183 protein-coding genes, 8 tRNA genes, 2 pseudogenes and 1 riboswitch are annotated in these 187,579 nt (G+C 53.4%); of the genes and pseudogenes, 121 read left to right on the forward strand and 72 right to left on the reverse strand.

Annotated elements, in window-relative coordinates:
* The first annotated feature begins 160 nt into the window (after positions 1 to 160).
* From sbmC to ACWWFX_RS06295, 3 genes are all read left to right on the forward strand, one after another.
* Positions 161 to 634 carry a DNA gyrase inhibitor SbmC gene (gene sbmC, locus ACWWFX_RS06285; RefSeq protein WP_276220434.1) on the forward strand — a complete coding sequence of 158 codons (474 nt, stop codon included), beginning with the start codon at positions 161 to 163 and terminating at the stop codon, positions 632 to 634.
* A gap of 90 nt (positions 635 to 724) precedes the next feature.
* Positions 725 to 1,783, forward strand: coding sequence for an FUSC family protein (locus tag ACWWFX_RS06290; protein WP_231826884.1), 1,059 nt, complete (start codon positions 725 to 727; stop codon positions 1,781 to 1,783).
* A 166-nt stretch (positions 1,784 to 1,949) separates the two neighbouring features.
* Positions 1,950 to 2,285 carry a DUF496 family protein gene (locus ACWWFX_RS06295; RefSeq protein ID WP_015963878.1) on the forward strand — a complete coding sequence of 112 codons (336 nt, stop codon included), beginning with the start codon at positions 1,950 to 1,952 and terminating at the stop codon, positions 2,283 to 2,285.
* 35 nt (positions 2,286 to 2,320) lie between these two features.
* Here the strand turns inward: ACWWFX_RS06295 and ACWWFX_RS06300 are convergent, their stop codons facing one another.
* Entirely contained in the window at positions 2,321 to 3,181 is an 861-nt protein-coding gene (locus tag ACWWFX_RS06300) for a GHMP family kinase ATP-binding protein (protein WP_473223421.1), read from the reverse strand.
* A gap of 115 nt (positions 3,182 to 3,296) precedes the next feature.
* Positions 3,297 to 3,472: riboswitch (cobalamin riboswitch) on the forward strand.
* Positions 3,473 to 3,570: 98 nt separating this feature from the next.
* On the opposite strand from ACWWFX_RS06300, the gene ACWWFX_RS06305 reads away from it, so the two are divergent.
* From ACWWFX_RS06305 to ACWWFX_RS06415, 23 genes are all read left to right on the forward strand, one after another.
* The gene (locus tag ACWWFX_RS06305) at positions 3,571 to 4,950 is read left to right on the forward strand and encodes a cobyrinate a,c-diamide synthase (RefSeq protein ID WP_473223422.1); all 1,380 of its coding nucleotides are present in this window, start codon (positions 3,571 to 3,573) and stop codon (positions 4,948 to 4,950) included.
* Positions 4,947 to 5,906: an adenosylcobinamide-phosphate synthase CbiB gene (gene cbiB / locus ACWWFX_RS06310; protein ID WP_473223423.1), complete on the forward strand. Its 960-nt coding sequence runs from the start codon at positions 4,947 to 4,949 to the stop codon at positions 5,904 to 5,906. Before ACWWFX_RS06305 ends, cbiB begins: the two co-directional genes overlap by 4 nt.
* Positions 5,907 to 5,916: 10 nt before the next feature.
* The gene (locus ACWWFX_RS06315) at positions 5,917 to 6,549 is read left to right on the forward strand and encodes a cobalt-precorrin-8 methylmutase (RefSeq protein WP_473223424.1); all 633 of its coding nucleotides are present in this window, start codon (positions 5,917 to 5,919) and stop codon (positions 6,547 to 6,549) included.
* The gene (gene cbiD / locus ACWWFX_RS06320; RefSeq protein ID WP_473223425.1) at positions 6,546 to 7,685 is read left to right on the forward strand and encodes a cobalt-precorrin-5B (C(1))-methyltransferase CbiD; all 1,140 of its coding nucleotides are present in this window, start codon (positions 6,546 to 6,548) and stop codon (positions 7,683 to 7,685) included. Before ACWWFX_RS06315 ends, cbiD begins: the two co-directional genes overlap by 4 nt.
* Entirely contained in the window at positions 7,679 to 8,284 is a 606-nt protein-coding gene (locus ACWWFX_RS06325; RefSeq protein ID WP_473223426.1) for a cobalt-precorrin-7 (C(5))-methyltransferase, read from the forward strand. The genes cbiD and ACWWFX_RS06325 overlap by 7 nt, the downstream gene beginning before the upstream one ends.
* A complete protein-coding gene (locus ACWWFX_RS06330; protein ID WP_473223427.1) occupies positions 8,274 to 8,843 on the forward strand; it encodes a decarboxylating cobalt-precorrin-6B (C(15))-methyltransferase in 570 nt (189 codons plus the stop codon). Before ACWWFX_RS06325 ends, ACWWFX_RS06330 begins: the two co-directional genes overlap by 11 nt.
* Positions 8,836 to 9,609 carry a cobalt-precorrin-4 methyltransferase gene (locus ACWWFX_RS06335; protein WP_276220426.1) on the forward strand — a complete coding sequence of 258 codons (774 nt, stop codon included), beginning with the start codon at positions 8,836 to 8,838 and terminating at the stop codon, positions 9,607 to 9,609. The genes ACWWFX_RS06330 and ACWWFX_RS06335 overlap by 8 nt, the downstream gene beginning before the upstream one ends.
* Positions 9,590 to 10,645 (forward strand): cobalt-precorrin 5A hydrolase, encoded by a 1,056-nt coding sequence (gene cbiG / locus ACWWFX_RS06340; RefSeq protein ID WP_473223428.1) that lies wholly within the window; start codon positions 9,590 to 9,592, stop codon positions 10,643 to 10,645. Before ACWWFX_RS06335 ends, cbiG begins: the two co-directional genes overlap by 20 nt.
* Positions 10,645 to 11,370 carry a precorrin-3B C(17)-methyltransferase gene (locus ACWWFX_RS06345; RefSeq protein WP_456145908.1) on the forward strand — a complete coding sequence of 242 codons (726 nt, stop codon included), beginning with the start codon at positions 10,645 to 10,647 and terminating at the stop codon, positions 11,368 to 11,370. The genes cbiG and ACWWFX_RS06345 overlap by 1 nt, the downstream gene beginning before the upstream one ends.
* Positions 11,367 to 12,167 carry a cobalt-precorrin-6A reductase gene (locus tag ACWWFX_RS06350; RefSeq protein ID WP_473223429.1) on the forward strand — a complete coding sequence of 267 codons (801 nt, stop codon included), beginning with the start codon at positions 11,367 to 11,369 and terminating at the stop codon, positions 12,165 to 12,167. Before ACWWFX_RS06345 ends, ACWWFX_RS06350 begins: the two co-directional genes overlap by 4 nt.
* Complete coding sequence (gene cbiK, locus ACWWFX_RS06355) at positions 12,164 to 12,958, forward strand: sirohydrochlorin cobaltochelatase (RefSeq protein ID WP_473223430.1); 795 nt, start codon at positions 12,164 to 12,166, stop codon at positions 12,956 to 12,958. Before ACWWFX_RS06350 ends, cbiK begins: the two co-directional genes overlap by 4 nt.
* Positions 12,955 to 13,668 carry a cobalt-factor II C(20)-methyltransferase gene (locus ACWWFX_RS06360; protein ID WP_473223431.1) on the forward strand — a complete coding sequence of 238 codons (714 nt, stop codon included), beginning with the start codon at positions 12,955 to 12,957 and terminating at the stop codon, positions 13,666 to 13,668. The genes cbiK and ACWWFX_RS06360 overlap by 4 nt, the downstream gene beginning before the upstream one ends.
* Positions 13,665 to 14,402, forward strand: a complete 738-nt coding sequence (gene cbiM, locus ACWWFX_RS06365) for a cobalt ECF transporter S component CbiM (RefSeq protein WP_189622863.1) — start codon at positions 13,665 to 13,667, stop codon at positions 14,400 to 14,402. The genes ACWWFX_RS06360 and cbiM overlap by 4 nt, the downstream gene beginning before the upstream one ends.
* Positions 14,403 to 14,684, forward strand: a complete 282-nt coding sequence (locus ACWWFX_RS06370) for an energy-coupling factor ABC transporter substrate-binding protein (RefSeq protein ID WP_015963893.1) — start codon at positions 14,403 to 14,405, stop codon at positions 14,682 to 14,684. It abuts the gene before it with no gap.
* A complete protein-coding gene (locus ACWWFX_RS06375; protein WP_473223542.1) occupies positions 14,671 to 15,348 on the forward strand; it encodes an energy-coupling factor ABC transporter transmembrane protein in 678 nt (225 codons plus the stop codon). Before ACWWFX_RS06370 ends, ACWWFX_RS06375 begins: the two co-directional genes overlap by 14 nt.
* Before the next feature lie 8 nt (positions 15,349 to 15,356).
* Entirely contained in the window at positions 15,357 to 16,169 is an 813-nt protein-coding gene (locus tag ACWWFX_RS06380) for an energy-coupling factor ABC transporter ATP-binding protein (protein WP_473223432.1), read from the forward strand.
* On the forward strand, positions 16,169 to 17,695 hold the full coding sequence (locus ACWWFX_RS06385; protein ID WP_473223543.1) for a cobyric acid synthase: 1,527 nt from the start codon (positions 16,169 to 16,171) through the stop codon (positions 17,693 to 17,695). The genes ACWWFX_RS06380 and ACWWFX_RS06385 overlap by 1 nt, the downstream gene beginning before the upstream one ends.
* Positions 17,689 to 18,234, forward strand: coding sequence for a bifunctional adenosylcobinamide kinase/adenosylcobinamide-phosphate guanylyltransferase (gene cobU, locus ACWWFX_RS06390; protein WP_473223544.1), 546 nt, complete (start codon positions 17,689 to 17,691; stop codon positions 18,232 to 18,234). The genes ACWWFX_RS06385 and cobU overlap by 7 nt, the downstream gene beginning before the upstream one ends.
* Positions 18,231 to 18,971: an adenosylcobinamide-GDP ribazoletransferase gene (cobS, locus tag ACWWFX_RS06395; protein WP_276220419.1), complete on the forward strand. Its 741-nt coding sequence runs from the start codon at positions 18,231 to 18,233 to the stop codon at positions 18,969 to 18,971. The genes cobU and cobS overlap by 4 nt, the downstream gene beginning before the upstream one ends.
* Positions 18,972 to 19,001: 30 nt before the next feature.
* Positions 19,002 to 20,057: a nicotinate-nucleotide--dimethylbenzimidazole phosphoribosyltransferase gene (cobT, locus tag ACWWFX_RS06400; protein ID WP_015963899.1), complete on the forward strand. Its 1,056-nt coding sequence runs from the start codon at positions 19,002 to 19,004 to the stop codon at positions 20,055 to 20,057.
* A gap of 142 nt (positions 20,058 to 20,199) precedes the next feature.
* Positions 20,200 to 21,132: a L,D-transpeptidase gene (gene ldtA / locus ACWWFX_RS06405; protein ID WP_473223433.1), complete on the forward strand. Its 933-nt coding sequence runs from the start codon at positions 20,200 to 20,202 to the stop codon at positions 21,130 to 21,132.
* 65 nt (positions 21,133 to 21,197) lie between these two features.
* On the forward strand, positions 21,198 to 22,241 hold the full coding sequence (gene dctP, locus ACWWFX_RS06410; RefSeq protein WP_473223545.1) for a TRAP transporter substrate-binding protein DctP: 1,044 nt from the start codon (positions 21,198 to 21,200) through the stop codon (positions 22,239 to 22,241).
* Positions 22,242 to 22,279: 38 nt separating this feature from the next.
* Positions 22,280 to 23,050, forward strand: coding sequence for a riboflavin synthase subunit alpha (locus ACWWFX_RS06415; RefSeq protein ID WP_276220414.1), 771 nt, complete (start codon positions 22,280 to 22,282; stop codon positions 23,048 to 23,050).
* A 65-nt stretch (positions 23,051 to 23,115) separates the two neighbouring features.
* On the opposite strand, the gene ACWWFX_RS06420 is transcribed toward ACWWFX_RS06415, so the two are convergent.
* Positions 23,116 to 23,191: transfer RNA gene (locus tag ACWWFX_RS06420), tRNA-Asn, on the reverse strand.
* A gap of 6 nt (positions 23,192 to 23,197) precedes the next feature.
* On the opposite strand from ACWWFX_RS06420, the gene ACWWFX_RS06425 reads away from it, so the two are divergent.
* From ACWWFX_RS06425 to ACWWFX_RS06435, 3 genes are all read left to right on the forward strand, one after another.
* On the forward strand, positions 23,198 to 23,290 hold the full coding sequence (locus ACWWFX_RS06425) for a DUF5951 family protein (RefSeq protein ID WP_223145796.1): 93 nt from the start codon (positions 23,198 to 23,200) through the stop codon (positions 23,288 to 23,290).
* A gap of 94 nt (positions 23,291 to 23,384) precedes the next feature.
* On the forward strand, positions 23,385 to 24,809 hold the full coding sequence (locus tag ACWWFX_RS06430; RefSeq protein ID WP_473223434.1) for an EmmdR/YeeO family multidrug/toxin efflux MATE transporter: 1,425 nt from the start codon (positions 23,385 to 23,387) through the stop codon (positions 24,807 to 24,809).
* A gap of 139 nt (positions 24,810 to 24,948) precedes the next feature.
* A tRNA-Asn gene (locus ACWWFX_RS06435) sits at positions 24,949 to 25,024 on the forward strand.
* A 46-nt stretch (positions 25,025 to 25,070) separates the two neighbouring features.
* On the opposite strand, the gene ACWWFX_RS06440 is transcribed toward ACWWFX_RS06435, so the two are convergent.
* From ACWWFX_RS06440 to shiA, 4 genes are all read right to left on the reverse strand, one after another.
* The gene (locus ACWWFX_RS06440; protein ID WP_473223435.1) at positions 25,071 to 25,373 is read right to left on the reverse strand and encodes a helix-turn-helix domain-containing protein; all 303 of its coding nucleotides are present in this window, start codon (positions 25,371 to 25,373) and stop codon (positions 25,071 to 25,073) included.
* Positions 25,339 to 25,731 (reverse strand): type II toxin-antitoxin system RelE/ParE family toxin, encoded by a 393-nt coding sequence (locus tag ACWWFX_RS06445; protein ID WP_276220411.1) that lies wholly within the window; start codon positions 25,729 to 25,731, stop codon positions 25,339 to 25,341. Before ACWWFX_RS06445 ends, ACWWFX_RS06440 begins: the two co-directional genes overlap by 35 nt.
* Before the next feature lie 205 nt (positions 25,732 to 25,936).
* Positions 25,937 to 27,385, reverse strand: coding sequence for an AMP nucleosidase (locus tag ACWWFX_RS06450; RefSeq protein ID WP_276220410.1), 1,449 nt, complete (start codon positions 27,383 to 27,385; stop codon positions 25,937 to 25,939).
* A gap of 114 nt (positions 27,386 to 27,499) precedes the next feature.
* Positions 27,500 to 28,813: a shikimate transporter gene (shiA, locus tag ACWWFX_RS06455; RefSeq protein WP_276220409.1), complete on the reverse strand. Its 1,314-nt coding sequence runs from the start codon at positions 28,811 to 28,813 to the stop codon at positions 27,500 to 27,502.
* 292 nt (positions 28,814 to 29,105) lie between these two features.
* On the opposite strand from shiA, the gene ACWWFX_RS06460 reads away from it, so the two are divergent.
* Complete coding sequence (locus tag ACWWFX_RS06460) at positions 29,106 to 30,182, forward strand: glycosyltransferase family 9 protein (RefSeq protein WP_473223436.1); 1,077 nt, start codon at positions 29,106 to 29,108, stop codon at positions 30,180 to 30,182.
* A gap of 56 nt (positions 30,183 to 30,238) precedes the next feature.
* On the opposite strand, the gene ACWWFX_RS06465 is transcribed toward ACWWFX_RS06460, so the two are convergent.
* Positions 30,239 to 30,314, reverse strand: a tRNA-Asn gene (locus ACWWFX_RS06465).
* A 309-nt stretch (positions 30,315 to 30,623) separates the two neighbouring features.
* Between ACWWFX_RS06465 and nac the strand changes: the two genes are divergently transcribed.
* Together nac and cbl are read left to right on the forward strand one after the other, a co-directional pair.
* Complete coding sequence (nac, locus tag ACWWFX_RS06470) at positions 30,624 to 31,541, forward strand: nitrogen assimilation transcriptional regulator NAC (RefSeq protein ID WP_108475194.1); 918 nt, start codon at positions 30,624 to 30,626, stop codon at positions 31,539 to 31,541.
* A gap of 101 nt (positions 31,542 to 31,642) precedes the next feature.
* Positions 31,643 to 32,593 carry an HTH-type transcriptional regulator Cbl gene (gene cbl, locus ACWWFX_RS06475; RefSeq protein WP_276220407.1) on the forward strand — a complete coding sequence of 317 codons (951 nt, stop codon included), beginning with the start codon at positions 31,643 to 31,645 and terminating at the stop codon, positions 32,591 to 32,593.
* 554 nt (positions 32,594 to 33,147) lie between these two features.
* Here cbl and ACWWFX_RS06480 read toward each other — a convergent pair.
* A complete protein-coding gene (locus ACWWFX_RS06480; RefSeq protein ID WP_473223437.1) occupies positions 33,148 to 34,056 on the reverse strand; it encodes a LysR family transcriptional regulator in 909 nt (302 codons plus the stop codon).
* A 247-nt stretch (positions 34,057 to 34,303) separates the two neighbouring features.
* Here ACWWFX_RS06480 and ACWWFX_RS06485 point away from each other — a divergent pair, with 247 nt between their 5' ends.
* From ACWWFX_RS06485 to ACWWFX_RS06495, 3 genes are all read left to right on the forward strand, one after another.
* A complete protein-coding gene (locus tag ACWWFX_RS06485) occupies positions 34,304 to 35,461 on the forward strand; it encodes an MFS transporter (RefSeq protein WP_473223438.1) in 1,158 nt (385 codons plus the stop codon).
* Between the two features lie 213 nt (positions 35,462 to 35,674).
* Positions 35,675 to 39,379: a hypothetical protein gene (locus ACWWFX_RS06490; protein WP_473223439.1), complete on the forward strand. Its 3,705-nt coding sequence runs from the start codon at positions 35,675 to 35,677 to the stop codon at positions 39,377 to 39,379.
* Positions 39,380 to 40,903 carry a hypothetical protein gene (locus tag ACWWFX_RS06495; RefSeq protein WP_473223440.1) on the forward strand — a complete coding sequence of 508 codons (1,524 nt, stop codon included), beginning with the start codon at positions 39,380 to 39,382 and terminating at the stop codon, positions 40,901 to 40,903. It begins immediately after the preceding gene.
* Between the two features lie 550 nt (positions 40,904 to 41,453).
* Here ACWWFX_RS06495 and ACWWFX_RS06500 read toward each other — a convergent pair.
* From ACWWFX_RS06500 to mtfA, 3 genes and pseudogenes are all read right to left on the reverse strand, one after another.
* A pseudogene (locus ACWWFX_RS06500) lies at positions 41,454 to 42,512 on the reverse strand (tyrosine-type recombinase/integrase); the annotation flags it as partial.
* 161 nt (positions 42,513 to 42,673) lie between these two features.
* Positions 42,674 to 42,749 (reverse strand) — tRNA-Asn (locus tag ACWWFX_RS06505).
* 100 nt (positions 42,750 to 42,849) lie between these two features.
* Positions 42,850 to 43,647, reverse strand: a complete 798-nt coding sequence (gene mtfA / locus ACWWFX_RS06510; protein ID WP_473223441.1) for a DgsA anti-repressor MtfA — start codon at positions 43,645 to 43,647, stop codon at positions 42,850 to 42,852.
* 90 nt (positions 43,648 to 43,737) lie between these two features.
* Between mtfA and ACWWFX_RS06515 the strand changes: the two genes are divergently transcribed.
* Positions 43,738 to 43,827 (forward strand) — tRNA-Ser (locus ACWWFX_RS06515).
* Positions 43,828 to 43,994: 167 nt separating this feature from the next.
* Here ACWWFX_RS06515 and brnQ read toward each other — a convergent pair.
* Together brnQ and ACWWFX_RS06525 are read right to left on the reverse strand one after the other, a co-directional pair.
* Entirely contained in the window at positions 43,995 to 45,320 is a 1,326-nt protein-coding gene (gene brnQ, locus ACWWFX_RS06520) for a branched-chain amino acid transport system II carrier protein (protein ID WP_473223442.1), read from the reverse strand.
* Between the two features lie 58 nt (positions 45,321 to 45,378).
* Positions 45,379 to 46,650 (reverse strand): amino acid permease, encoded by a 1,272-nt coding sequence (locus ACWWFX_RS06525; RefSeq protein WP_442961926.1) that lies wholly within the window; start codon positions 46,648 to 46,650, stop codon positions 45,379 to 45,381.
* Positions 46,651 to 47,179: 529 nt separating this feature from the next.
* Here ACWWFX_RS06525 and ACWWFX_RS06530 point away from each other — a divergent pair.
* Both ACWWFX_RS06530 and ACWWFX_RS06535 read left to right on the forward strand, forming a co-directional pair.
* Positions 47,180 to 47,479, forward strand: a complete 300-nt coding sequence (locus ACWWFX_RS06530) for a hypothetical protein (RefSeq protein WP_276220403.1) — start codon at positions 47,180 to 47,182, stop codon at positions 47,477 to 47,479.
* Positions 47,480 to 47,588: 109 nt separating this feature from the next.
* Positions 47,589 to 49,172: an MFS transporter gene (locus tag ACWWFX_RS06535; RefSeq protein ID WP_473223443.1), complete on the forward strand. Its 1,584-nt coding sequence runs from the start codon at positions 47,589 to 47,591 to the stop codon at positions 49,170 to 49,172.
* A 38-nt stretch (positions 49,173 to 49,210) separates the two neighbouring features.
* Here ACWWFX_RS06535 and ACWWFX_RS06540 read toward each other — a convergent pair whose 3' ends face one another.
* From ACWWFX_RS06540 to ACWWFX_RS06555, 4 genes are all read right to left on the reverse strand, one after another.
* Complete coding sequence (locus ACWWFX_RS06540; protein WP_473223444.1) at positions 49,211 to 49,729, reverse strand: SRPBCC family protein; 519 nt, start codon at positions 49,727 to 49,729, stop codon at positions 49,211 to 49,213.
* 126 nt (positions 49,730 to 49,855) lie between these two features.
* On the reverse strand, positions 49,856 to 50,764 hold the full coding sequence (locus ACWWFX_RS06545; RefSeq protein WP_276220400.1) for a LysR family transcriptional regulator: 909 nt from the start codon (positions 50,762 to 50,764) through the stop codon (positions 49,856 to 49,858).
* 110 nt (positions 50,765 to 50,874) lie between these two features.
* Positions 50,875 to 51,189: an ArsR/SmtB family transcription factor gene (locus tag ACWWFX_RS06550; protein WP_015963915.1), complete on the reverse strand. Its 315-nt coding sequence runs from the start codon at positions 51,187 to 51,189 to the stop codon at positions 50,875 to 50,877.
* 18 nt (positions 51,190 to 51,207) lie between these two features.
* Positions 51,208 to 52,329 (reverse strand): alkene reductase, encoded by a 1,122-nt coding sequence (locus tag ACWWFX_RS06555; RefSeq protein WP_473223445.1) that lies wholly within the window; start codon positions 52,327 to 52,329, stop codon positions 51,208 to 51,210.
* Between the two features lie 175 nt (positions 52,330 to 52,504).
* Here ACWWFX_RS06555 and ACWWFX_RS06560 point away from each other — a divergent pair, with 175 nt between their 5' ends.
* Entirely contained in the window at positions 52,505 to 52,888 is a 384-nt protein-coding gene (locus ACWWFX_RS06560; RefSeq protein WP_473223446.1) for a VOC family protein, read from the forward strand.
* Between the two features lie 226 nt (positions 52,889 to 53,114).
* Positions 53,115 to 53,837: a YnfC family lipoprotein gene (locus ACWWFX_RS06565; RefSeq protein WP_473223447.1), complete on the forward strand. Its 723-nt coding sequence runs from the start codon at positions 53,115 to 53,117 to the stop codon at positions 53,835 to 53,837.
* 82 nt (positions 53,838 to 53,919) lie between these two features.
* Here the strand turns inward: ACWWFX_RS06565 and fumA are convergent, their stop codons facing one another.
* Together fumA and ACWWFX_RS06575 are read right to left on the reverse strand one after the other, a co-directional pair.
* Positions 53,920 to 55,569 carry a class I fumarate hydratase FumA gene (gene fumA / locus ACWWFX_RS06570; RefSeq protein ID WP_473223448.1) on the reverse strand — a complete coding sequence of 550 codons (1,650 nt, stop codon included), beginning with the start codon at positions 55,567 to 55,569 and terminating at the stop codon, positions 53,920 to 53,922.
* Between the two features lie 54 nt (positions 55,570 to 55,623).
* On the reverse strand, positions 55,624 to 57,132 hold the full coding sequence (locus tag ACWWFX_RS06575) for an anion permease (RefSeq protein WP_276220396.1): 1,509 nt from the start codon (positions 57,130 to 57,132) through the stop codon (positions 55,624 to 55,626).
* 632 nt (positions 57,133 to 57,764) lie between these two features.
* Between ACWWFX_RS06575 and ACWWFX_RS06580 the strand changes: the two genes are divergently transcribed.
* Together ACWWFX_RS06580 and ACWWFX_RS06585 are read left to right on the forward strand one after the other, a co-directional pair.
* Complete coding sequence (locus tag ACWWFX_RS06580; RefSeq protein ID WP_276220530.1) at positions 57,765 to 60,545, forward strand: flavocytochrome c; 2,781 nt, start codon at positions 57,765 to 57,767, stop codon at positions 60,543 to 60,545.
* 60 nt (positions 60,546 to 60,605) lie between these two features.
* Positions 60,606 to 61,571 (forward strand): FAD:protein FMN transferase, encoded by a 966-nt coding sequence (locus ACWWFX_RS06585; protein WP_473223449.1) that lies wholly within the window; start codon positions 60,606 to 60,608, stop codon positions 61,569 to 61,571.
* Here the strand turns inward: ACWWFX_RS06585 and dcuR are convergent.
* Together dcuR and ACWWFX_RS06595 are read right to left on the reverse strand one after the other, a co-directional pair.
* Complete coding sequence (dcuR, locus tag ACWWFX_RS06590; protein WP_276220394.1) at positions 61,552 to 62,271, reverse strand: two-component system response regulator DcuR; 720 nt, start codon at positions 62,269 to 62,271, stop codon at positions 61,552 to 61,554. The genes ACWWFX_RS06585 and dcuR overlap by 20 nt on opposite strands.
* On the reverse strand, positions 62,268 to 63,887 hold the full coding sequence (locus ACWWFX_RS06595) for a sensor histidine kinase (RefSeq protein WP_456145891.1): 1,620 nt from the start codon (positions 63,885 to 63,887) through the stop codon (positions 62,268 to 62,270). The genes dcuR and ACWWFX_RS06595 overlap by 4 nt, the downstream gene beginning before the upstream one ends.
* Positions 63,888 to 64,052: 165 nt before the next feature.
* Between ACWWFX_RS06595 and ACWWFX_RS06600 the strand changes: the two genes are divergently transcribed.
* Entirely contained in the window at positions 64,053 to 64,949 is an 897-nt protein-coding gene (locus ACWWFX_RS06600; protein WP_473223450.1) for an N-acetylmuramic acid 6-phosphate etherase, read from the forward strand.
* A gap of 58 nt (positions 64,950 to 65,007) precedes the next feature.
* Here ACWWFX_RS06600 and ACWWFX_RS06605 read toward each other — a convergent pair whose 3' ends face one another.
* Positions 65,008 to 66,201, reverse strand: a complete 1,194-nt coding sequence (locus tag ACWWFX_RS06605; protein ID WP_473223451.1) for a porin — start codon at positions 66,199 to 66,201, stop codon at positions 65,008 to 65,010.
* Positions 66,202 to 66,899: 698 nt separating this feature from the next.
* On the opposite strand from ACWWFX_RS06605, the gene drpB reads away from it, so the two are divergent.
* Genes drpB through ACWWFX_RS06625 form a run of 4 tightly spaced genes read left to right on the forward strand, consistent with a single transcriptional unit; the run spans position 66,900 to position 69,870 of the window.
* Entirely contained in the window at positions 66,900 to 67,169 is a 270-nt protein-coding gene (gene drpB / locus ACWWFX_RS06610) for a cell division protein DrpB (protein ID WP_276220390.1), read from the forward strand.
* Between the two features lie 57 nt (positions 67,170 to 67,226).
* Positions 67,227 to 67,922, forward strand: coding sequence for a phosphohydrolase (locus ACWWFX_RS06615; protein ID WP_276220389.1), 696 nt, complete (start codon positions 67,227 to 67,229; stop codon positions 67,920 to 67,922).
* Between the two features lie 57 nt (positions 67,923 to 67,979).
* Positions 67,980 to 69,395 carry a DNA cytosine methyltransferase gene (locus ACWWFX_RS06620; protein ID WP_473223452.1) on the forward strand — a complete coding sequence of 472 codons (1,416 nt, stop codon included), beginning with the start codon at positions 67,980 to 67,982 and terminating at the stop codon, positions 69,393 to 69,395.
* Positions 69,376 to 69,870 carry a very short patch repair endonuclease gene (locus tag ACWWFX_RS06625; protein ID WP_473223453.1) on the forward strand — a complete coding sequence of 165 codons (495 nt, stop codon included), beginning with the start codon at positions 69,376 to 69,378 and terminating at the stop codon, positions 69,868 to 69,870. The genes ACWWFX_RS06620 and ACWWFX_RS06625 overlap by 20 nt, the downstream gene beginning before the upstream one ends.
* Here the strand turns inward: ACWWFX_RS06625 and yedA are convergent.
* Positions 69,845 to 70,756 carry a drug/metabolite exporter YedA gene (yedA, locus tag ACWWFX_RS06630; RefSeq protein ID WP_473223454.1) on the reverse strand — a complete coding sequence of 304 codons (912 nt, stop codon included), beginning with the start codon at positions 70,754 to 70,756 and terminating at the stop codon, positions 69,845 to 69,847. The two genes, ACWWFX_RS06625 and yedA, sit on opposite strands and share 26 nt — an antisense overlap.
* A 177-nt stretch (positions 70,757 to 70,933) precedes the next feature.
* Between yedA and ACWWFX_RS06635 the strand changes: the two genes are divergently transcribed.
* The 3 genes from ACWWFX_RS06635 (at position 70,934) to dgcQ (ending at position 73,923) form a co-directional block, all read left to right on the forward strand.
* Entirely contained in the window at positions 70,934 to 71,845 is a 912-nt protein-coding gene (locus ACWWFX_RS06635; RefSeq protein ID WP_473223455.1) for a DUF808 family protein, read from the forward strand.
* Positions 71,846 to 71,922: 77 nt separating this feature from the next.
* Positions 71,923 to 72,102 carry a YodC family protein gene (locus ACWWFX_RS06640; protein WP_473223456.1) on the forward strand — a complete coding sequence of 60 codons (180 nt, stop codon included), beginning with the start codon at positions 71,923 to 71,925 and terminating at the stop codon, positions 72,100 to 72,102.
* Between the two features lie 132 nt (positions 72,103 to 72,234).
* Positions 72,235 to 73,923, forward strand: a complete 1,689-nt coding sequence (dgcQ, locus tag ACWWFX_RS06645) for a cellulose biosynthesis regulator diguanylate cyclase DgcQ (protein ID WP_276220384.1) — start codon at positions 72,235 to 72,237, stop codon at positions 73,921 to 73,923.
* Here the strand turns inward: dgcQ and ACWWFX_RS06650 are convergent.
* On the reverse strand, positions 73,920 to 74,732 hold the full coding sequence (locus ACWWFX_RS06650) for a mannosyl-3-phosphoglycerate phosphatase-related protein (RefSeq protein ID WP_473223457.1): 813 nt from the start codon (positions 74,730 to 74,732) through the stop codon (positions 73,920 to 73,922). The two genes, dgcQ and ACWWFX_RS06650, sit on opposite strands and share 4 nt — an antisense overlap.
* A 294-nt stretch (positions 74,733 to 75,026) precedes the next feature.
* Entirely contained in the window at positions 75,027 to 75,236 is a 210-nt protein-coding gene (locus tag ACWWFX_RS06655) for a YodD family protein (protein WP_015963934.1), read from the reverse strand.
* A gap of 167 nt (positions 75,237 to 75,403) precedes the next feature.
* On the opposite strand from ACWWFX_RS06655, the gene dsrB reads away from it, so the two are divergent.
* On the forward strand, positions 75,404 to 75,592 hold the full coding sequence (gene dsrB, locus ACWWFX_RS06660) for a protein DsrB (RefSeq protein ID WP_015963935.1): 189 nt from the start codon (positions 75,404 to 75,406) through the stop codon (positions 75,590 to 75,592).
* Between the two features lie 46 nt (positions 75,593 to 75,638).
* On the opposite strand, the gene rcsA is transcribed toward dsrB, so the two are convergent.
* From rcsA to fliF, 14 genes are all read right to left on the reverse strand, one after another.
* Complete coding sequence (gene rcsA / locus ACWWFX_RS06665; RefSeq protein ID WP_276220382.1) at positions 75,639 to 76,262, reverse strand: transcriptional regulator RcsA; 624 nt, start codon at positions 76,260 to 76,262, stop codon at positions 75,639 to 75,641.
* A 278-nt stretch (positions 76,263 to 76,540) separates the two neighbouring features.
* Complete coding sequence (fliR, locus tag ACWWFX_RS06670; protein ID WP_473223458.1) at positions 76,541 to 77,335, reverse strand: flagellar biosynthetic protein FliR; 795 nt, start codon at positions 77,333 to 77,335, stop codon at positions 76,541 to 76,543.
* A gap of 5 nt (positions 77,336 to 77,340) precedes the next feature.
* The gene (fliQ, locus tag ACWWFX_RS06675) at positions 77,341 to 77,610 is read right to left on the reverse strand and encodes a flagellar biosynthesis protein FliQ (protein ID WP_007371488.1); all 270 of its coding nucleotides are present in this window, start codon (positions 77,608 to 77,610) and stop codon (positions 77,341 to 77,343) included.
* Between the two features lie 12 nt (positions 77,611 to 77,622).
* Entirely contained in the window at positions 77,623 to 78,360 is a 738-nt protein-coding gene (gene fliP, locus ACWWFX_RS06680) for a flagellar type III secretion system pore protein FliP (RefSeq protein ID WP_276220380.1), read from the reverse strand.
* Positions 78,360 to 78,743: a flagellar biosynthetic protein FliO gene (gene fliO, locus ACWWFX_RS06685; RefSeq protein ID WP_473223459.1), complete on the reverse strand. Its 384-nt coding sequence runs from the start codon at positions 78,741 to 78,743 to the stop codon at positions 78,360 to 78,362. The genes fliP and fliO overlap by 1 nt, the downstream gene beginning before the upstream one ends.
* Before the next feature lie 2 nt (positions 78,744 to 78,745).
* Positions 78,746 to 79,159, reverse strand: a complete 414-nt coding sequence (gene fliN / locus ACWWFX_RS06690) for a flagellar motor switch protein FliN (protein ID WP_149462261.1) — start codon at positions 79,157 to 79,159, stop codon at positions 78,746 to 78,748.
* Positions 79,156 to 80,160, reverse strand: a complete 1,005-nt coding sequence (fliM, locus tag ACWWFX_RS06695; RefSeq protein WP_276220378.1) for a flagellar motor switch protein FliM — start codon at positions 80,158 to 80,160, stop codon at positions 79,156 to 79,158. Before fliM ends, fliN begins: the two co-directional genes overlap by 4 nt.
* Positions 80,161 to 80,164: 4 nt before the next feature.
* The gene (gene fliL / locus ACWWFX_RS06700; RefSeq protein WP_473223460.1) at positions 80,165 to 80,632 is read right to left on the reverse strand and encodes a flagellar basal body-associated protein FliL; all 468 of its coding nucleotides are present in this window, start codon (positions 80,630 to 80,632) and stop codon (positions 80,165 to 80,167) included.
* A gap of 106 nt (positions 80,633 to 80,738) precedes the next feature.
* Positions 80,739 to 81,881, reverse strand: a complete 1,143-nt coding sequence (locus ACWWFX_RS06705; protein WP_473223461.1) for a flagellar hook-length control protein FliK — start codon at positions 81,879 to 81,881, stop codon at positions 80,739 to 80,741.
* The gene (gene fliJ, locus ACWWFX_RS06710) at positions 81,874 to 82,320 is read right to left on the reverse strand and encodes a flagellar export protein FliJ (RefSeq protein WP_473223462.1); all 447 of its coding nucleotides are present in this window, start codon (positions 82,318 to 82,320) and stop codon (positions 81,874 to 81,876) included. Before fliJ ends, ACWWFX_RS06705 begins: the two co-directional genes overlap by 8 nt.
* 21 nt (positions 82,321 to 82,341) lie before the next feature.
* Positions 82,342 to 83,712 (reverse strand): flagellar protein export ATPase FliI, encoded by a 1,371-nt coding sequence (gene fliI / locus ACWWFX_RS06715; protein ID WP_276220374.1) that lies wholly within the window; start codon positions 83,710 to 83,712, stop codon positions 82,342 to 82,344.
* On the reverse strand, positions 83,712 to 84,407 hold the full coding sequence (gene fliH, locus ACWWFX_RS06720) for a flagellar assembly protein FliH (RefSeq protein ID WP_456145877.1): 696 nt from the start codon (positions 84,405 to 84,407) through the stop codon (positions 83,712 to 83,714). Before fliH ends, fliI begins: the two co-directional genes overlap by 1 nt.
* Positions 84,400 to 85,395 carry a flagellar motor switch protein FliG gene (fliG, locus tag ACWWFX_RS06725; protein WP_015963948.1) on the reverse strand — a complete coding sequence of 332 codons (996 nt, stop codon included), beginning with the start codon at positions 85,393 to 85,395 and terminating at the stop codon, positions 84,400 to 84,402. Before fliG ends, fliH begins: the two co-directional genes overlap by 8 nt.
* On the reverse strand, positions 85,388 to 87,049 hold the full coding sequence (fliF, locus tag ACWWFX_RS06730; protein WP_473223463.1) for a flagellar basal-body MS-ring/collar protein FliF: 1,662 nt from the start codon (positions 87,047 to 87,049) through the stop codon (positions 85,388 to 85,390). Before fliF ends, fliG begins: the two co-directional genes overlap by 8 nt.
* A 213-nt stretch (positions 87,050 to 87,262) precedes the next feature.
* Here fliF and fliE point away from each other — a divergent pair, with 213 nt between their 5' ends.
* On the forward strand, positions 87,263 to 87,574 hold the full coding sequence (gene fliE, locus ACWWFX_RS06735) for a flagellar hook-basal body complex protein FliE (RefSeq protein WP_015963950.1): 312 nt from the start codon (positions 87,263 to 87,265) through the stop codon (positions 87,572 to 87,574).
* Positions 87,575 to 87,715: 141 nt separating this feature from the next.
* Here the strand turns inward: fliE and yedF are convergent, their stop codons facing one another.
* Both yedF and yedE read right to left on the reverse strand, forming a co-directional pair.
* A complete protein-coding gene (gene yedF, locus ACWWFX_RS06740; RefSeq protein ID WP_108475236.1) occupies positions 87,716 to 87,949 on the reverse strand; it encodes a sulfurtransferase-like selenium metabolism protein YedF in 234 nt (77 codons plus the stop codon).
* Positions 87,946 to 89,160 (reverse strand): selenium metabolism membrane protein YedE/FdhT, encoded by a 1,215-nt coding sequence (gene yedE / locus ACWWFX_RS06745; RefSeq protein ID WP_149462201.1) that lies wholly within the window; start codon positions 89,158 to 89,160, stop codon positions 87,946 to 87,948. The genes yedF and yedE overlap by 4 nt, the downstream gene beginning before the upstream one ends.
* 181 nt (positions 89,161 to 89,341) lie before the next feature.
* Between yedE and yedD the strand changes: the two are divergent.
* Positions 89,342 to 89,752 (forward strand): annotated as a pseudogene (gene yedD, locus ACWWFX_RS06750) (lipoprotein YedD); the annotation flags it as partial.
* A 106-nt stretch (positions 89,753 to 89,858) separates the two neighbouring features.
* On the opposite strand, the gene amyA reads toward yedD, so the two are convergent.
* The 4 genes from amyA to fliD form a co-directional block, all read right to left on the reverse strand.
* Positions 89,859 to 91,346, reverse strand: coding sequence for an alpha-amylase (gene amyA / locus ACWWFX_RS06755; RefSeq protein ID WP_327621868.1), 1,488 nt, complete (start codon positions 91,344 to 91,346; stop codon positions 89,859 to 89,861).
* A gap of 85 nt (positions 91,347 to 91,431) precedes the next feature.
* The gene (gene fliT, locus ACWWFX_RS06760) at positions 91,432 to 91,806 is read right to left on the reverse strand and encodes a flagella biosynthesis regulatory protein FliT (protein ID WP_276220370.1); all 375 of its coding nucleotides are present in this window, start codon (positions 91,804 to 91,806) and stop codon (positions 91,432 to 91,434) included.
* Positions 91,806 to 92,216 (reverse strand): flagellar export chaperone FliS, encoded by a 411-nt coding sequence (gene fliS / locus ACWWFX_RS06765; RefSeq protein ID WP_456145865.1) that lies wholly within the window; start codon positions 92,214 to 92,216, stop codon positions 91,806 to 91,808. Before fliS ends, fliT begins: the two co-directional genes overlap by 1 nt.
* 15 nt (positions 92,217 to 92,231) lie before the next feature.
* Positions 92,232 to 93,641 (reverse strand): flagellar filament capping protein FliD, encoded by a 1,410-nt coding sequence (gene fliD, locus ACWWFX_RS06770; protein ID WP_473223464.1) that lies wholly within the window; start codon positions 93,639 to 93,641, stop codon positions 92,232 to 92,234.
* Between the two features lie 247 nt (positions 93,642 to 93,888).
* On the opposite strand from fliD, the gene ACWWFX_RS06775 reads away from it, so the two are divergent.
* From ACWWFX_RS06775 to sdiA, 8 genes are all read left to right on the forward strand, one after another.
* The gene (locus ACWWFX_RS06775; protein ID WP_473223465.1) at positions 93,889 to 95,394 is read left to right on the forward strand and encodes a flagellin N-terminal helical domain-containing protein; all 1,506 of its coding nucleotides are present in this window, start codon (positions 93,889 to 93,891) and stop codon (positions 95,392 to 95,394) included.
* Between the two features lie 161 nt (positions 95,395 to 95,555).
* Positions 95,556 to 96,278 (forward strand): RNA polymerase sigma factor FliA, encoded by a 723-nt coding sequence (locus ACWWFX_RS06780; RefSeq protein ID WP_231826961.1) that lies wholly within the window; start codon positions 95,556 to 95,558, stop codon positions 96,276 to 96,278.
* A gap of 32 nt (positions 96,279 to 96,310) precedes the next feature.
* Positions 96,311 to 96,862, forward strand: coding sequence for a flagella biosynthesis regulatory protein FliZ (fliZ, locus tag ACWWFX_RS06785; protein ID WP_276220529.1), 552 nt, complete (start codon positions 96,311 to 96,313; stop codon positions 96,860 to 96,862).
* 85 nt (positions 96,863 to 96,947) lie between these two features.
* The gene (tcyJ, locus tag ACWWFX_RS06790; RefSeq protein ID WP_015963961.1) at positions 96,948 to 97,748 is read left to right on the forward strand and encodes a cystine ABC transporter substrate-binding protein; all 801 of its coding nucleotides are present in this window, start codon (positions 96,948 to 96,950) and stop codon (positions 97,746 to 97,748) included.
* A gap of 93 nt (positions 97,749 to 97,841) precedes the next feature.
* On the forward strand, positions 97,842 to 98,828 hold the full coding sequence (dcyD, locus tag ACWWFX_RS06795) for a D-cysteine desulfhydrase (RefSeq protein WP_253899020.1): 987 nt from the start codon (positions 97,842 to 97,844) through the stop codon (positions 98,826 to 98,828).
* A gap of 15 nt (positions 98,829 to 98,843) precedes the next feature.
* Entirely contained in the window at positions 98,844 to 99,512 is a 669-nt protein-coding gene (gene tcyL, locus ACWWFX_RS06800) for a cystine ABC transporter permease (RefSeq protein WP_108475248.1), read from the forward strand.
* The gene (tcyN, locus tag ACWWFX_RS06805) at positions 99,509 to 100,261 is read left to right on the forward strand and encodes an L-cystine ABC transporter ATP-binding protein TcyN (protein WP_473223466.1); all 753 of its coding nucleotides are present in this window, start codon (positions 99,509 to 99,511) and stop codon (positions 100,259 to 100,261) included. The genes tcyL and tcyN overlap by 4 nt, the downstream gene beginning before the upstream one ends.
* Positions 100,262 to 100,466: 205 nt before the next feature.
* Complete coding sequence (gene sdiA, locus ACWWFX_RS06810) at positions 100,467 to 101,189, forward strand: transcriptional regulator SdiA (RefSeq protein ID WP_276220366.1); 723 nt, start codon at positions 100,467 to 100,469, stop codon at positions 101,187 to 101,189.
* A gap of 67 nt (positions 101,190 to 101,256) precedes the next feature.
* Here sdiA and ACWWFX_RS06815 read toward each other — a convergent pair whose 3' ends face one another.
* Positions 101,257 to 101,481: a DUF2594 family protein gene (locus ACWWFX_RS06815; RefSeq protein WP_015963966.1), complete on the reverse strand. Its 225-nt coding sequence runs from the start codon at positions 101,479 to 101,481 to the stop codon at positions 101,257 to 101,259.
* Positions 101,482 to 101,934: 453 nt separating this feature from the next.
* Here ACWWFX_RS06815 and uvrY point away from each other — a divergent pair, with 453 nt between their 5' ends.
* The 7 genes from uvrY (at position 101,935) to ACWWFX_RS06850 (ending at position 106,280) form a co-directional block, all read left to right on the forward strand.
* Positions 101,935 to 102,591, forward strand: coding sequence for a UvrY/SirA/GacA family response regulator transcription factor (gene uvrY / locus ACWWFX_RS06820; protein ID WP_015963967.1), 657 nt, complete (start codon positions 101,935 to 101,937; stop codon positions 102,589 to 102,591).
* The gene (gene uvrC / locus ACWWFX_RS06825; RefSeq protein ID WP_276220365.1) at positions 102,588 to 104,420 is read left to right on the forward strand and encodes an excinuclease ABC subunit UvrC; all 1,833 of its coding nucleotides are present in this window, start codon (positions 102,588 to 102,590) and stop codon (positions 104,418 to 104,420) included. Before uvrY ends, uvrC begins: the two co-directional genes overlap by 4 nt.
* A gap of 54 nt (positions 104,421 to 104,474) precedes the next feature.
* Positions 104,475 to 105,023, forward strand: a complete 549-nt coding sequence (gene pgsA, locus ACWWFX_RS06830) for a CDP-diacylglycerol--glycerol-3-phosphate 3-phosphatidyltransferase (RefSeq protein ID WP_015963969.1) — start codon at positions 104,475 to 104,477, stop codon at positions 105,021 to 105,023.
* A gap of 151 nt (positions 105,024 to 105,174) precedes the next feature.
* Positions 105,175 to 105,250: transfer RNA gene (locus tag ACWWFX_RS06835), tRNA-Gly, on the forward strand.
* A 38-nt stretch (positions 105,251 to 105,288) separates the two neighbouring features.
* A tRNA-Cys gene (locus tag ACWWFX_RS06840) sits at positions 105,289 to 105,362 on the forward strand.
* A 12-nt stretch (positions 105,363 to 105,374) separates the two neighbouring features.
* A tRNA-Leu gene (locus ACWWFX_RS06845) sits at positions 105,375 to 105,461 on the forward strand.
* A gap of 150 nt (positions 105,462 to 105,611) precedes the next feature.
* The gene (locus ACWWFX_RS06850; protein WP_456145836.1) at positions 105,612 to 106,280 is read left to right on the forward strand and encodes a YecA/YgfB family protein; all 669 of its coding nucleotides are present in this window, start codon (positions 105,612 to 105,614) and stop codon (positions 106,278 to 106,280) included.
* Between the two features lie 31 nt (positions 106,281 to 106,311).
* Here the strand turns inward: ACWWFX_RS06850 and tyrP are convergent, their stop codons facing one another.
* Positions 106,312 to 107,523, reverse strand: a complete 1,212-nt coding sequence (gene tyrP, locus ACWWFX_RS06855; RefSeq protein ID WP_473223467.1) for a tyrosine transporter TyrP — start codon at positions 107,521 to 107,523, stop codon at positions 106,312 to 106,314.
* A gap of 194 nt (positions 107,524 to 107,717) precedes the next feature.
* Between tyrP and ACWWFX_RS06860 the strand changes: the two genes are divergently transcribed.
* Complete coding sequence (locus tag ACWWFX_RS06860; protein ID WP_276219863.1) at positions 107,718 to 107,957, forward strand: YecH family metal-binding protein; 240 nt, start codon at positions 107,718 to 107,720, stop codon at positions 107,955 to 107,957.
* A 34-nt stretch (positions 107,958 to 107,991) separates the two neighbouring features.
* On the opposite strand, the gene ftnA is transcribed toward ACWWFX_RS06860, so the two are convergent.
* Both ftnA and yecR read right to left on the reverse strand, forming a co-directional pair.
* A complete protein-coding gene (gene ftnA / locus ACWWFX_RS06865) occupies positions 107,992 to 108,489 on the reverse strand; it encodes a non-heme ferritin (protein WP_015963976.1) in 498 nt (165 codons plus the stop codon).
* Between the two features lie 159 nt (positions 108,490 to 108,648).
* Positions 108,649 to 108,987 carry a YecR family lipoprotein gene (yecR, locus tag ACWWFX_RS06870; protein WP_473223468.1) on the reverse strand — a complete coding sequence of 113 codons (339 nt, stop codon included), beginning with the start codon at positions 108,985 to 108,987 and terminating at the stop codon, positions 108,649 to 108,651.
* Positions 108,988 to 109,240: 253 nt separating this feature from the next.
* Here yecR and ACWWFX_RS06875 point away from each other — a divergent pair, with 253 nt between their 5' ends.
* The gene (locus ACWWFX_RS06875) at positions 109,241 to 109,879 is read left to right on the forward strand and encodes an RpiB/LacA/LacB family sugar-phosphate isomerase (RefSeq protein ID WP_149462858.1); all 639 of its coding nucleotides are present in this window, start codon (positions 109,241 to 109,243) and stop codon (positions 109,877 to 109,879) included.
* Between the two features lie 45 nt (positions 109,880 to 109,924).
* Here the strand turns inward: ACWWFX_RS06875 and ACWWFX_RS06880 are convergent, their stop codons facing one another.
* A complete protein-coding gene (locus ACWWFX_RS06880; protein WP_327621908.1) occupies positions 109,925 to 111,349 on the reverse strand; it encodes an MFS transporter in 1,425 nt (474 codons plus the stop codon).
* A gap of 208 nt (positions 111,350 to 111,557) precedes the next feature.
* Between ACWWFX_RS06880 and azuC the strand changes: the two genes are divergently transcribed.
* Both azuC and ACWWFX_RS06890 read left to right on the forward strand, forming a co-directional pair.
* The gene (azuC, locus tag ACWWFX_RS06885) at positions 111,558 to 111,647 is read left to right on the forward strand and encodes a stress response protein AzuC (protein ID WP_015963980.1); all 90 of its coding nucleotides are present in this window, start codon (positions 111,558 to 111,560) and stop codon (positions 111,645 to 111,647) included.
* A 96-nt stretch (positions 111,648 to 111,743) separates the two neighbouring features.
* Complete coding sequence (locus ACWWFX_RS06890; RefSeq protein ID WP_015963981.1) at positions 111,744 to 111,992, forward strand: DUF2766 family protein; 249 nt, start codon at positions 111,744 to 111,746, stop codon at positions 111,990 to 111,992.
* 66 nt (positions 111,993 to 112,058) lie between these two features.
* Here the strand turns inward: ACWWFX_RS06890 and ACWWFX_RS06895 are convergent, their stop codons facing one another.
* Positions 112,059 to 112,562, reverse strand: coding sequence for a non-heme ferritin-like protein (locus ACWWFX_RS06895; RefSeq protein ID WP_473223469.1), 504 nt, complete (start codon positions 112,560 to 112,562; stop codon positions 112,059 to 112,061).
* Between the two features lie 603 nt (positions 112,563 to 113,165).
* On the opposite strand from ACWWFX_RS06895, the gene ACWWFX_RS06900 reads away from it, so the two are divergent.
* From ACWWFX_RS06900 to otsA, 6 genes are all read left to right on the forward strand, one after another.
* Positions 113,166 to 113,723, forward strand: coding sequence for a DJ-1/PfpI family protein (locus tag ACWWFX_RS06900; protein WP_473223470.1), 558 nt, complete (start codon positions 113,166 to 113,168; stop codon positions 113,721 to 113,723).
* A gap of 292 nt (positions 113,724 to 114,015) precedes the next feature.
* On the forward strand, positions 114,016 to 114,996 hold the full coding sequence (locus ACWWFX_RS06905; protein WP_015963984.1) for an arabinose ABC transporter substrate-binding protein: 981 nt from the start codon (positions 114,016 to 114,018) through the stop codon (positions 114,994 to 114,996).
* Between the two features lie 65 nt (positions 114,997 to 115,061).
* Positions 115,062 to 116,576 (forward strand): L-arabinose ABC transporter ATP-binding protein AraG, encoded by a 1,515-nt coding sequence (gene araG / locus ACWWFX_RS06910; protein WP_473223471.1) that lies wholly within the window; start codon positions 115,062 to 115,064, stop codon positions 116,574 to 116,576.
* Between the two features lie 14 nt (positions 116,577 to 116,590).
* Entirely contained in the window at positions 116,591 to 117,571 is a 981-nt protein-coding gene (araH, locus tag ACWWFX_RS06915; protein WP_253899039.1) for an L-arabinose ABC transporter permease AraH, read from the forward strand.
* 163 nt (positions 117,572 to 117,734) lie between these two features.
* Positions 117,735 to 118,535: a trehalose-phosphatase gene (otsB, locus tag ACWWFX_RS06920; protein WP_473223472.1), complete on the forward strand. Its 801-nt coding sequence runs from the start codon at positions 117,735 to 117,737 to the stop codon at positions 118,533 to 118,535.
* Positions 118,510 to 119,931 (forward strand): alpha,alpha-trehalose-phosphate synthase, encoded by a 1,422-nt coding sequence (gene otsA, locus ACWWFX_RS06925; RefSeq protein ID WP_473223473.1) that lies wholly within the window; start codon positions 118,510 to 118,512, stop codon positions 119,929 to 119,931. Before otsB ends, otsA begins: the two co-directional genes overlap by 26 nt.
* Positions 119,932 to 119,979: 48 nt before the next feature.
* On the opposite strand, the gene uspC is transcribed toward otsA, so the two are convergent.
* Positions 119,980 to 120,399, reverse strand: coding sequence for a universal stress protein UspC (gene uspC, locus ACWWFX_RS06930; RefSeq protein ID WP_231826977.1), 420 nt, complete (start codon positions 120,397 to 120,399; stop codon positions 119,980 to 119,982).
* 781 nt (positions 120,400 to 121,180) lie between these two features.
* Between uspC and flhD the strand changes: the two genes are divergently transcribed.
* The 6 genes from flhD to cheW all read left to right on the forward strand — a co-directional run bounded on the left by flhD (position 121,181) and on the right by cheW (position 126,510).
* A complete protein-coding gene (gene flhD / locus ACWWFX_RS06935; protein WP_276219871.1) occupies positions 121,181 to 121,531 on the forward strand; it encodes a flagellar transcriptional regulator FlhD in 351 nt (116 codons plus the stop codon).
* A gap of 2 nt (positions 121,532 to 121,533) precedes the next feature.
* The gene (gene flhC, locus ACWWFX_RS06940) at positions 121,534 to 122,112 is read left to right on the forward strand and encodes a flagellar transcriptional regulator FlhC (RefSeq protein WP_015963991.1); all 579 of its coding nucleotides are present in this window, start codon (positions 121,534 to 121,536) and stop codon (positions 122,110 to 122,112) included.
* Between the two features lie 118 nt (positions 122,113 to 122,230).
* Positions 122,231 to 123,121, forward strand: coding sequence for a flagellar motor stator protein MotA (gene motA / locus ACWWFX_RS06945; RefSeq protein ID WP_473223475.1), 891 nt, complete (start codon positions 122,231 to 122,233; stop codon positions 123,119 to 123,121).
* Positions 123,118 to 124,038 (forward strand): flagellar motor protein MotB, encoded by a 921-nt coding sequence (gene motB / locus ACWWFX_RS06950; RefSeq protein WP_276219872.1) that lies wholly within the window; start codon positions 123,118 to 123,120, stop codon positions 124,036 to 124,038. Before motA ends, motB begins: the two co-directional genes overlap by 4 nt.
* A 4-nt stretch (positions 124,039 to 124,042) precedes the next feature.
* Positions 124,043 to 125,989, forward strand: coding sequence for a chemotaxis protein CheA (gene cheA / locus ACWWFX_RS06955; RefSeq protein WP_473223476.1), 1,947 nt, complete (start codon positions 124,043 to 124,045; stop codon positions 125,987 to 125,989).
* A gap of 17 nt (positions 125,990 to 126,006) precedes the next feature.
* A complete protein-coding gene (gene cheW / locus ACWWFX_RS06960; RefSeq protein WP_015963995.1) occupies positions 126,007 to 126,510 on the forward strand; it encodes a chemotaxis protein CheW in 504 nt (167 codons plus the stop codon).
* 186 nt (positions 126,511 to 126,696) lie between these two features.
* On the opposite strand, the gene ACWWFX_RS06965 is transcribed toward cheW, so the two are convergent.
* Positions 126,697 to 127,968 (reverse strand): dicarboxylate/amino acid:cation symporter, encoded by a 1,272-nt coding sequence (locus tag ACWWFX_RS06965; RefSeq protein ID WP_473223477.1) that lies wholly within the window; start codon positions 127,966 to 127,968, stop codon positions 126,697 to 126,699.
* A 243-nt stretch (positions 127,969 to 128,211) separates the two neighbouring features.
* On the opposite strand from ACWWFX_RS06965, the gene tar reads away from it, so the two are divergent.
* From tar to bglB, 14 genes are all read left to right on the forward strand, one after another.
* The gene (gene tar / locus ACWWFX_RS06970; protein WP_473223478.1) at positions 128,212 to 129,855 is read left to right on the forward strand and encodes a methyl-accepting chemotaxis protein II; all 1,644 of its coding nucleotides are present in this window, start codon (positions 128,212 to 128,214) and stop codon (positions 129,853 to 129,855) included.
* A gap of 39 nt (positions 129,856 to 129,894) precedes the next feature.
* Positions 129,895 to 131,496 (forward strand): methyl-accepting chemotaxis protein, encoded by a 1,602-nt coding sequence (locus tag ACWWFX_RS06975; RefSeq protein ID WP_456145828.1) that lies wholly within the window; start codon positions 129,895 to 129,897, stop codon positions 131,494 to 131,496.
* A 20-nt stretch (positions 131,497 to 131,516) separates the two neighbouring features.
* Positions 131,517 to 132,371, forward strand: coding sequence for a protein-glutamate O-methyltransferase CheR (gene cheR / locus ACWWFX_RS06980; RefSeq protein ID WP_473223479.1), 855 nt, complete (start codon positions 131,517 to 131,519; stop codon positions 132,369 to 132,371).
* A complete protein-coding gene (locus tag ACWWFX_RS06985) occupies positions 132,368 to 133,417 on the forward strand; it encodes a protein-glutamate methylesterase/protein-glutamine glutaminase (protein WP_473223480.1) in 1,050 nt (349 codons plus the stop codon). The genes cheR and ACWWFX_RS06985 overlap by 4 nt, the downstream gene beginning before the upstream one ends.
* A 14-nt stretch (positions 133,418 to 133,431) precedes the next feature.
* Positions 133,432 to 133,821, forward strand: coding sequence for a chemotaxis response regulator CheY (gene cheY, locus ACWWFX_RS06990; RefSeq protein WP_015964001.1), 390 nt, complete (start codon positions 133,432 to 133,434; stop codon positions 133,819 to 133,821).
* 10 nt (positions 133,822 to 133,831) lie between these two features.
* The gene (gene cheZ, locus ACWWFX_RS06995; RefSeq protein WP_473223481.1) at positions 133,832 to 134,476 is read left to right on the forward strand and encodes a protein phosphatase CheZ; all 645 of its coding nucleotides are present in this window, start codon (positions 133,832 to 133,834) and stop codon (positions 134,474 to 134,476) included.
* A 266-nt stretch (positions 134,477 to 134,742) separates the two neighbouring features.
* Positions 134,743 to 135,594 (forward strand): helix-turn-helix domain-containing protein, encoded by an 852-nt coding sequence (locus ACWWFX_RS07000; protein WP_473223482.1) that lies wholly within the window; start codon positions 134,743 to 134,745, stop codon positions 135,592 to 135,594.
* Between the two features lie 144 nt (positions 135,595 to 135,738).
* A complete protein-coding gene (locus tag ACWWFX_RS07005; protein WP_276219881.1) occupies positions 135,739 to 136,983 on the forward strand; it encodes an MFS transporter in 1,245 nt (414 codons plus the stop codon).
* A gap of 17 nt (positions 136,984 to 137,000) precedes the next feature.
* Positions 137,001 to 139,655, forward strand: coding sequence for a family 78 glycoside hydrolase catalytic domain (locus ACWWFX_RS07010; RefSeq protein ID WP_473223483.1), 2,655 nt, complete (start codon positions 137,001 to 137,003; stop codon positions 139,653 to 139,655).
* A gap of 110 nt (positions 139,656 to 139,765) precedes the next feature.
* Positions 139,766 to 140,914, forward strand: coding sequence for a flagellar biosynthesis protein FlhB (flhB, locus tag ACWWFX_RS07015; RefSeq protein WP_015964003.1), 1,149 nt, complete (start codon positions 139,766 to 139,768; stop codon positions 140,912 to 140,914).
* Positions 140,907 to 142,985 carry a flagellar biosynthesis protein FlhA gene (gene flhA / locus ACWWFX_RS07020; protein WP_473223484.1) on the forward strand — a complete coding sequence of 693 codons (2,079 nt, stop codon included), beginning with the start codon at positions 140,907 to 140,909 and terminating at the stop codon, positions 142,983 to 142,985. Before flhB ends, flhA begins: the two co-directional genes overlap by 8 nt.
* Positions 142,985 to 143,377, forward strand: coding sequence for a flagellar protein FlhE (gene flhE / locus ACWWFX_RS07025; RefSeq protein ID WP_473223546.1), 393 nt, complete (start codon positions 142,985 to 142,987; stop codon positions 143,375 to 143,377). The genes flhA and flhE overlap by 1 nt, the downstream gene beginning before the upstream one ends.
* A gap of 252 nt (positions 143,378 to 143,629) precedes the next feature.
* Positions 143,630 to 145,213: an MFS transporter gene (locus tag ACWWFX_RS07030; protein ID WP_276219884.1), complete on the forward strand. Its 1,584-nt coding sequence runs from the start codon at positions 143,630 to 143,632 to the stop codon at positions 145,211 to 145,213.
* A gap of 5 nt (positions 145,214 to 145,218) precedes the next feature.
* Positions 145,219 to 146,358, forward strand: coding sequence for a beta-galactosidase BglB (gene bglB / locus ACWWFX_RS07035; protein WP_253898547.1), 1,140 nt, complete (start codon positions 145,219 to 145,221; stop codon positions 146,356 to 146,358).
* Positions 146,359 to 146,452: 94 nt separating this feature from the next.
* Here bglB and argS read toward each other — a convergent pair whose 3' ends face one another.
* Positions 146,453 to 148,186, reverse strand: coding sequence for an arginine--tRNA ligase (gene argS / locus ACWWFX_RS07040; protein ID WP_276219885.1), 1,734 nt, complete (start codon positions 148,184 to 148,186; stop codon positions 146,453 to 146,455).
* 232 nt (positions 148,187 to 148,418) lie between these two features.
* Between argS and ACWWFX_RS07045 the strand changes: the two genes are divergently transcribed.
* The 4 genes from ACWWFX_RS07045 to ACWWFX_RS07060 all read left to right on the forward strand — a co-directional run bounded on the left by ACWWFX_RS07045 (position 148,419) and on the right by ACWWFX_RS07060 (position 151,094).
* Positions 148,419 to 148,985, forward strand: coding sequence for a VOC family protein (locus ACWWFX_RS07045; protein WP_473223485.1), 567 nt, complete (start codon positions 148,419 to 148,421; stop codon positions 148,983 to 148,985).
* Between the two features lie 75 nt (positions 148,986 to 149,060).
* The gene (cutC, locus tag ACWWFX_RS07050) at positions 149,061 to 149,804 is read left to right on the forward strand and encodes a copper homeostasis protein CutC (protein WP_473223486.1); all 744 of its coding nucleotides are present in this window, start codon (positions 149,061 to 149,063) and stop codon (positions 149,802 to 149,804) included.
* A 196-nt stretch (positions 149,805 to 150,000) separates the two neighbouring features.
* A complete protein-coding gene (locus ACWWFX_RS07055; RefSeq protein WP_231826998.1) occupies positions 150,001 to 150,402 on the forward strand; it encodes an MbcA/ParS/Xre antitoxin family protein in 402 nt (133 codons plus the stop codon).
* A complete protein-coding gene (locus tag ACWWFX_RS07060; protein ID WP_473223487.1) occupies positions 150,399 to 151,094 on the forward strand; it encodes an RES family NAD+ phosphorylase in 696 nt (231 codons plus the stop codon). The genes ACWWFX_RS07055 and ACWWFX_RS07060 overlap by 4 nt, the downstream gene beginning before the upstream one ends.
* A 94-nt stretch (positions 151,095 to 151,188) precedes the next feature.
* Here the strand turns inward: ACWWFX_RS07060 and cmoB are convergent, their stop codons facing one another.
* Genes cmoB through ACWWFX_RS07085 form a run of 5 tightly spaced genes read right to left on the reverse strand, consistent with a single transcriptional unit; the run spans position 151,189 to position 154,766 of the window.
* Positions 151,189 to 152,157: a tRNA 5-methoxyuridine(34)/uridine 5-oxyacetic acid(34) synthase CmoB gene (gene cmoB, locus ACWWFX_RS07065; protein WP_456145820.1), complete on the reverse strand. Its 969-nt coding sequence runs from the start codon at positions 152,155 to 152,157 to the stop codon at positions 151,189 to 151,191.
* Positions 152,154 to 152,897: a carboxy-S-adenosyl-L-methionine synthase CmoA gene (cmoA, locus tag ACWWFX_RS07070; protein ID WP_253898542.1), complete on the reverse strand. Its 744-nt coding sequence runs from the start codon at positions 152,895 to 152,897 to the stop codon at positions 152,154 to 152,156. Before cmoA ends, cmoB begins: the two co-directional genes overlap by 4 nt.
* Before the next feature lie 39 nt (positions 152,898 to 152,936).
* The gene (locus tag ACWWFX_RS07075; RefSeq protein WP_113857109.1) at positions 152,937 to 153,332 is read right to left on the reverse strand and encodes an MAPEG family protein; all 396 of its coding nucleotides are present in this window, start codon (positions 153,330 to 153,332) and stop codon (positions 152,937 to 152,939) included.
* Positions 153,333 to 153,384: 52 nt separating this feature from the next.
* Positions 153,385 to 154,203, reverse strand: a complete 819-nt coding sequence (locus ACWWFX_RS07080) for a DUF72 domain-containing protein (RefSeq protein WP_473223488.1) — start codon at positions 154,201 to 154,203, stop codon at positions 153,385 to 153,387.
* Positions 154,200 to 154,766, reverse strand: a complete 567-nt coding sequence (locus tag ACWWFX_RS07085; protein ID WP_473223489.1) for a hydrolase — start codon at positions 154,764 to 154,766, stop codon at positions 154,200 to 154,202. Before ACWWFX_RS07085 ends, ACWWFX_RS07080 begins: the two co-directional genes overlap by 4 nt.
* Before the next feature lie 244 nt (positions 154,767 to 155,010).
* Between ACWWFX_RS07085 and aspS the strand changes: the two genes are divergently transcribed.
* From aspS to ruvC, 4 genes are read left to right on the forward strand one after another with little or no spacing between them, the layout of a single operon-like run.
* Positions 155,011 to 156,798 carry an aspartate--tRNA ligase gene (gene aspS / locus ACWWFX_RS07090; protein WP_276219892.1) on the forward strand — a complete coding sequence of 596 codons (1,788 nt, stop codon included), beginning with the start codon at positions 155,011 to 155,013 and terminating at the stop codon, positions 156,796 to 156,798.
* A gap of 1 nt (position 156,799) precedes the next feature.
* Complete coding sequence (gene nudB / locus ACWWFX_RS07095) at positions 156,800 to 157,243, forward strand: dihydroneopterin triphosphate diphosphatase (RefSeq protein ID WP_231827004.1); 444 nt, start codon at positions 156,800 to 156,802, stop codon at positions 157,241 to 157,243.
* Positions 157,244 to 157,270: 27 nt separating this feature from the next.
* A complete protein-coding gene (locus ACWWFX_RS07100; RefSeq protein ID WP_015964020.1) occupies positions 157,271 to 158,011 on the forward strand; it encodes a YebC/PmpR family DNA-binding transcriptional regulator in 741 nt (246 codons plus the stop codon).
* A gap of 33 nt (positions 158,012 to 158,044) precedes the next feature.
* Positions 158,045 to 158,566 (forward strand): crossover junction endodeoxyribonuclease RuvC, encoded by a 522-nt coding sequence (gene ruvC / locus ACWWFX_RS07105; protein WP_015964021.1) that lies wholly within the window; start codon positions 158,045 to 158,047, stop codon positions 158,564 to 158,566.
* A 47-nt stretch (positions 158,567 to 158,613) separates the two neighbouring features.
* Here the strand turns inward: ruvC and ACWWFX_RS07110 are convergent, their stop codons facing one another.
* Together ACWWFX_RS07110 and ACWWFX_RS07115 are read right to left on the reverse strand one after the other, a co-directional pair.
* Positions 158,614 to 159,609 carry a DUF4034 domain-containing protein gene (locus ACWWFX_RS07110; RefSeq protein ID WP_276219893.1) on the reverse strand — a complete coding sequence of 332 codons (996 nt, stop codon included), beginning with the start codon at positions 159,607 to 159,609 and terminating at the stop codon, positions 158,614 to 158,616.
* A gap of 53 nt (positions 159,610 to 159,662) precedes the next feature.
* Positions 159,663 to 160,244 (reverse strand): YebB family permuted papain-like enzyme, encoded by a 582-nt coding sequence (locus tag ACWWFX_RS07115; RefSeq protein WP_473223490.1) that lies wholly within the window; start codon positions 160,242 to 160,244, stop codon positions 159,663 to 159,665.
* Positions 160,245 to 160,557: 313 nt separating this feature from the next.
* Here ACWWFX_RS07115 and ACWWFX_RS07120 point away from each other — a divergent pair, with 313 nt between their 5' ends.
* The 3 genes from ACWWFX_RS07120 (at position 160,558) to ruvB (ending at position 162,893) form a co-directional block, all read left to right on the forward strand.
* A complete protein-coding gene (locus ACWWFX_RS07120) occupies positions 160,558 to 160,989 on the forward strand; it encodes a DUF6707 family protein (protein ID WP_473223547.1) in 432 nt (143 codons plus the stop codon).
* Positions 160,990 to 161,262: 273 nt separating this feature from the next.
* A complete protein-coding gene (gene ruvA / locus ACWWFX_RS07125; protein WP_015964026.1) occupies positions 161,263 to 161,874 on the forward strand; it encodes a Holliday junction branch migration protein RuvA in 612 nt (203 codons plus the stop codon).
* A gap of 8 nt (positions 161,875 to 161,882) precedes the next feature.
* Positions 161,883 to 162,893, forward strand: a complete 1,011-nt coding sequence (gene ruvB, locus ACWWFX_RS07130) for a Holliday junction branch migration DNA helicase RuvB (RefSeq protein ID WP_276219896.1) — start codon at positions 161,883 to 161,885, stop codon at positions 162,891 to 162,893.
* A gap of 99 nt (positions 162,894 to 162,992) precedes the next feature.
* Here ruvB and znuB read toward each other — a convergent pair whose 3' ends face one another.
* Both znuB and znuC read right to left on the reverse strand, forming a co-directional pair.
* Entirely contained in the window at positions 162,993 to 163,778 is a 786-nt protein-coding gene (gene znuB / locus ACWWFX_RS07135) for a zinc ABC transporter permease subunit ZnuB (RefSeq protein ID WP_473223491.1), read from the reverse strand.
* The gene (gene znuC / locus ACWWFX_RS07140) at positions 163,775 to 164,530 is read right to left on the reverse strand and encodes a zinc ABC transporter ATP-binding protein ZnuC (protein WP_015964029.1); all 756 of its coding nucleotides are present in this window, start codon (positions 164,528 to 164,530) and stop codon (positions 163,775 to 163,777) included. Before znuC ends, znuB begins: the two co-directional genes overlap by 4 nt.
* 77 nt (positions 164,531 to 164,607) lie before the next feature.
* Here znuC and znuA point away from each other — a divergent pair, with 77 nt between their 5' ends.
* The 3 genes from znuA to lpxM all read left to right on the forward strand — a co-directional run bounded on the left by znuA (position 164,608) and on the right by lpxM (position 167,990).
* Positions 164,608 to 165,564, forward strand: a complete 957-nt coding sequence (znuA, locus tag ACWWFX_RS07145) for a zinc ABC transporter substrate-binding protein ZnuA (protein WP_473223492.1) — start codon at positions 164,608 to 164,610, stop codon at positions 165,562 to 165,564.
* 15 nt (positions 165,565 to 165,579) lie between these two features.
* Complete coding sequence (mepM, locus tag ACWWFX_RS07150; RefSeq protein ID WP_276219899.1) at positions 165,580 to 166,890, forward strand: murein DD-endopeptidase MepM; 1,311 nt, start codon at positions 165,580 to 165,582, stop codon at positions 166,888 to 166,890.
* 131 nt (positions 166,891 to 167,021) lie between these two features.
* Complete coding sequence (gene lpxM / locus ACWWFX_RS07155; RefSeq protein ID WP_473223493.1) at positions 167,022 to 167,990, forward strand: lauroyl-Kdo(2)-lipid IV(A) myristoyltransferase; 969 nt, start codon at positions 167,022 to 167,024, stop codon at positions 167,988 to 167,990.
* 173 nt (positions 167,991 to 168,163) lie between these two features.
* Here the strand turns inward: lpxM and pyk are convergent, their stop codons facing one another.
* Together pyk and ACWWFX_RS07165 are read right to left on the reverse strand one after the other, a co-directional pair.
* Positions 168,164 to 169,606 carry a pyruvate kinase gene (gene pyk / locus ACWWFX_RS07160; RefSeq protein ID WP_015964035.1) on the reverse strand — a complete coding sequence of 481 codons (1,443 nt, stop codon included), beginning with the start codon at positions 169,604 to 169,606 and terminating at the stop codon, positions 168,164 to 168,166.
* A 120-nt stretch (positions 169,607 to 169,726) separates the two neighbouring features.
* Positions 169,727 to 170,596 carry a MurR/RpiR family transcriptional regulator gene (locus tag ACWWFX_RS07165; protein ID WP_113857102.1) on the reverse strand — a complete coding sequence of 290 codons (870 nt, stop codon included), beginning with the start codon at positions 170,594 to 170,596 and terminating at the stop codon, positions 169,727 to 169,729.
* 346 nt (positions 170,597 to 170,942) lie between these two features.
* Here ACWWFX_RS07165 and zwf point away from each other — a divergent pair, with 346 nt between their 5' ends.
* The 3 genes from zwf to ACWWFX_RS07180 all read left to right on the forward strand — a co-directional run bounded on the left by zwf (position 170,943) and on the right by ACWWFX_RS07180 (position 175,141).
* A complete protein-coding gene (gene zwf, locus ACWWFX_RS07170; protein WP_276219901.1) occupies positions 170,943 to 172,418 on the forward strand; it encodes a glucose-6-phosphate dehydrogenase in 1,476 nt (491 codons plus the stop codon).
* A 232-nt stretch (positions 172,419 to 172,650) separates the two neighbouring features.
* Positions 172,651 to 174,462, forward strand: a complete 1,812-nt coding sequence (gene edd, locus ACWWFX_RS07175) for a phosphogluconate dehydratase (RefSeq protein WP_456145810.1) — start codon at positions 172,651 to 172,653, stop codon at positions 174,460 to 174,462.
* Positions 174,463 to 174,499: 37 nt separating this feature from the next.
* Positions 174,500 to 175,141, forward strand: a complete 642-nt coding sequence (locus ACWWFX_RS07180; RefSeq protein WP_015964039.1) for a bifunctional 4-hydroxy-2-oxoglutarate aldolase/2-dehydro-3-deoxy-phosphogluconate aldolase — start codon at positions 174,500 to 174,502, stop codon at positions 175,139 to 175,141.
* 107 nt (positions 175,142 to 175,248) lie between these two features.
* On the opposite strand, the gene ACWWFX_RS07185 is transcribed toward ACWWFX_RS07180, so the two are convergent.
* The 3 genes from ACWWFX_RS07185 to purT form a co-directional block, all read right to left on the reverse strand.
* Positions 175,249 to 176,172 carry a nucleoside 2-deoxyribosyltransferase gene (locus ACWWFX_RS07185; RefSeq protein WP_276219903.1) on the reverse strand — a complete coding sequence of 308 codons (924 nt, stop codon included), beginning with the start codon at positions 176,170 to 176,172 and terminating at the stop codon, positions 175,249 to 175,251.
* Between the two features lie 48 nt (positions 176,173 to 176,220).
* Positions 176,221 to 177,474 (reverse strand): nucleoside permease, encoded by a 1,254-nt coding sequence (locus tag ACWWFX_RS07190; protein WP_473223494.1) that lies wholly within the window; start codon positions 177,472 to 177,474, stop codon positions 176,221 to 176,223.
* Positions 177,475 to 177,857: 383 nt separating this feature from the next.
* Positions 177,858 to 179,036 (reverse strand): formate-dependent phosphoribosylglycinamide formyltransferase, encoded by a 1,179-nt coding sequence (gene purT, locus ACWWFX_RS07195; RefSeq protein WP_473223495.1) that lies wholly within the window; start codon positions 179,034 to 179,036, stop codon positions 177,858 to 177,860.
* Between the two features lie 180 nt (positions 179,037 to 179,216).
* Between purT and ACWWFX_RS07200 the strand changes: the two genes are divergently transcribed.
* Positions 179,217 to 179,858: a tellurite resistance TerB family protein gene (locus ACWWFX_RS07200; protein WP_276219906.1), complete on the forward strand. Its 642-nt coding sequence runs from the start codon at positions 179,217 to 179,219 to the stop codon at positions 179,856 to 179,858.
* Positions 179,859 to 179,940: 82 nt separating this feature from the next.
* Positions 179,941 to 182,001 carry an oligopeptidase B gene (gene ptrB / locus ACWWFX_RS07205; RefSeq protein ID WP_473223496.1) on the forward strand — a complete coding sequence of 687 codons (2,061 nt, stop codon included), beginning with the start codon at positions 179,941 to 179,943 and terminating at the stop codon, positions 181,999 to 182,001.
* Position 182,002: 1 nt separating this feature from the next.
* Here the strand turns inward: ptrB and exoX are convergent, their stop codons facing one another.
* The 3 genes from exoX to ACWWFX_RS07220 form a co-directional block, all read right to left on the reverse strand.
* Entirely contained in the window at positions 182,003 to 182,662 is a 660-nt protein-coding gene (gene exoX / locus ACWWFX_RS07210) for an exodeoxyribonuclease X (protein ID WP_456145805.1), read from the reverse strand.
* A gap of 23 nt (positions 182,663 to 182,685) precedes the next feature.
* Entirely contained in the window at positions 182,686 to 183,354 is a 669-nt protein-coding gene (locus ACWWFX_RS07215; RefSeq protein ID WP_456145804.1) for a nitrilase-related carbon-nitrogen hydrolase, read from the reverse strand.
* A 99-nt stretch (positions 183,355 to 183,453) separates the two neighbouring features.
* Positions 183,454 to 183,684 (reverse strand): DNA polymerase III subunit theta, encoded by a 231-nt coding sequence (locus ACWWFX_RS07220; protein WP_015964045.1) that lies wholly within the window; start codon positions 183,682 to 183,684, stop codon positions 183,454 to 183,456.
* Between the two features lie 136 nt (positions 183,685 to 183,820).
* Between ACWWFX_RS07220 and yobA the strand changes: the two genes are divergently transcribed.
* From yobA to lpxP, 4 genes are all read left to right on the forward strand, one after another.
* Positions 183,821 to 184,195, forward strand: coding sequence for a CopC domain-containing protein YobA (gene yobA / locus ACWWFX_RS07225; protein ID WP_473223497.1), 375 nt, complete (start codon positions 183,821 to 183,823; stop codon positions 184,193 to 184,195).
* 1 nt (position 184,196) lies between these two features.
* Positions 184,197 to 185,066: a copper homeostasis membrane protein CopD gene (gene copD, locus ACWWFX_RS07230; protein WP_473223498.1), complete on the forward strand. Its 870-nt coding sequence runs from the start codon at positions 184,197 to 184,199 to the stop codon at positions 185,064 to 185,066.
* A gap of 14 nt (positions 185,067 to 185,080) precedes the next feature.
* The gene (locus ACWWFX_RS07235) at positions 185,081 to 185,419 is read left to right on the forward strand and encodes a YebY family protein (protein ID WP_456145803.1); all 339 of its coding nucleotides are present in this window, start codon (positions 185,081 to 185,083) and stop codon (positions 185,417 to 185,419) included.
* 942 nt (positions 185,420 to 186,361) lie between these two features.
* Positions 186,362 to 187,294, forward strand: coding sequence for a kdo(2)-lipid IV(A) palmitoleoyltransferase (gene lpxP / locus ACWWFX_RS07240; protein ID WP_231827022.1), 933 nt, complete (start codon positions 186,362 to 186,364; stop codon positions 187,292 to 187,294).
* Positions 187,295 to 187,303: 9 nt separating this feature from the next.
* On the opposite strand, the gene ACWWFX_RS07245 is transcribed toward lpxP, so the two are convergent.
* The gene (locus tag ACWWFX_RS07245; protein ID WP_231827023.1) at positions 187,304 to 187,495 is read right to left on the reverse strand and encodes a YdfD/YebW family protein; all 192 of its coding nucleotides are present in this window, start codon (positions 187,493 to 187,495) and stop codon (positions 187,304 to 187,306) included.
* Positions 187,496 to 187,579: the final 84 nt, after the last annotated feature.

Here is a 187,579-nt window from a genome sequence, read left to right on the forward strand (position 1 = left end):
CAGGCTGCTGAGGATAAAAGCCAGGGGATACCGAAACCGGGAGCGCTTTAAACTGGGGGTGATGTTCCACTACGGAAAGCTGAATATGGCGTTCTGAGCCTTCCCACCATGATCGGGGAAGACCCATCTATATACAGTAAATTCCGTCTCAGGGGGATCTATGCACTACAGTATCGAACATGTTCATGCCCGTACCGTCGCCGGTTTCCATATGGTTGGCCCGTGGGAAGACACCGTTAAGCAAGGTTTTGAGCAACTGATGATGTGGGTAGACGGCCAGTCAATTCCGGCGAAGGAGTGGATAGCGGTCTATTTTGATAACCCCGATGAAGTGCCGCCTGAAAAACTGCGCTGCAATACGGTAGTGACGGTGGCTGACGACTTCACATTGCCGCCCAATAGCGAGGGCGTCATCCTCACCCATATTGATGGCGGCGAGTACGCGGTTGCCAGCGCCCGGGTGGTTGAGCATGATTTTTCCACGCCGTGGCTGCAATTCTTTGACGCGTTGCTGAAAGACAATGCGTATCACATTGATGGCAAGCCCTGCTTCGAACGCTATCTCAACGACGGCAATCAGGACGGCTACTGGGATATTGAGATGTACGTTGCGGTGGCGCGAAACGCGGCCTGAAAATGAAGGTGAAAGATTTTTTTCGCCCCATGATGCGAGCCGGGCAAAAGCAGGTACAATTGCGCTCTTTCGTTCTGCCGGAGAACCGGTTTGCGTCCTGATAAGTCACTCAGTCCTTTTGAAATTCGGCTATACCGCAATTATCGTGTGGTGCACGGCATTCGTATCGCCCTGGCATTTGTGCTGGCCTTTCTGATTGTACGTATTTTTGACATTCCGGAAGGGTCGTGGCCGCTGATTACTCTCGTGGTTATCATGGGGCCCATCTCGTTCTGGGGAAACGTAGTGCCGCGCGCCTTCCAGCGTATTGGCGGCACTATCCTCGGCTCGGCGCTGGGTTTGATTGCGCTTAAGCTTGAACTCATTTCTTTACCGCTGATGCTGATGTGGTGCGCCGGGGCAATGTTCCTGTGCGGCTGGCTGACGCTCGGGAAACGGCCCTATCAGGCACTGTTGATTGGCATTACGCTGGGCGTGGTCGTCGGCGCGCCGCCGGGAGACCTGCACACTGCGCTGTGGCGAAGCGGCGACGTTATCTTCGGTTCGCTGCTGGCGATGCTTTTCACCGGCGTCTGGCCGCAGCGGGCGTTTATCCACTGGCGCATCCAGATGGCGACATTTGTGACCCAGTTTAATCGTCTCTATCAGGCCGGGTTTTCACCCAACCTTGTGGAGCGGCCGCATCTGGAAAAGCACCTACAAACGGTGCTGAACGATGTGGTGAAAATCCGTGGGTTGATTACGCCCGCCAGCAAAGAAACACATATCCAGAAATCAGTATTTGAAGGCATCCAGACCGTGAGCCGCAACCTCGTTTGCATGCTCGAGCTGCAAATCAACGCGCACTGGGCGTCTCGCGAAAGCCACTTTTTAATGCTTAACGCCCATACGCTGCGCGAAACGCAGCAGATGACGCAGCAAACGCTCTTAACCATCGCCCACGCGCTGTATGAAGGTAACCCCCAGCCGGTTAAAGCGAACACGGAAAAACTTAACGAGATCGTCGATGAGCTACGCCAGCTGCTGACGGAGCACAAAAGCACTCATTTGGTGGAAACGCCCATTCATGGCTACGTTTGGCTAAGCATGGAGCTGGCGCGTCAGCTTGAGCTATTATCCCTGCTTATCTGCCGTGCGCTGCGTAAATAAGCGACGAATGCAACACCTTTGACCTTGGGTTGTTTCGATTCAGCAGCGTTTAGGGTTATGATGAGGGACAGGTAAAAACCATTGTCATTAGCAGCGCCTATACGTATATATAGTCTTATAGTCGTTGTATTTACGAATCCGAGTCTCAAATATCAGGGGTGTAAAAATGGAAACAACTAAGCCTTCATTTCAGGATGTACTGGAGTTTGTTCGTCTGTTCCGTCGTAAAAACAAACTGCAGCGTGAAATTCAGGACGTTGAGAAAAAGATCCGTGACAACCAGAAGCGCGTACTGCTGCTGGACAACCTTAGCGACTACATCAAACCGGGCATGAGCGTTGAAGCGATTCAGGGCATCATTGCCAGCATGAAGAGCGATTACGAAGATCGCGTTGATGATTACATCATCAAAAATGCCGAAATTTCTAAAGAACGTCGCGACATCTCTAAAAAGCTGAAAGCGATGGGCGAACAGAAGGTTGCTGAGCCGAAAGCTGAGTAATTTTTTCATCAGGCGGCCTCCGTGCCGCCTGAATGCTATCTGACGCCGCCTTCCACCATGGGCAGCAAATATTTTTGTGGCCACAGCACATTACCCTCGTCCCTTTCCAGCTCTGCCATCACGGCATCAACATCGTGTTTCGTCCTGTCGAGCATTAATCCCATCACACTCCCGCTATGTGCGATGCTTACGCCATACAGTGAAAAACGCGCCACAGTATCCAGCACGCGCTGAAAACCCGGTTTCGGTAAAATTAACTGGCTGGCGATAGCGCTAAGTGTCGCGGCTTCCCCCAGCAGTCCGGCACAGCCTGTTTCACATGCCTGACGGGTTTTTTGCCAGGCTTGCGCCAGTTGTGGTGCGCCAGCGAGCAATGCCGCCTGCCTGTCGAGGCGGTGATAGTCTGCGGTTTGTAGCGTATGTGGGCTTTCCAGCACCAGAATATCGAGCTGCGGTTGTTGCGAACCGGCGGTTTGCGCATGGCCCTGATTATGATCAAACAGCGTCAACTGGCGAAAAGGCGTGCTATCGGTGGGCTCAAGGTTAACGCAAAGCTGTGCCAGCGCCTGTTCAGAGAGTGTTTTATCAAAATAGCGCGCGGTGGCGACAGCGGTGGCGGCAATATCTGCCGTACTGCTGGCCATCCCTTTGGCGACCGGAATAGGTGAGTGCAGATTAATGCGCAACTGCTGGCTCCACTCCGCCGGAAATTCCCACAGAGCCAGCAACTGATTGACCATTACGCGCGTCAGCGGACGTTCATCATCAGTCGGTTTACCGGCTTTAACTTCCACGGTGCTGTATAGCCCAACCGGGCAGGAGATTAATTTCTCACTTCCCTGGATCCAGCCCTGAATCAGTTCCCCGCAGGATGCGGGGCATTGTGCAACGGCCACGCTGTCACCTTATTAGCCCTATTTTCCAGGTCGGTATTATAAATTGAATAAACCGCTGCGGCGCAATAGATTGTTTTAGCGCAAAATTGCAACGGAGTATGAGCGCTACACTGACTCCGTAATTAAGCCGATAGGTCAGACACGTAATGTGTCAGGGAAGAGGGTGTAAATCCCTCGCAGCCCCCGCTGCTGTAATGCTGACGAACCCGTAAATACCACTGATCGTGAGATTGGGAAGGACGGGCGAGAACGACGCTAAGCCAGAAGACCTGCCTGTCGGTACATCTCAACAACTTCGGTGGGAAGTGGGTTGCTCAGAAGCGTGCGGTCGGCAGACCGGGAACACGCGCATCTCGACGTACCCCTACCACCCTGAGCAGGATCAGGGCATGGCGGCAAAGCATCACGCATTTATTCTGGCAGGCACCGGTAGCGGCTGTGGTAAAACCACGGTAACGCTTGGCTTGTTGAATGTGCTGAAACAGCGCGGATGGCGAGTGCAGCCGTGGAAAGTCGGGCCCGATTACCTCGACACCGGCTGGCATACGGCGATATCCGGCGTGGCGTCGCGTAATCTTGACAGTTTCATGATCCCCGCGCCTGCGCTGAACGCCTTGTTCAGCGAACAGATGCAGCATGCCGATATCGCGGTGATTGAAGGCGTGATGGGGCTGTACGATGGCCTCGGTATCGACCCCAATCAATGCAGCACCGCTGCGATGGCAAAACAGCTCGGTTGCCCGGTCATTTTGCTGGTGGATGGCAAAGCGGTCTCAACCTCGATTGCGGCAACCGTGCTGGGTTTTCAGCACTTCGATCCCTCTCTCAATATCGCTGGCGTGATTGTCAATCGCGTCAACAGCGACAGCCATTTCCAGCTTCTCAAATCCGCCATTGAGCGCTACTGCACATTGCCGGTGATTGGTTATGTGCCCACCGTGGCGGGCGTCGCGTTGCCGGAACGGCATCTCGGGCTGGTGACGGCGCGGGAGTCGGTTGTTGAACAGCAACCGTGGCAAGATTTTGCCGACACGCTGGGGCGCACGCTCGATATCGAAAAACTGCTGACCCTGAGCGAGATGAAAACCCTGCCGCAGGGCGAATGGCCGCCAATACCCTCGGTGGGCGAAGGTGAGCGTCTGACGCTTGCGCTGGCCGATGATGAAGTCTTCAATTTTTACTACCCGGACAACATTGCGCTGCTTAAACGTGCAGGCGTCGACATCGTCCGCTTTAGCCCACTTCACGATAACGTGCTACCGGAATGCCAGATGATCTGGCTCGGCGGCGGGTATCCGGAGATCCACGCGAAGGCGCTGGCGGCAAATCAGCCGATGCTCACACAGTTGCGCCAGGCGCATGCGCGCGGCGTGGCTATCTACGCCGAATGCGGCGGCCTTATGTATCTGGGCAGCTCGCTGGAAGATGCGCAGGGCGCAACTCATCTCATGGCGAATATCATTCCCGGTCACAGCAAAATGGGCAAACGGCTGACGCGCTTTGGCTACTGCGAGGCGCAGGCGCGGGAAAATACGCTGCTGGCGGCGGCGGGGGAATGGCTTCGCGGGCACGAATTTCACTACTCCGATTTCACGCCGGAAACGCCGGCAGTGCTGGATTGCCGCAAAGTACGCGACGGGAAAATCCTGCAAACCTGGTCCGGTGGCTGGCAGGTGGGTAACACCTTCGCCAGCTATCTGCATATTCATTTCGCCCAGCGCCCGATGATGCTCACGCATTGGTTGAATGCGGCAAGGAGCGTCCAATGACCCTGCTCGCCTGGTGTATCGCCTGGATACTCGACCTGCTTATTGGTGACCCGCAAAGCTGGCCTCACCCGGTGCGCTGGATAGGCTCCCTTATCACCCGCGTACAAAAAACGGTGCGCCGCTATTGCCACAGTGACCGCGCGTTGCGGATTGGCGGCGGCGTGATGTGGCTGGTGGTGGTCGGTCTGAGCTGGGCTGTCGCCTGGGGCGTGCTGGCGCTGGCTTACGCGATACATCCGTGGCTAGGCTGGGCAGTAGAGGTCTGGATGATCTTCACGGTACTGGCCGGGCGCTGCCTGGCGAATGCGGTCCGCGACGTTGAGCAGCCGCTACGCGCGGGTGATTTAGCACAAAGCCGGATAAAACTGTCGTGGATTGTGGGGCGGGATACCTCGCAACTTCAACCTGCGCAAATCAACCGTGCGGTGGTTGAAACCGTCGCCGAAAACAGCGTCGACGGAATCATCGCGCCACTCTTCTTCCTGCTGCTCGGCGGTGCGCCGCTGGCGATGGCTTATAAAGCGGTGAATACGCTGGACTCCATGGTCGGCTACAAACATGAAAAATACCGCGCGATTGGTATGGTGAGCGCCCGGCTGGACGACGTCGCCAACTTCATTCCCGCGCGCCTGAGCTGGCTGCTGCTCAGCGCCGCCGCTCTGCTTTGCCGCGACAACGCCGCTGCCGCGTTCCGCATTGGCTGGCGCGATCGCCATAACCACAGCAGCCCCAACTGCGCATGGTCTGAAGCGACCGTCGCCGGGGCGCTGGGTATCCGCCTGGGCGGGCCGAATGACTATTTTGGTGAGCGCGTTGAGAAGCCGTGGATCGGTGACGAGCAACGCGACATTGCCGTAGACGATATTTCCCGAACGATTCGACTGATGTGGGTTGCTTCCACGCTGGCGCTGGTGCTGTTTATGGCAGTCCGGTGGCTGGTGATGGGCGCGGCCTGAGGAGTAGCACATGGATTACATTCGCCAGCCGCAGGCCATTGAGGCTAAAAGCTTTGACATTATCGGCGAGATTATTCGCGAAACGCGGCCCGATTATCAGTTTGCCAGTCCGCTACACAAAGCCATCGTCAAGCGCGTCATTCATACCACTGCTGATTTCGAGTGGCTGGATATTCTGTGGTTTTCTCCGGATGCGCTGGCGCGTCTAACGGCAGCCCTGAGTCGCCCTTGCACGCTCTACACCGACACCACCATGGCGCTATCGGGGATTAACAAACCGCTGCTGGCAAGCTTTGGCGGCGAATGTCGCTGCTACATCAGTGACCCGCGCGTGGTGCGCGAAGCCAAAGCGCAGGGCATGACGCGCTCGATGGCCGCCGTGGATATCGCCGTGCGCGAAGAGGGTGAGAAAGTCTTTGTCTTCGGCAACGCGCCGACCGCGCTGTTCCGCCTGCTGGAGCTGAACGTGCCGGTCAGCGGTGTGGTTGGCGTACCGGTTGGTTTTGTCGGTGCCGCGGAATCCAAAGACGCGCTGACTCATAGTGCGCTGCCCGCCATTGCCGCGCTGGGGCGTAAGGGCGGCAGTAACGTGGCGGCGGCGATTGTGAACGCCATTCTCTACCACTTGCGGGATGCAAAATGAGCGACGCCGCGTTTGACGCCCCGGTCTGGCACAACGGTAAACCGCTGCGCAAAGGCTACACCACCGGTTCCTGCGCCACAGCCGCCGCGAAAGTGGCAGCGCTGATGGTGCTGCGCCAGCACATTATTCATCAGGTCTCGATCGTGACGCCCTCTGGCGTGACGCTCAATCTGAACGTTGAATTGCCGCAAATTGAAGGGCAACAGGCTGTGGCGGCAATCCGTAAAGACGGCGGCGATGATGTTGACGCCACGCACGGCATGTTGATTTTTGCCCGCGTGACGCTCAACGACAGCGGCGAAATTGTCTTACGCGGCGGGGAAGGCGTGGGCACCGTGACTCGCAAAGGCGTGGGCCTGCCGCTCGGCAGCGCGGCGATTAACCGCACCCCGCGTCAGACCATCGAAGCTGCCGTTCGCGAGGCGATTGGCCCGGCGCGCGGCGCAGATGTCGAGATTTTTGCCCCGGAAGGCGAAGCGCGGGCGCAGAAAACCTACAACGCCCGGCTCGGTATTCTGGGCGGGATCTCGATTCTTGGCACGACCGGTATCGTCACGCCCATGTCAGAGGAGAGCTGGAAACGCTCCCTGTCGCTGGAACTGGAAATCAAGCGCGCTGCGGGCCTCACCCGCGTGGTACTGGTGCCGGGCAATCATGGTGAACGTTTTGTCCGCGAGCAACTCGGCATCGATAGCGACGTGGTGGTCACCATGAGCAACTTTGTCGGCTATATGCTGGATGAGGCCGTGCGCCTTGGGTTCCGGCACATTGTGCTGATTGGTCACCCTGGAAAACTGATCAAAATTGCCGCCGGGATTTTCCATACCCATAGCCATATTGCCGATGCGCGGATGGAAACGCTGGTGGCGCATCTGGCGCTGCTTGGCGCGCCGCTGGATCTGCTGACGCAGGTGAGCGATTGCGATACCACCGAGGCGGCGATGGAGCACATCGACGCCTTTGGTTATCAGCGCATCTACAACCATCTTGCCGAACGTATTTGTCTTCGCGTGCAGCAAAAACTGCGCTTTACCAAAACGCCGCCCGTATGCGACGCCATCATGTTTGCCTTTGACAACCAGGTGCTGGGGAGCAATCGCCCGGTCGAAGAGATCGTGGAGGCGCTGCAATGTTAACGGTCGTGGGGATGGGGCCTGCCGGGTTAACGCTTATCACCCCGCTGGCAAGCGAGGCTATCGCACAGGCGCAGGTGCTGGTAGGGGCCAAACGCCATCTGGCGCAGTTTCCTGCGTTTAAGGGCGAGCAGCGTCTGCTTGATGCCGATATTCCTCAGTTGCTGGCGTGGATAACCGCGCATCGGCATAAAAATATCGTGGTGCTTGCTTCCGGCGACCCGCTTTTTTACGGCATCGGCACGCGAATGGTGGCCCACTTTGGCCGCGAAAACGTGCGTATCGTGCCGGGGATCAGCGCGGTGCAATACCTGTGCGCCCGCGCAGGAGTAGACATGAATGAGATGTGGCTCACCAGTAGCCACGGGCGCGATGTGTCGTTTGATGAACTGGCCCGACACCGCAAAGTGGCGATGGTGACCGATAGCCGCTGTGGCCCGCGCGACATCGCGCAACAGCTTACGGCAAGAGGAAAAGGGCACCGCTGGATGGTAATTGGGGAACATCTGGCGATGGAAAATGAACAGATCCACTGGCTGCGCGTCAGTGAGGTCAATGCCGACTACGGCATGAACACGGTGGTGATCCTCGATGAAAGATGAACTGTTTCTGCGCGGCGAGAAGGTGCCAATGACCAAAGAGGCCGTGCGTGCGCTGGCCTTATCGAAACTGGATTTACATCACGCGCGCCATTTTATTGATGTGGGGGCGGGCACCGGTAGCGTCTCAATTGAAGCCGCGTTGCACTTTCCGGCGTTAAGGGTGACCGCTATCGAGCGCAACCCGGCGGCGCTGGCGCTGATGGCGCAAAACTGCCGCCATTTTGCTTGCGAAAATATTGTGAGCATTCAGGCCAATGCGCCTGTGGTGGTGGAGGAAAAAGCCGACGCTATTTTCGTCGGCGGCAGCGGCGGGAATCTGGCGTCGCTGATTGACTGGGCGCTTGAACAGCTGCATCCCGCGGGGCGTCTGGTGATGACCTTTATTTTGCAGGAAAACCTCAATAGCGCGCTGGCACATCTGCAACAGCGCGGCATTGCTCCGCTTGATTGCCAACAGATTCAGGTTTCGGCCCTGAGTCCGCTCGGCAGCGGCCACTATTTCAAAGCCAACAACCCCGTCTATGTCATCGCCTGTCAGAAGGAAGAAGCGCATGTCTGAAACATTCGATCCCCGTTGCGTCTGGTTTGTCGGCGCAGGCCCTGGTGACCGGGAACTGATTACCCTCAAAGGCTATCGTCTGTTACAGCAGGCGCAGGTGGTGATTTACGCCGGGTCATTGATTAACACCGAACTGCTGGAGTACTGCCCACTGGAAGCGGAGTACTACGACAGCGCGGAACTGCATCTCGCGCAAATTCTCGATGTGATGGAAGCGGGCATAAAAGCGGGCAAAACCGTGGTGCGCCTGCAAACGGGCGATGTCTCGCTGTACGGTTCGGTGCGCGAACAGGGCGAAGAACTCACCCGCCGTGGTATCGCCTGGCAGGTTGTCCCGGGCGTCAGCGCATTTCTTGGCGCGGCGGCGGAACTCGGCGTCGAATATACGGTACCGGAAGTCTCACAGAGTTTGATTATCACACGCCTGGAAGGCCGTACCCCGGTACCCGCGCGCGAACAGCTCGAATCTTTCGCTCAGCATCAGACCTCAATGGCGATTTATCTCTCCGTTCAGCGCATCCATCGCGTCGCCGAGCGCCTGATTGAGGGCGGCTATCCTGCCAGCACCCCGGTTGCGGTGATTTACAAAGCAACCTGGCCGGAAAGCCAGACCGTGCGCGGTACGCTGGCGGATATTGCAGACAAAGTGCGCGAAGCGGATATACGCAAAACGGCGCTCATCCTCGTGGGCGCGTTCCTGGGCGAGGAGTATCACTACTCAAAACTCTATGACGCGGAATTCAGCCATGAATACCGCAAAGCCTGAATCCATCGCGCTGTTTTGCCTGACGCCCGGCGGTGTTGAACTGGCTAAACGGCTGTCGGTCCTGTTGCCGATGACCTGCTTTACCCGCGACGAATTGCTGGAACCGGGTTTTTTACCCTTTGAAGGCGGTTTTGCCCACGCGGCGCGTACGGCGTTTGCGCGCGATTCCGCACTGATTTTTATCGGCGCGACCGGCATTGCCGTGCGCGTGCTGGCCCCGGCGATCGCAGATAAGTTCAGCGATCCGGCAGTGATCGTCATTGATGAGCGCGGTCAGCACGCGATCAGCCTGCTCTCCGGTCACATGGGTGGGGCGAACGCGCTGACGCGTAAGCTGGCGGGTTTGCTGGGGGCTGACCCGGTCATTACCACTGCAACCGATGTTAACGAGTTGGCTGCACTCGACACGCTGGCCGTTGCGCTGAATGCGCGCATGAAGGATTTTCGCGCGGCGGTAAAAACGGTTAATCAGATGCTGGTTAGTGGAAAACGCGTGGGGTTGTGGTGCGAGCCGGAATTTCGCGAGGCGCTTAATCAGTGTGATGTGCGCGGGTTTATCCCCGTGGCGTCGTTGCAGTCGCTACCGCCGCTGGACGGGGTGGTTTGCATTACGCTGGCACGCGAGCTTCCCGACATCGCCATTGCGCACTGGAAGCTGGTACCTCAGCGCATCGTGGCGGGCATTGGCTGTCGTCGCGATACCGATTCGGCGCTGCTGGCAACGTTATTCGCCCGCCAGATGGCGGCGTACGGTGTTGACCCGCTGGCGCTAAAGGCGATTGGCAGCATCTCACTGAAAAAAGAGGAACCGGCGCTCAATGCGCTGGCTACCGCATACCGCGTGCCGTTTTACACCTTCAGCGCTGAGGCGTTGCGCGAACACGAACACCGATTTACCTCCTCTGATTTTGTCCGCCAGACGGTGGGCGTCGGCAGCGTCTCTGGCCCGTCGGCCTGGTTGCTGAGCGAGGGAAATATCTCAGGAGAGACCCTGCGTGAACAGGGCGTCACCATCACTTTGGGAGTAGCACACTGATGTTAACCGTTATTGGAATTGGCCCTGGATCGCAGGCAATGATGACCATGGAAGCGGTGGAAGCCTTGCAGGCCGCAGAAATCATCGTCGGCTACAAAACCTACACCCACCTGGTGAAAGCCTTTACCGGTGAAAAGCAGGTGATCAAAACCGGGATGTGCAAAGAGATTGAGCGTTGCCAGACTGCTATTGACCTGGCGCAAGCGGGGCACAATGTGGCGCTTATCAGCAGCGGCGATGCCGGTATTTACGGCATGGCGGGGCTGGTGCTGGAGCTGGTTAGCAAACAGAAATGTGATGTGGAAGTGCGCCTGATTCCCGGCATGACCGCCAGTATTGCGGCGGCATCATTGCTTGGTGCGCCGCTGATGCATGACTTCTGCCACATCAGCCTGAGCGACCTGCTGACACCGTGGCCGGTCATTGAAAAACGCATTATCGCCGCCGGAGAGGCTGACTTTGTTATCTGCTTCTATAACCCGCGCAGCCGGGGCCGCGAAGGGCATCTGGCGCGTGCGTTTGAGCTGCTGGCGGGCAGTAAAAGTGCCGACACGCCGGTGGGGGTAGTGAAATCGGCGGGGCGTAAGAAAGAGGAAAAATGGGTGACCACGCTTGGCGAGATGGATTTCACGCCGGTGGATATGACAAGCCTGGTGATTGTCGGCAATAAAACCACCTATGTGCAGGATGGCCTGATGATCACGCCGCGAGGGTATGTGCTGTGAGTTTCGGCGATGTGTTGGTCATTGGCGGCACCAGCGATGCACGGATGATCTGCCTGCTGCTGGATGCCGCGAATGTGCATTACACCCTTTCCGTTGCTACGCCAACCGGGCAGCAACTGGCGGGCGATATTCGCGGCCAGGTACGTTGCGGGCGGCTGGAGCTGGCGCAGATGGTGACGTGGTTAAAGGAAAACAACACGCGCTGGGTGATCGACGCGTCGCATCCTTACGCCGAAGTCGTGAGCCGTAACGTACTGCGCGCCTGCGAAGCGGCGGGCGTAGTGCTGAGCCGCTATCAGCGCCCGGAACAGCTACGCGATCTCACCCATCCGTTGCTTCATTTTGTGCCAGATATCCGCCAGGCGTGCGACGTCGCGAAGCGTTTTGGCGATCGTGTATTGCTCACCACCGGCAGTAAAGATTTAGCGCTGTGGCGCGCAGGCCTGCCGGAGAAAACGCTACTGGCCCGCGTATTACCGGTGCCTGAAGTGATAAACCAGTGTGTCGAACTGGGTTTCGGTGTGGGCGAGATTTTCGCTCTCTGCGGCCCGTTCAGTGCGGAGTTTAACGCCGCGTTTTACCGCCAGTGCCACGCCGATGTGGTGATTACCAAATCCTCAGGCGCTGAGGGCGGTTATCAGGAAAAAGTACAGCCCTGTCTGGATGCGGGCATTCCCTGCATCGTGATTACGCGCCCGGCACCGCTGGTGTCGGGGGAGGAACTACTGGAAAACCGCGCCGATGTGCAGCGGCGTATTGTACGCTGGCTGGCGACGGCGGAAGGAGAGAATCGATGAAAAAAGCCCTTCTGGTCGTCAGCTTCGGCACCAGCTATCCCGAAACCTGCGAGAAAAATATCGTAGCCTGCGAGCGTGAGCTCGCCGCCAGTTGTCCGGATCGCGACCTGTTTCGCGCCTTCACTTCCGGGATGATTATCCGCAAGCTGAAACAGCGCGACGGCATCGAAATTGACACCCCGTTACAGGCGTTGCAAAAACTGGCAGAGCAGGGATATCAGGATGTGGCGATTCAATCGCTGCATATTATCAACGGTGATGAGTACGAAAAGATTGCCAGCGAAGTGCAATCTCTGCGCCCGCTATTTTCCCGCCTGACGCTGGGCGCGCCTTTGCTGAGCACTCACGATGACTACGTTGAGCTGATGTCAGCGTTACGCCTGCAAATGCCCGCGCTCACCGCGAAAGAGAAAGTCGTCTTTATGGGCCACGGTGCCAGCCACCATGCCTTTGCCGCCTATGCCTGTCTCGACCATATGATGACCGCGCAGCAATTTCCCGCACGCGTCGGCGCGGTTGAGAGTTACCCGGAAGTGGACGGTCTGATTGCCAGCATGCAACGCGAAGGCGTGAGTGCGGTTCACCTGATGCCGCTGATGCTGGTCGCGGGCGATCATGCGATTAACGACATGGCTTCTGATGAAGAAGACTCCTGGAAAACCTTATTTAACGCCGCCGGGATCCCCGCGACACCGTGGTTGCGTGGGCTGGGCGAAAACCCGCAGGTGCGGGCGATGTTTGTGAAACATCTGCATCAGGCACTTAACGAAACCCTGGGAGAAGCCGCATGACGGGGAAATTATATGCGTTGAGCACCGGGCCGGGGGCATCTGACCTGATTACCGTACGCGCCGCCCGCACGCTGGGCTCGCTCGATATTCTCTATGCACCCGCCGGACGCAAAGGCGGCGACAGTTTAGCGCTCTCTATTGTGCGGGAGTATCTCGGCGAGCAGACGGAAATTCGCTGCTGCCACTTCCCGATGAGCGCCGACAGTGCGGAAAAAGAAGCCGTCTGGAACGAGGTCGCCGCCGCGCTGGTGCAGGACGTGGAGGCCGGTAAACAGGTCGGATTTATCACGCTGGGCGACGCGATGCTGTTCAGCACCTGGGTCTTTCTGCTGGCACGCATTGGCAATCCAGACTGGCTGGAGATTGTGCCTGGCGTGACCTCATTCGCCGCCATCGCCGCCCGCAGTAAAACGCCGCTGGCAATGGAGCAGCAGTCAATGGCGGTGATCGCCTGTACCGCGCCGGAAGCGGAGATTGCTCAGGCGCTGGCGCAGCACGACAGCCTGGTACTGATGAAAGTGTATGGCCGCTTCGCCCGCATTAAGGCGCTACTGGCGCAGGCGGGGCTGCTGGAGTGCGCGTTGATGATGGCAGAAGCCACGCTTCCCGGCGAGCAGTGCTGGCACAACCTGGCTGACGTCAGTGATGACCAGCCGTTGCCGTACTTCTCAACCATTCTGGTCAATAAACAGTGGAGGACCGCACCATGATGCTGGAAAAACAGCTCAAACAGCTTTCCCTGAGCGGCCTGGCCGCCGCGCTGCTGCTGATGGTGGTGCCCGAGCAGGCATTCGCCATGCACATTATGGAAGGTTTTTTACCGCCGATGTGGGCGCTGGCCTGGTGGCTGCTGTTTCTGCCGTGCCTGTGGTACGGCTTAGTGCGCCTGCGCCGCATCGTGGCGGAAGATAATCATCAGAAGGTGCTGCTGGCGCTGTGTGGGGCGTTTATCTTCGTGCTCTCCGCACTGAAAATTCCGTCGGTCACCGGAAGCTGTTCGCACCCCACCGGGGTAGGTCTGGCAGTGATTCTGTTTGGTCCTGGCGTGGTGGCGATTTTGGGCGCCATTGTTCTATTGTTCCAGGCGCTGTTGCTGGCGCACGGCGGGTTAACCACGCTGGGTGCCAACGGCATGTCGATGGCGGTCATTGGCCCGGTGGTCGGGTATCTGGTGTGGAAAATGGCCTGCCGCGCCGGGCTGCGTCGCGATGTGTGCGTGTTTTTGTGCGCCATGCTGGCGGATCTGGTGACCTATTTCGTCACTTCAGTACAGCTGGGCGTTGCGTTCCCGGATCCTGAAACCGGTGCGACAGGCTCCATCGTCAAATTTATGGGGATCTTCTGTCTGACGCAGATCCCGATTGCTATTGCTGAAGGGTTATTAACGGTGCTGATTTACGATCAGCTCACCAAACGACAGTTGATTTCCGTACAGGGGCATTAAATGAAAAAGACGTTGATTCTGTTGGCGATGGTAATTGCGCTGGTGATCCTGCCGTTTTTCATTAATCACGGCGGCGAATATGGCGGGTCGGACGGTGAAGCGGAAAACCAGATTCAGGTAGTCGCGCCCGACTATCAACCTTGGTTCCAGCCGCTGTATGAGCCCGCCAGCGGTGAGATTGAAAGTTTATTGTTCACGCTGCAAGGCTCCATTGGCGCGGCGGTGATTTTCTATATTCTTGGCTACACCAAAGGACGCCAGCGTCGTGATGACCGGGCTTGACCGCATCAGCTACCAGAGCCGCTGGCGACATATCGCGCCGGAGTGGAAATTTCTGCTCTGGCTGTTGCTGATGGTGCTGGCATTTACGTTGCCCGTTCTCGGGCGCGTGATGACGCTGCTGCTTACCGCCGCGCTGACCTGCTTTGTGGCACGCATTTCCCTGTGGCGCTGGTGCCGCTGGATGGCGCTGCCGCTGGGGTTTTTGCTGGTGGGCGTGCTGACGATTTTGTTCAGTATCGGTCGCGACCCGCAAAGCCTGTGGTGGGGCATTTCCATTGGCGATTACTGGCTGGGCATGACGCCTTCAGGGCTTATCACCGCCAACGACACATTCTGGCGCAGCCTGTGCGCGTTGTCGGCGACGTTCTGGTTGGTGCTTAATCTGCCGTTCGATCAGCTTATCGTGTTGCTACAGCGCGCGCGGGTGCCGCGCTTAATTACCGAACAAATTCTGCTGACCTGGCGCTTCATTTTTATCCTGTTAGATGAAGCACTGGCCATTCATCGCGCACAGACGCTGCGTTTTGGGTATCGTAGTCTGCCGAAAGGCTATCGCTCGCTGGCGATGCTGGTTGGGTTGCTGTTCACGAGGGTGCTGATGCGTTATCAACAGATGGCGACGACGCTGGATATCAAACTTTATCAGGGTGATTTTCACCTTTAGGGGCCCGGATGCTCGCGACCACCAATCTCTGTTTTCGCTATCAGGATTCTCCCGTGTTGAGCGGCCTGAATCTTGATTTCTCTGCTCAGGCCGTTACCGGGCTGGTGGGGGCCAACGGCTGCGGGAAATCGACGCTGTTTATGAATTTAAGCGGGATATTACGCCCGCAGCAGGGCGCGGTACTGTGGCAGGGCAAACCGCTGGAATACAGCAAGCGCGGGCTGCTGGCGCTTCGCCAGCAGGTCACCACTGTCTTTCAGGATCCGGACCAGCAAATCTTCTACACCGACATCGACAGCGATATTGCCTTCGCGCTGCGCAACCTGGGCGTAGATGAGGCGGAAATCGCCCGCCGCGTCGAGGACGCGCTAACGCTGGTGGATGCACAACATTTTCGTCATCAGCCGATTCAGTGTCTCAGCCATGGGCAGAAAAAGCGCGTGGCGATTGCCGGTGCGCTGGTGCTGAAGGCGCGCTATCTGTTGCTCGATGAACCGACGGCGGGGCTTGATCCGTCCGGGCGTACGCAGATGATTGACATCATCAGGCGCATTGTTGGCCAGGGAAATCACGTGGTGATCTCCAGCCACGATATTGACCTGATTTATGAAGTGAGCGATGCGGTGTATGTCATGCACCGTGGCGAAGTGCTGGCCGAGGGCGCGCCGGGCGACGTTTTTTCACGCGCGGATGTGATGGCGAAAGCCGGGTTGACGCAGCCCTGGCTGGTAAAGCTGCATGCCCAACTCGGCCTGCCGCTGTGTAAAACCGAAGATGAATTTTTCAGCCGTATGCGCAACAACAGTCAGGGACAAACATGATGACGCAGGCAATTATGATTCAGGGTACCGCGTCCGACGTCGGCAAAAGTGTGCTGGTGGCGGGGCTGTGCCGTATTTTTCATCAGGACGGGCTGAAGACCGCGCCGTTTAAATCGCAGAATATGGCCCTTAATTCCGGCATCACGCCGGATGGCAAAGAGATGGGGCGGGCGCAGATTTTTCAGGCGGAAGCCGCCGGTATTACCCCGGATGTGCGCATGAACCCGGTGCTGCTCAAACCGACCAGCGACCGCAAGGCGCAGGTGGTGTTGATGGGCAAAGTCATGACCGATATGGACGCCGTCAGCTATCACGACTATAAGCCGCGCCTGCGTCAGCAAATTCTTGAGGTGTATACCAGCCTTGGGCAGGAGTACGACGCGCTGGTACTGGAGGGCGCGGGGAGCCCGGCAGAAATTAATCTGCGCGATCGCGATATCGTCAATATGGGCATGGCCGAACTGGCACAGTGCCCGGTAATTCTGGTGGCTGACATCGATCGGGGCGGCGTTTTTGCCTCTATTTATGGCACGCTGGCGCTGCTGCTTGAGCATGAGCGCGCGCGGGTAAAAGGGGTGATCATCAATAAGTTTCGCGGCGATGTATCGCTGCTGATGCCTGGCGTCAAACAGATTGAAGACCTTACCGGCGTGCCTGTGCTCGGCGTAATGCCGTGGCTGGATGTTGACCTTGAAGAGGAAGACAGCGTCGCCATGCAGCGAGGGCTTTACCGCCATATTGGCGATCGCCCGGTAACTATCGCGGTGGCGCAACTTCCGCACTTATCCAACTTCACCGATCTCAATGCGCTGGCGGCGCAGCCGGATGTGCGGGTGCGCTATGTGCGCACGCCGGAGGAACTGGCCGATGCTGACCTCATCATTCTACCGGGCAGCAAAAATACGCTTGGCGATCTTAACTGGTTGCGGCAAAGCGGCCTTGCGCAGGCGCTGCTGGCACGGCATCGCGAAGGCACGCCGGTGATGGGCATTTGCGGTGGCTATCAGATGCTCGGCGAAACCATTACCGATGAGATTGAATCCGGGCTCGGCGTACTACCGGGTCTGGGGTTGCTGGCGACAGACACGCTGTTTGCACCGGAGAAAACTACCGAGCAAACGCGTGCGCGCCTGCAAACCGCGCTTCCCGGCTGGCTGGCAGGTGTATCGGGGATGGATATCTCCGGGTATGAAATCCATATGGGGACCACCACCCGCCATGCGCACTGCCGCGCGGCGCTGGAACTGCATCGCCCGGACGGCTCTACGCTTGCCGACGGCGCGGTCAGCGACGATGGGCTGGTATTCGGCACCTATCTGCACGGTCTATTCGACAGCGATGCTTTCACGCGCGGCATCGTTAACGCTCTGCGTCAGCGCAAAGGGCTTTCCGCGCTGAACGTCACGGTGAGCTATGCCGATTACAAAGCGCAGCAGTTTGATATCCTCGCCAACGCGATGCGTGAACATATTGATATTGAGAAGATTTATCAGATTATGCACGACTATCAGGAGCCGCAATCATGATACTGGTCACCGGTGGCGCGCGCAGCGGTAAAAGCCGTCACGCGGAATCACTGCTGCGCGAATACTCGCACGTGCTTTACATCGCCACCTCGCAAATTACCGATGCGGAAATGGACGCGCGCATTCAGCATCACCGCGATAGCCGTCCGGCGCACTGGCGGACTGCCGAACGCTGGCAGGATTTAGACGCGGTGATCGCCCCGACAAACGATCCCGAAGAAGCGATTTTGCTGGAGTGCGTGACGACGCTTGTGACCAACGTGCTGTTTGCCAACGGCGGGGAAGGCGATGTCGATAACTGGGATTTCGCGGCGCTGGAAAGGGCGGTGGACCTGGCAATTGAGAAGCTTATTATAGCCTGCCAGCGTTGCCCATCATTGGTGGTGCTGGTAACCAATGAAGTGGGAATGGGGATCGTGCCAGAGAACCGTCTGGCGCGCCATTTTCGCGACATTGCCGGGCGAGTGAATCAAAAACTGGCGCAGGCGGCGGACGACGTCTGGCTGGTGGTGTCAGGAATTGGAGTCAAAATAAAATGAGCAGGATCTTCTTTGCCACGCTGTCGTTTATGAGCCGTTTGCCGGTGCCTCAGCGCTGGTCGCAGGGGCTGGATATCGATCAATATGTCCGTGGCATCGTCACGTTTCCCCTTGTCGGTTTGCTGCTTGGGGTATTAAGCGGGCTGGTCTTTATGCTGTTACAGCCCTGGTGCGGCGTGCCGCTGGCGGCATTTTTCGCGGTGCTGGCGCTGGCGCTGTTGACCGGCGGTTTCCATCTGGATGGCCTGGCCGATACCTGTGATGGCGTCTTCTCTGCGCGTCGTCGCGAAAAAATGCTGGAAATCATGCGCGACAGTCGCCTGGGTACGCACGGCGGATTGGCGCTTATTTTTGTTCTGCTTGGCAAAGTGCTGGCGGTGAACGAAGTGGCGCTGCGGGATACGCCGATGCTGGCGGCGCTGGCTTGTGCCTGTATCGCCGGCCGCGGCTGTGTGGTGTTGCTGATGTATCGCCACCGCTACGCGCGTGAAGAGGGGCTGGGCAATCTGTTTATTGGCAAAGTCACCTTCCGCCAGGCGGTGATTACCCTTGCGTTGGCCGCCGTGCTGGTGGTGACACTGCTGGGGGCTCATGGGCTACGCGCACTACTGGTGACGTTCATCGCCGTGTTTATTCTTGGCCAGTTGCTGAAACGTACCCTGGGGGGCCAGACGGGTGACACCATGGGCGCAAGCATTGAACTGGGCGAACTTATCTTTCTGCTGGCGTTAATTTAAACCAGCCTTAACGGAACATCGGGGAAAAAGATGCAAACACTTTCTACGCAGCTCGCCGCCATTCCGGCGTTAGATAGCGCCGCGATGGCGCAGGCGCAACATCATATCGACGGATTGCTTAAACCGCCGGGAAGCCTGGGACGTCTGGAAGCGCTGGCGATACAGCTGGCGGGCATGCCGGGGCTAAAAGGCAAGCCGCAGGTAGCACAAAAAGCGATTCTGGTGATGTGCGCCGATCATGGTGTCTGGCATGAAGGCGTGGCGATTTCGCCGCAGGTGGTCACCGCCATTCAGACCGCCAATATGACTCGTCACAACACCGGCGTTTGCGTGCTGGCGGCGCAGGCGGGCGCGAAAGTGCATGTGATTGATGTCGGGATTGACGCCGATCCTATCCCTGATGTGGTGAACATGAAGGTGGCGCGCGGCAGCGGTAACATCGCGCGTGGCCCGGCAATGCGCCATCAACAGGCGCAGGAATTGCTGTTGGAAACCATCCGCTATACGCAAAATCTGGCACAGCAGGGCGTGACGCTGTTCGGTGTTGGCGAGCTGGGCATGGCGAACACTACGCCCGCCGCGGCGATTGTCAGTGTGTTAACGGGCGCCGATCCGCAGGAATCCGTAGGTATTGGCGCGAACCTGCCACAGGCACAGCTGGCGAATAAAGTGGATGTGGTGCGACGCGCAATCGCCGTTAATCAGCCCAATGCTGCTGATGGCGTTGATGTGCTGGCAAAAGTGGGCGGTTTTGATTTAGTCGGCATGACGGGCGTGATGCTGGGTGCGGCATCCTGTGGCCTGCCGGTGGTACTGGACGGCTTCCTCTCTTACGCCTCGGCGCTGGCTGCGTGTCGAATCGCCCCGGCGGTCAAACCGTATCTGATCCCCTCGCATCTGTCGGCGGAGAAGGGCGCACGTATCGCGCTGGAAGCATTGCAGCTTGAACCGTATCTCAATATGCAGATGCGTCTTGGTGAAGGAAGTGGGGCGGCAATGGCGATGCATATCGTGGAATCCGCCTGCGCTATCTATAACAACATGGGCACGTTAGCCGAAAGCAATATCGTCCTGCCAGAGAAGTAATTTTTCCCCTCACCGCTCCGCTCTGGAGCGGTTTCGCTTAGCCTAAATAGAATTCCCCTCGTTAATCACTGCCTTTATCAGCGGAAGGTGGATAAAAAAGCTATAATTAACAATTATCTTTCACGGCTGAGGAAGGGAAATTATGCGTCGTGTCAAACTGTTATGCTCCGCTATGCTGCTGCTTGCCAGTCAGAGCGTCCTGGCGGTGACCTACCCGCTGCCCCCGGAAGGAAGCCGACTGGTCGGTAGCCCGTTAAAAATCATCGTCCCTCTCGACAGTAACTTCCCGCTGGAAGCCTTCGCCGCCCGCTATGGGCAGGGGCTGAGCAATATGCTGGAGGCCAACCCTGGCGTGGATGTTTATCTTCCCGCGCGCGGTACGACGCTGACCATCCCGCAGCAACTCATCCTGCCTGATACGCCGCGAGAAGGTATTGTGATTAACGTCGCGGAGATGCGCCTGTATTACTACCCACCGGACGGCAGCAGCGTTGAAGTGCTGCCGATTGGCATTGGCCAGGCAGGGCGTGAAACGCCGCGCAACTGGGTAACGAAAGTGGAGCGTAAGCAGGAAGGACCCACCTGGGTGCCGACGGCTAATACGCGCCGTGAATACGCCAAAGAGGGCAAAACGTTACCTGCGATGGTGCCTGCCGGGCCAGAAAACCCGATGGGGCTGTACGCTATATATATTGGCAGGCTGTATGCCATCCACGGCACCAATGCGAATTTTGGTATTGGCCTGCGCGTAAGCCAGGGCTGTATTCGCCTGCGCAATGACGATATCAAATATTTATTTGATACGGTGCCGGTGGGCACACGGGTGCAAATTATTGACCGCCCGGTGAAATACACCACCGAACCAGACGGTAGCCGCTGGCTGGAAGTTCACGAGCCGTTATCCCGTAACCGCTCAGAATATGAATCAGATAAAAAAGTCCCGCTCCCGGTCACGCCAGCCATGCAGGCTTTCGTGCGTGGAGAAGGGGTAGATGCTAACCGGGCGCAAAGCGAAATGCAGCGCCGTTCGGGCATGCCGGTGAATATCAGTTCCGCAGAAAACTCGCACTTTTAGTGCAGGGGGATATTTCCGCACGTGCTATACCGTGCGGAAATAATCCACAGGGAGCTGTGAATCAAATGTCATTCGTCCAATACCGCTGGAAGTTACCCATCATTCTTTTTACGGCCTTTTTATTTTCCAGCCCACTTAGTGCCACACAAACGCTGATTTACAGTGACCATGAGCCTTTGGGTAACATGCGTACACGCTTTATTAACGATGTCTTTTTTGCCGCCATTGAAAAAGAGTCTCATGGGCGCATTAACATTGAGGCGCATTGGGGCAGTGAGCTCAGTAACGGATACGATGCTTTAGCCATGGCCGGGAAGGGTAAAAAAGCCGATATAGCCGTCGTGGTTCCTGAATACGCCCCATCAGCATTGCCGTTACATCAGCTGTTTAAAAGCTTCCCTGTTGGCCCATCAGGCGCACAGCAGGTTGCATTTTTCCGCGAAGTATTTTCGCGCATTCCCGCTTTTTCCGACGAACTTAGCCGGGCTAATGTAAGCCCCGTTTTTATTGCGACCGGTTATCCGCTCGCTTTCTTCAGCAGCAAGCCAATAAATAACCTTACAGATATGAAAGGCCAAACCTGGCGTTCGGCGAGTTTCTGGCATCAGGCATTCTTAAAAAATACAGACGCTAACGCAGTGACGATGCCATGGGGTGACGCGACATATAAGGCGTTGCGAAGCGGCAGTATTGATGGACTGATGCTTAATATCGATAGCGGTTACGACCTTAACGCACAACGCTACGCGCCACATGTGCTGGTGTCTAAAGATCTTTGGCTTGGGCATGTCTATCTGCTGGTTGTTAATAAATCAAAGTGGGCGGCGTTATCAGAAGACGATCGCGCGGCATTCCAGCGTGCCGCTAACGACGCTTATATGCAACTGGGTAGCGTGATGGACCGCAGTTTCGATAAGCAGATTGCCGATCTGAAGCACAGCGGCGCAAGCGTACGTATTCTGAAACCACAGGAAGTGCTTGCCTGGGAACATAAGACCCAATACCCACAGGTTCAATTGGCATGGGTTAAAGATCAGGAAACGAAGGGCGTGGTAAATATGAAAGATACGCTGGAAAAAGTAAGTCACATTTTGCAGACGTATCGTTGAACATCTTTCAATTTGTTAGCCAGTAATGAGGTGAATATATGTTCACAGGCATTGTTCAGGATACGGCGCGTATTTGTAACATAAACGATCATGAGGGGCTTCGAACATTTGTCATTGAGTTTCCAGCCGGTTTTTGTCATGGGCTGAAAGTTGGGGCGAGTGTTTCGGTTGATGGTGTATGTCTTACCGTCACGGAAATTGTTAGCCCCACAAAGACTAAATTTGATGTCGTTTTGCAAAGTCTAAGAATCACTACATTGAGTCGACATCTGGAAGGGCAGATTGTCAATGTTGAGCGTGCAGCCAGAGATGGTGCTGAGATCGGCGGGCATCCTCTGTCAGGCCATATTGATTTTTGTACACAAATCATCGATATCAAAGAAATTGAAGGTAATTGCCGGGTGAGGTTTCATTGCAAGGCGAAATGGCGCCCTTATATATTCCCAAAAGGATATATAGCGATTAATGGTTGTAGTTTGACGCTGTCGGAAGTTGATAAAAAACAGGGATATTTTGAGGTTTGGTTGATCCCTGAGACTCGTCGTGTGACAACTTTTGCAGATAAAGGCATCGGGGATTGGGTCAACATCGAGATTGAGCGGGGAACTCAGGTCGTCGTCGATACGATTAAGGATACACTTGAGAAACATTTAGGGGCGCTATACCCAGCTTTTGAAACATTACTTGCTGAGAGGCAGATTGACCTTACCTCATCCGTGTTGAAGGCTTTGGCCTTGCCTGAGACGGCAGAGGACACATCCCGTCAGAACCAGGAGAGTGCAAACGCGATTGGTGACATGCCGCGTTAGCGCTTCTGAAGTTCGTTTATGCTGAGAAAAGCAAAAAGCCCGCTAAAAAGCGGGCTTCTCGAATTTGGCTCCTCTGACTGGACTCGAACCAGTGACATACGGATTAACAGTCCGCCGTTCTACCGACTGAACTACAGAGGAATCGTTGTGGAGGCACATATTAGCGGCGAAAAAAATTTTGTCAAACACCAATTCTGGCTGTTCATGCTGATTGCCGATTCCGTCAACAATTTGTTGTAATTACCGACAAATATTAAGGAAAAATGTTTTGCAGGATTCGGGTTTCTCCCTCATTATTTGAAATGGAGTTTCAACTTTCTCACTAAGGTCCACTTTGAACGTCACCACCGCGCTCCGTCAGGCCGTCGCACGCACGCCCTGGTATAAAAAACGCAAAAGCTATCGAGTCCTCTTCTGGCGTGAAATCACCCCCCTTGCTGTACCTATTTTTCTGGAGAATACCTGCGTCCTGCTGATGGGGGTATTGAGTACCTTCCTGGTGAGCTGGCTGGGAAAAGAAGCGATGGCGGGCGTCGGTCTTGCCGACAGTTTCAATATGGTGATCATGGCTTTTTTTGCGGCTATCGATCTCGGGACAACGGTGGTGGTGGCCTTTAGACTGGGTAAACGTGACAGGCGAAGGGCGAGGGCGGCTGCGCGACAGTCGCTGGTCATTATGACCTTGTTTGCCATTGTGCTGGCAGCGGTCATCCACTATTTCGGCAGTGAAATTATTAATATTGTCGCGGGTGAAGCGACGCCGGAAGTAAAAGGGCTGGCCTTAACCTACCTTGAACTGACGGTGTTGAGTTATCCCGCGGCGGCGATTGCGTTGATTGGTAGCGGCGCGCTGCGTGGCGCAGGGAACACGAAAATCCCGCTGATGATTAACGGCGGAATGAACATCCTCAACATTATCATCAGTAGCATCCTGATTTACGGGGCGTTCTCCTGGCAGGGGATGGGTTTTGCGGGCGCGGGGCTGGGGTTAACCATTTCGCGCTATATCGGCGCGGCAGCGATTATCTGGGTGCTGATGATAGGCTTTAACCCGGCGCTACGCATTCCGCTGAAAAGCTATCTGAAGCCGCTGAATTTCGCCATTATCTGGGAAGTGATGGGAATTGGTATTCCGGCGAGCATTGAGTCGGTGCTGTTTAACGGCGGGAAATTACTCACCCAGATGTTTGTTGCCGGGATGGGGACCAACGTTATCGCGGGGAACTTTATTGCCTTTTCGGTTGCGGCGCTGATTAACTTGCCAGGTAACGCCCTGGGTTCGGCCTCGACCATCATCACGGGTAAACGTTTGGGTACCGGGCAGATTGGTCAGGCGGAACGCCAGCTGCGCCATGTCTTCTGGATGTCGACCATCGTACTGACGGCAATTGCCTGGGGGACCGCGCCATTTGCGGGGCTGTTCGCGTCGTTCTATACCCAGGAGCAGGATGTAAAAGAAGTGGTGAAAGTGCTGCTGTGGCTGAACGCGGCATTTATGCCGATCTGGGCTGCTTCCTGGGTGCTGCCCTCTGGCTTTAAAGGCGCGCGTGATGTGCGCTTTGCGATGTGGGTATCGATGTTGGGAATGTGGGGCTGTCGCGTAGTGGCAGGCTATACGCTGGGTATTGTGCTCGGTATGGGCGTCGTCGGTGTGTGGTTAGGGATGTTCCTCGACTGGGCAGTCCGTGGTGCGCTGTTCTACTGGCGACTGGTCAGTGGCCGCTGGTTGTGGAAATATCCGCGCGTGAAGATGGAGTAAGCGGCATTGCTGTGAAAATCATCAGAAACCGATGATTTTTAACCGAAGTGTGGAATAAAACAGCAAACGGTATTTTTTTGTGAAAACAGGCTTTGACAACCCCGGGGCACCCCGTTAATATTCGCCCCGTTCACACGATTCCTCTGTAGTTCAGTCGGTAGAACGGCGGACTGTTAATCCGTATGTCACTGGTTCGAGTCCAGTCAGAGGAGCCAAATTTAGAAAAGCCCGCTTTTTAGCGGGCTTTTTGCTTTTCTGCGTTTACAGGGCAAAACCATAATGAGAACCATCCGGGAGCTCGATATCCAGGCGTAATTTCCCGCCAGCGGCTTCTACATAGCGCTTGAGCGTAGAAAGTTTTAGATCTCGCCCTGGTTTTTCCATTCCCGCGATTGTCGGCTGCTTTACACCCAGTGTTTCAGCGATCTCCACCTGCGTCTTCTTGACCTTTTCTCGCAATTCCGCGAGGTGGATATTAAGCAACATCGCCTCTGCCATTGCTTCTGCCTGTTGAACTACTTCGGTTTTTTCATCCTTTAGTAGTTGTTCCAGCGTTCTGCCCATGTTGATTTTCCTCATCGTTAAGCTTTGTCAGATGGTGCTTATATTCTCGTTCGGCGATCGGCAGCATCTCATCATAGAATTGTTTGTCATTACCCGTTTTCTTACCTGCACAAAGCAGAATGGCTGAGCGATGCGGGTCGAAAGCGAAAAAGGCACGGATGGGATCTCCCTGGCTTTGAACACGAAGTTCCTTCATGTTGCGATAGCGGGAACCTTTAAGCGTATCGGCCCATGGGCGAGGTAACATTGGGCCTTTCACTCTAAGCACCATCATACCAGCGAGTACGCTGGCACGGTCGGTGTCGCCCAGCGAGATAAACCAGCGATCGAACGTATCCGTTGTTTTAATTAACCACACACAGCCTCCCGAATAATATAGGTCAGAAACTATATATGTGCAATGCTATGTTGGCAGTATGCAACGATGTAACCGGGAAGGCATCCATCAAAAGTTAAACGTGGAATAGCGGTTCCGGACATTCGATGTTTTGCAGAAAGAGGGCTCAGACGTTACGAACTAAATTCCAAAAAAAACGGGCCGTGGCGGCCCGTTTTATCTCTTATCACCGGAATGGTGGCTCGTTAAAGGTGCGTAGCTTACGCGAATGCAGTTTGTCACCTTCGGCACGCAGCAGGTCAATTGCGCGAATGCCAATCTGCAAATGCTCGGAAATCGCCCCTTCATAGAAACGGTTTGCCTGGCCCGGCAATTTAATTTCGCCATGCAGCGGTTTGTCGGAGACGCACAACAGGGTGCCGTAAGGAACGCGGAAGCGATAACCCTGTGCTGCGATAGTGGCGCTTTCCATATCAATCGCCACGGCACGGCTGAGGTTAAATCGCAGCGCGGAAGCCGAATAGCGCAACTCCCAGTTACGATCGTCCGTCGTCACTACGGTGCCGGTGCGCAGACGTTGTTTAACCTCTTCGCCGGGCATACCGCTGACCTGCTTGGTGGCGTCATAGAGGGCGCGTTGCACCTCGGCAATGCTTGGGATGGGAATGTCGGGCGGCAGCACCGCATCCAGCACGTGGTCGTCGCGCAGATAAGCGTGCGCCAGAACGTAGTCGCCAATGGTCTGGCTTTCGCGCAGACCGCCGCAGTGGCCAATCATCAGCCAGACATCCGGGCGCAGCACTGCCAGGTGGTCACAGATGTTTTTGGCGTTCGACGGGCCTACGCCGATGTTAATCAGCGTGATCCCCTGGCCGTCAGCGGTGATGAGGTGCCACGCGGGCATCTGATGTTTTTTCCAGGCCAAATCGGAAATCGCTTGTTCCGGCGCTTCCGTTTCCGCAGTGATCCAAATGCCCCCGGCGCAGGAGAGCGCGATGTACGGGCTGTCCGGGTCGAGAATCTGGCTACAGCCCCAACGCACAAACTCATCCACATAACGGGTGTAGTTGGTGAACAACACAAAAGGCTGGAAATGTTCTACCGGCGTGCCGGTGTAGTGACGCAGGCGAGCGAGCGAAAAGTCCACACGGCGCGCGTCAAAGTGCGAAAGCGGATAGAACTCGGTGGGATGGAAAATGCCATCCGCAGTCTCATCACCAATTTGCGCCAGCTCCGTGGTGGGGAAAAAGCGCGTCAGGTCAGCACTCATGGAACGGTCAAGCATTAAACCGTCGATCACGTACGGATAGGGGATCTCATGCTGCGACAGGCCGACCTCAATGTGTGCATCATAATCTTCATGCAGCAGCGTGAGCTGTTCCAGCAGGTAAGGGCGGAACAACGTAGGATGCGTGATGGTTGTGGTGTAACACCCGGAGTGGGTAAAGCGGCCAAAGGCGCGTGTTTTCTGTGCCTTGTGGGCGTTTCCACTCCATGAAACCGAGAGCTGTGGGTAAACAAAAAGCCCCTCGGCGCGTGCTTTGGCATCAGGCAGCGAATGATTGTCAATGTACACGGAAATGGCATTACGCAGGGCTGTGACCGACTGGTCATACAGTGCCTGAAGTTTTTCCAGGGCTTGTTCAGGCGTCAGGCTTGCGCTCGTAGTATTCATCCTTCGCTCCTTGTGTCAGGTCTGCGGCGTTTTTCGATAGTATGTCAGCCTCAGATGAAACAAAAGCGTCAGAAGACGCCTTTGTCACAACTGATTAACCTTTAAGCAAGATGCTCAGGCCTGCGGCTTATCCTTCATCAGCAGGGCAGTGGCGGCAGATATCAGGCAGCCAGCCAGCAGATAAATGGCTACGCTGTGCCAGTCGCCTCCCGAGAAGGTGACCAGCGCTGCGGCGATGAACGGTGTGAATCCCCCGCCAACAACGCTTGCGACCTGATAACCGACACCGGCGCCGCTGTAACGATAGCCGGCGCCAAACATACCGGTGAACATTGGCTGCTGAACGCATACCACCATGTCATGAGCGACGTTAGCCAGCATGATGGCGAAGAACACTATCCAGAAAAGGGATTGCGCTTCCAGAGCCATAAAGAACGGGAAGGCGCTTATCGTGCCGGTTAATGCGCCAATAATGTAGACGCGGCGTCGGCCGAAGCGATCGGCGAGCCAGGCAAAGAAGGGGATAGTCAGACAGCTTACGCCACCGACCAGCAGGCCAATGTTAAGGAAAAGTTCGCGGGGCAGCCCGAGATTCTGCGTCGAGTAGTTGAGGGCGAAGGCGGTGACGATGTACATGGTCAGCAGCTCGCACAGGCGTAAACCGATAATCTTCAGGAAAGCGCCAGGATGACGCGCCAGCGCCTCCATTACCGGCAGACGTTGTTTGACCGGCGGCGTTTGCTGCTGCTGTTCGAACTCCTCGGACTCTTCCATTCCGTTACGAACCCATAACGCGCCAAGTACCAGCACAACGCTAAACAGGAAGGGAATGCGCCAGCCCCAGCTCAGGAACTGTTCGTCGGTGGTGAGCATGCTGATAAGCGAAACCAGCCCGGTGGAAAGCAGCAGCCCCACGCCATAACCCACCTGCACGCCGCTGCTATAGAACGCTTTTTTATTCTCGGGCGCGCTCTCTACCGAGAGCAGTGCCGCGCCGCCCCATTCGCCGCCGACGGCAAACCCCTGAATAGCGCGCAGCGTGACCAGCAACGCGGGCGCCCACCATCCTGCCGAAGCAAAGGAGGGCAGCAGGCCGATCAACGCCGTCGCGCCGCCCATCATCCAGACGGTCAGCATCAGCATACGTTTACGGCCAAGACGATCGCCGAAATGACCAAAGATCACTCCGCCGAGCGGGCGAAACAGGAATCCGACACCGAAGGTGGCGAAAGCGGCCAGCGTACCCATCGCCGGGCTTACCTGTGGAAAGAATTCTCGGTTGAAGACCAGCGCGGCGGTAATGCCATAAAGCAGAAAATCGTACCAGTCGACGACGGCTCCGGCAAAGCTGCCGAGTGCGGCGCGTCGGGCGCGGCTAAGTGAAGGTGTTTTCTCCTGGAGACGCGTGGAGGTGAGGGTGGAGTCCATAGTTATCCTGTCTGTACCGTTCTTTTTCTTATATTCGTAAATAAAATTGTACACATTGCGCCAGTCCATAACTGGTGCTTATGAGACTACCGCGACTGACTCGGCAGGGAAATGGTTTTATGTGCTGAATTTTTCCGTAACGATAAGATTACACTTGGTTGCGCAGTGAAATTATTCAATTTTTCAGAATGGATCACAATACGATGCGCAGAACTATGAAGTCGATGGCGATAGATCTGATAGACTGCGGCAAAACATAATATTTTATTCGACAGGGAGTTGTCGCGACTTAATGCCATTGCTAACGATGTTCAGGAATATCATATTTAATTTTTATGATTATAACGCTAAAAACATTCATATTAATGATATAAAGTTTGTTGTTATTCACATTCCCGACCAGGTTGGGGATGCCATGGCGATTTATCCTCTTATTCGCGCGCTGGAACAACAACCAATAGCACATCTGTTAATTGTGTCATCCACGCTGAATAAACCCGTATTTGAGGCTTTGACGCTTAATAATACAAAGTTAACTGTCATGACGATGACGATGCAGGACCATGCCACGATTGCTGAAATAAAAAAGATCGCGAAGACAATAAAAGAACAATATGGCACACCCGACCTTTGCATCGAGGCAATGCGTAAAAAGAATCTCAAAACGATGGTTTTTATCCGCACGCTTAAAGCTGGAATTAACTATCAGGCAGTAGGGCTAACTCAGAAATGCTACTCCCCGTTATGTAAGATAGCCTCCAGAATGGACCAGCACCTTCGCGCGCCTGTCCCTATGACCTGGGCGACGTTAATGAGAGATGCGGGTTTTCCTGCTGTTGCTGCGAAGTATGAATTCCCGCTAAGTGCTGAGGCCATCACCGAGGTGCGTCGAGAAACCTGCGCGCTGGGGCCCTATATCGCCATCAATTTAGAAGGCAGCATCGCGGCAAGAACGTTGTCATACTCTGTTGCGCAGAATCTTATTGCGATAATTCAACGTGAATGTGATATGCCGATTGTCATTGTTCACGGCCCCAGGGGGATTGAGAGTGCGGAAAAACTCACGGAATCGTGCCGTAATGTTTATCGATTATCGTTGAGCCCCTCACTGATGCGATCGGCGACCATTATTAAAGACGCTTTTCTGGCTATCACACCGGACACATCAATACTGCATATGGCCAGTGCTTATAATACGCCAGCGATTGCAATCTACGCGGATTATAAAACACGCTGGCCGACGATGCAGGATATTGCAGAAAACATTGTGGTGGGGAGAGATATTGACCACATCAATATGAATGAGTTTGAAGTAACGTTACGGCGAATTTTGATGAGAATCGACAGGCAACCGCGTTCTGCGAGGTAACACGCAACTCGCCATAAAAAAGCAAAAAGCCCGCTATAAGCGGGCTTTTCTAAATTTGGCTCCTCTGACTGGACTCGAACCAGTGACATACGGATTAACAGTCCGCCGTTCTACCGACTGAACTACAGAGGAATCGTGTGAACGGGGCGCATATTAACGGGGTGCTTCTGGCTTGTCAAAGGGTGTCTCTCCACTTTGTGTTCGTTTGCTGACAATTTCAGCAATTCACCGATGAATGGCTATTTTTTAGCTGATTTGCACCGGGGTGGTGCGAATTTACCCCTAATGGGGCAGATCAACATCTTCTGACTGCCTGCGAAAATGCGCTTATCGATTGGAAAGCCTTGTTACGCGCCCGTGACGCCTTTTCTTAAAAAGCTGGCAAGCATCTTGCAACTCCTTCGATATCTAAACGCCATTGTTGGCAGTACAGGAGGCAAAATGAACTTAAGACGACTGAAGTACTTTGTGAAAATCGTCGATATCGGTAGCCTGACCCAGGCCGCTGAAGTGTTACATATCGCGCAGCCCGCACTGAGCCAGCAGGTTGCCACTCTGGAGGGGGAGCTCGATCAGCAATTACTGATCCGCACCAAGCGCGGCGTTACGCCAACGGAAGCGGGGAAAGTGCTTTATACCCATGCGCGTACGATACTGCGCCAGTGTGAGCAGGCGCAGCTGGCGGTGAATAATGTCGGGCAAACGTTAAGCGGCCCGGTCTCCATTGGTCTGGCACCGGGTACAGCGGCATCGTCCATCACCATGCCGCTGTTGCAAGCCGTGCGTAACGAATTGCCGGAAGTGCTGATTTATCTTCATGAAAACAGCGGCGCGGCGTTGAATGACAAACTGCTGAGCGGCCAGCTGGATATGGCGGTACTTTACGACCGCTCTCCCGTGGCAGGCGTTAACAGTCAGCCGTTGCTGAAAGAAGATCTCTACCTGGTCGGCACGCGTGATTGTCCGGGGCAGAGTATCGATTTAACGGCGGTTGCTGAAATGAACCTGTTCCTGCCGCGCGACTACAGCGCAGTCCGTGCCCGGGTGGATGAGGCATTTTCGCTGCGTCGTCTGACGGCCAAAATCATTGGTGAGATAGAATCTATTTCTACGCTGACGGCGGCGATTGCCAGTGGAATGGGCGTCACCGTTCTGCCGGAGTCTGCCGCGCGAACGCTATCACAGGCGGCGAATGGCTGGATGGCCCGAATCACCACACCATCAATGAGCCTGCCGTTGTCGCTGAATATGTCAGCCCGTGGGTCGCTCTCTCCTCAGGCGCAGGCGGTGAAAGAAATTTTGATTTCACTGGTCAGTCGACCGGCGCTGGATAACCGCGAATTGCAGCTGGTGAGCTAACGTATATTCTTTTAAGGAATAAGTTGCTGGTTTTTATTATTTGTTAGCGGAGGCGACAGACTTTAACAATAGTGCAATGTCTGTTTGACCCGGAGGGGAAGGTGAACTTCCAGCAACTAAAAATAATTCGTGAAGCAGCAAGGCAGGATTACAACCTGACTGAAGTTGCCAATATGCTATACACGTCGCAATCGGGTGTAAGCCGTCATATCCGTGAGCTGGAGGAAGAGCTGGGGATTGAGATCTTCATCCGCCGCGGAAAGCGACTGCTGGGGATGACCGAACCGGGTAAAGCGTTGTTGGTGATTGCCGAACGTATTCTGAATGAGGCAAGTAACGTTCGTCGTCTTGCCGATCTTTTCACCAACGATGGTTCGGGCGTTCTGACGGTCGCAACCACGCATACCCAGGCGCGCTATAGCCTGCCACCGGTGATTAAAGCCTTTCGTGAAATATTCCCGGATGTACGTCTGGAACTGGTACAGGGGACACCGCAGGAAATCGAGACGCTGCTGCATAACGGTGGCGCGGATATTGGCATTGCCAGCGAGCGATTGAGCAATGACAGTACGCTGGTGGCTTTTCCCTGGTTCCGCTGGCATCACAATGTGCTGGTACCGCACGATCACCCTCTGACGCAAATCACACCGCTGACGCTGGAAGCCATCGCGCGTTGGCCGCTGATTACTTATCGCCAGGGGATCACCGGGCGCTCGCGTATTGATGAAGCCTTCAACCGCAAAGGGCTGTTGCCGGATATCGTGCTCAGCGCGCAGGATTCAGACGTTATCAAAACTTACGTTGAACTCGGGCTGGGCATTGGGCTGGTGGCTGAACAGTCTGGTGATGTTCAGGAGTCCGGGAAACTTGTGCGACTGGATACGCATCATTTGTTTGATGCCAACACGGTGTGGCTGGGTCTTAAACGCGGGCAGCTGCAGCGCAACTATGTCTGGCGTTTTATCGAATTGTGTAATGCCGGGTTGTCGCTGGAGGAAATTAAACGGCAGGCGATGGAGCCAGATGAGCTGGCACTGGATTATCAAATCTAAAAAGCAAAAAGCCCGCAATAAGCGGGCTTTTCTAAATTTGGCTCCTCTGACTGGGATCTCCGTAGCTGATAAATAGCTGATCGATAAGCTAAAACAAAAAATCGAGTTTATCAAGACCACCAGATTGACTACCTTTTTATATCTGCCAAAACCCGTTGAGCATGGGCATTATTGATGTAGGGAATGCGAACAAGTACGTATGCTGGAGCTACGTTAATGAACACATATCTCGGTCTGCCAAACAAGGAGTGATTTTGGCGGCTGGTTTTACCTTCTTAGTTGCAGATAGGTCATCACCACAATGCTGTCACGCCGGAATATCTCATTAGTAAATGGTTAACCAAGACTCGCCTTCCACATAAATCACCCTGCGGAAATGCAGCGGGTCACTATCGCTCAGGTTCACCACCGTCACACCCGATGAGATAGTAGGGTTCCTCATCATGAGTTGTCGGTTCAATACTCCAGACAGACTCTTCACTTATTTCGTTCAGATCACCATGAACCCATCGATAGCCATATATTCCGCCGATCAGGGAATATGAGTCGCGAATTCAGTAACCTTTATCACTCAGTGATTGTACAATCAGCTCCCGCAGCCACATGTTCGCAGGATCGCGATGTAGATGTTCGTGCCAGAGCATATTCATCTCAAAGCCTGGAATTACTATCGGCGGCGCAAAATATTGTAGCTGCGGATTATTCTTGACTAGCCGTAACGGCAGCATGCCAACGAGGTCAGTGGTAGCGAGAGCGAAAACGGCAAACATAAAGTGTGGGACGGACAGCACCATTTTCCGATTTAATCCCATCTCTGCAAGCACCCGATCGGTGTTTCCCCAGAAACCGCCGCCATCCGGCGAAATCATCACATAATCCAGTTCGAGAAACTGTTTGAGCGTAGGTGCAGACTTCAGCACCGGATGACCAACGCGGCTCACTAGTACGTAGTGTTCACTGAACAGCATGCGGCACCGTAGCCCCTGGGGCGATTCTTCACGAATATGGAAAAATAAGTCGACTTTATCCTGCCCTGGCGTTTGTCCAATTTGCGAGTTTGCATTTTCGAGCACTGCCAGCCGAGTGCCGGGAGCTTCGCGTCGTAAATTTCTTAGCACAGGAAGGAGCACTGTAGTTTCGCTGTAGTCTGCGGCGATAACCCGCCAGGTATGTGTGGATTCGTGGGGAATAAAGGGCTCTGGCGAAGAGATAGCTTTATCCAGCAGTCCCAGCGCCTTGCTTAGTGGTATACGTAGGAGCTCTGCGCGGGCGGTAGGACGCATGCCGCGCGGACCGGGCAAAAAAAGCGGATCGCCCAGGCTCTTACGAAGCTTTGCTAACTGTACGCTGACAGTGGGCTGTGACAGATTGAGCGTTCGAGCTGCGTGCGTTACGTTCGGATCCTTTAGCAAGGTATCAAGCGTCAGGAGGAGGTTCAGATCCAACTTTTTGAGATTATCCATCGTAATACCTGATATCAAAGAAATTCATTTCTACTATACCTAACTACAAAGTAGAGTTTATTACTAATGAAATCATTAAAAATAAGAGTTAGTCGCTCTGTAATCTCGAGATTTTTCATATATATCTTTCATAAATAGTTACTGTTATTACTATGTTGCTGAATTTTTGTTTCATCATGAAAACAAATAATAAAAGTAACTTTATTTGAATGCGTATATATATTCACATAATTAACAGGAGATGAAAATGCCAACGGGTCTTTTTGCTTTAGCACTTGGTGCGTTTGGAATTGGTCTGACAGAATTTGGTATTGTTGGACTGCTGCCCCAAGTCGCATCTGAGTTTAATATCAGCGAACAGGTGGCAGGCTACTTAGTATCGGGCTATGCCGTTAGCGTAGCCATTGGGGCTGTACTGTTGACCTCCTTTATGATTCGCATGGAGCGCCGCTTAACACTAATGTTGCTGAGCGGCTTGTTTATTATTGGCAATCTGATTTCCGCATTGTCGATTAGCTACGACACGTTGCTGTTTGGTCGCATTGTAGCTGCTCTGTGTCATGGAGCATTTTTCAGCATCGGCGCGGTAGTCGCTTCGGATATGGTGGAGGGTGATAAAAAAGGTGCCGCAATTTCGCTAATGTTTGCTGGATTAACCGTATCTAATATTGTCGGCGTACCACTGGGTACTTTTGTTGGACTAGAGATGGGGTGGCGTACCACCTTCTGGGCGTTGGCACTTATCGGGGTTTTTACTATGGTTGGGATCAGAACCCTGATTCCGGCTATGCCTGCTCATCGTGATACTAACCTGAGCCGAGAGTTTTCTGTCTTTAATCGCCCGCAGGTATGGATCTCCGCATTACTTAGCGTGCTTTCTTTTGGTGGTGTTATCGGCGGCTTTACCTATATCGCTTTTACCTTGACGCAGGTCTCTGGTTTCGCCGCACAGACTGTTCCGTGGCTGCTGGTGTTGTTTGGGGTGGGTACCTTTGTGGGCAATATCTACGGCGGTAAGGCGGCGGATAAATCCCTGAATAAATCCCTTGGCATCATTCTGATGCTGTTAACTGTGGTAATGGCCGCGTTCGCCATGTTCGCTCAGAGTCAGATTATGACGGTGATTCTGCTGTTGTTGATGGGGACTGTGGGATTGGCGACCGCTCCTGGTTTGCAGTTGCGTATGATGAAATATGCCAGCGATGCGCCAACTGTTGCTTCCGGCACCAATATTGCGGCATTTAATATTGGCAATGCTCTCGGTGCATGGCTTGGTGGTATGGCCCTGGATGAGGGCTACGGCTTTGTTTCCCCTCTGTGGGTTGGTGCCGTATTGAGCTTTGTTGCGTTGATGGTGGTGATTCTTGGCAGCTTTAATAGCGGACTGAGGACCAGCCGAGTATAGGGGTAATTTTTTAGCACTGTTCCACAGCGCGCCTATATTAGCATCCGTCAGAATATAAAGTTGTGAGAACATATTCTGTTCTCACTCACTTTATTTATTTAAAATTAACCATCGCAAAAAATTAAAAATCTTTTTAAATTTAAAATAACATTGTAATTTTAACGAGAGTGGATACGTGAGCCATAACAAATGTCAATACCTAAGGGGTAGAAGATGAAATATCTCAAAATAAATGAAAAGTCTATTGGGAAAAGAAGTAATATTATAGTTTTTTTCCCTGGTTTGGGGAGTCGCGCCTTATATCAAAATATTGGTGATAGTCTTTTACGATCGGGAAATAAAGACGTTGAGCTGATATACCGTGAAGCAGCAACGGCGATGGGATATGGAGACCAGCCAGAAAAAATGCTGATCACCCCGCAAACCCTCCCCGAAGATAAAATGGCGCAACAAGGATTTATTGGAGCCAGCTTCCTCATTCACAATCTGGTTCTGGCAGCTCAACTTCGGGAACATGCTCAGCAACAAGGGCTGGATCTAAACGTGGTCGCCTACAGCGGAGAAAGTTTCGGGATGATTAACTCTGCGGTAGCCAGCGGTTCGCTGAGTGTCAGCGACGGTGTGAAAATCGCAAACTTTTTTACTCCTTATATTTTTCTGGCCTCGGAAAAACATGATGATCCTTTTAGCCGGTCCATATTATCTTATTATCCAGCGGCACTAAAAGAGCAACAGCTTATCTCTGAATTTTATTATGTCATTGCGCTTCGGGGTAGAAACAAGCAGTTGTCCGAGGCTTATACAGCTCTACAGGACGAGTTTCTTAATACCGAAGTTGAGTTGCATAAGGTTTACAGCCCCCGCCAGATCAATCTGTACGTGAAAGCGAGTATCAAATCTTGCTTTGATATTTTCATGAAGAATTTTCCTGGTGTCGATGTTATTAAACTCAAGGAGCAGACCTCATTTCTCACCCATTCGGCACAGCTCGGCCCATTGAAACAGGGGCTGGAGCAGTTCCTGACTGACCAGCAGATTGTGTTTCTCGATCCGCATACACCAGTCATTGCAAATCACTGTGAAAAATTGCTTACCAGTAAAGAGGATATTCGCTCAGCCATCCTCGCCCTTATGGATCAGATGATGCTATCCGCCGCAACAGCCAGTATTGCTGACGAGTTCGAGGTGGATGCCATTCTCGAGTTGGGCTTGGGTAACAAATCGGTGCTGATGCTGCGCGACAATGAAATCCGTACCCCGACATTTTCGTTTACCGGTGATACGCGTGAAGCCAATCTTATCTTGAGGGCGTTGAGCGCATTAAATTCGATTAGGAATAGTCATGATGCCATCAATGCCTGTACGGGTATCGACCGCTGGATGGAGATCGTCTGTGAAAATGCTGACTTTGCTGCGCTATTTTCAACAAAGATCGTAGAGGCCATCCAGCAGATTGGTTCGCTGAAGCTTGAAATTAGCGGCAGTGTGCCGATCAGTGTAGAGACTATCTTCAAAAATAGCTGGCGTTATCGTGAATTCTTGAGGCCCGGTGAGCTGGTGTTGATGGCCCGCCTGAGACGCAATATTCAGGGAAGTGAAGATAATAAAAATCAAACCTATGCCGACCTGAAAATACTTACCCAGGATGGTACGATTCGTTTCCAGAAAACACCCTTCATTATCCATGCTGAAAAGACGCTCTTCTACTTTTCAAACCTTGATGGGAAAAGCAATGCCGACTTGTTTGACCTGTTACAGGATCTAGAAGATGCTCCAGTCTATTATGAGGTGTGCCAGCACATCGAAAAAGAATGCAACCAAGGGAAGCCGCTGCGAAGACTTTTACAATTACGTACCGCCGCAGCCCAACCCGAGGCCCAAGTTATCCGGCGCATCATTGTACAGATATTCGTCTTTGAGTTGATGAAAATCTACCGTCCAGGGCTGGTTCAGAATGGAAAAGTTTGCCTTGTGACTCAAGATTTTATCGGCTGGCTAGCTTGTTTAGTTACTGCTGGTGCCGCTTCGTTAGATAGTGTGGTACAGCTATGTTGCGATTACTACTCCACTCTTGCCCGTAAGATGTTCCCGTGGGCAGCAGTGAAAAAATTTGCTGCGGAGCTTGCCGATGCCCGTGTGCCTCTGCTGTCCGTTAACGGACTTCCTTTGCTGGTTCAAAGAGATCTGGAGGTTAATACCTATAAAATTCTCCTGGGGGAATTTCCTAAGCATACAATCCCGGTTGGCCTCGATTGCCACATATCTGTTATTACGTTGGACTGTCAGCTCGATCATGCTTTGCTGGAAACGGCACCATATCAGGCAGATATTGTTCCGATTATTTCTGTGCGAGATATCTGGCTATGCAATCCGGAACTAGTACTTGAGCAGCGTGAGCGTGAAGCCCTGACCCACCTTACCGAAGAAAATCACCAAGTTTCCATCTATGCTGAGCAGAGGAACCTGCTTTGCAGCACTATTAATGCTTATATTGAGGCAGATGAGGTGCCGGTTAAGTTTTGCAACGGTGGTAGCGAATCGATGACTTTGTTTATTCAACACTCGCCGCAGGAGCCCGTTGTAGTAAGAAAAATTCTTAGTGAGGCGCTCACAGCTGCCAAGTGGTACACCGACGGAAAGGGGGTGATGCTACCACCTTTTGCTAAAGCGGCAAGGCAGGTTGATTATTTGCGCGCTTTACCTGACAGCGCTAAGCATTGGTTTCCGCAGGTTTATAATGTCACTGAGCGCGAGATCTTGACCCCTGCCAACCAGACGCGGGTTGGCCGTTCCACCTGTAAGGAAGTTATCTATGAGATGAGCCTGATTGAGGGTGAAGAGGTTAGCCAGTTTATTCGTCGCAACAGACTTGCCCCACAGATTATTGCCCGACTCTACGAAATTATCTTTATTTTTCTGCGTGACAATATTCACCGTGAGAACAGGGTAGAGGTGTCAGGCAATACGTTGGAGACTTCCTATTTCAGGAAAATTGAAGAGCGGTTGGCCCTGTGCCGACAGACCGCTACTCAGACTTTTGGTCCAGAGTTGCTTGATAGCGAGAATATCGTCATCAATGGCAATGAATACCTCAATATCGGGTCATTGCTGAATATTTTTCGCTCGCATCCAGAATACCAACGCCTACTTGAACCTCGCTATCACTCGCTGGTAATGGGCGATACCAATACTGAAAATATTAAGATAGTCAATACCGCCCCGTTACTGGCGGTACAGGAATTAATGAATCAGAAGTCTGTTGATGAGCAAGAGATCGCTCAGGCGCTTGTGGCGATAGATGCTGAAAGTATTCAACTGCGGTTTTTGGATCCGAGAGCGATTGGTTACCAAAGTGAAGGTACTGAGTGCCGTGATGACTACATGTACGATAATAAGCCGTGGCATAACTCTGTCGGTCATTATGATGAGATTCATAATGAGCTCTTCTCACTCGATATGTGTATTAATGCCGATAGAAGTCCGGTAATTAATATTCAATTCACCGATAACAATGACTACCAATGCGCCTATCAGATTGTAGACTGTGCACAGAAAAACATCAATCCGCTTTACGACGTGTCGATTGTCGGGGTAGAAAAATATTTCGCTCAAGTGATGAATTCCGTTTACGACGTGACCAATCCGAACTCAACTTTTCTTAGAGACGATCCGAACTGGCTGGTGCGATTTGTTTTCATAATGGGTACCCACTTTACCGCGATGCCGCCGTTCCATTTTTCCTCAGAACTTGATGGCACGATTAAAGACAGTGTTCGTACTCAGCGCAGACCAGTGGCGATCTATTGCGAAGGCATTAAATGGCTTAACTGGGCTCTGGAAATTTTACAGGGTAAGCGCACCCACTTTCTTGGCGTTAGCGTACCATTTATTGAACAGATTGAGAAAGAGGCAATATAAATGCAGTTATTTACTGAATCAACAATGGGGAATAACCTGAACAACGCACTGGCTTATCTGAACACGGAGAACCGACTTATTACCACCCCCTGGAGTAGGATCGTCAGAGGGCTGGGATTAGGGCAATATCCAATTGACTACAATGAAAATATTTCCTGCTGGATTCAGAAAGCTTTTGATGAACTTAAGAACAAAACAGAACTGAAAAATAATTATACTAATTTTGCTTCTCTACTTTGTGATTTTATCTGCCTGCAGATCAAGCCGGATCAGAAGCTGAGCGATAGTGATTGTCGGAACTATATCTCAAATATTTTTTATCTCATTAATAATGAGTTTGATCCTTATCGCAGGGTAATGCAGTATAGTGTTACGATTGATGCGTTGGCAAAATTAAATATTAATCTTTTTGAATTGCTGGATAAAAGTATCAATCTCTCCGAACTCCTATTCCACACGATACACGAGATTAAATCTAACTGCATAAAAGATGATAACAGCGGCAAGCACGGCGACTATGAAAAACTCTCTGCCTACACTTCAGTATTTTTCGCGTTAGCAGTATGTGGCAAATCAGACTTAGCCGTTATTCGAGGTCGTAATCATATTGCCGATGCGTTGGAAACGTTAAACAGTATTCCCTCACCTTTTTTTCGCGGACGCGGAGGGAGTATGCTCTTCAGTGCGATCGCTCTGCTGGGTCATACGGAGATGTTACACTGTCGAGACAGAGATTATATCCTCCAGACTCTGGAATACTTGGACCGTGCTGATACGATAGGTATCAACCCATCTTTTCCACAAAGTATGACCCTTGAGTTCGTCAAAATCTATCCGCTACTGACAATGCTGAATGCGATTGCTGCTACGGGGTATAACCGGGCGCTACGATATCGGCAGGACCGTATTCGTCAGGCTGGCGCGTTGATGGATGCGCTAACCCCTATAGAAAGAACCCATATGGGACTCTATTACATTATGGCGATATATAATCTTGGGCTACTCGACAAGGAAAAAAAGCGTGTTAGCGCGTTGGTTGACGAACTGGTGGATACCGCAAATCATATCGATCCGTCAGACAATTATTTCCTTCACGGCATTGCTGGTTCTTACGTTATAGAAACCGCCAACTTGGCTGGTAAGCGGTGTAAAATTACTGAGCAATTGATCCAGAAGGTTGCCAACAGTTTTTCAACAATGAACAAATGTCTTGACGATGAGCTCAATCGTCCCTATCCGTTTGCCTATGCCCTTACCATGCTTGGTGAGATCGGACATGTGAAGAAGTTGTTTGAGCCTTCGCCATTCTACGATAATCGCTCTGCAACCAGTTGGATGATTAGTAGTCTGACTCAGATAGGGGACGGTGCAGACGGCAGGCTTTATATGTTCAACCATGCGCTCATTAACTTGATGCTACGCATGCGTGGCAATGGCTACCCGGAGATTAAGGTCTACAGGGATTTTATGTTTCGGGCTGACGTTGGCACACATGAGAAGAAAGATGTGCACATCTGTCGTTAACATACTGTAGAAAAGCAAAAACGTGCCCTAAAGGCTGTCATTTTTCCTATATCATTTGCGTTGCGCTGACAAAACCGTGGTCAAAACATGAATCGCTGATCGCATGGTGTATTTGCGTTGATCTGCCGTTATCTGACTGCAGTAGTATTATGACAGCAATGCTAGGTGGCTTGATTGTGAATCCTGCTGCACCACCGTTTATCGTCTGAGTAACATGACCGTGCCAGTAATGCCAGTAATGCCTGTATCTGTATAGGTTACTTACGTTGCTGCGTGGCAAGCAACACAGGGCACTCCCGAAACGATGAGGATCGACTCATAAAAATGCAGAAAAAATTAAGGGGAAACTTATTTTTCAAAGAACAGTTTCCCCTTTCCGCGCCAGAAATAACGGTGTAATCTTCCTGCTGCACTATCGCCTTCGGGCACCCTTTGGCTTCATGGTCTGCAAGACGCCCCTAATTTATCAGGACGACCAGCCCTTACTAACGGTACGACCTCCGCGATATTGGAACGCGGTAGCGTTTGAGGCGAAGTACACATACGCCTAAACGATTCCGCCACAGGCCACCGCCCGTAACCCGTGTCCGCACACATCGGCTTTCGTGTCAAACCCCATCAGGCGCAGCGTCAGGTTGGCGGTGTTTTCACTCATTGGCTTATACGGGTTATGATCACCTTGAGACACTAGATCCAGATGGTCGTAAAGCTCCTGTATCTGTTTCAGAATAGCAATGGCCTGGCGGGAGAGTGGCACGATATGCGGACTACGCATTTTTGCGCCATGCCTCGAAAAACGTACTTTGTCGATTGACTCGCGGGTGGCGGGGATGGTCCAGATTTTGTGTCTGAAATCAATTTCGCTCCAGCGGGCGAAACGCAGTTCGCTGGAACGGATGAACAGGTGCAGTGTCAGCACCACCGCCAGCCGGGTTAACTCCATGCCCTGCTGATAGTCACCGATGCGGCCAAGCAGTTCGGGTAACCGCTCCAGCGGTAACGCGGGATAGTGATTATTTACGGGGGAGGCGACCACTCCTTCCAGATGCTGCGCCGGATTGCTTTCGGTAAGTCCATGCTGAATGGCATAGCGCATGATGTTGCTAAGTTGCTGCCGGGTTCGGGACGCAACTTCCAGAAAGCCTTTATCCTCAATAACCCGCAGCAGGGCAGTGAAATCCTGCGTTTTAAGTGTGGCAACGGGCAAATGACCAATCGCCAGGAAGATATGGTTTTCCATACTGGCAAGAATACGGGCGGCATAATCAGCCGACCATTTATTGTTGGTTTTGTGCCAGGCCTGCGCCACCGCCTTAAAGCACTTTTCAGGGGAGCAGGCTACTTTCTCTGCCATGCGCTGCTGCGCCGGGTTCATATTCTGCGCCAGTAGCTTGCGGATACCGTCGCGCTGTTGCCTGGCTTCTGCAAGTGAGACAAGCGGGTATGCGCCAAGACTGACTCTGGATTCTTTTCCGTTGAAACGATATTTGAGATACCAGATGCGTGAATCGCACGGATTGACGAGCAGATACAGACCGTGAGAGTCGGAGTGTTTTACCGGACGGGAAGAAGGTTTTAACTTGCGGATTTTAGAATCGTTTAAAGACATTTGGGGGGCACTCAAGAATCGAACCAAACTGACCCCAGATCTGACCACCAAATTATCCCGATGCGGAGAGAAAACTAAATACGCACCGGGAAGGATTTTCACGCTAACTTACTGAATCGAAAACAAATAGAGACATACAGATAAGTATGAAAACTTGAATTTGGCTCCTCTGACTGGACTCGAACCAGTGACATACGGATTAACAGTCCGCCGTTCTACCGACTGAACTACAGAGGAATCGTGTGAACGGGGCGAATACTACTGGCCCCGTAATATTGTGTCAACACTAAATTTAACTGTCTGATTCAATTGCATGAATTTAGCGCAAGCTGTTGTTTTAGTGAACTACCGGTGAAATATCTTCCTGCGTGTCGTTATCGCGCATACGTGCGAGCGGGTCCTGGCGGTAGAACTGGCAAAAACGCTGCCACAGTGCCGGGAAGCGCGGAGCGAAAAGTTCGGGGGCGCTGAAAAAATACTCGGACAGCACGGCGAAACACTCTGCCGGATCGGTTGCCGCGTAAGCATCAATGCTGGCGGCGCTTTCACCCACTAAATCAATCTCATCCTGAATATTATCCATCGCCGCATGGAGATCGTGCTCCCAGCCTGCAACTTCCCGCAGCGGAATCAACGGAATGCCGCTGGCGCGATCGCCATTACGGGTATCGAGTTTATGCGCGACTTCATGGATGACCAGATTGAAGCCGGATGCGTCGAAGGAGTCCTGAATGTCGAGCCAGTTGAGAATGATGGGCCCCTGTTGCCAGCTTTGACCGGACTGCACCACGCGTTGATTATGCACGAGGCCAATATCATCTTCCCATTCATCATCCACCACGAAGGGCGCAGGGTAGATGAGCACCTCGTGGAAGCCATCAAGCCATTCGAGCCCCAGTTCCATTATCGGCAGGCAAAACAGCAGCGCAATACGTGCCTGAGTGATAGGCTCCAGCACTAATCCCTGAAGAGGAACCAGCCGCTTTTGCTGCAAAAAACGATCGGCAAGCACGCGGAGTTTATTTTGTTCATCTGCGCTGAGATTGGCTAAAAGTGGGACGGAGAACGCTTGTTCCCACGGGATGTCGGTTTTTTCAGCAGACTCGTCTGCCTTCCAGGGCCATTTAATCATCATTTTGCTCGCAAACTCGTCACTTGAACGCAATTGAAGAGACTGGGTCTGTTAAAATGCCAAATAACCTGGCATCATGGCAACCATCAAAACGGAGAGATGCCAGAGCGGCTGAATGGACCGGTCTCGAAAACCGGAGTAGGGGCAACTCTACCGGGGGTTCAAATCCCCCTCTCTCCGCCACTATTCAAGCACTTACCGCAATAATTTTCAGTGACTCAACTCGCATTGAGGTAATCTGAGAGAATCCCAACCTAAAATCTTCCGTCAATTGCTCATTGCTTTACGTCAGTATTAGCAAAAAAAAGGATGCACGCCTTGCGCACACCCTTTATTGGCTTAAAACCGGATTAATCCTCGTACGCTTCCTGTCGTTTTTTACCGTCAATGACCGATGCAATAACCAACACCGCCGCACAGGGCAGCAACCATTCAAGGCTTTGACTAAACAGCGGTAGCGGTTTCAACAGCTGCGAAGGAACTTGATTCAGCATTCCGTTTAGCGGGCTGGCGATGATGCCATCTACCAGGCCAAATACGCAGGCAACCGCCACTACAGGTGCAAAGACGCGCGCGGGGTTTTTCCACCATGATGTGGTGAAACTCAGCAGCACAATGGCGATACAGGGCGGATAGACCGCTGTCAGTAGCGGTACGGAGACGGTAATTAAACGCGTGAGTCCCAGGTTTGAAATACCGAACGACAGCACGGCAATCACCAACACCATCGTTTTATATGACAGCGGGATAAGATTGCTAAACCAGCTGGCACAGGCGCTGGTGAGGCCGATAGCCGTCACCAGGCAGGCGATAAAAATAAGCAGTGCCAGGAACAGGCTGCCGGTTTCGCCGAAGGTATGCTGTACGAAGGCGTGCAGCACCTCGGCACCGTTGCTGGCATCAGGCACAAACTCATAGCTCACCAGCCCCAGGCGGAACAGCGCGATGTAGACGAGAATTAATCCGCTTCCGGCAATTAACCCGGCGATAATCGTGTAGCGTGTGATGAGTGTGCTTTCGCTCACCCCGCGTGAGTGGATGGCATTAACAATGACACCACCAAAGACCAGCGCGCTCAGCGTATCCATGGTGAGATAGCCGCTGACGAAGCCGTTTGAAAAGGGATGAGAGTGATACGCCTCGGAGACAGAACCCAGGTGGTAGTGCCAGACGACAAAAAAGGCCGAGGCGCCAAGAATAATCAGCGCGACAATTTTGATGGGCGCCAGAACGCCGCCAATCAGGTCAAGGAGTTTTCCGGGGTACAGTGAAAACAGGTAAACCAGCGTAAAGTAGATAAGACTATAAATAGCCAACTGGTGACCATCGTTGCCGATCAACGGCGAAATGCCCACTTCAAACGACACGGTGGTTGTGCGCGGAACCACAAACAGTGGCCCCAGGCAAAGATAGCAAACCAGCGCCAGAATCAGACCCGTGACGGGACCAAGATGTTCGCTCAGTTGATTCATTTTTCCGCCAACGCGCGCCAGCGCAACGATCGTGACCACGGGTAAACCCACGGCGGAAATCAGAAAACCGCTACCGGAATAGAGAATGTTTTCGCCTGAATGTAAGCCAATAATGGGCGGGAAAATAATGTTTCCCGCGCCCATAAATAGCGCAAAAGCCATACAGCCGAGAGAGATAATGTCGCGTGTAGATAATGTTTTCATCGTTATTATGGACGCTGACGTACACGGTTTTTCGCGTGCAGGCAGCGTCATTTTCCTCTCAGAACAGGGAATAAAAAAGCGCAGATACGGTCAGAATACCGCCAATCAGGACCACCAGAGGGCGAATGCCACGCAAACTTTTGAGCGCGCTTCGACTGTAGATTAAATAAACAGGGATTAGAAACAGGAAGATTGCCTGAAGCGGTCCGCAGAATTTCTCAATCAGTTCGATGACATCGGGGTTAATATACACGATGACATAAGAGATGCCGAACATGATAAGCCACGCAATGAGTTTCCCTTTTTTATGTGGCGTGTCCTCTTTTTCGCCAAGCGCGTCACTGACCATGCGGGCAAAGGTTTCAGCGACGGATAAACAAATGCCTAAAAACGACTTGGTCATGCCGATAATGGCAATAAACGGGGCAATGTAAAAAAGGACGATATTACTGTTATCTTTTTGCAGTACGGAAAGCACGTTCAAATTCTGCGATTTAGCCAGCGCAAAGACATCGTGCGGAATACTTAACAGGCAACTGGTAACGAAAAAGATGATGCTGGCATAGATGCTGAAATAAGCGACTTTGATGACCCTTACGGATTTTTCTTCACCGCCGTGTCCGGCTTCACGATAAAACGATGCCAGTGGCGACATCAACGGCACGGAGCAGAAGGCGAAGGTGATAAGGGGAATGGTAAGCCAGATGTTTTTAAGGGAGTTGCCTGCGGGTTGCTGCCCGACGCCATGAATAGCAGGCATCACGTTGGCGAGGTTCCATTGTGGAATTTGAAAGGCTGCGATGAGCGTGACGGTGACAGCGAAAGGTAAAACAAGTACCGACATCATGCCGACAACTTTATCGCGGCCCCGGCTCAACAGTAAAAATAAAATCGCCACAACGATAAACGACAGCACCGCACGGTTAATACCCGGTAAATGCAAATGGGTTATCACGTAGCTGTTGATAGCATTAACCAGCGAAATACCATAAACCAGAGTGACCGGAAAGTTAGAAAAACAGTAAAAGACTTTAATCGCCTTTTTACCTTTGTGATCAAAGAAGCTATTGAAGAGCGGAAGTGACTTATCCTTCGGACCTTCTTCGCGCATAAATACGCGGCAAATCAGCATATGCGGGATCATCGAGAGCGGCAGGCTAAGGATAATCAGCAACAAATAGACCAGCGGCCCGCGCATGGCTATTTCAACCGGAAGGAACAAAACACCGGCTCCGACGGTTGCGCCATAGACTCCCATGGACCAGATTGTATCTTTAAACTTCCATGCTGATGTGGGTGATGCAATATTGTTTATTGTGTTGGTAACCATTTTTATTATTAATACTCGTAACTGTCAAAATATAAATGCTATGTTTTCTTCCATTTGCATATAAAATAACAGTTCCTTTTGTTACCTGGTTCTAATTCATTAATTGGTCACGGTGTGAACAATGAGTGAATGCGAGATGATGCTTAAGTCTGTAATGTGAAGTTATTAAGTATAATCCCGTGTATTATTTTATTACCACAGTCAATCTGTTCTTTAAAGAATAAAATCAAGAAAATTAATTTTTAAGTATGATTTAAACTGCGCGTAGCATAATTGTTTCAATGGATTAACTTAAGGATGAGTAAGTGATTACACAGCGACTACTTTTGATGCACTCCGGCCTTCGCACAATGAGCGGGGATGACGACGACGGGCAATCCGAAAAGATGAACTTTCAGGCGTAGAGGATGAGCTGTCGGATATTTGGGTGATGTGAAACCCTGCGTATAGATATCTGCATAAATTAAAATATGAGTAAGTAACCCCATTCGTTTCAGGTGTATTTAACTCAACGGTCAGAAAACAGGCTATGCTTAAAAAACCGACTGTATGTCGGGTGGAGAAAACAAACAATAAAGGAGCTTATATGTTTGAGTTTTGTCCAAAGTCTATGAAAACTAACGTAGATTTCATTGCCTTTACCGTTGCGAAAATGGAGTATGAACAACGTGGCCTGTGCGCACGCGCTGTCGTGGGTAATATGCCGTTAGAGATGTCTGAGCACTTCCAACAGCGTTTGCGCTTTTATCGCGATCAGCTAAAGGGCTTTGCTCCACAGCATGTCGATCGTTATCCCTCTTCAAAGCCTGATGTCCTCGATTTCCGTTAAATTCCCTGTACGCCCCGGATAAATATTCGGGGCGCTTTTAATACTATTGCGTGTAATACACATGCCCTTAGGCTAAATTTAATCCACGACTTTTTGTTGAGGATGAATAATGACGACCACCGCCTCCAGCGGCTTTGGCCCATTACGCCAGACTGTATTCGCAGTTCTGTGGGTTGCAACAATTATTGGCAATATAGGCTCTTTCGCACGTGATATTGCCAGCTCATGGTTAGTGACCGATCTCTCTTCTTCGCCTCTGGCCGTTGCAATGGTTCAGGCTGCGGCGACGCTGCCGGTTTTCCTGCTCGCCATCCCTGCCGGGGTACTCTCTGATATTCTTGATCGCCGTAAATTCTTAATTGGTATTCAGATATTGATGGCAAGCGTCAGTATTTGCCTGTTGCTGCTTTCCGCAACGGGGCTGCAAACCATTCTTTCGCTGGTGGCGCTTACCTTTGCAGGTGGGATCGGCGCGGCGTTAATGGGGCCAACCTGGCAGGCGATTGTGCCTGAGCTGGTGAAGAAGCAGGATTTGCGTGATGCCGTCGCGCTGAACTCGCTGGGCATCAATATCGCACGCGCGATTGGTCCGGCGCTGGGCGGGATTGTACTGGCAACCTTCGGTACATCAGTTACTTACGGCGTGGATGTTATCAGTTATCTGTTTGTGATCACGGCCCTGCTGTGGTGGAAAAGAGCGAAAACCGATAGCGATGAGCTGGCGGAAAAATTCCTCGGTGCTTTTCGTGCCGGGTTGCGCTACACCATGGCCAGCCGTGAGCTGCACGTTGTGCTGTTGCGCACGTTTTTGTTCTTCGCGTTTTGCAGCTCCGTTTGGGCGTTGCTTCCGCTGGTTGCACGCCGCGTGCTGGGCGGTGATGCCGGCTTCTACGGGATTTTGCTGGGCGCAGTCGGCGTAGGGGCGATTGCTGGCGCGTTTCTGTTACCCACATTGCGGCAAAAATGCAGCGCGGATGGCCTGCTTTTACTGGCGTCGATCATTACCGCTTCCGTTATGGCGCTGTTGTCGATTGCGCCGCCACAATGGCTGGCCGTGGTGGCGTTGGTAGTGCTGGGCTGCGGCTGGATTATTGCGCTGACCACATTCAACGGCGTAGCGCAGTCGATTTTACCGAACTGGGTTCGTGGCCGCTCGCTGGCGGTCTACCTGACCGTCTTTAATGGGGCGATGACGGCGGGGAGCCTGGCCTGGGGGGCACTGGCGCAATCGGCTGGCGTTCAGGAAACCCTGTTCATTGGCGCTATTGGCATCATTGTTATTGGTGTTGTCAGTTATCGCCTGCGCCTTCCAAAAGGGGAATCGGATCTGCTGCCGTCCAACCATTGGCCAGAGCCGCTGACGGCAGAGGTGGTTGAGCACGATCGCGGGCCCGTGCTGATTCAGATTGAATACGACGTTGATCCGCAGCATCGCGCGCCTTTCCTGAAAGCCATTTATAACCTGGCGTACGAACGGCGGCGGGATGGGGCCTATAACTGGGGGATCACCGAAGATTCTGCCAATCCGCGCATTTTACTGGAGTGGTTTATGGTGGAGTCCTGGGCGGAACATTTGCGCCAGCACAGAAGGGTGTCAAAGGCTGATGCGGATATCCAGGCAGAACTCCTGCAATATCACACGGGTGATGAACCGCCAAAAGTACGGCACTTTATTACCACATCCAGGCCATAAATAACCGCGTCAGGGGCGTGGCCCCTGACGCGAATTCATCACGCTTTCTTCGCACTCATCGCCGCAGCAACCAATCCGTCCAGCCACTCCTGGTGCCCGTTAAGCATTGGGTTAGGGCGTGTGGCGGCGAGTGCTTTTGCTGGCTGGCCGTTCTGTGTTTCCTGGGTCAGAATACGCACGCGGTTACCCGGCAAGTCTTCCAGCAGCCACGCGTGGTGTACATCGAGACGATCGGCGGCATTCTCTTCACCAGACCAACCGTGCCAGGCGACGCGCGCAGGTTGTCCCTCAGCTGGCGGGACATGCTCGACGACCTGAGATTCCACGGGGAAGCCGAAAGTGCTGAAGTAAAAACGGACGCCGTTTTCCAGTTCCGGGCCTTTATTATCGTAGAAACGAACATCTGCGGAATTTTTGTAGTAGTCCGGCCACAGGAAAGGCTGGTTGAGGAACGGCCAAACGTCGCTCACGCTAAGCCCGGCAATGATCATTTCGTTTGAGACGAAGTTATCGGTGAAGCCCGGAACAAAACCTTCTGGCCAGTTAATTGCGTTCATAGTGTATCTCCTCAAATCATGTCAATGGCGCTGAAGGCGTGCATCTCAGCGGTATGAAGCTATTATCGGTAAATTCACTTATAAGACAAATTAGCAATCACGATATAATTCATAAGATAACTTATATCAGGATGAGGCGTTCTGGCTAACCTCGACGCAGAGCGCCCGTATCCACTGATGCGCAGGGTCACGATGGTTACGTTCGTGCCAGGCCATACTTTTGGTGAAGCCGGGTACGTCCAGCGGTGGCGGCATAATGGTCAAATGTTCATGCTGTAGGGCAAGACGGCGGGGCACGACGGCAATCATATCCGTCATCCGTAAAATTTCCGGCAATACAAGGAAGCTGTTTACGGACATGCCGACATGCCGTGTGCGGCCAAGCGCTGCCAGCGCCTCGTCAGTCACGCCCCAGAAACCGCCTTCTGAGGAAACGAGAATGTGGTCCTGCGCGCAAAACTGGTCGAGACTGAGTGTGCCCGAGACGGCGACAGGATGATCGGCGCGCAGCATGCAAACGTACTCCTCCTCATACAGCGCACGCCCGTGAAGATCGCCGGGTGTCGTTGCAGGCGTGACCAGCGCCAGGTCAACATCGCCACGCTCCAGCAGGGAAAACAGACGTTCATCATCAACCGGACGCACGGCGACACGAATACCCGGTGCGCGTTTTTTTAGCGCACTCATTAGCGGCACTATCACCGCTTTTAACGCGTAATCGGTGGCCATAATCGAGCAGGTCATTTCGGCGCTCAACGGGTCGAAATGGGCGGGCTTCAGCAGGATAGAGATATCGGTCAGGATCTGCTTCACCGGCGCGGCAAGCTCGCGGGCCCGTGCCGTGGGCACCATGCCACGCTGTGCGCGAACAAACAGCGGATCGCCAAAATAGTCGCGTAAGCGCGTCAGCATGCCGCTGACGGCGGGTTGCGTCAGCGAAAGCCGCTGGGCGGCGCGGGTGACGCTGCCTTCGTCAATCAATGCGTCGAGCGCCTTCAGGAGGTTGAGATCCAGCGATCTGATATCATTATTCATAATGTAAGCGTCACGATGCGATAAGAATAGTTATGGAATGCTAGCGTCTGGGCGGGGTGGTGTCTATGCAGCGGCGAAGCAAATCGGGCGACGAGGTGTCGCCCGAGGGATCAGAGGTGTTCCAGAAACTCAGAAACATTGTGGGCCATAGTATCAATGCCCGATTCTACGCGCCGATAGTAGGTCCATTTTCCGACCTTACTGGCCTCCAGCAAGCCCGCTTCCTGCATCGCCTTCAGGCACAGGGAGGTGGCGGGCTGCGAGAGCCCGGCTTTGTCCTGAATCAGACTGGCGCAGACACCATAGACATCATAGTCATAAAGTTGGCTGTACTCGGCGAATGACTCGTGCGGGTTTTTCAGCCATTTCAGAATGGCAACGCGCGTGGGATTCGACAGTAACTTCATGGCGTTTTCAGGTGTCATGCGACCTCATTACTCTGTTTATGAATAAACCGGGTAATCAGTATACCCGTTACTGCCGCCGCCATACATGGATGATTCATCCACCGCATTCAGCGGGAAGCCGTTTTTCAGACGCGCCGGAAGGTCCGGGTTGGCGATAAACGGGCGACCAAAACCAAACATATCGCCCCAGTGGTTTGCCAGCATGCGCTGCGCTTTTTCTGCCGTGTAGCGGCCCGCATACATAATCGGATTGCGGAATGCGACGCGCAGCGCGGCGCGGAAATCTTCCGGCAGGTCCGGGCTGTTGTTCCAGTCTGCTTCGGCAATGGAGAGATAACCCACACCGGCATCGTTAAGCAGGCGGGCAGCGGTGGTCCAGGTTTCATGCGGGTCCGATTCGACCAGGCCGAGATAGACTCTGTCTTCGTCGGTGGTGGTGAACAGCGGTGAGAAACGCACGCCGACGCGCTGGCTGCCAAACACATCACTCACCGCATCGGTGACTTCCTTTAAAAAGCGCAGGCGGTTTGTCAGGTTGCCGCCGTATTCGTCCGTACGCTGGTTGGTGTGTTCAGAAATAAACTGATTGATGAGATACCCGTTCGCCGCATGCAGTTCCACGCCGTCGAAGCCGGCACGTTTAGCGTTAATAGCGGCCTGTCGGTAGAGCTCGACCAGTTCTTTGACCTCTGCCGTACTCAGCTCACGCGGCTGGCTCGGGGCGGTCAGCATGCCTTCACCGGGCGCGGTTTCGATAAAAACACGCACGTTCGTGGCGGCAATGGCCGACGGTGCCACTGGCGGCTGTTGATTCGGCTGAAGCGAGGTGTGTGAAACACGCCCGACGTGCCACAGCTGGCAGAAAATCACACCGCCTTGCTGATGGACGGCATCCGTCACTTTTTTCCAGCCTGCAACCTGGGCATCACTGTGAATGCCCGGCGTCCAGGCGTAGCCCTGGCCACGGGGTTCAATCTGCGTGCCTTCGGTGATCAGCAGCCCGGCGCTGGCGCGTTGGCGATAATACTCAACCATCAGCGGGCCTGGCACATTCCCCGGTTGTTCGCTGCGACAGCGAGTCAGCGGCGGCAGGATCACGCGGTTGCGTAAGGTCAGGCCGCCCAGGGAGAGTGGGCTAAAGAGAGTGTCGTTTTTCATAATCAAGCATTCTTCTGCTACAAAAGGTGTGGGTTATTATATTTATAAATTTAAATGTGTAAATGCAAATTGCAATTTTAAGGTGACGATTTCTGCGCTGATTACTGGCATAGTGAGGAAAAATAAGCCGAGCAGACAACTGGTTACTGATTAAAATCTGAGAAAGAGGTGAAAGATGAAAGTTGCCCACATTGCACTTTGGACGCGACAGCTTGAGGCTCAGGCTCGCTTCTGGGTTGATTTCTTTGAGGGATCAATCAACGAAAAGTACTGCAGCAAAACCAATCCCGGCTTTGAATCTTACTTTGTTAAGATTGGTGAGGATGTGGCTATTGAGCTGATGACCAAACCAGGATTAAGTGCACGCGAGCCGGATAACAACACCAGCGGTTGGGTGCATCTGGCGATTGCCGTCGGCGCGAAGACCAAAGTCGATGCCCTGGCGCAGAAAGCACAAACGCAGGGGATGTTAGTCTCCCCTCCGCGTACCACCGGGGACGGTTACTATGAAGCAGTGATTAAAGATCCCGATGGTAATTTAATTGAGATTGTTGAGTAAACGTTATTTCGGCATTTAAGAATGATTCCCTGATGTCATTTCTCACACCATCAGGGAATATTCTGTGAATTATTACGTATCCTGTATGATGGCTACGCAGTGATTGCCCTGTATTTATTTTTTGATAGGATAATTCCATATAAAAATAATTGTTTGAGATATTGAGCGCCCGTGCTGATTGTGGCTTACTATGATAAAACAATAATAGCCAATGACGGAGGGTCTTATGTTCTTTAATAAGAAAATACCATTGCTCGGTTTTTTCGTGTTATCAACCTCTGCATTGGCGAGTAATTCTTATGTACCTGTTTTATATAATCTTTCATTGTTATATGGATTTACGCCTATTAGCGGCCCGGTCAAAGAATTAAGCGTCGCTATTGAGAGCGAAAAAGGGCAGGCGATATATGAACTGGAAGCGACGCTAAGTCAAAATGGATGCCTTGATAGTCTGCAATTTAATGATAAACGAAAGCGATCGGAATTGATTCTCAGGCGCGATGGGCGAACGCTCAAAGGAATTAAAGACTGGTCAATTATTACTATGTCATTAGATGAAAAATGTAATATTGTGTCAAAAACAGAAAATGGCGGTCTGGAAGAATACAATACCGCGAATAATGGTCTACTGATGTCGACCCGTTTTATGGGCAATAAAGTCTCTGAATATCTGTATGATGAACGCGGCAACGTCAATATGACGAAGTTCTACTCCTCACGCGGGGTAACGGCCTCGAACGTAGTGATGTACAGTGACCCGGAGCATAAGCCGCTGGATTACACGCTGATCAACTCCTCACGCTATTCAGAAAACTATGCCACCAACAGCGTCTGTCAGTACGATGAACGCGGTACGCCGAGAGAGTGTGATTTGACCATTACCTGGGAAGATAAGCCGGGCAAAAAGCCGCTCAGGTTGAAAGTGTATACGCAAGCGACGTTTTATTGAGACAAACACAAAAAAGCCAGGCGGATGCCTGGCTTCGTCATGTCGGCCTGATAAGCGAAGCAAATCAGGCTTTTTTACGCGATTAACGCTGCGAACACCCTGAGCACTGTTTGTTCTGGATCTGCTGGAAGAAATCATTCCCTTTATCATCCACCAGGATAAAGGCCGGGAAGTTCTCCACTTCGATTTTCCAGATGGCTTCCATACCCAGTTCAGGATACGCCACGCATTCCAGACTCTTAATGCTGTCCTGCGCCAGAATCGCCGCCGGGCCGCCGATGCTGCCGAGGTAGAAACCGCCGTGCTGTTTACAGGCATCGGTGACCTGCTGGCTGCGGTTACCCTTCGCCAGCATTACCATGCTTGCGCCGTGCGACTGCAACAGATCCACGTAGCTGTCCATACGACCTGCGGTGGTTGGGCCGAGAGATCCAGAAGCATATCCTTCCGGTGTTTTAGCCGGGCCAGCATAGTAGATTGGGTGATCTTTCACATACTGCGGCAGCTTTTCACCGTTATCAATCAGCTCTTTCAGTTTGGCGTGCGCGATATCACGGGCAACGATAATCGTCCCGTTCAGCGACAGGCGGGTAGATACCGGATGTGCTGAAAGCTGTGCCAGAATTTCACTCATCGGCTGGTTCAGATTGATAGCAATGGCACTGCCTTCACCCTGCTGACGCAGTGCTTCCGGGATGTACTGCGCCGGATTGTGCTCCATCTTCTCGATCCAGATACCGTCGCGGTTGATCTTCGCTTTGATATTACGGTCCGCCGAGCAGGAAACGCCCATGCCGACCGGGCAGGATGCGCCGTGACGAGGCAGACGGATCACGCGGATATCGTGAGCGAAATATTTGCCGCCGAACTGTGCGCCGAGGCCCAGGTTCTGCGCTTCCTGTAACAGTTCTTGCTCCAGCTTAACGTCACGGAACGCCTGACCGTGTTCGTTGCCTTCGGTTGGCAGGCTGTCATAGTAGCGGGTTGACGCCAGTTTTACGGTTTTCAGCGTGCTCTCAGCGGATGTACCGCCAATCACGAATGCGATGTGGTAAGGAGGGCAGGCCGCCGTACCCAGCGTACGCATTTTCTCAACCAGATAGTTTTTCAGTTTCGCCGGGGTGATCAGCGCCTTAGTTTCCTGATAGAGATAGGTTTTGTTCGCTGAACCGCCGCCTTTGGCGACGCACAGGAACTTATACTCGTCGCCATCAACGCTGTAGAGATCAATCTGCGCAGGCAGGTTGGTTTTGGTGTTCACCTCGTTGTACATATCCAGCGGGGCGTTCTGTGAGTAGCGCAGGTTATCTTCGGTGTAAGTGTTGTAAACACCGCGCGCCAGAGCGGCTTCATCGCCGCCGCCGGTCCACACACGCTGGCCTTTTTTACCCATGATGATGGCAGTACCGGTATCCTGGCAGGTCGGCAGCACGCCTTTGGCCGCGATTTCCGAGTTGCGCAGGAATTGCAGTGCGACGTATTTGTCGTTTTCGCTGGCTTCCGGGTCGTTCAGGATGGCGGCAACCTGTTTCTGGTGAGAAGGGCGCAGCATGAAAGAGGCGTCATGGAAAGCCTGCTGTGCCAGCAGCGTCAGCGCTTCTGGTTCAACTTTGAGAATTTCCTGGCCTTCAAATTCGGCAACGGAAACATGCTCGCGGCTCAGCAGATAGTATTCGGTGTCATCTTTGCCAAGCGGGAAGGGGTTCTGGTAAACAAAAGGTTTATTCGACATAGCTATTGCTCCATAAAATAAAACCGCCGGACGTTACCCTCCGGCGGTTGAGAATCAGAACATCATGGACATCCACGGGTAACCAATCAGCAGCAGGGCCGCCAGGAAGATGGCACCGAAGATGGTGCCTAACCGCCAGTAGTCTTTGGTCGGCAGGTAGCCGCTCCCGTAGTAAATCGGGCTTGGGCCAGTACCGTACGGGGTGATGATCCCCATGATACCCAGTGATGTCACCATCAGCAGGACGAACACTTCCATATTCATGCCTGGGATAGTGGCGGCGATGGTCAGCATCGCGGGCAGCAGCGCCGTGGTGTGTGCGGTGGTGCTGGCAAACAGGTAGTGCAGCAGGTAGAACGCCAGCAGCAGAACAACGGTTGCCACACCCGGAGAGATGCCGCTCATCAGCAGGCCGCCTTCTTTACCCAACCAGCTGATAAAGCCAGTAGAGGAGAGGCCGTCAGCCAGCGCAACCAACGTTGCGAACCATACAAAGGTGTTCCATGCGGCTTTGTTGCCGGTGATATCGTTCCACTCCAGCACGCCGGTCCACAGCATCAGGCCGACGATTAACAGGGCCGCCATTGCCGGTTCAATCCACGCCGCAGCGAAGATCCACATCAGCAGCGCACAGCACACGAAGACCAGCAGCAGAATTTCGTTACGTGACAGTTTGCCCAGTTTTTCCAGTTCACGGCTCGCCCACAGCGGCACTTCGTCGTTCACTTTCACTTCCGGCGGATAGAACCAGTAAGCCAGCAGCGGCATGGTCAGAATCAGCAGGATACCCAGCGGCAGGAAGGCGATGAACCAGGTGCCCCAGGAGATGGTGATACCGAGAATACTTTTCACCAGCGCCAGCGCCAGCAGGTTTGGTGCCAGTGCGGAAAGGAACATAGAACTGGTGATACATGCGGCGGTAATTGCCACCCACATCAGGTAAGAACCAATTTTACGCGCGCTCGGGTCGTTCGGTTTAGAACCGTACAGCGGCGGCAGGTTGGCGATAATCGGGTAGATTGTCCCGCCGCTACGCGCGGTGTTGGACGGGGTGAACGGTGCCAGCAGCAGGTCTGCAAAGGTAATAGCATAACCGAGCGTCAGGCTGCGACGACCCAGATATTTCACCAGAATCAGCGCCAGGCGGCGACCGAAGCGAGTTTTGTCATAACCGGCGGCAAACATAAAGGCACCGAAAATCAGCCAAACGGTTGAGTTACCGAAGCCGCTTACCGCCCATTTGAAGGACGCGCCTGCCAGCTTGAATTTCGGATCGGCCAGCTGTTCCGGGCTGAAGAGCACCCACTGGCTGCATAATGCGATGGCGACGACGCCCGTCAGACCGATGACCGCACCCGGCAGGGGTTCGAAAATCAGGCCGACAATTACGCCGACAAAGATAGCGAAGTAGTGCCAGGCATACGGCGGCAGCCCTTCAGGAACCGGCACAAACAGCAGCAGCACGGCGACGATAATCGGCAGTGCCATCATCATCAGACGGTTTTTCTTTCCGTCTTTTGGCTTGCTCGCCACGGGGGGCGTTACGGCGGTTTTCTCATTCATAGTTTTGCGTCTTAAGTTGTTAGTAATTCGGTTATGCCAGAAATGACTTTTTGCTTTCTTTAGTTTTTTTACTTTATTTAATTATTAAAGGCGGCTTTTTGTATTACTGGCATGGAAATTTAGCGCTATTTCGTTAGCGATAAATCAGGAATTCTTTATATTTATTTAATGCTCTTTTAAAGAATAAGGCAATTGATCTCGATCAAAAAAACAGGACGATAACGCGCTTTTTATTATTTTTGAATAACCCTGTTGGACTATAAGGGTATTGGTCGCTAATGACTCGCGAGATCGCGTGTATCTTAAATATAGAACATAAGTTTTCGTTTGTCTAAGATATTGATTTTAATTGGTTGTTTTGGGTTTCGTTGAGGGTTGAACTGCGCCTTAAGAGGTAGCGTAAAAGTAATAATAATTTAAATAATTGTGAACAAATTATTTTTTAATTAATAACACTATGGGGGTATTGGTGTTATAGCGGTACTTAATTAGTTTTATAACTAACGTAATTACTTTCGTAGCTAAAAATACCATTATATTAGTAGCATCAATATCGGCAAGAAAAAATAACTCAAATACACACCGATTCAGAATTCGCAGATTTCAATTTTTAAAGTTTGGAGTTTTATATGATGAACACAAACCATCGCATACTTGAGTCATTCACCTTACCGAACGGGACTGAAATTAAAAACCGTTTGTTCATGGCCCCGATGACCACATGTTCGGGGTATTACGACGGTTCAGTCAGCAGCGAGCTGATTGAGTACTATCGCGCCCGTTCTGGCAGCATCGGTACCATCATCGTTGAGTGCTGCTTTGTTGACGATCTCGGCCTCGCCTTCCCAGGCGCGCTGGGTATCGACAACGACGACAAAATCGCTGGCCTGGCGAAAATTGCCGAAGCGATCAAATCTAAAGGTTCTAAAGCGCTGCTGCAGATCTACCACGGCGGCCGTATGGTCGATCCGAAGTTGATTGGCGGCCGTACGCCGGTAGGCCCAAGCGCCGTAGCTGCACCGCGTGACGGAGCCGCAACCCCGGTCGCCCTGACCACGGAAGAAGTGTATGGCATGGTCGGTAAATTCGGCGATGCGGTACGTCGTGCAATCCAGGCCGGTTTCGACGGCGTGGAAATTCATGGCGCCAACACCTATCTGATTCAACAATTCTACTCGCCGAACTCCAACCAGCGTGACGATGAGTGGGGCGGTAGCCGCGACAATCGCGCAAAATTCCCGCTGGCAGTACTGGATATCACCCATAAAATGGTGCGCCAGTATGCTGATGACGCGTTCATTATCGGTTATCGCTTCTCACCGGAAGAGATGGAAGTCCCCGGTATCCGTTTTGACGACACCATGTATCTGCTGGAAAAACTGGCGGAGCGCGGCGTCGATTACCTGCACTTCTCCGTAGGCGCTACGCTGCGTCCTTCTATCGTCGAGACCAACGATCCGACGCCGCTGATTCAAAAATATGTCGCCATGCGTTCTGAAACGCTCGCGCAAATCCCGGTAATGGGCGTGGGCGGCGTAGTGAACGAAGCGGATGTCGATACCGCGCTGGATAACGGTTATGACCTGGTCGCCGTGGGACGCGCCTGCATCGCCTATCCGGACTGGACTGACCGCATTGCGCGTAATGAAGCGCCGGAACTGTTCATCGACAGCACCCAGCGTGAAGCCTTATGCATCCCGGAACCGCTGTGGCGTTTCTTCCTGGTTGAAGCGATGATCCGCGACATGAGCATGGGCGAGTCCAAATTCAAAGCGGGTACCTTTGTGGAAACCGTGATGGACGACACCAATGAACTGGTTATCAACGTCAGCCTGGATACGGACCGTATCGCCGATATCGAACTGGCGAGCGCGCCGGATCAAAGCGTGGAATTCACCACCAGTTTTGAAGAGATTCGTACCCGTATTCTCGATGCGAACACCCCGCACGTTGATGCTATTTCTGGCGCAACCAGTCAGAGTGAAGCAGTGAAAAAAGCCGTCTCTAAAGCGATGCTGAAATCGAGCAAAGCGCTGGTGGCAGAAGAGGGCGGTAACGTCGAAGAAGCGAAAAGCTACGACGTTGTGGTTGTGGGTAGCGGCGGTGCGGGTCTGGCTGCGGCGATTCAGGCGCACGACGAAGGCGCAAGCGTGCTGATTGTCGAAAAAATGCCAACCATTGGTGGGAATACCATCAAAGCCTCTGCCGGGATGAACGCGGCGGAAACTCGCTTCCAGCGTGTGAAAGGGATTCAGGACAGCAAAGAGCTGTTCTACCAGGAAACCCTGAAAGGCGGGAAAAACAAAAACAACCCGGAACTGCTGCGTCGCTTTGTCGAAAACGCACCAGAAGCCATCGAATGGCTGGCGACGCGCGGCATTATGCTGAACGACATCACCACTACCGGCGGGATGAGCATCGACCGTACCCACCGTCCACGTGACGGGTCGGCGGTTGGCGGCTATCTGATCAGTGGCCTGGTGCGTAACGTCAACAAACGCAATATTGATGTGATGCTCGATACTTCCGTCGTGGATATCGTGATGGATGGCGGCGAAGTTTCCGCAGTTCGTCTGCTGACCGAAGAGAAAGAGGCGCTTACCGTCGCAACCAAAAGCATTATCGTGGCGACCGGTGGCTTCAGCGCCAACAGCGCGATGGTGGTGAAATACCGTCCGGATCTGGCGGGCTTCGTCACCACCAACCATAAAGGCGCAACCGGTGGCGGTATCTCGCTTCTGGAAAACATTGGTGCTGGCACGGTGGATATGGGCGAAATTCAGATTCACCCGACCGTTGAGCAGAAAACATCGTACCTGATTTCCGAATCTATCCGCGGCGGCGGGGCGATTCTGGTCAATCAACAGGGCAACCGCTTCTTCAATGAAATGGAAACCCGCGACAAAGTCTCCGCGCAAATCATCGCGCTGCCGGAAAAATATGCCTACATCGTGTTTGATGAGCATGTTCGGGCGAAAAACAAAGCCGCTGATGAGTACATTGGCCGTGGCTTTGTCACCAGCGCCAGCTCACCGCGCGACCTGGCGAAAAAACTGGGGCTTAATGAAGACGCTTTCCTGGCAACACTGGAACGCTATAACGGTTTTGTTGAAAAACAGCACGATGATGACTTCGGTCGTACGACCGCGCTGCGTGCGCCAATCAACGAAGGCCCGTTCCACGCGATTCAGATTGCGCCAGGTGTGCACCACACCATGGGCGGCGTGACCATCAATACCGATACCTGCGTGCTGGATAAAGCGCACAAGGTGATCGCCGGGGCGTACGCCGCAGGCGAAGTGGTTGGCGGCATCCACGGTGGCAACCGTATCGGCGGTAACGCTGTCGCCGATATCATTATCTTTGGTACACTCGCCGGTCATCAGGCCGCAATGCGCGCAAAACGCAGCTAGCAGCCCATGAAACCCCGGTAGCCCAGGCTACCGGGTTCTCTTTTGCGAAAGGAGGCTGTAATGTCAGATGATGCACGCGTGTACAGTTATTCCGCGGTCCTGATGGGCTCGCCCATTCTGCTTAAACTCTTCGAACACAACGAATCGCTCGCCTCCCGCGTTTTTCACCTCATCAAGCAATACGAAGATCTCCTCACCGTTAACCGCGCGCAATCGCAGGTCATGGACATCAATCACGCCGCAGGATTAAACCCCGTCAGCGTCAGCCGCCCGGTTTATGAACTTATTAAATGCGCCAAAGCCGCAAGCCTTGTACGTGGTGGCGCGTTTAATCTGGCGATTGGCCCGCTGGTGAAACGCTGGAAAATCGGTTTTAAGGGCGATAGTGTGCCGCCTGCTGAAGATATCGCGCAGTTGCTGGCGCTGACCGATCCACATAATGTGGTGCTGGATGATGCCCAAAGCAGCGTATTTTTGACGAATACCGGTATGGAAATCGATCTGGGTGCGATTGCAAAAGGTTACATCGCTGACCGCGTGCGCGACTATTTGCGCCAGCAGGGCGTGACGCTGGGGCTGATTAATCTTGGCGGGAATGTGCAGACGCTGGGCTCGCCGGAAGGCGGTTGGTCGATTGGCCTGAAAAAGCCCTTTGCGCAAGACAATGCGTTGCTCGGGGCCATTGAGGTGGTGAACAAGTCGGTGGTGACCTCTGGCGTCTACGAGCGCTTTTTCGAGTTGGATGGACGCCGCTATCACCATATTCTTGACCCGCGCACCGGGTATCCGCTGGATAACGAGCTCGACAGCGTCACCATTATCGCCAGCGAATCGCTCGACTGTGATCTCTGGACCACGCTGATTTACGGAATGGGCGTTGAGAAGGGCACAGAGGCGCTGCGTAGCCGCCCGGATAGTGAAGCGATATTTGTCACCAAACAGCGGGAGATCATTCTCTCATCGGCCAGACATTACCGGTTTACGCTGCTTGATGACGACTACCGGCTTACTGTGCGTACTGCTTAAGCAGGCCGTACTGTTCCGGCAGCAGGTGATAGCGATACACCGGGCGTCCGGTTGCGCCGTAGTGAATGCTGGTAAACAAAATATTAATCTGCGCCAGCCAAATCAGGTATTTACGGCATGATACGCGCGAGATATTCACCGCGTTCGCCAGGTCGTCGGTGGAGAACTCGCTTTCCGGATGCGCGTCAATCCACTGGCAAATCGTGCGCAGCGTCTGCGGCGTTAAGCCCTTCGGCAGACGTTTGGTGTCAGCCAGTTCCGGCGCGCCGCCGTGCAGCAGGCGATCGACATCGGCCTGTTCGTAATACTTATGGTTACCCATCAGCTGTTTTTTCTCACGCCAGCCGGTTAACGCCTCTTCAAAGCGCGGGAACTGGAACGGTTTGATCAGGTAATCCACCACACCATAATGCATCGACGTTTGAATAGTTTCCGCATCTGAAGCGGAAGAGATCATGATAACGTCGATGGCCCGGCCCGATGCGCGAATGATCGGCAGCAGATCCAGCCCATTATCCTGTTGCATATAAACATCCAGCAGCACCAGGTCGATGGGCTGCACACTCTCTTCAATAAATTCGCGAGCCTGGCTGAGGGTTGACGCGATACCACAGCAGCTAAACCCCTCAACCCGTTCGATATAGAGACGGTTCAGGTCGGCCACCATGGCATCATCATCAACAATTAACACATTAATCACTCGGCATTCCTCTCGCTGTCCCAGGGGATTTGTACAAAAAATTGCGTAAAGACGCCCGGCTCTGATTCCACGGCGATGCTGCCGCCGAGGTTTTCAGTTTGTTGCCGGGCCAGAAAGAGCCCGACGCCGCGATTCTCGCCTTTCGTCGAAAAACCTTTGGTAAAAATAGCATCAATTTTATCCGGGGCGATGCCAGGCCCATCATCACTGACTTCACTGGAGAGCCAGCCATTTTGATAGTGCAGCAGCAGGCTTATCTCGCCTTCCGGCTGGCCGGACATGGCGTCCAGCGCATTTTCAATCAGGTTGCCCAGCACGGTGACCAGTACCGCCACCTGTTGCTCGTTGGCATTGTCCGGCACGCGCGACTCCTCTGCCAGCGTCAGCGTAAACCCGGCCTCTTTTGCGCGATTGATTTTGCCGAGCAGGAACCCGGCAACAATCGGTGATTTAATTTTATGCTGAATTTCGCCGATATCGGTCTGATAATTTTGCGCGGTTTGCAGGATGTACTCTTCCAGCTTGTCATAGCGCTTGATGTGCAAAAGCCCGAGGATCACGTGCAGTTTATTCATAAACTCGTGAGACTGGGCGCGCAGGGCATCGACATAGTTAACCATACCATCCATGCGTTGCATCAACTGGCTGACCTCGGTTTTATCGCGGAAGGTGCAAATCGCACCAATCACGCGGTTCTGGCTGCGGACAGGCACGGTGTTGGTGAGTAACAGACGCCCATTGCAGCCCACTTCTTGATCCGGGATCGCGACTCCGGTTGACAAAACCTGTTGCAGGTTTCCCTGCAACGGTGCGTGTGGCGGTTCTCCAGGCTGGCGATTGTTGGCGGAGAGCAGAATTTGCCGCGCGGTATGGTTAATCAGCGTAACGTTCCCGAGGCTATCGACGGCGATCACGCCTTCTTTAAGCGATTGCAGCATCGCCTGACGCTGTTCAAACAGCGTAGAAATTTCGTAGGGCTCAAGGCCGAAAAGAATATTTTTCAGTACCCGAACCAGCACCCAGGTCCCGAAGCTGCCGATGATGGCGCTAAAGAGCACGAACCAGATGGCGTTCCAGCGGCTGGCGTTGATTTGCGCCTGAACATCGTTCATCGAGATGCCAACAATCACCACGCCAATTTGCCGACGCTGAGCGTCATATATCGGCGTAAAGACGCGCAATGCCTCTTCCAGTACGCCGTGGTTCACTGAAACATTTTCCTGGCCGAGCAGGGCGGGCTGTAAATCTTCTCCGATAAAGCGCTGGCCGACGCGGCGGGGATCAGGGTGCGAATAACGAATGCCATGCATATCGGTCACCACTGCATAAAGCAGATGATTACGTTGTTCCACGGCGGTTGAAATCGGTTGAATAATATCGCTGTAAGAAGGCGAAGTGAGGCCGCGTTTGATCTCCGGCGAATCGGCGAGGGTGCGCGCGATAGCAAAGGCGGTATCCTGCAACCCCGTGCGCGTGGCTTTGGCGATTTGCGCAAGATAAAAGGTGTAGATAACCAGCAGGACGGCACCGATGACACCGCAGACCATCAGGGTGACCAGCGTACTGAGCTTCATCGGACGTTTTGGCGCGCGTTGAGGCTGCTGTAAATCGTGCATCGGGATCCCTGTCGTCAATAATAAACACGCATTATCGCTGATAAGCCTGATTTCTTAAAGCAGTGTAACCCTTACCAAATCAAACGTCTCTTTGTGACGCCACTCGCAGGCTATCCATATGAAACACTTTATATTGAGAGGCAACTCATAATAAGGAGGCAGTTTATGAGCATTAAGCTTACCGATGCAGTCATGGAACGACGCAGTACTGTTACCGCCGATATCGACAGATTGTCCACTGAGGACATGCTTAACGTTATCAATCAGGAAGATAAACGTATTGCCGATGCCATCACGCCTTGTCTGGATGAAATTACCCGTTTAGTGGATCAAGCTGCGGCGGCGTTAAGCCGCGGTGGGCGTTTAGTGATAGTCGGCGCAGGCGCGTCGGGGCGTGCCGGGATGTTGGCCGCCAGTGAGTTTACCCCGCAGGGCCACGGCCCGGTTGTCGGGCTTATCGCCGGTGGGCCGCAGGCGATGCTGAATGAAAAAAGCGAAGCCGCGTACGATTACGATCGTGGAGCGCTGGATCTTCAGGCCATCGGCTTTAATGATAAAGATATGCTACTGGGCCTGACCGTCGGCGGAAAAACGCCGTGGGTCTGGGGCGCACTGCGTCACGCCTGGTCGCTGGGCGCGCCGGTAGCGGTGCTCACGCGCAATCCGCAAAGCGAAGCCGCCCATCTGGCGTCGTTGGTTATCGCGCCACAAACCGGGGCGGAAGTGGTGGCAGGCTATGGTAATCCGAAAGCCAATGCCGCACAGAAGCTGATCCTGAATATGCTGACCACCGGGCTTGCGATTCGCAGCGGTCGGGTTTACAGCAATTTGCGCGTGGATCTCGACGGGGATACTACCCAGTGGTGCGAACGTCAGATTGCGATTGTGATGGAAGCGGGAAGTTGTTCACGCGCCGTGGCGAAAGCGGCCCTGGAACGCTGCGATCATCATTGTAAAACCGCAATTCTGATGGTGCTCACAGGAATGGAAGCACAGGATGCGAATGCCCTGCTGGCGCAGAACAATGGTTTTGTGCGAGTGGCGTTGCAGGAAGCGCCGTAAGGTTTCTGGATTGATAAACGAACAAAGCCCGCAATGCGGGCTTTATAATATGTAGGGATTAGAACTGATAGGTCAGGCCAACACCCACAACGTCATCGGTAGAGATACCGTTGTCGTGGTAGAATTTCACGTCGTTATCCAACATGTTGATTTTGTAATCAACATAAGTGGACATGTTTTTATTAAAGTAATAGGTTGTAGCTACGGAGATATAGTTCACCAGCGTTTTATCGGTGTATTCGGTGACATTGTGACGACCATTATAACCACCTAAGTCTTTACCCTTAGAATAAACCCAGGCTAAAGAAGGACGCAGACCGAAGTCGAATTGATACTGCGCAACCGCTTCAAAGTTTTGGGTTTTGTTGGCGATACCGTCATCACCATAAGGGGTCATATTACGTGTTTCAGCATACATTAACGCTAAGTAAGCGCCATTTGTACCTGAAGCAGCACCATCATATTTCATACCGATGGTCCAAGCTTCTGCCTCATCCCCGCCCGCGTATTTGCTATAACGGTTGTGAATAGTGCCAGCAGCGACTTGATCGTTGGTACGGTCAGAGGAAGAATATGCCGCACCTACGCTCAGACCTTCCAGTACATCGCCAAAGTCATAGGTTGTAGAAATACCAAAGCCATCACCGTTGTCCAGTCGGAAATCATCACCATCGTGGCGGTTTTTAGTGCCTTCATTCTGGCCGTCATCAGTGCCACCACTTTCGTTATTGCCTTGATACTGCAGTGCGAAATTCAAACCTTCTACCTGACCGAAGAAGTCAGTGTTTCTATAGGTCGCCACGCCGTTGGCACGGCCTGTCATAAAGTTATCTGTCCAGGTATAGGAGTCACCGCCGAATACCGGCAACATATCGGTCCAGGCTTCAACGTCGTAAACGACACCGTAGTTACGGCCATAATCAAATGAACCCGCATCTGCATACTTCAGGCCAGCGAAGGCAAGTTTCATGTAACCATTACCGCCAGCAGATTCAGTATCATTAGCGATCATTTTACCCAGCGCCTGTCCATAACCAGTCAGCTCTGGAGTAATCTGAGTCTCACCTTTGAATCCCAGTTCTACGATAGATTCATCACCGTCATCACCCGGATTGTCAGAGAAAGTATGACGTGCATCGACTTTCCCATAGATATCCAGTTTGTTCCCGTCTTTGTTATAGATTTCTGCCGCATTTGCTGCACCAGCCACTAATAATGCCGGGACAATAATTGCCAATACTTTTCTTTTCATTATTTATTTCCTTTAAATAATAATGGTTATGAATGCTTTTAGATAAATCAGCATTACAGCGGCGATATTAGCCATAGAGTTCATTTTGTTTTACGTCAAAGATGTAACCATTCTATATTAAATATTGCAAAATATTTCTTTAATTGTTTATTTGTATGCATTGAATTAAATATATATGTGTTGTGAATTCATATGATTGATTTAATTGTGTTTTATGTATGAAAATCTCTTAGTGCATTCAATGCTTATATATGATTTAACGGCGGGGAGGGGGAGAGAAAAATCAAAAAAAAAGCCCGATTAAAAACTCATCGGGCCTGCTATAGATGAAAAAATATTAACGAGTGCAGTGTAAAACAACAAAAGGCTAATAACAGACTTATAGTTGCATGAACAGAATGAAAAATAAAGTCTGGAAACGGATCGTTAAATATCAAAAAAATGAATGTATGCATCGAAAGCATATAGTGAAATTATGTTCATCAATAAGATCATAAAACCATGACGCGGGACCTGTTATGGATTGTGCATCACCTCACAAAATTGCCGAAGATCAAACGATCGGCATTTTGCCCTCAGGCAGGACCGACCAGTACTACTCAGCGTGAAAAGAGTCGCTATAATGTGACGGCAATCACATTTGTCCCTTAAGTGGAATTGCGGCAACAACGATTTTCCTCGCTAAATGAGAGTGTTATATGGAAGAAACAATGACGCGTGGCCCTGGCGGTAAGCTGGCGTTATGGGTTTTTTATGCGTTCTGCGGCTATTTTGTCTGGGCGATGGTGCGTTACTTTTGGGTTATTAGCGAGGTAGAAACCATTCCTGGCGCGACGCTGGATGGCGAAATCGCCTCAACCTCCGGCAAACTGCTTGGTGCGCTTGCGGGGTTTATCGTGCTCGGCATTGTCGGGTTGATCCTCGGCGGCATCGCCTGGTATACCCGTCCTCGTCAGATTCAGGAATGATGCGCTAAGCGAATTTTGTTATTCTCGCGGCCTGGAAACGGATTAAGGCCGCAAAGCATGACAATCGATGCCTGGCAGCAGCGTTTCGAACGCTGGTTCGCACAACATTACCCCGGTGGCGATGCCGCCCACGATATTTCCCATTTCCGCCGTGTCTGGCACAGCGCCAGACACATCGCCGCCGACGAGCCGGTCAACTTACTGGTGCTGCTCACGGCCTGCTATTTTCACGACATTATCAGCCCGCCCAAAAATCATCCCGATCGTTCTCGCGCTTCGCGGTTATCCGCCGAACGAACGCAGGTCATTCTGCGTCAGGATTTCCCTGATTTCCCGGACGATCTCTTTCCCGCGCTGGCGCACGCCATTGAGGCCCACAGTTTCAGTGCGCAGATAACGCCACGGACCCTGGAAGCGAAAGTTGTGCAGGATGCCGATCGTCTTGAAGCGTTGGGCGCCATCGGTCTCGCGCGCGTCTTTGCCGTGTCGGGCGCCCTGAACACGCCGTTGTTTGATGCGGACGATCCTTTTGCTGACTCTCGCCCATTAGACGATAAACGTTGGGCGCTGGATCACTTTCAAACCAAGCTGTTACGGTTGCCGCAAACCATGCAAACGCCCAGAGGGCGCAAGCTTGCGCAACATAATGCGGATTATCTGGTGCAGTTTATGGCGAAACTGAGCGCTGAGCTGAGCGGCGACCCGCAGGGTCTGGATGAGGCGGTGGTGCGCCGATTTGCGCCGTCGGAATGAATTTCCTGCTGCAAAGTATGGTAATCTCACGCTTATTTGTCTGGTCTGGTTGAATCTATGCAACAGAGTGAGTCACTGAGTGCGGCCCCGCATCGGGCGGTTGAAACCGATGCCCAGGCACTGCTTGAACAGGTGCTGGAAATATACGATCTCAAAACCATCGTGGCGCAGCTGAATGCGGTGGGCGAGCAGCACTGGAGCCCGGCCATCGTTAAACGGGTGGTGACGCTGGCGCGTGCCAATACGCGGTTGAGTGATAATGAAGTTGCACAGCTGACGGCTTTATTGCCCAAACCTCCCGCACATCATCCAGATTACGCATTTCGTTTTGTCGATCTGTTTGCCGGTATCGGCGGCATTCGCCACGGGTTTGAAGCCATCGGTGGAAAGTGTGTGTTTACCAGTGAATGGAACAAACACGCGGTGCGTACCTATAAAGCTAACTGGTTCTGCGATCCGCACGAGCATCAGTTCAACGCCGACATCCGTGACATCACCTTAAGTCATCACACTGATGTGAGCGATAGCGAAGCTCAGGCGCATATTCGGCAACACATTCCCCAGCACGATGTTTTGCTCGCGGGCTTCCCGTGCCAGCCGTTTTCCCTGGCGGGCGTATCCAAGAAAAATGCGCTGGGCCGTGCGCACGGTTTTGCCTGCGATACGCAGGGCACACTGTTTTTTGATGTGGTGCGCATCATCGACGCGCGCCGTCCGCCTGTCTTTGTGCTGGAGAACGTCAAAAACCTCAAAAGCCACGACGGCGGTAAAACCTTCCGCATCATTATGCAAACCCTGGATGAACTGGGGTACGAAGTCTCTGATGCGGCTGATATGGGCGCAGATGACCCGAAAATTATCGACGGGCAGCACTTTTTACCGCAGCATCGCGAGCGTATCGTGCTGGTGGGTTTCCGACGCGATCTTGGTCTGCACAAAGGATTTACCCTGCGCGATATTCCGGATTACTACCCGGCACGGCGGCCAGAGTTTGGCGAACTGCTGGACCCGACAGTGGATGAAAAATTCATTCTGACCCCCGTACTGTGGAAATATCTCTACCGCTACGCGCGTAAGCATCAGGCAAAAGGTAACGGTTTTGGTTACGGCATGGTTGACCCGACCCGTCCCGGCAGCGTGGCGCGTACGCTTTCTGCACGCTATTACAAAGACGGCGCGGAGATCCTCATCGATCGCGGATGGAATAAAGCGCTGGGTGAGAAAGATTTCGACGATCCGCAAAACCAGAAGCATCGCCCGCGCCGCTTAACGCCACGGGAATGCGCGCGCCTGATGGGCTTTGAACAACCTCAGGGGTATCAGTTCCGTATCCCGGTTTCTGATACCCAGGCGTATCGCCAGTTTGGCAACTCGGTGGTGGTGCCGGTCTTTGCCGCTGTGGCGCGTCTGCTGCGTTCGCGCATTTTGCAAGCCGTTGCGATGCGAGAGAAAAATGGCGGACGTTCACGATAAAGCCACCCGCAGTAAAAACATGCGGGCGATCGGCACGCGCGACACGGCGATTGAAAAACGCGTCGCCGCGTTGCTCGCCGAGTGCGGCTTTGCCTGGACCGCGCAGGAGAAAACCCTGCCGGGGCGGCCCGACTTCGCGCTGGACGATTACCGCTGCATCATCTTTACCCATGGCTGTTTCTGGCATCATCACGACTGCTACTTGTTTAAGGTCCCCGCCACGCGTACGGAATTCTGGCTGACAAAAATCGCCAGCAATGTGGCGCGCGACAGGCGCGATGTTGCCCGGCTGCATCAGTTGGGCTGGCGGGTATTGATTATCTGGGAGTGCGCCCTGCGCGGGCGTGAAAAACTGGCTGATAACGACCTGAAGGAACGGCTGGAAGAGTGGATCTGCGGCGGCGAGGGCAGCGCGCAGATCGGCACTCAGGGGATGTCGCAACTGGCGATTACTTCTCTACCTGACACGATGTAACGCTGCTTTTCGCGCCGACCAGATACTTTCCTAATGTCACCAGCACCACGGCGGCGATAATAATCACCAGCGCCAGCCACTCGACGCCCGATAAACGCTCGCCGTTAAACCCGGTACCCAACAGTACCGCCACCACAGGGTTAACATAGGCGTAGCTGGTTGCGACCGCAGGCGACACGTTGCGGATTAAAAACATATACGCATTGATGGCGATGATGGAGCCGAACACGGCCAGATACGCCACCGCCAGAAAGCCAGAGGTATCCGGCATTGTGGTCAGACGCTCACCCGTCAACAGAGAAGCGCTCATCAGCACGATACCCGCCGCCAGCATTTCAACCGCGCCCGCCATCATACCGACGGGCAATTCGATGCGCGAACCGTAGACAGAACCAAAAGCCCAGCTCATCGAGCCAATTAAAATTAAAACCGCGCCCCAGGGGTTACCGCTGAGGTTGCCGCCGCTGTTGAGAAGAATAATCCCGGCCAGACCGATGGCGATACCCAACCACTCGAGTTTACGCGTCGCGATACCAAAAAAGCGGCTGAAGCAGAGTGTAAACAGCGGCACCGTCGCGACCATCACGGCAGCAATACCGGAAGGCACATTCTGATGTTCGGCGACGGTCACCAGGCCGTTACCCACTGAAAGCAGCAGTACGCCAATTAACGCGGCGTTCAGCAACGGACGCCATGCCGGCAGGCGATGACCGGTTAACAGTAGATAGCTCAGCAGCAAAACTCCCGCCGAAAGAAAACGCACGCCAGCCATCATTAACGGTGGCCAACTGGCAACGCCGATGCTGATGGCGAAGTAGGTCGAACCCCAGATAATGTAGAGCGCAAATAATGCACCGATAAGCGGTAACAGCTGTTTGATACGCATAATTTCTCACGGGAAAACACCAAGGCGGGATATAGTAAGCGGCAAAATGATTCTCTGCGAGTGCTTTTATTCGTAGTGCAATGTTGAATTTATGTATGCAAAATGTATGGTATGTGTAACCCGTACATTTGCTCCATACTGTGTGATTAATAAACAAAATAATGAAAGGAACGGATTGTGGCGGGAAGTAGTTTATTAACCTTACTGGATGATATTGCCACGCTGCTGGATGACATCTCCATGATGGGCAAGCTGGCGGCGAAAAAGACGGCGGGCGTGCTGGGCGATGATTTGTCGCTGAATGCGCAGCAGGTTTCCGGAGTGCGCGCGAATCGTGAACTTCCGGTGGTCTGGAGCGTGGCAAAGGGGTCGCTGCTCAATAAAGTGATCCTCGTGCCGTTGGCCCTGTTGATCAGCGCGTTTATCCCCTGGGCGGTGACTCCGTTGTTAATGATAGGTGGGGCGTTCCTGTGCTTTGAAGGGGTCGAGAAAGTGGTGCATACGCTGCATGCGCGTAAGCACAAAGAGGATGATGCTGCGCGTCAGCAGCGATTAGACGCCATCGCCAATCAGGACCCGATGGTGTATGAACGCGATAAAGTGAAAGGCGCAATCCGTACCGATTTTATTCTCTCCGCTGAAATCGTCGCGATTACCCTTGGTATCGTGGCAGAAGCCCCGCTACTGAACCAGGTTTTGATTCTGTCAGGTATCGCCGTGTTGGTCACCGTCGGCGTTTACGGGCTGGTGGGCATCATCGTTAAACTGGACGATATGGGCTACTGGCTGGCGGAGAAAAAGAGCGCACTGGCACAAGGCGTCGGGAAAGGTTTACTTTTTGTTGCACCATGGTTGATGAAAATATTATCCGTGGTCGGTACGCTGGCGATGTTTTTGGTTGGCGGCGGGATTGTGGTCCACGGCGTTGCGCCGTTGCATCACGCGATTGAAGGCTTTGCCGCGCAGCAGGGAGCCGTTGTCGCGATGTTACTACCGACGATTGCGAATCTGGTGCTCGGTTTTATTATCGGCGCTGTCGTGGTGGCGGTCGTGAATGGCGTCAGTCGCCTTCGTCAGCGTGAAGGCTAAAAAGTGCGCACCGATTACGCAAACCCGCTGGCGATCGACTAATGTGAAACTGTTTCACCCTGATACCGGAGGCAACTATGGTCTTTTTGGTCAGTGATGAAGTTCGGTCTAAAAATGGTGGTCAGCGCATGGTCGTGACGGGTTATGCCAGTGGGATGGTTGAATGTCGCTGGTATGACGGTTTTGGCGTCAAGCGTGAGGCCTTCCGTGAAGATGAGCTTCTGCCCGGCGGCGATCGCGCGCAGGAGAAAGCCTAGCCAAAACGCCCGGCATGGGTCGGGCGTTTTTGACTCAGTGCCTCGATTGTTGTACATCATGAATTCAAAGCTGTTTTTCCGTTCAGGAGTGAGTACGTTGTCTCTTCATCAGGAGTTTTGCCGGGAGCCTTTGTGCATCCCGTAGCCCCCGAAAAATCCCCCGGTTGGTTGAGAAAGCTTAGCCAGCACTCCCGACCCGGTAGAGTGGTAAACCTCTGCTTTTGCGTTGTTCTGCTGTTTTCAACGATTCTGACGTGGCGTGAAACGGTGGTACTGGAGGAGGCTTATATCTCCAGCCAGCGCAATAATCTGGAAAACGTCGCCCGTGAGATGGACGGGCAGCTGCAATTCAACGTCGATCGCCTGCTTTTTTTTCGTCATGGTATGCAAGCCGCGCTGCAGGCGCCGCTGGCGTTTGAAGTTTTGCGTAATGCGGAAGCGGAATTCTCCCGCAAACGCCATGAGCCAGACTGGCATATCGCGCTGGAAAACCGCCGTACTCTACCGCTAAATGGCGTGTCGGATGCCTTTGTCGAGCAGTCTGAGCTCTTATCTCGTGATAATCCGCTGGTGACTAACGAATTCACCGCTACGCTCGAATTGGGTTATCTGCTGCGACTGTCAACCATTACCAAAAACCATCTCTCGCGCTTTTCACCGCGTATGCTGTATGTATCGCGGGCCGGATTTTTCCTGAGCAGCGAGCCGGTAACCCGCAACATCACCGAGCAGTTTTATGAGCAGGTGACCAGCCCGTGGTTCCAACAGCAGTCTGAACGTTTGAACCCGGGGCGCGGTGTACGCTGGTACACTTCATTCTCCAGCGATAAACAGCATGAAGCGCAGATGGTCACGGCATCGGTGCCGCTGAATTATCAGCACTACTGGTTTGGCGTGCTGGCGGCACAGCTTTCGGTCAGAGAAATGGGCGATTTTTTACTGCGCGCCGTTGAGGGCGAAACCGAAGGGGAGTACCAGCTTTACGATAGCAGGATGAACCTCATTGCCTCGTCCGACCCTCGCGTTACGCCACTCACGCAGGAAGTGCAGGCCCAGCTTGCTCGCGCCTATGAAGATAATAATCGCGGTAGTCTTCGCGAAATGACGCGCTATATCAGTTGGGAAAAGCTGCGTAATTTTGACGGTGTTCTGCTGCGCATTCATAGCCTGGAAGAGGGGCTAAAAGGCGATTTCGGGCGTATCAGCATCGCGCTTACCCTGCTGTGGGTGCTGTTCACCGGGATGCTGATTCTCTCGTGGATGGTTATTCGCCAAATGGTGAGCAATATGTCCACATTGCAGGAGTCCCTGCAATGGCGCGCCTGGTACGATGCACTGACGCGTTTATACAACCGTGGCGCATTGTTCGAACGTGCGGCAACGGCATCGGCACAGTGTCGGCAGGCTGGAAAACCGCTGGCGGTTCTGCAACTCGATCTCGATCATTTTAAATCGATTAACGATCGCTATGGCCATCAGGCTGGCGACCGCGTGCTGGCACATATCGCCCGTTTAATTGCTAATAAAATACGCGAAGGGGATATTGCCGGGCGTGTGGGTGGAGAGGAGTTCTGCGTTGTTCTGCCGAACGCCACGCTCGCTCAGGCGCGCGAGATAGCGGAGCGGATACGCGAGTGTATTAACCGCCGTGAGATACTGGTGTCGAAAGGGCAAACCATCCGCGTAAGCGCGTCCGTTGGGGTTTCAGCCAGCGACGATGAGCAGGAACGTTATGATTTTGCCTATCTGCAATCCGTGGCCGATCGCCGCCTCTATCTGGCGAAAGAGGCCGGACGTAATCAGGTGCGCGCCGAAGATTAATTACCCAGGAAGTGGCTGAGGCCCTCGTCCCAGCCACTCGGGCCACGCAGTTGTGTATGATAGACCCGCTGCGGGTCGTCATTTTTTAAATGAATGCCTTCCCGGCTCAGGCTTTTCACCACCACGGCGTAATCGGTGCTATTCAGCAGGTCCGCATCGTTAGGGCCGTCACCTAAACCAAGGGAAAGGCGACTGTGACCTTCCCGTTGTAGCATTCTGCGGCGCAGGAAACTGACCGCCTGTGCCTTACCGCTTTGCTCATCCAGCACGTGCCAGAAACGCGCCCCCTGAATAAAACGCAGCCCAAGCTGATGTAACGTCGCGGAAAATGCGGCCATGCGTTCATCGGTATCGCGCCAGATAAGCGTCTCAGAAGCCTCCTGAAGGCGTGCCAGCGCCGCATGTTTGTCATTCAGACCAGACCACTCGCTGAGCACCTGCGCGTCGACATCGGAAATCGCGGTAAACTTATAGCCTTCCCGTTCGCGAAGATGGTGCAGGACACCAAGAATATCTGCATGTGTCGCCCCGCAAATGATGCGTGGCCAGGACTCGTCATCCTGCCATTTTGCATCAAGCTGGATAACTGCCCCGTTCTCAGCAATAAACGCGCGGCCTTCCAGGCCAATCTCTTTCTGAATAAGCATCATTTCTGCGGCAGTTTTACTGCTACACAGGACAACCGGCACATCCCGCTGTTTAAGACGCATCAGCCAGGAGGCGGCCGGCTGCCAGTCATAAGTGTGGTTATCCAGCAGCGTGCCATCCAAATCAGTGAAGATAACCAGCGGTTGTTGCCGATCAAACATAAGGTCTCCTTATGTACTCTTTTGCTATTAAGAAAAATCTCAAAATAATAAAACGATATAATTGAGATAAAACTGATGACAACCCGCGTCGGATGCTGGGCCGGCCGTAGTACACCGATGCATTGTCTGTGAATGGATTGTTCTGTCTGGTGAATAAATCTTGTCATTGGATATAAACGCAGATAATGTTTCATCCACATCAGATTTCCTGGTGTAACGAATTTTTCGATGACTTCTTGCAGATGCAAGTTTGATCCCGACTCCTCAAGCGTCGGGATTTTTTTATCCCCATCTTCAGCGATTCACTTCGTTCACGCTAAAGTCGTGAATATCCAGCTCAAACGCTTCAGCCAGTTCTCGCCAGGTATGGTATTCGCGGCCATCAACGCTCACATGATAGGGATCGTCAGCGGCACGATGGATTTCGCTTTCGCTGATTTCATTGATTGCTGCCAGCAGCGCATCAACGTTGACGCCGTGGGTCGCTTTGGCATTGTTCATCATCAGTACCTCTTACAGCCCGTGCAATAATAAGTATACCCGGCATTTATCAATGTGCTCATTTTATGAGCGGATGAGTAATTGATGAAGAAAGCAGCAGTTATGCAGTAAGGCGCTGTCAGCGGGGGAGTTTTGTTCTACACTGGGCAGAAACGTTGAGGAGATTGCGTATGCAGGTAAACGATCGTGTCACGGTCAAAACGGATGGCGGCCCGCGTCGATCGGGCGTGGTACTGGCGATTGAGCAGTTCAGTGAAGGAACAATGTATCTGGTCTCGCTGGAAGATTATCCGCTCGGTATTTGGTTTTTCAATGAACATGGCCACCCGGACGGTATTTTCGTCGAGAAAGTAGACTGAATCGGGGTAAAATTGACTGGCGGTGTTATCCGCCAGTAAGTCGCCATTAACGCATATTCACGTAAATGCCGGAGGTGACATTTTCAGCAAGACGCACAACGTGATAGATCACTTGCTTATTATGCGTTTTAATTTTCCTCTTGATATTACCCTTATGTGACGATACCGTCTTGGCCTTAATATTCATTTGATCCGATATCTGAATCGTTCCCTGTCCCGACATCCACATCCGTAACATGCTCGATTCCGTTCGACTTAACGATAATGTCGACATGTTGATCTGTTTTACATTGTCAGTTTCTTTTTTCAGATAATTCCCTAAAATATCGTCCAGGGTTTCTGGTTTGATCGATTTGGAGCTAATTAACAGATTACTCCTAACCAGTAAATATTCATCAAAATGGATATTTGCAATCGCCATAAAAACGATAAACAGCGTTCTGGGGTGTTGATTAATGATTTGTTTAATGTGCTGACTGCTCTGTGCATCGTGGATAAAACAGTCTTCATTAATGAACACCACAGACGGGCGGCGGGTGCTACACAATGCCGCAAGTCCGTCAACGTCGCTGACGTTATCAATATCGCGCTTCTTAACCCCTCGACTCGTCAAGTACCCTATCAATCCTAGCCGGGTGTAACTGCATAGATCCATAATAATCGTTGACATGGCATACCCTCACTCAATGCGTAACGATAATTAACCCTCTTGCCTGAACACTTCATAACTGCCTGAGCAAATTATTAAAACTAAGAACCAAGCGAAGACGATCAGGCGGCCTAAACTATCCCGTAAAGTTACGTATAATTTGCCAGGAATCTTCTCAAAGTAAAGTAAATGTTATGTTATGTGAGTAGGGTAAAAACAAATAATCCGCGCCAGATATATCCTGGTTGATGTTTTATAAATTCCCTTTTAGGAATTTCCTTACAATAACGGGAGCGGATTTATGGAGAATTGACCTGGGGTAACTTGCTGATAATATCCGCTAAAAGATCGAATATTTCGCTAAATAAATGTTCGCAAAAAGGCGCAATAAGTGGCATTAACGCTGCCATTAATAATATCCCTACAGTTAATGTGACTGGGAAACCGATCACAAATACGGACAATTGCGGCGCCATACGATTAAGCATACCTAATGCAAGGTTAACGGTGAGCAGCAGCGTAATGACCGGCAGTGCCAGCATCAGGCCATTGAGGAAAATGAGTCCGCCAGCCCGCGAAAGGGCCAGAAAGGCGTTGCTGTTAAGAGGTTCACCGCCAATGGGCAAGGTGTGAAAAGTATCGACCAGCAGCGAAATCAGCCATAAATGGCCGTTAAAAACCAAAAACAGCAGCATGGCGAGCATATCCATAATTCGCGCCAGTACGGGCATATTCAGGTTGCTGCCAGGATCGACAAAGGTCGCAAACGACAACCCCATTTGCAGGCCGATAATCTCCCCGGCGGTACGCACGGCGGCAAAGGCGAATTGCATGGTAAACCCCAGCGCAATGCCAATCAGGATTTGCTGAAGCGCCAGCCAAAGGGCGTTAGGCGAAAAAAGCGGAACATCCGGTACCGGAATGGCGGGGGCGATAACCACGGTTATCACCAGCCCGAGCCCCAGTTTGACGCGTTTAGGTACGGTGCGTTCGCTTAATATCGGGGCTGTAGTAATCAGCGCCAGCACGCGCAGCAGCGGCCAGAAATAGAGGCTTATCCAGTGGACCCACTGGTCGCTGGTGATATTGAGCATCAGGATTAGCCGATGATATACGGGATGTTATTGAACAAGGTGCGTACGTAATCAAGTAGCAGATTGAGCATCCACGGCCCGGCGACCACGATAGCGATAAACACGGCGATGATTTTAGGAATGAATGAGAGCGTCATTTCGTTAATCTGCGTCGCCGCCTGCAAAATACTGATAACCAGCCCCGTAATCAGCGCCACCAGCAGCAGCGGCGCAGCCAGCGCCAGTGCGACTTTCATCGCTTCGGTGCCCATCATCATCACGGATTCAGGTGTCATGGCGGGTTCCTGTTAACTGTAAAAACTTTGCGCCAGCGAACCCACCAGCAGTTGCCAGCCGTCGACAAGCACGAACAGCATCAGCTTAAACGGCAGGGCGATCGTGGCGGGCGGTACCATCATCATCCCCAGCGCCATTAACACGCTGGCGATCACCAGATCGATAATCAGGAAGGGAATAAAAATGGTGAAGCCAATCTGGAAGGCGGTTTTCAGCTCGCTGGTCACGTAAGCAGGCAGCAGAATGCGCAGCGGCACCGCTTCCGGGCCTTCAATGGGCGCACTGTTCGCCAGACGCGCAAACAGCGCCAAATCGGCTTCACGCGTCTGACGCAGCATAAACTCGCGCAGCGGCTGTGAACCTTTATCCATCGCTTCCTGCAACGAAATTTTGTCTTCGCTGAAAGGCTGATAGGCGTCGGTGTAAATCTTATCGATGACCGGCGACATAATAAAAAAGGTCAGAAACAGCGCCAGCCCCAACAGCACCTGATTCGGTGGCGCAGAGGGGGTGCCCAGCGCGTTGCGCAGCAGACCGAAGACGATAATGATGCGTGTAAAACTGGTCATCATCAGCAAAATGGCCGGGATAAACGTCAGCGAGGTGATAAACACCAGCGTCTGAACCGGTAGCGACCAGCTTTGACCGCCGCCCGGTAATGGCTGGCTGACCAGCCCCGGCAACTGCGCAAAGGCAGCAGGCGAGAGCAACAACAGCGTGGAGATGAGGACAACGAAAATGCGGCGCATCAGGATCTCCCGGAACGCTTGAGAACATTTTTCATCAATGACGAAAAATCGGCGGTAGCAGGCTGCGTCGTGTGAGTATCCGCTGGCGCGGGCGGCAGCGTGTGCAGCAGGGTGACCTGATTGGCGGTGACGCCCAGCACCAGTCGCGCATCTTCCACGTTCACCACCACCACGCGTTCGCGTTGGCCTAACGAGGCGCTGGCGCTGACTTTCAGACCCTGCATACCTCGCACGTGAGTGCCGCCGAGGCCAAAACGTTTGGCAATCCATGCCCCGGCGAGGATCAGCAAAATAATACCGAGCAGTGCGCCGCTCACCTGAATCAGCGGTGAGGCATCGGGCGCAGACGCGTGCGTGACGGTGGCATGGGTCGGGCTTTTCATGATTAGCGGCTCAGGCGACGCATGCGCTCGGACGGCGTAATGATGTCGGTGATGCGCACGCCATATTTGTCCGCCACTACCACCACTTCGCCCTGGGCAATCAGATAGCCGTTAATCAGGATATCCAGCGGTTCGCCTGCCAGGCCATCCAATGCCACCACGGAACCCTGCGTCAGACGTAGCAATTCTTTGATAGTCATGCGGGTGCGGCCCAGTTCAACGGTCAGCTTGACCGGGATATCCATAATCAAATCGATATCCTGCAACGTACCGCTGACGTCGCCGCCGCCCAGTTGCTGGAACACGGCATCGGCCGCACTTTTGCTGCTGGTGGATTGTTGTTCATTCAACGCTTCAGCCCACAGATCGTCCATTGCGCCGGTATTCTCGTCGGACGGGTTATTCATATCACTCATTTGGGCTGTTCCTCATTCAACGAATTCAAAATCGGGTTAATCAGGTGTTCGACGCGCAAAGCATATTGTCCTTTCACCGTACCGTACTGGCTGGTCAGCACCGGCACGCCATCGACGTGCGCGATAATGCGGTCAGGTTTCTCAATTGGCAGCACATCTCCGGGTTTTAGCTTCAGGATCTGCGACAGTCGCAGTGAAATGTCGGCAAAGTTTGCCACCAGCTCCAGTTCGGAGTGTTGCACCTGGCGCACCAGATTTTCGCGCCAGTTTTGATCTTCACTGCGCGAGTTTTCCAGCGGCGGATTTACCAGCAGTTCACGCAGCGGTTCGATCATGCTGAACGGCAGGCAGATATTGAATTCGCCGGTCAGGTTGCCGATTTCAACGTGGAAGGGCGTGTTGACCACAATGTCGTTGGGCGAGGTGGTGATATTGGTGAATTTAACCTGCATCTCGGAGCGCACATACTCAACTTCCAGCGGGTTAATCGCTTTCCACGCGTCGCGGTAGCCTTCGAGCGCCAGCTTCAGCATGCGGTTAATGACGCGCTGTTCCGTATGGGTAAACTCGCGGCCTTCAACCTTGGTTGGGAAACGACCGTCGCCGCCGAACAGGTTATCCACGGCGATAAACACCAGGCTCGGCGAGAACACGAACAGCCCGGTGCCGCGTAGCGGTTTCAGGTGGATCAGATTCAGGTTGGTCGGCACGGGAAGATTGCGCGCAAATTCATGATACGGCTGGATTTTAATCGCCCCGACCGTAATATCCGGGCTGCGACGCAGCAGGTTAAACAGCCCCATGCGGAACTGACGCGCAAAGCGTTCGTTGATGATCTCCAGCGCCTGCAAACGCTCGCGCACCACACGACGCTGGGTGTTGGGATCGTAAGGGCGAATGTCGTTTTCGCCCGCCACGCCTGCCTGCGGCTCATCGCGATTATCGCTGTCGCCGTTGAGCAGGGCGTCGATTTCGGCCTGTGAAAGAATGCTATCGCCCATGAGGTTATCGCAGAATAAAGGCGGTGTAGAGAACGTCAGTCACGTCCTGCTGCGGATGACCGGCAATAAGCGGCGTGTTCAACGTCTCTTTAATGGCGGCGGCCAGTTTTTGCTTCCCGGCATCGGTCGCCAGCTGCGTGGCGTCCTGACGAGAAAGCAGCAGTAAAAGACGACTGCGCACTTCCGGCAGATATTCATTCAGACGTGCGCGCGTCGCTTCATCTTTCAGACGCAACGTAATGCCGAGATAAAGCACGCGATCCGCATCGCCAAGATTCACCGTAAAGGTATCCAGCGCGAAAAAGACCGGCGCGGCAGGGGGCGGCGTCTCGGTTTTGCTTGCCGTGGCGCTGTGCTGCTGCATCCGCCAGTAGCTGTAACCGGCGGTCGCCACGGCGGCGAGCGTCACGAGGATCAGCAGCGGCAGCCAAATGGCGCGTTTGCGGTTTTTGGTGATAGCGGTGTCGGTCATCTGATGCGGTCTTCCTGTTGCATATACTGCTTATCGTGTGATTATCCCGACTCCCGCGCGGGTCAAAGCGTGGAAAAGACGGGAATAATCACGCTACCTCTGGCGTTTAGGCAAAAATGTCGACTCTGCCATCGCCGCGAGCGGTGGATTGCAACGCAGCAGGGGCGATCAACGTATCATCCTCGTCATCCCCGGATGCCGCGCCGCGCCAGGCCGACTGCTGGCCCGAAGCGTGTTGTTGCTGCTGCTGCCCGGCAAAACTCTCGCTGCTGATATTGCTTTGTCCAAGCTGAATGCCGTTATCGGCAAGTTGTGCGCGAAGCACTGGTAACGCGGCTTCCAGCGCGGCGCGCACGTGGCTGTGTGGCGACACCATTTGAATCTGCGCCTGGTTATCGTCGAGCTTAAGCGAGATATGCACCTGACCGAGATCTTCCGGGTGCAGACGCAGTTCCGCTGTCTGCTGCCCCTGACGTGTGAACAGGGTGATGTGCTGACTGACGCTCTGCTGCCAGTCCGGCGAACCGAGTGGAGCCTGTACGGTTGGGGCCGGTAATGCAGGCGTAGTTTGTGCGGCGACACTGACCAACCCGGAGAACGTTGCCGTTGGGGCCGCTGCGGTTGGCGTGCTGTCGGCTTCTGCTTTCAGGGCAATTGGCGCCAACTGCGGCGAGCTTTGTGCGGCGGCGGGCAGTTCACTGCTGGCGAGTGGCTGCGCGGTATCGTTGCTGGTGGCGTGCTGAGCAAAAGATTTATCACCGCCGCGTTCTGAGACACCGTTCAGGATGGGCATGTTAGTGCCTGCGGTGACCGTCGTTGGTTGTGCAGGTTGCACCGTTGGCAGCATGGCCATCAGCGCGCTCATCCCGGCAAGCGATGCGTCGCTAACGGTTTCGTCGTCATCACTATTCTCCTGCGGTTTGGTGCTCTGAACATCGCTTTTCAGATGCGAGGCCAATTGGCTGAGCAGCGTCTGCGTATCCGTTGTCGTACCGTCCGGCAGTTCGACCGGGATCTTTGCCGTCTCCTGCTGTAACAGCCACTCGGTAATGGAGGTTTTTGCCGTGGTTTTTGCGTCCGCCGGCTCCTGAGAAAGGGCGGCGGTCAGGCTTTTCAGCGGTTTGCTATTGTCACTCCCCAGCGCATCGCTGAGCAGGCTGAGAAAATCCGCCTCGCCGCCCGCCTGCGTGGAAATACCCGGCGTGCCGCTCTCGACGTCCGGGGCTAAAAGCGTGAGCAGGTTAATCATTGCGATTCCTCAAGGTGGCGCGCTGGGCGAATTCATCCATCTTTTTCTGGTCGAGGCGGTTCTCCGCCAGCAGCGTGGCGCTGGCCTGGCGCTCCTGCAACGTCTCCCACGCCTGAAGACGCTGTTTTTTCTCGCGCCAGAAGGTCAGCGCTTGCTCAACTTTATTATTCCATTGCAGCAACTGCTGGCGATGTTGTTCAATCGCGCTTTCCAGCGTCTGAATAAACTGCTGATAGTTTTGCCAGCGCAGGCTGGCAATCCCCTGAATCATGTCGCTGTTGAGGTTGTTTTGATATTCGAGCTGGTAATCCATCAGCATCTGCAATTGTTCTTCTACTTTCTGAAAACCACGACGCATCTCGCCGAGCTTGAGCGCGGCGGTATCCACCTCGTTTTCCGCCAGCTCTTTGAGCGTGGCCAATGCACCTTGTTGCGCCATCTTGCGGTACCTCCTGCTTCATCAGGTTGACGGGAAAATTCGCTCAAGCCCCTGAAGAGAACTCTCCCAGTCGGCTTTTTCCAGAATGCCCTGCTGCAAAAATGCTTCCAGTTGTGGCCACAGGGCGATGGCGCGATCCAGCATCGGGTCGCTGCCTTTGGCGTAAGCGCCAACGCTCACCAGATCGCGGTTACGCTGGAAGCTGGAAAGCAGCTGTTTGAAATGACGTACGCGGGCGTAGTGCGGCTCGCTGATAAGCGCGGTCATGGCGCGACTGATCGAGGCTTCAATATCGATGGCAGGGTAGTGCCCGGCCTCCGCCAGCCTGCGCGATAACACAATATGCCCGTCGAGAATGGCACGCGCCGAATCGGCGATGGGGTCCTGCTGATCGTCGCCTTCGGTCAGCACCGTATAAAATGCGGTCACTGAACCGCCACCGCTGATGCCGTTCCCGGCGCGTTCAACCAGCGCGGGCAGTTTGGCAAAAACGGAAGGCGGATAGCCTTTGGTGGCGGGCGGCTCGCCAATCGCCAGGGCAATTTCGCGCTGCGCCATCGCGTAGCGGGTGAGGGAGTCCATAATTAGCAGCACGTGCAGGCCGCGATCGCGGAAATCTTCCGCCACGCGGGTGGCATAGGCCGCGCCCTGCATACGCAGCAGCGGCGACACATCCGCTGGAGCGGCGATCACCACCGAGCGGGCCCGGCCTTCGCTACCGAGAATGTTCTCGATAAAATCTTTCACTTCGCGTCCGCGCTCGCCAATCAGGCCAACCACAATCACATCCGCCTGGGTGTAGCGCGCCATCATCCCCAGCAGCACGCTTTTACCAACGCCGGAACCGGCAAACAGCCCCATACGCTGCCCGCGACCGACGGTGAGCAGGGCGTTGATGGGCCGCACGCCGGTATCCAGCACATGTTCAATCGGCGTGCGCTGGAGCGGGTTAAACGGGGGGGTAATGAGCGCACCGGTTTCGGTGGTCTCCGGCGCGGGCAGGCCATCGAGCGGTTTGCCGCTGCCGTCAAGCACGCGCCCCAGCAGCGCAGGGCCGAGCGGTAATTGTTTGCCGCTTTGTAACCCGTCGCCGGAGGCATTACGCGCATAGACACGCGCGCCGGGCAAAATGCCTTCCACTTCTTCCAGCGGCATCAGAAACAGGCGCTGACCGTTGAAGCCCACCACTTCGCTTTCCACTTCCTGCGTTTCTGCGCCAAGCTGACGTTCAATAATACAGGTCGCGCCAAGCGGCAGTTGCAGACCGGTGGCTTCCAGCACCAGCCCGGTTGCGCGGGTCAGGCGTCCATAGCGACGTACGGCGGGAAGCTGGGCGATGCGCGCTTCGACGTTATCCAGCGTTGTCAGCCAGCGAGTGAGACGCGCGGTCATCAGCAGGCTCCCGGCGCGGCAAGACGGCAGAGTTCCTGCCAGCGGGTGGCGACGCTTGCATCAAGATCACCTTCATCGGCGCTGACTTTACAGCCGCCAGGATGTAACGTCGGATCGCCTCGCAGCCGCCAGCCGTGCAGGCTTAAGGTGGCACCCAGCACCGCGTCTACGCGAGGAAGATCGTCAGGGTTTACGCGCAGCTGCGGTTTGCCGCTAAACAACGGTTCCTGTTGCAGTAACGCCTGAATCTGTTTAATCAACGCAGAACTGTCGATGGACGTGGTCTCGCCGATGATTTGCCGGGCGGCTTCCAGCGCCATCTGCATCAAACGTGAGGCGATAACGCTATCCATCGCATCCAGCGTATGCTGGAACTCGCTGACCAGTTGCTGCATGCGGGCATGGAGCGGGGCTTGCTCTTGTTGCGCCTGCATCTGGCCTTGTTCAAGCCCTTGCGCCAGACCGTCCTGATACCCCTGCTGCTGCCCGGCGGCGCGGCCTTCCTGCAACCCCGCCTGATAGCCCTGTTCATGGGCCTGTATCTGAATTTGCGCCAGTTGCTGCTGTCGCAACGCCTCTTCGGAAAGCGTCACCGTTTCCGCGTCGGGTTCCTGCTCAGGGATGAATATCTCGTCCTCTGAGGGCGGGGCGAGATCGTCCGGCTGCCAGACTTTCCACGGCGTGGTATCAGACATAGGTGTCGTCTCCGCTGCCAATCACCATCTCGCCGGTTTCCGCCAGACGACGCACAATCAGCAGAATCGCTTTCTGCTCGTTCTCCACCTGCGACAGACGTACAGGGCCACGGTTGGCGAGATCGTCGCGCAGAATATCGGCGGCACGCTGAGACATATTGCGCAGGAACTTCTCGCGCAGCGGTGGTTCTGCGCCTTTGAGGGCGATGAGTAACGATTCGGAGTCCACTTCCTGCAACAGGCGCTGGATGCTGCGATCGTCCACCTCGACCAGGTTTTCGAACAGGAACATCTCGTCGATAATTTTCTGCGCCAGCTCGCCGTCGAATTCACGCACGGCGGTGATAACTGCTTCTTCCTGCTGGGTTTTCATCAGGTTAATAATTTCAGCCGCCGTTCTTACGCCGCCCATTTTGCTGCGCTTAAGATTCTGACCATCAAGCAGACCGTTGAGCACTTCAGTCAGCTCCGCCAGCGCAGCAGGCTGTACGCCGCCGAAGGTGGCGATACGCAGCATCACATCGTGGCGCAGGCGCTCGTCGAACAGCGCCAGAATATCGGCGGCCTGCGCGCGCTTGAGGTGGACCAGGATGGTGGCGATGATTTGCGGATGCTCGTCGCGAATAATATCGGCGGCGCTCTGCGGCTCCATAAAGTTGAGCGTCTCGATGCCGCTGGCGGTTTCGCGGGTCTCGAGAATGTCCTCCAGCAGGCTGGCGGCACGCTCTTCGCCCAGCGCTTTCACCAGCACCGAGCGCAGATATTCGTTGGCGTTGACGCTCAGCGCGGCGTACTGCTCGGCTTCCTGCTCAAACTCCGCCAGCACTTCGGTAAGCTGTTTATTGGAGATCTGCTTCACATTGGCCATCGCGGTACTCAGCTGCTGCACTTCGCGCGCCGACAGGTGCTTAAACACCTCGGCGGCGCGATCTTCACCAATGGTCATCAGCAGAATGACGCTCTTATCTACACCGCTTAATTTACTCATGATCGTTATTCATCCACTGGCGGATGACCAGCGCGACAACGCGCGGATCGTTATCAGACATATCGCGAATACGCTGGCTCATGACTTCCGCCCCCATTCGCTGGTTGGCGCGACGCTGCTGGAGTTGCTCATCTTTACTGAGATGCACTTCCACCGCGTCCTGCGTTTCCTGGACAACGCGCGCTTGCTCGGCGGCGACCTGCGTCTCCTGCTGACGGCGCAGTAACTGTGGACGCACGGCCTTGCGCCACAGCAGCCAGGCGACTAACAGCACCAGTAACCAGCGGCCCAGCGACATCAACTGATCGATAAACGACTGCTGTTGCCAGAATGGCAGTTCACCGCCGGTTTCTTCCGACTGGGTGAACGGTGAGTTGACCACATTGAGGGTATCGCCGCGCTGGCTGGAAAAGCCCATCGCTTCGCGGGTGAGATCGTCAATTTGCTTCATTTGCTCGGCGCTGAGCGCCTGGGTTTTGCCATCCGCCAGCGCGCGATAGTTCACCACCACCGCCACGGAAAGACGCTGGATGTCGCCCACGTTGCGTTTGGTATGGCGAATGGTGCGATCCACTTCGTAGTTACTGGTTTCGTTACGCTGTGTGTTTCGCGGCCCGCCGCTGCTCTGGGTGCTGGTGGTGCGGGTCGTGTTATTGACGGGCGGTGTCGCAATCGGCGCTGACGGCGCGGGCGCAGGGGAGTTTGACAGCGCGCCTGGCACGCCACCCGGGTACGGGCTGCCGATTTGCTCGCTCTCGTTCACCTGACGTGAACGCAGCACGGCCTGGCTGGCGTCGCCGTTCGGGCGATACTGCTCTTCGGTTTGCTCTTTATTATCAAAATCGATCTGCGCGGTGACCTGCGCGTGTACGTTACTGTTGCCCACGATGGGCCCCAGAATGGCTTCGATGCGGCGTTGCACGCGGCTCTCAACGTCGGCGGCGTATTTCAGCTGCGCGTCGTTCAGATCACGGGCATTGGTATTGGATTGCGTGAGCAGATGCCCGCTTTGATCGACCAGCGTAACGTTGCCTGGCGGCAGCCCGGCGACGGAACTGGAGACCAGATGCACCACCGCGGAAATTTGCCCTTCGTCGAGCGCGCGACCCGGTTCAAGATTGACGGTCACGGAGGCAGAAGGGGATTTTTGTTCGTGCACGAACAGCGACGGTTTGGGCATCGCTAAATGGACGCGGGCGCTCTTCACCGGCCCCAGGGTTTCGATGGTGCGCGACAGCTCGCCCTCAAGCGCCCGCTGATAGTTCACCTGCTCGCTGAACTGGCTGATGCCGAACTTCTCTTGATCGAGCAATTCAAAACCGACCGCGCCGCCTTTTGGCAAACCGGCCTGCGCCAGACGCAGGCGAAGTTCATGCACTTTATCCGCAGGAACTTCGATTGCGCCGCCGTTATCCGCGAAGCGGTAGGGGACGTTCATCTGCGTTAACTGGCTGACAATGGCGCCGCCGTCCTGATCGGAAAGGTTGCTAAACAGCGTGCGGTAGTCCGGGCTTTTCGCCCACAGCACCAGCGCAACAACGATAGCCACCGCGGCAGCGCTGGCCACCATCAACGGAATTTTCGGGTTTGCGCGCAGGCGACTGACCCACTCCAGCGTTTTAGTTTGCGGCGTAGTCGTGGCGTTCGCGCTCATTGCGCACCTCGTAAATCCTGAAAGATGGCGTTAAATGTGTACAAAAACAAAGCAGACTCCCGGGCGACGAACACAAAATGACAGCGCTGCCATTATTTGCTGTCGCGGGATTTTCTATGGTCCAAATAACCCGTTTTTTTGCCGCTAATTAACGCCTTTATCTTATTGACAAGATGCTAATCTCTGCTCCATTAACATGTTCAGGGGTGGGTTATGGCAATTCAGGGTATTGAGGGCGTGCTGTCACAGTTACAAATGACGGCCAATGTGGCGCGGAATCAGCAGGTTGATACGCAGTCAACCGTGAGCTTCGCCGGGCAACTGAGCGCCGCTCTGGATCGCATCAGCGATACGCAAAACGCCGCACGCACCCAGGCGGAGAACTTTACCCTTGGCGTACCGGGCGTGGCGCTGAATGATGTTATGACCGATCTGCAAAAATCATCCGTGTCGTTACAGATGGGCATTCAGGTGAGGAATAAAATGGTGAGTGCGTATCAGGAAGTGATGGGCATGCAGGTGTAATTGATGGGTGAGTGCTCGCGGGGTCCCCTCACCCTAACCCTCTCCCACAGGGAGAGGGAACCGATCGAGCACGTTGCTGAATTTCCTGCGTTTTTCACCCTCTCCCTGTGGGAGAGGGCCGGGGTGAGGGGCTAAACCCACTCACTTCTGAATCAAATAGCGAATCGTTGGCCCATCCTGCTGAATATCCAGCACGGTGTAGCCGTAGTTGCGGGCGTCCAGCGGAATGTTATTGATCGACTGCGGGCAGTCGCTGACCACTTCCAGAATTTCGCCTTTTTTCAGCTGCGGCATCGCTTCAAGCGTGGCGACTGCCGGGTACGGGCACGGCTCGCCGACCATATCCAGACGGTAATCAGGCACGATATCTTTCATGCTATCTCCTTCGCCGTGACAACGGCAGACTGATTCTTGCGTTTAAAGAAGTGTTTTTCCCAGCCGATGATCAGCATCAGCGCCGCAAACAACAGAAGGTAAGTCACCAGCAGGCCGCCCGTCGGGCCGAAGGTATTGAGCAGGTTGACTTTATCCCAGTTGGTTGCCAGTGCCGGGGAAATATCATCCCAGTAGTAGGCCAGAATAGTTGAACCGATGACGTTGCCAATGCCCACCCACCAGAAATGTACCTGACCTTCCACCGCGCGATACATCCAGCCGGTTTCGCAACCACCTGCCAGCACAATACCAAAGCCGAACAGCAAACCGCCGATCACTGCATTCGGGCCCGCCCACATGATTTTGGCTTCTGCTCCCAGTTGAACATAACCGAAAATACCGATAGCGCTGGCCGCCATACCGAAGATAATCGCTTTCGCCATATGCGTGCGCCCGGTGATCCACATATCGCGGAAGGCCGAGGTAAAGCAGATTTGCGCGCGTTCAATCAGCAGGCCAAAACCGACGCCGAACAGCATCGCGAGGCCGAGTTTGGGTTTATCGATGGCGGTAAACAGCCCCCAGCCAACGATGCCGATAAACACCAGCATGCCCAGACGGAAGCGGCGACGCGCCTGATCCGGTTTTTGCGTTAACGGCGATGCGGCAGAGACTTTCTGCATTTTTACCGGAATGCGGAACAGCGGCAGCAGGGTGAAGCGCGCGCCGAACCAGGAACCGATCGCGGTTGCCACGGCGAAGAACCAGGCGTGCAGCGAGAACTGAGGGATCCCGGTGAAGAATGCCGCCAGATTACAGCCCATCGCCAGACGCGCGCCGAAACCGGCAATCGCGCCGCCGATGATGGCCTGCAGGATACGCACGCGGCTGCGTGGCATGCGCAGTTTGACGTTATTGGCCCACAGCGCGGCGGCAAAGCAGCCCCCGAACATGCCGATAATCATCATGCCGTCGATGCGGGTCAGCGGGGTGCCGTCGAGGTGAATGAGTTTGTAGTATCCCCACTCTTCAGCGTGAACGCCTGCCAGTTGCAGCAGTTGTCCACCCCAGCGGGTGAATTCGCCAGTCACCGCCCAGAAGGTGCCGGTAATGCCAAAATAATAGGTGGAGAGAATACCGGCAGCGATAACCGCCGGGGCAGGGGCCCAGAATTTGATCAGGTACGCCTGTTTGAAGTGTTGCCAGGTCATGGTGCTAGCCTCTGAACTCAGAAGGATCGAAAGAGCGGGAATTCTACGCTGCTCTATTCATCTGGCGAATGCTTTTTGCGTAAAACCTCGAACAGATCAATTTCAGACAACGGGCGTGAAAGGGTGGCGGGCTTAAGGCTATAATGTCACAATATTTTTTTCTCCGTGTGCAGGATGAATCATGAAAAAATTAGCAATGGTTGCCGCGCTGATGATGCTGGCAGGCTGCGTGCAGGTCGAGAACTATAAAGACGTGGTGAAAGCGCCCGCGCCAGAAGGGCTGGTTGGTTACTGGCAAACGAAAGGGCCGCAGCGTTCGCTGGTCAGCCCGGAAGCCATCGGCAGTTTAATCGTCACCCGCGATGGCGATACGCTGGATTGCCGTCAGTGGCAGCGTACGATTGCCGTGCCGGGCAAACTGATGCTGCGTGGGGATGAGCTGTATAACGTGACCGAAAAACGTGATGTCTATTCCGTCGATCGCGAAAACGGGACGCTGGACTATGATGGCATGACGTTACAACGCGTCGATCGCCCAACCATCGATTGTATCGCCGCGCTGGAGAAAAAACCGCTGGCGAGCGCGTTACCGACAGAGCTGCCAGCCACGCAGCCGGAAACGCAATCCAGCAGCGTGCCTGCGGATATCGTTCCCATCAAATAAGTCTTATCCCGGCGGTTCTCCCGCAGGGTACATTTTACAGCACGTCCTCCAGTACCCACACGCTGACGCTTCCCCCCTTACAGGTGAAGGTTGCGCTGCCCGCGTCGTCGGTCTCAACAATTTCTTCCCGGTTATTGAGGAAATCCTTCCAGCGTTTGTTGCCGTAATTTTCGCCAAGCGTAATGGCTTTCTCGCCATCGTCGCCGTTAGACATGACCACCACACAACCCGGCGCGTCGTCAGTGCCGCTGCGGCTGAAGGCGATACAGTTGGGATGATCGAACCACAGGGTTTGTACGCCGTGGGCGAAGCGCTGGCGAGCGTCGATTAGTTCATGCAGTTGTTCAATCACCGGCATATCGATGGTGTAAGTGTCGCCGTCGCCACCCGTATCTTCGTAGTGCGCGCCGAAAAGATCGGGATAAAAGACGGAAGGCACGCCGTTTTCCCGCAGCAGGATCAGTGCATACGCTAGCGGTTTGAACCAGGCTTCAACCGGGGCCTCCAGCGCCTGAAGCGGTTGGGTATCGTGATTGGCGACCAGCGTCACCGCGTGGAAGGGATCGGCTTCCACCAGCGTGCCGGTGAAAATCTGGCTCATGTCGTAATCCGCGCCCATGCGTGAGGCTTCATGGAAATGCATTTGCAATGGCGCATCGAACAGCATCGTCTGGCCGTCGACCTGATCGATATACTGTTGCAGTTTGTCCACTTCATGCGACCAGTATTCGGCCACAATAAACAGCGGTTTGGGCGCCACTTCCTGAACGTGCTCAATCCACTCCTTATAGAACCAGGCCGGAATATGTTTTACCGCGTCGAGACGAAAACCGTCGCAGTGGGTTTGATCCATCACCCAGCGCGCCCAGTATTTAATCTCTTCGGTGACCGCGTGATTACGAAAATCGATATTTTCGCCCATCAGGTAATCAAAGTTACCCATCTCGTCATCAACCTGATCGTTCCAGCCTTCGCCGGTATAGTCGTTGACGATTTTAAAAATGCCGTCTTCTGTGGGATCTTCAATATGATCGACCCCGCTGAAGCATTTGTAATCCCAGATAAATTTTGAATATTGCCCGGCGCGAACAGGGAAGGTGTAGCGCGTCCAGGCTTCACATTCGACGATCTCTTCATCGATCTGCGTGCGATCGTCTTCGTTAACCCGCTGCACGCGAATGCGCTCTTTCTCATCCGCCCCCATTTTGTGGTTCACCACCACGTCCAGCAGTACGGCAATGTCGTTTTTTTTCAGCGCATCGATGGCCGCCAGCAGCTGGCCTTTATCACCATATTTGGTGGCAACGGTGCCTTTCTGATCAAACTCGCCTAAATCGAACAGGTCGTAGCTGTCATAGCCCACGGAATAGCCGCCGGAAGCGCCTTTATAGGCGGGTGGCAGCCAGATCATATTGATACCAATTTCATTCAGATTCGGCGCAAGCGCCTCAACTTCGGGCCATAATTCGCCGCCCGTGGGATAATACCAGTGAAAGCACTGCAAAAGGGTGGGGTTGCGCATACCTGTTCTCCGTGAAAGGCGACACAAGTACTATAAGTGGGAAATGCGCACGGCGCGAGATTTGCGCAATCTCACGCCGCGAAGGTTAATGGCTGGTGTCGTTACTGCTTTGCGGCACCAGTACATGTCCCCCTTGTTTGCCATACGCGGTCAGTACCGATTTTTGTATGGAGGACTGCCCAACGAGCGTGGCCAGTTCATCCATCCGCAGCTGTAAGCGGCGTTTCACTTCGGCTTCGTTATCCAGCACGGCACGCAGCAGCGGGCGGAGCTGGTCCTGAATGGCGCCCGACGGCGGATTCTGTTGGGTGAGCTCCGCGACCTGATGCACCGCACGCACGTACTCCATCTCGCTGGCGATTAATTCATCCCACAATCCTTCGGTGGCAAGGTGCAGCATCGTTTTGCTTTTCTCAACCAACTGTTGCCAGGCAATATACAAGTGCGGTGCGTGGTTCATTAGACGGCGTCCTGAATCAAGTTAGGCGTAAGTAACGACTCCTTCCAGGCATCTGCGATATTGCGCAGCAAGCCTTCCACTTCCTCAACGGCGGCGACATCGTTATGCAGATTAGCCTGCAACAGGCGTCGTACCATGTAGCTGTACAGCGAAACGAGATTCAGGGTGAGTTCATCACGGCTGTTCTCATCCAGCCCCACTTTCAGGCCGTTGTCGATAATATTGATGGCCTTCGACAGCGAGAGCCCTTTTCCTTCCAGCTGATTGTCCTGCATAAACAGGCGAGCGCGAACCAGCGCGCTGAGCGCCCCATCAAACAGCATGGTCACCAGTTGCGACTGGCTGGCGCTCATGACTGCGCTCTCTACTCCGATTTGTGCGTAGGCCTGCGTGCCTTTTGCGCCGTACATGTCGTCTCCTGCTAATTATTTAGAGTTGCTGCTGGACGTATCGAACTGCTGCGTCAGATAGCTGCTGGTCGAGTTCAGGGAGTTCATCAGCACGTCCAGTTGGGTGAACTGCGCTTTATAGCGCGCCATCATTGTGTCGATACGATCGCTGGCGGCGTTGTACTGATCCGTCAGATTATTCAGGGTTTTACTGACGCCATCTTTCGCCGCCTGGATAATCCCGGTGGTGGAGAGCCAACTGGTCAGGTTGTTGCCGATGGTGGTGGTGACGCCGGTATTTTTGCCGTCACCGATAAACATATCGCCGACGCCGGAGGCATCTTTTTTCAGCGCCGCCTGCAGTTTGTCGGTCGACAGTTCGAGCTTGCCGGTGCTGGCGTCGGTGGTAATGCCAATCTGCGACAACGTTTTGTAATCGGAACTACTGTGAGTATTACCCAGCAGGGTTTTCAGCTGCGTCTGGATCGTGCGCAGCGTGGAATCGCCGAGCAGTGCGCCGTTGCTGGTGTCCTGGCTCTCTGCGCCCGCATCGACGGCGGTGTATTTGGTCAGGCTGCTGAAGGTGTCCTGCAGTGCGTTATAGGCATCTACCCACGCTTTAATCGCGCTTTCCGCTTTCGACGTGTCTTTGGTGATGGTCAGCGTCTGGTTGCCGGTGGTGACATCATTCAGATTGAGGGTGATATCTTCCAGCGCATCGCTGATGGTGTTGCTGCTGTTTTCAATCGGAACGTTGTTGACCGTCAGTTTGGCGTTCTGCGCGGTGACGCTCTCTTCCATGCCGTTGCTGGACGCTTTCGGGTCGTAGCCCATAAAGCTTTGTAAATCCTTGTCTCCGCTCACACTCAGGGTCATCGCGTTGTCGCTGCCCGTATCGTTCGAGGTCACCGACAGGCGATACTGTCCGTTGCCGACGTTGATAATACTGGCGCTGACGCCTGCTTTTGCATTGTTGATGGCGTCGCGAATACCGGTCAGCGAGGAGTTGGCCGCGCTGATATCAATGGTCACCGGATCTTTTCCGCCGCCCTGCTGGATAGTCAGCACGCTGTCGCTGCTGGCAATGGCGGTTTTGGTGTCGGTCTGGCTGTTTTTAGTGGTCAGCGTTTGCGCCTGCGCCAGCTGAGTAATGCTGATGGTGTATTTCCCGGCAATCGCGCTCCCGGTGGTGGTGGCGCTGAACGCGGTGCTGCTGCTGGTGGTGGAGGTGGCGGTAAACAGGTCGGCTTTATTCAGCGCAGAGTTGGCGGTCTTGAAGGTTTCCAGCGCACTTTTTAATGTGCCGTAGGCGCTTAGCTTCGCGGTATATGAACTCTGCTGCGTTGAAATCGGCGTCAGCGTCGATTTTTGCGCCGCTTCAAGACTGTCCAGAATGCCGCTCAGATCCAAACCCGACCCGACGCCCAGCGTTGAAATACTTGCCATTATGAATTCCTTAATCGTGTGACACGTAGAACGAATACCGGGGTTATCGGCGGGATTGGCACAAAGTTTACGATTAATTTTGCTTATTTAATGGCGAGAATAGGACGGTGAGAGGAGAGTATTTCGGCGGCTAGAAAATAATTCTAAAGGTTGTGAGTGACCAGACGATAACAGGTTTGACGGCGACGAAGCCGAAGGGTGGAAGCCCAATACCTAAACCGTAGACTTGAAAACAGGAAAAGAAATCATGGCACAAGTCATTAACACCAACAGCCTCTCGCTGATCACTCAGAACAACATCAACAAAAACCAGTCTGCTCTGTCGACGTCTATCGAGCGTCTGTCTTCCGGTCTGCGTATCAACAGCGCAAAGGATGATGCAGCGGGCCAGGCCATTGCTAACCGTTTCACTTCTAACATTAAAGGCCTGACTCAGGCTGCACGTAACGCCAACGATGGTATTTCTCTGGCGCAGACCACTGAAGGCGCGCTGTCTGAGATCAACAACAACTTGCAGCGTGTGCGTGAGTTGACTGTACAGGCGACGACGGGGACTAACTCTGATTCCGATCTTGCTTCTATTCAGGATGAGATTAAATCACGTTTGGACGAAATTGACCGCGTATCCAGCCAGACTCAGTTCAACGGTGTTAACGTCTTGGCGAAAGACGGCAAAATGTCTATTCAGGTTGGTGCGAATGATGGTCAGACGATTACGATTGACCTGCAACAGATTGATTCAAAAACCTTAGGCCTGGACGGATTTAACGTTAAAAATAACGCAACAGTTACAGCTGGAAATTCAATTACATCCTTTGGCGGCACTAGTGTTCCTGCAACCGTTAATATTGACAACTCCGACTTTGCAACAATCGCATCTTCAATTAAATCTGATGCGGTGGTTAATAAGATCGTCAAAGGTGATGATGACAAATATTATGCTGATGTCTCTTCCGCTTCAGATGGCACCGTTAATGGTCGCTACGCTGTCACGATTCAGGATGATAGTTCTGCTGCTAATCCGGGCAAAGTGACCATTACTGGAACAACTCCGGAAACAACAGTCCAATTCAATGATACAACAGCTATTACCTCCGTTACCAACACTGCAACTGGTGGTGGTACTGGGGTCAACATTTCTGCTGCAACCAAAACTGCATTGGGTAATGATGTATCGCTGGTCAAAATGTCCGACGCTGATGGTAAAGATACTGGCGTTTATGCATTAAAAGCGAATGATGGCAAACTTTACGCCGCGACAGTAGATGAGGCGACGGGTGATGTTGCTTACCAGACCATTAGCTACAAAGACTCTACCGGTGCGGCTAAGAGCGACGTCGCTGTACAATTGGGGGGCGAGGATGGTCTCACCAGTGTTGTGACTGATGCAACATCGGGTAAAACATACAAATCAGCCGATCTGAGTGGACAGGATTTATCTGATGCCAATACAGATATCACTGCTGTGGGTAAAACATCCAGTCCGTTGAAAGCACTGGATGCGGCAATCGCATCTGTTGATAAGTTCCGCTCTTCTCTCGGTGCCGTTCAGAACCGTCTGGACTCTGCTATTACAAACCTGAACAACACCACCACCAACTTGTCTGAAGCGCAGTCCCGTATTCAAGACGCCGACTATGCGACCGAAGTGTCCAACATGTCGAAAGCGCAGATCATTCAGCAGGCCGGTAACTCCGTGTTGGCGAAAGCCAACCAGGTACCACAGCAGGTTCTGTCTCTGCTGCAGGGCTAATCGCCTGATACCTCGCAAACCCCGCTCCGGCGGGGTTTTTCACGTTTCCACTTCCCCGACTGCGCAAATAACCCCTCATTTCACCCACTATTCTCTCAATTAAAAATTATGCAGAAACGGATAATTATGCCGATAACTTAATTAATGCAGGGCTGTTTATCGTGAATTCACTCTATACCGCTGATGGTGTAATGGATAAACACTCGCTATGGCAACGTTACGTACCTCTGGTGCGCCATGAGGCACTGCGCCTTCAGGTGCGATTGCCGGCGAGTGTGGAACTTGACGATTTGCTCCAGGCGGGCGGCATAGGGTTATTGAATGCCGTTGAACGCTACGACGCTCTGCAGGGCACGGCATTTACCACTTACGCAGTGCAACGCATCCGTGGGGCGATGCTGGACGAACTACGCAGCCGAGACTGGGCACCGCGTAGCGTTCGGCGTAACGCGCGTGAAGTTGCGCAGGCGATGGGGCAACTGGAACAGGAACTGGGCCGTAACGCGACCGAAACAGAAGTTGCGCATCGGTTGGGTATTCCCGTTGAAGAGTACCGTCAGATGCTGCTCGATACCAATAATAGCCAGTTGTTCTCCTACGATGAGTGGCGGGAAGAGCATGGCGATAGCGTCGAGATGGTGACGGAGGCAAATCAGCAGGAAAACCCGCTACACCAATTGCTGGAGGGGAATCTCCGCCAGCGCGTGATGGAGGCCATCGAAGCCCTTCCTGAGCGGGAAAAATTGGTGCTGACGCTCTATTATCAGGAAGAGCTAAATCTGAAAGAGATTGGCGCGGTACTGGAAGTAGGGGAGTCGCGAGTCAGTCAGTTGCATAGCCAGGCAATCAAACGCCTGCGCACTAAGCTGGGTAAGCTGGAGTAATGCCGCATAAGAAATGACTACGTGGAGTTTTCATCACTATGCAGCAATTAAAAAGACGGCCACTAAGCCGCTACCTTAAAGACTTTAAACACAGCCAAACACATTGTACTCACTGCCATAAAGCGCTCGATCGGGTGACGCTCGTTCGCCTTGGCGAAATCGTTAACAAACTCGCCATCGCCCGTCTGGATATGCTGGTGGACGAGGAAACATGGTTGCAGCAGCGTGGCGAGTGGGCCGCGCTATGCCGTTTCTGCGGCGACCTGCACTGCAAAGAGCAGAGTGATTTCTTCGATATCATCGGCTTTAAGCAGTTTCTCTTTGAACAGACCGAAATGAGCCCCGGCACGGTGCGCGAGTATGTCGTGCGCTTACGGCGTCTGGGCGAGCATCTGGTTAAAAATAATATTCCCCGAAACCTGCTGCAGAATGGCGCGCCGGATGAGATATTAATTCCCTGGCTGCCGGTGACCAGCACCAATAATTATCGTATTGCGCTACGAAAATATACGCAATTTGTTAATCGGGCTGGCATGGCGCCGGGTCAGAACCTCGCGTATCCCGCGACCTCTGATATATATTAAAACGGAATAGCTTATAACTGTCTGGTGTTTGTCTGTTTTCACAAACGGCCTACACTACAAAAAAAGCAATCTTTTCGGGGGTATAATGAAATTAGCACTTTTCGGTCGTCAGGCACTGATGGGCGTGATGGCAGTGGCTCTGATGGCAGGCGTCAGCGCGAACACGTTTGCAGCGGAAAATCTGCTTAACCAGGTGAAAGAGCGCGGCACGCTGCGCGTTGGTCTGGAAGGCACCTATCCGCCGTTCAGCTTCCAGGGCGACGATGGCAAACTGACGGGTTTTGAAGTCGATTTTGCCAACGACCTGGCGAAACATTTGGGCGTAAAAGCGGACCTCAAACCGACCAAATGGGACGGGATGCTGGCGTCGCTGGATTCTAAACGCATTGATGTGGCGATTAACCAGGTGACCATTTCACCTGAACGTCAGAAAAAATATGATTTCTCTACTCCGTATACCATCTCCGGTATTCAGGCGCTGGTGAAAAAAGGCAATGAAGGTTCCATTAAAACCCCGGCTGACCTGAAAGGTAAAAAAGTCGGCGTGGGTCTGGGTACCAACTACGAAGAGTGGCTGCGTCAGAATGTGCAGGGCGTTGATGTTCGCACCTATGATGATGACCCGACGAAATTCCAGGATCTGCGCGTAGGCCGTGTTGACGCCATTCTGGTTGATCGCCTGGCGGCGCTGGATATGGTGAAGAAAACCAATGACACGCTGGCCGTAACCGGTGAAGCGTTCTCTCACCAGGAATCTGGCGTGGCGCTGCGCAAAGGCAATGAAGACCTGCTGAAAGCGATTGATGGCGCGATCGATGCCATGCAGAAAGACGGCACCATGAAGGCGCTGTCCGAAAAATGGTTCGGCGCTGACGTGACGAAATAATCGAAGTTGCTTAAAAAAGGCGCTAACAGAGCGCCTTTTTTTATTTCCGCGGCAACTGGGTGCATAATCAAGAGAATTTAGTCAGGAGGTTTCATGTCTCTGCAAAACTTAACGCGCTTCCCGCGCCTCGAATTTATTGGCGCGCCGACGCCGCTGGAATATCTGCCGCGTTTTTCCGATTACGTAGGACGCGACATTTTTATCAAACGCGATGACGTCACGCCGCTGGCGATGGGCGGTAATAAACTGCGTAAGCTGGAATTTCTGGCGGCGGATGCGCTGCGTGAAGGCGCGGATACGCTGATTACCGCCGGGGCCATTCAGTCGAACCACGTGCGCCAGACGGCGGCCGTAGCGGCGAAACTCGGCCTGCACTGTGTGGCGCTGCTGGAAAACCCGATTGGCACCACGGCGGAAAACTATCTTACCAACGGTAACCGCCTGCTGCTGGATCTGTTCAATACCCAGGTGGAAATGTGCGACGCGCTGACCGATCCGAACGCGCAGCTGGCTGAACTGGCGACGCGCATCGAAGCGCAGGGTTTTCGTCCCTACGTCATTCCGGTAGGCGGCTCTAACGCGCTGGGTGCGCTGGGCTATGTAGAAAGCGCGCTGGAGATCGCTCAGCAGTGTGAAGGTGCGGTGGCGATTTCTTCCGTGGTGGTGGCGTCAGGTAGCGCAGGCACCCACGCCGGGCTGGCGGTGGGCCTTGAGCAGGTGATGCCGGATGCGGAACTGATTGGTGTAACCGTTTCGCGCAGCGTCGCGGACCAAAAACCGAAAGTGGTGACCCTGCAACAGGCCGTGGCCGAAAGCCTTGAAGTGAGCGCCAGTGCCGATATTCTGCTGTGGGATGACTATTTTGCCCCGGCTTATGGCATGCCGAATGAAGCCGGCATGGAAGCGGTGAAACTGCTTTCTCGCCTCGAAGGTATTCTGCTGGACCCGGTTTATACCGGTAAAGCGATGGCCGGGCTTATCGACGGTATTACACAGAAACGCTTTAAGGATGAAGGGCCGATTCTGTTTGTTCATACGGGCGGCGCGCCTGCGCTCTTCGCCTATCATCCGCATATCTAACGTAGAAAAAGACTTATGCAAGAGAGTATACAACTGGTTGTTGATTCGCTGCCCTATCTGCTCAAAGGCGCGGTGTTCACGCTGCAATTGAGTATTGGCGGCATGTTTTTTGGTTTGGTGCTGGGGTTCCTGCTGGCGCTGATGCGCATGTCGCAAGTCTGGCCGGTGCGCTGGCTGGCGCGATTCTACATCTCCATTTTTCGTGGAACGCCGCTTATCGCGCAGCTGTTTATGATTTACTACGGCCTGCCGCAGTTTGGTATCGAATTAGATCCTATCCCGTCGGCGATGATTGGTCTGTCGCTGAACACGGCGGCGTATACGTCTGAAACGCTGCGCGCGGCGATCTCTTCAATCGATAAAGGCCAGTGGGAAGCTGCCGCCAGTATCGGGATGACGCCGTGGCAAACGCTGCGTCGGGCGATTCTGCCGCAGGCTGCGCGCGTTGCGCTGCCGCCGCTGTCGAACAGTTTTATTAGCCTGGTAAAAGATACGTCTCTTGCGGCAACGATTCAGGTGCCGGAGCTGTTCCGTCAGGCACAGCTGATCACGTCGCGTACGCTGGAAGTGTTCACCATGTATCTCGCGGCATCGTTGATCTACTGGGTGATGGCGACGGTACTCTCCTCGCTGCAAAACTACTTTGAAAATCAGCTTAACCGCCAGGAGCGTGATCCAAAATGAGTGCCATCGACGTAAAAAACCTGGTGAAAAAGTTCCATGGCCAGACGGTGCTTCATGGCATCGATTTGCAGGTGAACGAAGGGGAAGTGGTGGCGATTATCGGGCCGAGCGGCTCGGGGAAAACCACGCTTCTGCGCAGCATTAATTTGCTGGAGCAGCCGGAGGGCGGCACCATTCGGGTGGGTGATATTACCATCGACACGGCAAAATCCATCAGCCAGCAGAAGAGGTTAATTCGCCGTCTGCGTCAGCATGTGGGATTTGTCTTCCAGAGCTTCAATTTGTTTCCCCATCGGACGGTACTGGAAAATATCATTGAAGGCCCGGTGATTGTTAAAGGTGAAAATAAGGCTGAAGCCAGCGCGCGCGCGCGTGAATTGCTGGCGAAAGTGGGACTGACCGGGAAAGAGGGGAGCTATCCGCGCCGCTTGTCCGGCGGTCAGCAGCAGCGTGTGGCTATCGCCCGTGCGTTGGCAATGCGCCCGGATGTGATTCTGTTTGATGAGCCGACGTCTGCGCTGGATCCCGAACTGGTCGGCGAGGTGCTGAACACCATTCGCCAGTTGGCTCAGGAGAAACGCACCATGGTTATTGTGACGCACGAGATGAGTTTTGCTCGCGATGTCGCCGACCGCGCCATTTTTATGGATCAGGGACGCATTGTGGAGCAGGGCGAGGCGAAAGCGCTGTTTGCTAATCCACAGCAGGCGCGTACCCGTCAGTTCCTCGAAAAATTCCTCATGCAATAAGCCGTAATCAATTACCGTCCTTAACCTAAATCAGGACGGTAATTGTCCTGCCCTCCCGCAGACTTGCCTGACATATCTCAGCCCCGCAGTCGAAAATTAAGTTAATTTTGCGAGAATGTAATATTTTATACATATAAGCACTGTTTATGTGTTAGTTTTCTGTACTGATAAAAATAATTCTCAATAAGAGGCTTTCTCGTTCGTTATGAGGGACAGTGACTTTTTCAGTTGGCGGCGGGAGATGCTGCACCGTTTTCAATCCGCATCGACCAGCGATCAAATTTATACGCTTCTGCAGCAGCAAACCGAACTCCTTGAATATGACTTCTTCTCGCTGTGCGTGCGCCATCCGGTGCCATTCACGCGACCTAAAATTTCACTTTATACCACTTATCCTGACGCCTGGATGTCGCATTACAAAGCGGCGAATTATCTGGCAGTCGATCCGGTACTGAAGCAAGGTAATTTCCGTCTTGGACATTTACGCTGGGATGATGCGTTATTCTGTGAAGCCCAGGAGCTGTGGGATGCCGCACGGGACCATGGTCTACGCACCGGCGCGACACAATGCCTGATGCTTCCTAATCATGCTCATAGTTTCTTTTCGGTATCACGAACTCACGCCACAGAAGCGGGTCCGCATAGCGATGAAATAGAACTTCGGCTGCAAATGTTATTAGAGATGAGTTCCCTTGCGCTATTACGCGTAGAAGATGAAATGGTCATGCCGAGGGAGATGAAGTTCAGTAAACGTGAACTGGAAATACTACAATGGACGGCAGAAGGTAAAACATCGGCGGAGATTTCGATGATTCTGTCAATTTCCGAGAATACGGTGAACTTCCACCAAAAGAATATGCAGAAGAAATTTGATGCGCCCAATAAAACGCAGATTGCCTGTTATGCGGTGGCGATTGGTCTTATCTGACTCTGCTTAAGGTTCTGCGTGTCAGACTGGAAACCGGCTGTAGGCATTGCTTACAGCCGGTTTTTTATTACTGGCGGTAAGCTTGTTTAATTTGCTTAACGGTGCTGGAAAATACAGCAGACTGGGCTTCATCTTCCAGCAGTGCAATTTGCTTTTCCATTTTGAGAATCACGCGGCCTGCATCTGCCTGACCCATGGCCTGTAGCATCAGAGTCAGCATGGCTTTCAGACAGGATACCTCCTGGGCCAGGTGTTGGTTATTCTCCGCGGTGGAAAAATCAGGTGTGCTCATTTATTGCCTCGTATGAATTCTGCGCTGGTGCGCGATACTGGATAGTGAAGGGCGCGAAGTATACCACAAGCCAGTAGAAAAAATGGAGTGCTTGTTTTTTACCCGCTACTTTCACCTTTCCTGATAATTAAAAATGACCAGAACAGTGATTATGCACACAAAATGTTTAAATCTGGTTCTCTCATCGTTAATTATTGTTACATATTATATTGCGTATTTCTCATCTGCGAAAAATTGTCCATATACGGACAAATTGCGCAGGAAGTTGTAAAAAGAGCGCTTTGCATCTCACTGTTTTTAAGAGCTTTCCAGCAGATGTACATTCTAATTTCCAAAAACGAGATCAAAATCGACGCTGTGACACTTTTAGACTTTCAAAATTGATATAAAACCCGGTACTATGGGGGTGAATTAAGAGGCAGTAGCGTTATCCCTATTCTGGAGATTATTCCTTTGATCAACGTCCTTCTTGTTGATGACCACGAACTGGTGCGCGCAGGGATACGACGCATTCTCGAAGATATAAAGGGTATTAGGGTCACCGGTGAAGTTAACTGCGGCGAAGATGCTGTTAAGTGGTGCCGCGCTAATCCCGTTGATGTTGTACTAATGGATATGAACATGCCGGGCATCGGCGGCCTTGAGGCCACGCGTAAGATTGCGCGCTCTGCGGTTGATACAAAAGTGATTATGTTAACCGTTCATACCGAAAATCCGCTCCCCGCCAGGGTTATGCAGGCAGGGGCGGCTGGCTATTTAACCAAAGGGGCAGCACCGCAAGAAGTGGTGAATGCCATCCGCTCTGTATTCTCTGGCCAGCGCTATATCGCATCTGATATTGCGCAACAGATGGCCCTGAGTCAGATTGAGCCGGAAAAAACAGAATCGCCATTCGCCAGTTTGTCTGAACGCGAATTGCAGATTATGCTGATGATCACCAAAGGCCAAAAAGTAAATGAGATCTCAGAGCAGTTGAATCTGAGTCCCAAAACGGTGAATAGTTATCGCTATCGCATGTTCAGTAAACTGAACATTCATGGCGATGTCGAGCTGACTCACCTGGCAATTCGCCATGGTCTGTGTAATGCGGAGTCGTTAGCAAGTCAGTGAGTGAAGTTTTTGATTCGAAAGCCTTCCTGAAAACGGTCACCAGCCAGCCCGGCGTCTATCGCATGTACGATGTCGGCGGCACCGTTATTTACGTCGGTAAAGCCAAAGATCTTAAAAAACGCCTCTCCAGCTATTTTCGTCGCCAGGTCTCTTCCCGTAAAACGGAAGCGCTGGTGGCGCAAATTGCGCAGATCGACGTGACCGTGACGCACACGGAAACCGAAGCGCTGCTGCTGGAACACAACTACATCAAACTCTATCAGCCGCGTTACAACGTGCTGCTGCGTGATGATAAATCCTATCCCTTTATTTTCCTGAGCGGTGATACTCACCCACGGCTGGCGATGCACCGTGGCGCGAAGCATGCGAAAGGGGAATATTTTGGCCCGTTCCCTAACGGTTACGCTGTGCGGGAAACGCTGGCGCTGTTGCAAAAAATCTTCCCGATCCGTCAGTGTGAAAACAGCGTCTACCGCAACCGCTCGCGTCCCTGTCTGCAATACCAGATTGGCCGCTGCCTTGGGCCCTGTGTGGCCGGGCTGGTAAGCGAAGAGGAGTACGCGCAGCAGGTTGACTATGTGCGTCTGTTCCTCGCCGGGAAAGACGATCAGGTGTTGACGATGCTTATCGCGCGGATGGAAAAAGCCAGCCAGGCGCTGGAGTTTGAAGAGGCAGCGCGCATTCGCGACCAGATTCAGGCCGTGCGACGCGTGACCGAGAAACAGTTTGTCTCGAATAACGGCGATGACCTCGACGTTATCGGCGTCTCGTTTGAGGCAGGAATGGCCTGCGTCTATGTGCTCTTTATCCGTCAAGGTAAAGTGCTGGGCAGTCGCAGCTACTTCCCGAAAGTGCCTGGCGGTACGGAGCTGGACGAAGTGGTGGAAACCTTCGTCGGTCAGTTCTACTTCCAGGGCAGCCAGATGCGTACTCTGCCGGGGGAAATCCTGCTCGACTTTGCGCTCAGTGATAAAACACTGCTGGCCGATTCCTTATCTGAGCTGGCCGGGCGACGCATTCACGTTGAAACCAAACCGCGCGGCGACCGCGCACGATACCTGAAACTTGCTCGTACCAACGCGGCGACGGCGCTCACGACTAAACTTTCGCAACAGTCCACAGTGCATCAGCGCCTGAAAGCGCTGGCGACACAGCTGGAGCTGCCCGAGATCAAGCGTATGGAATGTTTTGATATCAGCCATACGATGGGGGAACAGACCGTGGCCTCCTGCGTGGTGTTTGATGAGAACGGGCCGCTGCGCGCCGAGTATCGTCGCTACAACATCACTGGCATCACGCCGGGCGATGACTATGCTGCGATGAACCAGGTGCTGCGACGTCGCTATGGCAAAGCTATAGAAGAGAGTAAGATCCCGGATGTCATTTTGATCGACGGCGGGAAAGGGCAACTGGGCCAGGCAAAAGCCGTTTTTGCCGAACTTGATGTCACGTGGGATAAAAACCATCCCTTACTGCTCGGCGTGGCGAAAGGCAGCGACCGTAAAGCAGGGCTTGAAACGCTGTTCTTCGAACCAGAAGGTGAGGGCTTCAGCTTACCGCCAGATTCACCTGCGCTGCACGTTATCCAGCATATTCGTGACGAATCACACGATCATGCGATTTCCGGGCACCGTAAAAAACGCGCTAAAGTAAAGAGCACCAGTACGCTGGAGACTATCGAAGGCGTCGGGCCGAAGCGTCGCCAGATGCTGCTCAAGTACATGGGCGGCCTACAGGGCTTGCAGAATGCCAGCGTAGAAGAGATAGCAAAAGTTCCGGGTATCTCACACGGCCTGGCAGAAAAGATCTTCTACTCGTTGAAACATTAGGGGCTCTGTAGCAACATAGGGCTAATATTTACTAACAACAGATAGTTACCTTGCATGCAATATAATATTCCTACGTTGCTTACCCTGTTCCGCGTCATCCTTATCCCGTTCTTTGTGTTGGCGTTTTATCTCCCGTTTGTCTGGGCGCCGTTCGCCTGCGCGCTTATCTTCTGTATTGCCGCCGTGACCGACTGGTTTGATGGCTACCTGGCGCGTCGCTGGAATCAGAGCACGCGTTTTGGCGCATTCCTTGACCCGGTTGCCGATAAAGTGATGGTGGCTATCGCCATGGTGCTGGTGGTTGAACACTACCACACGTGGTGGGTGACGCTGCCGGCTGCTATTATGATTGGCCGTGAAATCATTATTTCCGCCCTGCGTGAGTGGATGGCAGAACTGGGTAAACGCAGCAGCGTGGCAGTCTCCTGGATCGGCAAAGTGAAAACCACCGCGCAAATGGCAGCCCTGGCGTGGCTGCTGTGGCGTCCAAATGAGTGGGTTGAGTGGGCCGGTATCGTGCTGTTCCTGTTTGCCGCGGTGCTGACGCTGTGGTCAATGCTGCAATATTTGAACGCTGCGCGTGCAGATTTGCTTGAACAGTGATCGTTTCGGCGTAATTTTCAGCAAACAACACCAGGATGCGAAAAATACCGTTGACTCAGTGCGTCAGATAAGTAGAATGCAACGCATCGAACGGCAGCACTGATTGCCAGACGATAGCAAAATCAAGTGGTTAGCAAATCAACTTGATGATGCGGGAATAGCTCAGTTGGTAGAGCACGACCTTGCCAAGGTCGGGGTCGCGAGTTCGAGTCTCGTTTCCCGCTCCAAATTAAAGCATCGGCAGTTGCGGGTGTTAAGTTTTAAAGGCGCGTTAGCAAAGCGGTTATGTAGCGGATTGCAAATCCGTCTAGTCCGGTTCGACTCCGGAACGCGCCTCCACTTTCTTCCCGAGCCCGGATGGTGGAATCGGTAGACACAAGGGATTTAAAATCCCTCGGCGTTCGCGCTGTGTGGGTTCAAGTCCCACTCCGGGTACCATGGGAAAGTAAAGAATAATCAAAGCAATAAGCAGTGTCGTGAAACCACCTACGGGTGGTTTTTTTGTATCTGTTTTTCTTTGCTTCCATTTATCCTGCTCTCCCTCAATACTTGTCTGAACGCTCCCTTATAAACGTGATGAGATCAAAAATGAAAACAGGACCCTTAACCGAAAGCGAGCTGGAATGGCTGGATGAGACCATCGATAAACATTCGACGGATAAATCCATCCTCGACGTTTCCGAGCTGGACGGTATGCTGACGGCAATTCTTTCCTCACCGCAAGACATTGAACCTGCGGACTGGCTGGTGGCCGTATGGGGCGGGGCGGATAGCGTGCCGCGCTGGTCGGCAGATCGCGAGCGTGATCATTTCATCAACCTCACGCTGCAGCATATGGGTGATATCGCCGAGCGTCTGAATGACTATCCCGATCAGTTTGAACCCCTTTTCGGCACGCGCGAGGAAGAGGGCCAGGAGCTGACCGTTGTTGAAGAGTGGTGCTATGGCTATATGCGTGGTGTGGGCTTAAGCGACTGGTCTGGTTTACCGCCAGCGTTACAGGAAGAGCTGGATGCCATCGCGCTGCACGGCGATGAAGAGAAAGCAGCGGCGCTTGATAACTTCACTGCTGACGAGTATCTGGCAAGCATCGATAAGATTCGCCCGGCGGCGCTGATGCTGCATGGTTACTGGATGGCGCATCCGAAAGTGGCGCCCGTGCAGCAGCCAATCAGAAACGATGGGAAAGTGGGGCGTAATGACCCATGCCCGTGCGGCAGCGGTAAGAAATACAAACAGTGCTGCGCCAATAAATGAAAAAATGCCGGGAAAATTACCCGGCATTTTTTTAGCCCACGGCAGGCAAAAGGTTTGCCGCTATCGCTACCTGTATCGCAATCACCGCAATTCCACAGGCAAACACGAACCATAACGCGGGTGTGCCGCCAGTGACGCGATATCCCCCTTGTGGGTGATGTTTACGGCTCTGCATCGTCAGTAGTGACGGGATAATCAGTGCCAGCACCGCCAGTGCAACACCCGCGTAACCCAGCGCCATCACAAAACCGCGCGGATAGAAAAGCGCGAATGCCAGCGGCGGCAGGAAGGTGATGCCACCCGTTTGCAGGCGGCCACGCACGCCATTCTGACGCTGGAACAGATCTGCCAGGTAATCAAACAATCCCAGAGCAACGCCGAGGAAAGAGGTCGCCAGCGCCAGATCGGCAAACAGGTGTACGGCCAGCTCAACGTGGGCCGAAGCCACCACCGCGCGAATGGCTTCCAGCAGACCGTTCAGCCCGGTATGTTGTGCCATCAACCCGGCAAAGACGCCAGACTCAATGCTGCCAAGCGTCGCCAGCTGCCAGAAGAGATAAGCGACCAGCGGAATGAAGCTGCCAATCATAAACACGCGGCGCAGCTTGCGAATGTCGCCATTCATATAGCTTACAATGCTGGGTACACTGCCGTGGAAACCGAATGAGGTAAAAATCACCGGAATTGCCGACAGCGCCAGCCCCTGCTGCAACGGTAGGGTTAACAGATTGATTTTATGAATATGCGGCAGCAAGAGCGCCAGCATGACCACCAGAAAAATAATCTTGGCGCTGAACAGGAAGCGGTTGAAAAGGTCGACCAGCGATGTACCAATGCAAATCACCGTGCCGCCGATTGCCGTAAACAGTAGTACGCCAATGGCGGGCGGCATATCAACCGAGAACCACTGGCTGAGGCTGGAGGCCAGTAGTTCACCCGCGCCGCTGATGTAGGCGGCAGTCAGGGCGTACATTAAAAATAACATGCTGAAACCCGTTACCCACTGACCATAGCGACCCAGATAACGTTGTGCCAGGGAGCCCAGGCCGGTATCGGCAGGCACGTGTTGATACACTTCCAGCAGCAGGAGGGCGGTGTAGCACATCAACGCCCAGAGCCCAATTAACAGCACCAGCGTCACGCCAAAGCCAACGCCCGCCGCTGCCAGCGGCATCGCCAGCATCCCTGCACCAATCGTGGTGCCCGCTACGATTAAAATACTCCCCAGGGTACGGTTCTTCACGCTTTCCTCTGCTACAGCACGCATATACGACACAAATATGTCGCGCAGGTTATGTGAAAGCAGACGATTCGTCAAATCGCGATTACAGTCCGTGTAATAAAAAGTTTACGAGTGCGGTGGGAGCCGAAAGTCTGCGCTAGCGCAAAACAGGTAAGTCAAATGCAGGTTATTGTGCGGTTTTTAGCGGAGGCATTATGGAATCTATTCACGGTCATGAAGTACTGAATATGATGATCGCATCGGGTGAGTCTTATTCAACAGAAAGTTTGGTGGCGGCGATTGAAAGTCGTTTTGGCGAGAGTGCGCGTTTTCATACCTGTTCGGCAGAGAATATGTGTGCGGCTGAGTTGGTGGCTTTTCTGGAGAAAAAAGGCAAGTTTATTCCGGTGGACGCGGGCTTCACAACGGCGGAAAGTAAAATCTGTCGACATTAATCAGCAGCGGCGAATTAACGCCGCTGCCTGTTAATTAATTCTGCGTATCGAGCGTAGAAAGCTCTTTATCAATAAAGTAGAGGCCTTCACCGCTTTTACCGGCGAGGGTCAGTTTATCAATCACAGATTTAAACAGTTTCTCTTCTTCGTGCTGCTCAGCCACATACCATTGCAGGAAGTTAAAGGTTGGGTAATCCTGATTGGTCATCGCGGCATGTGCCAGCTCATTGATTTTAGACGTGATCAGCTGTTCATGCTCGTAGGTGGCACGGAACAGATCGTCCAGCGATGCATATTCTGCCACCGGCGAGGCGACGCTGTTGATGCAGGGTAGGCTACCGGTATCGGTCAGGTAATCGAACAGACGCTGCATATGCTGCATCTCTTCTTGTGCGTGGCGTCGCAGAAATGCCGCAGCCCCTTCAAAACTATTGAAGCTGCACCAGGCGCTCATCTGTTGGTAAAGAAGGGAGGAATAAAGCTCGAGATTCATTTGTTGGTTTAATTTCTCGATCATTTCCGCTTTTAACATTGTCAGGCTCCATAAAGGCGTTAATTAATTATGGAGGAACTATAAGTTGTTATTAAATTATTTGCAAAAGGTAAAAATAAAAATTTTTATTTAATAATGCGAATGGGAATAAAACGCATTGGCATAATAATATCGCCGGGATTTATTCCGGCGTATAATTTAATTCCAGGCCGGCGCAACTGGCGTAACGGCGATCCCCCTGCACTGATACTGCAGCGTCACGCTTTCATTAATACATAATGGCCCGCTGCTGCTGACGCAGGTGGTAATTGGCTGTCCATAGGCAAAGGCAGTGGCATAGCCCATTTGCTGGCAGGCATTGGTCGCGGTGCCGTTAACAACATAGTCGTCGGTTTTCGCGTTCTGCAACATCGCCTGGCCATACGTCAGCCGTACGATCCCGCTGGTCGCATCTATTTCGCTTACGGCAGCCTGTCGGTGGACGCTACAGGCTGAAAGCACCAGCACGATAGCGCTAATCGGGAAAAGAGTTTTCATGGTAGTACTCGGGGCAATCTATCATTGCTCTATCCTGGCATAGACAAGCGCGGGTAATCCCTCGAATAAAGACGATAACGTTGCCTTCTTAAGGCGACGATTTCCCATCGGGCAAGCAAAAATGTGAGCCTTGCTGTGAATTTTAAAACCATTTTTCATAAAATTTGAAAGTATGTTTGCAAGGTTGTAAGGTTGATACATTGTTATCGTACCCTTGCGGGAGACGCCCGCGCTGCATTCAGGAGAGGAAAGAATGAAAATTGCACTGATGATGGAAAACAGCCAGGCCAGCAAAAACGCCATCATTCATAATGAATTAAAAGCGGTTGCCGATGAAAAAGGATTCCCGGTTTTCAACGTAGGTATGAGCGATGAAAACGACCATCATCTGACCTACATTCACCTGGGTATCATGGCCAGCATCCTGCTGAATTCCAAAGCGGTTGACTTCGTGGTGACTGGCTGCGGTACCGGCCAGGGCGCGCTGATGTCTCTCAACATCCACCCGGGCGTGGTGTGCGGCTACTGTATCGACCCGGCTGATGCCTTCCTGTTCGCGCAGATCAACAACGGTAACGCGCTGTCGCTGCCGTTCGCGAAAGGGTTCGGTTGGGGCGCAGAACTGAATGTGCGCTTTATCTTTGAAAAAGCGTTCACAGGTCGCAACGGTGAAGGCTATCCGCCAGAGCGTAAAGAACCGCAGGTGCGTAACGCGGGCATTCTGAACCAGGTCAAAGCCGCAGTGGTGAAAGAAAATTATCTGGATACGCTGCGCGCCATTGACCCGGAACTGGTGAAAACAGCCGTTTCTGGTCAGCGTTTCCAGCAATGCTTCTTCGAAAACTGCCAGAATAAAGAGATCGAAGCGTTCGTGCGCCAGATCCTCGGCTAATTCTGCATGATATGAAAATCCCCACCTGCGTGGGGATTTTTGTTTCTACGCCTTCACTTTTCTGGATACCGACACACCGGCATCTTTAGTCAGCCGTAGCGTATCCATCATCCCAATCAGACAGATCAGGGCGATAAACACAAACGCCAGTCTGAAGCTTATCCCCGGCATTGCGCCGAGCGCCAGCACCTCGCTGACTTTCTCCCCCAAACGAATACCGATTGCCCCGAGAGTGATGCCAAGCCCAATGGCTAACTGACTGGCAGTGCTGAACAACGTATTGGCATAACTCATCTGCGGGCCTGGCACGTCGGCAAAAGCCAGGGTGCTCACGCCGGTGAACTGGATGGAACGGAATACGCCGCCTAAATAAAGCACCAGTAATATGGCCCATACGGGCGTTTGTGGTGTTAAAAAGGCGCAGGCGGTCAGGGCCAGCACGTTCAATGCGCCATTGATCAGCAAAAGGCGGCGGAAACCCAGCCAGCGAATCAACGGCGTGGTAGCGGGTTTGATGGTCAGGTTGCCGACGAATACCGCCAGCACCAGCAGGCCGGAATGGAATGGGTCCATCCCAAAACCGACCTGAAAAAGCAGCGGCAGCAGGAATGGCACCGCACTGATTGAGGCGCGGAACAGCGATCCGCCGTACATCGTGACCCTGAAGGTCGGGACCTTCAGCGCATCCAGGCGGATCATTGGCCATTTTGCCCGCCGGAAATGATACAGCGAGTAATAAAACGCCAGCCCGCCAATAACAAACAGTGTCAGCACCAGCCCGCTCTGCATGCTCTGTCCGCCCAGCGCCTCCATGGCGCATACCAGGCTCACCATCGCCACCGACGTGGCGAGAAAACCGGGCAGGTCAAAGGGGCGGCGTTCGTCATCGCGTATATCGGGAATGATACGTAGCGACAGCAAAATGGCGATAATACCCAGTGGAACGTTAATAAAGAAGATCCACCGCCAGTCCGCGACGCTGGTGATAAACCCGCCCAGCGGCGGCCCGATAATTGGTGCGATGAGCGCAGGCCAGGTTAGCGTGGCGATGGCCGTAATAAGCAGATGTTTTGGCGTGGTACGCAAAACCGCCAGACGCCCAACGGGCACCATGAGCGCGCCGCCCATCCCCTGAAGAATGCGCATGGCGACGAAACTGTCGACAGTGGTCGCCAGGCCGCAAAATACGGACGCCAGAGTAAAAATAGCCAGCGCCAGCGTGAATATTTTTCGGGCGCCGAATCGGTCGGCTATCCAGCCACTGGCAGGGATGAGTACAGCCAGCGTAATCAGATAGGCGCTGATACCAATGTTAAGATCGACGGCGTCAACGCCGAAACTTTTGGCCATGTCGGGCAGGGCGGTGGCGATCACGGTGCCATCAAGAAACTCCATAAAAAACGCGCCAGCAACCAACAGAGCAGCGGGCGACAGGCCGCGCCCGTTTTGTGCCTGGAGAGGCTCACTCATTTCTGTTTTACCCTATCAAAATAATCTGCAAATTTTATAATTTAAGTTTTAAGCTAAGTAACGGATTTGTTTCAGATAATAGGTCTTTATCGCCATTTGCTGAAAAAATAAACGTGATGTACATCTCGTTTTGGTTGATTTTTGTGATGAATGTCATACTATGTGTCAAAAGACAATAACACCTGCGTAACAAAATAGGAGCATCACAATGAAACAACGCATGCGCAAAATCCTCAAAAGCATGTTCGAGAACTATTGCAAAACCTTCAAAGACGTACCGCCAGGCGCTATGTTCTGATAAAAAAACCTGCCACGGCAGGTTTTTTTATGTCTGTAAGGGGCGCGCTTCGGTCCTTTCGGGTACCATAGTACCCCTAAATGTTAAGGAGCGTATATGTCCCAGAACCTGACTGCTGATGAAGAACTGGTATCCGACGTGGTAGCCTGCCAGTTGGTCATTAAGCAAATTCTTGATGTCATCGATGTCATCGCCCCCGTCGAAGTGCGTGAGAAGATGTCCACTCAGCTGAAATCTATCGATTTCGCCGGGCATCCGTCAGCTGACCCGGTCACGCTGCGCGCCATCCAGAAAGCGATTGCCCTGATTGAGCTGAAGTTTACACCGCAGGGTGAAGCACACTGATTGGGTAATTGAGACGTGATTTGCAACCGGCAGGTTTATGCTGCCGGTTGTAGAGCGGGGGAGGGATTAGTGCGCCTGGTGGTTCACTACGTTCAGCAGGTGCTGATCGGTTTGTTGCATACACAGGCCCGCTTTATTCGCACTGCGTACTTCTTCAAGAATCGCCTGAAGTAAAACCCCATCCTGCTGCTGCTCTTCTTCAAGATTGGTTAAGAAGCTCAGCGTGCTGTCGTCGCGCAGAACCTTCGCTTGTTCAGCCAGCTCAGAAAGAGTATTGCTGCGCTGATTATACTCTTCAATGGTTTTCAGGAAGAGTTCTTCGAGTGAGGCACACTTCTCTTCGTGCGGCTCGATGGCTTTCACTACCGGGTACCCGCCGGATTTCTTCATGTAATCAAACACGCGCATCATTTGCGTGACGCTGGTTTGTGCCTGTGCGCGAAGAAACGTTGCGGTGCCGTTGAGACGTTGTTCGGAACACCACTCGCTCAGACGGAGATAGAGATTCGATGCGTAAAACTCAAGGTTCATTTGAGTATTCAGTTTTTGAACCATTCCTGGGACTGCCATACCAATATCCTTATTTCCTGGAAGGGACAACTCGCGTTAACAATCGGGATTCTTACTTTTCATCATGACGCTACGATTAAGTAGCGTAAATTAATGCAAGTTTAAATCGCGCTATTTACGCGTCAGAGAACAATGACAGAATGTAATATTCGACGACCTCTGAATGTGACCGATGTACGATTCCTGAATCGGCTCCAAAAATAATACCGCGCGTCACCATCTAAGAAAACTCTTAAGTTTGTTCATTTACGTTTTGTTACAACTATATTCCAGAAAAGGATTATGCCTGCGCATGTTACCGTAATGAATTATTACAGCTATATGATTTGTATGGTGAATATATTAAGGCTCATCTTTATTTGTGATCGCGTTAGCATTTTTCGTGGACGATCACATAAACCTGTTTTACTGCTTGCCAGGCATTACGTACTATTCGTAGAATAAAATGAAACAGTGGTTTATTTTTGTTTGTTTATTTTGTGAGTCAGGCAAACAGTTCAATAGCCAGTAAATTGTTTTAGATCATTTTTGCCAGTGGTGAGGCAGATTGGTTCGTGCGCAATTATCCGGCCAATCCCCGATTACGATAAAACAGGAGTTACAATGAAACAGGTTGCCGTGCTGTTAGCACCCGGGTTTGAAGAAGGTGAAGCGATCGTCACGATTGATATTCTGCGTCGTTTGCATCTTGAGGTTGAACTGGTGTCCTGCGCTGAATCGCGTGCGGTGGTGAGCTATCACGATATCCCGATGGTGGCGGATGCCACGCTTGCAGAACGCATGGATAAAATCTACGACGCTGTGATACTGCCCGGCGGGCCGCAGGGCAGTGTGAATCTCGCGGCAAATAAAGACGTGGTGAAGTTTGTCGCCGCACATGATGAAGCCGGAAAATATATTTGCCCCATTTGCTCTGCCGCCGCCCGCGTGCTGGCAGGTAACGGCCTGCTGAAAGGCCGTCGCTACGTCTGTTCTGGCGACTTATGGCAGGATATTAAAGACGGTGAGTATATTGATGCCCCGGTAGTGGAAGATGGCAACCTCATCAGCGGAAAAGGATTTGGTCATGTTTTCGATTTCGCCTTTACCGTAGCGGCGCGCTTATTAGGGGATGAGGCGCCAGTCCGCGATCACGCGGACCACATCTACTATCCGTGGTAACCCGTTAAACAAGGATTAGTTAGCTAACAATATAGATTATAATGCTATTGCCAGGGCGAATTGTCGGACAATTCGCCCTTTCTGTATGTCATTTTCTGCTAAATCCATGTATGCAACTACTGTAATTCTGCGGTGTGATGCGGCTCTCTTATGGATAAATATTTTCCCGCTATTAATGTGCTAACAACCGTATAGCAATTAACGAAACGGCTAATACGTTGTTTTACGTCCTAATTAAATTTTATAACCGATTATTTCCCTACAAATAAAAGCACAAAGGCTGGAGTATACCATGCACAAATTCACTAAAGCGCTGGCCGCCATCGGCCTGGCAGCGGTTATGTCACAATCAGCTATGGCAGAAAATTTGAAGCTCGGTTTTCTGGTGAAACAACCGGAAGAGCCGTGGTTCCAGACCGAATGGAAGTTTGCTGACAAAGCCGGCAAAGATTTGGGCTTTGACGTGATTAAAATTGCCGTGCCCGACGGCGAGAAAACTCTGAACGCCATCGATAGCCTGGCGGCTAACGGCGCGAAAGGGTTCGTTATCTGTACCCCAGACCCGAAACTGGGCTCGGCAATTATGGCGAAAGCGCGCGGCTATGACATGAAAGTGATCACCGTCGATGACCAGTTCGTTAACGCCAAAGGCAAGCCGATGGACACCGTTCCGCTGGTGATGATGGCGGCCAGTGAAATCGGCGCACGTCAGGGGCAGGAACTCTATAAAGAGATGCAAAAACGCGGCTGGGACGTGAAAGATACCGCCGTGATGGCGATCACGGCGAACGAGCTGGATACCGCGCGTCGTCGCACCACCGGCTCGCTGGATGCGCTGAAAGCCGCGGGTTTCCCGGAAAAACAGATTTATCAGGTCCCAACCAAATCTAACGATATCCCCGGCGCCTTCGATGCTGGTAACTCCATGCTGGTGCAACATCCAGGCGTGAAGCACTGGCTGATCGTCGGTATGAACGATAACACCGTACTGGGTGGCGTGCGTGCGACGGAAGGTCAGGGCTTTAAAGCGGCCGACGTCATCGGCATCGGTATCAACGGTGTGGATGCAGTGAACGAACTGTCGAAAGCACAGGCTACCGGCTTCTATGGTTCCCTGCTGCCAAGCCCGGATATTCACGGCTACAAAACCAGTGAAATGCTCTACAACTGGGTTGAGAAGGGCGTAGAGCCGCCGAAATTTACTGCGGTTACCGACGTGGTGCTGATTACCCGTGAAAACTTCAAAGAAGAACTGGCGAAAAAAGGTCTGTAAGTCGTGATGCCTCTCTCCCGGCGTTATTGCCGGGGGAGATGTGACCCTGTCATTCAGGAGTGGTTATGCAACAGTCAACCCCTTATCTCTCGTTTCGCGGCATTTCTAAAACCTTCCCGGGCGTGAAAGCGTTATCCGATATCAGCTTCGGCTGCTATGCCGGCCAGGTGCACGCGCTGATGGGCGAAAACGGCGCCGGGAAATCTACGCTGCTCAAGATTCTTAGCGGCAACTACGCGCCGACGGCGGGCACGCTAACGCTGCGCGGGCAGGATGTCGCCTTTGCGGATACCACCGCCGCGCTGAACGCTGGCGTCGCGATTATCTATCAGGAACTGCACCTGGTGCCGGAGATGACCGTCGCGGAAAATATCTACCTCGGGCAGTTGCCCAGCAAAGGCGGCATCGTTAATCGTTCGCTGCTGAACTACGAAGCCGGGCTACAGTTACAGCATCTTGGGCTCGATATCGACCCGGACACACCGCTGAAGTATCTCTCCATCGGTCAGTGGCAAATGGTGGAAATTGCCAAAGCGCTGGCCCGCAACGCGAAAGTCATCGCCTTCGACGAACCGACCAGCTCACTTTCAGCGCGTGAAATTGAGAATCTGTTCCGCGTGATCCGCGAACTGCGCAAAGAAGGCCGCGTGATCATCTATGTGTCTCATCGTATGGAAGAAATTTTTGCCCTGAGCGACGCCATCACCGTCTTTAAAGACGGACGTTATGTCTGCACCTTCAGCGATATGGAAAGAGTGAACCACGACAGTCTGGTTCAGGCGATGGTCGGGCGTGACATTGGTGACATCTATGGCTGGCAGCCACGCGAGCACGGTGCGGAGCGCCTGCGGCTGGACCAGGTCAAGGCGCCAGGCGTGCGGACACCCATTTCCCTGACGGTGCGAAGCGGTGAAATCGTCGGCCTGTTCGGGCTGGTTGGGGCCGGGCGTAGCGAACTGATGAAAGGGCTGTTTGGCGGCAACAAAATATCCAGCGGTCAGGTTTATATTGATGGTGCGGCCGTCACCATCGATAAGCCCGCGCATGCGATTCGCGCTGGCATGATGCTGTGTCCGGAAGATCGCAAAGCCGAAGGGATTATTCCCGTTCACTCCGTACGCGACAACATCAACATCAGCGCACGGCGCAACAATATTCACGCCGGATGCCTGATCAACAACGGTTGGGAGGCGCGCAACGCGGATCATCATATTCAATCTCTGAATATTAAAACGCCGGGTGCCGAGCAGCTGATAATGAATCTTTCCGGCGGCAACCAGCAGAAGGCGATTCTGGGACGTTGGCTGTCGGAAGAGATGAAAGTCATTTTGCTTGATGAGCCCACGCGCGGCATTGACGTGGGTGCGAAGCATGAAATCTATAACGTCATTTACGCGCTGGCAGCGTCCGGCGTGGCGGTACTGTTCGCCTCGAGCGACCTGCCAGAAGTGTTGGGCGTAGCGGACCGAATCGTGGTAATGCGCGAAGGCGAAATTGCCGGTGAACTGCTGCATGGCAGCGCGAATGAACAGCAGGCGTTAAGCCTCGCTATGCCTAAAGTGAGTCAGGCCGTCGCCTGAGAAAGGAGTTTATGATGTCTTCTGTAACGACTTCCGGCGCACGCCGACCATCACTCAGCTTTGGCCGTATCTGGGATCAGTACGGCATGCTGGTTGTCTTCGCGGTACTGTTTATCGGCTGCGCGATTTTTGTGCCGAATTTTGCCTCCTTCGTCAACATGAAAGGGCTGGGGCTGGCGATATCGATGTCCGGCATGGTCGCCTGCGGAATGCTGTTCTGCCTGGCTTCTGGCGACTTTGACCTCTCCGTTGCCTCGGTGATTGCCTGCGCAGGCGTCACCGCTGCGGTGGTGATTAACCTGACAGAAAGCCTGTGGATAGGCGTCTTCGCCGGGCTGATGCTGGGCGTGTTGAGCGGTCTGGTCAACGGCTTCGTCATTGCCAAACTGAAGATCAACGCCCTGATCACCACGCTTGCCACCATGCAAATTGTGCGCGGCCTTGCCTATATCATCTCTGATGGTAAAGCCGTAGGGATTGAAGATGAGCGTTTCTTTGAACTGGGATACGCTAACTGGCTCGGTTTACCCGCGCCAATCTGGCTGACCGTGGCCTGTTTAATCATTTTCGGATTATTACTGAATAAGACCACTTTTGGGCGCAATACTCTGGCGATTGGCGGGAACGAAGAGGCTGCACGTCTGGCAGGTGTTCCGGTGGTTCGTACCAAAATTATCATCTTTATTCTGTCAGGCCTGGTGTCGGCAGCGGCGGGGATTATTTTGGCTTCGCGTATGACCAGCGGACAGCCGATGACCTCTATCGGTTATGAGCTGATTGTTATCTCAGCCTGCGTGCTGGGCGGCGTGTCGCTCAAAGGCGGTATCGGGAAAATCTCCTACGTGGTGGCCGGGATACTGATTCTGGGCACGGTGGAAAACGCCATGAACCTGCTGAATATTTCGCCATTCTCGCAGTATGTGGTACGCGGTTTGATTCTGCTGGCGGCGGTTATCTTTGACCGCTACAAACAAAAAGCGAAACGAACGGTCTAAAAAACGGACCCAATTTTTAAGTATATGTACTGACAGCGCCGGTGGCTAATCCCACCGGCGTTTTCATTTGAAAATGGCGAGCCGCGTCACACTGTCTATACTTTAATTGCTAACTTTTTGTTAACACACTACTGAGTAATTCACTGATAAGGAGGAACCCAGGGTGGCTGACCTGTTATCTGTACCCCCTGCACCAACTGAAAACGTCGCTTTTTTCTTTGACCTTGATGGCACTCTCGCTGGGATCAAACTGCATCCCGATCATGTTGCTATACCTGAGCTCGTTCGTGATGCGTTGTCGCGGCTGTCGCAGGCACATGATGGCGCAGTAGCGTTGATTTCAGGGCGCTCAATGGCAGAGCTGGACAGGCTCGCCAGTCCGTATCGCTTTCCTCTGGCGGGCGTACACGGGGCGGAACGCCGCGATATCAACGGGAAAACGCATATCGTTGCGCTGGAAGATGAGACGGCTCAACGCGTGGAACGGCAACTGAGTGAGGCGCTGGCGTTATTGCCGGGGGCGGAGCTCGAAGCCAAAGGGATGGCATTTGCGCTGCATTATCGTCAGGCACCGCAGCATCAAGCGGCGATCGTGGCGCTGGCGCAGGAGATTGTCACGCAGTTTCCCGAACTGGCGCTGCAGCCGGGCAAGTGCGTGGTGGAAATTAAACCCAGAGGCATCAACAAAGGTGCAGCGATTGAGGCCTTTATGCAGGAATCCCCGTTTCGCGGCAAGCTGCCCGTGTTTATCGGCGATGATTTAACGGATGAGGCGGGTTTTGCCGCCGTGAACAGATTGGGTGGACTATCGATTAAAGTGGGAGTGGGCGACACGCAGGCGATTGCTCGTTTGCCTGATGTGGCGGCCGTTCACCAGTGGTTGCAAAACGCGGCTGAAAATCAAAAACAAAACGCGCTTACTGACAGGAGAGATGGCTATGAGTCGCTTAGTCGTAGTATCTAACCGTATTTCCGTTCCTGATGATAAAAAGGCCAGTGCTGGTGGGCTGGCCGTGGGGATCATGGGAGCGTTGAAGAGTAAAGGGGGGCTGTGGTTTGGCTGGAATGGCGAAATTGGTGATGAGAATGCGCCGCTGGAAAAGGTGACCCAGGGCAACATCAGTTGGGCTTCTTTTACGCTGAACGAGCAGGATCACGAACACTACTACAATCAGTTTTCCAATGCGGTACTCTGGCCCGCGTTTCACTATCGACTGGATTTGGTCACTTTTCAGCGTGAATGCTGGGAAGGTTACCTGCGGGTAAACAGCAAGCTGGCGGATAAACTGCTGCCGCTGCTTAAAGAAGATGATGACATCTGGGTTCACGATTACCATCTGCTGCCTTTCGCCAGCGAACTGCGCAAGCGCAACGTGAATAACCGTATCGGATTCTTCCTCCACATTCCTTTCCCGACGCCGGAAATTTTTAACGCGCTACCGCCGCACGCCGAACTGCTGGAGCAGCTCTGCGATTACGATCTGCTGGGTTTCCAGACGGAAAACGACAGGCTGGCGTTCCTTGACTGTGTCAGTGCGCAAACGCGGCTTAACACGCGCAGCAAAACGCATACCGCCTGGGGGAAAACCTTCCGCACGGAAGTGTACCCGATTGGTATTGAACCGGACGAGATAGCCAAACAGGCGCAGGGGCCATTGCCGCCGAAGCTGGCGCAACTGAAAGCTGAGCTGAAAAACGTCAAAAATATCTTTTCGGTCGAACGACTGGATTACTCCAAAGGCCTGCCGGAACGTTTTCAGGCCTATGAAGCGCTGCTGGAGAAATTCCCGCATCATCATGGCAAAATTCGTTATACCCAGATTGCACCAACGTCGCGTGGCGATGTGCAGGCTTATCAGGATATTCGTCATCAACTGGAAACGGCGGCAGGGCGGATTAACGGTCAGTATGGTCAGCTTGGCTGGACGCCGCTCTACTACCTGAATCAGCATTTTGACCGTAAATTATTGATGAAGGTCTTCCGCTATTCCGATGTCGGCCTGGTCACGCCGCTGCGCGACGGGATGAATCTGGTAGCCAAAGAGTACGTTGCCGCACAAGACCCGGAAAACCCCGGCGTGCTGGTGCTCTCGCAGTTTGCCGGGGCCGCCAATGAACTGACCTCTGCGCTAATTGTGAATCCGTACGATCGTGATGAAGTGGCGGCGGCGCTGGACAGAGGGTTGAATATGCCGCTTGCCGAGCGTATCTCGCGCCATGCGGAAATGCTGGAGATCATCACGCGTAACGATATTCACCACTGGCAGGCGCAGTTTATGAGCGATTTGAAACGCATCACGCCGAGAAGTGAAGAGAGCCAGATGGAGAGTAAAGTGGCGGCTTTCCCAAAGCTGGCATAAGGAAAGAATGACGCCGGAGCAGACAAAACCGGCGTCGCACAGGGAATGTTACAACGTCACAAGCAAAACGTCGGCGCAACTGCTGCCGACGATATTCTTCGCTGAGCAGGTGGCACGCGAGAAAAAGCTTTGATTGTGGTTCCCGCAGATGACTAAATCGACCTGGTAGTGCTGACACCAGGATTTAATACTTTCACACAATTCACCGCTGGCAATTTGGGTTTTCCAGATGGGGTATTCGGCTTGTTCAACCAGCGTATCAAGAAACTGTTGGGTCTCCTCCTGCATTAATTCACGCAAATTCTCCATCATCGGCGCGGCAAGCTGGTTATACATTTCCGGATCGGTTGAGAACGTGATCAGGCTGACGCGGGCATTGACCGGGCGCGCAATCGAAACCGCCTTGCGTAACAGCGCGTGGCTTTCTGGCGTTGGCGCTACCGCCACTAACAGGTGAGAGTAAGGCATCAGACCTCCTTGCAGGACACTTCACTAACCTTATTTAAGCTCATACTCTTTTTGCCGCCTGACTGCAAGGGTGGCTTCAAATGTAACTGTGAGCTGCTTCAATATATGCATTAATTATTCTTATGTTCGGAATAGTGTAAAAAGTGGGCGTGTTGCAAATTATGCTGAGAATGTAACTACTTTCCTTAAGTTATAGTAATCAATTAACCCATAATCGAAAGTGATTAACAAAATAAAAATGATTTAATTGAGTTATTATGCAAATGCTAATTTTATTTAATTGTATGAATTTAAGATATAAATTTATAATCTCCGGTGCTAAGCGAATCATCGTGCCCGTTGTCAATCCTCTGTTGTCTATGGTTCTTCATCGGGTTAAGCACTCTTTCCTCTTTTGAATGAATATTCGTCCCTGAAGAATAGAAAAATAGCTCATTTGATTAATAAGTGTTCAAATAACAATGTAATCTGATGGATTGGCGGTTAACATTCAGGTAGATTATGTGACATAAATCACATAATTCCTAAATTTACCCTAAGGCCAGATTGTATGTGTCATAGCTGGCGGGTAAAGTTGCGTGGATTTAGGAAAATTCTTAGTCATTTGTAAGAAATGTTTAAATTTGTTGCTTCATAACGTGAAGCGCACTCGCCGATATTTCAATCAGCATCGGCTATGCATTTCAGCCATTTCTTTTTTTTATCGGGATTTCCCGACGACATCACGGGGTGTGCGGTTTGACCGCATTAAAACAATAGTTGGTTATTCGGGATGGGGAAAATGCATACATCCGAGTTGCTAAAACATATCTATGACATCAATTTGTCCTATCTACTTCTTGCGCAACGTCTGATCGGTCAGGATAAAGCATCCGCCATGTTTCGCCTGGGCGTAAATGAAGAGATGGCCACCACGCTGGGTGAACTGACGCTTCCGCAGATGGTAAAACTGGCGGAAACCAATCAACTGGTTTGCCAGTTCCGCTTCGACAGTCATCAAACCATCACTCAACTCACGCAGGATTCTCGGGTTGATGACCTGCAACAGATTCACACCGGTATTCTTCTTTCTACGCGTTTACTGAACGACGCCAGCCAGACCGCTGATTCCGGCCGTAAGAAAAGGGCCTGAGCATGAGCGAAAAAAGTATTGTCCAGGAAGCCCGCGATATTCAGCTTGCGATGGAGCTGATTACCCTGGGCGCGCGTTTGCAGATGCTGGAAAGTGAAACGCAGCTGAGCCGTGGTCGCCTGATTAAGCTCTATAAAGAACTGCGCGGCAGCCCGCCACCTAAAGGAATGCTGCCATTTTCCACTGACTGGTTTATGACGTGGGAGCAGAATATCCACTCTTCCATGTTCTGCAATGCCTGGCAATTTCTTCTCAGCACCGGCTTATGTTCCGGCGTCGACGCCGTCATTAAGGCTTATCGGCTCTATCTTGAACAGTGCCCGGCTCAGGATGAGGCGCCGCTACTGGCGCTGACCCGCGCCTGGACGCTAGTGCGCTTCGTTGAAAGCGGCCTGCTGGAACTGTCGCACTGCAACAGCTGCGGCGGTAATTTTATCACTCACGCACATCAACCGGTGGGCAGCTTCGTTTGCAGTCTGTGCCAGCCGCCATCACGCGCCGTAAAAAGACGTAAACTTTCCGACAACGCTGCCGATAGTAATCCACAACTGCTGGATGAACAGATAGAGCAAGCTGTTTAGCCGGAACGGTGTGGCAAACACTCCAGCAGCGGGGCCCGTGACCGCTGCTTTTTTTTGCCTGTCGTTCGGCGACGCTTTTATCTGTCCTTCAGCCTGATCAACAGTGGAAGGATGAAACGTGCTTATCTTAATCGGTTACCTGGTCGTCATCGGGACAGTATTCGGCGGTTATGCCATGACCGGCGGGCACCTTGGGGCACTGTATCAACCCGCTGAACTGATTATTATCGGCGGAGCTGGCGTCGGCGCGTTTATCGTCGGTAACAACGGGAAAGCGATTAAGGGAACGCTTAAAGCGCTGCCGCTGCTTTTTCGCCGCTCAAAATACACCAAAACCATGTATATGGACCTGCTGGCGCTGCTCTATCGCCTGATGGCCAAGTCACGCCAGCAGGGGATGTTCTCGCTCGAGCGCGATATTGAAAACCCGCGCGAAAGTGAAATCTTCGCCAGCTATCCGCGCATTCTTGCTGACAGCGTCATGCTGGATTTCATCGTCGATTATCTGCGACTCATTATCAGCGGCAATATGAATACCTTCGAAATTGAAGCGCTGATGGATGAGGAAATTGAAACCTTCGAAAGCGAAAGCGAAGTTCCAGCCAACAGTCTGGCGCTGGTAGGCGATTCATTACCGGCGTTTGGCATCGTGGCGGCGGTGATGGGCGTTGTTCATGCGCTGGGTTCGGCCGATCGTCCGGCGGCAGAACTGGGTGCATTAATCGCTCACGCTATGGTGGGGACATTCCTCGGTATTCTTTTGGCTTATGGTTTTGTCTCGCCGCTGGCCAGCGTGCTCAGACAAAAAAGCGCAGAAACCACCAAAATGATGCAGTGCGTCAAAATTACGCTGCTCTCGAATCTCAACGGGTACGCGCCGCCGATCGCCGTGGAGTTTGGCCGTAAAACACTCTATACCAGCGAGCGTCCGTCGTTTGTTGAACTGGAAGAGCATGTGCGCGCGGTGCGTAACCCGACGGCGCAGCCAGCCACGACCGAGGACGCATGAAAAATCAGTCGCACCCGATCGTCGTCGTCAAAAGACGCAAAGCCAAAGCGCATGGGGGAGGCGGCCACGGATCGTGGAAGATTGCCTACGCCGATTTTATGACCGCCATGATGGCCTTCTTTCTGGTGATGTGGCTGATTTCTATCTCCAGCCCTAAAGAGCTGATCCAAATTGCCGAATACTTCCGTACGCCGCTGGCGACAGCGGTGAGCGGCGGCCCGCGAATATCGAACAGCGATAGCCCGATTCCCGGCGGCGGCGATGACGTCACCCAGCAGCAGGGCGAAGTGAATAAACAGCCCAACATGGATGAACTGAAAAAGCGGATGGAAACTAACCGCCTGAAGCGCATTCGCGGTGAGCTGGACCAGCTAATTGAGGCCGATCCCAAACTGAAAGCCCTGCGCCCGCACCTGAAGATTGACCTCGTTCAGGAGGGATTACGCATTCAGATTATCGACAGCCAGAACCGGCCAATGTTTAAAACCGGCAGCGCCGAGGTGGAGCCATACATGCGCGATATCCTGCGCGGTATCGCCCCGGTGTTGAATGAAATCCCCAATAAAATCAGTCTCTCCGGCCACACGGATGATTATCCCTACGCGGGCGGCGAGCGCGGTTACAGTAACTGGGAACTCTCAGCGGATCGTGCTAACGCTTCCCGACGCGAGCTGGTGATTGGCGGGCTGAGTGAAGGCAAAGTGCTGCGCGTGGTAGGTATGGCAAACACCATGCGACTATCGAGCCATGGTGGGGATGACGCCATCAACCGTCGTATCAGTTTGCTGGTGCTCAACAACCAGGCCGAGCAGGCGATTCTCCACGAGAACGCACAGAGCCAGAACGAACCGTTAAGTGCATTACCGTCGCCGTCGGCGACACAAAGCCCAACACCGCCACAATCCGATCAGAGGTGATTGCGTGAGCATGGATATCAGCGATTTTTATCAGACTTTCTTTGATGAAGCCGACGAACTGTTGGCGGACATGGAGCAGCACCTGCTGGTGCTTGTCCCGTCCGATCCCGACACCGAACAGATGAACGCCATCTTTCGGGCGGCGCACTCCATCAAAGGAGGAGCAGGCACCTTCGGTTTTTCTGTGTTGCAGGAAACGACCCATTTAATGGAGAACCTGCTCGACGATGCGCGTCGAGGGGAAATGCCGCTCAATACCGACATTATCAACCTGTTTTTGGAAACCAAAGATATTATGCAGGAACAGCTCGACGCCTATAAAAGCTCGCAGGAGCCGGATGCCGCCAGTTTTGAATACATCTGCCAGGCGCTGCGTCAGTTGGCGCTGGAAGCCAAAGGCGAGAGCGTGCCGCCAGCGACCCGGTTGACCGTAGTCGAGAAAGCGGACCCACTGCCGGGAAATTCACGGATCACCCTTTCGCGCCTGAAACCCGGCGAGCCGGAGATGCTCCAGGAAGAACTCGGAAACCTCGCGACGCTGAGCGACGTCACGATGGGCGTTGATAGCCTGAGCGCGACCCTGGAAGGGGATGTGCATCAGGACGATATCGTGGCGGTGCTCTGTTTTGTCATTGAGGCGGATCAGATAACGTTTGACTCTGAGACTGTGGCGGAAACCGTACCCAGCATACCTGTGGCAGCGCCGACCCTGGTGCCGGTCGTACCCGCACGCGTAGAACGCGATAAACCGACGCGCGCCAGCGAATCGACCAGCATTCGCGTGGCGGTGGAGAAAGTCGATCAGCTTATCAACCTGGTGGGGGAGCTGGTGATCACTCAGTCAATGCTGGCGCAGCGCTCGACGGAACTCGACCCGGTGCAGCATGGCGACCTCATCACCAGCATGGGCCAGCTACAGCGTAACGCCCGTGACTTGCAGGAATCGGTGATGTCTATTCGCATGATGCCGATGGAGTATGTCTTCAGCCGCTTCCCGCGTCTGGTGCGTGACCTGGCGAGCAAGCTCGGTAAACAGGTTGAACTCACGCTACAGGGCAGTTCAACCGAACTCGACAAGAGCCTGATTGAACGAATTATTGACCCGCTGACGCACCTGGTGCGTAACAGTCTGGATCACGGGATTGAACTGCCGGAAACACGTATCGCCGCAGGGAAATCAGAGGTCGGTAATCTTATTCTGTCGGCGGAGCATCAGGGCGGCAATATCTGTATCGAAGTGACCGACGATGGCGCAGGGCTGAACCGCGAGCGCATTCTGGCGAAAGCGCTCTCGCAGGGGCTGGCGGTTCACGACAACATGACCGACGACGAAGTGGGGATGCTCATCTTTGCGCCAGGATTCTCGACCGCCGAGCAGGTGACGGACGTTTCCGGGCGCGGCGTGGGCATGGATGTGGTGAAACGCAACATTCAGGAGATGGGCGGCCACGTCGAGATTCAATCGAAACAGGGCACGGGCACCACCATTCGTATTCTGCTGCCGCTGACGCTGGCAATCCTCGACGGCATGTCTGTGAAGGTGTGCGACGAAGTCTTTATTCTGCCTCTCAATGCGGTGATGGAATCGCTCCAGCCGCGCGACGAAGATTTGCACCCGCTGGCGGGCGGGGAGCGCGTGCTGGAAGTGCGCGGTGAATACCTGCCGCTGGTAGAACTGTGGAAAGTGTTTGATGTGCAGGGGGCCAAAACCGAAGCGACGCAGGGCATTGTGGTCATTCTGCAAAGCGCCGGGCGACGCTATGCGCTGCTGGTCGATCAACTGATCGGGCAGCATCAGGTGGTGGTGAAAAACCTGGAGAGTAACTATCGCAAAGTGCCGGGCATTTCCGCCGCCACCATTCTCGGCGACGGCAGCGTGGCGCTGATTGTGGATGTCGCAGCCCTGCAAAGTCTTAATCGTGAAAAACGTCTGGCGTACATCGCCGCCTGAATAGAGAAGGAAATAAAATGACCGGTATGAACAGCGTAGCAAAACTGGCGGGCGAGCCCTCGGGCCAGGAGTTTTTGGTTTTCACCCTTGGTGATGAAGAGTACGGCATCGATATTCTGAAAGTGCAGGAAATTCGCGGTTACGATCAGGTAACCCGCATCGCCAATACGCCTGCGTTTATTAAGGGCGTAACCAATTTACGCGGCGTAATTGTGCCGATTGTCGACCTGCGCGTAAAGTTCAGCCAGCAGGACGTGGAGTACAACGACAATACGGTAGTGATTGTGCTGAATCTCGGCCAGCGCGTGGTAGGGATTGTGGTGGACGGCGTGTCTGACGTGCTGTCACTCGCGGCAGATCAAATTCGCCCCGCGCCGGAATTTGCCGTGACGCTATCGACGGAGTACCTGACCGGTCTTGGCGCGTTGGGCGATCGCATGCTGATTCTGGTGAATATCGAAAAATTGCTGAGTAGCGATGAGATGGCGCTGCTGGACAGTACGGCGACGCAAGCTGCGTAAAGTTTGACTACCGCTCCTTGCCGGATGCGCTTCGCTTATCCGGCCTACAGGGTGGGCGCGGATTTGTAGGCCGGATAAGGCGCAGCCACATCCGGCAATCCCACAACCCGCACAATAGACGTTTGTATGCCGGATAAGGCGTAGCCGCCATCCGGCAATTCCACCGCCCGCACCATGCCGCTTGCGTTAAGCCTGCACTTCCTGCTGTTCCACTTCTTCCGCTTCGCCTTCGCTCAGCATCCCTTCATTCTGCGACAGCATCGCCGCCGCCACGCCGTTACCCAGCACGTTAATTGCGGAACGCCCCATATCGAGGAAGTGGTCAATCCCCATCAGCAGCAGGATCCCAGCAACCGGAATGTTAAAGCTCGGAATGGTCGCCGCCAGCACCACCAACGCAGAGCGCGGGACCCCGGCTATACCTTTTGACGCCAGCATCAGCGTCAGCATCAATACGGTAATTTCAGAGAAGCTCAGCTGAATATTGTAGGCCTGCGCGATAAACATCGAGGCAAACGAGCAGTACACCATCGACCCCACCAGGTTAAAGGAGTAACCGATCGGCAGAACGAAAGAGACGATGTTTGGCGAGCAACCAAATTTCGCCAGCTGTTCGAGTGTTTTTGGATAGGCTGCTTCAGAGCTACTGGTGGTGAACGCCACCAGCACCGGATCTTTAAGCATATTGACCAGGCGGAAAATCTCTTTCCTCAGCACCATGTAACCGACGCCTATCAGCACCAGACAGGTGATCAGAATCGCCAGATAATAACCACCAATGAAAGAGGCGTAGTTCAACAAAATGCCGAGACCTTCTTTAGCGATAACCGACGAAATAGCGGCGAAAATCGCCAGCGGAGCCACATACATCACATAGCCCGTCACCTTCAGCATAATGTGCGAAACCACGTCCAGCGCGGCAACCAGCGGTGCGTTGAATTTCTGCCCCAACGATGCGCCGCCAATGCCGAAGAACATCGAGAAGACCACAATTTGCAGGATCTCGTTATCGGCCATTGCCCCCGCGATACTGGTGGGGATGGTATGTGCCAGAAACGCTTTCAGCGACATGCCGCTGGTTGCGAGTCCGGTTTCAACGGTACCGGCCGGAATCGCCAGATTCATCCCGCTACCCGGATGTTCCAGAGTAACGATAAACAGCCCCACCAGGATGGACAGCACGGATGAGCTGATAAACCACACCATGGCTTTCCCGCCAACGCGACCAATCGTCGAGGTTTCACCCAGGCGCATAATGCCCACGGTCAGCGTGCTGAATACTAACGGCGCAATAACCATTTTGATGAGGCGCAGGAAGATATCGGTGAGCAGGGTGATGTTATCGGACCATGCGGTAATGGAGTCTGCTGATGCGTAGGAATGGATCATTGCGCCGGTGAGAATCCCCGCCAGCATGAAAATCACGATAAATACCGTGAGTTTATTTGCGTTTGCCACTTAATATTTCCCCGTCGTGTAACGAATAATTAACATGATGATCAATGATTTTTTATTATGTAATTCCATTAATTCATTCGTAGTATAAATTGGATTAAAGCGGACAGATTTACAACTATTTTTTAGGGTTTATCGGAAATGTTGTAATTTTGCGCATTCGTGCGCAGGGTTACTGTTTCTCTGCTTAAAGTTTCACTTCTCTTTGCCGATAACACCGATATCACGTCATCGAGAAGGTGTTGTATGTTAAACCGTATCCGCGTTGTCACCCTGCTGATGTTGGTGCTGGTCGTCTTCGCACTTTTGCAACTGCTCTCCGGGGGATTGCTTTTTTCGTCTCTTTCGCAAAACCAGCACAGTTTTGCGCTCTCTAACGCCCTGCGTACCCAACAGACCGAGCTGACGGACGCCTGGGATCTGATGCTGCAAACGCGTATCAACCTCAGCCGCTCCTCGGCGCGCATGATGATGGATACCAGCAACCTTCAAAGCAGCGCCAAAACCGATTTGCTGAAAAATGCCAAATCAACGCTGGCGCAGGCTCAGGCGCATATCACGCGATTTAATCAGGCGGCGGTTGAGCCGGAAATGGCACAGGTCAGCCAGCGTGTTGCGCAACAAACGCAGGCCTATTTCGCCGCCTTACAGGAGCTGATTGGTTTCCTGGAACAGGGGAATATGGACGCCTATTTTGCCCAGCCTACCCAGGGTAAACAGAACGCCATGGGCGAGGCGATGGGCGTGTATCGCGCGCAGAGTGAGTCTCTCTATCAGCAGGCATTTACAACCAGCAGCCACGATTATCAGTTTGCCCGCTGGCAGTTAATGATTCTGGCGCTGGTGCTGGCGGTGGTGCTGCTGGCTGTGTGGCTTGGCATCCGCCGCATTCTGTTGACGCCGCTTAACCATGTCATGACCCATATCCGCCACATCGCCAACGGCGACCTGACGCCCGAACTGGCGTTGAAAGGACGCAATGAACTGACCCAACTGGCGGATACCGTTAATCACATGCAGCACGCGTTAATTGACACGGTTACCCGCGTTCGCGAGGGCACCGATGCCATTTACAGCGGCACCAGCGAAATCGCCGCCGGGAATAACGACCTTTCTTCACGCACTGAACAACAATCCGCCTCACTGGAAGAGACCGCCGCCAGCATGGAACAGCTCACCGCCACGGTAAAACAGAACGCCGATAACGCGCGTCAGGCCTCACGGCTGGCACAAAGCGCTTCGGAAACGGCGCGTCGCGGCGGCAATGTGGTCGATGACGTGGTCAGCACCATGCACGATATCGCCGGAAGTTCGCAGAAAATCGCTGACATCACCAGCGTCATCGACGGTATCGCCTTCCAGACCAATATTCTGGCACTGAACGCCGCCGTGGAAGCCGCACGGGCCGGCGAGCAGGGGAGAGGGTTTGCCGTGGTCGCCGGAGAAGTGCGCAATCTTGCCAGCCGCAGCGCTCAGGCGGCAAAAGAGATTAAAGCCCTGATCGATAACTCTGTCGAGCGGGTAGATGCCGGTTCCCGGCTGGTGGAAAGCGCCGGGGAAACCATGCATGAGATTGTCAACGCCGTCACCCGTGTGACCGACATTATGGGTGAAATCTCTTCCGCCTCTGATGAGCAGAGTCGTGGGATAGACCAGGTCGCGCTGGCGGTCACCGAAATGGACAAAGTCACACAGCAAAACGCCGCGCTGGTCGAAGAATCCGCTGCTGCGGCGGCTGCGCTGGAAGAGCAGGCCGGGAAGCTGAGCGAAGCGGTCAGCGCGTTTCGGCTGGCGTCGTCCACGCGCGCGCTCGTCTCGCCAAAAACCGCGTCGGTTCCTGGCGTTCAGATTGCGGTCGCGCGTTCAGAAGAAAACTGGGAAACCTTTTAATTTGTGTCAGGCGCGATTGCCTGCGTAACAGGAGTGGTGATGTTTACTCGTATTCGCATTTCGACCACGTTGTTTTTGATTTTGATAATTTGCGGCCTGTTACAGATTGGCAGCAACGGCCTCTCTTTTTGGGCCTTTCGCGACGGCCAACAAAACCTTGAGCAAATTGAACACAGCGGCCAGCAGCTCAGTTCGCTGATGGCGGCGCGTGCGGCACTATTACAGACCAGCCAGGTGTTGAATCGCACGGGCACGCTGACCGCGCTGGGCTATCCGCTTGATGAAATCAAAGCCGGAATGGTAGACGCGCGACAGGCACTCAAACTGGCTGACAGTGAATTTGCTGCCTTTAAATCGATTGAGCAGCGATCCACCGAGTCGCGCCAGTTGGGCGAGCGGACGGAAGCCAGCTTCAGCGCCTGGCGTAACGGCCTTGAGCATCAGGCCACCTGGCTCGAAACCAATCAGCTTGCCGATTTCCTTGGCTCGCCGGTGCAAAAAATGCAGGCCAAATTTGATGCAGATTACCAGGGCTGGCAGCGCCACATCGACGCGTACATTGATGATGCGCGGGCGGAAAGTCAGCGTGATTATCAGCGTTCACAGCTGATGTTCCTCACCATGGTGGTGCTGGCAGTGCTGATTACCGTGGGTTCTCTGCTGTGGTCGCGGCGAATGATTGTGTCGCCACTGAAGATAGTCAGCGACCATTTTGACAGCATCGCCAGAGGCGACCTTGCACGCCCGATTGCGGTGTACGGTAAAAACGAAATCAGCGCGATTTTCGCCGGGCTGAAGGCGATGCAGGATGCGTTGCGCAACACTGTCAGCCAGGTCCGTCAAAGTAGCTACGCCATGCATACGGGCATTTCCGAAATAGCCGCTGGCAATAACGATCTCTCATCGCGTACCGAACAGCAGGCGGCATCGCTGGCGGAAACGGCGGCCAGTATGGAGCAGCTTACCGCAACAGTCGGGCAGAACGCCGATAACGCGCGTCAGGCGTCCGAACTCGCCAGCAATGCGGCGCGCACGGCGCGGCAGGGGGGCGATCAGGCATCAAACGTGGCTCATACCATGCAAAGCATTGCCACCAGTTCGCAGAAAATCGGCGACATCATCAGCGTGATCGACGGTATCGCTTTCCAGACCAACATTCTGGCGCTAAACGCGGCGGTCGAAGCGGCACGCGCGGGTGAACAGGGGCGCGGGTTTGCGGTGGTGGCGGGTGAGGTGCGTAACCTGGCAAGCCGCAGCGCTCAGGCGGCAAAAGAGATCAAAGTATTGATTGAAGAGTCGGTTGCCCGCGTGCAGGAAGGATCGGCACTGGTGGATACCGCTGCCAAAACGATGGGTGAAATTGTCCATTCGGTCACCCAGGTCAACGACATCATGGGCGAGATTGCCTCGGCGTCGGATGAACAGCGTCGCGGCATTGAGCAGGTAGCGCTTGCGGTCAGCCAGATGGATCAGGTGACGCAGCAGAACGCCGCGCTGGTGGAAGAGGGGGCCGCCGCAACGGAGCAATTGACCGGGCAGGCGGACACGCTCACTACCCTGGTCTCCGTGTTTAAGATTGAAGAACTGAATACCGTTTCTCCTGAGCGAGTTGTGCAGAACGCACAGCCTGCGGTTTCCTGAAAGTAATGAAAGAAGGCGCTATGACATCCATTCCCTCGTCGTTAACTACACCGATGACGCAGCGCCTCGAGCTGTCCGACGTGCAGTTCCGTCGGATAAGCCAATTGATCCACCAGCGCGCAGGCATTGTGCTGGCGGATCACAAGCGCGATATGGTCTACAACCGCCTGGTACGGCGCTTGCGCACGCTGGCGCTGGATGACTTTGGTCACTATTTATCGTTGCTGGAAGGGGATACCGAAAGCACCGAATGGCAGGCATTTATTAACTCGCTCACCACCAATCTCACAGCCTTCTTCCGTGAAGCGCATCATTTCCCGACGCTTGCCGAGCACGCTGCAAAACGGCGCGGCGAATACCGAGTCTGGAGTGCCGCGGCCTCTACGGGCGAGGAACCCTATTCCATCGCCATGACGCTTGCCAAAACGCTGGGCAACGCGCCGGGGCGCTGGAAAGTGCACGCCAGCGATATTGATACGGAAGTGCTGAACAAAGCGCAGAACGGCATTTATCGCCAGGAAGAGCTGAAAACGCTGACCCATCAGCAGCTACAAAACTGGTTTATGCGCGGCACCGGCCCGCATACCGGGCTGGTGAAAGTACGCCCGGAACTGAGCAATTTTGTGGATTTCTCCAGCGTCAATTTGCTGGAAAGACACTACAACGTACCGGGGCCATTCGATGCGATTTTTTGTCGTAACGTGATGATCTATTTTGACAAAGCGACCCAGCAGGCGATTCTCCGCCGCTTTATTCCGCTGCTTAAACCCGGCGGATTACTGTTTGCCGGGCATTCGGAGAACTTTAGCCACCTCGTGCATGAATTCAGCCTGCGGGGGCAAACGGTTTACGCGCTGGGTAAGGAAAACGGATGAGTAAAATCAGGGTGCTGTCGGTGGATGATTCCGCGCTGATGCGGCAAATCATGACCGAGATTATCAACAGCCACAGCGATATGGAAATGGTTGCCACTGCGCCAGATCCGCTGGTGGCGCGCGATCTGATCAAAAAATTTAACCCCGATGTCCTGACGCTGGATGTTGAGATGCCGCGCATGGATGGCCTCGACTTTCTTGAGAAGCTGATGCGCCTGCGCCCGATGCCGGTGGTGATGGTTTCTTCGCTGACGGGAAAAGGTTCAGAAGTGACGCTGCGCGCGCTGGAGCTGGGGGCGGTGGATTTTGTCACCAAGCCACAACTGGGTATCCGCGAAGGGATGCTGGCCTACAGCGAAATGATTGCCGACAAAGTGCGCGCGGCGGCGCGGGCGCAAATTTCCGCGCATAAAACGGTCGCCGTACCGGCCACCTTAAAAAGCGGGCCATTGCTGAGCTCGGAAAAGCTGATTGCCATTGGTGCATCGACCGGCGGAACAGAGGCGATTCGCCATGTGTTGCAGCCGCTGCCGGTGACCAGTCCGGCGTTGTTGATCACCCAACATATGCCGCCAGGGTTTACGCGATCGTTTGCCGATCGGCTCAATAAGCTGTGCCAGATTGGCGTGAAAGAAGCGGAAGACGGTGAACGCGTTTTGCCGGGACATGCTTATATCGCGCCGGGCGATCGTCATCTTGAGCTGGCACGCAGCGGGGCAAACTATCAAATCAAAATTCATGACGGACCGGCGGTAAATCGCCATCGCCCGTCGGTGGATGTGCTGTTTCATTCCGTTGCACAGCACGCAGGGCGCAATGCCGTTGGCGTGATCCTCACCGGGATGGGCAACGACGGTGCGGCAGGGATGCGGGCGATGCGCCAGGCGGGTGCCTGGACTATCGCCCAGAACGAAGCCAGTTGTGTGGTATTCGGCATGCCGCGCGAAGCCATCAATATGGGTGGCGTCAGCGAAGTGGTCGACCTCAGTCAGATAAGCCAGCAAATGCTGGCGAAAATCAGTGCCGGACAGGCAATACGTATATAACAGGAGAGAAGTGAATGGCGGATAAAGAGCTTAAGTTTTTGGTTGTGGATGACTTTTCCACCATGCGCCGCATTGTGCGTAACCTGCTTAAAGAGCTGGGGTTTAATAATGTCGAAGAAGCGGAAGACGGTGTTGATGCGCTGAATAAATTGCAGGCGGGCGGCTTTGGCTTTGTGATTTCTGACTGGAACATGCCGAACATGGACGGGCTGGATCTGCTGAAAACCATTCGCGGCGATGGCGCAATGGCCGCGCTGCCGGTGCTGATGGTGACCGCAGAGGCCAAAAAAGAGAACATTATTGCCGCCGCACAGGCCGGTGCCAGCGGCTATGTGGTGAAGCCGTTTACCGCTGCGACGCTGGAAGAGAAGCTGAATAAGATTTTCGAGAAGCTGGGCATGTGAGGAGATGACCATGATACACCCCCCCATTAAGCCCGATGATGAACATTCTGCTGCGGATATCATTGCGCGTATCGGCAGCCTGACCCGCATGCTGCGCGACAGCCTGCGTGAACTGGGGCTTGACCAGGCGATTGCTGAAGCGGCGGAAGCGATTCCTGATGCCCGCGATCGTCTGGACTATGTGGTGCAGATGACCGCGCAGGCCGCTGAACGCGCGCTGAACAGCGTCGAGGCGTCACAGCCGCACCAGGACGCGCTTGAGAAAAATGCGAATGCGCTGAGTACACGCTGGGATGCGTGGTTTGAAAACCCGATCGCGCTGACGGATGCGCGTGAGCTGGTCACCGACACACGCCAGTATCTGCGCGACGTACCGGAGCACACCCGTTTTACCAATGCCCAGCTACTGGAAATTATGATGGCGCAGGATTTCCAGGATCTCACCGGACAGGTTATCAAGCGGATGATGGATGTTATCCAGGAGATTGAGCGCCAGCTGTTGATGGTGCTGCTGGAGAATATGCCTGAGCCTGCTTTACGCACAAAACGTGAAAACGAAAGCCTGCTCAATGGCCCACAGGTGGACACCTCGAAAGCGGGTGTGGTCGCAAGCCAGGATCAGGTAGACGATTTGCTGGACAGTTTGGGCTTCTGATTGATGCCGGGGGCGCTTCGCTTGCCCGGCCTACTTTCAGGTATGTCGGATAACGCGAAGCTGCCATTCATAATCATTACGTCTCCTCTTTCCCCGAAATGACGCCGAGGTCACAGCGGCTTACGTCTGAGTGTCACTCCCCTATATAGACTTGTCATAATTAATGCGGTTAAATAGTCTTCAGCGCAAGGGACGATAATATTAATAGCATGCAACCTTATTCTTTATTAAGGCCGGTGCGAGTCTTTAATAAAACGGGAGGGGCTATGCGAATTTTACGGGACAGTGAATTCTTTCTCTCTGAGCAACATACGTTCTGCCTTTTCTCAATGAATCATCAATTGATGGAAGGCGTACACGGGCATGATTTTGACGAAATTGTTATTGTCCGTAACGGTAGTGGGTTTCATATCATTAATGATGAAGTGCGCTTTATATGTGAAGGCGATTTCTTCCTCGTGACCACCAATGATACGCACAGTTATGTTTCTACGAATAATCTTTCCGTTATTAATATCTTAGTTCGTCGGGTGCGTAATTTTCATTTTTTGCAACAGATGGACGTATTGCTGGGAATGATGAAAGACCAGTTGTTGCGACAAAATGAAATGACCCTAACCTCTGCGGCACTGGAGAACATTGGGGGCTGGAGCCAGGAGATAATCTCCCGCAACGACAGCGATTATGATGTCCTCTATTTTTCGATCATTGAAGCGGCCTTCTTTAATATCCTCAATGCGCTCTGCCACTGCGGCCATCAACTGCGCACGCTAAGCGTCGAGGAACGAGGGCGGGCAAACCTGATACGCACCCTCAAAACCAGCAGTCTGCGCCATCTGGACTGGAACGCGATAAGCGATGATAACGGAATCGCCCGCCGTACAATGTTTCGCTTTATTAAACGCGTTACCGGTTATACGCCAGTCAGATTTCAGATGTTATATCGATTATTGAAAGCACAAGAGATGCTACGCACCACGGATAAAACCGTCAGTGAGATTGCCGTGCGCTGCGGTTTTATGAATGGTATTCGCTTAACGGAATCTTATAAACGTTATTTTAAATATTCACCCAGCCACGAGCGAGAACTGCATTCGCGTATATTAACGGCTATTTAATTTCAGGCTAATAACAAATAAGAACTTTATTATAACTCCCCGGTCGAGAGGCGTTGGTGTGTCTCCTGGCTCGCTCTGAATTAAGGGCTCGTTATGTCAAAAAATAAAACACCCAACCCCTGGTATGTTGGGGTGGTGTCAGGAATGGCATCATATATAGACTCTGCGGCAATTGTATCAAACGGCACCGCACTGGTTATTTATCAAAAAACGATAGGTATAACTGCGCTGGAAATCGGCATTCTGTCGGGGTTATTAACACTCAGTATTGCCGCCGGGGCATTTTGCGGAGGCCGACTGGGCGACCGAATCGGCCGACGTAATGTTTTTATTATCACAATGGCGATGATTTTAATCGGCACGCTGGCAATGGCCTTTGGTCTGAGCTTCCCATTCCTGGTTATCGGCACGCTGTTTGTCGGGCTGGCGACCGGGGCCGATTTACCGGTTTCCCTGGCGACCATTTCCGAAGCGGCGGATGACAATAATCGTGGCAAAATCATTGGCTTGTCTAACCTGCTGTGGTTAGTGGGGATAGGCGCGACGATGGGGATTTCCGCCATCGTGGGCGACTGGGGCAAAGTCGGCGCACAGATTATGTATATGCACGTCGGCCTGGTGGCGTTGGTGCTGCTGGTGCTGCGCTGGTCAATCCCGGAGTCGCCCTTGTGGCTGGTGGCGCGCGATGAACTGCGTCGCGGCGTGGCTACCGTTCGCGCACAGAAAAATGGCTGGCGCGATCTGCTGGATAAAAAATACTTCTGGCCGTTCCTCTCCCTGTGCGCGTTCTACACCTTTACCAATCTGGCGGCCAATACCGGTGGGCAGTTTGGGACCTATGTTGCCGTGAACGTGGTGGGCATTTCGGTCAGTACTAACTCGCTGTGGGGGCTGCTGATTCTGCCTGTGAGCGTGGCATCGGGCCTGATGTTTATGCGTATCGTCGATACCACAAAACGTATTCCGTTCTTTATCTTCGGCGCAGTGATGATGTCGGTGGGCTACTTCACGCCGGTGCTGCTGAATTTCTCGCCGCTCTCCTGGTTCTGCTGCCTGCTGTTTACCAACATCGGTACCGGTTTTGCCTTCGAAGGGATCATGAAAGTGTGGGCGCAGGAGTCGTTTCCTACCATGCTGCGCGCCACGGCGCAGGGCGTCATCGTGGGCGTCGCGCGTCTGACCTGCGGCCTGCTGGCGTTTGTCACGCCGGTTCTGCTGACTGCCGGTCCCATCGTTCTCTACTGTCTGTTAACCGCAATCGTGGTGGCCGGGATGGTTATCGGCTGGCTGTGCTTCCACGGTAAGCAGCGTAATGAATTTAATGACGAAGGCGAGATTGTCTCATCGCACACACCAGCGTCGCACGATGCTCTGAACGTTCACAGTTAATCATTGAGGGAATAACAATGTTAGCGGTAGAAAGAATCACTTTAGATTATGAATCAACCCTTTCTGGCGTTGAGACTCTGCCGGTGCTGGGATGGATTATCGCCAGCGACCAGCGCAACGTTGAGCAAACCGCATGGCAGGTACAGATAGCGCAGGGCGAAGATTTCACGTCGCTATGTTATGACAGCGGCGAGGTTCACAGCGCTGAATCAGCAAATATTACGCTGCCTGCTTTGACGTTAACGCCATCGGCGCACTATGTCGTGCGGGTCAGAATTTACGATAACTACGGCAATGCAAGCGGCTGGAGCCCGACCGCACGGTTTATCACGGGCTTACCGGCAGCGCAGTGGCAGGCTGCTTTTATTTCGGCGGAGACGCCCGCCGATAAAGAGAATTCCAAAGGTACGCTGCTGCGCCGGGAATTCACGCTACCGGAAGGCGAGATTGTGTCGGCAGTGGCGCACGCCAGCGCGCTGGGGCTGTATCAGTTGTACCTCAACGGGCAGCGCGTCGGCCAGGATGAGCTAACGCCTGGCTGGACCAGCTATCATCATCATCTGCGCTATCAAACCTATGATGTCACTGCACTACTGCAACCGGGGGGAAATGCGCTGGGAGCTATGGTTGGCGCAGGATGGTACAAAGGCGACATGAGCTTTAACCGTTATCGCAACTATTATGGCGAGCAAACGGCGTTTATCGGCCAGTTAGTGGTGCGCTATCGCGATGGCCGGGAAGTGGTTATTGCCACGGATAATCAGTGGCTGGCATCCGATGCACCGATTTTGTTCTCAGAACTTTATGATGGTGAAATCTACGACGCGCGGCTGGAGCAGGCTGGCTGGAGTCAACCGGGATTCAGTTCGCCACTGTGGCGCGACGTGACGCTCCCCGAGGCGAATAAATCGGTACTGACGCCGCAAACGTCCTGCGCGGTGCAGGCCATTGAACGCCTGAGCCCGAGAGAGATAATCACAACCCCGCAGGGCGATACGGTGCTTGATTTCGGCCAGAACCTCAGCGGTTGGGTCGATTTTAGCGTGCGCGGCGAGCGCGGGCAGAAAGTGGTGCTGCGCCATTTTGAGGTGCTGGACGCCGAGGGTAACGTGTATCTCGACAACCTGCGCACCGCTAAACAGTGCGTAGAGTACACCCTGCGTGGTGGCGAAGAAGAACACTATCATCCGCACTTTACCTTTCAGGGCTTTCGCTATGTTCGCATCGACGCGTGGCCGGGAACGCCGGTATGTGACGACTTCCAGGCGGTTGTTCTGCATTCCGCCATGCAGCCTACCGGCTCGCTGGAAACCTCGCGGGATGACCTAAACCAGTTGCACCACAATATTGTCTGGGGATTGAAAGGCAATTTTGTTGATGTGCCCACCGACTGCCCGCAGCGCGATGAACGGCTGGGCTGGACCGGAGACGCGCAAATTTTTTGCCGTACCGCCAGCTATCTGATGCAGACGCGCAATTTCTTCAGCAAGTGGCTGCTCGACCTGAAATATGACCAAACGGAAGAGGGCGGCGTGCCGCACGTGGTACCGGATATTCTGACCGGGAAGTGTGATAACGACCGTTTTCTGTCACACGGACGGACGCACTCCGCTGCGGCCTGGGCCGATGCGGCGGTCATCAACCCGTGGACGCTGTATCTGATGTATGGCGATAAAGCCATTCTGCGCCAGCAATATGGCAGCATGAAAGCGTGGGTTGATTTTATGCGTGCGCACGCGGTAGATCATTTGTGGAGCTATCGCCTGCAATTTGGCGACTGGGTGGCGCTGGATGCGAAAGAAGGTAGCTATTTTGGCGCAACGCCGAACGAGCTGACCTGTATGGCATACTATGCGCTATCGACAAAACTGTTTGCACGCGCGGCGCAAGCGTTGGGCAACGAAGCCGATTATGCTGAGTATTCGGCGCTGCATGAGGCGATCGTTGCGCGCTTCCAGCAGGAGTTTTTCACCCCGACCGGGCGTCTGGCTGCTCGTACGCAAACGGCGCATATCCTCGCGCTTTATTTTGACCTTGTGCCCGCCGCGTTTCGCGAACGCACAGTTCAAACGCTGCTGCAATTGCTGGAAGAGAACGATGGGCATCTGGTGACCGGCTTTGTCGGCACGCCGTACTTCTGTCACGCGCTGAGCGAAAATGGCCAAACTCAGGCCGCCTGGCAACTGCTGCTGAAAGAGGACTTCCCTTCATGGCTCTACCAGGTACATGCCGGGGCGACCACCATCTGGGAACACTGGGATGGCATTAAACCCGATGGCACCATGTGGAGCCCGGCAATGAATTCCTTTAACCACTACGCCTACGGCGCAATTGGTGAATGGCTGTATCGCGCGGCGGCCGGGATCAACCCGGACGAACACGAACCGGGCTTTAAGCACATTCATCTGCGCCCGCTGCCGGGCGGCGACCTTCGCTGGCTGAAGGCATCGTATCAGTCGAACTACGGGAAAATTGGCGTGCACTGGCAGCGCGACGGCGACAAAATGCTGACGCTCTCGGTGGTCATTCCACCGAACACCCGCGCGGATGTGGTGCTGGATGGCGCGCAGCGTGTGTTGCAGGATGATGGCGTTTCTTTCGCGGCCTGCACTGAAGGAATGCGTGCGGCGCTGGGCTCGGGTCGTTATACCTTTACCTACCTGCTCGCGTAACGTCTGCGCTGTAAACGGGGGAGTTTCCCCCGTTTTACGCCGCTTTTCCTCCGATTGTTCTTTTCCCCTCGCGTAATAATGACCGTGGATGAGTCTGCGAGAGCCACCGCGTGTCAGAAGAAAACGACGACAAAACAGAAGACCCCACACCCCAACGGTTAGAGAAAGCCCGTGAAGAGGGGCAAATTCCGCGTTCCCGCGAATTAACCTCGTTGTTGATCCTGCTGGTGGGCGTCTGCGTCATCTGGCTTGGCGGGGAATCCCTCGCCCGACGTTTAGCCAGCTTACTCTCCTCCGGGCTGCGATTTGATCACTCGATTATCAACGATCCCAATCTCATTCTGGGGCAGATAATCCTGCTGCTGAAAGAGGCGATGCTGGCGCTGATGCCGCTGATTGTTGGCGTGGTGGTGGTGGCGCTGGTGGCGCCGGTGATGCTCGGCGGGCTAGTGTTCAGCACCAAATCGCTGGCGTTCAAACTCGACAAGCTTAACCCGCTGCCGGGCATTAAGCGCATGTTCTCGGCGCAAACGGCGGCGGAATTGATGAAAGCGGTGATGAAATCGCTGCTGATGGGCAGCATGGCCGGGTTGTTCTTGTGGCTGCACTGGCCGGACATGATGCGGCTTATCAGTGAATCCCCGCTGGTGGCGATGGGCAATGCGCTGAATATGGTCGGTTTTTGCGCCCTGCTGGTGGTGCTGGCGATTATCCCGATGGTGGGGTTTGACGTCTTCTGGCAGATCTACAGCCACCTGAAAAAGCTGCGCATGTCGCGCCAGGACATTCGTGATGAATTCAAGCAGAGCGAAGGCGACCCGCACGTGAAAGGGCGCATTCGTCAGATGCAGCGCGCGGCGGCGCGTCGACGCATGATGGCAGATGTCCCGAAGGCGGATGTGATCGTCAATAACCCGACCCACTATTCGGTGGCGTTGCAGTACGACGAAAACAAAATGAGCGCCCCGCGCGTGGTGGCAAAAGGCGCCGGGCTGGTGGCGCTGCGTATTCGTGAACTGGGTGAAGAAAACCGCGTGCCGATGCTGGAAGCCCCACCGCTGGCGCGTGCGCTGTATCGTCACGCGGAAGTGGGGCAGCAAATTCCCGGCCAGCTGTATGCCGCCGTGGCGGAAGTGCTTGCCTGGGTATGGCAGCTAAAACGCTGGCGTCTGGCGGGCGGAACGCCGCCGAAAAAACCTGATAACCTGCCGGTGCCTGAGGCGCTGGATTTTTTGAATGAGAAGGACTCTGATGGCTAATCTGGCTGCAATGCTGCGTCTGCCCGACAATTTTAAATCGACCCAGTGGCAGGTTCTCGCCGGGCCGGTGTTGATCCTGCTGATTTTGTCGATGATGGTGCTGCCGCTGCCCGCATTCGTTCTCGACCTGCTGTTTACCTTCAACATCGCCCTGTCGATTATGGTGCTGCTGGTGGCAATGTTCACCCAGCGAACGCTGGAGTTTGCCGCATTCCCCACCATTCTGCTGTTCACAACGCTGCTGCGTCTGGCGCTCAACGTGGCATCCACGCGTATCATCCTGATGGAAGGGCATACCGGCGGCGCGGCGGCGGGGAAAGTCGTGGAAGCCTTCGGCCACTTCCTCGTCGGCGGTAACTTTGCTATCGGTATCGTGGTGTTCATCATCCTGGTGATTATCAACTTTATGGTGATCACCAAAGGTGCCGGGCGTATTGCCGAAGTAGGCGCGCGCTTTGTGCTGGACGGCATGCCCGGCAAACAGATGGCGATTGACGCGGATCTCAACGCCGGGATCATCGGCGAAGAAGAGGCTAAAAAGCGTCGTACCGAAGTGACGCAGGAGGCCGATTTTTACGGCTCAATGGACGGGGCAAGTAAGTTTGTGCGCGGCGATGCCATCGCCGGGATCCTGATTATGGTGATTAACATCATCGGTGGCCTGCTGGTGGGGGTATTACAGCACGGGCTGCCGATGGGCAAAGCGGCGGAATCCTACACCCTGCTAACTATCGGTGACGGCCTGGTGGCGCAGATCCCGGCGCTGGTTATCTCTACCGCTGCGGGGGTGATTGTCACCCGCGTCAGCACCGAGCAGGATGTGGGTCAGCAGATGGTCGGCCAGCTGTTCAGCAACCCGCGCGTGATGATGCTGAGTGCCGCTGTGCTGGGCCTGCTTGGTCTGGTGCCAGGAATGCCAAACTTTGTTTTCCTGCTGTTTACTGCTGCGCTGCTCGGGCTTGCCTGGTGGCTGCGCGGGCGCGAAATGAAAACCCCGGAACCAGCGCAGCCGAGCAAACCCGTGGAGAACACCCAGGCGGTCGAGGCCACCTGGAATGACGTACAACTGGAAGACACGCTGGGGATGGAGGTCGGCTATCGCCTGATCCCGATGGTGGATTTCCAGCAGGACGGCGAATTGCTGGGGCGTATTCGCAGCATTCGTAAAAAATTCGCCCAGGAAATGGGCTTCCTGCCGCCGGTGGTGCACATCCGCGACAATATGGATCTGCCGCCTGCGCGCTATCGCATTTTGCTCAAAGGCGTAGAGATTGGTAGCGGTGAAGCCTATCCGGGGCGCTGGCTGGCGATTAACCCCGGCACGGCGGCAGGTACGCTACCTGGCGAAGTGACGGTCGATCCGGCGTTTGGGCTGGCGGCGATTTGGATTGAGAATGCCCTAAAAGAGCAGGCGCAAATTCAGGGCTTTACGGTGGTGGAGGCCAGTACCGTCGTCGCCACACATCTTAACCATTTGATAAGCCAGCACTCGGCAGAGTTGTTTGGGCGTCAGGAAGCGCAGCAACTGCTGGATCGCGTCACCCAGGAGATGCCAAAACTGACGGAGGATCTGGTGCCGGGCGTGGTCACGCTCACTACTCTGCATAAAGTGCTGCAAAATCTGCTCGATGAGAAAGTGCCGATTCGCGATATGCGTACCATTCTGGAGACGCTGGCGGAACACGCGCCGGTGCAACACGATCCGAATGAACTGACGGCGGTGGTGCGCGTGGCGCTGGGTCGGGCGATCACGCAGCGCTGGTTCCCTGGCAGCGATGAAGTGCAGGTGATTGGCCTGGATGCGCCGCTGGAACGTCTGTTGTTGCAGGCCTTGCAGAGCGGCGGTGGCCTGGAGCCGGGGCTGGCGGACAGATTACTGGCGCAAACCCAGGAGGCGCTGGCGCGTCAGGAGATGCTCGGCGCGCCGCCGGTGTTGCTGGTGAATCATGCACTGCGTCCGCTGTTGTCGCGCTTCTTACGCCGCAGCCTGCCGCAACTGGTGGTGCTCTCCAGCCTGGAACTTTCGGACAACCGTAACATCCGCATGACCGCGACGATTGGCGGTAAATGATGATTAAGTCTCTGCTGTTATTGTGTTTGCCCCTCACCGTTCATGCGGCGGGAGAGGGGGCCTGGCAGGCCAGCCGCGCGGGAATGACGCTGAATAATCGCGGTGAGGCGGCATCTTCTTTACCGCTGAGCGCGACTGAGCCGGTCGCAGGTAAAATGACGCTGGTGGCGTGGCGCTACGAGCTTATCGGCCCGACGCCAGCCGGGTTACAAACACGCTTATGCTCCTCTACGCGCTGTGTCGAGCTGGACGGTCAGAGCGGCACGACGCATGCGTTCAGTAACGTGACTGCAATGGAATCCCTGCGTTTTATCTGGCAAGTGCCGGGGGGAGGCAGGCTGGTTCCGGCGTTGAAGATCCGTCGTTATGAGGTGATTGCGAATTACCGCTAGTTGTTCTTTCTTTCGCCGTATGCCGCGCTAATCTGTAGCGTGCCTCGCATTTCTGGTCCCTTCTTTTGATTGAAAAGAAACGTTGTTTTATAAATCAGTGAAGCACGTGCCACCACTCTTTGCATTTTTGCCAGTGAATGGATTCCGCTGGCAATAATGGAAAGGTATCAAGCTTTGCATGATTTTACTGTAGCCGTGTCAGTCCTCTCTTGTCTTCTGAGAGGGGCCTTAAAAAACACAGGATCCACGGCGATGAAAACACGAAAAATAGGTTTGGCTAATTACCTTGCTTACGGGTCAGGGGATTTTCTCGGCGCAGGCACTACTGCGTTAACCGCAGCCTGGCTGCTCTACTTCTACACTACCTTCTGCGGCTTAACGCCGATTGAAGCCACGTTCATTTTTGCGACGGCACGCGTGCTTGATGCCGTTGTCAGCCCGCTGATGGGCTTCTTAACCGATAACTTTGGCTCGACCTGGCTTGGTAAACGCTTTGGCCGCCGTAAGTTCTTTATTATGCTCGGTATTCCCTGCGTCTTCAGCTACTCCTTCATGTGGGTCGGAGACATGGGATTCTGGTATTACCTGCTGACGTATCTGATCTTCGATATCGTCTACACCATGATTCTGGTGCCGTATGAAACACTGGTGCCGGAAATGACCGACGACTTCAAACAGAAAACCAAGTTCTCCGGCGCGCGCATTTCTATGGCGCAGATGTCGGCGATTCTGGCCTCTTTCCTGCCAGGTATTCTGTTGACCACCTTCGGTAAAGACAACGCCATCTCCTTCTTCTACGCAAGCCTGGTCTTCTCGGTGCTGTGCGCGATGATGCTGACCTTTGTCTGGTTCTACACCTGGGAGCGCCCGCGTGAAGAGTGGACGGAAGCGGCGCTGCGTGCGGAAGAAGAGAAAAAGCACCTGACCTTTGCGCAGAGCATGAGTCGTTTGATTACCGAGCTGACCTCCACGCTGCGGATTAAAATTTTCCGCCAGCACCTGGGAATGTATCTCGGTGGCTATATTGCACAGGACGTCTTTAACGCGGTGTTCACCTACTATGTGGTCTTCGTGCTGATGCAGGAAGCCTCTATGGCCTCTAATCTGCTGGGTACCATGGCTATCTTCCAGTTCATTGCGGTTATCGCGATGATCCCGCTGTGCATCCGCTTCGGGCCCGCGCCATCTTACCGCATGGTGGTGGTGCTGTTTGGTCTCGGTTCACTCTCCTACGCGATGCTTTACTACGCAGGCATGAGCGACGTTTATTCCCTGTTGTTGCTGATTTCAGCCATTGCCGGTCTGGGTCGCGGTGGTATCAACTATGTGCCGTGGAACACCTATACCTACATTTCTGACGTCGATGAAGTGATTACCGGCCAGCGCCGTGAAGGTATCTTTGCGGGCATCATGACCCTGACGCGTAAAGCGTCTCAGGCGGGTGCGGTGATGATGGTGGGTATCATCATGCAGATGTCGGGTTTTGTCTCTGGCCAGAAAGTTCAGCCGCCGGAAGTGAGCCACACCATCCTGATGATCTTAAGCTTCGGCACCATTCTGGTACTGGCCTGCGGCTTCCTGGTCTCCCTGCGTTTCAAACTGAATCTGAAAACGCACAGTGTCCTGCGTGAAGAGACCGCGAAGATGCGTGAGTCGGGCCGCGCGATGCCGGAAAGCATCACCCCGGATGCCCGCGCCACGGTCGAAATGCTGGCAGGGATGCCCTATGAATCCCTGTGGGGCAACAACAATATTGGTTATCTGAATCGTAACAAACCTGCTGCGCCATCGCTTAAGCAGGGTGTCACATTGAATTCGACTTATCACAGAGGTTAATGGATATGAAAGTTTGGCCGGTAAAACACAGCGCGTTATTACGTCAACCGGAGCGTTTTATCTCCCGGGAAGAGCTGAAGGGTTTGATCCAGACGGTGACCAACAACCTGGTCAACATTAAGGATGAAACCGGTCAGTTCCTGCTGCGCCTCGACGATGGCCGCGTGATTGATACCAAAGGCTGGGCCGGTTGGGAGTGGACGCACGGTGTCGGCTTGTACGGTATTCACCAGTACTTCCAGCAGACCGGCGATGTGGCGATGCGCGACATCATCGACAACTGGTTCGCCGATCGCTTTGCTGAAGGGGCAACCACCAAAAACGTCAACACCATGGCGCCGTTCCTGACGCTGGCGTATCGCTACGAAGAGACGGGTAACGCCGCGTATCTGCCGTGGCTGGATAGCTGGGCTGAGTGGGCGATGAACGAAATGCCGCGCACCAATCACGGCGGCATGCAGCACATCACGCTGGCGGAGGAAAACCATCAACAGATGTGGGATGACACGCTGATGATGACCGTACTGCCGCTGGCGAAAATTGGTAAATTGCTCAATCGACCGGAATATGTTGAAGAGGCGGTATATCAGTTCCTGCTGCACGTACAGAACCTGATGGACCGGGAGACCGGTCTCTGGTTTCACGGCTGGACCTACGATGGTCAGCATAACTTCGCCAACGCCCGCTGGGCGCGCGGCAATAGCTGGCTGACGATTGTGATCCCTGACTTCCTGGAACTGGTGGATCTGCCGGAAAACAACGCCGTGCGTCGTTATCTGGTACAGGTACTGAACGCGCAGATTGCCGCGCTGGCGAAATGCCAGGATGAAAGCGGCCTGTGGCACACGCTGCTCGACGATCCGAACTCTTACCTTGAAGCCTCTGCAACAGCGGGATTTGCCTACGGGATTCTCAAAGCCGTGCGTAAGCGCTACGTCGGGGCGGAGTATGCGGAAGTGGCGGAAAAAGCGATTAAAGGGATTGTGAAACACATCTCGCCGGAAGGGGAACTGCTGCAAACCTCATTTGGCACCGGGATGGGTTCGAATCTCGATTTCTATCGCGAGATCCCGCTGACCTCTATGCCTTACGGCCAGGCGATGGCGATTTTGTGTCTGACGGAGTATTTGCGTAAGTATTTTTGATGGTGCAACGTGCCGGATGCGCTTCGCTTATCCGGCCTACAGAATACGCACCATAGCTGCAATTAAAAAACCCGGCATCAGCCGGGTTTCTTTATTACATCCGCTCTACCGTCTCAATACCCAAGGTATCCAGACCGGTTTTCAGCGTTTTCGCCGTCAGCAGCGCCAGTTTCAGACGGCTGTTGCGAATAGATTCGCTTTCTGCGCTCAGGATCGGGCAGTGCTCGTAGAAGCCAGAGAACAGACCCGCCAGATCGTACAGGTAGGCACACATAACGTGCGGCGTGCCTTCGCGAGCGACCACGTTCAGGGTTTCTTCGAATTGCAGCAGGCGCGCAGCCAACTGGGCTTCACGATCTTCTTTAATCTCAACCGTTGCGTTCAGCAGTTCGCTCTCTTCGATACCTGCTTTGCGGAACACGGAAAGCACACGGGTGTAGGCATACTGCATATACGGTGCAGTGTTACCTTCAAACGCCAGCATGTTGTCCCAGTCGAAGATATAATCGGTGGTACGGTTTTTAGAAAGATCCGCATATTTCACCGCGCCGATACCGACCGCATTAGCCAGTTTTTCCAGCTCTTCAGCTGGCATATCCGGGTTCTTCTCGGCGACCAGGCGACGGGCGCGTTCCAGCGCTTCGTCCAGCAGATCAGCAAGCTTCACGGTGCCGCCGGCACGGGTTTTGAACGGCTTGCCGTCTTTGCCCAGCATCATACCGAACATGTGGTGTTCCAGCGGTACGGATTCCGGCACGTAACCGGCTTTGCGCACGATGGTCCACGCCTGCATCAGGTGCTGATGCTGACGGGAGTCGATGTAGTACAGCACGCGGTCAGCATGCAGGGTTTCATAACGGTATTTCGCGCAGGCGATATCGGTGGTGGTGTAGAGGTAGCCGCCATCCTTTTTCTGGATGATGACGCCCATAGGCTCACCTTCTTTGTTCTTGAACTCGTCAAGGAACACCACGGTTGCGCCTTCGCTCTCTACAGCCATGCCTTTCGCTTTGAGATCGGCAACAACTCCCGGCAGCATCGGGTTGTAAAGGCTCTCACCCATTACGTCGTCGCGCGTCAGGGTGACGTTCAGACGGTTATAGGTGATCTGGTTCTGGGTCATGGTGATATCGACCAGCTTGCGCCACATCTCGCGGAAATATTCATCGCCGCCCTGCAGTTTCACCACGTAGCTACGCGCGCGCTCGGCAAACGCTTCGTCTTCATCGTAGTGTTTTTTTGCGTCGCGATAGAAACCTTCGAGGTCAGCCAGTTCCATTTCACCGGCGTTTTCCTGCTGCTGTTTTTCCAGCCACGCGATCAGCATGCCGAACTGGGTACCCCAGTCGCCGACGTGGTTTGCGCGGATCACTTTATGGCCCAGCAGTTCCAGGGTTCGCACGGAGGCATCGCCAATGATGGTGGAGCGCAGGTGACCCACGTGCATCTCTTTTGCGACGTTAGGTGCAGAGTAGTCCACCACGATGGTTTGCGGTGCAGGCTGGGTAATCCCCAGACGATCGGAGGCCAGCGCGTTATTGACGTGCTCAGCCAGGAATGCCGGGTCGAGGAAGATATTGATAAACCCCGGGCCTGCGATTTCAACTTTGCAGGCGACACCGGTAAGGTCGAGGTGAGACAGGACCTGCTCTGCCAGTTGTCGCGGCGCCATGCCCAGTTTTTTCGCAACCGCCATCACGCCATTAGCCTGATAGTCGCCGAACTGTACTTTTGCTGACTGACGAACCTGCGGTTCGCAATCGGCAGGCGCGCCTGCCGCAATCAGGGCCTGGCTAACCTTTTCTGAGAGAAGAGCCTGAATATTCACCGAAATACCTTACATTGAAAGACGTGGCATCGCGTTAAGAGCCGCGTCGGGTGTGGATAAATTAAGGCGGGAGTATACTGCATTTGCCTGATGGCGTCAGCATCAGGGACGCGTTACAAACCGCCAGATGCGCCTGCACGATTAATGAATAACCACTCATGTCGCCGACGGTCTTGGTTCACTGCGAACAACAGGGTAGATTAGCGCCTTTATTGCAAACGGGAGTGGGAAAATGGCTAACTGGCAGACAATTGAAGAACTGAAGGATATTTCTGCGGATCTCCCGCGTTTCGTTCAGGCGTTAACAGAACTGTCCACTCGTCTGGGTTTAAACATTGCCCCGCTCGATGCCGACCATATATCGCTACGCTGTCATCAAAATGCCACCGCTGAGCGCTGGCGTCGCGGGCTGGAGCAGTGCGGTGAACTACTTTCAGAGAATATCATCAATGGCCGCCCCATCTGCCTGTTTAAACTGCGAGAACCTGTGTGCGTGGCGCACTGGCAGTTCAGCGTAGTCGAGCTTCCCTGGCCGGGCGAAAAGCGCTATCCCCACGAAGGCTGGGAGCATATTGAAATCGTACTGCCCGGAGAGCCGGAGACCTTAAATGCCCGCGCGCTGGCATTATTGAGCGATGACGGGCTAAGCCAGCCGGGGATTTTTATCAAAACCAGTTCGCCGAAAGGGGAGAAGGAGCGTCTGCCCAATCCGACTCTGGCCGTTACCGACGGTAAAGTGACTATCAAATTTCACCCCTGGACGATTGAAGCGATCGTTGCCAGCGAACAGGCAGTGTAACAATGTGAAGTGACGCGGGGTCTGCGGCCGCGAACCGTGGCATGATCCGCCCAGTTTTGAGTTATGGAGAAGCGAATGACAGTGCTGGAGATATGCTGTTACAGCATGGAATGCGCGCTGAGCGCAGAAAAAAACGGTGCCGATCGCATCGAATTGTGTGCCGCGCCGCTGGAGGGCGGGCTGACGCCTTCTTATGGTGTGTTGGAGTCTACGCGAGAGCAGGTGTCGATTCCGGTACATCCAATTATTCGCCCGCGCGGCGGTGATTTTTGCTACACCGACGGTGAGTTTCAGGCGATGCTTGAAGATGTGCACACCGTCCGCGAACTGGGTTTTCCCGGCCTGGTGATCGGCGTGCTGGATGAAGCTGGCAACGTCGATAACGCGCGGATGCAGCAAATTATGGCGGCGGCGGGCCCGCTGGCGGTGACTTTTCATCGTGCTTTTGATATGTGTGCGGATCCGCAGCAAGCCTTTGATACGCTGGCAAAACTGGGCGTGGCAAGGGTGCTGACATCCGGGCAAAAAGCGTCAGCGGAAAAAGGTCTTTCATTAATTCGGGAACTTATTGCCCGTGCCGATGCTCCAATCATTATGGCGGGGGCAGGAGTCAGGGCCAGCAACCTTGAACTGTTTCTTGAGGCAGGTGTGAAGGAAGTTCACAGCTCTGCCGGGCAGTGGATCCCGTCGGCAATGCGTTACCGTAATCCGGGGCTCTCCATGTCAACAGACCCGGACGCGGATGAATACTCGCGCTATGCCGTCGACGCAACCGCCGTTGCGCAAATGAAGGCGATTATCGCGCGCCGCGCCGAATAACCGATTTTTACCGCGCATCATGTCGCCCAATGTGATGTTTGCTTGTACCAGGCCCCTGCCAATTCAACAGGGGCCTTTTTTTATCTCCCGGGCGGTGTAACGCTGCACTATTCGACAGTGTACATAAATGGATAAATGAACTATCATTGTTCATATATGTAATATGCATTAAAGCCACGCAGGCGAGGGGGGAACGATGGCAATCGTCAACAAGCAGCATGAAAATAATGCGATAGATACCAGTAAGGCGCTGCCCGTTGTCTTCCGTATTCTGGATAAATGGCAATGCACCACAGATGAACAGTTAAAACTGTTGGGTGTGAGTTCGCGTTCAACATTGAACAAGTATAAAGAGGTGAGTGGCGGTATCCGTCTAAGTGCGGATACGCTCGAGCGGATGAGCTACATCCTTAACATTCATAAATGCCTGCGCGTGTTGTTCACCGCCGATGACAGCATTTATGGCTGGGTGCGCAAACCGAATAATCATCCTTTCTTCGCCGGGCGCTCGGCAATGGACGTGATGAGCGGCGGTCGGGTTGCCGACCTTTACGAGGTTGCCACACGTCTTCAGGCGTGGAGAGGAGGCATGGCTTGATTAATGACGCGCCCATCCTCGCCGCCTTTAAAGGCGCAACGGCTTATCGCATTATCCCCAGCCGCTATCCCACTATCGATTTATTTGAAGATGTCGCCAGTAGCGATGAATTAGAAGCCGTGTGGGCAGTCGAAGCCATCACCAATGAGCGGTTACAGGAGCAAGTGGGTTCGTTATCCAGAGTGCCAAAAGAAGACTGGCTTGTCGGGCTTAATGGCTGTAGCTACGTGATGGCGGCTTTTACGCATGTGAACCCGGAGGGCGCACGTTTCACGACGGGAGATTTTGGCGGTTATTACTGTGCGCCGCAGCTTGATACGGCGGTGAAAGAGACGGTGTACCATCAGGAGCGTATTTTTGGTTACACCAACGAACCGGCACAGAAAGTTCAGATGCGAGTTCTCTATACGGAGTTTGATGCCACGCTGGTGGATATCACGCAGGAACCTTACCTCTCTTCTTCGATTTATCATGCTACCGACTACAGCCAGTCGAAGGCGTTTGCGCAGCAGCAAAAGGCACAACATGTTGACGGCATTCACTATTGTTCCGTTCGCCACGCCGGACATACCTGTTATGTGCTGTATCGGCCTTGTCTGGTGACGAAGATCCTTCAGGCGGAGCATCTGGAGTATCACTGGAACGGCAGATCGATTTCCAACATTCTCAGCATCCGGTTGTACGGGGATTAGTGGTGGGAGCAATTGTCGGATGCGGCTTCGCCTTATCCGACCTACGGTGCTTTGTAGGCCTGATAAGCGAAGCGCATCAGGCGTTGCGAAGGAGTTAAGGTTTTTTCGCAATCAACACTGCGCGCAGCGGAGCCGGGTAACCTTCAATCGTTTTTGTCGGGTCGTTCGGGTCAAGGAAGTCGGCCAGTGACTCGGTGACCATCCATTCGGTGCGACGCTGCTCGTCGGTGGACGTCACAGACATATCCACAATACGCACATCAACAAAGCCGCACTTTTCCAGCCAGTTTTTCAATGCCGGGGCGGAAGGGATAAAGTAAACATTACGCATTTGCGCGTAGCGATCGCCCGGCACCAGCACCGTATTTTCGTCACCTTCAACCACCAACGTTTCCAGCACCAGCTCACCTTCGCTCACCAGTTGATCTTTCAACTGCCAGAGGTGTTCCAGCGGCGAACGGCGATGATACAGCACGCCCATTGAGAACACGGTATCAAAGGCTTTCAGCGCTGGAAGCTGTTCAATGCCGAGCGGCAGCAGGTGTGCGCGCTGGTCATTCCCCAGCAATTTACGCACCGCTTCAAACTGGCACAGGAACAACTGCGTGGGGTCGATACCCACCGCCAGATGCGCGCCCGCGCCAATCATGCGCCACATGTGATAACCGCTACCGCAGCCGACATCCAGAATAGTGCGCCCGGTCAGGTCGGACAGGTGCGGCAGCACGCGTTCCCATTTCCAGTCGGAGCGCCATTCGGTATCAATATTCACGCCATAAAGGGAGTAGGGGCCTTTGCGCCATGGCATCAGATTGCGCATCAACGTATCAATGCGTTTGATTTGCCCGTCGCTGAGCGGCGTTTCACTCTCGGCGGTCACGCTGTGCAGCAGGTCCAGTTTCCACGGGGTGATTTCCGGCAGGAACTCAACGGCGTTGGACCACTGCTTAAACAACCCGTGCTGATCGCGCTGCCAGGTGGCGATTTGCGCGGGCAGGGTTTCCAGCCAATGAGAGAGGTGATTTTTTGCAATCAGCTGGTAAAAATTGCCGAACTCGATCATGCCGCCGCTCCTGCTTTCAGTGCCACCAGTGAACCGAAGTTGAAGCACTGGAACCACAGTTCGCTATGCTCAAACCCGGCCTGGCTCAGGCGCGCTTTATGGGTTTCGACAGAATCAGTGAGCATCACATTTTCCAGCATGCTGCGCTTCTGGCTGATCTCCAGTTCGCTATAACCGTTGGCCCGCTTGAAGTCGTGATGCATGTTAAACAGCAGTTCGCCGACGGTGGCGTCTTCAAAGCTGAATTTTTCTGACAACACCAGCGCGCCACCGGGATTTAACCCTTTATAGATTTTATTCAGCAGCGCCTGACGTTCAGCGGGCTCAAGAAATTGCAGGGTAAAGTTGAGGACTACCATCGAGGCGTTCTCAATCTCGATATCGCGGATATCACCCTCAATCACCTCAACCGGCGTTGGCGCTTTATAGGCGTCAATATGGCGACGGCAGCGTTCCACCATCGCCGGGGAGTTATCCACCGCGATAATTTTGCTGCTCTCATGGGCGATATTACGGCGAATGGAGAGCGTTGCCGCACCCAGCGAACAGCCGAGATCGTAGACATGGGTGGCAGGCTGAACAAAACGTTCCGCCAGCATACCGATCATCGAGATGATATTGGAGTAGCCGGGGACGGAACGTTGGATCATATCCGGGAAGACTTCGGCTACCCGTTCATCAAAGGTCCAGTCGCCGAGACGGGCAATTGGCGCAGAAAAAAGCGTGTCGCGGTGAGACATAACGTAAAATCCGAAAAAACGAAAACGGCGTATTGTGCGCTAACGGAGTGAGAAAACCAACTCCCACGGCAGATACCACAGATTTGCCAGCACCATGAGCAGAAGCGAAATGTAGGTCGCGCTCATGCCAGAGCGACGCCAGCGGAAAAGGCGATGATGAAAACCATAATAATGCATTAAACGGCCTGCCAGCAGCAAAATGCCGCACAGGTGAACCATCCAGGTTTCCGCACCGTTCATTTCCATAAACAGCAATAAAATGACGCCGATGGGAATATATTCCACCGCATTGCCGTGAATACGAATCGCGCTTTGCAGTTCGCTAAAACCGCCGTCACCGTAGGCGACGCGATATTGCATGCGCAGGCGAACGACGTCGAAGGAAAACTTGATCAACAACAGTGCGGCCAGTACGGCATAAAGCGCACTTACCATACAAACTCCCTTTCTCGCTGGCAGATGGCATTCACTATGATAGGTAGGAATATCAAAAAAGAGAAGATTGTTGTGGGATCGCGGGCGCAGAACCTACTTCCGGCAGTGCGATTTGCAGGTTATGCCAGAGGGCGTTAACCAGCTCCAGTGCCTGTGCAATATCCGGCGTATGTAAAAACAGGTACGGTGTGGTGGTGGTGGTCCACTCGGGGAGTTTCTTCAGCCAGGCTGCAAAAAATGCCTGATTCTGCGCCATATCATCACTACCGATAAACCGGACCATCGGATTTTTGGCGGTAACAATGGCGTGAACCGGCACTTTTGGCTTCTTTCGCTGGGCGTCAACGATAGCCTCGCTGTGCGGCACGGCGGCATGCACCGGGCGACTATCGAGGATCGTGCGATTGACGCCGCGTTCTATCAACCCGCGATTCAGCTGCTGCTCGGCTTCACCTTTATCGAAAAACTGCGGATGGCGCACTTCTATGCCATAGGTGAAATTTTTCGGCAGGCCTTCGAGGAAAGCCCACAAAACGGGAAGATCCTGTGGGCCGAAGGTGGCGGGCAACTGGAGCCAGTATTGTCCAATCCTGTCTTCCAGCGGCGACATCCGCTGAAAAAATTCCGTGGTCAGGTCATCGCAGTGGCGAAGTTTTGCTTCGTGGGAAATGGTCGCCGGGAATTTAAAACAGAAGCGAAAATCATCGCCGGTCTGCTCACGCCAGCGGGTGACGATTTCCGCTTTCGGCAGAGCATAGAGCGTGGTATTGCCCTCGACGCAGTTAAAGTAGCGGGCATAATCCTCCAGCCCGCTAATGCCCTGGCGCGCCCATTTGGGATGTGACCACTGCGGCAGACCGATGTAAATCATAGCGCCTGGGCTATCTCCTCAGTGCTGCGCACGCGGGCGATGCGCGGGAAAATATGCGTCATGCTGCCCTGGTGTTGCTCGGTACTGGCGGCGCTGCACGCGTCTTCAGCGATGATCAGATTAAAGCCCAGTTCCCAGGCGTTGCGCGCGGTGGATTCCACGCCAATGTTGGTGGAAATACCGCACAGGATAATGGTGTCGATGCCGCGACGACGCAGCTGTAACTCCAGGTCGGTGCCGTAAAATGCGCCCCACTGGCGTTTAGTGACTTCAATATCGCGCTCTTGTTTGCCGAGCGCCTGCGGATAGGTCCACCAGTTGTCCGGCAACGCGTGTGCGCCAGCCTGCGCATCAACCGGCTGTTTCAGCGCTTCGGCGAAATCCGCAGACCAACCCACGCGCACCATCACCACCGGAGCACCCACTGCCCGACATTTGTCTGCAAGGTGGGCAGCGCGCGTGACCACATCACTCGCCGTATGCGGGCCACCGGCGAAGGGCAGAATGCCTTCCTGCAGGTCAATAATCACCAGTGCGGTCTTTTTCGCATCAATATTCAACATCACGTTTCTCATCTAAACAGGCAAACAGAGCAATACCTTACGACGTCTGAAGGGTTATCAGCGGGATCTATTTTGTTAATTTTTGTGAGTCTGCGCAATAAGCGTTCAGCTAATGCGCGGATAAACCGCAGCGGGCTTATCGCCAGCGAGAATTTCCAGTATAATAACCCCCTTTTTTCATCCAGTAGTGACATTCAGCTAAAGCTGCGACAGTTGTGCCTGCGGCTAAGTTAAGGGATATCTCATGCGTACAGAATATTGCGGACAGCTTCGACCGTCCCACGTTGGGCAGCAGGTGACTCTGTGTGGTTGGGTCAACCGTCGTCGTGATCTCGGTAGCCTCATCTTCATTGATATGCGTGACCGCGAAGGCATCGTGCAGGTGTTTTTCGATCCGGATCGTGCCGACGCATTAAAGCTGGCCTCCGAACTGCGTAATGAGTTCTGCATTCAGGTAACCGGCACCGTGCGTGCGCGTGACGAGAAAAACGTCAACGCCGACATGGCCACCGGTGAAATCGAAGTGCTTGCGTCTGATCTGACCATCATCAACCGTTCAGAATCACTGCCGCTGGATTCAAACCACGTTAACACCGAAGAAGCGCGTCTGAAGTACCGCTACCTCGACCTGCGTCGCCCGGAAATGGCGCAACGCCTGAAAACCCGCGCGAAAATCACCAGCTTTGTGCGTCGCTTTATGGACGATCACGGTTTCCTCGATATCGAAACCCCGATGCTGACCAAAGCGACCCCGGAAGGCGCGCGCGACTACCTGGTACCGTCTCGTGTACATAAAGGTAAATTCTACGCGCTGCCGCAGTCTCCGCAGCTGTTCAAACAGCTGCTGATGATGTCCGGTTTCGACCGCTACTATCAGATCGTAAAATGCTTCCGTGACGAAGACCTGCGTGCTGACCGTCAGCCGGAATTCACCCAGATCGACGTCGAAACCTCTTTCATGACCGCACCGCAAGTGCGTGAAGTGATGGAAGCGCTGGTACGTCAGCTGTGGCTGGAAATCAAAGGCGTGGATCTGGGCGATTTCCCGATCATGACCTTTGCCGAAGCTGAACGCCGTTACGGTTCCGATAAACCGGATCTGCGTAACCCGATGGAGCTGGTAGATGTTGCAGACCTGCTGAAAGACGTTGAGTTCGCGGTCTTCGCAGGCCCGGCCAACGATCCTAAAGGCCGTGTTGCGGCGCTGCGTGTACCTGGTGGTGCAGCACTGACCCGTAAACTTATCGACGAATACGGTAATTTCGTGAAGATCTACGGCGCGAAAGGTCTGGCTTATATTAAAGTCAACGAACGTGCAAAAGGTCTCGAAGGCATCAACAGCCCGGTAGCGAAATTCCTGAATGCAGAAATCGTCGAAGCGATTCTTGAGCGCACCGGCGCACAAGATGGCGACATGATCTTCTTCGGCGCGGACAACAAAAAAGTGGTTGCCGACGCGCTGGGCGCACTGCGCCTGAAACTGGGTAAAGACCTTAACCTGACCGACGAGTCCAAATGGGCGCCGCTGTGGGTTATCGACTTCCCGATGTTTGAAGACGACGGTGAAGGCGGTCTGACCGCGATGCACCACCCGTTCACCTCGCCGAAAGACATGACCGCAGACGAACTGAAAGCGGCGCCGGAAGACGCGGTAGCGAACGCCTACGACATGGTTATCAACGGCTATGAAGTGGGCGGTGGTTCCGTGCGTATTCACCGTGGTGATATGCAGCAGACCGTGTTCGGCATTCTGGGTATTAACGAACAGGAACAGCGCGAGAAATTCGGCTTCCTGCTCGACGCCCTGAAATACGGTACGCCGCCGCACGCAGGCCTGGCATTCGGTCTTGACCGTCTGACCATGCTGCTGACCGGCACCGATAACATCCGTGACGTTATCGCCTTCCCGAAAACCACGGCAGCAGCCTGTCTGATGACCGAAGCGCCAAGCTTCGCGAATCCGGCTTCTCTGGCTGAACTGAACATTCAGGTCGTGGCGAAGGAAGCAAAAGAGTCTGCGGAGAACAAGTAATATGTCATTCAAGCGTCCCGTGTCGATTCTCGTGGTGATTTATGCCGAGGACACGAAGCGGGTGCTGATGCTACAGCGGCGCGATGATCCTGATTTCTGGCAGTCGGTTACCGGCAGCGTGGAAGAGGGTGAAACCGCGCCGCAGGCCGCCGCACGTGAAGTAAAGGAAGAGGTCTCTGTCGATATTTTCGCAGAGCGTCTGAATCTTATGGATTGTCAGCGTACGGTGGAGTTTGAAATTTTTAGTCATTTACGTCATCGCTATGCGCCGGGCGTCATGCGCAATACCGAATCCTGGTTTTGCCTTGCGCTCCCTCACGAACGGGAGATCGTGTTCACTGAACATCTGACCTACCGCTGGGTTAATGCTGTGGACGCCGCGGCATTAACCAAGTCGTGGAGCAACCGGCAGGCGATTGAAGAGTTTGTAATTAACGCCGCCTGATAGGGCGCGCTTTTTGAGGAAATATTTATGGCAGGTCATAGTAAATGGGCCAACACCAAACACCGCAAAGCGGCACAGGATGCCAAGCGCGGTAAAATCTTCACCAAAATCATTCGTGAGCTGGTAACGGCTGCGCGTCTGGGCGGCGGCGACGCTGGCTCCAACCCGCGTCTGCGTGCGGCGATTGATAAAGCGCTGTCTAACAACATGACGCGTGACACCCTGAACCGTGCCATCGCACGTGGCGTGGGCGGTGATGATGATGCGAACATGGAAACCATCATTTATGAAGGTTACGGCCCTGGCGGTACTGCGGTGATGGTTGAATGTCTGTCTGACAACCGTAACCGTACCGTAGCGGAAGTGCGTCACGCGTTCACCAAAACCGGTGGTAACCTGGGCACTGACGGTTCCGTTGCCTACCTGTTCAGCAAAAAAGGCGTGATCTCCTTCGAGAAAGGCGATGAAGACGCGATCATGGAAGCTGCGCTGGAAGCGGGTGCCGAAGACGTTGTGACCTTCGACGATGGCGCTATTGACGTCTACACCGCGTGGGAAGAGATGGGCGCAGTACGTGATGCGCTGGAAGCTGCTGGCCTGAAAGCCGACGAAGCAGAAGTCTCCATGATCCCATCGACCAAAGCAGACATGGATGCAGAAACTGCGCCGAAACTGCTGCGTCTGATCGATATGCTGGAAGACTGCGATGATGTGCAGGAAGTCTACCATAACGGTGAGATCTCTGATGAGGTAGCAGCGACTCTGTAATGGAGCCGTTCACTCAACAACCGGAGGTGCGTGTTGTCGATTATTCTCGGGATTGACCCCGGCTCACGCATCACCGGTTACGGCGTCATCCGCCAGGTTGGCAGGCAGCTTACCTATTTAGGCAGCGGCTGCATTCGAACCAAGGTGGATGATCTGCCGTCCCGTCTGAAGCTAATCTACGCTGGCGTTAGCGAAATCATCACCCAGTTTCAGCCTGATTTTTTTGCCATTGAGCAGGTCTTTATGGCGAAAAACGCCGACTCCGCGTTAAAGCTGGGACAGGCGCGCGGCGTGGCAATTGTCGCGGCGGTGAATCAGGATCTACCGGTGTTTGAATATGCCGCCCGTCAGGTCAAGCAGACCGTCGTGGGCATTGGTAGCGCGGAGAAAAGCCAGGTGCAGCACATGGTGCGCACGCTGCTGAAGCTCCCCGCGAATCCACAGGCCGATGCCGCCGATGCGCTGGCTATTGCCATCACCCACTGCCATGTCAGCCAGAACGCGATGCAAATGAGCGAATCGCGGCTGAATCTGGCGAGAGGGCGACTGCGTTGAATTCGAATGCCTCTGCTAATTAAGGCAGAGGCATTATCGTTTTGATATTAATTCTGCTGTTTAAAATAGTCTTTGCATTGTTGCCATGTTAGCCCCATTGGCCAACTTTGGCGTTCGACCTGGCCATCAATCATGGCATTTGCACGGGTAAACGTTTCTTTATCATCAGCTATGCAAGAGGCGATCAATACACCATTCAGCGTTCTTGTAGAGTGGTATTGCTCGTAGCGGTCTCTCCAGCCTTGAAGAAGGTCGTTCCAGGAGACTATTTTTTTATCTCGCAATAAATTCATGCTATCTGGTTGGAAGAAGAAAGCATTATGCCAAATGTAAGCATACATAGATAAACCAGACTGTGTTTTATTTTTATCTGCAGCAATCCGGGCGATCTTTTCTATTTCTTCATAACTGCCGCCCCACTTAGGTAATCGCCCCTCCATTGCCTGTAAATAATTATCCTGATAAGTAGGGTATTTTTCAATTCCTTCATAAAAGGTTTTATATAATAAATCTTTATCTTCAAGGTTTCTGGCAACCATCATCATGATGGGATACCATTCAGCATCTTTATCAGCCAGATCCTTGTTTTTTAGAAGGTATTCCTTTTCCTGGTTGACAAGTTTTTTATATTTTGGCCATACACTGGGATCTACAGAGTCCGCCGGGCCTTCACCCCGGAGTTCGACAATCTGAGCATTATATTTAAATGCTTTAAGTATCCTTGCACCGGACGAATTGGGTACAGCTTTCAACCATTCATTGATTGTTTCGTCGGTAAAACCACCATCGCTGACATCATTCTTATATATGTCGTACATACTTCCCCAAAATATTTCTAGTTTTTGCGTCCCTCCGCTGGTAGCTGGAAAATTGGTATTATATTGTTTAATTATTGATTCCAACTGTACCCAGTCTTTTTTATAAGTAAGGTCCATTACTTGTTGTTCAATAACTCCACGCTCTGTCATTTCAGTTGTAGTACTTGCTGAAGCAATGATTGGAGAAAGTATTAATGATGAAAATATAAATTTCTTAACATTCATAGAACATCCTTTTCTGTAAAAAGCATCTTGATTTTTAGTTAAATAACTGCAGGTTACTTTATGTTTTGAACATTACTGTCGAAGATAAGAGTCAGACTCGGATGATGCCACAAGCTGGCTGGTGTCACGGTTTTTCGCTCCCACGGAATCGAGCCCAGAAACCAGAACTTCCAGAAGGTGAGTTTGGCGTTGGGGTTACTTTGCAGCAAGTTCCCGAAGGTTTCTATTTCGCCCACCGGGATGCATAACGCTTCTTTATAGATATCGAAGACAAATTTCGAGCAGAACTGACGCGCAGAATCGTATTTAAAGCCGGTATGGTAAAGCTTATGCAGCCGTCCTGGCACCTTTTCCACCAGCGCCAGTTTTTGTTCTGCGGTTAATCCGCCAGCCAGACGGCGGACGCCGTAGCGTTGATTGGTCGAGCGTTCAATGAAGCGAGACAACGTTGTTATGGTAGAGAGCGGTACGCGGCTTTCGGCGACCAGGTAATCATCGCCGTCATGTCCGATAATTATCCCCACATGATTGCTCCAGCATTGTGAGGCCGTAGAAATTTGCCCAAACAGGCGAGCGCCGATGCAGGTAAAAACAATATCACCGGTTTCATATTTGGTTGGGTAATTGATTTTCACTGTTTCTATCCGTTTATAATTAAAGACAGAAGGGGTTGTATTTGTCTAAATAAAAAGTATCATCTTGGCTATTTATAGTAAAGATATGTTCGATAATATTTTTATGGACAATGGATTCCTTGTTAAATATTTAGCTTGTGAATATTAAATTCAGTGTTAAATGTGTTTTCATGAGGTTTTGTTGATTTTAGAGGAAGTGTTTATGTACTTGATTGTGTTGTTGGGGGTAGCTTAAATGGAAGTTTTTAATGAAGTGTCTCAATCATGTTCGCAGAAAGCGATTCTTAAATTAAACAATTAACTGCTGAAGAAAATCTCATTTAGTAGCGGGGCGGATATGGAGGTTCTATGTCGCTTAGCTTATTGGCTGTATATTTATGATTATGCTGAGTTGTCAATAAAATGCATAGATCTAACAAGTTCCTTACAATTCAAGCAGAATTATAATGTTTGGAGTTTTATCCATTTTATGTGGGGGTTAAAAATTCGGATTTTACGAAGTCGTGGGCAAGAAACAGAAGCTGAACATATCGCGTCAATAATTGATGCACATTTTTCATCACCAACAAAGTTATTGGCCAAAGATTGTGATATACAGAAATTTGAGGCCCGCCGTAGATCCCGTTTCACATATGATTTTATAAACAACAAAGATAAAATTGATGAGGAATTAGCGGGAGGTAATTTTCATACCGCAAATGAATGGCGTATGAATGCGTTGTTGTCACTGATTGGTGATACCTAAACGGGGTTATATCCTGAGTTGAATAAAAATAAGTCTATTATAGAAAATACAATATTAGAATATATGGATGCACTTAGGATAGAAAATAAATGAAGAGATATCCCAGTTTATCTACGGACAACTATAAAATCATCAGTAGAGTAACTGACATGCCTGGTACAAGGAGGTAAAAAGCACATTACTTGCATTTTTGTTCTCTCCCTCGCTGGATATCTATCCAGCATTTTTTTATGATACACCTTTGTATCAGAGCCATTAACGCAGGAGCGTCATGTGATAGGCAGACTCAGAGGCATCATCATTGAAAAACAACCCCCGTTAGTACTGCTGGAAACGGGCGGCGTCGGCTATGAAGTGCATATGCCGATGACCTGCTTCTATGAGCTGCCGGAAGCGGGGCAGGAAGCCATCATCTTCACCCATTTCGTGGTGCGCGAAGATGCACAGTTGCTGTACGGCTTTAACAACAAACAGGAACGTACCCTGTTTAAAGAATTGATTAAAACCAATGGCGTTGGCCCGAAACTGGCGCTGGCGATCCTCTCCGGTATGTCGGCGCAGCAGTTTGTTAATGCCGTTGAGCGCGAAGAACTTGGCGCGCTGGTGAAACTGCCGGGCATCGGCAAAAAAACCGCCGAGCGTTTGATTGTCGAAATGAAAGACCGCTTCAAGGGCCTGCACGGCGACCTGTTTACGCCAGCCGCCGACCTGGTGCTCACCTCTCCGGCTGGCCCGGCGACGGACGATGCAGAGCAGGAAGCGGTTGCCGCGCTGGTGGCGCTGGGCTATAAACCTCAGGAAGCCAGCCGGATGATCAGCAAAATCGCCCGTCCGGATGCCAATAGCGAAACATTGATCCGCGAAGCGTTACGCGCTGCGCTGTGAGGTAGAGGATGATTGAAGCAGACCGCCTGATTAGTGCAGAAAGTACGCTGCCAGAAGATGTGGTAGACCGCGCCATCAGGCCTAAATTGCTGGAAGAGTACATTGGTCAGCCGCAGGTGCGCTCGCAGATGGAGATTTTCATCCAGGCCGCGAAGCTGCGTGGTGATGCGCTCGACCATTTGCTTATTTTCGGCCCTCCTGGGCTGGGTAAAACCACGCTTGCTAATATCGTTGCCAATGAAATGGGCGTGAATTTGCGCACTACCTCTGGCCCGGTGCTGGAGAAAGCGGGCGACCTGGCGGCAATGCTGACGAACCTCGAACCGCATGATGTGCTGTTTATCGATGAAATTCATCGACTGTCACCGGTGGTAGAAGAGGTGCTCTATCCGGCGATGGAGGATTATCAGCTCGACATCATGATTGGTGAAGGCCCGGCGGCGCGCTCGATTAAAATTGATTTGCCGCCCTTTACGCTGATTGGTGCGACAACGCGTGCGGGTTCATTAACTTCACCGCTGCGTGACCGTTTCGGTATTGTTCAGCGCCTTGAGTTTTATCAGGTGCCTGACCTGCAACATATCGTTGGCCGTAGCGCCCGTTATATGGGGCTGGAGATGAGTGAAGAGGGCGCGCTGGAAGTTGCTCGCCGCGCACGCGGTACGCCGCGTATCGCCAACCGCCTGCTGCGTCGCGTACGCGACTTCGCGGAAGTGAAGCATGATGGCACCATTTCAGCGGATATCGCCGCGCAGGCGCTGGATATGCTTAACGTCGATGCGGAAGGGTTTGATTACATGGACCGCAAATTGCTGCTGGCCGTTATCGATAAATTCTTCGGCGGCCCGGTGGGGTTAGATAACCTGGCGGCGGCGATTGGTGAAGAGCGGGAAACTATTGAAGATGTGCTGGAGCCCTATCTGATTCAGCAGGGCTTCCTGCAACGTACGCCGCGTGGACGTATGGCGACGGTGCGTGCGTGGAATCACTTCGGCATTACGCCGCCGGAAATGCCCTGAGAACCGTGTCGGATGGCGATGCTCGCGCATCTTATCCGACCTACAAAACCGTATTCGTAGGCCGGATAAGGCGAAGCCGCCATCCGGCATCTCAACGGCTCACTGAGCCTGCTTTTTCATCATACTGAAAATAAACAGCACCGCGGCACACAGCACCACGGAGGGCCCGGCCGGTGTATCATAAAACGCCGAGAAGGTCAGGCCGCCGGTGACCGCAATCATCCCTACGCCAACGGCGATGCTCGCCATTTGTTCCGGCGTGCGGGCAAAACGACGTGCCGTCGCGGCGGGAATAATCAGCAGTGAAGTAATGATTAGCGCACCTACAAACTTCATTGCCACGCCGATGGTTAACGCCGTCACCAGCATCAGCAGCAGTTTCACGCGTTGCAGCTTCACACCATCGACAAACGCCAGGTCCGGGCTGATGGTCATCGACAGCAGGTTACGCCACTGCCAGAGAAGAATGGCCAGCACAATCACCACGCCAATCGCGATGGAAATCAGATCTTCCGGCGTTACCGCCAGCAGGTCGCCAAACAAATACGCCATCAGATCCACGCGGATATTCGACATCAGGCTGACGACCACCAGACCCAGCGACAGCGCACTGTGCGCCATAATCCCCAGCAAGGTATCGACCGCAAGGTGAGGGCGTTTTTCCAGCCATACCAGCCCGCCGGCCAAAAAGAGCGTAACCGCGATAACCGCATAGAAAGGATTTACATCCAGCAGCAGGCCAAACGCTACGCCCAGTAATGAAGCATGGGCCAGGGTATCGCCGAAATAGGACATACGACGCCAGACCACAAACGAGCCCAGCGGGCCAGCGGCGCACGCCAGCATCATCCCGGCCAGCCAGCCGGGCAGTAACAATTCAATCATGAGTGACCATTTCCCCGACGCAAAACAATACGACCCTGTAAATCGTGGCGATGGTTATGCTGATGGCGGTAGATGCCGAGTTGTTCAGCGCCGCGCGGGCCGAACATCGAGATAAATTCTGGATGCATCGACACTACGTCCGGCGTGCCGGAACAGCAGATGTGATGATTCAGGCATAAAACTTCGTCAGTTTTTGCCATCACCAGGTGCAGGTCGTGCGAAACCATCAGCACCGCGCAGTCCAGTTCCTGACGTAGCTGGTTAATCAGATCGTACAGCGCGACCTGACCGTTAACATCGACACCCTGCGTCGGTTCGTCCAGCACCAGCAACTGCGGGCTGTTCAACAGCGCGCGCGCCAGCAGGACGCGTTGCGTCTCGCCGCCAGAGAGTTTCTGCATTGGCGCGTTAAGCAAATGACCTGCCTGCACGCGTTTCAGCGCCGGAAGGATATCCGCTTTTTTGGTTGCCGGGTGCAGACGTAAAAAGCGCTCCACCGTCAGCGGCAGCGTGGCATCCAGGTGTAATTTCTGCGGCACATAGCCAATGCGCAGTTTGCCCTCGCGCTTGATCACGCCTTCATTGGGTGCTACCAGGCCTAAAACCACGCGTACCAGCGTGGATTTACCCGCACCGTTCGGCCCGAGTAACGTCAAAATGCGTCCTGGCTTCAGGGCCAGTGAAATGTCAGACAGCACGCGGCGCTGGCCGAATGAGACCGAAACATTTTCCAGTGTTACAAGATTCGTCATAGCAATTAAGGGTTGCACAAGTGAGTGAATGTTATAATATCACATTCCACTTATTCATTACGATTATCAGACGCATTATGTTACAGAAAAATACGCTTCTTTTCGCTACTTTATCGATTGCGTTGAGCGGTGCCGCCGTTCAGCGCGCTGACGCGGCTGTGGTCGCCTCATTAAAACCGCTTGGATTTATCGCTTCAGCTATCACCGATGGCGTCACCGAGACGCAGGTTTTACTGCCTGATGGTGCGTCTGAGCATGATTATTCTCTGCGACCTTCTGATGTAAAACGCTTACAGAACGCGGACTTAGTCGTTTGGATTGGGCCGGAAATGGAAGCGTTCATGAATAAGTCAACGCAAAGCATTTCTGACAAAAATAAAGTCACCATTGCCCAGCTTGACGACGTGAAACCGTTGCTCATGAAAGGGGGAGATGATGATGACCATGACCATGAAGGTGACCACGATCACGCAGGCCATGAGAGTGAAAAAGGTGACGCACATCACCATCACGGCGACTACAACATGCATCTGTGGCTCTCGCCAGAGATAGCGCGGCTGTCAGCGGTTGCAATCCATGACAAATTAGTGGAACTTATGCCGCAGAGTCGAGCCAAACTCGACGCCAACCTGAAGGATTTTGAGGCACAATTAGCCACAGCCGATAAAGAGGTTGGTAACGAGCTGGCACCGCTGAAAGGGAAGGGGTATTTCGTTTTTCATGACGCCTATGGCTACTATGAAAAACAGTACGGTTTAACGCCGCTTGGCCACTTTACCGTAAACCCTGAAATCCAACCCGGTGCGCAGCGTTTACATCAAATCAGAACACAGTTGGTTGAGCAAAAAGCAGCCTGCGTTTTTGCTGAGCCACAGTTCAGGCCAGCGGTCGTTGAAGCGGTGGCCCGGGGAACTTCTGTGCGTATGGGCACGTTAGATCCTCTGGGTACAAACATTCAATTGAGCAAAGAGAGTTACGCGACGTTTCTTCGTCAACTCGCGAACCAATATTCGAGCTGCCTGAAGGGAGATTAATGAGGAAGTGAATACGTGCAACAGATAGCCCGCTCTGTCGCCCTGGCGTTTAACAATTTGCCGCGACCCCACCGCGTTATGCTGGGGTCGTTGACAGTCCTGACTTTAGCGGTCGCCGTATGGCGACCATACGTTTATCACCCAACATCCAGCCCGATTGTGCGCACCATCGAGCTTGAACAGAAAGAAATCCGTTCCCTGTTGCCGGAAGCGAGCGAGCCTATCGACCAGGCAGCACAGGAAGATGAAGCTATCCCGCAGGATGAGCTGGATGAAAAAACCGATAACCAGCATGAGTACGTTGTCTCGACAGGCGACACTCTCAGCAGCATCCTCAATCAGTATGGTATTGATATGGGTGATATCAGTCGTCTTGCGGCGACGGATAAAGACCTGCGTAATATGAAAATCGGCCAGCAGCTCTCCTGGACGCTGACGGCGGATGGCGATTTACAACAGCTCACCTGGGAAATGTCCCGTCGCGAAACTCGTACCTATGACCGCGTTGCTAACGGCTTTAAAATGAGCGCTGAAACGCAGCAGGGCGAGTGGGTGAACAGCCTGCTGAAAGGCACTGTTGGCGGCAGCTTTGTGACCAGCGCGCGCAATGCCGGCCTTACCAGCACAGAAGTTAGTGCGGTAATCAAAGCGATGCAGTGGCAGATGGACTTCCGTAAGCTGAAAAAAGATGATGAATTCGCCGTACTGATGTCGCGCGAAATGCTGGATGGCAAGCGCGAGCAAAGCCAACTGGTTGGCGTGCGTATCCGTTCCGAAGGTAAAGATTACTACGCGATCCGCTCCGAAGACGGTAAGTATTACGACCGTAACGGTACCGGACTGGCAAAAGGATTCCTGCGTTTCCCAACCGCGCGTCAGTTCCGCGTCTCTTCAAACTTTAACCCGCGTCGCCTGAACCCGGTTACCGGTCGTGTCGCGCCGCACCGTGGCGTAGACTTCGCGATGCCGCAAGGCACGCCAGTACTGGCAGTGGGTGACGGTGAAGTGGTCATGGCGAAGCGTAGCGGTGCGGCAGGTTACTATGTGGCGATCCGTCATGGTCGTACTTACACCACCCGCTACATGCACTTGCGTAAAATCCTCGTGAAGCCAGGGCAGAAAATCAAACGTGGCGACCGTATCGCGCTTTCCGGGAATACCGGGCGTTCTACTGGCCCGCACCTGCACTATGAAGTATGGATCAACCAGCAGGCGGTCAACCCGCTAACGGCGAAACTGCCGCGTACGGAAGGCCTGACCGGTTCCGATCGTACGGATTACCTTGCACAGGTTAAGCAGGTCCTTCCGCAGCTGCGTTTTGATTAATTTCGCTTAATTTATATGCAATTAAAGCCGGTGTACTCAGTGTCACCGGCTTTTTCTTTTGTGTGAACCAGAGCGCCTCGCTACACTATCGGTAATCGTTTCGCACCAGAAGCGCTCTTCATGGAATAAGCATGGAAACAAACAAAAAAAACAGTGAATACATTCCTGAATTTGAGAAAGACTTTCGCCGCCCACAGTACTGGGGGGCGTGGTTAGGTGTGTTCGCCTTCGCGGGTGTAGCTTGTCTGCCCGCAAAAGTACGCGACCCGCTATTAGGCTCGTTGGGCCGTCTGGTCGGGCGTTTAGGTAAAAGCGCTCGCCGCCGCGCACAAATCAATCTGCGTTACTGTTTCCCGGACAAAAGCGATGCTGAAGTCGAGTCTATCATTGATGGTATGTACACCACTGCGCCGCAGGCGATGGCGATGATGGCTGAACTGGCGATTCGCGGACCAGAGAAAATTTTGCCGCGCGTCGACTGGCAGGGCAAAGAGATCATCGACGAAATGCACGAGAAGGGCGAGAACGTCATTTTCCTCGTGCCGCACGGCTGGGGCGTGGATATCCCGGCAATGCTGATGGCGTCCCAGGGGCAGAAAATGGCCGCCATGTTCCACAATCAGGGCAACAAAGTATTCGATTATGTGTGGAATACCGTACGTCGTCGTTTTGGCGGTCGTCTGCATGCGCGTAACGACGGCATTAAGCCGTTTATCCAATCAGTGCGTCAGGGCTACTGGGGCTACTATCTGCCGGATCAGGATCACGGCCCGGAGCACAGCGAGTTCGTCGATTTCTTCGCCACCTACAAAGCCACACTCCCGGCGATCGGCCGTCTGATGAAGGTGTGCCGTGCGCGCGTGGTGCCGCTGTTCCCGGTCTATGATGGCAAAACACATCGTTTAACCATTCTGGTACGCCCGCCGATGGACGATCTGCTGGAAGCAGACGATCACACCATTGCGCGTCGTATGAATGAAGAGGTGGAGATTTTTGTCGGCCCGCATCCGGAGCAGTACACCTGGATTCTGAAGCTGCTGAAAACGCGTAAACCGGGTGATATTAAGCCGTATAAACCGAGCGAGCGATATCCAGAGTAAGTGCTTTATGTGCCCGGTGGCGCTGTGCTTACCGGGCCTACACGAATTGAGTAGGGCAAAGTCTGGTAGGCCTGATAAGCGAAGCGCCATCAGGCAGTTTTACAGCCTACTCGTAGCTAAAAATAAAAAGGCCTCTTCACATGAAGAGGCCTTTTACACATTAAAGAACTATCTTATTCGACGGTCAAAATACGCGTGGTGTTGGTGGAACCCACGGTATCCATCACATCACCCTGCGTCACAATCACCAGGTCGCCGGCAACCAGATAGCCTTTATCGCGCAGCAGATTAACAGCTTCATGGGCCGCCGCAACGCCGTCGCTTTCGCTATCGAAATGCACCGGGGTCACGCCGCGATACAGCGCGGTCAGGTTCAGGGTGCGCTCATGACGCGACATGGCGAAAATCGGCAGACCGGAGGTGATACGTGAAGTCATCAGCGCGGTACGGCCAGACTCGGTCATGGTGATGATGGCACTCACACCTTTCAGATGGTTTGCCGCGTACATCGCGGACATCGCAATGGCTTCTTCAACGTTGTCGAACTGCACGTCCAGACGGTGTTTAGAGACGTTGATGCTTGGGATTTTTTCCGCACCCAGGCACACGCGCGCCATTGCCGCGACGGTTTCAGACGGATACTGGCCCGCAGCGGTTTCCGCAGACAGCATTACCGCATCGGTACCATCCAGCACGGCGTTCGCCACGTCCATGACTTCCGCGCGGGTTGGCATTGGGTTGGTGATCATCGATTCCATCATCTGGGTTGCAGTGATCACTGCACGATTCAGCTGACGCGCGCGACGAATCAACGCTTTCTGAATACCCACCAGCTCCGGGTCGCCGATTTCTACACCCAGGTCGCCACGCGCAACCATCACCACGTCAGACGCCAGGATGATGTCATCCATCGCGTCCTGGCTGCATACGGCTTCCGCACGTTCAACTTTTGCCACGATTTTCGCGTCGCAGCCTGCTTCGCGCGCCAGACGACGAGCGTAGTTCAGGTCTTCGCCACAGCGCGGGAAGGAGACCGCCAGATAGTCGACAGCAATTTTTGCTGCGGTGACGATATCTGCTTTGTCTTTCTCGGTCAGGGCTTCAGCAGAGAGGCCGCCGCCCAGTTTGTTGATACCTTTATTGTTGGAAAGCGGGCCGCCGACGGTCACTTCGGTGAACACTTTCATGCCCTGAACTTCCAGCACTTTCAGCTGTACGCGACCATCGTCGAGCAGCAGAATGTCGCCCGGAACCACATCCGCAGGCAGACCTTTATAGTCGATACCGACTTTTTCTTTATCGCCTTCACCTTTACCCAGGTTGGCGTCGAGCAGGAATTTATCGCCGATGTTGAGGAAAACTTTGCCTTCTTTGAAGGTTGAAACACGGATTTTTGGACCCTGGAGATCGCCTAAAATAGCCACATGACGACCCAGTTTTGCCGCGATTTCGCGTACTTTATCTGCGCGAAGCTTATGATCTTCCGGCGTGCCGTGAGAGAAGTTCATTCGTACAACGTTGGCGCCTGCGGCAATCACTTTCTCAAGATTATTGTCGCGGTCAGTGGCTGGCCCTAACGTGGTAACGATTTTGGTTCTGCGAAGCCTTCTGGACATGTAATACTCCGTTAACTTAAACAACCAGGTGTTGCGTGAACATGGATTCGGCTCCTAAAAGGTAGCACCGCTTGCGCAGTGATAACGCCGAATGTCTAATCAATAGTGCTGTAACGATTTTTAGTGGTTATCGCTGTGTGTCATACGTTCTTTATCAAACCGCGATTCCTTTAACGCTTCTTTGACTCGCTTCAAGTTATCCCTGAATTTCGCGCCCCGGCGCAGCGTAAAACCGGTAGCCAGCACGTCAATGACCGTCAACTGTGCCAGCCTGGAAACCATGGGCATATAAACGTCGGTGTCTTCGGGAACGTCAAGCGTAATGGCAAGGGTGGCTTCGCGCGCGAGCGGCGTGTTTGCCGACGTCAGCGCAATCACCATAGCATCGTTCTCACGCGCCAGCTGCGCCAGTTCCACCAGACTTTTGGTTCTGCCCGTGTGTGATATCAGCACCACGACGTCATCTTCGCTGCAATTCATACAGCTCATCCGTTGCAGCACGATGTCATCGGAATAGACCACCGGCACGTTGAATCGGAAGAATTTGTTCATCGCGTCGTGGGCGACAGCGGCGGAAGAACCCAATCCGAAGAAGGCGATGCGTTTGGCCTGAGTGAGGAGATCGACCGCTCGATTCACCGCCGACATCTCCAGCGACTGGCGGACGTGTGCCAGGCTTGCCATCGCCGACTCAAATATTTTCCCGGTGTAGGCTTCTACACTGTCATCTTCATCCACATTACGATTAACATACGGTGTACCGTTGGCCAGACTTTGGGCAAGATGAAGCTTAAAATCGGGGAAGCCGCGCGTTTCCAGGCTGCGGCAAAAACGGTTAACCGTTGGCTCGCTGACCTCGGCTTCCAGCGCCAGTGCCGCAATACTTGAGTGGATAGCCTGCTCTGGCGCGGCAAGGATCACCTCCGCCACTTTACGTTCGGATTTGCTAAGGTTTTCCAGTTGCGACTGAATTTTTTCCAGCATGTTCATCGTGATGGGGCGCTCATTGATTGAAACGATTCCATTAATGGGTGAAATCTGCAGGCGTTTTAGCAAGAATATACCCCTCAAGGTTGATGAAAGGGGACAAACAACAGCAAAAAATGTTGTTTTTTTTCATTACATGATCAACGTCGAATTTTTGCATACCCGAACAGGGCGAAAGAACGAACAAAATTAGCGCTTTGCCCAAGCGTTAAGCCGCAGATATTTCCATTTGTGCGGTCTAAGGCGGTAAAAGGTTTCGGTAAGTTAGTAAACACAGTACAGTGCGGTGTAATAAAATTACAACTGTAGCCTGGCATAAGAACCAGGAAATACAACTGAGGAGAATGACATGGCGGTAACGCAAACGGCCCAGGCATGCGATCTGGTCATTTTCGGCGCGAAAGGTGACCTGGCGCGTCGTAAATTGTTGCCTTCCCTGTATCAGCTTGAAAAAGCCGGTCAGATCAATCCGGACACCCGTATTATCGGGGTAGGACGTGCGGATTGGGACAAAGAGGCGTACACCAAAGTGGTGCGCGAGGCGCTCGAAACCTTCATGAAGGAGAAAATCGATGAAGGTTTGTGGGAAACACTGAGCGGCCGCCTGGATTTCTGTAATCTGGATGTCAACGACACCAGCGCATTCAGCCGCCTTGGCGAAATGCTGGATCAGAAAAACCGTGTCACCATCAACTACTTCGCGATGCCGCCAAATACGTTCGGCGCGATTTGCAAAGGTTTGGGTGAGGCGAAACTGAACGCCAAGCCTGCGCGCGTGGTGATGGAAAAACCGCTGGGCACCTCGCTTGCGACCTCGCGTGAAATCAACGACCAGGTGGGCGAATACTTCGAAGAGTGCCAGGTATACCGTATTGACCACTATCTGGGTAAAGAAACGGTCCTGAACCTACTGGCGCTGCGCTTTGCCAACTCCCTGTTCGTTAATAACTGGGATAACCGCACTATCGATCACGTCGAAATCACCGTGGCAGAAGAAGTTGGTATCGAAGGCCGTTGGGGCTACTTCGACCAGGCTGGTCAGATGCGCGATATGATTCAGAACCACTTGCTGCAAATTCTGTGCATGATTGCTATGTCGCCGCCGTCCGATCTGACCGCCGACAGCATTCGCGATGCCAAAGTGAAAGTACTGAAATCCCTGCGTCGTATCGACCGTTCTAACGTGCGCGAAAAAACCGTACGCGGTCAGTACACCTCAGGTTTTGCTCAGGGCAAAAAAGTGCCGGGCTACCTGGAAGAAGAGGGCGCCAACAAACAGAGCAATACGGAAACTTTCGTCGCTATTCGCGTTGATATCGACAACTGGCGCTGGGCGGGCGTGCCGTTCTACCTGCGTACCGGTAAACGACTGCCGACCAAATGCTCTGAAGTGGTGGTGTACTTCAAAAACCCGGAACTCAATCTGTTTAAAGAGTCCTGGCAGGAGCTGCCGCAGAATAAACTGACGATTCGCTTGCAGCCAGATGAAGGTGTGGATATCCAGGTGCTGAACAAAGTGCCGGGTCTGGACCACAAACATAACCTGCAAATCACCAAGCTGGATCTGAGCTACTCCGAAACCTTCAATCAAACGCACCTGGCGGATGCTTACGAGCGCCTGCTGCTGGAAACCATGCGCGGAATTCAGGCGCTGTTCGTGCGTCGCGATGAAGTGGAAGAAGCGTGGAAGTGGGTCGACTCCATCACTGAAGCGTGGGCCGCCGATCAGGACCCGCCGAAACCATATCAGGCAGGCACCTGGGGGCCGGTAGCTTCCGTTGCCATGATCACCCGCGATGGCCGTTCCTGGAACGAGTTTGAGTAAGGAATGCCGGTAATCCCATTGGGGTATTTTACCGGTAACATGATCTAACACAGCATGTAGTGCTATTTTTACGCATTTAAGCCCCGGGTGGATTCACCCCAGGGGCTTTTTTTATTACACTATCTTCAGATGTTTGCCCCTAAGCTACAGAATACGGGGGTTTTGTGGCAGAAAATGCTAATCAAAACCTTATGTCACTGGAGCCTGGACAGAAAATTTTTGAGGAGCTTTTATGAATCCTGTATTGTTACGCGTAACAAATCGCATTATCGACCGCTCGCGCGATACCCGTTCTGCCTACCTTGAACGCATCAAGCGTGCGAAGACAGAAACCGTTCACCGCTCCCAGCTGGCCTGCGGTAATCTGGCGCACGGTTTTGCGGCTTGCGGCGCAGAGGATAAAGCCTCGCTGAAAAGCATGCTGCGTAACAATATTGCGATCATCACCTCCTATAACGACATGCTCTCCGCGCATCAGCCGTATGAGCACTATCCGGATATCATTCGTAAAGCCCTGCACAGCGTCAATGCTGTGGGTCAGGTTGCGGGTGGCGTACCGGCGATGTGCGATGGCGTAACCCAGGGTCAGGATGGGATGGAACTCTCCCTGCTGAGCCGTGAAGTGATCGCCATGTCTGCGGCTGTGGGCCTGTCTCACAATATGTTTGACGGCGCGCTGTACCTCGGCGTGTGCGACAAAATCGTCCCCGGGCTGGCTATGGCGGCGCTCTCTTTCGGCCACCTGCCGTCCGTCTTCATTCCGTCAGGCCCAATGGCCAGCGGCCTGCCGAATAAAGAAAAAGTACGTATTCGTCAGCTGTATGCGGAAGGTAAGGTAGACCGTAACGCGCTGCTTGATTCTGAAGCGGCTTCTTACCATGCACCAGGCACCTGTACGTTTTACGGCACCGCGAACACTAACCAGATGGTTATTGAATTCATGGGGATGCAACTGCCGGGCTCTTCATTTGTTCACCCGGACGCGCCGCTGCGTGAAGAACTGACTGCGGCTGCCGCACGTCAGGTGACCCGCATGACCGGTAACGGCAACGAATGGATGCCGCTCGGTCAGATGATCGACGAAAAAGTGGTGGTCAACGGTATCGTTGCGCTGCTGGCAACCGGGGGTTCCACTAACCACACTATGCACCTGGTCGCCATGGCGCGTGCTGCGGGCATCATCATCAACTGGGATGACTTCTCTGAAATCTCCGACGTTGTGCCGCTGATGGCGCGTCTGTACCCGAACGGCCCGGCGGATATTAACCACTTCCAGGCGGCGGGCGGCGTACCGGTGCTGGTGCGTGAACTGCTGAAAGGCGGCTTGCTGCACGAAGACGTAAATACCGTGGCGGGCTTCGGTCTGTCTCACTACACCATGGAGCCGTGGCTGAATAACGGCAAGCTGGACTGGCGTGAAGGCGCAACCGCGTCTCTGGATGAAAACATCATCGCCTCCTTCGACAAACCGTTCTCCAAACATGGCGGCACCAAAGTACTGAGCGGAAACCTTGGCCGCGCAGTGATGAAAACCTCTGCCGTGCCGGTAGAAAACCAGGTTATTGAAGCGCCAGCCGTGGTCTTTGAGAGCCAGCATGACGTTCTGCCCGCCTTTGAAGCGGGCCTGCTGGACAAAGATTGCGTAGTTGTGGTGCGCCATCAGGGGCCAAAAGCGAACGGAATGCCAGAATTACATAAACTCATGCCGCCACTTGGTGTATTATTGGACCGCTGTTTCAAAATTGCGTTAGTAACTGATGGACGACTCTCTGGTGCATCAGGTAAAGTGCCGTCAGCAATTCATGTTACCCCGGAAGCATACGATGGTGGCTTGCTGGCAAAAGTACGTGACGGCGATATGATCCGTGTCAACGGGCAGACCGGCGAATTAACGCTGCTGGTCGATGAAGCCGAGCTGGCCGCACGTCAACCGCACATTCCTGACATGAGCGCCTCCCGTGTCGGTACTGGCCGCGAAATGTTCAGCGCGCTACGCGAGAAACTCTCCGGCGCAGAGCAGGGCGCAACCTGCATTACCTTTTAAGATGATACGTTTTTAGATCTGGCGAGAGAATAATCTGATGAAAAACTGGAAAACCACTGCAGAAGCAATCCTGACTACGGGTCCTGTTGTACCGGTAATCGTAGTGAACAAGCTGGAACACGCTGTGCCGATGGCAAAAGCGCTGGTTGCAGGCGGTGTACGCGTGCTGGAAGTCACCCTGCGTACCGCGTGCGCAATGGATGCTATCCGCGCTATCGCTAAAGAAGTGCCGGACGCTATCGTAGGTGCGGGTACTGTCACTAACCCGCAGCAGCTGAAAGAAGTCACCGAAGCAGGTGCGCAGTTCGCCATCAGCCCGGGCCTGACTGACTCTCTGCTGAAAGCAGCAACCGAAGGTACTATTCCGCTGATCCCGGGTATTAGCTCTGTTTCTGAACTGATGCTGGGTATGGATCACGGTCTGAAAGAGTTCAAATTCTTCCCGGCTGAAGCAAACGGCGGCGTGAAAGCGCTGCAGGCGATTGCAGGTCCGTTCTCTCAGGTTCGTTTCTGCCCGACTGGCGGTATCTCTCTGAAAAACTGCCGCGACTACCTGGCGCTGAAAAGCGTTCTGTGCGTTGGTGGTTCCTGGCTGGTTCCGGCGGATGCGCTGGAAGCAGGCGATTACGATCGCATCACCAAACTGGCTCGCGAAGCCGTAGAGACTGCAACGCTGTAAGTGCGTAACGATGCCGGGTGGCACTGCGTTTACCCGGCCGCAATAAACCTGAAGCGGGCCAACGGCCCGCTTTTTTTATCTCTCACGCATCATCATCGTGCACCTGATTATTCAGCCTCTATAAGAGATACGAGTTCCGAAAAGGAGTGCGCCAATGTGGAAGAGTAGGTGATCATCAGGTTGAGATAGTCGATGGCAAGGCCTGACTGATAACGCTGTTGCTTGCTGCAGTAAATAATTGAGCGCTGATTCAGGGCGTAAGCAATCCCATTCATAATCCCGGTATCAACGTTGGGTTCAAAGGTATCTGAATAGAATATGGCTTGCTTTGATTTTCTCAAGTTATCAATATCGTTTGCGATGTCATTTATATTATCGCCCAGGATGTATGTTTTCCCCGCATTGACAATGGCTTGCTGAATTTTTCCCAGTAATTCGCGAGAGGGTTCAGTATAGGAGAAATTGGGATCAAGATAATAATCGAACTCGATTGGTAAGGGGGAAACAGGTTTAGCCGGAGGAAGTCCTGTACCAAAATCAGTCAGTAAGTTCTGCTGCAGAATATGCAATGCGCGATTAATGATGTCTGTGGTTTGTGACCGATAGTTCTTAATACTGGGATCGGAATCAGAGATGGAAACAACGGTTGCTATGTAGTTCATCAACTTGCTGATTGGATAAAATTCGTCAGCATCTCCTGCCGCCCAGATAAGAAAATCTGTCGTTACCAGATGAACCGGCATACCGCGAGCCCATGCGTAGCCTGCTTCCCACGCACAGCCTGAGTCATAGGTTCCTCCATCGAAATAGCCTACGACACCCACGCTATTATCCATGTTGGCAACATCATTGATGAAGATCTCCTCCTCACTTGTTGCGCCAGCATCATCTCGATAGGGTAAAAAGGTGTGAACGAGCGATGGAAATAAACCATCATCAACCCATTGATCTAATATATCATTTAAATTTAGTGCGTCTAACCGCCATGGCGCACAATACACTCTGCATTGATTGTATAACTGATTTGCCATAATAAACTCCTTTTCGCTAATCCATGGTGTTGCGTTTTCGGTATCGGTTTATGCAAAATTACCCGTGGAGACACGGGTGCCTTTATGGTTGTATTTGAATATCATTACAAAGATGACCGCGAGGATGAGCGAATACCCGGCGAAGACTAACCAAATTGTTTTCCATTCGGGATTGCCTGCAACGGTTAAATAATCGACAACCTTGCCACTAACAAACCCACCCAGGATGCAACCGAAGCCATTGGCCATCATTAAAAATACGCCCTGCGCACTGTTGCGAATGGATGGGTCAACCTCTTGCTCAACAAACACAGAACCTGAAATATTGAAGAAATCAAATGCGCAACCGTAAACAATCATGGAGAGGATTAAAAATAAGGTACCAATGAAAGACGGGTCGCCATATGCAAAAAGGCCAAAACGTAACATCCAGGCAATCATGCTCATTAACATGACATTCTTAATACCAAAACGCTTCAGGAAAAACGGAATCGCCAGGATAAAACAAACCTCTGAGATCTGGGATACAGACAGCAGAATTGATGCATGTGTAACCACAAAACTATTAGCAAATTCAGGAATGCGCTCAAAGCTGTGCAGGTAGGTATTACCAAACATACCCGTGATTTGTAACTCGGCACCCAACAGCATCGAAAAAATAAAAAAGATGGCCATTTTGCTATTTTTGAATATAGCAAAAGCGCGTAGTCCCAATACGTCGATAATACCGCGCGCCTGATTCGACTTAGCGACCGGGATACGGGGTAACGTTAATGTAAACAGGCTTAATGCCAGAGAGGCTGCGGCACCGATGTAGAGCTGAACATGGCTAAGTTCGAACCCCGCCAGGCTTACCGCCCACATCGCAGCAATGAAACCGATGGTTCCCCATATGCGAATAGGCGGGAACGCCGCAACAATATCCAACCCTGCATTTTGTAGTCGATAGTAGGAGATAGTATTACTGAGACCAAGAGTTGGCATGTAAACTAAAGAATTCAACAGGATAACCGTGAACATCGCGGAGGAGGTAGTGACTGTCGCGGCAATAAATAGCATGATGGCGCCGATAAAGTGACAAGCGGCATAAACCCATTTTGCGCTAATCCATTTATCCGCAACTATCCCAAACAAGGTTGAGGTAATGACGGCGGCAATCCCCAGGGTGCTGTATACCGCACCGATATCTTCACCCTTGAAGTGCAATGTAATAAACATGTAGGAGCCAAAGGTGTTAAGCCAACTCCCCCATAGAAAAAACTGTAGAAAAGAAAGCGTTTTTAATTGAAGTTTCAGATTCATGTTATTTACCTACGTAATATAAATAATAGTAAACCCTTAATAAGAAATGAATGCATTGAGTTTATGTTGCGCCGATATATCGAAATGAATAAAGTTCATGTCGATTAGGTGTAATATCGGTACGCTATCTTTATAATCGAACAGTGGCGATAAAAACCAATACATTTTACTGTTGCGCTCAAGATCATTTCTATATTGATTCTGTTTATTTAGTGCGTAGATATGTGGCGTTATTTATAACGTTTTTTATATGCTTATGGTTTTAATATTTTGTGGGTGTATAACGAGCATCCGGTAATTTATCACTATTACCGGATGCTTTAACATTCTGTGAGCGGAGAATGAAAAACAGACTAAATCTTTCGCGTTAAGAACCCGCTTAACTATCCTTTTACGATCACGGCGGCAGCAGCAGCTTTTGCCCGCTCGATGGCGTCATCAACCGAATCCGCTGTTGCCAGCGCCACGCCCATTCGACGCGTACCGTCGATTTCCGGTTTTGCAAACAATCGAACCTGCAGACCCGCACCGACCGCGCCATTAACGTTATCAAAGGTGACGTTCTGGCTCTGTAAACGCGGCAGAATAACCGCTGAGGCGGACGGACCATACTGACGAATCGCGCCAACCGGCAGCCCCAGGAATGCGCGGACGTGCAGGGCGAACTCGGAGAGGTCTTGAGAAATCAGCGTCACCATCCCGGTGTCATGCGGGCGTGGGGAAACCTCGCTGAAGATAACCTCATCGCCACAGACAAACAGTTCCACACCAAACAAACCATGACCGCCCAGCGCCAGCACAACGTCGCGGGCGATAGCCTGCGCGCGTTCCAGGGCGAGCGGGCTCATCTGCTGGGGCTGCCACGATTCACGATAATCGCCATCTTCCTGGCGGTGACCGACCGGTGCACAGAAGTGAACGCCATCGACCGCGCTCACCGTCAGCAGGGTGATTTCAAAATCAAAATTCACCACGCCTTCGACGATGACGCGGCCCGCGCCCGCACGACCACCCTGCTGGGCATACTGCCAGGCGTCGGCGAGCTGCGCTTCGCTGCGGATAAAACTCTGGCCTTTGCCGGATGAGCTCATTACCGGTTTGATGATGCAGGGCAGGCCAATTTCCGTGACGGCATCACGGAATGCCGCTTCGCTGTCGGCGAAGCGATATGCCGACGTGGGGAGCTTGAGTTCTTCGGCGGCCAGGCGACGAATGCCTTCGCGGTTCATGGTCAGCTGCGTGGCGCGCGCGCAGGGCACCACGTTCTGGCCCTGACGTTCCAGTTCAACCAGCATGTCGGTGGCGATAGCTTCAATTTCCGGCACGATGAAATGCGGTTTTTCCGCCTCGACCAGCGCTTTCAGCGCCTGACCATCCAGCATGTTAATGACGTGCGAGCGGTGCGCGACGTGCATGGCAGGCGCATCGGCATAGCGATCGACTGCAATCACTTCAATTCCCAGTCGCTGACACTCAATGGCAACCTCTTTTCCGAGTTCGCCAGAACCTAAAAGCATTACGCGCGTCGCCGCAGGACGCAGGGCTGTGCCTAGTAAAGTCATTGCATCTTCCATCGTCTGTCAAAATTTCGCGCATTATAAACGAAAACGTTTGCGTCTGTCTTGCTGTCAGCGTTAACCCGGCGCTATCACCTTAAATTTGCGCATCTTTATGCGGCGCAGACATATCCTGACATCGGCTCGCCTACGCTGGATAACTGGCACAAATCTATCGGAGGTCATATGTCTGGCTGGCTTAATCAATTGCAATCGCTGCTGGGGCAAAAATCGGGTGAGGGGAAGAAAGATCTCAGCCAAATGCTGGTGCCTGGCGCACTGGGCGGGCTGGCGGGCTTGCTGGTCGCCAGTAAATCCTCGCGCAAAATGCTGGCGAAATACGGCACCGGGGCGCTGTTAGTCGGCGGCGGTGCGGTGGCGGGCAGCGTGTTGTGGAACAAATATAAAGATAAGTTAAAGGGCAATCCGCAAACAGAACAGAAATACGGTGAACCTGCCGCGCCGCTGGATGTGCGCACGCAGCGACTGATTCTGGCGCTGGTGTTCGCCGCGAAGAGCGACGGGCATATTGATGCCAAAGAGCAGGCGGCCATCGAACAGCAACTGCGCGAAGCCGGTGTTGAGGAGCAGGGGCGTGCGCTGATCGCCCAGGCTATTGAACAGCCGCTCGATCCCCAACGTCTGGCGCGTGATGTGCATAACGAAGAGGAAGCTTTAGAGCTTTACTTTGTGAGTTGTGCGGCGATAGATATCGATCACTTTATGGAGCGCAGCTATCTGAATGCGCTGGGCGACGCGCTGAAGCTGCCGCCGGAAGTGCGAGAAGGCATCGAGCAGGATTTGCAGCAACAAAAACAGCAACTTTAAACGTCTTGTCACAGGTTTCGCTTGCATCGTCGTTTAATTTGTCCACCCTTATAGGGTGTGACTAATACAGAAGAACAATGACATGCCGCCAAAAGCGAAACGAATTCCTCACGCCATGACGCTTCATGGCGATACGCGTATCGATAACTATTTCTGGCTGCGCGACGACAATCGCGCAGAGCCAGAGGTCCTCGATTATCTGCATCAGGAAAATGATTACGGAAAAAGTGTGATGGATTCTCAGCGCGAGCTTCAGGAGCGCGTGCTGAAGGAGATCATCGACCGTATTCCTCAGCGAGAAGAGTCCGCGCCCTATACCAAAAACGGTTATCGCTATCGCCAGGTGTATGAGCCGGGCTGCGAGTACGCGATTTATCAGCGCCAGTCGGTACAGAAGGGGGAGTGGGAACCCTGGGATCTGTTACTCGACGCCAATCAGCGCGCCGCGCACAGCGAGTTTTATACCCTCGGTGGGCTGACGGTTTCACCGGACAACGATCTGCTGGCGATCACCGAAGATTATCTTTCGCGTCGCCAGTACGGCCTGCGTTTTTGCAATTTGCGTACCGGGAACTGGTACCCTGAAGTGCTGGAGAATGTCTCTCCTGGCATCGTCTGGGTCAATGATTCTCAAACGCTCTATTATGTTCGCAAGCACCCCACGACGCTTCTGCCGTGGCAGGTGTGGCGACATCGCATCGGTACTCCTGCGGCGCAGGATACGCTGGTGTATGAAGAGAAAGATGACACGTTTTACGTCAGCCTGCATAAAACGTCCTCGAAACACTATGTGGTGATCGCGCTCTCCAGCGCCACGACCAGCGAAATGCGGCTGCTTGATGCCGAGTTGCCGGATGCCGGACCGATCGTGTTCCTGCCGCGTCGAAAAGATCATGAATACAGCATCGATCACTTTCAGCATCATTTTTATATTCGCTCCAACCGTGAAGGGAAAAACTTCGGTCTTTACCGCAGTAATGTACGCGATGAGAAACAGTGGCAAACGCTGATTCCGGCACGCGATGATGTGATGCTTGAGAGCTTTACGCTCTTTACCGACTGGCTGGTGCTGGAGGAGCGTCAGCACGGCCTGACCAGCCTGCGGCAGATTAATCGCCATACGCATGAAGAGAGCGGGATTGCCTTTGATGACCCCGCCTATGTTACCTGGGTGGCCTATAATCCTGAGCCGGAAACGTCGCGGCTGCGCTATGGCTATTCGTCCATGACCACGCCGGATACGTTGTTTGAGCTGGATATGGATACCGGCGAGCGTCAGGTGCTGAAGCAGCAGGAGGTTAAAGGTTTCGACGCCTCGCGTTACCAGAGCGAACACGTTTGGATCACCGCGCGCGATGGCGTGGAAGTCCCGGTTTCGCTGGTGTATCACCGCGAACATTTCCGCAAAGGAAAAAATCCGCTGCTGGTGTATGGCTACGGCTCTTACGGTGCCAGTATGGACGCCGATTTCAGCGGCAGCCGTCTGAGCCTGCTGGATCGCGGTTTTGTCTATGCTATCGCCCACGTTCGCGGCGGAGGCGAGTTAGGGCAGCAGTGGTATGAAGATGGCAAATTCCTCAAGAAGATGAATACCTTCAATGATTACCTTGATGTGACCGATGCGCTGCTGGCTCAGGGCTATGGTGATGCCAAACTGTGCTACGGCATGGGGGGCAGCGCGGGCGGGATGTTAATGGGAACCGCCATTAATTTGCGACCTGAACTGTTCCACGGCGTGGTGGCGCAGGTGCCATTTGTTGATGTCGTCACGACGATGCTGGATGAGTCTATTCCGCTGACCACCGGGGAGTTTGAGGAGTGGGGAAATCCGCAGGATGAAACTTATTACCACTACATGAAGTCCTACAGCCCCTACGATAATGTGCAGCCGATGGCGTATCCGCATCTGCTGGTCACCACCGGGTTGCATGATTCTCAGGTACAGTACTGGGAGCCCGCGAAATGGGTGGCGAAACTGCGCGAGCAGAAGGTGGATGATAACCTTCTGCTGCTGTGTACGGATATGGACTCCGGGCATGGTGGGAAGTCGGGGCGCTTCAAAAGTTATGAAGGCGTGGCGCTCGAATTCACGTTTCTGATTGCGCTGGCTCAGGGTACCTTACCCGGCAGAAGCGTCCGCTAAGTTATTCGCCCAGATAGTGCTTTAACGTGAGGCGCAATTCCGGGCTCATTCGATCCAGGTTGTTGAACAACCACCGTAAATAACCTGGGTCGTTCTCCGCCACTTCCGAAACCTCTTTGCCGCGATATTTACCAAAGGTAAAGGTGCGCAGCAGCGCCGGGCGTCCGGTGACATCGACCATTTGTTCGGGCGACCAGCCAGAAACATCGATGATATCAATCAGTAATGCGGCAGTGATATAGCAATCATACAGCGCGCGGTGATGATGTAACCCCGGCGGCGTGGCGATGCTCAGTTTGCGCGACTTATACAGCGCCATGTTGCTGTATTTGATGCCGGGCCATAACCGACGCGCCATCTTCATCGTGCAAATCCACTCACCGTTCATTTCTGGCAGAACGCGACGGTCGAAACTTGCGTTGTGCGCGACATACCACGGGCTTCCCTGGTAAAAAGGCAGAACCTCTTCAATCCACGGCTGATCGGCAACCATCTCTTCCGTAATGCGGTGAATTGCCATCGCCTGTGCGCTGATCGGGCGATCGGGGCGCACGAGGTGGCTCATTGGGTTGGTGATTTTCCCATCCACGACATCTACGGAAGCTATCTCAACGACGCCCCCCTGAAGGTCGCAGGTTTCGGTATCGATCACGCGTAACATGGCTTACTCCCGGCCAAAAGAAGCTAGCGTAATGGAATGATGTCGCCTTGCCAACCCTGAGCGCTTTTTCTGCCGGTGACCAGTAGTTCACCCTGGTCCGCCCGGACGATCAGTTGCCCGGTTTCATCCCATAGGGCGCTGCCGCCGGAAAAGTCATCGCAGCTGTAGTTAGACTTGAGCACCGCGATGGCGTGCTTACGTGCAAACCATTGTAACCGCTGAGTATTCAGGCTTTGCTGGGATTCTGCGGTGCTGGTAAGCGTGGCCAGCAGCGACGCCTGTGGCGATAGATCGCAGCCATCGTTATTCAAATTGAACACGCTGATATAGCGCGATTCCGGCGTCAGGCAGGTACCGTTGCCCTGCGCGCAGGTATACGGTTTCGCGGTGTCGGGGGAGAATATGGCCACGCCCTTACTGCGCTGACCGTTTTCCTCAACGGGTAAGCCAGCCACAATGGTTATCTGATGCTGGCGGGCCGCATCGGTGAGCGGTTGCAACTGGTCGTTACTGGGAGGTGAGGGGAGCCCGGACTCACCCGTCAGGCCAGTCAGAGAGAGTTCAGGGAAAATTAATACCTTACATTCCAGTTTCGCCGCGGCGCGGATAAAACGGAGATGGTGAACGATATTTTCGGCGAGGCTGCCGTTCTGCGGCGCGAATTGCGCCGCTGCAATAGACCATGCCAGCATAGTTGCTTCCTTCAACAAGAGGTCAGTGGGTCGTTACTTCAGATTTTCCTGAAGAAGTTTACACCGATTGCCGTAAGGAAGTGTAACAGTCCGTAAGGATTATTTTTGTTTCGGCTCGTAAGGCAAACGAGACAGGGAAACCGAGGCCAGACGATGGGCGATTAAACGCTCGCGGAACCAATCGCGAAGGTGTTCCGGCTGTTCGCGTTCCACCACTTCGGCAACCACTGGCATGTTATAGCGTTCTTTAAAGGCGACGCCCGCTGCGGCAAGATCGACGTTAACTTTATCCATCTCATCTTGCGGTAGTTTAGCCAGATTAGTATGCATCAGATTCTCTCCTTTTCAGGGCGCAACGTTACTAAGAGTCTCGTAGAATGGCAAGCTTAATGGCGCCACATCTCGACTCAGGAATTATACAAGGTTATTCTTTCAGCTACATCCATAACAAAAGGGAATGAACAATATGGGATCCCACGCCGTTCGCGTGCTCTGCGCTACGCTGTTTTTAACCTGCTCCCTCTCTGCCCCGGCTGTCTGGGCGCATGCCCACCTCAAACAACAGGTGCCTGCCGCAGAAAGTGAAGTGAGCCCCGCACCGCAATCTATTACGCTGCATTTCTCTGAAGGCGTCGAATCGCGCTTCAGCGGCGTCACGGTGACCGGGGCGGATGCTAAAAAAGTCGAAACGGGCAAAGCGGTACGCAGTGAAACTGATAAAACGGAACTGACGGTTCCGATCAATCAACCGCTGGCATCCGGGCTCTATACCGTTAACTGGCACGTGGTGTCAGTCGATGGGCATAAAACCCAGGGTCAGTACCAGTTTCGCGTGAAATAATATGCTGACGACGCTCTATGTTGGGCTGCGCTTCGTGCATTTTGCTGCGCTGATGGCGGTACTGGGATGCGCGCTTTATGGTGGCTGGTGGGCTCCACCACCGCTGCGCCGTCTTTTCAGCCAGCGCTTTGCACCGCTGATTCATCTCTCGCTGCTGGCCTGCGCCGCATCGGCACTGTTGATGCTAATGGTGCAGGGCGGGTTGATGGGGGATGGCTGGCGCGACGTCTGGCAGCCTGAAGTCTGGCTGGCGGTGGCGGCGACGCAATTTGGCGGCGTCTGGTTGTGGCAAATCATTCTGGCGGGCGTGGCACTAACCATCGGTTGGGTGAAACCGCGTCAGATGATGCGTTTACTGCTGCTCCTGACGGCGGCGCAGTTTATCCTGTTGGCAGGTACCGGGCATTCGGCAATGCGCGACGGGGCTATTGGCGCGCTACAGCGCGGGAATCATGGGCTGCATCTGCTGTTTGCAGCGGCCTGGCTTGGCGGCTTATTGCCGTTTCTTTATTGTCTGAGACTGGCAAAAGGGCGCTGGCGGCAGGCGGCAATCTATACCATGATGCGTTTTTCGCGGTACGGGCATCTTGCGGTGGCGGGTGTCGTGTTGACGGGGATCGTTAACGCATTATTGATTCAGAATGGCTGGCCGCTGGATACACCTTATAGCCGCATGCTGCTGGTAAAATGTGCGCTGGTCGCCATGATGGTGGTTATTGCGCTGGTGAACCGCTATGTTGTCGTGCCGCGAATGGTGATGGCTGAGCCCGCTACGCAACGCTTTTTTCTGCGCACAACGCAGGTAGAACTTGTTCTTGGGGCGCTGGTGCTGGCATGCGTCAGCCTGTTTGCCACCTGGGAACCTTTTTAAATAATGGCGAAGATATGAAAAAAATCGTTCTGACTCTTTTATTGTTAACGGCGGCGGGTTCCGCGCTGGCCGCTCCGCAAATTATCACCGTGAGCCGCTTTGAGGTGGGGAAAGATAAGTGGGCGTTTAATCGGGAAGAGGTGATGCTGACCTGTCGCCCGGGCAATGCGCTGTATGTGATTAACCCAAGCACGCTGGTTCAATATCCGCTTAACGGCATTGCCGAAGAGCAGGTTAAGGCCGGGAAGACCACCGCGCAGCCGCTGAGCATCATACAAATTGATGATCCTGCGCGTCCGGGAGAGAAAATGAGCCTGGCGCCGTTTATCGAGCGCGCTGAAAAGCTGTGCTGATTGTCAAAAATATCTAATTGATTCCAAATAAAAAACCGCCGCCATTCCGGGAATGTGCGAGCGGTTTTTTTATGATCTGCCGTTTTTTGACGCCGAAATTTTCTGACCGCTTTCGTCGCGGACTGGAAAACCTGGCACGGTCATCTATTCTTATAGTGCAAGGCGACTTAGCCTGCATTAATGCCAACTTTTAGCGCACGGCTCTCTCCCAAGAGCCATTTCCCTGGACCGAATACAGGAATCGTATTCGGTCTCTTTTTATCAGTCTGTTGCGCCATCTGTGGCTCTTAGCATCCTGAGCAAAGAGCCATACCCGCCGGTACGTCCTTTTTCTTTATATCATAGCGATTTCGTCATTAACAATTACTTTACATTTATTTTTTCTACCAGTCTGTTTCGCCCGTCGCAGGTGAATCGCCATGATTGCTCGGTGTTTCTGTATGTTCAGGCGCATTTATCAATGTATCGCGAAATAATTAGCCTTATGATCTGTTTTACGCTCTCCGTATCATCGCATTTATAAAATCGTCAGAGTTAAGAATGCTCTGACAAATAGAATAAATAAGGAGTGCGGTAAATATTTATTTCTGTGATAAGTCCTCACCTAATGAATAATTCGGAAATGCCTGATTAATCATCTGCTATGGCGAACAAATCACCGTATGCCGCGCCCGGCGGGGCGCTCAGGCTTTATGTAATCGTGTGGTGGGTGCAAATCGCGCTATCCTTTTTGCTAAAAAGAGTGCATTCTAACGGGGAGTTAAGCTACAGCCTTCCGGTAAGTTTTTTTCTTTTTTCAGGTCTCTTTTGTAAAGTCTTGTCCTGAAAGTGAATTAGCCGAACGTATTACTGTCAAACTCTTATACGTACCGCATAAAGAGTGATGAAAAGGATTCATTTTTTCCTTACGCGCTACTTTTTTTCATGCCTCAGGAAAAAATGATGTCTAAAGAATTTGATACCCGGTTATTGCATCCGCGTAACTGGTTAACGTGGTTCGGCTTAGGTGTGCTTTGGCTCATCGTCCAGCTTCCTTATCCTGTCTTACATGCCCTCGGTTCAACGGTGGGTAAAATGTCTCGTCGTTTTCTCAAGCGCCGCGAGCGCATTGCGGCGCGTAATATTGAACTCTGCTTCCCTCAGATGGACGCGGCTTCACGTGAAGCGATGCTTGAGCAAAACTTTATGTCGCTCGGGATGGGCCTGATTGAAACCGGTATGGCCTGGTTCTGGAGCGATGCCCGCGTCAAAAAATGGTTTGATGTCGAAGGTTACGACAACCTGACTAAAGCATTACAGCAGCATCGTGGCGTGATGGTGGTTGGCGTGCACTTTATGTCACTGGAGCTCGGGGGCAGGGTCATGGGGTTATGTCGCCCGATGATGGCAACCTACCGTCGTCATAATGATCCGCTGATGGAGTGGGTGCAGACCAAAGGTCGCCTGCGTTCCAATAAAGCGATGATCGATCGCCGCAATTTGCGTGGCCTGGTGCAGGCGCTGAAAGCCGGTGAAGCCGTGTGGTTTGCGCCAGATCAGGATTACGGCCCGAAGGGTAGCGTTTTCGCACCGTTCTTCTCGGTGAACGAAGCGGCAACCACCAACGGGACATGGGTGCTTTCACGTTTGTCAGGCGCGGCAATGCTCAGCATCACCATGGTGCGTAAGGCGAATAAGAAAGGTTACGTGCTGCACATCAGTGACGTGATGTCTGATTACCCGGTGAATGACGAAATCGATGCGGCCAGCTATATGAATAAAATCATCGAGAAAGAGATTTTACGCGCGCCGGAACAGTATCTGTGGGTGCACCGTCGCTTTAAAACGCGTCCTCGCGGTGAAGCGTCGCTCTATCATGCGGCTTCTCCGCACTGATCGGTACCCTCAAAAATCGCTGTATTCGTGGGCGGGATACCAGAACCCGTCCACAAAATCCTCTATCGGAAAACATCCTCCACGACGCAATCGCTGATCTTCCATCGCAGCAACACATTGCTTCTCCGAGTTATACACGTCCACGACAATATCATCACAGCCACCGTCAAGGTAGCAGATGAACAAAACCAGTGCGAACATCCTGCCCTCAGTCTGATAAAAGGTTATGACACAACGGATCCGTTAAGGATTAAGTGTAGGGGATGAAGGGCAGCGGCGGGAAAG

The sequence above is a fragment of the Pseudocitrobacter sp. 2023LY-00077 genome, from assembly GCF_055796175.1.

Bases quoted from the DNA above. Each gene is read 5' to 3' on its own strand.
- tcyJ (WP_015963961.1), top strand. From the start codon at position 96,948: ATGAAATTAGCACTTTTCGGTCGTCAGGCACTGATGGGCGTGATGGCA.
- ACWWFX_RS07030 (WP_276219884.1), top strand. From the start codon at position 143,630: ATGAAAACACGAAAAATAGGTTTGGCTAATTACCTTGCTTACGGGTCA.
- ACWWFX_RS06655 (WP_015963934.1), bottom strand. From the start codon at position 75,236: ATGATGAACAATGCCAAAGCGACCCACGGCGTCAACGTTGATGCGCTG.
- ACWWFX_RS06540 (WP_473223444.1), bottom strand. From the start codon at position 49,729: ATGAACGCAATTAACTGGCCAGAAGGTTTTGTTCCGGGCTTCACCGAT.
- znuA (WP_473223492.1), top strand. From the start codon at position 164,608: ATGTTACAGAAAAATACGCTTCTTTTCGCTACTTTATCGATTGCGTTG.
- fumA (WP_473223448.1), bottom strand. From the start codon at position 55,569: ATGTCGAATAAACCTTTTGTTTACCAGAACCCCTTCCCGCTTGGCAAA.
- ACWWFX_RS06295 (WP_015963878.1), top strand. From the start codon at position 1,950: ATGGAAACAACTAAGCCTTCATTTCAGGATGTACTGGAGTTTGTTCGT.
- fliH (WP_456145877.1), bottom strand. From the start codon at position 84,407: ATGTCTGATACCACGCCGTGGAAAGTCTGGCAGCCGGACGATCTCGCC.
- ACWWFX_RS06625 (WP_473223453.1), top strand. From the start codon at position 69,376: ATGGCGGACGTTCACGATAAAGCCACCCGCAGTAAAAACATGCGGGCG.
- ACWWFX_RS06535 (WP_473223443.1), top strand. From the start codon at position 47,589: ATGACGACCACCGCCTCCAGCGGCTTTGGCCCATTACGCCAGACTGTA.
- ACWWFX_RS06530 (WP_276220403.1), top strand. From the start codon at position 47,180: ATGCTTAAAAAACCGACTGTATGTCGGGTGGAGAAAACAAACAATAAA.
- ACWWFX_RS06975 (WP_456145828.1), top strand. From the start codon at position 129,895: ATGTTTACTCGTATTCGCATTTCGACCACGTTGTTTTTGATTTTGATA.
- ACWWFX_RS06330 (WP_473223427.1), top strand. From the start codon at position 8,274: ATGAAAGATGAACTGTTTCTGCGCGGCGAGAAGGTGCCAATGACCAAA.
- cbiD (WP_473223425.1), top strand. From the start codon at position 6,546: ATGAGCGACGCCGCGTTTGACGCCCCGGTCTGGCACAACGGTAAACCG.
- ACWWFX_RS07100 (WP_015964020.1), top strand. From the start codon at position 157,271: ATGGCAGGTCATAGTAAATGGGCCAACACCAAACACCGCAAAGCGGCA.
- ACWWFX_RS06495 (WP_473223440.1), top strand. From the start codon at position 39,380: ATGCAGTTATTTACTGAATCAACAATGGGGAATAACCTGAACAACGCA.
- ACWWFX_RS07055 (WP_231826998.1), top strand. From the start codon at position 150,001: ATGGCAATCGTCAACAAGCAGCATGAAAATAATGCGATAGATACCAGT.
- cmoA (WP_253898542.1), bottom strand. From the start codon at position 152,897: ATGTCTCACCGCGACACGCTTTTTTCTGCGCCAATTGCCCGTCTCGGC.
- purT (WP_473223495.1), bottom strand. From the start codon at position 179,036: ATGACTTTACTAGGCACAGCCCTGCGTCCTGCGGCGACGCGCGTAATG.
- dcyD (WP_253899020.1), top strand. From the start codon at position 97,842: ATGTCTCTGCAAAACTTAACGCGCTTCCCGCGCCTCGAATTTATTGGC.
- znuB (WP_473223491.1), bottom strand. From the start codon at position 163,778: ATGATTGAATTGTTACTGCCCGGCTGGCTGGCCGGGATGATGCTGGCG.
- drpB (WP_276220390.1), top strand. From the start codon at position 66,900: ATGGAAGAAACAATGACGCGTGGCCCTGGCGGTAAGCTGGCGTTATGG.
- ACWWFX_RS06815 (WP_015963966.1), bottom strand. From the start codon at position 101,481: ATGAGCACACCTGATTTTTCCACCGCGGAGAATAACCAACACCTGGCC.
- znuC (WP_015964029.1), bottom strand. From the start codon at position 164,530: ATGACGAATCTTGTAACACTGGAAAATGTTTCGGTCTCATTCGGCCAG.
- ACWWFX_RS06890 (WP_015963981.1), top strand. From the start codon at position 111,744: ATGTCCCAGAACCTGACTGCTGATGAAGAACTGGTATCCGACGTGGTA.
- ACWWFX_RS06640 (WP_473223456.1), top strand. From the start codon at position 71,923: ATGGTCTTTTTGGTCAGTGATGAAGTTCGGTCTAAAAATGGTGGTCAG.
- fliJ (WP_473223462.1), bottom strand. From the start codon at position 82,320: ATGGCGCAACAAGGTGCATTGGCCACGCTCAAAGAGCTGGCGGAAAAC.
- sdiA (WP_276220366.1), top strand. From the start codon at position 100,467: ATGAGGGACAGTGACTTTTTCAGTTGGCGGCGGGAGATGCTGCACCGT.
- rcsA (WP_276220382.1), bottom strand. From the start codon at position 76,262: ATGTCAACGATTATTATGGATCTATGCAGTTACACCCGGCTAGGATTG.
- flhA (WP_473223484.1), top strand. From the start codon at position 140,907: ATGGCTAATCTGGCTGCAATGCTGCGTCTGCCCGACAATTTTAAATCG.
- mtfA (WP_473223441.1), bottom strand. From the start codon at position 43,647: ATGATGATTAAATGGCCCTGGAAGGCAGACGAGTCTGCTGAAAAAACC.
- zwf (WP_276219901.1), top strand. From the start codon at position 170,943: ATGGCGGTAACGCAAACGGCCCAGGCATGCGATCTGGTCATTTTCGGC.
- ACWWFX_RS06580 (WP_276220530.1), top strand. From the start codon at position 57,765: ATGAACACAAACCATCGCATACTTGAGTCATTCACCTTACCGAACGGG.
- ptrB (WP_473223496.1), top strand. From the start codon at position 179,941: ATGCCGCCAAAAGCGAAACGAATTCCTCACGCCATGACGCTTCATGGC.
- ACWWFX_RS06575 (WP_276220396.1), bottom strand. From the start codon at position 57,132: ATGAATGAGAAAACCGCCGTAACGCCCCCCGTGGCGAGCAAGCCAAAA.
- yedE (WP_149462201.1), bottom strand. From the start codon at position 89,160: ATGACCTGGCAACACTTCAAACAGGCGTACCTGATCAAATTCTGGGCC.
- fliF (WP_473223463.1), bottom strand. From the start codon at position 87,049: ATGAGCGCGAACGCCACGACTACGCCGCAAACTAAAACGCTGGAGTGG.
- ACWWFX_RS06615 (WP_276220389.1), top strand. From the start codon at position 67,227: ATGACAATCGATGCCTGGCAGCAGCGTTTCGAACGCTGGTTCGCACAA.
- flhD (WP_276219871.1), top strand. From the start codon at position 121,181: ATGCATACATCCGAGTTGCTAAAACATATCTATGACATCAATTTGTCC.
- ACWWFX_RS06905 (WP_015963984.1), top strand. From the start codon at position 114,016: ATGCACAAATTCACTAAAGCGCTGGCCGCCATCGGCCTGGCAGCGGTT.
- lpxM (WP_473223493.1), top strand. From the start codon at position 167,022: ATGGAAACAAACAAAAAAAACAGTGAATACATTCCTGAATTTGAGAAA.
- pgsA (WP_015963969.1), top strand. From the start codon at position 104,475: ATGCAATATAATATTCCTACGTTGCTTACCCTGTTCCGCGTCATCCTT.
- ACWWFX_RS07080 (WP_473223488.1), bottom strand. From the start codon at position 154,203: ATGATTTACATCGGTCTGCCGCAGTGGTCACATCCCAAATGGGCGCGC.
- tcyL (WP_108475248.1), top strand. From the start codon at position 98,844: ATGCAAGAGAGTATACAACTGGTTGTTGATTCGCTGCCCTATCTGCTC.
- ACWWFX_RS06545 (WP_276220400.1), bottom strand. From the start codon at position 50,764: ATGAATAATGATATCAGATCGCTGGATCTCAACCTCCTGAAGGCGCTC.
- ACWWFX_RS06490 (WP_473223439.1), top strand. From the start codon at position 35,675: ATGAAATATCTCAAAATAAATGAAAAGTCTATTGGGAAAAGAAGTAAT.
- araH (WP_253899039.1), top strand. From the start codon at position 116,591: ATGTCTTCTGTAACGACTTCCGGCGCACGCCGACCATCACTCAGCTTT.
- ACWWFX_RS06335 (WP_276220426.1), top strand. From the start codon at position 8,836: ATGTCTGAAACATTCGATCCCCGTTGCGTCTGGTTTGTCGGCGCAGGC.
- cbiB (WP_473223423.1), top strand. From the start codon at position 4,947: ATGACCCTGCTCGCCTGGTGTATCGCCTGGATACTCGACCTGCTTATT.
- cbiK (WP_473223430.1), top strand. From the start codon at position 12,164: ATGAAAAAAGCCCTTCTGGTCGTCAGCTTCGGCACCAGCTATCCCGAA.
- motB (WP_276219872.1), top strand. From the start codon at position 123,118: ATGAAAAATCAGTCGCACCCGATCGTCGTCGTCAAAAGACGCAAAGCC.
- dsrB (WP_015963935.1), top strand. From the start codon at position 75,404: ATGCAGGTAAACGATCGTGTCACGGTCAAAACGGATGGCGGCCCGCGT.
- ACWWFX_RS06555 (WP_473223445.1), bottom strand. From the start codon at position 52,329: ATGAAAAACGACACTCTCTTTAGCCCACTCTCCCTGGGCGGCCTGACC.
- ACWWFX_RS06565 (WP_473223447.1), top strand. From the start codon at position 53,115: ATGTTCTTTAATAAGAAAATACCATTGCTCGGTTTTTTCGTGTTATCA.
- tar (WP_473223478.1), top strand. From the start codon at position 128,212: ATGTTAAACCGTATCCGCGTTGTCACCCTGCTGATGTTGGTGCTGGTC.
- ACWWFX_RS06600 (WP_473223450.1), top strand. From the start codon at position 64,053: ATGAGCATTAAGCTTACCGATGCAGTCATGGAACGACGCAGTACTGTT.
- ACWWFX_RS06860 (WP_276219863.1), top strand. From the start codon at position 107,718: ATGGAATCTATTCACGGTCATGAAGTACTGAATATGATGATCGCATCG.
- uspC (WP_231826977.1), bottom strand. From the start codon at position 120,399: ATGCCTTACTCTCACCTGTTAGTGGCGGTAGCGCCAACGCCAGAAAGC.
- bglB (WP_253898547.1), top strand. From the start codon at position 145,219: ATGAAAGTTTGGCCGGTAAAACACAGCGCGTTATTACGTCAACCGGAG.
- fliR (WP_473223458.1), bottom strand. From the start codon at position 77,335: ATGCTCAATATCACCAGCGACCAGTGGGTCCACTGGATAAGCCTCTAT.
- ACWWFX_RS06380 (WP_473223432.1), top strand. From the start codon at position 15,357: ATGCTCGCGACCACCAATCTCTGTTTTCGCTATCAGGATTCTCCCGTG.
- fliT (WP_276220370.1), bottom strand. From the start codon at position 91,806: ATGAACCACGCACCGCACTTGTATATTGCCTGGCAACAGTTGGTTGAG.
- dctP (WP_473223545.1), top strand. From the start codon at position 21,198: ATGTCATTCGTCCAATACCGCTGGAAGTTACCCATCATTCTTTTTACG.
- lpxP (WP_231827022.1), top strand. From the start codon at position 186,362: ATGTCTAAAGAATTTGATACCCGGTTATTGCATCCGCGTAACTGGTTA.
- yecR (WP_473223468.1), bottom strand. From the start codon at position 108,987: ATGAAAACTCTTTTCCCGATTAGCGCTATCGTGCTGGTGCTTTCAGCC.
- otsA (WP_473223473.1), top strand. From the start codon at position 118,510: ATGAGTCGCTTAGTCGTAGTATCTAACCGTATTTCCGTTCCTGATGAT.
- araG (WP_473223471.1), top strand. From the start codon at position 115,062: ATGCAACAGTCAACCCCTTATCTCTCGTTTCGCGGCATTTCTAAAACC.
- yobA (WP_473223497.1), top strand. From the start codon at position 183,821: ATGGGATCCCACGCCGTTCGCGTGCTCTGCGCTACGCTGTTTTTAACC.
- ACWWFX_RS06485 (WP_473223438.1), top strand. From the start codon at position 34,304: ATGCCAACGGGTCTTTTTGCTTTAGCACTTGGTGCGTTTGGAATTGGT.
- flhC (WP_015963991.1), top strand. From the start codon at position 121,534: ATGAGCGAAAAAAGTATTGTCCAGGAAGCCCGCGATATTCAGCTTGCG.
- ACWWFX_RS07085 (WP_473223489.1), bottom strand. From the start codon at position 154,766: ATGTTGAATATTGATGCGAAAAAGACCGCACTGGTGATTATTGACCTG.
- cutC (WP_473223486.1), top strand. From the start codon at position 149,061: ATGACAGTGCTGGAGATATGCTGTTACAGCATGGAATGCGCGCTGAGC.
- cheR (WP_473223479.1), top strand. From the start codon at position 131,517: ATGACATCCATTCCCTCGTCGTTAACTACACCGATGACGCAGCGCCTC.
- tcyN (WP_473223466.1), top strand. From the start codon at position 99,509: ATGAGTGCCATCGACGTAAAAAACCTGGTGAAAAAGTTCCATGGCCAG.
- cobS (WP_276220419.1), top strand. From the start codon at position 18,231: ATGAGCAGGATCTTCTTTGCCACGCTGTCGTTTATGAGCCGTTTGCCG.
- edd (WP_456145810.1), top strand. From the start codon at position 172,651: ATGAATCCTGTATTGTTACGCGTAACAAATCGCATTATCGACCGCTCG.
- ACWWFX_RS06705 (WP_473223461.1), bottom strand. From the start codon at position 81,881: ATGATTAACCTGCTCACGCTTTTAGCCCCGGACGTCGAGAGCGGCACG.
- ACWWFX_RS06985 (WP_473223480.1), top strand. From the start codon at position 132,368: ATGAGTAAAATCAGGGTGCTGTCGGTGGATGATTCCGCGCTGATGCGG.
- fliE (WP_015963950.1), top strand. From the start codon at position 87,263: ATGGCAATTCAGGGTATTGAGGGCGTGCTGTCACAGTTACAAATGACG.
- ACWWFX_RS06525 (WP_442961926.1), bottom strand. From the start codon at position 46,650: ATGGTTACCAACACAATAAACAATATTGCATCACCCACATCAGCATGG.
- pyk (WP_015964035.1), bottom strand. From the start codon at position 169,606: ATGTCCAGAAGGCTTCGCAGAACCAAAATCGTTACCACGTTAGGGCCA.
- fliL (WP_473223460.1), bottom strand. From the start codon at position 80,632: ATGACCGACACCGCTATCACCAAAAACCGCAAACGCGCCATTTGGCTG.
- fliN (WP_149462261.1), bottom strand. From the start codon at position 79,159: ATGAGTGATATGAATAACCCGTCCGACGAGAATACCGGCGCAATGGAC.
- cheY (WP_015964001.1), top strand. From the start codon at position 133,432: ATGGCGGATAAAGAGCTTAAGTTTTTGGTTGTGGATGACTTTTCCACC.
- ACWWFX_RS06415 (WP_276220414.1), top strand. From the start codon at position 22,280: ATGTTCACAGGCATTGTTCAGGATACGGCGCGTATTTGTAACATAAAC.
- nac (WP_108475194.1), top strand. From the start codon at position 30,624: ATGAACTTAAGACGACTGAAGTACTTTGTGAAAATCGTCGATATCGGT.
- ACWWFX_RS07000 (WP_473223482.1), top strand. From the start codon at position 134,743: ATGCGAATTTTACGGGACAGTGAATTCTTTCTCTCTGAGCAACATACG.
- ACWWFX_RS06595 (WP_456145891.1), bottom strand. From the start codon at position 63,887: ATGCACGATTTACAGCAGCCTCAACGCGCGCCAAAACGTCCGATGAAG.
- ACWWFX_RS06450 (WP_276220410.1), bottom strand. From the start codon at position 27,385: ATGAATACTACGAGCGCAAGCCTGACGCCTGAACAAGCCCTGGAAAAA.
- ACWWFX_RS07190 (WP_473223494.1), bottom strand. From the start codon at position 177,474: ATGAATCTGAAACTTCAATTAAAAACGCTTTCTTTTCTACAGTTTTTT.
- cheZ (WP_473223481.1), top strand. From the start codon at position 133,832: ATGATACACCCCCCCATTAAGCCCGATGATGAACATTCTGCTGCGGAT.
- amyA (WP_327621868.1), bottom strand. From the start codon at position 91,346: ATGCGCAACCCCACCCTTTTGCAGTGCTTTCACTGGTATTATCCCACG.
- flhE (WP_473223546.1), top strand. From the start codon at position 142,985: ATGATTAAGTCTCTGCTGTTATTGTGTTTGCCCCTCACCGTTCATGCG.
- ACWWFX_RS06895 (WP_473223469.1), bottom strand. From the start codon at position 112,562: ATGGCAGTCCCAGGAATGGTTCAAAAACTGAATACTCAAATGAACCTT.
- fliM (WP_276220378.1), bottom strand. From the start codon at position 80,160: ATGGGCGATAGCATTCTTTCACAGGCCGAAATCGACGCCCTGCTCAAC.
- ACWWFX_RS07075 (WP_113857109.1), bottom strand. From the start codon at position 153,332: ATGGTAAGTGCGCTTTATGCCGTACTGGCCGCACTGTTGTTGATCAAG.
- ACWWFX_RS06605 (WP_473223451.1), bottom strand. From the start codon at position 66,201: ATGAAAAGAAAAGTATTGGCAATTATTGTCCCGGCATTATTAGTGGCT.
- ACWWFX_RS07200 (WP_276219906.1), top strand. From the start codon at position 179,217: ATGTCTGGCTGGCTTAATCAATTGCAATCGCTGCTGGGGCAAAAATCG.
- ACWWFX_RS07235 (WP_456145803.1), top strand. From the start codon at position 185,081: ATGAAAAAAATCGTTCTGACTCTTTTATTGTTAACGGCGGCGGGTTCC.
- ACWWFX_RS06560 (WP_473223446.1), top strand. From the start codon at position 52,505: ATGAAAGTTGCCCACATTGCACTTTGGACGCGACAGCTTGAGGCTCAG.
- ACWWFX_RS06650 (WP_473223457.1), bottom strand. From the start codon at position 74,732: ATGTTTGATCGGCAACAACCGCTGGTTATCTTCACTGATTTGGATGGC.
- ACWWFX_RS06900 (WP_473223470.1), top strand. From the start codon at position 113,166: ATGAAACAGGTTGCCGTGCTGTTAGCACCCGGGTTTGAAGAAGGTGAA.
- cbiM (WP_189622863.1), top strand. From the start codon at position 13,665: ATGATGCTGGAAAAACAGCTCAAACAGCTTTCCCTGAGCGGCCTGGCC.
- ACWWFX_RS06345 (WP_456145908.1), top strand. From the start codon at position 10,645: ATGTTAACCGTTATTGGAATTGGCCCTGGATCGCAGGCAATGATGACC.
- fliG (WP_015963948.1), bottom strand. From the start codon at position 85,395: ATGAGTAAATTAAGCGGTGTAGATAAGAGCGTCATTCTGCTGATGACC.
- cobT (WP_015963899.1), top strand. From the start codon at position 19,002: ATGCAAACACTTTCTACGCAGCTCGCCGCCATTCCGGCGTTAGATAGC.
- fliD (WP_473223464.1), bottom strand. From the start codon at position 93,641: ATGGCAAGTATTTCAACGCTGGGCGTCGGGTCGGGTTTGGATCTGAGC.
- aspS (WP_276219892.1), top strand. From the start codon at position 155,011: ATGCGTACAGAATATTGCGGACAGCTTCGACCGTCCCACGTTGGGCAG.
- ACWWFX_RS06460 (WP_473223436.1), top strand. From the start codon at position 29,106: ATGCCATTGCTAACGATGTTCAGGAATATCATATTTAATTTTTATGAT.
- sbmC (WP_276220434.1), top strand. From the start codon at position 161: ATGCACTACAGTATCGAACATGTTCATGCCCGTACCGTCGCCGGTTTC.
- ACWWFX_RS06850 (WP_456145836.1), top strand. From the start codon at position 105,612: ATGAAAACAGGACCCTTAACCGAAAGCGAGCTGGAATGGCTGGATGAG.
- shiA (WP_276220409.1), bottom strand. From the start codon at position 28,813: ATGGACTCCACCCTCACCTCCACGCGTCTCCAGGAGAAAACACCTTCA.
- ACWWFX_RS06325 (WP_473223426.1), top strand. From the start codon at position 7,679: ATGTTAACGGTCGTGGGGATGGGGCCTGCCGGGTTAACGCTTATCACC.
- nudB (WP_231827004.1), top strand. From the start codon at position 156,800: ATGTCATTCAAGCGTCCCGTGTCGATTCTCGTGGTGATTTATGCCGAG.
- ACWWFX_RS06440 (WP_473223435.1), bottom strand. From the start codon at position 25,373: ATGGGCAGAACGCTGGAACAACTACTAAAGGATGAAAAAACCGAAGTA.
- fliS (WP_456145865.1), bottom strand. From the start codon at position 92,216: ATGTACGGCGCAAAAGGCACGCAGGCCTACGCACAAATCGGAGTAGAG.
- fliP (WP_276220380.1), bottom strand. From the start codon at position 78,360: ATGCGCCGCATTTTCGTTGTCCTCATCTCCACGCTGTTGTTGCTCTCG.
- cbiG (WP_473223428.1), top strand. From the start codon at position 9,590: ATGAATACCGCAAAGCCTGAATCCATCGCGCTGTTTTGCCTGACGCCC.
- ACWWFX_RS07005 (WP_276219881.1), top strand. From the start codon at position 135,739: ATGGCATCATATATAGACTCTGCGGCAATTGTATCAAACGGCACCGCA.
- ACWWFX_RS06480 (WP_473223437.1), bottom strand. From the start codon at position 34,056: ATGGATAATCTCAAAAAGTTGGATCTGAACCTCCTCCTGACGCTTGAT.
- ACWWFX_RS06305 (WP_473223422.1), top strand. From the start codon at position 3,571: ATGGCGGCAAAGCATCACGCATTTATTCTGGCAGGCACCGGTAGCGGC.
- ACWWFX_RS06370 (WP_015963893.1), top strand. From the start codon at position 14,403: ATGAAAAAGACGTTGATTCTGTTGGCGATGGTAATTGCGCTGGTGATC.
- ACWWFX_RS06875 (WP_149462858.1), top strand. From the start codon at position 109,241: ATGAAAATTGCACTGATGATGGAAAACAGCCAGGCCAGCAAAAACGCC.
- ACWWFX_RS06385 (WP_473223543.1), top strand. From the start codon at position 16,169: ATGACGCAGGCAATTATGATTCAGGGTACCGCGTCCGACGTCGGCAAA.
- ACWWFX_RS06315 (WP_473223424.1), top strand. From the start codon at position 5,917: ATGGATTACATTCGCCAGCCGCAGGCCATTGAGGCTAAAAGCTTTGAC.
- ACWWFX_RS07110 (WP_276219893.1), bottom strand. From the start codon at position 159,609: ATGAATGTTAAGAAATTTATATTTTCATCATTAATACTTTCTCCAATC.
- exoX (WP_456145805.1), bottom strand. From the start codon at position 182,662: ATGTTACGCGTGATCGATACCGAAACCTGCGACCTTCAGGGGGGCGTC.
- ACWWFX_RS07220 (WP_015964045.1), bottom strand. From the start codon at position 183,684: ATGCATACTAATCTGGCTAAACTACCGCAAGATGAGATGGATAAAGTT.
- ftnA (WP_015963976.1), bottom strand. From the start codon at position 108,489: ATGTTAAAAGCGGAAATGATCGAGAAATTAAACCAACAAATGAATCTC.
- ACWWFX_RS06550 (WP_015963915.1), bottom strand. From the start codon at position 51,189: ATGACACCTGAAAACGCCATGAAGTTACTGTCGAATCCCACGCGCGTT.
- ACWWFX_RS07010 (WP_473223483.1), top strand. From the start codon at position 137,001: ATGTTAGCGGTAGAAAGAATCACTTTAGATTATGAATCAACCCTTTCT.
- ACWWFX_RS06620 (WP_473223452.1), top strand. From the start codon at position 67,980: ATGCAACAGAGTGAGTCACTGAGTGCGGCCCCGCATCGGGCGGTTGAA.
- fliO (WP_473223459.1), bottom strand. From the start codon at position 78,743: ATGAAAAGCCCGACCCATGCCACCGTCACGCACGCGTCTGCGCCCGAT.
- ACWWFX_RS07180 (WP_015964039.1), top strand. From the start codon at position 174,500: ATGAAAAACTGGAAAACCACTGCAGAAGCAATCCTGACTACGGGTCCT.
- copD (WP_473223498.1), top strand. From the start codon at position 184,197: ATGCTGACGACGCTCTATGTTGGGCTGCGCTTCGTGCATTTTGCTGCG.
- yedF (WP_108475236.1), bottom strand. From the start codon at position 87,949: ATGAAAGATATCGTGCCTGATTACCGTCTGGATATGGTCGGCGAGCCG.
- ldtA (WP_473223433.1), top strand. From the start codon at position 20,200: ATGCGTCGTGTCAAACTGTTATGCTCCGCTATGCTGCTGCTTGCCAGT.
- ACWWFX_RS07165 (WP_113857102.1), bottom strand. From the start codon at position 170,596: ATGAACATGCTGGAAAAAATTCAGTCGCAACTGGAAAACCTTAGCAAA.
- ACWWFX_RS07215 (WP_456145804.1), bottom strand. From the start codon at position 183,354: ATGCTGGCATGGTCTATTGCAGCGGCGCAATTCGCGCCGCAGAACGGC.
- ACWWFX_RS06360 (WP_473223431.1), top strand. From the start codon at position 12,955: ATGACGGGGAAATTATATGCGTTGAGCACCGGGCCGGGGGCATCTGAC.
- ACWWFX_RS07185 (WP_276219903.1), bottom strand. From the start codon at position 176,172: ATGGCAAATCAGTTATACAATCAATGCAGAGTGTATTGTGCGCCATGG.
- ACWWFX_RS06585 (WP_473223449.1), top strand. From the start codon at position 60,606: ATGTCAGATGATGCACGCGTGTACAGTTATTCCGCGGTCCTGATGGGC.
- brnQ (WP_473223442.1), bottom strand. From the start codon at position 45,320: ATGAAAACATTATCTACACGCGACATTATCTCTCTCGGCTGTATGGCT.
- cmoB (WP_456145820.1), bottom strand. From the start codon at position 152,157: ATGATCGAGTTCGGCAATTTTTACCAGCTGATTGCAAAAAATCACCTC.
- cheW (WP_015963995.1), top strand. From the start codon at position 126,007: ATGACCGGTATGAACAGCGTAGCAAAACTGGCGGGCGAGCCCTCGGGC.
- ACWWFX_RS07245 (WP_231827023.1), bottom strand. From the start codon at position 187,495: ATGTTCGCACTGGTTTTGTTCATCTGCTACCTTGACGGTGGCTGTGAT.
- azuC (WP_015963980.1), top strand. From the start codon at position 111,558: ATGAAACAACGCATGCGCAAAATCCTCAAAAGCATGTTCGAGAACTAT.
- ACWWFX_RS06375 (WP_473223542.1), top strand. From the start codon at position 14,671: ATGACCGGGCTTGACCGCATCAGCTACCAGAGCCGCTGGCGACATATC.
- ACWWFX_RS07045 (WP_473223485.1), top strand. From the start codon at position 148,419: ATGGCTAACTGGCAGACAATTGAAGAACTGAAGGATATTTCTGCGGAT.
- fliQ (WP_007371488.1), bottom strand. From the start codon at position 77,610: ATGACACCTGAATCCGTGATGATGATGGGCACCGAAGCGATGAAAGTC.
- fliI (WP_276220374.1), bottom strand. From the start codon at position 83,712: ATGACCGCGCGTCTCACTCGCTGGCTGACAACGCTGGATAACGTCGAA.
- ACWWFX_RS06880 (WP_327621908.1), bottom strand. From the start codon at position 111,349: ATGAGTGAGCCTCTCCAGGCACAAAACGGGCGCGGCCTGTCGCCCGCT.
- ruvB (WP_276219896.1), top strand. From the start codon at position 161,883: ATGATTGAAGCAGACCGCCTGATTAGTGCAGAAAGTACGCTGCCAGAA.
- yedA (WP_473223454.1), bottom strand. From the start codon at position 70,756: ATGCGTATCAAACAGCTGTTACCGCTTATCGGTGCATTATTTGCGCTC.
- ACWWFX_RS06775 (WP_473223465.1), top strand. From the start codon at position 93,889: ATGGCACAAGTCATTAACACCAACAGCCTCTCGCTGATCACTCAGAAC.